The organism is Parasphingorhabdus halotolerans, assembly GCF_012516475.1.
GTDB classification, from domain to species: domain Bacteria; phylum Pseudomonadota; class Alphaproteobacteria; order Sphingomonadales; family Sphingomonadaceae; genus Parasphingorhabdus; species Parasphingorhabdus halotolerans.
In genome coordinates this window covers 1,090,058-1,316,862 of record NZ_CP051217.1, presented here as the reverse complement: position 1 = coordinate 1,316,862, position 226,805 = coordinate 1,090,058, and the positions used below count along the sequence as shown (strand labels likewise).

The 226,805-nt window shown below is 53.6% G+C and carries 228 protein-coding genes, 4 tRNA genes and 5 pseudogenes (2 of these 237 running past the window's edge); 143 read left to right on the top strand and 94 right to left on the bottom strand.

All coding sequences use genetic code 11. The features are described 5' to 3' along the window. A protein-coding gene (gene aroB, locus HF685_RS06330) for a 3-dehydroquinate synthase (RefSeq protein WP_168818782.1) crosses the window boundary here: on the bottom strand, positions 1–818 show its 5' portion. 283 nt of this gene lie to the left of the window's left edge; 818 of the gene's 1,101 nt are visible here — the first part of the coding sequence; it begins with the start codon at positions 816–818; its stop codon lies beyond the left edge, outside the window. Continuing rightward, entirely contained in the window at positions 815–1,366 is a 552-nt protein-coding gene (locus HF685_RS06325) for a shikimate kinase (protein ID WP_246218783.1), read from the bottom strand. Before HF685_RS06325 ends, aroB begins: the two co-directional genes overlap by 4 nt. Positions 1,367–1,496: 130 nt before the next feature. Here HF685_RS06325 and HF685_RS16555 point away from each other — a divergent pair, with 130 nt between their 5' ends. Continuing rightward, complete coding sequence (locus HF685_RS16555; RefSeq protein ID WP_281352826.1) at positions 1,497–1,631, top strand: hypothetical protein; 135 nt, start codon at positions 1,497–1,499, stop codon at positions 1,629–1,631. A gap of 79 nt (positions 1,632–1,710) precedes the next feature. Here the strand turns inward: HF685_RS16555 and HF685_RS06320 are convergent, their stop codons facing one another. Beyond that, a complete protein-coding gene (locus HF685_RS06320; protein WP_168818780.1) occupies positions 1,711–1,959 on the bottom strand; it encodes a hypothetical protein in 249 nt (82 codons plus the stop codon). Here HF685_RS06320 and HF685_RS06315 point away from each other — a divergent pair. The 4 genes from HF685_RS06315 (at position 1,946) to HF685_RS06300 (ending at position 7,099) form a co-directional block, all read left to right on the top strand. After that, complete coding sequence (locus HF685_RS06315) at positions 1,946–3,511, top strand: type 1 glutamine amidotransferase family protein (RefSeq protein WP_168818779.1); 1,566 nt, start codon at positions 1,946–1,948, stop codon at positions 3,509–3,511. The two genes, HF685_RS06320 and HF685_RS06315, sit on opposite strands and share 14 nt — an antisense overlap. Positions 3,512–3,551: 40 nt before the next feature. Continuing rightward, a complete protein-coding gene (locus tag HF685_RS06310) occupies positions 3,552–4,472 on the top strand; it encodes a tyrosine recombinase (RefSeq protein ID WP_168818778.1) in 921 nt (306 codons plus the stop codon). Between the two features lie 31 nt (positions 4,473–4,503). Further along, positions 4,504–5,451 (top strand): acetyl-CoA carboxylase carboxyltransferase subunit alpha, encoded by a 948-nt coding sequence (locus HF685_RS06305; protein WP_168818777.1) that lies wholly within the window; start codon positions 4,504–4,506, stop codon positions 5,449–5,451. Positions 5,452–5,593: 142 nt separating this feature from the next. After that, positions 5,594–7,099 carry a M48 family metalloprotease gene (locus HF685_RS06300; RefSeq protein ID WP_168818776.1) on the top strand — a complete coding sequence of 502 codons (1,506 nt, stop codon included), beginning with the start codon at positions 5,594–5,596 and terminating at the stop codon, positions 7,097–7,099. Positions 7,100–7,179: 80 nt separating this feature from the next. Here HF685_RS06300 and HF685_RS06295 read toward each other — a convergent pair whose 3' ends face one another. After that, positions 7,180–7,359, bottom strand: a complete 180-nt coding sequence (locus HF685_RS06295; RefSeq protein ID WP_168818775.1) for a Flp family type IVb pilin — start codon at positions 7,357–7,359, stop codon at positions 7,180–7,182. Between the two features lie 109 nt (positions 7,360–7,468). After that, on the bottom strand, positions 7,469–7,648 hold the full coding sequence (locus tag HF685_RS06290) for a Flp family type IVb pilin (protein ID WP_168818774.1): 180 nt from the start codon (positions 7,646–7,648) through the stop codon (positions 7,469–7,471). A 92-nt stretch (positions 7,649–7,740) separates the two neighbouring features. Between HF685_RS06290 and mutT the strand changes: the two genes are divergently transcribed. Further along, on the top strand, positions 7,741–8,151 hold the full coding sequence (mutT, locus tag HF685_RS06285) for an 8-oxo-dGTP diphosphatase MutT (RefSeq protein ID WP_168818773.1): 411 nt from the start codon (positions 7,741–7,743) through the stop codon (positions 8,149–8,151). A gap of 19 nt (positions 8,152–8,170) precedes the next feature. Here the strand turns inward: mutT and HF685_RS06280 are convergent, their stop codons facing one another. Further along, positions 8,171–8,974, bottom strand: a complete 804-nt coding sequence (locus HF685_RS06280) for a methyltransferase domain-containing protein (RefSeq protein WP_246218782.1) — start codon at positions 8,972–8,974, stop codon at positions 8,171–8,173. A gap of 76 nt (positions 8,975–9,050) precedes the next feature. Between HF685_RS06280 and HF685_RS16320 the strand changes: the two are divergent. The 9 genes and pseudogenes from HF685_RS16320 to HF685_RS06240 form a co-directional block, all read left to right on the top strand. Beyond that, positions 9,051–9,218 (top strand): annotated as a pseudogene (locus HF685_RS16320) (double zinc ribbon domain-containing protein); the annotation flags it as partial. A gap of 93 nt (positions 9,219–9,311) precedes the next feature. Continuing rightward, a complete protein-coding gene (locus HF685_RS06275; RefSeq protein ID WP_246218857.1) occupies positions 9,312–9,809 on the top strand; it encodes a ComF family protein in 498 nt (165 codons plus the stop codon). Positions 9,810–9,897: 88 nt separating this feature from the next. Continuing rightward, positions 9,898–10,155, top strand: a complete 258-nt coding sequence (grxC, locus tag HF685_RS06270; protein ID WP_168818770.1) for a glutaredoxin 3 — start codon at positions 9,898–9,900, stop codon at positions 10,153–10,155. A 26-nt stretch (positions 10,156–10,181) separates the two neighbouring features. After that, a complete protein-coding gene (locus HF685_RS06265; protein WP_246218781.1) occupies positions 10,182–10,988 on the top strand; it encodes a carbon-nitrogen hydrolase family protein in 807 nt (268 codons plus the stop codon). Then, positions 10,985–11,494, top strand: coding sequence for a DUF1178 family protein (locus tag HF685_RS06260; RefSeq protein WP_168818768.1), 510 nt, complete (start codon positions 10,985–10,987; stop codon positions 11,492–11,494). The genes HF685_RS06265 and HF685_RS06260 overlap by 4 nt, the downstream gene beginning before the upstream one ends. A gap of 43 nt (positions 11,495–11,537) precedes the next feature. Continuing rightward, a tRNA-Arg gene (locus tag HF685_RS06255) sits at positions 11,538–11,614 on the top strand. Between the two features lie 325 nt (positions 11,615–11,939). Beyond that, a complete protein-coding gene (locus HF685_RS06250; protein ID WP_211051404.1) occupies positions 11,940–12,503 on the top strand; it encodes a hypothetical protein in 564 nt (187 codons plus the stop codon). Positions 12,504–12,509: 6 nt separating this feature from the next. Further along, complete coding sequence (locus tag HF685_RS16705) at positions 12,510–13,118, top strand: DedA family protein (protein ID WP_168818766.1); 609 nt, start codon at positions 12,510–12,512, stop codon at positions 13,116–13,118. A 349-nt stretch (positions 13,119–13,467) separates the two neighbouring features. Beyond that, positions 13,468–13,992 carry a hypothetical protein gene (locus HF685_RS06240; protein WP_168818765.1) on the top strand — a complete coding sequence of 175 codons (525 nt, stop codon included), beginning with the start codon at positions 13,468–13,470 and terminating at the stop codon, positions 13,990–13,992. A 29-nt stretch (positions 13,993–14,021) separates the two neighbouring features. On the opposite strand, the gene HF685_RS06235 is transcribed toward HF685_RS06240, so the two are convergent. From HF685_RS06235 to HF685_RS06225, 3 genes are all read right to left on the bottom strand, one after another. Beyond that, positions 14,022–15,563: a recombinase family protein gene (locus HF685_RS06235; protein WP_168818764.1), complete on the bottom strand. Its 1,542-nt coding sequence runs from the start codon at positions 15,561–15,563 to the stop codon at positions 14,022–14,024. Positions 15,564–16,214: 651 nt separating this feature from the next. Further along, positions 16,215–17,582 (bottom strand): hypothetical protein, encoded by a 1,368-nt coding sequence (locus tag HF685_RS06230; protein ID WP_168818763.1) that lies wholly within the window; start codon positions 17,580–17,582, stop codon positions 16,215–16,217. A gap of 8 nt (positions 17,583–17,590) precedes the next feature. Then, positions 17,591–18,736: a tyrosine-type recombinase/integrase gene (locus tag HF685_RS06225; RefSeq protein WP_168821324.1), complete on the bottom strand. Its 1,146-nt coding sequence runs from the start codon at positions 18,734–18,736 to the stop codon at positions 17,591–17,593. Positions 18,737–19,051: 315 nt separating this feature from the next. Here HF685_RS06225 and HF685_RS06220 point away from each other — a divergent pair, with 315 nt between their 5' ends. Both HF685_RS06220 and HF685_RS06215 read left to right on the top strand, forming a co-directional pair. Further along, entirely contained in the window at positions 19,052–19,846 is a 795-nt protein-coding gene (locus tag HF685_RS06220; RefSeq protein ID WP_425500177.1) for a tryptophan 2,3-dioxygenase, read from the top strand. A gap of 9 nt (positions 19,847–19,855) precedes the next feature. Continuing rightward, positions 19,856–20,974, top strand: coding sequence for an aminotransferase class V-fold PLP-dependent enzyme (locus HF685_RS06215; protein WP_168818761.1), 1,119 nt, complete (start codon positions 19,856–19,858; stop codon positions 20,972–20,974). Here HF685_RS06215 and HF685_RS06210 read toward each other — a convergent pair. Both HF685_RS06210 and HF685_RS06205 read right to left on the bottom strand, forming a co-directional pair. After that, positions 20,961–23,621, bottom strand: coding sequence for a DUF2339 domain-containing protein (locus tag HF685_RS06210; protein WP_168818760.1), 2,661 nt, complete (start codon positions 23,619–23,621; stop codon positions 20,961–20,963). The two genes, HF685_RS06215 and HF685_RS06210, sit on opposite strands and share 14 nt — an antisense overlap. Next, positions 23,622–25,565 carry an alpha/beta hydrolase family protein gene (locus HF685_RS06205; RefSeq protein WP_246218780.1) on the bottom strand — a complete coding sequence of 648 codons (1,944 nt, stop codon included), beginning with the start codon at positions 25,563–25,565 and terminating at the stop codon, positions 23,622–23,624. Positions 25,566–25,637: 72 nt separating this feature from the next. On the opposite strand from HF685_RS06205, the gene pabB reads away from it, so the two are divergent. Continuing rightward, a complete protein-coding gene (gene pabB / locus HF685_RS06200; RefSeq protein WP_168818759.1) occupies positions 25,638–27,446 on the top strand; it encodes an aminodeoxychorismate synthase component I in 1,809 nt (602 codons plus the stop codon). A gap of 2 nt (positions 27,447–27,448) precedes the next feature. Here pabB and HF685_RS06195 read toward each other — a convergent pair whose 3' ends face one another. Further along, positions 27,449–28,084 carry a hypothetical protein gene (locus HF685_RS06195; protein ID WP_168818758.1) on the bottom strand — a complete coding sequence of 212 codons (636 nt, stop codon included), beginning with the start codon at positions 28,082–28,084 and terminating at the stop codon, positions 27,449–27,451. A 25-nt stretch (positions 28,085–28,109) separates the two neighbouring features. Next, positions 28,110–28,649, bottom strand: a complete 540-nt coding sequence (locus HF685_RS06190; protein ID WP_168818757.1) for a hypothetical protein — start codon at positions 28,647–28,649, stop codon at positions 28,110–28,112. 99 nt (positions 28,650–28,748) lie between these two features. Between HF685_RS06190 and HF685_RS06185 the strand changes: the two genes are divergently transcribed. Together HF685_RS06185 and HF685_RS06180 are read left to right on the top strand one after the other, a co-directional pair. Further along, on the top strand, positions 28,749–29,588 hold the full coding sequence (locus HF685_RS06185) for a LysR family transcriptional regulator (protein WP_168818756.1): 840 nt from the start codon (positions 28,749–28,751) through the stop codon (positions 29,586–29,588). A 132-nt stretch (positions 29,589–29,720) separates the two neighbouring features. After that, positions 29,721–30,032 carry a hypothetical protein gene (locus HF685_RS06180; RefSeq protein ID WP_168818755.1) on the top strand — a complete coding sequence of 104 codons (312 nt, stop codon included), beginning with the start codon at positions 29,721–29,723 and terminating at the stop codon, positions 30,030–30,032. 46 nt (positions 30,033–30,078) lie between these two features. Here HF685_RS06180 and HF685_RS06175 read toward each other — a convergent pair whose 3' ends face one another. After that, positions 30,079–30,645, bottom strand: a complete 567-nt coding sequence (locus HF685_RS06175) for a peroxiredoxin (RefSeq protein ID WP_168818754.1) — start codon at positions 30,643–30,645, stop codon at positions 30,079–30,081. A 194-nt stretch (positions 30,646–30,839) separates the two neighbouring features. Here HF685_RS06175 and HF685_RS06170 point away from each other — a divergent pair, with 194 nt between their 5' ends. Then, on the top strand, positions 30,840–32,126 hold the full coding sequence (locus tag HF685_RS06170; protein ID WP_168818753.1) for an O-acetylhomoserine aminocarboxypropyltransferase: 1,287 nt from the start codon (positions 30,840–30,842) through the stop codon (positions 32,124–32,126). After that, positions 32,126–32,434: an alkylphosphonate utilization protein gene (locus tag HF685_RS06165; protein WP_168818752.1), complete on the top strand. Its 309-nt coding sequence runs from the start codon at positions 32,126–32,128 to the stop codon at positions 32,432–32,434. The genes HF685_RS06170 and HF685_RS06165 overlap by 1 nt, the downstream gene beginning before the upstream one ends. A gap of 98 nt (positions 32,435–32,532) precedes the next feature. Here HF685_RS06165 and HF685_RS06160 read toward each other — a convergent pair whose 3' ends face one another. After that, positions 32,533–34,929, bottom strand: a complete 2,397-nt coding sequence (locus tag HF685_RS06160; RefSeq protein ID WP_211051398.1) for a putative bifunctional diguanylate cyclase/phosphodiesterase — start codon at positions 34,927–34,929, stop codon at positions 32,533–32,535. Positions 34,930–35,471: 542 nt separating this feature from the next. Here HF685_RS06160 and HF685_RS06155 point away from each other — a divergent pair. The 4 genes from HF685_RS06155 to msrA all read left to right on the top strand — a co-directional run bounded on the left by HF685_RS06155 (position 35,472) and on the right by msrA (position 37,874). Next, positions 35,472–35,648, top strand: coding sequence for a hypothetical protein (locus HF685_RS06155; RefSeq protein ID WP_168818750.1), 177 nt, complete (start codon positions 35,472–35,474; stop codon positions 35,646–35,648). An 11-nt stretch (positions 35,649–35,659) separates the two neighbouring features. Continuing rightward, complete coding sequence (locus tag HF685_RS06150; RefSeq protein ID WP_168818749.1) at positions 35,660–36,862, top strand: pyridoxal phosphate-dependent aminotransferase; 1,203 nt, start codon at positions 35,660–35,662, stop codon at positions 36,860–36,862. Between the two features lie 109 nt (positions 36,863–36,971). Continuing rightward, a complete protein-coding gene (locus HF685_RS16085; protein ID WP_211051396.1) occupies positions 36,972–37,130 on the top strand; it encodes a hypothetical protein in 159 nt (52 codons plus the stop codon). A gap of 3 nt (positions 37,131–37,133) precedes the next feature. Further along, on the top strand, positions 37,134–37,874 hold the full coding sequence (msrA, locus tag HF685_RS06145; protein ID WP_168818748.1) for a peptide-methionine (S)-S-oxide reductase MsrA: 741 nt from the start codon (positions 37,134–37,136) through the stop codon (positions 37,872–37,874). A gap of 225 nt (positions 37,875–38,099) precedes the next feature. Here msrA and infC read toward each other — a convergent pair whose 3' ends face one another. Both infC and thrS read right to left on the bottom strand, forming a co-directional pair. After that, entirely contained in the window at positions 38,100–38,639 is a 540-nt protein-coding gene (gene infC / locus HF685_RS06140; RefSeq protein ID WP_168821320.1) for a translation initiation factor IF-3, read from the bottom strand. Positions 38,640–38,727: 88 nt separating this feature from the next. Further along, on the bottom strand, positions 38,728–40,734 hold the full coding sequence (gene thrS / locus HF685_RS06135) for a threonine--tRNA ligase (RefSeq protein ID WP_168818747.1): 2,007 nt from the start codon (positions 40,732–40,734) through the stop codon (positions 38,728–38,730). A gap of 373 nt (positions 40,735–41,107) precedes the next feature. Here thrS and HF685_RS06130 point away from each other — a divergent pair, with 373 nt between their 5' ends. The 8 genes from HF685_RS06130 to HF685_RS06095 all read left to right on the top strand — a co-directional run bounded on the left by HF685_RS06130 (position 41,108) and on the right by HF685_RS06095 (position 45,765). Continuing rightward, the gene (locus tag HF685_RS06130; protein ID WP_168818746.1) at positions 41,108–41,536 is read left to right on the top strand and encodes a hypothetical protein; all 429 of its coding nucleotides are present in this window, start codon (positions 41,108–41,110) and stop codon (positions 41,534–41,536) included. Continuing rightward, a complete protein-coding gene (locus HF685_RS06125) occupies positions 41,533–41,928 on the top strand; it encodes a hypothetical protein (protein WP_168818745.1) in 396 nt (131 codons plus the stop codon). The genes HF685_RS06130 and HF685_RS06125 overlap by 4 nt, the downstream gene beginning before the upstream one ends. Further along, complete coding sequence (locus HF685_RS06120; protein WP_168818744.1) at positions 41,925–42,119, top strand: helix-turn-helix transcriptional regulator; 195 nt, start codon at positions 41,925–41,927, stop codon at positions 42,117–42,119. The genes HF685_RS06125 and HF685_RS06120 overlap by 4 nt, the downstream gene beginning before the upstream one ends. Position 42,120: 1 nt before the next feature. Further along, the gene (locus HF685_RS06115) at positions 42,121–43,122 is read left to right on the top strand and encodes an alpha/beta fold hydrolase (protein ID WP_246218779.1); all 1,002 of its coding nucleotides are present in this window, start codon (positions 42,121–42,123) and stop codon (positions 43,120–43,122) included. Positions 43,123–43,176: 54 nt separating this feature from the next. Then, entirely contained in the window at positions 43,177–43,524 is a 348-nt protein-coding gene (locus HF685_RS06110) for a hypothetical protein (protein ID WP_168818743.1), read from the top strand. 40 nt (positions 43,525–43,564) lie between these two features. Continuing rightward, complete coding sequence (locus HF685_RS06105; RefSeq protein WP_168818742.1) at positions 43,565–44,311, top strand: alpha/beta hydrolase; 747 nt, start codon at positions 43,565–43,567, stop codon at positions 44,309–44,311. A 30-nt stretch (positions 44,312–44,341) separates the two neighbouring features. Beyond that, a complete protein-coding gene (locus HF685_RS06100) occupies positions 44,342–45,193 on the top strand; it encodes a tetratricopeptide repeat protein (RefSeq protein ID WP_168818741.1) in 852 nt (283 codons plus the stop codon). A gap of 65 nt (positions 45,194–45,258) precedes the next feature. Then, the gene (locus tag HF685_RS06095; RefSeq protein WP_168818740.1) at positions 45,259–45,765 is read left to right on the top strand and encodes a DUF3617 domain-containing protein; all 507 of its coding nucleotides are present in this window, start codon (positions 45,259–45,261) and stop codon (positions 45,763–45,765) included. 39 nt (positions 45,766–45,804) lie between these two features. Here the strand turns inward: HF685_RS06095 and HF685_RS06090 are convergent, their stop codons facing one another. Beyond that, positions 45,805–46,539: an SIMPL domain-containing protein gene (locus HF685_RS06090; RefSeq protein ID WP_168821316.1), complete on the bottom strand. Its 735-nt coding sequence runs from the start codon at positions 46,537–46,539 to the stop codon at positions 45,805–45,807. 363 nt (positions 46,540–46,902) lie between these two features. Continuing rightward, positions 46,903–47,826, bottom strand: coding sequence for a hypothetical protein (locus HF685_RS06085; protein ID WP_168818739.1), 924 nt, complete (start codon positions 47,824–47,826; stop codon positions 46,903–46,905). A 601-nt stretch (positions 47,827–48,427) separates the two neighbouring features. Between HF685_RS06085 and HF685_RS06080 the strand changes: the two genes are divergently transcribed. From HF685_RS06080 to HF685_RS06070, 3 genes are all read left to right on the top strand, one after another. Then, complete coding sequence (locus tag HF685_RS06080) at positions 48,428–48,871, top strand: VOC family protein (protein ID WP_168818738.1); 444 nt, start codon at positions 48,428–48,430, stop codon at positions 48,869–48,871. Position 48,872: 1 nt separating this feature from the next. Then, positions 48,873–49,598, top strand: a complete 726-nt coding sequence (gene gloB / locus HF685_RS06075) for a hydroxyacylglutathione hydrolase (protein ID WP_168818737.1) — start codon at positions 48,873–48,875, stop codon at positions 49,596–49,598. Positions 49,599–49,677: 79 nt separating this feature from the next. Then, a complete protein-coding gene (locus HF685_RS06070) occupies positions 49,678–50,103 on the top strand; it encodes a hypothetical protein (RefSeq protein WP_168818736.1) in 426 nt (141 codons plus the stop codon). 47 nt (positions 50,104–50,150) lie between these two features. Here the strand turns inward: HF685_RS06070 and HF685_RS06065 are convergent, their stop codons facing one another. The 3 genes from HF685_RS06065 to HF685_RS06055 form a co-directional block, all read right to left on the bottom strand. Beyond that, the gene (locus HF685_RS06065) at positions 50,151–51,971 is read right to left on the bottom strand and encodes an AMP-dependent synthetase/ligase (RefSeq protein WP_168818735.1); all 1,821 of its coding nucleotides are present in this window, start codon (positions 51,969–51,971) and stop codon (positions 50,151–50,153) included. A 134-nt stretch (positions 51,972–52,105) separates the two neighbouring features. After that, positions 52,106–53,821: a gamma-glutamyltransferase gene (gene ggt / locus HF685_RS06060; protein ID WP_168818734.1), complete on the bottom strand. Its 1,716-nt coding sequence runs from the start codon at positions 53,819–53,821 to the stop codon at positions 52,106–52,108. A gap of 38 nt (positions 53,822–53,859) precedes the next feature. Then, positions 53,860–54,903, bottom strand: coding sequence for a quinone-dependent dihydroorotate dehydrogenase (locus tag HF685_RS06055; protein WP_168818733.1), 1,044 nt, complete (start codon positions 54,901–54,903; stop codon positions 53,860–53,862). A gap of 145 nt (positions 54,904–55,048) precedes the next feature. Here HF685_RS06055 and HF685_RS06050 point away from each other — a divergent pair, with 145 nt between their 5' ends. Continuing rightward, positions 55,049–56,215 (top strand): isovaleryl-CoA dehydrogenase, encoded by a 1,167-nt coding sequence (locus tag HF685_RS06050; RefSeq protein WP_168818732.1) that lies wholly within the window; start codon positions 55,049–55,051, stop codon positions 56,213–56,215. After that, the gene (locus HF685_RS06045) at positions 56,212–56,874 is read left to right on the top strand and encodes a TrmH family RNA methyltransferase (RefSeq protein WP_168818731.1); all 663 of its coding nucleotides are present in this window, start codon (positions 56,212–56,214) and stop codon (positions 56,872–56,874) included. Before HF685_RS06050 ends, HF685_RS06045 begins: the two co-directional genes overlap by 4 nt. Before the next feature lie 26 nt (positions 56,875–56,900). Here the strand turns inward: HF685_RS06045 and HF685_RS06040 are convergent, their stop codons facing one another. Further along, entirely contained in the window at positions 56,901–58,286 is a 1,386-nt protein-coding gene (locus HF685_RS06040; protein WP_211051394.1) for an alkaline phosphatase PhoX, read from the bottom strand. A gap of 147 nt (positions 58,287–58,433) precedes the next feature. Between HF685_RS06040 and HF685_RS06035 the strand changes: the two genes are divergently transcribed. The 5 genes and pseudogenes from HF685_RS06035 (at position 58,434) to HF685_RS06015 (ending at position 64,456) form a co-directional block, all read left to right on the top strand. Next, a complete protein-coding gene (locus HF685_RS06035) occupies positions 58,434–60,695 on the top strand; it encodes a M28 family peptidase (RefSeq protein WP_168818730.1) in 2,262 nt (753 codons plus the stop codon). Between the two features lie 24 nt (positions 60,696–60,719). Further along, a complete protein-coding gene (locus tag HF685_RS06030; protein ID WP_168818729.1) occupies positions 60,720–61,400 on the top strand; it encodes a glutathione S-transferase family protein in 681 nt (226 codons plus the stop codon). Positions 61,401–61,610: 210 nt separating this feature from the next. After that, positions 61,611–63,097 (top strand): annotated as a pseudogene (locus tag HF685_RS06025) (SulP family inorganic anion transporter). 66 nt (positions 63,098–63,163) lie between these two features. Beyond that, positions 63,164–63,796, top strand: coding sequence for a glutathione S-transferase family protein (locus HF685_RS06020; RefSeq protein WP_168818728.1), 633 nt, complete (start codon positions 63,164–63,166; stop codon positions 63,794–63,796). Positions 63,797–63,823: 27 nt separating this feature from the next. Further along, positions 63,824–64,456, top strand: coding sequence for a glutathione S-transferase family protein (locus HF685_RS06015; RefSeq protein ID WP_168818727.1), 633 nt, complete (start codon positions 63,824–63,826; stop codon positions 64,454–64,456). Here HF685_RS06015 and HF685_RS06010 read toward each other — a convergent pair. The 3 genes from HF685_RS06010 to HF685_RS05995 all read right to left on the bottom strand — a co-directional run bounded on the left by HF685_RS06010 (position 64,449) and on the right by HF685_RS05995 (position 66,491). Beyond that, the gene (locus tag HF685_RS06010) at positions 64,449–64,832 is read right to left on the bottom strand and encodes a hypothetical protein (RefSeq protein ID WP_211051392.1); all 384 of its coding nucleotides are present in this window, start codon (positions 64,830–64,832) and stop codon (positions 64,449–64,451) included. The two genes, HF685_RS06015 and HF685_RS06010, sit on opposite strands and share 8 nt — an antisense overlap. A 267-nt stretch (positions 64,833–65,099) precedes the next feature. Beyond that, positions 65,100–65,948 (bottom strand): ATP-grasp domain-containing protein, encoded by an 849-nt coding sequence (locus tag HF685_RS06000; RefSeq protein WP_246218778.1) that lies wholly within the window; start codon positions 65,946–65,948, stop codon positions 65,100–65,102. 27 nt (positions 65,949–65,975) lie between these two features. Beyond that, positions 65,976–66,491, bottom strand: coding sequence for a sterol desaturase family protein (locus HF685_RS05995; RefSeq protein WP_168818725.1), 516 nt, complete (start codon positions 66,489–66,491; stop codon positions 65,976–65,978). A gap of 115 nt (positions 66,492–66,606) precedes the next feature. Here HF685_RS05995 and leuC point away from each other — a divergent pair, with 115 nt between their 5' ends. The 7 genes from leuC (at position 66,607) to grxD (ending at position 70,952) form a co-directional block, all read left to right on the top strand. Then, the gene (gene leuC / locus HF685_RS05990) at positions 66,607–68,049 is read left to right on the top strand and encodes a 3-isopropylmalate dehydratase large subunit (protein ID WP_168821309.1); all 1,443 of its coding nucleotides are present in this window, start codon (positions 66,607–66,609) and stop codon (positions 68,047–68,049) included. Between the two features lie 10 nt (positions 68,050–68,059). Next, positions 68,060–68,332 carry a hypothetical protein gene (locus HF685_RS05985; RefSeq protein ID WP_168817418.1) on the top strand — a complete coding sequence of 91 codons (273 nt, stop codon included), beginning with the start codon at positions 68,060–68,062 and terminating at the stop codon, positions 68,330–68,332. Beyond that, positions 68,329–68,925, top strand: coding sequence for a 3-isopropylmalate dehydratase small subunit (gene leuD / locus HF685_RS05980; protein ID WP_168818724.1), 597 nt, complete (start codon positions 68,329–68,331; stop codon positions 68,923–68,925). Before HF685_RS05985 ends, leuD begins: the two co-directional genes overlap by 4 nt. A gap of 34 nt (positions 68,926–68,959) precedes the next feature. Then, positions 68,960–69,961 (top strand): NADPH:quinone oxidoreductase family protein, encoded by a 1,002-nt coding sequence (locus tag HF685_RS05975; protein ID WP_211051390.1) that lies wholly within the window; start codon positions 68,960–68,962, stop codon positions 69,959–69,961. 76 nt (positions 69,962–70,037) lie between these two features. Continuing rightward, a complete protein-coding gene (locus tag HF685_RS05970) occupies positions 70,038–70,364 on the top strand; it encodes a DUF1476 domain-containing protein (protein WP_168818723.1) in 327 nt (108 codons plus the stop codon). 11 nt (positions 70,365–70,375) lie between these two features. Next, on the top strand, positions 70,376–70,609 hold the full coding sequence (locus HF685_RS05965) for a BolA/IbaG family iron-sulfur metabolism protein (protein WP_168818722.1): 234 nt from the start codon (positions 70,376–70,378) through the stop codon (positions 70,607–70,609). A gap of 10 nt (positions 70,610–70,619) precedes the next feature. Beyond that, positions 70,620–70,952, top strand: a complete 333-nt coding sequence (gene grxD / locus HF685_RS05960) for a Grx4 family monothiol glutaredoxin (protein WP_168818721.1) — start codon at positions 70,620–70,622, stop codon at positions 70,950–70,952. 1 nt (position 70,953) lies between these two features. Here grxD and HF685_RS05955 read toward each other — a convergent pair whose 3' ends face one another. Continuing rightward, a complete protein-coding gene (locus HF685_RS05955; protein WP_168818720.1) occupies positions 70,954–71,364 on the bottom strand; it encodes a YidH family protein in 411 nt (136 codons plus the stop codon). Positions 71,365–71,840: 476 nt separating this feature from the next. Between HF685_RS05955 and HF685_RS05950 the strand changes: the two genes are divergently transcribed. The 6 genes from HF685_RS05950 (at position 71,841) to HF685_RS05925 (ending at position 76,952) form a co-directional block, all read left to right on the top strand. Beyond that, positions 71,841–72,209: a BlaI/MecI/CopY family transcriptional regulator gene (locus HF685_RS05950; protein WP_168818719.1), complete on the top strand. Its 369-nt coding sequence runs from the start codon at positions 71,841–71,843 to the stop codon at positions 72,207–72,209. Further along, positions 72,206–74,236: a M56 family metallopeptidase gene (locus HF685_RS05945; protein WP_168818718.1), complete on the top strand. Its 2,031-nt coding sequence runs from the start codon at positions 72,206–72,208 to the stop codon at positions 74,234–74,236. Before HF685_RS05950 ends, HF685_RS05945 begins: the two co-directional genes overlap by 4 nt. 76 nt (positions 74,237–74,312) lie before the next feature. Further along, on the top strand, positions 74,313–75,185 hold the full coding sequence (locus HF685_RS05940; RefSeq protein WP_168818717.1) for an MBL fold metallo-hydrolase: 873 nt from the start codon (positions 74,313–74,315) through the stop codon (positions 75,183–75,185). Next, a complete protein-coding gene (locus tag HF685_RS05935) occupies positions 75,182–75,883 on the top strand; it encodes a DUF4230 domain-containing protein (protein ID WP_168818716.1) in 702 nt (233 codons plus the stop codon). Before HF685_RS05940 ends, HF685_RS05935 begins: the two co-directional genes overlap by 4 nt. Then, positions 75,880–76,647: a Kelch repeat-containing protein gene (locus HF685_RS05930; protein ID WP_168818715.1), complete on the top strand. Its 768-nt coding sequence runs from the start codon at positions 75,880–75,882 to the stop codon at positions 76,645–76,647. The genes HF685_RS05935 and HF685_RS05930 overlap by 4 nt, the downstream gene beginning before the upstream one ends. Positions 76,648–76,658: 11 nt before the next feature. After that, positions 76,659–76,952: a Kelch repeat-containing protein gene (locus HF685_RS05925; protein ID WP_168818714.1), complete on the top strand. Its 294-nt coding sequence runs from the start codon at positions 76,659–76,661 to the stop codon at positions 76,950–76,952. A 12-nt stretch (positions 76,953–76,964) separates the two neighbouring features. Here the strand turns inward: HF685_RS05925 and HF685_RS05920 are convergent, their stop codons facing one another. Further along, complete coding sequence (locus HF685_RS05920) at positions 76,965–78,578, bottom strand: class I adenylate-forming enzyme family protein (protein ID WP_168818713.1); 1,614 nt, start codon at positions 78,576–78,578, stop codon at positions 76,965–76,967. A gap of 130 nt (positions 78,579–78,708) precedes the next feature. Here HF685_RS05920 and nadA point away from each other — a divergent pair, with 130 nt between their 5' ends. Continuing rightward, positions 78,709–79,722: a quinolinate synthase NadA gene (gene nadA, locus HF685_RS05915; RefSeq protein WP_168818712.1), complete on the top strand. Its 1,014-nt coding sequence runs from the start codon at positions 78,709–78,711 to the stop codon at positions 79,720–79,722. Positions 79,723–79,835: 113 nt separating this feature from the next. Here nadA and HF685_RS05910 read toward each other — a convergent pair whose 3' ends face one another. Beyond that, positions 79,836–80,063: a GIY-YIG nuclease family protein gene (locus HF685_RS05910; RefSeq protein ID WP_168818711.1), complete on the bottom strand. Its 228-nt coding sequence runs from the start codon at positions 80,061–80,063 to the stop codon at positions 79,836–79,838. 339 nt (positions 80,064–80,402) lie between these two features. Between HF685_RS05910 and HF685_RS05905 the strand changes: the two genes are divergently transcribed. Genes HF685_RS05905 through HF685_RS05895 form a run of 3 tightly spaced genes read left to right on the top strand, consistent with a single transcriptional unit; the run spans position 80,403 to position 83,385 of the window. Then, positions 80,403–81,755 carry a DUF2254 domain-containing protein gene (locus HF685_RS05905; protein WP_168818710.1) on the top strand — a complete coding sequence of 451 codons (1,353 nt, stop codon included), beginning with the start codon at positions 80,403–80,405 and terminating at the stop codon, positions 81,753–81,755. Further along, positions 81,730–82,593: a carboxylating nicotinate-nucleotide diphosphorylase gene (nadC, locus tag HF685_RS05900; protein WP_168818709.1), complete on the top strand. Its 864-nt coding sequence runs from the start codon at positions 81,730–81,732 to the stop codon at positions 82,591–82,593. Before HF685_RS05905 ends, nadC begins: the two co-directional genes overlap by 26 nt. Positions 82,594–82,617: 24 nt before the next feature. Continuing rightward, positions 82,618–83,385 carry a ribonuclease T2 family protein gene (locus tag HF685_RS05895; RefSeq protein WP_246218777.1) on the top strand — a complete coding sequence of 256 codons (768 nt, stop codon included), beginning with the start codon at positions 82,618–82,620 and terminating at the stop codon, positions 83,383–83,385. On the opposite strand, the gene HF685_RS05890 is transcribed toward HF685_RS05895, so the two are convergent. The 3 genes from HF685_RS05890 to HF685_RS05880 are packed head-to-tail and all read right to left on the bottom strand — an operon-like array spanning position 83,355 to position 86,851. Beyond that, positions 83,355–83,777: a DUF4112 domain-containing protein gene (locus HF685_RS05890; protein ID WP_168818708.1), complete on the bottom strand. Its 423-nt coding sequence runs from the start codon at positions 83,775–83,777 to the stop codon at positions 83,355–83,357. The genes HF685_RS05895 and HF685_RS05890 overlap by 31 nt on opposite strands. Before the next feature lie 33 nt (positions 83,778–83,810). Further along, entirely contained in the window at positions 83,811–85,310 is a 1,500-nt protein-coding gene (locus tag HF685_RS05885) for an ABC transporter substrate-binding protein (RefSeq protein WP_211051388.1), read from the bottom strand. Next, positions 85,307–86,851: a peptide ABC transporter substrate-binding protein gene (locus HF685_RS05880; RefSeq protein WP_168818706.1), complete on the bottom strand. Its 1,545-nt coding sequence runs from the start codon at positions 86,849–86,851 to the stop codon at positions 85,307–85,309. The genes HF685_RS05885 and HF685_RS05880 overlap by 4 nt, the downstream gene beginning before the upstream one ends. A 76-nt stretch (positions 86,852–86,927) precedes the next feature. Between HF685_RS05880 and HF685_RS05875 the strand changes: the two genes are divergently transcribed. Then, entirely contained in the window at positions 86,928–88,112 is a 1,185-nt protein-coding gene (locus HF685_RS05875; RefSeq protein WP_168818705.1) for an acyl-CoA dehydrogenase family protein, read from the top strand. A gap of 118 nt (positions 88,113–88,230) precedes the next feature. On the opposite strand, the gene HF685_RS05870 is transcribed toward HF685_RS05875, so the two are convergent. The 6 genes from HF685_RS05870 to aroA form a co-directional block, all read right to left on the bottom strand. Then, positions 88,231–88,317, bottom strand: a tRNA-Leu gene (locus tag HF685_RS05870). Positions 88,318–88,437: 120 nt separating this feature from the next. After that, entirely contained in the window at positions 88,438–88,719 is a 282-nt protein-coding gene (locus tag HF685_RS05865; protein WP_168818704.1) for an integration host factor subunit beta, read from the bottom strand. Between the two features lie 243 nt (positions 88,720–88,962). Continuing rightward, complete coding sequence (rpsA, locus tag HF685_RS05860; RefSeq protein WP_168818703.1) at positions 88,963–90,666, bottom strand: 30S ribosomal protein S1; 1,704 nt, start codon at positions 90,664–90,666, stop codon at positions 88,963–88,965. Positions 90,667–90,874: 208 nt separating this feature from the next. Further along, positions 90,875–91,519: a (d)CMP kinase gene (locus tag HF685_RS05855; RefSeq protein ID WP_168818702.1), complete on the bottom strand. Its 645-nt coding sequence runs from the start codon at positions 91,517–91,519 to the stop codon at positions 90,875–90,877. Continuing rightward, positions 91,516–91,773: a CBU_0592 family membrane protein gene (locus HF685_RS05850; RefSeq protein WP_168818701.1), complete on the bottom strand. Its 258-nt coding sequence runs from the start codon at positions 91,771–91,773 to the stop codon at positions 91,516–91,518. Before HF685_RS05850 ends, HF685_RS05855 begins: the two co-directional genes overlap by 4 nt. Continuing rightward, a complete protein-coding gene (gene aroA, locus HF685_RS05845) occupies positions 91,770–93,125 on the bottom strand; it encodes a 3-phosphoshikimate 1-carboxyvinyltransferase (RefSeq protein ID WP_168818700.1) in 1,356 nt (451 codons plus the stop codon). Before aroA ends, HF685_RS05850 begins: the two co-directional genes overlap by 4 nt. Positions 93,126–93,327: 202 nt before the next feature. Between aroA and HF685_RS05840 the strand changes: the two genes are divergently transcribed. The 6 genes from HF685_RS05840 to HF685_RS05815 all read left to right on the top strand — a co-directional run bounded on the left by HF685_RS05840 (position 93,328) and on the right by HF685_RS05815 (position 98,939). After that, on the top strand, positions 93,328–93,654 hold the full coding sequence (locus HF685_RS05840) for a TIGR02300 family protein (RefSeq protein WP_168818699.1): 327 nt from the start codon (positions 93,328–93,330) through the stop codon (positions 93,652–93,654). Between the two features lie 66 nt (positions 93,655–93,720). Continuing rightward, positions 93,721–93,796: transfer RNA gene (locus tag HF685_RS05835), tRNA-Ala, on the top strand. Positions 93,797–93,932: 136 nt separating this feature from the next. Continuing rightward, the gene (locus HF685_RS05830) at positions 93,933–95,123 is read left to right on the top strand and encodes an acyl-CoA dehydrogenase family protein (protein ID WP_168818698.1); all 1,191 of its coding nucleotides are present in this window, start codon (positions 93,933–93,935) and stop codon (positions 95,121–95,123) included. Positions 95,124–95,153: 30 nt separating this feature from the next. Further along, positions 95,154–96,338: a BaiN/RdsA family NAD(P)/FAD-dependent oxidoreductase gene (locus HF685_RS05825; RefSeq protein ID WP_168818697.1), complete on the top strand. Its 1,185-nt coding sequence runs from the start codon at positions 95,154–95,156 to the stop codon at positions 96,336–96,338. Positions 96,339–96,437: 99 nt separating this feature from the next. Further along, complete coding sequence (locus tag HF685_RS05820) at positions 96,438–98,456, top strand: DEAD/DEAH box helicase (RefSeq protein ID WP_168818696.1); 2,019 nt, start codon at positions 96,438–96,440, stop codon at positions 98,454–98,456. Between the two features lie 21 nt (positions 98,457–98,477). Further along, positions 98,478–98,939: a YaiI/YqxD family protein gene (locus HF685_RS05815; RefSeq protein WP_168821303.1), complete on the top strand. Its 462-nt coding sequence runs from the start codon at positions 98,478–98,480 to the stop codon at positions 98,937–98,939. Between the two features lie 5 nt (positions 98,940–98,944). On the opposite strand, the gene HF685_RS05810 is transcribed toward HF685_RS05815, so the two are convergent. Then, positions 98,945–100,888, bottom strand: a complete 1,944-nt coding sequence (locus tag HF685_RS05810) for a proprotein convertase P-domain-containing protein (protein WP_168818695.1) — start codon at positions 100,886–100,888, stop codon at positions 98,945–98,947. Positions 100,889–101,063: 175 nt separating this feature from the next. Beyond that, positions 101,064–101,834: a 16S rRNA (uracil(1498)-N(3))-methyltransferase gene (locus HF685_RS05805; RefSeq protein ID WP_168818694.1), complete on the bottom strand. Its 771-nt coding sequence runs from the start codon at positions 101,832–101,834 to the stop codon at positions 101,064–101,066. Between the two features lie 113 nt (positions 101,835–101,947). Here HF685_RS05805 and ubiA point away from each other — a divergent pair, with 113 nt between their 5' ends. Together ubiA and HF685_RS05795 are read left to right on the top strand one after the other, a co-directional pair. After that, positions 101,948–102,883, top strand: coding sequence for a 4-hydroxybenzoate octaprenyltransferase (gene ubiA / locus HF685_RS05800; protein WP_246218776.1), 936 nt, complete (start codon positions 101,948–101,950; stop codon positions 102,881–102,883). Positions 102,884–102,975: 92 nt separating this feature from the next. Then, positions 102,976–103,992, top strand: coding sequence for an aldo/keto reductase (locus tag HF685_RS05795; protein ID WP_168818693.1), 1,017 nt, complete (start codon positions 102,976–102,978; stop codon positions 103,990–103,992). On the opposite strand, the gene HF685_RS05790 is transcribed toward HF685_RS05795, so the two are convergent. The 4 genes from HF685_RS05790 to HF685_RS05775 all read right to left on the bottom strand — a co-directional run bounded on the left by HF685_RS05790 (position 103,953) and on the right by HF685_RS05775 (position 106,860). After that, positions 103,953–104,399 (bottom strand): hypothetical protein, encoded by a 447-nt coding sequence (locus tag HF685_RS05790; RefSeq protein WP_168818692.1) that lies wholly within the window; start codon positions 104,397–104,399, stop codon positions 103,953–103,955. The two genes, HF685_RS05795 and HF685_RS05790, sit on opposite strands and share 40 nt — an antisense overlap. A 284-nt stretch (positions 104,400–104,683) precedes the next feature. Further along, positions 104,684–105,577, bottom strand: coding sequence for an adenylate/guanylate cyclase domain-containing protein (locus HF685_RS05785; protein ID WP_168818691.1), 894 nt, complete (start codon positions 105,575–105,577; stop codon positions 104,684–104,686). Positions 105,578–105,713: 136 nt separating this feature from the next. Continuing rightward, positions 105,714–106,103, bottom strand: coding sequence for a DUF3592 domain-containing protein (locus tag HF685_RS05780; protein WP_168818690.1), 390 nt, complete (start codon positions 106,101–106,103; stop codon positions 105,714–105,716). Positions 106,104–106,293: 190 nt separating this feature from the next. Then, positions 106,294–106,860: a S1/P1 nuclease gene (locus HF685_RS05775; RefSeq protein WP_168818689.1), complete on the bottom strand. Its 567-nt coding sequence runs from the start codon at positions 106,858–106,860 to the stop codon at positions 106,294–106,296. A gap of 104 nt (positions 106,861–106,964) precedes the next feature. Here HF685_RS05775 and HF685_RS05770 point away from each other — a divergent pair, with 104 nt between their 5' ends. After that, positions 106,965–107,339 (top strand): DUF4345 domain-containing protein, encoded by a 375-nt coding sequence (locus tag HF685_RS05770; protein ID WP_168818688.1) that lies wholly within the window; start codon positions 106,965–106,967, stop codon positions 107,337–107,339. A gap of 8 nt (positions 107,340–107,347) precedes the next feature. Here the strand turns inward: HF685_RS05770 and uvrA are convergent, their stop codons facing one another. Continuing rightward, positions 107,348–110,404 (bottom strand): excinuclease ABC subunit UvrA, encoded by a 3,057-nt coding sequence (gene uvrA / locus HF685_RS05765; RefSeq protein WP_168818687.1) that lies wholly within the window; start codon positions 110,402–110,404, stop codon positions 107,348–107,350. 403 nt (positions 110,405–110,807) lie between these two features. Here uvrA and HF685_RS05760 point away from each other — a divergent pair, with 403 nt between their 5' ends. Both HF685_RS05760 and HF685_RS05755 read left to right on the top strand, forming a co-directional pair. Beyond that, on the top strand, positions 110,808–111,128 hold the full coding sequence (locus HF685_RS05760; protein WP_168818686.1) for a tetratricopeptide repeat protein: 321 nt from the start codon (positions 110,808–110,810) through the stop codon (positions 111,126–111,128). A 108-nt stretch (positions 111,129–111,236) separates the two neighbouring features. Then, the gene (locus HF685_RS05755) at positions 111,237–111,623 is read left to right on the top strand and encodes a hypothetical protein (protein ID WP_168818685.1); all 387 of its coding nucleotides are present in this window, start codon (positions 111,237–111,239) and stop codon (positions 111,621–111,623) included. Between the two features lie 92 nt (positions 111,624–111,715). Here HF685_RS05755 and gmk read toward each other — a convergent pair whose 3' ends face one another. Continuing rightward, positions 111,716–112,372 carry a guanylate kinase gene (gmk, locus tag HF685_RS05750; protein ID WP_168818684.1) on the bottom strand — a complete coding sequence of 219 codons (657 nt, stop codon included), beginning with the start codon at positions 112,370–112,372 and terminating at the stop codon, positions 111,716–111,718. A 154-nt stretch (positions 112,373–112,526) separates the two neighbouring features. Between gmk and HF685_RS05745 the strand changes: the two genes are divergently transcribed. Beyond that, on the top strand, positions 112,527–113,645 hold the full coding sequence (locus HF685_RS05745; protein ID WP_168818683.1) for an AI-2E family transporter: 1,119 nt from the start codon (positions 112,527–112,529) through the stop codon (positions 113,643–113,645). Here HF685_RS05745 and HF685_RS05740 read toward each other — a convergent pair. The 6 genes from HF685_RS05740 to HF685_RS05715 form a co-directional block, all read right to left on the bottom strand. After that, the gene (locus HF685_RS05740; RefSeq protein ID WP_168818682.1) at positions 113,642–114,931 is read right to left on the bottom strand and encodes an MFS transporter; all 1,290 of its coding nucleotides are present in this window, start codon (positions 114,929–114,931) and stop codon (positions 113,642–113,644) included. The two genes, HF685_RS05745 and HF685_RS05740, sit on opposite strands and share 4 nt — an antisense overlap. 102 nt (positions 114,932–115,033) lie before the next feature. Continuing rightward, complete coding sequence (locus HF685_RS05735) at positions 115,034–115,300, bottom strand: hypothetical protein (RefSeq protein ID WP_168817416.1); 267 nt, start codon at positions 115,298–115,300, stop codon at positions 115,034–115,036. Then, positions 115,301–116,218 carry a mechanosensitive ion channel family protein gene (locus HF685_RS05730; protein ID WP_168818681.1) on the bottom strand — a complete coding sequence of 306 codons (918 nt, stop codon included), beginning with the start codon at positions 116,216–116,218 and terminating at the stop codon, positions 115,301–115,303. A 98-nt stretch (positions 116,219–116,316) separates the two neighbouring features. Continuing rightward, complete coding sequence (locus HF685_RS05725; protein WP_168818680.1) at positions 116,317–117,231, bottom strand: mechanosensitive ion channel family protein; 915 nt, start codon at positions 117,229–117,231, stop codon at positions 116,317–116,319. 30 nt (positions 117,232–117,261) lie between these two features. Continuing rightward, positions 117,262–118,656 (bottom strand): class II fumarate hydratase, encoded by a 1,395-nt coding sequence (fumC, locus tag HF685_RS05720; protein ID WP_168818679.1) that lies wholly within the window; start codon positions 118,654–118,656, stop codon positions 117,262–117,264. Between the two features lie 119 nt (positions 118,657–118,775). After that, complete coding sequence (locus tag HF685_RS05715) at positions 118,776–119,273, bottom strand: SspB family protein (RefSeq protein WP_168818678.1); 498 nt, start codon at positions 119,271–119,273, stop codon at positions 118,776–118,778. A 112-nt stretch (positions 119,274–119,385) separates the two neighbouring features. Between HF685_RS05715 and hisB the strand changes: the two genes are divergently transcribed. The 12 genes from hisB (at position 119,386) to HF685_RS05660 (ending at position 126,541) form a co-directional block, all read left to right on the top strand. Next, positions 119,386–119,979 (top strand): imidazoleglycerol-phosphate dehydratase HisB, encoded by a 594-nt coding sequence (hisB, locus tag HF685_RS05710; RefSeq protein ID WP_168818677.1) that lies wholly within the window; start codon positions 119,386–119,388, stop codon positions 119,977–119,979. Beyond that, positions 119,972–120,592 carry an imidazole glycerol phosphate synthase subunit HisH gene (hisH, locus tag HF685_RS05705; protein WP_246218775.1) on the top strand — a complete coding sequence of 207 codons (621 nt, stop codon included), beginning with the start codon at positions 119,972–119,974 and terminating at the stop codon, positions 120,590–120,592. The genes hisB and hisH overlap by 8 nt, the downstream gene beginning before the upstream one ends. Before the next feature lie 91 nt (positions 120,593–120,683). Next, positions 120,684–121,409: a 1-(5-phosphoribosyl)-5-[(5-phosphoribosylamino)methylideneamino]imidazole-4-carboxamide isomerase gene (gene hisA / locus HF685_RS05700; protein ID WP_168818675.1), complete on the top strand. Its 726-nt coding sequence runs from the start codon at positions 120,684–120,686 to the stop codon at positions 121,407–121,409. After that, positions 121,410–122,171 (top strand): imidazole glycerol phosphate synthase subunit HisF, encoded by a 762-nt coding sequence (gene hisF / locus HF685_RS05695; RefSeq protein ID WP_168818674.1) that lies wholly within the window; start codon positions 121,410–121,412, stop codon positions 122,169–122,171. Between the two features lie 173 nt (positions 122,172–122,344). Further along, positions 122,345–123,184 carry a PEP-CTERM sorting domain-containing protein gene (locus tag HF685_RS16620; RefSeq protein WP_168821298.1) on the top strand — a complete coding sequence of 280 codons (840 nt, stop codon included), beginning with the start codon at positions 122,345–122,347 and terminating at the stop codon, positions 123,182–123,184. A gap of 240 nt (positions 123,185–123,424) precedes the next feature. Continuing rightward, positions 123,425–123,808 (top strand): PEP-CTERM sorting domain-containing protein, encoded by a 384-nt coding sequence (locus HF685_RS05685; protein ID WP_168818673.1) that lies wholly within the window; start codon positions 123,425–123,427, stop codon positions 123,806–123,808. 148 nt (positions 123,809–123,956) lie between these two features. Next, positions 123,957–124,277: a phosphoribosyl-ATP diphosphatase gene (locus HF685_RS05680; protein ID WP_168818672.1), complete on the top strand. Its 321-nt coding sequence runs from the start codon at positions 123,957–123,959 to the stop codon at positions 124,275–124,277. Then, a complete protein-coding gene (locus HF685_RS05675; protein WP_168818671.1) occupies positions 124,277–124,657 on the top strand; it encodes a histidine triad nucleotide-binding protein in 381 nt (126 codons plus the stop codon). The genes HF685_RS05680 and HF685_RS05675 overlap by 1 nt, the downstream gene beginning before the upstream one ends. A 56-nt stretch (positions 124,658–124,713) precedes the next feature. Further along, the gene (locus tag HF685_RS05670; protein WP_246218774.1) at positions 124,714–125,727 is read left to right on the top strand and encodes a sodium-dependent transporter; all 1,014 of its coding nucleotides are present in this window, start codon (positions 124,714–124,716) and stop codon (positions 125,725–125,727) included. Next, entirely contained in the window at positions 125,724–126,140 is a 417-nt protein-coding gene (locus tag HF685_RS16305) for an SLC5/6 family protein (protein ID WP_246218773.1), read from the top strand. The genes HF685_RS05670 and HF685_RS16305 overlap by 4 nt, the downstream gene beginning before the upstream one ends. Beyond that, on the top strand, positions 126,137–126,352 hold the full coding sequence (locus HF685_RS05665) for a DNA gyrase inhibitor YacG (protein ID WP_425500176.1): 216 nt from the start codon (positions 126,137–126,139) through the stop codon (positions 126,350–126,352). The genes HF685_RS16305 and HF685_RS05665 overlap by 4 nt, the downstream gene beginning before the upstream one ends. A gap of 113 nt (positions 126,353–126,465) precedes the next feature. Further along, positions 126,466–126,541 (top strand) — tRNA-Phe (locus HF685_RS05660). Between the two features lie 216 nt (positions 126,542–126,757). On the opposite strand, the pseudogene HF685_RS16300 reads toward HF685_RS05660, so the two are convergent. Beyond that, positions 126,758–127,399, bottom strand: a pseudogene (locus tag HF685_RS16300) (sulfatase-like hydrolase/transferase). A gap of 300 nt (positions 127,400–127,699) precedes the next feature. On the opposite strand from HF685_RS16300, the gene HF685_RS05645 reads away from it, so the two are divergent. The 5 genes and pseudogenes from HF685_RS05645 to HF685_RS05625 all read left to right on the top strand — a co-directional run bounded on the left by HF685_RS05645 (position 127,700) and on the right by HF685_RS05625 (position 131,795). Continuing rightward, the gene (locus HF685_RS05645; protein ID WP_168818669.1) at positions 127,700–127,951 is read left to right on the top strand and encodes a hypothetical protein; all 252 of its coding nucleotides are present in this window, start codon (positions 127,700–127,702) and stop codon (positions 127,949–127,951) included. After that, entirely contained in the window at positions 127,948–128,595 is a 648-nt protein-coding gene (locus HF685_RS05640; protein WP_168818668.1) for a gluconate 2-dehydrogenase subunit 3 family protein, read from the top strand. The genes HF685_RS05645 and HF685_RS05640 overlap by 4 nt, the downstream gene beginning before the upstream one ends. Next, positions 128,595–130,310, top strand: coding sequence for a GMC family oxidoreductase (locus HF685_RS05635; protein WP_168818667.1), 1,716 nt, complete (start codon positions 128,595–128,597; stop codon positions 130,308–130,310). The genes HF685_RS05640 and HF685_RS05635 overlap by 1 nt, the downstream gene beginning before the upstream one ends. Then, positions 130,307–131,164, top strand: coding sequence for a ThuA domain-containing protein (locus tag HF685_RS05630; protein WP_168818666.1), 858 nt, complete (start codon positions 130,307–130,309; stop codon positions 131,162–131,164). Before HF685_RS05635 ends, HF685_RS05630 begins: the two co-directional genes overlap by 4 nt. A gap of 74 nt (positions 131,165–131,238) precedes the next feature. Further along, positions 131,239–131,795, top strand: a pseudogene (locus HF685_RS05625) (transposase). 66 nt (positions 131,796–131,861) lie between these two features. Here HF685_RS05625 and HF685_RS05620 read toward each other — a convergent pair. The 18 genes from HF685_RS05620 to HF685_RS05535 form a co-directional block, all read right to left on the bottom strand. Further along, entirely contained in the window at positions 131,862–133,412 is a 1,551-nt protein-coding gene (locus HF685_RS05620) for a FadD3 family acyl-CoA ligase (protein WP_168818665.1), read from the bottom strand. Between the two features lie 2 nt (positions 133,413–133,414). Beyond that, a complete protein-coding gene (locus HF685_RS05615) occupies positions 133,415–133,792 on the bottom strand; it encodes a nuclear transport factor 2 family protein (protein WP_168818664.1) in 378 nt (125 codons plus the stop codon). Between the two features lie 3 nt (positions 133,793–133,795). Beyond that, positions 133,796–134,257 (bottom strand): MaoC family dehydratase, encoded by a 462-nt coding sequence (locus HF685_RS05610; protein WP_168818663.1) that lies wholly within the window; start codon positions 134,255–134,257, stop codon positions 133,796–133,798. Between the two features lie 3 nt (positions 134,258–134,260). Then, positions 134,261–135,040: an SDR family oxidoreductase gene (locus tag HF685_RS05605; protein WP_168818662.1), complete on the bottom strand. Its 780-nt coding sequence runs from the start codon at positions 135,038–135,040 to the stop codon at positions 134,261–134,263. Continuing rightward, positions 135,037–136,215 carry an acyl-CoA dehydrogenase family protein gene (locus tag HF685_RS05600; protein ID WP_168818661.1) on the bottom strand — a complete coding sequence of 393 codons (1,179 nt, stop codon included), beginning with the start codon at positions 136,213–136,215 and terminating at the stop codon, positions 135,037–135,039. Before HF685_RS05600 ends, HF685_RS05605 begins: the two co-directional genes overlap by 4 nt. Then, positions 136,212–137,267 carry an acyl-CoA dehydrogenase family protein gene (locus HF685_RS05595; RefSeq protein WP_168818660.1) on the bottom strand — a complete coding sequence of 352 codons (1,056 nt, stop codon included), beginning with the start codon at positions 137,265–137,267 and terminating at the stop codon, positions 136,212–136,214. The genes HF685_RS05600 and HF685_RS05595 overlap by 4 nt, the downstream gene beginning before the upstream one ends. Next, a complete protein-coding gene (locus HF685_RS05590) occupies positions 137,267–138,172 on the bottom strand; it encodes an SDR family oxidoreductase (protein WP_211051379.1) in 906 nt (301 codons plus the stop codon). The genes HF685_RS05595 and HF685_RS05590 overlap by 1 nt, the downstream gene beginning before the upstream one ends. Continuing rightward, a complete protein-coding gene (locus tag HF685_RS05585; protein WP_168818659.1) occupies positions 138,172–138,621 on the bottom strand; it encodes a nuclear transport factor 2 family protein in 450 nt (149 codons plus the stop codon). Before HF685_RS05585 ends, HF685_RS05590 begins: the two co-directional genes overlap by 1 nt. 5 nt (positions 138,622–138,626) lie before the next feature. Beyond that, entirely contained in the window at positions 138,627–139,778 is a 1,152-nt protein-coding gene (locus HF685_RS05580) for an acetyl-CoA C-acetyltransferase (protein ID WP_168818658.1), read from the bottom strand. A 9-nt stretch (positions 139,779–139,787) separates the two neighbouring features. Continuing rightward, positions 139,788–140,720, bottom strand: coding sequence for an acyl-CoA dehydrogenase family protein (locus tag HF685_RS05575; protein WP_168818657.1), 933 nt, complete (start codon positions 140,718–140,720; stop codon positions 139,788–139,790). Between the two features lie 121 nt (positions 140,721–140,841). Beyond that, a complete protein-coding gene (locus HF685_RS05570) occupies positions 140,842–142,005 on the bottom strand; it encodes an acyl-CoA dehydrogenase family protein (RefSeq protein WP_168818656.1) in 1,164 nt (387 codons plus the stop codon). Further along, a complete protein-coding gene (locus tag HF685_RS05565; RefSeq protein ID WP_168818655.1) occupies positions 142,005–142,754 on the bottom strand; it encodes an enoyl-CoA hydratase family protein in 750 nt (249 codons plus the stop codon). The genes HF685_RS05570 and HF685_RS05565 overlap by 1 nt, the downstream gene beginning before the upstream one ends. Beyond that, on the bottom strand, positions 142,754–143,842 hold the full coding sequence (locus tag HF685_RS05560; protein ID WP_168818654.1) for an NAD(P)H-dependent flavin oxidoreductase: 1,089 nt from the start codon (positions 143,840–143,842) through the stop codon (positions 142,754–142,756). The genes HF685_RS05565 and HF685_RS05560 overlap by 1 nt, the downstream gene beginning before the upstream one ends. Before the next feature lie 3 nt (positions 143,843–143,845). Then, on the bottom strand, positions 143,846–144,745 hold the full coding sequence (locus HF685_RS05555; protein ID WP_168818653.1) for an enoyl-CoA hydratase: 900 nt from the start codon (positions 144,743–144,745) through the stop codon (positions 143,846–143,848). Further along, the gene (locus tag HF685_RS05550) at positions 144,742–145,536 is read right to left on the bottom strand and encodes a CoA-transferase subunit beta (protein WP_168818652.1); all 795 of its coding nucleotides are present in this window, start codon (positions 145,534–145,536) and stop codon (positions 144,742–144,744) included. Before HF685_RS05550 ends, HF685_RS05555 begins: the two co-directional genes overlap by 4 nt. Beyond that, a complete protein-coding gene (locus HF685_RS05545) occupies positions 145,536–146,414 on the bottom strand; it encodes a CoA transferase subunit A (protein ID WP_168818651.1) in 879 nt (292 codons plus the stop codon). The genes HF685_RS05550 and HF685_RS05545 overlap by 1 nt, the downstream gene beginning before the upstream one ends. Further along, the gene (locus HF685_RS05540; protein WP_168818650.1) at positions 146,414–147,334 is read right to left on the bottom strand and encodes a VOC family protein; all 921 of its coding nucleotides are present in this window, start codon (positions 147,332–147,334) and stop codon (positions 146,414–146,416) included. Before HF685_RS05540 ends, HF685_RS05545 begins: the two co-directional genes overlap by 1 nt. Positions 147,335–147,338: 4 nt before the next feature. Beyond that, on the bottom strand, positions 147,339–148,094 hold the full coding sequence (locus HF685_RS05535; RefSeq protein WP_246218772.1) for an SDR family oxidoreductase: 756 nt from the start codon (positions 148,092–148,094) through the stop codon (positions 147,339–147,341). 178 nt (positions 148,095–148,272) lie between these two features. Between HF685_RS05535 and HF685_RS05530 the strand changes: the two genes are divergently transcribed. The 16 genes from HF685_RS05530 to HF685_RS05465 are packed head-to-tail and all read left to right on the top strand — an operon-like array spanning position 148,273 to position 160,184. Beyond that, on the top strand, positions 148,273–149,187 hold the full coding sequence (locus HF685_RS05530) for an acyl-CoA dehydrogenase family protein (RefSeq protein WP_246218771.1): 915 nt from the start codon (positions 148,273–148,275) through the stop codon (positions 149,185–149,187). After that, complete coding sequence (locus tag HF685_RS16295; protein ID WP_343040091.1) at positions 149,073–149,486, top strand: acyl-CoA dehydrogenase family protein; 414 nt, start codon at positions 149,073–149,075, stop codon at positions 149,484–149,486. Before HF685_RS05530 ends, HF685_RS16295 begins: the two co-directional genes overlap by 115 nt. 15 nt (positions 149,487–149,501) lie before the next feature. After that, positions 149,502–150,326 carry an alpha/beta fold hydrolase gene (locus HF685_RS05525; protein WP_168818648.1) on the top strand — a complete coding sequence of 275 codons (825 nt, stop codon included), beginning with the start codon at positions 149,502–149,504 and terminating at the stop codon, positions 150,324–150,326. Beyond that, a complete protein-coding gene (locus tag HF685_RS05520) occupies positions 150,313–151,101 on the top strand; it encodes a fumarylacetoacetate hydrolase family protein (protein WP_168818647.1) in 789 nt (262 codons plus the stop codon). Before HF685_RS05525 ends, HF685_RS05520 begins: the two co-directional genes overlap by 14 nt. Before the next feature lie 9 nt (positions 151,102–151,110). Beyond that, positions 151,111–152,040, top strand: coding sequence for an acetaldehyde dehydrogenase (acetylating) (locus tag HF685_RS05515; protein WP_168818646.1), 930 nt, complete (start codon positions 151,111–151,113; stop codon positions 152,038–152,040). After that, the gene (gene dmpG, locus HF685_RS05510) at positions 152,037–153,071 is read left to right on the top strand and encodes a 4-hydroxy-2-oxovalerate aldolase (protein WP_168818645.1); all 1,035 of its coding nucleotides are present in this window, start codon (positions 152,037–152,039) and stop codon (positions 153,069–153,071) included. The genes HF685_RS05515 and dmpG overlap by 4 nt, the downstream gene beginning before the upstream one ends. Positions 153,072–153,075: 4 nt before the next feature. Beyond that, the gene (locus HF685_RS05505; protein ID WP_168818644.1) at positions 153,076–153,738 is read left to right on the top strand and encodes an NADPH-dependent FMN reductase; all 663 of its coding nucleotides are present in this window, start codon (positions 153,076–153,078) and stop codon (positions 153,736–153,738) included. Beyond that, on the top strand, positions 153,738–154,280 hold the full coding sequence (locus HF685_RS16550) for an FAD-dependent oxidoreductase (protein WP_281352820.1): 543 nt from the start codon (positions 153,738–153,740) through the stop codon (positions 154,278–154,280). Before HF685_RS05505 ends, HF685_RS16550 begins: the two co-directional genes overlap by 1 nt. After that, entirely contained in the window at positions 154,280–155,137 is an 858-nt protein-coding gene (locus tag HF685_RS16545) for an FAD-binding protein (RefSeq protein ID WP_281352819.1), read from the top strand. The genes HF685_RS16550 and HF685_RS16545 overlap by 1 nt, the downstream gene beginning before the upstream one ends. A gap of 10 nt (positions 155,138–155,147) precedes the next feature. Beyond that, positions 155,148–155,708, top strand: coding sequence for a nuclear transport factor 2 family protein (locus tag HF685_RS05495; RefSeq protein WP_211051375.1), 561 nt, complete (start codon positions 155,148–155,150; stop codon positions 155,706–155,708). Further along, positions 155,705–156,871 (top strand): sulfotransferase family protein, encoded by a 1,167-nt coding sequence (locus HF685_RS05490; protein WP_168818642.1) that lies wholly within the window; start codon positions 155,705–155,707, stop codon positions 156,869–156,871. The genes HF685_RS05495 and HF685_RS05490 overlap by 4 nt, the downstream gene beginning before the upstream one ends. Positions 156,872–156,914: 43 nt before the next feature. Further along, positions 156,915–157,637 (top strand): SDR family oxidoreductase, encoded by a 723-nt coding sequence (locus tag HF685_RS05485; RefSeq protein WP_246218769.1) that lies wholly within the window; start codon positions 156,915–156,917, stop codon positions 157,635–157,637. Continuing rightward, positions 157,634–158,731 carry a DUF1214 domain-containing protein gene (locus HF685_RS05480; protein ID WP_168818641.1) on the top strand — a complete coding sequence of 366 codons (1,098 nt, stop codon included), beginning with the start codon at positions 157,634–157,636 and terminating at the stop codon, positions 158,729–158,731. The genes HF685_RS05485 and HF685_RS05480 overlap by 4 nt, the downstream gene beginning before the upstream one ends. After that, positions 158,728–159,267, top strand: a complete 540-nt coding sequence (locus HF685_RS05475) for an SRPBCC domain-containing protein (RefSeq protein WP_246218768.1) — start codon at positions 158,728–158,730, stop codon at positions 159,265–159,267. Before HF685_RS05480 ends, HF685_RS05475 begins: the two co-directional genes overlap by 4 nt. Beyond that, the gene (locus tag HF685_RS05470; RefSeq protein ID WP_246218767.1) at positions 159,260–159,703 is read left to right on the top strand and encodes a nuclear transport factor 2 family protein; all 444 of its coding nucleotides are present in this window, start codon (positions 159,260–159,262) and stop codon (positions 159,701–159,703) included. The genes HF685_RS05475 and HF685_RS05470 overlap by 8 nt, the downstream gene beginning before the upstream one ends. After that, positions 159,693–160,184: a nuclear transport factor 2 family protein gene (locus HF685_RS05465; protein ID WP_168818639.1), complete on the top strand. Its 492-nt coding sequence runs from the start codon at positions 159,693–159,695 to the stop codon at positions 160,182–160,184. Before HF685_RS05470 ends, HF685_RS05465 begins: the two co-directional genes overlap by 11 nt. On the opposite strand, the gene HF685_RS05460 is transcribed toward HF685_RS05465, so the two are convergent. The 4 genes from HF685_RS05460 to HF685_RS05445 form a co-directional block, all read right to left on the bottom strand. Further along, positions 160,173–161,456 carry an MFS transporter gene (locus HF685_RS05460; protein WP_168818638.1) on the bottom strand — a complete coding sequence of 428 codons (1,284 nt, stop codon included), beginning with the start codon at positions 161,454–161,456 and terminating at the stop codon, positions 160,173–160,175. The genes HF685_RS05465 and HF685_RS05460 overlap by 12 nt on opposite strands. 42 nt (positions 161,457–161,498) lie before the next feature. Next, complete coding sequence (locus HF685_RS05455) at positions 161,499–163,868, bottom strand: TonB-dependent receptor (RefSeq protein ID WP_168818637.1); 2,370 nt, start codon at positions 163,866–163,868, stop codon at positions 161,499–161,501. A gap of 96 nt (positions 163,869–163,964) precedes the next feature. Beyond that, positions 163,965–164,477 carry a DUF3089 domain-containing protein gene (locus tag HF685_RS05450; protein ID WP_168818636.1) on the bottom strand — a complete coding sequence of 171 codons (513 nt, stop codon included), beginning with the start codon at positions 164,475–164,477 and terminating at the stop codon, positions 163,965–163,967. Between the two features lie 63 nt (positions 164,478–164,540). Then, the gene (locus HF685_RS05445; RefSeq protein WP_211051373.1) at positions 164,541–166,160 is read right to left on the bottom strand and encodes a GMC family oxidoreductase; all 1,620 of its coding nucleotides are present in this window, start codon (positions 166,158–166,160) and stop codon (positions 164,541–164,543) included. Between the two features lie 111 nt (positions 166,161–166,271). On the opposite strand from HF685_RS05445, the gene HF685_RS05440 reads away from it, so the two are divergent. The 4 genes from HF685_RS05440 (at position 166,272) to HF685_RS05425 (ending at position 173,846) form a co-directional block, all read left to right on the top strand. Then, positions 166,272–168,182, top strand: a complete 1,911-nt coding sequence (locus tag HF685_RS05440) for a DUF3604 domain-containing protein (protein WP_168818634.1) — start codon at positions 166,272–166,274, stop codon at positions 168,180–168,182. Continuing rightward, positions 168,179–168,817 (top strand): nuclear transport factor 2 family protein, encoded by a 639-nt coding sequence (locus tag HF685_RS05435; RefSeq protein ID WP_168818633.1) that lies wholly within the window; start codon positions 168,179–168,181, stop codon positions 168,815–168,817. Before HF685_RS05440 ends, HF685_RS05435 begins: the two co-directional genes overlap by 4 nt. 2 nt (positions 168,818–168,819) lie before the next feature. Then, the gene (locus tag HF685_RS05430) at positions 168,820–170,913 is read left to right on the top strand and encodes a DUF3604 domain-containing protein (protein WP_168818632.1); all 2,094 of its coding nucleotides are present in this window, start codon (positions 168,820–168,822) and stop codon (positions 170,911–170,913) included. A gap of 314 nt (positions 170,914–171,227) precedes the next feature. Next, entirely contained in the window at positions 171,228–173,846 is a 2,619-nt protein-coding gene (locus tag HF685_RS05425; RefSeq protein WP_168818631.1) for a TonB-dependent receptor, read from the top strand. 96 nt (positions 173,847–173,942) lie between these two features. Here the strand turns inward: HF685_RS05425 and HF685_RS05420 are convergent, their stop codons facing one another. From HF685_RS05420 to HF685_RS05405, 4 genes are read right to left on the bottom strand one after another with little or no spacing between them, the layout of a single operon-like run. Further along, a complete protein-coding gene (locus HF685_RS05420) occupies positions 173,943–175,631 on the bottom strand; it encodes an FAD-binding protein (RefSeq protein WP_168818630.1) in 1,689 nt (562 codons plus the stop codon). Beyond that, on the bottom strand, positions 175,628–176,455 hold the full coding sequence (locus HF685_RS05415) for an SDR family NAD(P)-dependent oxidoreductase (protein ID WP_168818629.1): 828 nt from the start codon (positions 176,453–176,455) through the stop codon (positions 175,628–175,630). Before HF685_RS05415 ends, HF685_RS05420 begins: the two co-directional genes overlap by 4 nt. Beyond that, positions 176,452–177,225 carry an SDR family NAD(P)-dependent oxidoreductase gene (locus HF685_RS05410; RefSeq protein ID WP_168818628.1) on the bottom strand — a complete coding sequence of 258 codons (774 nt, stop codon included), beginning with the start codon at positions 177,223–177,225 and terminating at the stop codon, positions 176,452–176,454. The genes HF685_RS05415 and HF685_RS05410 overlap by 4 nt, the downstream gene beginning before the upstream one ends. After that, positions 177,222–178,463 carry an NADH:flavin oxidoreductase gene (locus tag HF685_RS05405; RefSeq protein WP_168818627.1) on the bottom strand — a complete coding sequence of 414 codons (1,242 nt, stop codon included), beginning with the start codon at positions 178,461–178,463 and terminating at the stop codon, positions 177,222–177,224. Before HF685_RS05405 ends, HF685_RS05410 begins: the two co-directional genes overlap by 4 nt. Before the next feature lie 96 nt (positions 178,464–178,559). Between HF685_RS05405 and HF685_RS05400 the strand changes: the two genes are divergently transcribed. Next, positions 178,560–179,321, top strand: coding sequence for an SDR family NAD(P)-dependent oxidoreductase (locus HF685_RS05400; RefSeq protein ID WP_168818626.1), 762 nt, complete (start codon positions 178,560–178,562; stop codon positions 179,319–179,321). Positions 179,322–179,330: 9 nt separating this feature from the next. After that, positions 179,331–180,011, top strand: coding sequence for an EthD domain-containing protein (locus HF685_RS05395; RefSeq protein ID WP_168818625.1), 681 nt, complete (start codon positions 179,331–179,333; stop codon positions 180,009–180,011). 3 nt (positions 180,012–180,014) lie between these two features. Here the strand turns inward: HF685_RS05395 and HF685_RS05390 are convergent, their stop codons facing one another. Then, positions 180,015–181,727: an N-acyl-D-amino-acid deacylase family protein gene (locus HF685_RS05390; RefSeq protein WP_168818624.1), complete on the bottom strand. Its 1,713-nt coding sequence runs from the start codon at positions 181,725–181,727 to the stop codon at positions 180,015–180,017. Positions 181,728–181,833: 106 nt separating this feature from the next. On the opposite strand from HF685_RS05390, the gene HF685_RS05385 reads away from it, so the two are divergent. The 10 genes from HF685_RS05385 (at position 181,834) to HF685_RS05340 (ending at position 192,499) form a co-directional block, all read left to right on the top strand. Next, entirely contained in the window at positions 181,834–182,706 is an 873-nt protein-coding gene (locus tag HF685_RS05385; RefSeq protein ID WP_168818623.1) for an SDR family NAD(P)-dependent oxidoreductase, read from the top strand. A gap of 9 nt (positions 182,707–182,715) precedes the next feature. Continuing rightward, the gene (locus tag HF685_RS05380; RefSeq protein ID WP_168818622.1) at positions 182,716–184,350 is read left to right on the top strand and encodes a class I adenylate-forming enzyme family protein; all 1,635 of its coding nucleotides are present in this window, start codon (positions 182,716–182,718) and stop codon (positions 184,348–184,350) included. Further along, on the top strand, positions 184,350–185,216 hold the full coding sequence (locus HF685_RS05375) for an amidohydrolase family protein (RefSeq protein WP_168818621.1): 867 nt from the start codon (positions 184,350–184,352) through the stop codon (positions 185,214–185,216). Before HF685_RS05380 ends, HF685_RS05375 begins: the two co-directional genes overlap by 1 nt. A gap of 93 nt (positions 185,217–185,309) precedes the next feature. Then, on the top strand, positions 185,310–186,398 hold the full coding sequence (locus HF685_RS05370) for a Rieske 2Fe-2S domain-containing protein (RefSeq protein ID WP_246218766.1): 1,089 nt from the start codon (positions 185,310–185,312) through the stop codon (positions 186,396–186,398). Further along, a complete protein-coding gene (locus tag HF685_RS05365; protein WP_168818620.1) occupies positions 186,395–188,083 on the top strand; it encodes an amidohydrolase in 1,689 nt (562 codons plus the stop codon). Before HF685_RS05370 ends, HF685_RS05365 begins: the two co-directional genes overlap by 4 nt. After that, positions 188,080–188,838, top strand: coding sequence for an SDR family NAD(P)-dependent oxidoreductase (locus tag HF685_RS05360; RefSeq protein WP_168818619.1), 759 nt, complete (start codon positions 188,080–188,082; stop codon positions 188,836–188,838). The genes HF685_RS05365 and HF685_RS05360 overlap by 4 nt, the downstream gene beginning before the upstream one ends. After that, positions 188,838–190,139 carry a spinster family MFS transporter gene (locus tag HF685_RS05355; RefSeq protein ID WP_168818618.1) on the top strand — a complete coding sequence of 434 codons (1,302 nt, stop codon included), beginning with the start codon at positions 188,838–188,840 and terminating at the stop codon, positions 190,137–190,139. The genes HF685_RS05360 and HF685_RS05355 overlap by 1 nt, the downstream gene beginning before the upstream one ends. A gap of 164 nt (positions 190,140–190,303) precedes the next feature. Beyond that, complete coding sequence (locus HF685_RS05350) at positions 190,304–190,783, top strand: Lrp/AsnC family transcriptional regulator (RefSeq protein ID WP_168818617.1); 480 nt, start codon at positions 190,304–190,306, stop codon at positions 190,781–190,783. Then, the gene (locus HF685_RS05345) at positions 190,780–191,268 is read left to right on the top strand and encodes an Lrp/AsnC family transcriptional regulator (RefSeq protein ID WP_168818616.1); all 489 of its coding nucleotides are present in this window, start codon (positions 190,780–190,782) and stop codon (positions 191,266–191,268) included. The genes HF685_RS05350 and HF685_RS05345 overlap by 4 nt, the downstream gene beginning before the upstream one ends. 151 nt (positions 191,269–191,419) lie before the next feature. Continuing rightward, the gene (locus tag HF685_RS05340; RefSeq protein ID WP_168818615.1) at positions 191,420–192,499 is read left to right on the top strand and encodes an aromatic ring-hydroxylating dioxygenase subunit alpha; all 1,080 of its coding nucleotides are present in this window, start codon (positions 191,420–191,422) and stop codon (positions 192,497–192,499) included. 111 nt (positions 192,500–192,610) lie between these two features. Here HF685_RS05340 and HF685_RS05330 read toward each other — a convergent pair. The 4 genes and pseudogenes from HF685_RS05330 to HF685_RS05315 form a co-directional block, all read right to left on the bottom strand. Further along, a pseudogene (locus tag HF685_RS05330) lies at positions 192,611–193,278 on the bottom strand (SDR family oxidoreductase); the annotation flags it as partial. Positions 193,279–193,356: 78 nt separating this feature from the next. Continuing rightward, complete coding sequence (locus HF685_RS05325) at positions 193,357–194,133, bottom strand: SDR family NAD(P)-dependent oxidoreductase (protein ID WP_246218765.1); 777 nt, start codon at positions 194,131–194,133, stop codon at positions 193,357–193,359. Between the two features lie 169 nt (positions 194,134–194,302). Further along, positions 194,303–195,211, bottom strand: a complete 909-nt coding sequence (locus tag HF685_RS05320) for an alpha/beta fold hydrolase (protein WP_168818612.1) — start codon at positions 195,209–195,211, stop codon at positions 194,303–194,305. Beyond that, positions 195,208–195,528 carry a 2Fe-2S iron-sulfur cluster-binding protein gene (locus tag HF685_RS05315; RefSeq protein ID WP_168818611.1) on the bottom strand — a complete coding sequence of 107 codons (321 nt, stop codon included), beginning with the start codon at positions 195,526–195,528 and terminating at the stop codon, positions 195,208–195,210. Before HF685_RS05315 ends, HF685_RS05320 begins: the two co-directional genes overlap by 4 nt. A 136-nt stretch (positions 195,529–195,664) precedes the next feature. On the opposite strand from HF685_RS05315, the gene HF685_RS05310 reads away from it, so the two are divergent. From HF685_RS05310 to HF685_RS05280, 7 genes are read left to right on the top strand one after another with little or no spacing between them, the layout of a single operon-like run. Next, positions 195,665–198,076, top strand: coding sequence for a CaiB/BaiF CoA transferase family protein (locus tag HF685_RS05310; protein ID WP_168818610.1), 2,412 nt, complete (start codon positions 195,665–195,667; stop codon positions 198,074–198,076). A 3-nt stretch (positions 198,077–198,079) separates the two neighbouring features. Beyond that, the gene (locus HF685_RS05305) at positions 198,080–198,478 is read left to right on the top strand and encodes a Zn-ribbon domain-containing OB-fold protein (RefSeq protein ID WP_168818609.1); all 399 of its coding nucleotides are present in this window, start codon (positions 198,080–198,082) and stop codon (positions 198,476–198,478) included. Continuing rightward, a complete protein-coding gene (locus HF685_RS05300) occupies positions 198,478–199,635 on the top strand; it encodes a thiolase C-terminal domain-containing protein (RefSeq protein ID WP_168818608.1) in 1,158 nt (385 codons plus the stop codon). The genes HF685_RS05305 and HF685_RS05300 overlap by 1 nt, the downstream gene beginning before the upstream one ends. 9 nt (positions 199,636–199,644) lie before the next feature. Then, the gene (locus tag HF685_RS05295) at positions 199,645–199,950 is read left to right on the top strand and encodes a hypothetical protein (protein WP_168818607.1); all 306 of its coding nucleotides are present in this window, start codon (positions 199,645–199,647) and stop codon (positions 199,948–199,950) included. Between the two features lie 11 nt (positions 199,951–199,961). Then, a complete protein-coding gene (locus tag HF685_RS05290; protein WP_168818606.1) occupies positions 199,962–201,428 on the top strand; it encodes a class I adenylate-forming enzyme family protein in 1,467 nt (488 codons plus the stop codon). Then, the gene (locus tag HF685_RS05285) at positions 201,397–202,716 is read left to right on the top strand and encodes a CoA transferase (protein WP_168818605.1); all 1,320 of its coding nucleotides are present in this window, start codon (positions 201,397–201,399) and stop codon (positions 202,714–202,716) included. Before HF685_RS05290 ends, HF685_RS05285 begins: the two co-directional genes overlap by 32 nt. Positions 202,717–202,769: 53 nt before the next feature. Further along, positions 202,770–204,065 carry an amidohydrolase family protein gene (locus HF685_RS05280; protein WP_168818604.1) on the top strand — a complete coding sequence of 432 codons (1,296 nt, stop codon included), beginning with the start codon at positions 202,770–202,772 and terminating at the stop codon, positions 204,063–204,065. On the opposite strand, the gene HF685_RS05275 is transcribed toward HF685_RS05280, so the two are convergent. Continuing rightward, a complete protein-coding gene (locus HF685_RS05275) occupies positions 204,020–205,018 on the bottom strand; it encodes an enoyl-CoA hydratase/isomerase family protein (protein ID WP_246218764.1) in 999 nt (332 codons plus the stop codon). The two genes, HF685_RS05280 and HF685_RS05275, sit on opposite strands and share 46 nt — an antisense overlap. A gap of 129 nt (positions 205,019–205,147) precedes the next feature. Between HF685_RS05275 and HF685_RS05270 the strand changes: the two genes are divergently transcribed. Beyond that, on the top strand, positions 205,148–205,831 hold the full coding sequence (locus tag HF685_RS05270) for a TetR/AcrR family transcriptional regulator (RefSeq protein WP_168818603.1): 684 nt from the start codon (positions 205,148–205,150) through the stop codon (positions 205,829–205,831). On the opposite strand, the gene HF685_RS05265 is transcribed toward HF685_RS05270, so the two are convergent. Both HF685_RS05265 and HF685_RS05260 read right to left on the bottom strand, forming a co-directional pair. Next, entirely contained in the window at positions 205,812–207,215 is a 1,404-nt protein-coding gene (locus HF685_RS05265) for an aldehyde dehydrogenase family protein (protein WP_168818602.1), read from the bottom strand. The genes HF685_RS05270 and HF685_RS05265 overlap by 20 nt on opposite strands. Before the next feature lie 3 nt (positions 207,216–207,218). Further along, positions 207,219–208,091 (bottom strand): SDR family NAD(P)-dependent oxidoreductase, encoded by an 873-nt coding sequence (locus tag HF685_RS05260; protein WP_168818601.1) that lies wholly within the window; start codon positions 208,089–208,091, stop codon positions 207,219–207,221. 182 nt (positions 208,092–208,273) lie between these two features. On the opposite strand from HF685_RS05260, the gene HF685_RS05255 reads away from it, so the two are divergent. From HF685_RS05255 to HF685_RS05240, 4 genes are read left to right on the top strand one after another with little or no spacing between them, the layout of a single operon-like run. Next, positions 208,274–209,671, top strand: a complete 1,398-nt coding sequence (locus tag HF685_RS05255) for a cytochrome P450 (protein WP_168818600.1) — start codon at positions 208,274–208,276, stop codon at positions 209,669–209,671. After that, positions 209,668–210,693, top strand: a complete 1,026-nt coding sequence (locus HF685_RS05250) for a Rieske 2Fe-2S domain-containing protein (protein WP_168818599.1) — start codon at positions 209,668–209,670, stop codon at positions 210,691–210,693. The genes HF685_RS05255 and HF685_RS05250 overlap by 4 nt, the downstream gene beginning before the upstream one ends. Continuing rightward, positions 210,693–211,481 carry an SDR family NAD(P)-dependent oxidoreductase gene (locus tag HF685_RS05245; RefSeq protein ID WP_168818598.1) on the top strand — a complete coding sequence of 263 codons (789 nt, stop codon included), beginning with the start codon at positions 210,693–210,695 and terminating at the stop codon, positions 211,479–211,481. Before HF685_RS05250 ends, HF685_RS05245 begins: the two co-directional genes overlap by 1 nt. A gap of 23 nt (positions 211,482–211,504) precedes the next feature. Continuing rightward, positions 211,505–212,575, top strand: a complete 1,071-nt coding sequence (locus HF685_RS05240; protein ID WP_211051370.1) for an alkene reductase — start codon at positions 211,505–211,507, stop codon at positions 212,573–212,575. A 135-nt stretch (positions 212,576–212,710) separates the two neighbouring features. Here the strand turns inward: HF685_RS05240 and HF685_RS05235 are convergent. Further along, a protein-coding gene (locus HF685_RS05235; RefSeq protein ID WP_168818596.1) for an IS3 family transposase occupies positions 212,711–214,062 on the bottom strand; the annotation gives its coding sequence in 2 pieces (ribosomal slippage) (positions 212,711–213,726 and positions 213,726–214,062; 1,353 coding nt in all). Between the two features lie 145 nt (positions 214,063–214,207). On the opposite strand from HF685_RS05235, the gene HF685_RS16080 reads away from it, so the two are divergent. Beyond that, positions 214,208–214,546, top strand: coding sequence for a multinuclear nonheme iron-dependent oxidase (locus HF685_RS16080; protein WP_246218763.1), 339 nt, complete (start codon positions 214,208–214,210; stop codon positions 214,544–214,546). A 240-nt stretch (positions 214,547–214,786) separates the two neighbouring features. On the opposite strand, the gene HF685_RS05225 is transcribed toward HF685_RS16080, so the two are convergent. From HF685_RS05225 to HF685_RS05210, 4 genes are all read right to left on the bottom strand, one after another. Next, a complete protein-coding gene (locus HF685_RS05225; protein ID WP_168818595.1) occupies positions 214,787–215,413 on the bottom strand; it encodes a DUF6969 family protein in 627 nt (208 codons plus the stop codon). A gap of 25 nt (positions 215,414–215,438) precedes the next feature. Beyond that, positions 215,439–215,696 (bottom strand): hypothetical protein, encoded by a 258-nt coding sequence (locus tag HF685_RS05220; protein ID WP_168818594.1) that lies wholly within the window; start codon positions 215,694–215,696, stop codon positions 215,439–215,441. Positions 215,697–215,894: 198 nt separating this feature from the next. Then, positions 215,895–216,308, bottom strand: a complete 414-nt coding sequence (locus HF685_RS05215) for a holin family protein (protein ID WP_168818593.1) — start codon at positions 216,306–216,308, stop codon at positions 215,895–215,897. 91 nt (positions 216,309–216,399) lie between these two features. Further along, positions 216,400–216,948: a pseudouridine synthase gene (locus HF685_RS05210; RefSeq protein WP_168818592.1), complete on the bottom strand. Its 549-nt coding sequence runs from the start codon at positions 216,946–216,948 to the stop codon at positions 216,400–216,402. Positions 216,949–217,085: 137 nt separating this feature from the next. Here HF685_RS05210 and HF685_RS05205 point away from each other — a divergent pair, with 137 nt between their 5' ends. Further along, positions 217,086–218,087 carry a threonine aldolase family protein gene (locus HF685_RS05205; protein ID WP_168821282.1) on the top strand — a complete coding sequence of 334 codons (1,002 nt, stop codon included), beginning with the start codon at positions 217,086–217,088 and terminating at the stop codon, positions 218,085–218,087. Further along, positions 218,084–219,022 (top strand): DMT family transporter, encoded by a 939-nt coding sequence (locus tag HF685_RS05200; RefSeq protein WP_168818591.1) that lies wholly within the window; start codon positions 218,084–218,086, stop codon positions 219,020–219,022. Before HF685_RS05205 ends, HF685_RS05200 begins: the two co-directional genes overlap by 4 nt. Here the strand turns inward: HF685_RS05200 and HF685_RS05195 are convergent. After that, positions 219,019–219,825 (bottom strand): SDR family oxidoreductase, encoded by an 807-nt coding sequence (locus HF685_RS05195; RefSeq protein ID WP_168818590.1) that lies wholly within the window; start codon positions 219,823–219,825, stop codon positions 219,019–219,021. The genes HF685_RS05200 and HF685_RS05195 overlap by 4 nt on opposite strands. 5 nt (positions 219,826–219,830) lie before the next feature. After that, complete coding sequence (locus tag HF685_RS05190) at positions 219,831–221,129, bottom strand: M48 family metallopeptidase (RefSeq protein WP_168818589.1); 1,299 nt, start codon at positions 221,127–221,129, stop codon at positions 219,831–219,833. Between the two features lie 69 nt (positions 221,130–221,198). On the opposite strand from HF685_RS05190, the gene pepN reads away from it, so the two are divergent. The 5 genes in view from pepN to HF685_RS05170 are tightly spaced (at most 49 nt apart) and all read left to right on the top strand, a layout consistent with a single transcriptional unit that may run on beyond the window. Continuing rightward, the gene (pepN, locus tag HF685_RS05185; protein ID WP_168818588.1) at positions 221,199–223,811 is read left to right on the top strand and encodes an aminopeptidase N; all 2,613 of its coding nucleotides are present in this window, start codon (positions 221,199–221,201) and stop codon (positions 223,809–223,811) included. Positions 223,812–223,837: 26 nt separating this feature from the next. After that, positions 223,838–224,620: a peptidoglycan editing factor PgeF gene (gene pgeF / locus HF685_RS05180; protein ID WP_343040089.1), complete on the top strand. Its 783-nt coding sequence runs from the start codon at positions 223,838–223,840 to the stop codon at positions 224,618–224,620. A 23-nt stretch (positions 224,621–224,643) separates the two neighbouring features. Continuing rightward, the gene (locus HF685_RS05175; RefSeq protein WP_343040088.1) at positions 224,644–225,621 is read left to right on the top strand and encodes an SLC13 family permease; all 978 of its coding nucleotides are present in this window, start codon (positions 224,644–224,646) and stop codon (positions 225,619–225,621) included. Then, positions 225,576–226,049 (top strand): SLC13 family permease, encoded by a 474-nt coding sequence (locus HF685_RS16615; RefSeq protein WP_343040087.1) that lies wholly within the window; start codon positions 225,576–225,578, stop codon positions 226,047–226,049. The genes HF685_RS05175 and HF685_RS16615 overlap by 46 nt, the downstream gene beginning before the upstream one ends. Before the next feature lie 49 nt (positions 226,050–226,098). Next, positions 226,099–226,805 carry the 5' portion of a cystathionine gamma-synthase family protein gene (locus HF685_RS05170; protein ID WP_168818587.1) on the top strand. The gene runs 613 nt beyond the window's last position, so the window shows 707 of its 1,320 coding nt (coding positions 1–707); its start codon is at positions 226,099–226,101; its stop codon lies off the right edge, out of view.

Genomic DNA, 226,805 nt, shown 5'->3' with positions numbered 1-226,805 from the left:
GCCGCCACCGCTTCGCCGTGAACCAGAGTGCTAGAATATCCGGTTTCCGCCTCCAGCGCATGGCCGAATGTATGACCCAGATTAAGCAGCGCCCGTTTGCCGGTCAGTTCCTTTTCGTCCTCGGCCACAATCGCGGCCTTCGCGCTAACGCTTTGAACAATGGCATAGCTTAAAGCTTCAGGATCACCGCCGAGTAGCTTTCCGCCATTTTGCTCACACCAGACAAAGAATTCTGGTCGATCAATCAGGCCATATTTTACCACTTCGGCATAGCCAGCGCGCAGCTCACGATCGGGTAAAGTGCCCAGCACAAGCGGATCGATAAGGACAAACTTGGGCTGCTTGAAGCTGCCGACCAAATTCTTCCCGGCCGCGCTGTTGATGGCCGTCTTACCGCCCACACTGCTGTCCACCTGCGCTAGCAGGCTGGTTGGGATCTGGACGAAATTGCAACCGCGCTTGATGATTGATGCTGCAAATCCGGTCAGATCACCGATCACTCCGCCGCCGAGCGCAGCGACAGTATCGGCCCGCTCGATGCCGTTTTCCAACAGCCAGTCTGTCAGCTTTTCAAGCGTCTGCCAGTTTTTGGTGCCTTCGCCTGCAGGGAGTTCCAGAGTTTTGGTCTTGATGCCCTCTGCGTTCAACTGGCTCACAAGTTTTGGCACATAGGCTGGCCCCACATTGCTGTCGGATATTATAAAAGCCCGACTGTTTGACAGATGGGGTGCCAGATGGTTTGCTGCATTTTCAAGCGCGCCCGCTTCAACCATTACGTCGTAGCTATTATTCGCCAGATCAACTTTTACCCGCGTCATGCGCCGAGAGCCTCAATAATTCTGTTTACGGTAATTTCATGGGGCGAATCATTGCCGGTGATATGCAGTTGTGCTTGCGCATAAATTGGATTTCGTGTTTTTGCCAGATTGCGCAAAATAGTTTCCGGGTCGCCGTCCTTGAGCAAGGGCCGGGTATCCCGCCGCGCGACCCGCTTCACGAGTATATCAATATCCGCATCCAGCCAGATTGCGACGGCGTTTGAAAGGATCAATGCCCGGGTTTCTTCATTCATAAACGCGCCGCCGCCTGTTGCGATCACCTGTTTCTGTTCTTCCATCAAACGGGCAATGACACGCCGTTCGCCATCGCGAAAATAGTCTTCGCCAAAACGGTCAAAAATTTCGGCGATACTGAGATCAGCAGCTTTTTCTATTTCTTCATCCGCATCGACAAACGGCAGATCCAGTTTTTTTGCCAGACGCCTGCCAACGGTGGTTTTTCCGACGCCCATTAAACCGATCAAAACCAAAGGTTTATCGCTCGCAAGGGCGCAATGTGCGACCGAATGATTAAAAGGGTCTTTCATGTTTTTGTCCATTGAGGCAAAGGCTATACATATCAAGCCCCTGAGTGCAAAATGCATTGCGTTATTAGGCCGTTATTGAGCAAAGAAGCCGGATCATGAGGCCGGGTCACAGGAAAGAATATAGTTGGTTATGCCGCGAAATCTGGTTTTTCTCATTGTTTTTCTGGTAATTGTCATTATCGCGGTGTTTTTCCTCGCTTCGATTGATACTGAGCGGGCACCGCATCCGGTTGAGAAGCCGGTCATCGGTGCGGAGCTAAACTAAATATGCGGCTACGCTTGAAATATGTTTCTTTGGCGAGCGTCGGCTTTGTCGCATTGGCGCTTTCACTTCCTGTAATGGGTCAAAATTCACCCGAATCACTTTTGCCGCCGGGCTTTGGTGATCCTGCGCCCGTTCCTGCGCCGAGTCCTTCGCCATCGCCTGCTCCAAGGCCGTCTCCGGCCCCTTCGACAACACCGGCGCCTGGGCCAGTCGCAAATAGCGGACAATCCAGTTCGGGGTCGACTGGCGCGATTGTTCGTGATCCTGGTAATGTGCCCGATATCGCACTGCGTCCGCCGTCCGCCTTACTCGATATGGATTTGGACACGGATATCGGTGAGCTGGATGACTTGTTGCAGGCGCAATATTCTCTGTCTCCAGGTCAGCGGCGGTCGATGGCGCAGATCGGTGTCCTGGCCCCAGAGTCAGGTGGTATTTCTACCGATGGTTTTGGAGAAGAGGGCGGCGAATATCTCACCAGCCTGATCAAGGGCATTCGCGGGCCTATCGTATCGCGCTGGAGTTCGATTTTGTTGCGTCGCGTATTGCTGAGCAAGGTCGACAGCCCGGCCAATGTGAATCCGGCGGACTGGGTTGCCGCGCGGGCCTGGCAGTTGCTGCGCATGGGTGAGGCTGAAGCTGCAAGGTCGCTAGTACTCAAGGTTGATGGCGATAACTTCACTCCGCGGCTCTATGAAGTCGCGATGCAGGCGCATCTGGCAACCGCCGATCCAGCGGGAATCTGTCCTTATGTCCCGGGCGGATTGCGCGCCAGCGATGCACCAACCTGGATCATGTTCAGGCCGATATGTGCCTCTTTGCGGGGTGAACAGACGGCAGCTACATCGTTGTTGAGGGCGGCAAGGCGAGATAAAGTTGCAACTGGCATAGATTATTTGCTGGCCGAGAAAACTATTGGTGCCGGTTTTGATGGTCGGCGGGCGGTGACAATCAAATGGGAAGAAGTCGAGAATTTCAATAACTGGCGCTATGGTCTGGGCAATGCCACCGGCGTCGAGCCGCCAGACCGTCTTTATGCCCTAGCAGGCAATCATGTTCAGGGCTGGCGGGTAAGCGCGCCGATGTTGGCGATAAATTCGCGACTTGATGCTGCCGATACGGCTAGCGCTCTTGGCGTTCTTTCGAATCGCGCGATGGTTGATCTCTATTCCGCGGCTTATGATGATCCCGATGTTAGTGATGACTGGAAAGCGCAGGCTTCCATGCTGCGGCAGGCCTATACATCCGGGACGTCAAACGAGCGTATTCAGGCAATGAAGGCGCTTTGGAACCGCTCCAACAATAGTTTGAAGTCCTATTCGGCAACGATTCTAACAGCGCGGGCGGCGGCACGCATTCCCGCTGCCGAAGAGTTGGTCGAGGATGTTTCGGCGTTACTCGCTTCCATGCTGTCTGCCGGTCTCGACCGCAATGCGGCGCGTTGGGGAAAAATAGTCGAGGATGGAAGCGATGGCTGGGCGCTTCTAGCAGTGGGTGCTCCGGAAAATACTGTCGCTGTTGATTATGGTGCGCTCGACGATTTTGGTGATCAGGACGAGACCGACGGTCAGCTCCGAAGCAAACTGCTATTGGCAGCTGTTGCAGGGTTGGGACGTGCCGATACAGAAGCTGTGGCCGATTTTGCTTCTGATCTGGAATTGGACCTGAACAGAAGCTCTCGCTGGACAAAAGCTATACAATCCGCCTCCCGGCGCGGGCAGGTGGGTACCGTAGCTGTCTTGGCCGCAGTTGGAATGCAAGGGCGAAACTGGCGGGATATGTCGCCGTTGCATCTGTTTCATGTCACGCAGACATTAACACGCGTTGGATTGGAAGCAGAAGCGCGGATGATCGCTGCCGAAGCATTGTCGAGAACCTGACCTTTCCAACGGTCTGCCCGATCATTATAGCTATCGGTTGATGAGTAGCGATGCCGCCTATATTGACCGTTTTCTGGAGATGATGGCTGCGGAAAGCGGTGCATCTGCAAACACATTAGCGGCCTATCGCTCTGACCTAGAACAAGCTTCCATCCATTCCATGGGGAAATTGTTCATGGCCGACAAGAAGGCGTTGCTGGACATTGCCCATGCCTGGCGCGATCTAAAAAATAGCAGCTTGTCTCGCAAATCTTCAGCGTTGCGGCGATTTTTCGGTTTTTTGGTAGAAGAGGGTTTTCGCGAAGATGACCCTTCCAATGCATTGCCACGGCCAGCTAGCCAGCGCGGTTTGCCAAAAATATTATCGCATCTGGAAATTGCGAAACTGTTTGAGACCATAGCCGAAAAGCTGGCATCCCCGAATTCCAGACCCAATGATGTGCGATTATCAGCATTGCTTGAATTGCTGTACGGATCTGGTCTGCGAGCAACGGAACTGGTTTCATTGCCGCGCAAGTCATTGGCTTCTGATCGTCCGTTTCTGATCATTACCGGAAAAGGTGGCAAAGAACGGTTGGTACCGATCTCGGATCGCGCAAGGCAGGCTGTTGCAGCCTGGTCCGATCTTGTGCCTGTTGAAGAGAAATATCTTTTTCCCTCTCGAACCGGTCATATCAGCAGAATCAGATTGTTCCAGATAATCAAGGAATTGGCGGCACAGTCGGGTCTGAACCCGTCAAAAATCAGCCCCCATGTGTTGCGCCATGCCTTTGCCACGCACCTGTTGGAAGGTGGAGCAGATTTGCGGGCGCTACAGACTCTGCTGGGACATAGCGACATTAGTACAACCCAAATCTACACCCATGTGGATAGTGCCAGGCTGGTGGAACTGGTCAATAAACGGCATCCGCTGGGCCAGAATGAATTTGGCGAAAAATTCCGCCGCAACTTCCCGCGTTGACCTTATCCTTCTGCGGTTCTAATCAAATTTCATGACAAGTTTTCTTGATTTTGAAAAACCGATCGCCGCGCTGGAATCGCGCATATTGGAACTGCGGGACACCGCTGATGAAGGCTCTCTGGATCTGGAATCAGAGATTGAAAAGCTGCAATCCAAATCGGCCAAAATGCTCCAGGACACCTATGCGAGACTGACGCCGTGGCAAAAAACACAAGTCGCGCGTCACCCGGAGCGGCCGCACTTCAAGGATTTTATTGTCGGCCTGTTCGATGAGTTTGTTCCCCTCGGCGGGGACCGTAATTTTGGTGATGATCAGGCCATTTTGGGCGGTTTTGCTCAACTCGGTGATCGCCGCGTGGTCGTTATCGGTCATGAAAAAGGTCAGGATACTGAAAGCCGGTTGCGCCACAATTTCGGCATGGGAAAACCCGAAGGATACCGCAAGGCTATCCGCTTGATGGATCTGGCGGACCGTTTCTCCTTGCCTGTGGTGACATTGGTCGACACATCCGGAGCATTCCCCGGCGTTTCCGCCGAGGAGCGGGGGCAAGCCGAAGCCATCGCGCGGTCTACGGAAAAATGTTTGTCATTGGGTGTACCAATGGTTGCAGTTATTGTCGGTGAAGGCGGTTCTGGCGGAGCGGTTGCATTGGCGGCGGCCGAACGGGTGCTGATGCTGGAGCACGCAGTTTATTCGGTTATTTCGCCCGAAGGCTGTGCTTCTATTTTGTGGCGGACCGGCGACAAGGCTGATGTCGCTGCCGATGCGATGAAAATTACGGCCCAGAACCTTCTGAAACTTGGCGTTATCGATCGGATTGTCAACGAGCCGGTAGGTGGAGCGCATCGGGATCCGGCGTTATGTATTGCCAATCTTGGAAAGGCGATTGGCGAGGAGCTGGACGCACTTTCAGCGATGGAACGCAAAGAATTGCGGTCGATGCGCCGGGAAAAATTTCTCAAAATTGGAACTTTGTAGGTTCATCAGAGTTTGTTGATTTGAGCGTAACTGGCAGTCAGCTATGCATGATTTTACAGTCGTTATGCTTTCGCTCGGCGGCGTGCTATCGTACCATGGCTTGATGTTGGGGGTTTCGTTGGGAGCTCATTAGGAGGGTCGTATGAAAAAACTATCATTAAAAACGCTATATACATGTACTGCACTGGCATTGGTCGGATGCACCGGTTCCGGAGCTGAGGCAGTGGAATCGTCCGGCTCTGAAGCCGCAACGCAGCAGGGCGAACGGCAATCCATATCTGCCGAAGACAAGAAAAAGGGCGCTGAGGTTCATCCGCAACTGGTGCAGGAATTTGGCGGAGCCTATACTGGGTCGCAAGTTGGTTATGTGGTTCGTGTCGGGCAGGATATTGCAGTGCAATCAGGCCTCGGCGATGCTCGTAGCGATTTTACCGTCACCCTGCTCAATAGCCCGGTAAACAACGCATTCGCGATTCCCGGCGGTTATGTTTATTTGACTCGCCAACTTATGGCATTGATGAATGATGAGGCGGAAATGGCCGGTGTTCTGGGCCATGAAGTCGGTCATGTGGCCGCTCGTCACAGTCAAAAACGCCAGAAAGCGGCAACTCGCAACAGCATTTTGGGCATTTTGGGCCAAATCGGCTCGCAAGTGTTGCTCGGCGACTCGACACTGGGCCGTTTGGGTTCGGAAGTATTTGGCAAAGGCAGCCAGCTCCTGACCCTGAAATATTCCAGAAAACAGGAATATGAGGCTGATGATCTGGGAATTCGCTATCTTGCGTCAGCAGGATATGCACCGCAGGCGCTCTCCACGATGCTCGAATCACTGGCGGCGCAATCCGCAATTGATGCCCGCGCTGCCGGACGCGATGCGCGTAGCGCGCCGGAATGGGCCAGTACCCACCCTGATCCTGCCCGCCGCGTTTCCCGTGCGGCGACCAACGCGGGCAAGTTGGGCGTAACCAGCGGCAAGCGCAATCGTGACGCATTTCTGCAAAACCTCGACGGAATATTATATGGTGATGACCCGAAACAGGGCGTCATAGAAGGCAATAATTTCCTTCATCCCGATTTGAAGCTGAAATTCGCGGTGCCCAATGGCTTTAACATGCAAAATGGGGCCAGCGCTGTCACGATCAACGGGTCATCCGGTCAAGGTCAGTTTACGACAGGTGCCTATAACGGAAATATGACGACCTATATTGACGCAGCCTTTAAAGCGCTGGTTGGTGACAAAACGTCTGTGCCTTATGGTGAAATCCAGCGCACAACGGTCAACGGTATTCCAGCGTCGTATGCGATTGGTCGGGTGACCAGCGGCAATCAGCAGCTTGATGTGACTATATTTGCTTATGAATTTTCGAAATCCAGCGCATTCCACTTCGCGACAATTGTACCTGCCGGCGGTACTGCGGTTTTTTCTCCGATGTATCAGAGCGTGTCCCGTATGTCGGTTTCGGAAGCTGCCGGTATAAAACCGCGGAAGATTGACGTGATAACCGTCAAGCGCGGTGACACCATTGCTTCATTGTCCAGCCGGATGGCTTATAAAGACTATCAGCAGGATCGTTTCTTGGTGCTCAATCGTCTGCGTTCTAATTCTACGCTTCAGGCTGGTGAAAAAGTCAAAATTGTTACTTACTGAAAACAATCAAGATTGTTTCAGGCACAAAAAAAGACGGCAGCCACATGGGCTGCCGTCTCATTTTTAGCTAAAGCTATATCTTACTTGTTTGCAAGACCTGAAGCCATATCGTTGTCAACTACTTTGAAAGTGTTTTCCAAGGTGTTGCCGAGGCTACCCATTGCAACAATAGCTGCAACAGCAATAAGAGCAGCAATCAAGCCATATTCAATAGCCGTTGCGCCTTCTTCATTCTTAAACAATTTACGTACGATTTTCATGTCTGGTCTCCTATAATTGACAAACTTCACTTACCCAGTCGAACCTGTAATTTGGTCCAACATTCAACACACTAAGAGAGATTCCTTTATAAATGTTTAAAGGTGCTACCTATTTGGTTTGGACTGCGGATACCTTGTTGGCAGTCTCATTCCACATATTGCCTGTAGTATCGCCAACATCACCAATCGCTACGATTACAGCTATGGTTAGCAATGCCAATATCAGGCCATATTCAACGGCTGTCGCACCCTCATCGGAAAGATATAATTTTTGAAAAAATCGAATCATATCTTTCTCAACACGGATAAAGTTCTACTAAGTTGCGAACGAGACTGATTTCCCAGAATTATATTAACAAATCCCTTATACGGCGAAAAAAAATGGAAAAAAATCCGACAGATGTCTTCGTTGTGGCGGCCGCCCTAGTCGATAACCAGCGGGGCGTGCTGGTTCAAAAACGGCCAAAGGGCAAGCATATGGCGGGCTTATGGGAGTTTCCCGGCGGAAAAATAGAAAAAGGCGAAACACCGGCGACGGCGCTGGCCAGAGAATTGCAGGAAGAGCTCAATATATCCGTCCAGGTCACAGATTTGGAACCGGTTACCTTCGCAAGTGAGCCACTGGAAGGCAAAAATCTGCTGTTATTGCTCTATGTTTGCAAGTGCTGGTCCGGTGAGCCTGAAAGTCTGGAAAATTCCGAGCTGCAATGGGTGATGCCGGATAAACTGGAAGAATTGGACATGCCGCCCGCCGATGGCCCGCTTGTTGATCGCTTACGCAAATTGCTTTGACCGGCAAAAGGTTGGGATATCACTTTTGATTGAGCGCCGCTTTTAGAGACATTTTTCCGCTGCCGCGCGTCGCCGGTTTGGGTTGGTCAGGGTGAGGAGCCCAACCACACAAATATATGATCTCAATTTTCTCGGTTACTTTTCCATCGGCCTCCAGACGATCATCAAAACCTTGCTTCGCCCGTAAATAAGTTGTTCTTTGAATGTTGTGAGTCTGCTGCTTGAGCACATTGCTCCCGCCAAAATTGCGGATATCCTCGATAAGCTTTTCAATGGAGCCATATCGCAGCTCTAGCGAATCGCTATCAACAACCGGCAATTGCAGTCCGGATCGCGACATAAGATCACCCATCGTGCGAATGTCTATTTGCGGATGAACATGGGGCGCAATCCGGTCCCCTTCTGATTCCATCAGAATTGCCTTGAGCGCTGTCAGGCTTTCGGCACCGATAAAGGCGGCAAGAAACAAACCATCCGGTTTTAATATTCTGCGGGAAAGGACCAATGCGCCGGGGAGATCGTTGACCGTGTCCAACGTGCCGATGTTGATAATCAGATCAAAACTATGATCTGCAAATGGCAACCGGTCTTCGTCGCATTGTACATCGCCAATAGATTGCGCGGTCCGGAAACTGGCGTCGGTTGCGACACAAGCAATCGATTTTGCTTCCAGTTGTTTGCGCAGAGTTTTCGATGCTCCACCGATTAATAGGCAATTGCTGAAATCTCTCTTCACCAATGACAGTCGTTCAAGCAGTTCGTCAGCCATCATTGCCGATAGGAAGTCCTCTCCCCTTGCGGCGCTAAAGGCGCGGTCACGCACAAGTCTCCTGCGAGATCGATCAAATATTTCTGGGTTGCTGGCATCGGTCATTATTTGGTCTTGTGCCGACCAATAGATGGAGCGACAAGGAGAAATGGCATTGATATCCGCAATATTAAAACCAGCTCTGGATTTCGCGTTGCCGCCGCGATGCCCCATATGCGGGATATTGGTAGATAATGACAATCGCTTTTGTTTGGGTTGCTGGCAAGAGTTGCGATTTCTGAGTGAGCCGTGGTGCGATTCTTGCGGTGTGCCATTTGCTTTTGAGCGAACGGTTGGATCGGTATGTCTCAATTGCCTTGAGCATCGGCCGGCGCATGACGGCGTGAGAGCCGTGGTCGCATATGACGATCATTCGGCGCAATTGGTAACGCGGCTTAAATATGGTGGCAGGTTAGGTCTGGCCCGGTTGATTGCCGAGCATCTGGTAAAATTTTCGCTGGCGGTACCAAGAGACAGTGTGATCGTGCCCGTGCCACTGCATCGATGGCGCTTGTGGTCTCGTGGTTTTAATCAATCGGTCTTGATCGGCCGGACATTGGCAGAGTTTACCGGGCTATCGCTGGAATTAGACGCAATCTGCAGAAAGAACGCAACACCGCCGCTATATTCCAAATCAGCCAAACAGCGCCAAAAAATTGTGAAAGACGCTTTTACCATGCCTGGTAGTTCGCGCGCATTGATTGCGGGAAAGACTATAGTCTTGGTGGATGATGTCTATACCACGGGATCAACCTCGAACGCATGTGCCAAGGTCTTGAAGCAGGGCGGAGCGGATAAGGTGCTGGTGTTCTGCTGGGCTCGGGTGCTGGCGGGCGAAGATACGATCTAACTTTGCCGAAGGATTATCATTTGTGCAGTTGCAAAATTTCGAGAAGCAACCCATTTGTGAGTAGCGATAAAAATAACGGAACAAGCTGATGGCTAAAGTTGAAATTTATACCAAATTCACCTGCGGGTTCTGCCATCGGGCGAAGTCCTTGCTTTCGGGCAAGAATGTGGAATTTGAAGAAACGGACATCACCATGGGCGGTGCAAAACGCGCTGAAATGTTGCAACGCTCCAACGGGCAGAGCACGGTCCCGCAAATATTTATCAACGACAAGCATATTGGCGGATCGGATGATCTGGCGGCGCTGGAAGCCTCTGGGCAGCTGGATGCCTTGTTGGCGGGATAATGCTAAAAAATATTGCCCTCGCGCAGATGCGTAGCGGAATAGACCCCGCAGCCAATGCTGCAACCTTGGTGGAATATATCACTGAAGCGGCTTCCAAGAACGCTGATATAATTTTTACACCCGAGATGTCCGGGTTGCTGGACCGTGACCGTGCTCGGGCGGCGCAGAATATTGTGCGCGAAGAAGATGAACTTGTGCTCGCTCGCGCACGGGAAGCGGCATCGCAGCATGACATTTGGGTAGCACTTGGCTCGCTGGCGATCCAATCACCGACAAGCGACAAATGGCTCAACCGCTCGTTTCTCATTTCGCCGACCGGAGAAATTGTCGCACGCTATGACAAGATCCATTTGTTTGACGTCGATCTCGACGGCGGTGAGAGCTGGAGAGAATCGGCGGCTTATGAAGCTGGAGGCAAAGCTATAATAGTACCGGTTGGGCAGGCGCTATTGGGCCTGTCAATTTGCTATGATGTGCGATTTGCCAGCCTTTACACCGCATTGACTGATGCTGGTGCCAATATTCTAGCGGTTCCTGCGGCATTCACTGTGCCTACCGGTAAGGCCCATTGGAAGACATTGCTAAGAGCAAGGGCGATCGAGGCTGGCGCATTTGTGGTGGCTGCGGCGCAATCGGGTAAGCATGAAGATGGCCGCGAGACTTACGGTCATTCATCGATAATTGATCCATGGGGCCGCGTACTGCTCGATATGAAAGATAACCTCGGTGTCGGGATATGTGAAATTGATTTGGCTGCGGTCGCCGAAGTGCGCGGGCGTGTGCCAGCTGTCGCAAACCGGCGAGGCTTTGTGCTGGGAGAAAACCCGCAATGATTGTGTTTGATCTCATTTGTGGCAATGCCGGTCATGGCTTTGAGGGCTGGTTTGGCTCGTCGAGTGACTATGAAGACCAGCGCACACGCGGCCTGATTGCATGCCCGCTGTGCGGCTCAACCGCTGTAGAGAAAGCGGTTATGGCTCCAAATGTCGGTTTGAAAAGCAATCAGACTTCAGCGATAGCGACAAAGACCAGTGCGTCCGCTGCTCCAGAAGCTTCCGCGCCAACTGAGATGGAACCGATGAGCAATGCGGTGCAAGTGCCGCCAGAATATAAAGAGCTCCTGATTAAGCTTGCAAAAGCACAAGAGAAGATTCTGGAAAAGTCAGAGTGGGTCGGCCGTGAGTTTGCTGAAACGGCCCGGGCTATCCATTATGGCGAAATGAAAGAGAAGCAGGTTCACGGCGAGGCATCACCTGATGAAGCCGCTGCGCTGGAAGATGAAGGTATCGCCGTCGCGCCGTTGCCCATGCCTTATATTCCGCCAAAAAATAAAAATTGAAGCTGGTTTGCGCAGGCATCAGGCGTTAAACGGCTTTAGGTCAGCGCCCGTAGCTCAGTCGGATAGAGCATCAGATTCCTAATCTGGAGGCCACAGGTTCGAATCCTGTCGGGCGCACCATTAAATTCAATGACTTATCAGGAAATTTGTGAAAGCTTGATGGGCTTAGGCTCGGCATAGGCTCGTAACAACCTGTGGTTGGATCCAAATTTTGGGCAGATGAAGATTCTGAGACTGGAAAGGCTGAGTTGCAGTGCATAAAAATCCAAGTAACCGAATACCAATCGGACGAGAGTTGAACACACATTAGGTTCAATAGGTGTGATATTTAGCACCTTATTTACTCACAAAATATGTGTATAATGGAAAAATGAAAAGAAAATTTAGAACGCTAGGCGTGTTTTCGAAAAAGAGGTGCGACGGTTCTCAGATCGCGGGTGATCAAATGAGCGAACTGTACAATGAGCTAATAAACAAGGGTTTTAGAGAGACGCGCTGGCAATATATATTTGAAGGTCAGATTGGCGGTCTGGTCTTTCCTTACAATGATGGGCGCAATGAAGTGCATGTGCGGTTCTATAGCGACAGGATTTTTTCTGAGTATGAGGTAGGTCGATCTAGTTTTGCACATTTTCTGGGTCCGTTTTTGAACGCCAATCCATTTCTGTTAGATTTATTAAAAGACTCTGTGAGCGATGACTCTTATGCGCTATTGGGTGAATACACTAAACAATATCGTTTGAAGGACGAGGAAAATGCTCTGGAAGATTGGGATTATCAAAAACAAACTCCTATCGGACCAGCAAATCGTGAAGGAAAAAGGTATTTACTAAATTTTGAATTAGCAAACAGTCTGGGAAGATTTTTCCAATGGAAAGCTGTGGTGCCGATTACTGGAGTTATGATTTCGGTCTTTCTAGGCCTAGGCCTAGGCCTCCCTGTGTTTTTAGTGTCCCTATTATTGGTTCTTTTTATATATTCAAAATTGCCAGCAATGGGTTGCCCGTAGCAAAAAATGGGGCTGGAATTTCTACTTCCGTCAACGCTTCAGTGTGCATTATTTGTCGCATTCATTGTGATGTTTCTCAATTCGTCAGTAATGGTTCCGCCTAGCGAAATTGTGTGCGGAATACTCGGGTATGCGGCCGCTACTTATGGCTACGACTGGATGCTAATTGCACTTGCTGCAACTTTCGGAAATCTATCCGGGACAGCAGTTTGGTTCCATTTAGGGCGGTATCATAGACAAAGGTCTATTTCAGGCGAGCATCTGCTTGCAGAGAGGTCTTTCAGACGACTCGTTCGAAGAACATCGGATAAAATCGTAATCGTATTTGAGCGCTACGGGTGGGCGCCTGTGTTTTCTCTACGGTTAGTTCCATTGATCAGATCGATAATCTCGTATCCAGCAGGGCGGAGTCAGCTTAGCGGTATTCAGTTTTATGTAGCGAGTTTCCTAGGGATATTTATTTGGTGCATCTTGTGGGTATGGGTAGGCTATGGTTTTGGTCCAGAGGTTGAAAGATTGCCGTTTCTCTTAATTGCGTTTATGATCGCAATCGGTGGATTTTTTGCATGGTTTATTTGGACGACTAAACGCAAGTATATCGGTAGTGATAACTAAATATGATTAAGAAATTTCATGAACGACAATCCAATGGTCGCGGATATGCAGTATTCTTGGTACTTGCATTTGCTGCCTCATATTTGATCGTTATGTTTGTACCAATGACCTACGATCTTTTGAATCAGGACATCTATGTTGCAGCGGAGAAAAGTGACAATTTGGTGATCCAAGAATACTACTCATTAGTTGAAAGCTCTTTGAACCGAGAATGTGCTAAAGAGGCCCCTGGCAAGGGGTTTTGTTCGACAGAGCAAATATTTCGTTTTTTGTCTGACAAAAAGTTGATTTCACTAGACTATGTTTCACAAATGAAAAATTCGATAAAAACTAATGTTTTTGAGTTCAGTTGGAAATCATTGATTTTTCTAATCCCCTTTGCGCAGGAATCTATTTCGCTGCAAAAGCTCCCTCTACCAGCTTTCGATTTCTTGGTTTTGTCTCGCTTTTTATCTTGTCATTGATATGCTTCCACCTGCTTGTAGATTTGCCTCATAGAAATACAAAATTTTACTACATTTTTGGAACTGTGTTTTCGATCCTTCTGGCAATTTCTGACTATCTACATAGGTTAGAAATAAATCCAGTAATTTTCCAAGCCAAAGAGCGTACCAGACTTGAGATTTTGGGAAAAATATATGAAAAATGGACTTCAATATTCCAATTTTCGTTAGGCGTTTTAGTAGCTGTTGTAGGAACTGTTTCATTCACAGTTTTGAGCTATATCCGAATTGTGTTTGGCGAAAGTTTCTCATTCTACCCCTTGCTGGGTATCGTGGTATCTATCGTATTCATCGGAGTCCTCTTTTACTGGGGGATACTGAGAAACATAGTTCTGATTCAGAAAGAACTCGAAGAGCAAATGGCCAAATAGGTTTTGTGCGCAGCATTGGATGGATCACACTATGAATCGTACCAAGGTTTAGTTTTTTCAATCAACAGATGACCCAGCTCCAAAATTCTGTCTGTGCCAAACAGTGCGTTTGTTCCTCGAACTTTGGTTCGATCTTCAATCCGAGACGGGTCACCAGAGGGGGTGGAGGCAAGATTTTGCACCTCCAACAGCCAATTTTGTGGCTCTAAATATACGTTTTTTCCAATCACGACGCGGTTCGATGTGGTGATTTCGACGATTCTTTGTTTTTGTCCTCGATCTGCCATTTCGTGGCTCTTTTGCAGGCTTTTTGTCAGTTCGATGATACTCCGTAGGTGTGCGGCTTTAGCGGTGTAGTTTGCGGCTGAAGATTGTTCTTTTTGCAACGTTTCTGCTTCCAGCAACAATCCCTGCTTGCGTTCATTGAACGTGTCCTTGTCGATCATGCCATCAACCAGCGCGTCGGTGAGACGGTGCTGTCTGGCCGCCAGATTATCCTTCCGTAATTTCAAACCAGTATCTTCGTCACTGTGCTGGGCTTTTTCCACCCAGCGCTCAATCGCTGCGATAGCGTCCTTCGCATTAGCTTCCGTCAGTTCCGCTTGCGATAAGCAGGTTTCGATAGCGTCCACCAAGACGTCCTCACGCACCGTCTTGGTGTCGCAGTCACGAGCCGGGCAACGATAATATACAAACTGCTTTTGTTTCTCTGGCACCATCGGCCCCGCACACAAGCCGCACCGAAATAGCCCTTGGTAGGTGTGATTGTGTTTGGTGACCTTTGGTCCCGCTTTGCCCGATTTTATCTCCTGCACCCGTTCATAGAGGGCAGGGCTAATCAATCGTTCGTGGACACCGGGAAAAGATTTGCCAGTGCGCTTAATACGGATGACACCGGTATAGAACGGGTTATCAAGTAGGGTTTCAAGGCCGTGGAGCGATAGTCTGCCACCAACGCGATTGGTGAGGCCCATTGCTTGCAGTTTCGGTAACAGTGTCTTCATTGAATATTGTCTGGTGGCATAGAGTTCAAAGGCTTGTTGCAAGAGTGAAGCTCGTTCTGGATCAAGGGTCTTTGCTTGCCCTCGACCAGTATCGATATAGCCAATCGGTGCGCGAAACGGATACAGCCCCTGCTTCAAACGACCGTTCATACCCTTTAAAGTTTCTTCTCGCAGATTGCGCACATAGTCCGCAGCAATCACGGCTTGAATCTCGGCGGTGAGACGACCACCACGGGAACGGAAATCAAGGCTATCGACGGCGGTGTGTACGTCTATTCCTGAATCGATCAGTTCACCAATCTTGGCGTACTCGGTTAGGTTTCTGGTCAGCCGATCCAGCTTATGAATTATCAGGGCGTCAGCTCTACCTTGCCTGAGTTCCTTGACCATGCGGGTGAAGATCGGACGGCCACATTTGGCGGCAGTTTCCTTTTCTTCAAACCAATGAGTGATACTGAGATTCTGACGACTCGCAAAATCAGTGATAGCTTCTCGTTGCGACTCCAGACTGACACCTTCACCTTGTCTTAGTGTGGAGACGCGAATGTATGCATAACACCGCTTCATAGCTGATCTTGGTTAGTGGACTCCGAATCTAGCACATTCTCGGGATTCGTCGAATCGTCCGGCCATGGCCAAGTGCCTTCTCGCACCCGGCGTTCGTAGATTTCTCGACATATTTCTAAGTATGCAATCAGGCGTTCATCCATCCCTTAAGGGTATGTGACGGACAGCGCTTGTCTAGTCCGCCTAATATGCTCCAAGTCGATATTTATCCCCGGCGGTGTGGTCTAATTTTATCGGGCTGTCTGAATGGACAAGCAAGCGCACTAGCGAAACGGAATATTCTGTATTCGAATAATAAGCGGTCTAGACAAGCCAGTTTTTTCCGTGAGACAATTCCTTCAAGACAAACTTCAGCAACCGCGACCGTAACTGACCACCTGACGCGCTATGCCTCGACCAGAAGTACGTTAGTACTTCTGGACTCAAGTGGCTTCTAGCGGGTCGGGTGTGGCCAGCGATAAGAGGTCGCGGTTGCTGGCATGCTCCGAAGCTTCGATTTTTGCAATTAGTTGAACTACCGCCCGACGGGCGGACTTCAGAATATTCTTCTTTTAACAAAAGAATATTCTGAAGTCGCGGAAGGACTAAGGACAATTTGGTTCGACTATGAGCAGGTATGCGCTACTGTGTGTGGGGATTGGAAATCAAGCTTTATGGGGATAGAGGTGGAAGGTCTGTATCCCCATCCTTTTTGACTAAAATCTGCAACGTCAGATTGTATGCACCTTCTAGCGGACCACTCAATTCAAGGTCATTTCGTTCAAGCGATAATTGCCAATGTTCAATTCGGAACGAAAAAGTTTCCATCTTTTCAAGCGCGGTTAGCTGTTCGTCAATGTCCGACTTTTGCAGTGCATGAAGCAACAGCACCTGGCTCATTGATTTGAAGAGATCGAGCGCTTCGCTCGCATCATCAATGGTGTCAATGCGTACCCTGAGCTTCAACGAAGTTGCAGCAATCTCGCCGCCTTCAATGAAGTAGCTGATTCTGTTTTTAAATAGCGCGTTGCCAATTTGGAACGTATCTGAACTCGCCATCCATTCGTCCTCGAAGCACCAGTGGTAGTCGCGCATGGTCAGTGGTGAAGACTGGAGAAACTTGAGCGCAGCGTATGGAGACCAACCATCTTCGGCAGCAATTTTCGGCGGATTCATTTCTCGTTCGCGCACCTTGCGAATTTCTGAAAATGTTTCGTCCAACTCTTGTTCGTTGGTAGGCCTCCGCCTCTGTACTAGCTGCTTCCAGCGGTTAAGAAAGTCAATATTCCAGCCGAATTGACGAACAGCTTTCCATTTGGCTCGCTTTTTCAAACTTGTATTTTCAAGCCAGTGGCCGAAGCTAGTAAACGCGCTTTCGTAGGCAATATAACGGCTCAAGAGAAATAGGAATGGTAGGAAGAGTAACGAGAGCAGAATTGGCAACGAGAAGTCGAGTGCGACACCCAATACTGAAATGGTTTCCCGCTCCGTAAAAGTTTTGATGAGACTGTATAAAAAGGCACCAGAACCGGCGGCGATCAAAATGTTCTGCAACCATCCATGCAGCTGTTTGTGCTCCGGTTTGAGTTCTGCCACAGCTGACACTCCTGCTATCACAATCACAATTGGTAAAATCAGAATTTCCACAAGCAAAGAAAAGCTGTGCATTTCGGTGATGAATAAGAACACCACTGTGAAGGTGAATAGGTCGCGGACCAATTTCCGAAACACTCGATCATCGTTGCTGCGACCAATAACTTCAAACATTGCGACAAAGGCAAAGGTGAGTGTCCATTCGATGGTTGAAGCCAGTTGCTCGAATGACCAAAGGCCAATCAGTTTAAGGCAGGCTACGTTGCCCGTGACATACAAAATAGCTGAACCAAAGGTGGCAATGAGTTTAGGTTGGAAGAATGCTTTGATAAAGCGGCCGATAGATTGGCGAAGTTCGCTTTTCAGGCACATCAAAGCAATGGCAAAAACTATCCAGATTATGATGGCAAGCTGGCGGTTGCTTAATTGCGTGAGAAATTCGGTCATGCCGTTAATTATAGCGGCTGGGTAATTATATTCCCTAGATATGTTTCAAAATTTTCTACCGCCTCCCTCATCTCTTCCAAATAGCTATGCCGATTATATATCGCCGCCACGCCACTGATCGTACCGGACACGTGGTTGAGTAGCTTTTCAGTGACATGAATCGGCGTACCAAGCTGCGCCAAAGTCGAGCTATACGTCCGGCGAAGATCATGTAGCACATATGGCTCCACACCTTTTAAAGTTACGTCAAACGCGCGTTTGCTTTTGCTCCAACTATTGAAGTTACTGGCACCCGACTTGCGACCCGGAAACACAAAGTCGCTACCAACGTGTTCCGGTAGGTTTTTCAAAACCTCCGCCACTTGCTCACCATATGGCAGCACATGCAAGCGGCGGTTCTTGGTGAAATTAGCTGGAAAAGAAATCAGACGCTTGTCTTGATCAATCCATGACCAGCGCAGTCCGCCAATCTCACCGCGTCGTTGACCGGTCAGGGCGAGTAGCTGCACAATCGGGCCGTAAGGCCAAGGGCAATCGCAGGCTTTCTTGTATATCTCCGCTAACTCTTCTGGCTGCAGCACACGTTCACGGGATCGTTGTCTTGAGGGCGGTTGCATCGAGATAATCGGGTTGGACGACAGATACTCTTCGCGCACCGCCCAATTCAAAAACACCTTCATAGCCACGAAGGCATGACGCTGTTCTGATGGGGTGTCTTTCAGTCGGTTCAATTTCGTTTGGATGTCAGCGCGGGTAATTTCATTCAATCGCTTTCGACCAAAGGCAAAGTGTGTGGTCAGCATACGGCGATACTCGGACACAGTTCCGGGACGATTTTTGAGGGAGCTGGCTTCTAGGTATAGCGCCAGCGCCTCCAAATACGGCGGAGACGGACGTTTATCAATCAAACCGAGAGTTAGTCCAGCTTGCAGTTCTTTGGCTTTGTCTCGGGCCTGTTTGAGCGTGATGGCTGGATAGCGACCGATGGTGAAGCGGCGGCGCTCCACACCATGCACGACTACAAAAGTTTTGGTGCCACCTTGAGAAATACGAACGCCAAAGCCGGACATGGAAGCATCCCAATAGGTGGTTTGTCCCTTCTTGGGGTTGGACAAAGCTCGGATGGAAATATCAGTGAGAGCGTGGCTAGGCATCTTAGGCTCTCTATAGGCTCTTTGAATGTGTGGGTAGGGGTGAAAATCAATGTTCACCTAAATTCAATTTAACTATCTGATATTTAATATAAAAAAGTGATATATCAGCTTGTCTGAAAAGCTATGTTTACTACCTACAGCAAATTCCTAATCTGGGGGCCACAGGTTCGAATCCTGTCGGGCGCACCAATTTATTGTGACGATCCCATAATCGATAACGGATATTGAAAGCTGGATCCTCGCCGCTAACCCACTTACTGACCTTTCAATATCACTCCTCCGGCGTTACACTTGGACATGACAGAAAAAGCTCCCATGACCTATGCGCGGTATCTCGCGCTTGATACGTTGCTTTCAGCGCAGCATCCCCGATCAGAACAAGATGCGCCCGAGCTGGATGACGAGATGTTGTTCATCATCATCCACCAGACCAAAGAACTTTGGCTAAAGCAGATTATCCGCGAGTTGCACCTGGCCAAGCAGAAAGTCGCGTCCGATGCGCTTGTGCCCGCTTATAAGGCGCTAGCGAGAGTGAGCCGGATACAGGCGGTGATGACGCTGAGCTGGGATGTACTCTCGACGATGACGCCGAGCGATTATACCCGGTTCCGTCATGTTTTAGGGCCAAGCTCCGGCTTTCAATCGGACCAGTTTCGTACCGTCGAATATCTTCTGGGACTCAAGGATAAGGGTTTTTTGAGATATCAGGATGACCGGCCCGAAGCGCAGGCAGCGATGCAAAACGCACTGAATGGTCCCAGCGTCTGGGATGATGCAATTGCCGCTCTGGCGCGCAAAGGTTTCGATATTCCAGCTTCTCTGCTGGAGCGCGATTTCAGCGAGGCTTATGTTCCCTATACAGAAGTCGAGGATGCGTTTCTTGCTGTCTATCGGGATCCCGAACAATATTGGGAGCTTTATCAGCTGGCCGAGAAACTTGTGGATCTCGATGATGCGATGGCAACTTGGCGCCACAAACACGTGTTGACGGTTGAACGGATCATCGGCGGAAAAATGGGAACGGGCGGCACGGCTGGCGTGTCCTATTTGCAGTCTACGCTTTCAAAGCGCGCCTTTCCCGAGCTTTGGTCTGTGCGAACGCAGTTATAGGACGCAATCATGAGCTGGAAGCATCTCTTTTCCAAAGCGCTGGCCGCCGATCCGGAGCGGTTGCATTTTGCCGCGCATAGTCACCATCTTTGGCCCGATGCCAGTTTTGATGGACAGATGCAGGCCTGGGATGATGCCGCTGTTCTTGCCGATCATAAATGGGGCAAGATCATGGGGCCGGTTTGGGAAGAGGCGCAGCAGCATGTTGCCACCGAGCTCAATCTGCCTGACCGGGCCACCATATCATTCGCGCCCAACACGCATGATTTTTTGGTGCGGATTGTTTCGGCGATAGGGACTAGTCCGGTTCGGGTGCTGGCTACGGACGGTGAGTTTCACAGTTTTCGTCGTCAGATGAAACGTTGGGTTGAAAGCGGAGAGGTGATTCTGGAGACCGCGGCTTCTGAAAAGCTCGTCGAAAACGCGCAATCAGGTGACTATGATCTGATTTTTGCAAGCCATGTGTTGTTCAACTCCGGAACAATTTTGCAGGATATCAAAGCGCTGGCCGCGCTCGCCAAACCGGATGGGCCGTGGGTTGTGATTGACGGTTATCACGGGTTCATGGGAATCGAGACAGACTTGTCGAAGGTCGCGGATCGCGTTTTCTATCTGTCCGGCGGCTATAAATACGCGATGGCTGGCGAGGGCGTGTGTTTCCTCCACGCACCGCCAGGTTTTGCGCCGCGTCCCGCCGTCACAGGATGGTATGCGGCGTTTGACGACTTGGCGTTGCCGCCCGGCGAAGTGGGCTATGCTCCTGACGGTCGACGATTTCTGGGTAGTACGTTTGATCCTTCCGGGCTCTACCGGTTCAACGCGGTGCAGCAGATGTTGGGGAAAGAAGGGCTGACCACCGCCACGATATCGAGCCATGTCGCTAGGCTGCAGCAACATTTCTTAAACCGCGATCCATTTCCTGATATGGATTTAATGAATTCGCTTGGTCACGGCCCTCACGCACGTTTTCTGGCTTTTCAAGGCAACCAAGCTACACCCACCCACGAGGCGCTGGAAAGCCGCAATGTTGTCACTGACGTGCGCGGTGATGTTCTGCGCATCGGTTTTGCTATCTATCACGATATCAGCGACGTGGACCGTTTGATCGATATTATCAACCAGCTGTAGCGTCGGTTTCCTCTACCGCTTTTTCATCCCTCATGACCTTGCCGTAAATCCAGCCAATCCCGATCAGCGCAATGCCGAGGCCAAGGAAGGAGAGAATGCGCAGGATTCCATCAAGCTGCGCGGCGTCCACCAGGAACACTTTGAATGTGACCAGTGTGAGTAGCAGCAAACCGGCAATGCGCAGCAGCGCGTTGGTCGTCTGGATGCCGCGTGCGAGCCAGGCGATAGCGAGTATCAGCAGGCCGGCGCTATAGAGATAGGTTTCTGTCGAGGTGAATGGCGGGGTCGCGATATCGGTGCCGTGAATGAGTTGCCGCACCGTTACCATGACGGCAGCTATGGCCAACAACAGGCTACCAATTTCCAATGGTCTGCTGATTTTCGGAAGCGCTTCTATCACCGCTTTTGTGCGGGCAAAAAGCCATAACCAAAGGGCTGCTGAGGTATAATGCAGGGTCGCAAGGTTGGCGACCGGCGCAGGGCCCAGTGCTTGCTTTACGCTGGTCGGGCTGAGCAGGAACAGGTCAAAATACACAAAGCGGAATAGCGCAAGGCTGGCGAGCGTAATCCCGATTGTTCTGAGAGGGCGTGCGAGGTCTCCGGTCGACGTGCGGCTCAACAACAGCCAGCCTACCAACGCCAGCAGGTGGGTCAGCAGCATGCGTTCGGCAAATCCATATTGCACGAAAGTTTGGATGGGTCCGATTGCCAGAGGCTGTTTGAATAGGAGATAGGCGAAACCGGTCACGCCGATGAGGCCGATTGCCGCTATTGCCCCTGCAAGCCTGTTGCTCAGCGGACGTCGGAAATACCAGGCAAGGGCGACTATGGCTGTGGCGGGTACGAGCAGTTTAATCGCCATCGGACCAACTCGCGGCAGGATGCTAAACAAGTCCGTCTCGCCGCTCAATGATTCGACCATAGCTTCGACGATTGCTGAACCTGAGATCAGCATGAATATTCCGGCGAGTGTTGAAGCCAGTCCCGTCTCTACGGCGATCGCCTTGCTGTCTGTGAACCGCGTCCAACTTGCCAGTCCCGCCGCGACCAGAACGGTAACAATGGCGGCATAGTCAGAGGGGGTCCAAAGCCAAAGTGCGACGACCAGCAATGACGCGGTCAGCGCGCTGGCAATCGCCATGATGAAGTGCGAGGCCCCTTTGTGGGTTCGCCAGGCCATGAATGCAGTTGTCATACCAACGGCAAGGCAGATGCCTCCCCATTGAGTGTTGCTCCAATCGAGATCCGCCAAGGCGGCTGTAATCAGCAGCATGCCCACAGGTGCTGCCAAGCCAATCAGCGCCCACATCCAGCCGCTTTTTTCTCGCAACGCGAAGATATGCCCTGCAGCGCCAAATAGAACTGCAAAAGTTATGGCGGTTATGAGGTTGATGGATTGCGCGGTCGAAGCCTCATAAGCGGTGTCATAGAAGGCGATTGCGACCATGATGAAGGACAGCCCCAGAGCGCCAGCCACTGCCGGTGTCAGGCTTTGGTCGCGCCATGCGAGCGCGATAGTGAATAGCGATAGCACGCCGAAGAACAGCCAGCTAATGGGCGTAAATTCAATCAAAGGTGCGAGCATGGCCAGCTGCAGAAGCCCGGCCGTCAGGGGTATTGCCTGCATGGCCGCACGCGGCAGACCATAGGCTTTGTCCATGCGGGACAAGGTCAGGACACCGCCGATCGCGAGCAAAACGACAAATATACCGATAAAGGTCATCTCGCCCGCAACGCCCATGAAGAACAAGGCTGTCGTCCAAAGCACGCTGCCGCCGGTTGCCAGAAGCGCGAGCCATGCCCAGCCGCGATGGATAGCCAGGCCGAATAGTCCGCCGGTAAATATTCCAAGATAGATGAGCAGCGGCGCGACGGATTCCGGCCCGAGGCCCGCCACATACGGTGCCGCGAAGCCGCCCAGTAATCCCATGATCGCTGTTGGCGGGCCATGTTTTTGCGAGAGCAGAAAGGCGACTATGGTGACGGCAATCACGCCCACTAATGCGCTGGTCAGGCCAAGTAGCCCGTATAGCTCGCTGGCCATATAAAGCGTTGCGTAAAGTACGGCGATGCCTGCGCCTGCAATGCTGTGACCGATCCTGGCATCATCGGTAAATATCTTGCCGAAGCGTGGAATTTTGTACCCAAATTCCGCCAGCCCGATGAGCAAACCGCCGAACAGGGCTGCGGCGATGCAGCGTTCAACCGGGCCGAACAGACCCGCTTCGATCGAAAAACGCACAAGGAAAAAACCTGCAAAAACCAGCGCAATGCCGCCAATCCAGATTGGCAATTTGCCGCCGATTAAGTCTTCAAAGCGTTTCGCGTTGCTCGGTTTTGGCCCAGGGTTTCTGACGGCTTCCGGTTCGACTTGCTGTGCTGGTTCATTAGAAGGTTCGGGCGTAGCCGGAGACGGTACCTGCTCTTTGACGCGGGGCGGCGGCGGACTTGCCTTTGCCGCGCGAGCGGCAGGCGTTGGTTCCGCAGCTGGGAGCGTTGCGGCAACAGTTGCCACTTTTGGTGATGTTGATTGCGACCCTGCTTCCAGCTCTTCAATCCGTGCTTTCAGCGATGCAATATTCTTGCGCATCTCCGACATTAATATTCCGAGTAAAACAACGCCTGAAACAATGAGCAGATCGATCAATTAATCATCCTTCTCAAGCAGATATTTTCGCCAGAATAGCAGGCTGGCCCAGAACTGATAGTCGGCATTTGCCTTCTTGCGAAAACCATGTCCCTCGTTTTGCGCGAGAAGATGCCACGCTGGCGTGCCATTGGCGCGCACTGCTTTGATAATCTGATCCGCTTCGCTTGCCGGAACACGCGGGTCATTGGCTCCGGTGACAACCATCAGCGGCAAATCGATTTCATCCGCGCGGTTTAGGGGGCTGATTTCCTCCAGTTTTGCCCGCTGTTCGGGGATGCGTTCGTCGCCATATTCCACCCGGCGCAGATCACGGCGATAATCTTCGGTATTCTCAAGGAACGTGACGAAATTGGAAATGCCGACAACTTCCAGTCCTGCCTTTAGCTGCTTGCCGAAACGCAGCATTGAAGCCAGCGTCATATAGCCGCCATAGCTGCCGCCGGTCACTGCCATGCGCTTGCGATTGATCCGCTTGTCCTTGACCAGCGCATCCACAAAGGCACCAATGTCTTTCACGCTATTTTCCCGATTGAAGGGGCCATTGTCCAGAGATACGAACCGTTTGCCAAAGCCTGTCGATCCACGGACATTGGGATAGAATATCGCAATACCCAAGTCATTGACCAGATAGTTGTCGCGACCGATAAAACGGGGTGTAAATTGTCCTTCTGGCCCGCCGTGAATATTGATGATTAGCGGTCTCTTGCCGCCATGTCTTTTCGCGTCTGGCCGATAGAGATAGCCGGACATTTTTGTCCCATCAAAGCTTTCAATCTCGACAAGTTCGGGCGCGGAATTATTGGCCGCGTCCAGTCCGCCGGTTTCGCTTTTTGTCCATCGGGTTACGGCTAGAGATTCCGGATCAATGCTATAGCTATCGCTGCCGGTCTGGTTCGAGTTAAGCGTCAGACCTATCTCGCCCCAGGGCGCGAATTTCAGGCCGCTGACGATGCCAATCGGCAGATTGGTTACTGTCCGGATTGCACCGGAGTTGGTATCATAAGTCTTGACGATAGAGCGCCCTGCCTGGTTTGTTTCAAACACGATCAGGCTGCCGTCCTTGTTAATGTCAAAGTCCGATATATCCCAGTCTTTCTCGTCGATAACCGTGGTAAAGGCGCCGGTTTCCATATCGATGAGTCCCAGCCGCTTAACATCGCTATCCTTGTCCGAGGCGGCCCAGAGCCTGCCATCGGGGCTGAACTGCAGTCCGCTATAAGCAACCGAGCCGCTGCCATTGGTCAGCTTTCTAATTGTGCCGCTTGCCAGATCAATCAGATGCAACTGGTTATCGGTAACCGACACATAATTGAAGACCAGCAATTGCTTGTCGTCCGGCGTAAAATCAATCGGGAACCAGCCGCCGCCCGGAGATGCGATCAACATTGTTGCGGCATCCGGGCTTTTCGGATTCATCAGATAAATATCGTTGTACCGCCCGGTGCGCTTGTTGGTCTGGAATGCCAGAAATTTGCCATTATTTGACCACGGCCCCAGCCCGTTGCGGCTTTTGCCGTCCGTCAGCATTTTCGGGATGCCACCCTTCAGCAGAAAAATCTGATCCACTTCGTTTCCGCCTGCGTCCTTTTCAAACAGCAGCGTTGCGCCATCGGGTGAGAAACTCGCCGAGTTCACAGGTTCCGAGGCGAAGGTCAGTTGCTCGCGCGCCGCCATCGGCTTGCTGATGCGGTGCAACTGCGCGGTATCGGCAAAGCGCGTGCTGACGATCATCGCTCTGCTTGCGGGATCCCAGTCGACAAAACTCGCCGTCCGATATTCCATATAAGGCCGGGTTTGCTCGACGATGTCTTGCGGGATATCCGGCACCTGATCGGCAACCAGTGCTGCCGGTTTCGGCGCGGTCTCTTGCGCGAAAGCGGCCTGCATGCCGGCAAATTGTATACCAACGATGCACAAGGCCAACCGGATTTTGCGGCGCATTATGATATTCCCCCATATCAGTTTTCATCATGTTTATGGACGAACGGGGGTAAATGCAATTAGGGGAGTGCGATGCTTGGTAAAACTCCCTTCATATTGCTCGACGATGCGCGTGATGAAGGGGCATCGCCCACCCGGCTTTATGCTGATCCGGTGGACATCATCGAAGCGCGGTCGATGGAAGGGATGGAAGCCTCATTGGGTAAAGTTGCCGAAGCGCAGCGCAGCGGTTTCCATGTCGCGGGCTATATGTCTTATGAGGCAGGGCTGGCGCTGGAGGGGCGGCTTGAGGGGCGACTTCCGGAGGCGCTTCCAACGCCGCTGGCTTGGTTTGGAATATTTAAGAATTACAGCGAGTTAGACAGTCCAACATTGTTGAAAAACCTTGCTGATCCGGCGGGTGCCTGGCTCGGCGAGCTAAAACCCGACATAGCGCGCGCCGCCTATGACGCCGCCTTTGCCAAGGTGAAGGATTATATTCTTGCCGGGGATATTTATCAGGCCAATCTGACCTTTCGCGCGACCGCACGCTATGCCGGTCACCCGCTGGCGCTTTATGCTGCGGTGAGGAATCGAGCCAAGGCCGGCTATGGCGGCGTTGTCTTTGATGGTTCCAACTGGATGCTGTCCTTTTCGCCGGAGTTGTTTTTTGCGCTCAAGCATGGTCGCATTACCGCCAAGCCGATGAAGGGCACGGCGGCGCGGGTAAAGGATAAAGCCGCCGATCTGCTGGTTCAGACCGAGATGCTCAACGATCCCAAGCAACGCGCAGAAAATTTGATGATCGTTGACCTGCTGCGCAACGACCTCTCGCGGGTGGCCGAGCAGGGCAGTGTGAAGGTTCCGCAGCTCTTCCATGTCGAGACCTACCCCACGATCCACACGATGACGTCGACTGTTACCGCAAAGCTGAAAGGCGGCCTCGGTGCGGTGGATGTATTGCGCACTATTTTCCCCTGCGGCTCAATAACGGGCGCGCCGAAAATCCGGGCGATGGAGATTATTGACGAGTTGGAACCTGATCCTCGCGGCATTTATTGCGGCTCGATCGGGCGGATTGATCCAAACGGTGACGCGGCGTTCAATGTGGCGATCCGCACCTTCCATCTTGGCCGGAATGAAGGTGGCGGCGACAAAAAGCTTTCCATCGGCCTTGGCTCTGGGATAGTGGCAGATTCCAACGGGGACGAAGAATGGCGGGAATGCCTCGCCAAGGGGAGGTTTGCAAAAGTGGGGGCTGAGACGGGCGGCGCGCCAATCGTAGATTTGATCGAGACGATGGCGTTCGATCCGGCCAGCGGTATCGCGCGGCTGGAAGCGCATCTCGAACGGATGAAGGCCAGCGCCGCCGCACTGGAGTATGAATTCGACCGCCACGCCGCGCGCAACACCATACAGGCGGTGACTTTCCATCAGGAACAGCCCGCCATCGTCCGCCTGATGCTCGCCAAATCCGGAGCGATTGCAATCGAGCTAAAACCCATGCCCGCCCCGCTCGCCGAGCCGGTCCCATGCCAGTTGGTGCCGATGCAGGCCGATGCGTCCGATTACCGGCTGCATCACAAGACCACTGACCGGCGGGTTTATGATATTGACCATGTTGAAGGGGGGCTCGGCGCGGGCGTGCATCCTATATTTGTCGATAGCAAAGGCTTTGTCACCGAAGGCGCGATCTGGAATGTGTTTGTCGAGCGGGGCGGAAAGCTGCTGACGCCAGCACTGGAGCGCGGCGTATTGCCGGGTGTGTTGCGGGCGGAATTGCTGGCAAGCGGGCAGGCGGTTGAGGCGGATTTGACGGCCGAAGATTTGGTGGACGGGTTTTTGGTGGGAAATAGTGTTCGGGGGTTGATGCAAGGCAACCTTAATACACAGCGGCCTTAATTCTACCGCTCTGCCTCAATCCGTTCCAGATGCGCCCTTGCGGCATCAATCGCCAGCTCTTCCGAACTCTGGCACTGCAACCCTCTGGCATAGCCTTTCAGATAACCGCGCCTTGCTACACCTGCGTAAATAGCGCGCTGCAGTTGGCTGCGTTTTTTGTTTGCGCCGGATACTTCGCGGACCACACCGCGAAACGGAATGAAACCGCCAAGCACGCTGCCGCCGGTCTTCAACGCCTTGTTGACCATCCCGTTTTTCTCTTCGGGCGCATCCGCATCAGGGCCAAGAACGTCTTCCAGTTTTGCGATCTCAGTGCGCACCGCGTCGCATCCGTCCATCCCGTTGAGTGAATAGGGTTCCTCTTGGATCAGGGCCAGCTCGTAGGGAATATCACGGTGTTTCAGGCCAAGATCTTCCAAAGGCTGGGTAACGGCATCGCCGGCTGTGGTTACGGCACCGCGTTTGCGTTCGCCCTGCGCCGCAGTTGCAGGGGCCGAAAACATGGCGAGCATCAGCGCTAATAAAACTGACACCCGCCACGAAGACGCCAAACTCACGCGGCATCTTTCGGCTACTTTCATTGCTGGCGCATGCGACCCTAAGGAAATTATGCCCGCTCCGTCGGTAGAACTTGTCATCAACCTGTCCTTGGTTTGCAGGAGCCTAATTGCTCGCTAAGCTGCGCTGCTGTGCTTCGGCTTTCATCGCGCGGCCTTTGTCGATATTGGCCTGTGCCGACTTGACCGCCGATTGCGCGCTGGCCTGCCGCTTCATTGATTTTGTCAGATCACTCTGTCCATCTTCCTGACGATTATCATTTTTCGCCCAACTGTCGGCAGCGTTGCTCACCAAGTCGGCCCATTTGGCAGCCTCTTTTGGGTTGTTGAACATCGGGACATTGGATGTCAGCTGCCGAAATTCCTCAGACGCATTGCTGATTTTTCCGGTTGCCTTGTCACGCTTTTTCTGGGCATCCAGAACATCACGCGCAGCATCGGTAAATTCCTTTTCCGCCTTGACGAGGCTTTCCATGCCTTTAGCTTCAAGCTTGACGCCCTTGTCCCAGAGCTTTTGGTGCTTGCCGGTTACGACAATTTCATTTTGCTGCGCATAGCCAGCCGCATTTGCGAGGGTTGGCATCGATGCAGTTGCCATCAAGGCAGCGGCAAAGGCATAAGAAGCACAAGATATAAAACCGTTCATTTCGTTCACTCCGTAAATTTGATTGACCGTCACTAGGCGCAACATAATATTTGATAAAACGGGATTGTCAGAACATTATATTCTGATTATACGAATTAAATGGACATCACATCATTTCGTACATTTCTCGCAGCTGCCGATACAGGAAGTTTTGCTGCCGCAGCGCAGCGGGTAAATGCCAGTCCGTCGAGCGTAACCGAACGGATCAAGCAATTGGAACACCGGTTGGGCGTGAGGCTGTTTGACCGGGATAAACGCGGTTGCCGCCTGACTGCCGCCGGTCGCAAATTTGTTGACCCTGCGTCGCAGGCGGTTCGGGCATGGGAAATTGCCCAGCATGTAGTGTCGCTGCCCAATGATTTTACCAGTAGCTTGGCAATTGGCGGGCAATATGCGCTATGGGGTGCATTGTTAACGGAATGGCTGGCTCAGGCACGGTCGGATTTCCCGAAGACGGCGTTTCGGGCTTCGGCGGGAGCATCTGCCCGGTTGCACCGCGACTTGCGGGACGGATTTCTTGACATGGCCGTGGCCTATGATCCGGTTTTTCATCGCGATATCCATTCGGAAAAGCTGTTTGATGATCGGCTAGCGCTTGTGTCAGGAACCGGTAACGAAAACTGGCGCGAGCAATATGTCAGGATCGAATGGGGTCAGGCCATTGGCGTTGAGATTTCCGCCAAACTAAAAATTACGCCTGCCGCCGGGCTGGTGCTCGATCTGGGCAGGCAGTCGGCAGAATGGCTGATCCAGCAGAAAATGGCGGGGTTTATGCCGCAGAAGCTGGTGCAATCATTTCTCGATTCCGGTGCCTTGCACATAGTCGAGGATATTCCCTACTTTGACTATCCTGCTTTTGTCAGTTGGCGAAATGATGTCGATCCGCAGTTGGCGAGAGATATTGTAGGTTCACTCGCCTTATCCGTGGCGCACCTATGAATGGCTGATTTGCATGACCCTACGTTTAATATGGATAAACGGAATTTAAACTTTAAATAAACGCGCTTTTCTGAATTAAATATATCGCTTAGAAGGAAGGTTCAAACCATCAAAAGGCAGGTCTTTGAGCAAATGGCAAATGCCAAAACAAAACCGAAAACCCGACAGGTCAATTTCTTGGCCGATGTTGCAGATCAAAGCGGTCTGACCGTCGAAGAATTGCGTGTCGGGGGCGCTGCTTTTTTTACCAAGCTCGGGTCTAACCGAAGCAAACTGATCGGGGCTCTTGTCGCGGCGTCGACGGCCAGTGGTGCCAAGCCGGAATGTTTCCTGACATTGCTGGATACCCTTGCCAAGCAACTGGGCCATGGTCTCGATACTGGAAACAGAGACACCGTGCTAACTCACGAAACCGGCGACGCTCCAGTGTATCAAGATTGCTGATATCAGTGATAAGTTTCGCCGAATAGACTATTCCCTTGAACGAATTCTACTTCCCCGCCATCGCGTCTTTCCAGGCCTTCACCCCCGCCAGCGCGCCGGGCACGTGGCCCTTTACGTTCAGCGATGAATAGCTCCAGATGACCTTGCCATCAGGCGCAATGATATAGGTGGTGCGGTTGGAGCCGCCCATCACGGGCAGGTTCGCGTCATAGGCCTTGATCACCTTTTTGCTGCCCACTGCGACCGCGAATTTGTTGCGGCATTCTTCGACCGAAAAGCGTTTCAGCGTCTCGATATTGTCAGCGCTGACGCCGATGACGGTGGCGCCCATCGCGTTTAACTCCGGTGTCGCTTCGGCAAACTGGTTTGCTTCGATCGTGCAGCCGGAGGTGAACGCCTTGGGATAGAAATAGAGCACGACCGGGCCTTTTTTCAACGCCTTGGCCAGCGAGAAGGTGAACGCCTTGCCGCTGAGCGCCGCCTGGGTGGTGAAGTCCATCGCCTGCGCCCCTTCCTTCAGCGCCGCCTGCGCCGCCGGTGCGCTGGCCAGCGACAGGGGAAGCGCGGACAGGGTCAGGGCGGACAGGGCGAGAAAGGATTGGCGAACGGTCATGGGATAGTCTCCAAATTTGGATCAGTTTATGAACCCTCTACGATGAACGCAGGCGAAACAACAGATGTATCAAAGCCCGTAACGGCAACGCTCGCGGGGCAACAGCACGCTTTGCAATTTTCGTGATTTGCGGTGACAATCTGGTAGATTGCCTTATCTCATTGATTCCCAAATCCAAATCGCGGAGCCCCATCATGACCGATCACCCAACACCCCGTCTCGAGACAATGGCTGTCCACGCAGGCACCGAGCCGGACCCCACCACCAATGCGCGGATCACGCCGATTTACCAGACCGCCTCCTATGTTTTTGACAGCGTCGAGCATGCCGCCGATCTGTTCAATCTCGACGCGGTTGGTAACATCTACACACGCATCATGAACCCGACTAATGGCGCGCTGGAGGGGAAGATTGCGGCGATGGAGGGCGGTGTGGCGGCGCTGGCGGTGGCTTCGGGTCATGCCGCGCAATTGCTGGTGTTCCATGTGCTGATGGACCCCGGCGCGCATATTGTGGCGGCGAAGAAACTCTATGGCGGCTCGCTCAACCAGCTTGGTCATAGCTTCAAGAAATTCGGTTGGAACGTCATCTTTGTCGATGCGGATGATCTGGACGCGGTGTACGCTGCGATTACCGACGATACGCGCTGTGTATTTATCGAAAGCCTAGCCAATCCCGGCGGCGTGGTGCAGGATATCGCCGAGATTGCCGATATTGCCCATGCGGCGGGCATTCCGCTAATCGTCGATAACACGATGGCCTCCCCTGCTTTGTGCCGCCCGATCGAACATGGCGCGGATATTGTGGTCGAAAGCGGCACGAAGTTTCTGGGCGGGCATGGTAACTCGATAGCTGGCTTGATCATCGACAGCGGCAAGTTTGACTGGACGCAGAGCGACAAGTTTGCCTTCCTCAACCAGCCCAACGCATCCTATCACGGCAAAGTCTTTACCGACGCTTTTGGTCCGGCGGCATTTATCTTGGCGGCGCGCGCGCTGTCCCTGCGCGACCTTGGCCCGGCGCTGGCCCCGATGAATGCGTTTAACATATTGACCGGCATGGAAACGCTGGCGCTGCGGATGGAGCGGCATTGCGACAATGCGCTGGCGCTGGCGAAATGGCTGCAGGCGCGCGAGGAAGTAAGCTGGGTGTCCTATGCCGGGCTGCCGGATAGTGACTATCACGCGCTGGCGCAGAAATATCTTGGCGGTAAAGGCGGCGCGGTGTTTACCTTTGGCTTGAAGGGTGGATTTGAGGCAGGGACAAAACTGGTCTCGGCGGTAAACCTGTTCAGTCATCTGGCGAATATCGGCGATACGCGGTCCTTGATCATTCATCCGGCTTCGACGACGCATAGCCAGTTGTCGGAAGCGGAGTTGGTTGAGGCTGGAGCAGGACCCGATGTGGTGCGCGTGTCTGTCGGGATTGAACATATTGATGATATTATTGCCGATATGAGCCAAGCTTTTGAGTCTTTGTAGTGGCCACCGGTGATGAGGGCGGCGACTATATTTATGACGAAGAAACCGGCGAGTGGCTAAGCCCGGACGACGCTGCGGCGAAATCGGCTGGACCGGAGGTCGTTGACGCGGTTGGCAATGTGCTGGCCGACGGTGATGCGGTGACGCTGATCAAAGACCTGAAAGTCAAAGGCGCGGGCCAGACGATCAAGCGCGGGACGTTGATAAAATCCATCCGCCTGACCGGCGACGCGCAGGAAATTGACTGCAAACACGAGGGGATCAAAGGGCTGGTACTGCGCGCGGAATTTGTGAAGAAGCGGAGTTAGAGGCAGTGGAAGTTATAGTGAGGTTGAGGGAGAAGGTTCAGGGAAGCAGGCTCACAGGAGAAAAGGTGAGCATATACAAATGCGTCGATCTAAGTGGTCTAAGCCTGTTTCCGCTTGGTCGGCACTTCCTCGTTCCGTTCAACATTCCGTCGTTCGACAAAGTCCCCGGACACAATCACCCGATCGGATGGTTGCAACTGGCCCGATTTCAGTGGAGCGGCCTTGCCATATAAATAACCCTGCACCTGGTCGCAGCCTTCGGTAATAAGCTGCTGCGCCTGGCTCTCGCGCTCGACCCCTTCAGCGGTGGTTTGCATGCCTAGGCTGCGAGCGAGGTCGATGACCGAGCGGACGATGGCGCGGGATTCGTCGCGGCTGTCCACGTCGCTGACAAAACAGCGGTCGATCTTGATCTTGTCGAACGGGAAGGCGCGCAGATAGTTGAGCGAACTATAACCGGTACCGAAATCATCGAGCGACACACGGACGCCGATCGCGCGCAGCGAGTGGAGGGTACGCAGGTTGGAATCGCTGTCGTGCATCAAGATGTTTTCGGTGATTTCCAGTTCCAGCCGCGCCGGATCAAGCCCGCTGCTCGCCAGCGCGTTGACGACGCTAGGGATCAGGTTGGCGCTGCGCATCTGCGCGGGGGACAGGTTGACTGCTACCATATGTTGGTTTGACCAGGACGCCGCCTCATCTACCGCATTGCGGATAACCCATTCACCCAATTGGACGATTAATCCGGTTTCTTCGGCAAGCGGAATAAACTTGTCCGGCATGACCAGGCCCAATTCCGGATGTTCCCAGCGCACCAGCGCTTCATAGCCGACTTCATCTTGCGTTTTGAGGTTAATTACCGGCTGATAATAGACTTTCATCTGACCGTTTCCGAGCGATTCAATCAGCTCATGCTCCAGCCGCCGCCGCTCTTCTGCCGCCGCATACATGCCATTCTCAAAATGGGTTATGCGATTGCGACCGGACTCTTTCGCCGTCTGAAGCGCCAGATTCGCTTCCTTGATCAACCTGTCGACATTGTGATCCCCGCCGTTCCAGAGCGAGATGCCGACGCTAAACTCCAGATAAATCCGCAGCCCGTCGAGACCAAAGACGCTGGCCAGATGCTCAACGGTTTCTGCGGCAATTTCGCGCGCTCTTCCGGCGCGGTCGCCGGTTAACAGAAGTGAGAATTCATCACCGCCGGTTCGCGCAAGCGTATCTTCCGACCCGACGAATTTTGCAAAGCGGCGTGCCATGATCTGCAAGACTTTGTCACCTACTTCAGCGCCGTGGTTGTCATTCACCGCTTGGAAATGATCCACATCGAACAGCAACAAGGCAATTTTCTTGTCCACTGGCCGGGGAGCATCGGCCATTGCCAAACCATCCTTCGGTCCGAACATCGCCCGGTTGAGTGTTTCGCTAAACAATCTGCGATTCGGCAAGTCGGTCAAGCTGTCAAAGCGCAACAGATAGCTGGCCTTTTTCTCGGCATCCATTTGCGCGGTCATATCGGCGATCACCCCGCGCAATACGATGTCATTTTCATTGGCCGCCTGATCTGATTTGTTGTTCGTTGCCGCCGCCCGGCCACTGATCGACCAGCATTGGTGTTTCCCGGAGATATCGGTGATCAGCGCAAGGTCACGAAACGAGCGACCATTGGCGAGATGATCGTTGAGCGAATCCCGGTTGCCATCTTGTTCAAACAGCGAAATGAGCGTGGCGCCATTTAACTGCTCCGCCGGTAACTGTGCGGCTTCGGCAAAGCGATCACAAACGTCCACAAGCCGACCTTGCTGATCGATTGCAAATAGCCAGTTGGAGGACTGTTCCTCAAAGTCGTTAAGCAGCAGTTTGACCGTTTCGGATCTTTCCTCAATTTCCTGGCGAGACAGGAGGAGTTCCACGAAGCCTGCAAAAATCCTGCAGTTATTTTCAAACAGCAGATAGGCGTAGACAATTAGCATCACCGTTGCGACCAGGCTTACAATGTCGCCTTTGAAGAGCAGCCCGATAGCGAAGCAGACCGGTGTTGTCGTCAACCATGCACGCGTTGCATCGGGCATACAGCGATAAGTCATTGCGCCGACACCCATGACGCCAGCGCAGACCGCCATTAACAGCCCCGCTTCAAGAGGGCTTGCGACTATTGTCATGGCTACTGCCGCCGAACCCCATAAATTGGCATTAAATACCGCGTTGATGGTCAGCCGCTTCTTGACCTCCAGCAGCTCGGCATTGCCGACCGCAGTCCTGGTTCGAGCTTTCAGCAAAAGTCGATCAACCGCGTTGATCAGATAAACCATCCACCAAACGGACAGCGCCACCGGCGGGATATGTTTGTGAAATATGAATGTCAGCATGGCCGCAGCAAGCAGATTGCCGATAACACTGCTGCCAATGACCTTGCCGTGTTCTAGCAATTGCTCGCGCGTGACTAACTGGCGATCCGCATTGGAAAGCTTTGATAGAGTTTTATCAACGATCATCAGGCGTGCCATGCGGCGGTAATAAGGCAGAATCTGTAACGTTGCGTTAAGCTGCTGGTTGCAATCGTTTAACCATGATTTACAATATTTTACGTCCCTAAGGTTCCAATGATTGAACTGCAGTTTCTTGATGTTTTTCCGCTGTACGCCAAGTGGAAATATGTTTGGAATTGAGGTGACAGCCCACCAAAACCACTGAATCAGACTGCTTGACGACCCGGCGAGGACTGGGCTCCGTCCACCTTCTGGGCCCCATCCACCTTTGCTCGTTTACCGATAGACTGGTTCGGAACTGAGCCTGCGCTGAGGTGATGGTGGGGTGTTGGTTGATGATCATATCGTTGCACCAAGCCATGTCGTAGGAGAGTGTGATAATTTCCAACAGTTGAAATAATCTATCCAACATGAAGCAATCCAACCAAAAAAACGTTATTTTTTAAACCTTTCAACCTTCCCCTTCTTCCGCTTTCGCTGCGTTGTCGCTCTTTGCTTTCCTACACGTGATCCGCTTTGCTATGCAGGCTGAATGAACGGGTCGTCGCATGTTCCTGCTTTCCCCGGTGGCAAATTGGTGGTGGAAATTTGATCGATTTTGGGCGGCGATGATGGTTTTGCTACCGGCATTGAAACAAAAAACCCCGCGTGATTCTACAAGTCCTGTTGCACCGCAGCAGCAACGCCATTATGCGCTTGTGCTAACGCCCAACGAAGGCACATAACAGGACTCTCGATGACAAACCTCTCCAAAGCTCTCGGACGCATCCAACCCTCCGCCACGCTCGCCATGTCTGCGAAGGTGACCGAATTAAAGGCGCAGGGTATTGATGTCATTGGCCTCTCTGCTGGCGAGCCAGATTTCGATACGCCGGATTTTGTCAAGGAAGCGGCGATCCAGGCGATCCGCGATGGGGATACCAAATATACTACAGTCGACGGGACCATGGCGCTGAAACAGGCGATCATTGCCAAGTTTGACCGCGATAATGACCTGACCTATGCGACAAACCAGATCACCGTAAACAGCGGCGGCAAGCATACGCTTTTCAACGCTTTGGTGGCGACGCTCGACAAGGGCGACGAGGTTATTATCCCTGCACCATATTGGGTGAGCTATCCCGATATCGTCAATTTTGCGGGTGGTACACCGGTGATTGTTGAAGCCGGTGCGGACCAGAATTACAAGATCACGCCGGAGCAGCTGGAAGCAGCGATTACCCCGAAGACCAAATGGCTGATTTTGAATTCGCCTTCCAACCCCACCGGCGCCGCATATTCCGGCAAGGAACTGAAAGCCTTGGCCGAAGTTATCCTGCCGCATGAAAATATGATGGTGATGACCGACGATATGTACGAGCATATCTGGTATGCCGATTTCCCTTTCGCGACGATCGCGCAGGTTTGCCCGGAGCTTTATGATCGCACTTTGACGGTTAACGGATGTTCCAAAGCCTATGCGATGACCGGCTGGCGGATTGGGTATGCGGGCGGCCCGGCCTGGCTGATCAAGGCGATGGGTAAGTTGCAGTCGCAATCCACGTCAAACCCGAGTTCAATTTCGCAAGCCGCTGCGGTGGCTGCGCTCAATGGCCCGCAAGATTTTCTGATCGAGCGCAATGCCGCGTTCGAGAAACGCCGCGATCTGGTGGTTTCGATGATGAATGATACGCCGGGATTGACCTGTCCCACGCCGGAGGGTGCGTTTTATGTCTATCCCGACGCCAGCGGACTGATGGGAAAAACCACGCCCAAGGGCAAGGTCATCGAAAACGACGAAGACCTGATCGCCTATTTTCTTGATGAAGCGCAAGTCGCGGCCGTGCACGGCGCTGCCTTTGGCCTGTCTCCGGCGTTCCGGATTAGCTATGCGACTTCGGAAGAAATACTGCGGGAGGCTTGCGGGCGGATTCAACGGGCCTGCGTCGCGTTGGTTTAAAAAAATGAAGATGTGATGCTGTTCACAGCATGGCAAGTAATGTTGCATTATGCACTGTAACCAATCCACGGTGGGCTGCGAATACAGGGTAGTGCAACAGGAAAATGACATGCTAAAATTTTTGAAATCGGATTTGACATATAGCTTGGGCGGCGGGTTTCTCGCCGGCGCCTTGGTATTATTTTTTACCCAGCCGATTGAGCAGCAGCAGGAAATGAGCCAGACGCTTTCGTCCACCGTTCATTCGGTTAGCCAGTTGAAAGGCTGATCGATGATCCGTAGAACTCTCTCTCGAGCGGCTGTCTTCGGTGCCAGTGTGGCGTGCTTTGCGACGATCTATGCGGGCGTGCAAACCGGCCTGCCTGTGCCGCCATCCTCCTCCAATATATTTGTCAGTGAAGCCCACGCGGCCGAAAAAGCGACCATCATACCCATGCCGCAGATCAATGCTGCCGAGAAGGGCAAGCGCGCGGTGGCGATTTTCGCCGGCGGTTGTTTCTGGGGTGTGGAAGGTGTGTTTGAGCACACCAAAGGGGTGATCAGCGCGGCTTCCGGCTATCATGGCGGGATGAAGCGCAACGCTTCTTACAAGCTGGTGAGCGCTGGACTAACCAGCCATGCCGAGGCGGTTCGGGTGGTCTATGACCCAACCCAGATCAGCTATGGCAAGTTGATGCAGATATTTTTCTCGGTGGTTGCCGATCCGACGACGCTTGATGCGCAAGGACCGGATCGCGGCAAGCATTATCGCACAGCGCTGGTGCCGATGAACGGGGCACAAGCGAAAGCGGCGCGCGCCTATATCGACCAGCTCGGCAAAGGCAAATATTGGAAGCGGCCGATTGTGACCAAGATTGAGAGCCACAAAGGTTTCTATTACGCGGAGAAATATCACCAGAACTTCATGCAGAAGAACCCGCGTCAGGGCTATATTGTGCGCTTTGACAAACCAAAGATTGCCAATCTGAAGCGGCATTTCCCGAACGAATATAGGGCAAACCCGGTTAGCTGACAATCGCGCGTGAAATAGTCGCGCAAATAGTTGCGCCAGTTAACCGAAGCTTAGCATCATGCTGCTACCCAATTGTCTCAGACCAATTAGATGGCAACCGCAATGGTATCGGAAAATTTTGAAATCTTTATTGCGCTGGCGGCACTGGTTGTCGGGGTGGGCATGATCTGGATTGCCAAAACCCACCCGAACTAAGAACCTATTTGTTTACTTAGAGCCCAAATCCTATTTAGGACAGAGCACCATCAACATCTGGCGGCCTTCGAGCTTGGGATAAGCCTCAACCTTCGCAGTTTCCTTCATGTCTTCCTGCACCCGCTGCAGCAGCGCCATGCCGAGTTGCTGGTGAGACATTTCGCGGCCACGGAAGCGCAAAGTAACTTTCACCTTGTCACCATTTCCAATGAACTTGGTCACGTTGCGCATCTTCACATCATAATCATGGTCGTCGATATTAGGACGCATCTTGATTTCTTTAACGTCCTGCACCTTCTGCGTTTTGCGCGCAGCATTGGCCTTTTTCTGGGCCTCATATTTGAACTTGCCGACATCAAGATATTTGGCGACTGGCGGCTGCGCGTTGGGAGAGACTTCTACCAAATCAAGTCCAACTTCTGCTGCTCGTTCAATCGCTTCGCTCGTGTTCATAACGCCAAGGTTCTCGCCCTTGTCGTCGATAACCCTTACGGTGTCTGATATGATCAGTTGATTGAAACGCGGACCGCCTTTGATCGGCGGTGTGGGACGGCGTGGTGGTGCAGCTATGTTAAATACTCCTGATTGAATTGTTCTGAAGGCTCATTAGACGCAAATTTATAGCAGATAAAGGCCTGTCTTGCATTGATATATATGGTTACTCGGCAGCAGATTTCAAATCCGGTGCCAAAGCTTCCTGTTTCAGCAGGGCAACGGCTTCGTCAACGGTCAGAAACTCCTGTTCCTTCTGACCTAACCGGCGCAGGGCAACCTTGCCTTCTTCCGCCTCACGCATGCCGACGACTAGTATATTGGGCACCTTGCCGACCGAATGTTCACGCACTTTGTAGTTGATTTTTTCATTGCGCAGATCGGTCTCGACACGGATACCGGCGGCTTTCAGTTTTTCGGCTACACCCTCGGCATAATCATTGGCATCGGTAACAATCGTGGCGACCACGGCCTGTGTCGGTGCGAGCCAGAGCGGCAATTTCCCGGCATAATGCTCGATTAAAATCCCGATAAACCGTTCAAATGTACCCAATATCGCGCGGTGTAGCATCACCGGGCGGTGGCGTGCGCCGTCTTCGCCGATATAGCTGGCATCAAGCCGCTCGGGCAGCACCGTGTCGGCCTGTATCGTGCCGACCTGCCAGGTGCGGCCAATCGCGTCGGTCAGGTGGAATTCGAGCTTGGGTGCGTAGAATGCGCCTTCGCCGGGCAATTCTGCCCAACCATATTCTTCAGTAGCGCGGCCAGACTTTATGACCGCTTCCCGCAATATTTGCTCTGATTTATCCCACTCGGCATCAGAGCCAAAGCGTTGCTCGGGTCGCAGTGCCAGCTTGATATTATAATCGGCAAATCCAAGGTCGCAGTACACGGCGTCGAGAAGGTCGCAAAATTGGACAATTTCGTCGATTAGTTGGTCTTCACGGCAGAAAATATGGGCGTCGTCCTGCGTGAACTGTCGAACCCGGAGCAGCCCGTGCAGAGCCCCATGCGGTTCATTGCGGTGGCAACATCCGAACTCGGCCATACGGATTGGCAGGTCGCGGTAGCTCTTGATGCCCTGTTTGAACACCAGCACGTGGGCAGGGCAATTCATCGGCTTCATCGCCATCATACCGGCATTGCCGCTAATGACGGGACCATCGCTTTCCGCATCGGGAACCTCGTCCGGCACAGCGAACATATTCTCGGAATATTTGCCCCAGTGCCCGGATTTCTCCCACTGGTTGACGTCCATCAGCTGCGGCGTTTTAATCTCGTCATATCCCGCATTGTCGAGCTGACGGCGCATATAAAGTTCCAGCTCACGCCAGATGAAATAGCCTTTGGGATGCCAGAAACAGCTACCTTGGGCTTCGGGCTGAAAGTGGAAAAGGTCCATTTCCTGACCGAGCTTGCGGTGGTCGCGCTTGGCCGCTTCTTCAAGCCGCATCAGATGCGTATTGAGCTGCTTCTTGTTGAGCCAGCCCGTCCCATAAATGCGCGACAATTGCGGATTGCGCTGGTCTCCCCGCCAGTAAGCACCCGATACGCGCATCAGCTTGAACGCCTGCGGGTCAAGCTTGCCGGTCGACGCCAGATGCGGTCCGCGGCACATATCCATCCAGTCGTCACCCGACCAATAGACGGTGATCTCGTCGCCTTCGGGCAGTTCTGCCGCCCATTCCGCCTTGAAAGCCTCGCCGTCTTTTTTCCAGCGCGCGATCAGATCATCGCGTTCCCACACTTCGCGGGTCAGCGGCTTGTCTGCAGCGATGATCCGCTTCATCTCTTCTTCGATCTTCGGTAAGTCCTCGTCGGTAAACGGGTCGCCTGCTGGCGCGAAGTCATAATAAAAACCATCGTCCGTCGATGGGCCAAAGGTAATCTGCGTGCCGGGAAACAGGTTCTGCACCGCCTCTGCCAGCACATGGGCATAGTCATGCCGCGCCAGCTCCAGCGCTTCTTCTTCGTCGCGAGACGTGATCAGGGCCAGCTCGGTATCCTGCTGCAGCGGACGCATGATATCACGAACCTCGCCGTCAATCCGTGCCGCCAAAGCCGCCTTCGCCAAGCCCGGTCCGATGTCTGCGGCGATCTGAGCGGGAGTAGTGCCCGAAGCCACTTCACGCGAACTACCGTCGGGAAGGGTGATTTTGATCATCTCGGACATGGGCTTGGCTAAATCCTAAGGTTACTAAAGTGACTCCAAGGAAGCCCTGTTTTCAGCACGCCCTCAGCATGGCTTTGCCTTAGTCCAACACTGGTTCAAGTCAACTGTCTCCCGATACAACATCGCCTTATTGTAGGAAAGCTTCATATGCATAATGTCCAGGTTGCTTGACATCATTTTGATTCTCATCTACTAAAGTCAAGGAAGCACGACATAATGTCGTTATAACTTTACGGAAAAAATCATGTTTAAACGAATACATGCTTGCGAATCACGCACGGTTAAAAACAACCCTTGGATCATTTGGGTTAGCGCTGCAGTGCTGCTGATATTCGCTGCTGCCAGATAATTTTGTCGATGAAGGCTGAAAAAGATGGATGATGATACGACGAGATGGAAGAAGAAATTGCATCGCTTGATCAAGCCGGATTGGGTTTTTGCGCTTATGCTGATCGGGCCGATCGCCGCCTTGTTGTTTCCACCGTCCGATATTGCAGTAGGGGGCGAGGTAATTTTGGCGTGGCCGTTTAAGGCTATCATTATAATCTTTCTGCTGTTGGCGATCAGTTTTATCGCGACTTTCGGAGTCGCATTCGACAAGAAATTTGCCGACGACTATCATTTTCAACTGATGGCGAACGGCGCAGTTGTAGGCATTATGGGGGTCCTGTTCGTTTCCCTGACTTTTGATCTGCTCGACATGTGGTTGCCGCAACTCGGCGCCAAGGAAATGTTGAGCATATTGCTGGGTAGCTGGAGCCTTGGTTATTTCTTTTACCGGATCAAGGGGCTGAAACCATGACCGACACACCCATTTACATGAAACGCTACACCAAACGTCTGATCATTTTTCTGACGTTGTACATGCTGTCACTCTTCGGCGGAATGAGCTGGATGAACGGCGCTAATCCTCCCGGTCAGACCATAGCCGCGCTGCTCGCGGTTCTGACGGCTCTGCCAATACTCGGTGTGTTCTGGACCATCTTTCGGCTGCTGGTCGAGATCAATGACGAATATCAGCGCTTCCTGATGACGAAGCAAATTGTTGTCGCAATGGCGATCACGCTGGGCATCGCGACGGTCTGGCAGTTTCTCAACGCTTATGATGTAATGGATCAGGGGCCGCAGTGGATCGGGGTTCTCTGGCTCGCTATGTTTGGCGTTGCTGGCGGACTGGTCCGGTGGAAAGCATGAAAAACCGACTGAAAGTCTTGCGCGCGGAGCGCGACTGGTCGCAGGCTGACTTAGCTGAACGGCTGCAGGTTTCGCGCCAGTCCGTCAACGCCATCGAAACCGGCAAATATGACCCATCCCTGCCGCTAGCCTTTCGCATCGCAGATCTGTTCGAAATGAAGATCGAAGAAGTTTTTCTGAAGGATCAATGAAATGAAATTGTTCAACACCACAATGGCCACAGTCGCCACAGTCGCATTGTCCCTCTGTATTGCATCTCCGGCCATTGCGCAGACCTACGAACCCGGCAGCGCCGCAGACATCGCTCGCAAGGAAGCGATGACCGATTTGCTGGGCGAAGGCGAGGTTATTGAATTTATCGACGGTAGCAAGATGGTCGGCACGGATTATTTTACCGACTACATAGAAGGTGAGGGGCCGGATGTTATACTCATCCCCGGTCTTTCAACCCCGCGAGCAGTTTGGGACAAAACGCGGGAGCAGCTCAAGGATCGTTATAAGGTTCACACCATCCAGACTCGCGGATTTGGTGACAAGGCACCTTTGGAAACACTGACGCCGGAACGCCGAACGTTGATTGATACTTATGCTTTCCACATGGCAGACTATATCGATGACTATGTCATTCGCATAGGCAAGGGTCAGAACCCGGCCATTATAGGCCATTCGATGGGAGGCCTTGTTGCGATGCGTGTAGCGGCGACGATGGGGCATCAGGTCGAAAAGGTGATGGTCGTCGATAGCCTGCCATTTTTCGGCATGTTATTCGGGCCAACGGCAACAGCGGATATGATGAAACCGCAGGCCGCCGCGATGCGCGATGCGATTGCGGCCAACCAGACCGGCGAAGCAGATGATCGCGCCCTGCAAACAATGTCGGCCACAGATGCTGGCCGCGCGCAGGTGAAGACATGGTCACAAACCGCCGATCCGAAAGTGATTGCGGAATATCTTTATAACGTGATGACGACCGATATCCGACCTGAACTGAAAGATATTACCGTGCCTGTCACGATCCTCTACCCATGGGACGCGGGCGTAATGCCCGAGGCAATGGTGGATGGACTATACAAAGGCGCTTTTGCCCAAGCCCAAACGTTCACCCTGAAACGTATCGACGATAGCCGCCATTTTATAATGCTCGACCAGCCGGAAAAATTTGCGGCTGCGGTTGAGGAGTTTCTTGGCGAATAATGATTGTTCCGGATGATAACTTTTCATTAACATCACCCTGATACTGCCTGCGTAATGACCGGCGAATATTCTGTATGGCACCGTGATGGCCAAGGCGCGCGCAAGCGGGTCGTGCGGATTGAGACCATTGGCAAAACCTTCCTGTTTTATGAAAACCAGATCCGCAGCGAGCCCTATTTTTTTGGAGATCTTGTTTATCGCGGTGCGCAAGGCGGGTCCCATGTCTTTGGACTTGATGATGGCATTAAACAGCATCCGCACTGGGAACTGGGGATTACCGGCGCGATTCCTGATGAGCTGTCCAGCCTTTTGCCAAAGGCGAAAAAGCCGATGTTCAGCAATATCGGCATGCTGCTGATCGCGTTTCTATGCTTGGGTATTACCTATATGGGCGCTACATAACCGTTTCATAAAAGCCGAAGCTGATGAAAGCGGAACACCCATGGAATATGATATTCACTATATGCAGCGCCCCGGCGGCGCTAATCTGGCCTATTGTTACACTCCCCCTAAACCCGGCGTAAAAGGCACCACATTGGTCTTTCTGCCCGGTTATATGTCAGACATGGATGGCGGCAAGGCGCTGGCTGTTGATGCTTGGGCGAAAACGCAAGGCTGCGCGATGTTGCGGCTGGACTATGCAGGATGCGGGGCGAGTGAAGGTGCGTTTGAAGAGCAAAGCCTGATTGACTGGCGCGAAGATGTGCTGTTTCTGATCGATAAGGTGACATCCGGCTCCATTACCTTGATTGGCTCTTCAATGGGCGGCTGGCTGATGCTGCTGGTCGCGCTGGCGAGGCCGATGCGGGTGAAAGCGATGGTCGGTATTGCCGCTGCGCCAGATTTTACCGATTGGGGATTTTCTCAGGATCAGAAAATGACGATCTTGCGCGAAGGCAAACTTGAAGAACCCAGCGAATATTCGGACGAGCCCTATGTCACGACCAGAACGTTCTGGCAGTCCGGCGAGGCAAACCGATTGCTCCACAAGGACATTGCCTTTGACGGCAAGGTGCGGCTGCTCCACGGGCAGCAGGATGAGGATGTGCCTTGGGCTTATGCGCTGGAGATCGCCAAGAAAATGCGTTCAGCCGATGTGCAGATGCATCTGGTAAAAGATGGGGATCACCGCCTGTCTCGCGATCAGGATATTGCATTGTTAATCGACGTGATTGCGAGACTGGGCTGACCAACGCAATCATTGACGGATACCGCATATATGCTTTCTCCTCTGCTGTTCCTCCTTGCTCAATCAGCCACTCCTTATGGTTCCCCGGTGGATCCATTGTTGCGACCATCAGAAGTCAGGCCGGCTGTGCCAGCGCAGGCAGAGCCTTCTGCGCCATCGACTGATCCTGCCGACCCCGCCGAAATCCGCTTTAATGCCTGCGTGAATGAAGCCATTGACGATCCGGAAAACGGTGTGTTTGCCGCGAACAGATGGCAAATCGAAGGGGGTGGGTATCTGGCGCGCCATTGTCTTGGTTTTGCTTACGCAGAGCAGCAGGATTGGCCAAAGGCGACCAAAGCTTTTGCAACAGCTGCGCAAGAAGCAGAAAGTGCCGGCGATGAGCGCGCTGCCAATCTCTGGGCGCAGGCAGGCAATGCGGCGCTCGCCAATGGCGACTATGCCGACGCGCAAAATCATCTGGCGCGTGCCCTCCGGCAAGAGAAGCTTGGTGGATTGTTAAAAGGCGAAGTCCATCTTGATCTTGCCCGCGTCTATGTCGCGAACAACCAGTATGAAGAGGCCAAGCGGGAATTTGCGCAGGTCCACACGCTGGTGCCGCAAGACCCGCTCGGCTGGCTGTTATCAGCAACATTGGCGCGGCGGATGGCTGACCTGACTCTGGCCAAGGCAGATATTATTGCCGCAGAAAAGCTTGCGCCTGGCGATCCGGCGGTTGCGCTGGAAGCCGGTAACATCGCCTATGCCGCCGGGGACACGGCGAATGCACAAAAATTCTGGAAGCAGGCGGTTGCGCAGGATAGTGAGAGCGAGCCTGCCAGGGCGGCGAAGAAATATCTTGCACAGCTGGAACAAGGTCCGCCGACGCCCGAAACCCCGTGAAGGCTTTGCAACGCGACGCCCGATGGCTATGCTCTTGTATTTAAAAGATAGAAAGAGGCCCGGCCATGCTGAAATTTCCCTTAGTGCTCACATTGTGTGCGGTTTCGCTGTTGGCAGGATGCAGCGGCGGCAGTGATGGCAGCCCGGTTGAGGGGCAATATCAGCAGACGGTCAAGATCACCGAGCTCGATTTCCCCGGCATAACCGGAGACGCCAAGGCGGAAACAATCACGCAGATGGAACAGGCGGCCGGCGGCGGCACAGGCGGGCTTTTCTGCATGAAGGGCAATGACGGTGGCGAACAATGGAAGCAGGCATCCTCGCAAATGGCGCAGGTGCTTGGCGGCCAATGTGAAACGCTGAAGGACGAAGGTTCGACGACTAGTATAAATCTGGAAATGAAATGCAGTGGCACGGCCAAGGGCGACATTGCGATCAGCATGACCGGCCAGGCACACGCGCAAGGATATGACAGCAGCATGGCCTTCGACATCGTTGATCCCAATAGCGACGAGACCGCAAAACTCGCGATGGATATTGGTGCAAAGAGGGTAGGGGATTGTCCCGGATAATCAAAGATTGAGTGGAAATAGGGGTTTATTTCGAAACTCTTAATCCAGATAAAAATCCACTGTCGTCACAACGCGGACTTTTTTGTAAGGCGTATCGGAAACACCATAACCACCGCCGTCACCATCCCGGGATTCTATACTGAAATAGCCCTGCGTGGCGGATTTGATGCCGCCAACATTGGTTTCGCTATCCTTGGCAAATTGCTCGGCAGATTTGCGCGCATCTTTGGTGGCTTCGGCCACCATTTCCGGCTTGATCTTTTCAAGTTTGGTAAATGTGTAACTCATGCCGGAGCCGTCTTCGAGCACAACACCGCGGCGCACGAGATCAAACTGGCGGGCGACGGCGGCCTGGGCTTTGTCAATATCATCGGTCCGCAGCGAGAGCCGTTGGCGGATGGTATATTGCGGAATGCCGTTGCTATCATATTGATTTACATTCGCGCCGGTTGGTTTCAGCGCGTCGGCCTTGAAACCCAGCTCGGTGAAGAATTTGCCGATTGCCTTCGTGTCACCGTCAATATCAATCTGCGCATCGGCAAGACTGCTGGATTGGGCACTATAGGCAATAGTCCACGTCGCAAGGTCAGCAGTAACATCCCGCTCGGCCAAGCCGCGCACGGTAACGCTGCGATCCGCCATTTTGGCGCGCAGCAAACCATCGCCCATGAAATAGCCCCCTGCTATCAAACCAATGGTGAGCAGACCGGCACTGGCCAGCAACACATTGTTTTTCTTGTCGGTCCATTTGCCGGATGTAGTTTCTTCGCTCATCATTTTTTTCCTTCGTTCGTTTTGCTGCAAACATGCCTTAAAATCCGTTCGTCCTGGGCTTGTCGAAGGATAACGTTTCACGACATGTGAATGGCTTCGAAAGGCTCAGCCAAAACGGGGAATGGCGACCCGCATTCGAATTGCGCTTGTTACGATGAACCGTTCTTGAACAGCGATGAATGGAGTCTGTGGAATGATCGTGGGATTATCTTTGCGCGGGGCTGCATTGCGTTGGGCGTCGCTTTTTTTCGGGACAAAGTGCACTGTCGCCGGAAGTAACGGCTGAACGTGAGAGCTATTGAAGGGTTGTTGCACCTGTCGCCGTATTTCACGTGATCCGGCTATCCAACCGTATTTCTATGCTTATTCTGGTTTGCTGGGCTCATTGCCCCGCCGAGCCATTCTGTAGGCACCATAAACTCCTCCAATTGCTGCAATGAGGGCGGATAATGCTGCGAGCAACGGCAGCGGCAAGCCGAGGTATTTTGTTGTTGTATCAGACAGGTCACTCCACCATCGATAGCGGGTCACCGCAACGTCGATTTCCGCTCTGCGGCCGGGTTGTCCAATTCTTCGCGTGGTCCCATCCGTTGCGCGCACTTCATGGCCGCTGATAAGCCGCAACTCAAACTTCTTGCCGGGTTCCGATGGTGTAACTTGCCAGTTCCAAACTGCTTCCGGGCGTTCCAAAGTATCTATGCTCTGGCAATTTTTTGGCTCGATGTTGAAAGTCGCATCGCCCTCCAGGCAGGCATACATGTAAGTACTGACCTTGATCTGTTCCACCGCTACATTTCCGCTGTCAGAATCTTCCACGACCATCTCGCTGACTTCCTTTTCCGTTTCGGCCAATGCTTGATCGATCTCTGCTTGCGTAGGCGCATTTGAACGATCGGTGGGAGTTTCAGCGGATTCGACAGTGACCTCTGTTCCGACTTCACCTGCCTCCGGCGCTGCCTCGGCAATCTCACCATCTTCCCCTTGAATAGACTTGGGCAGGCGCTTGATGGCGTATCGAACAGTGGTCGGCGTATCGACCGGCATCACTTGTTTTGGTTTGAATGCATCTACACCAGCATCCAAGCTATCAATCTGCTGCTGGAAGCGCTCGCAATCTCCGCTGACTTCATATCGACGGGTCAGTTCACACCAATCAGTACCTTCGCGAGGTTCAACTGTTGTTTCCGTTGATGAAGCATCATTGGCTTGTTCGGCGCATGAGGTCAGCGTAAGGGAAATTGCAACAAAAAGAAAAACAGTTGAAAAAAAGATATGGGTCCGGCGCATAAGATGGACTCCCAAATAAGGCATTTATGCGACCTTTTTTTTCGCTTATATCAAGTTTACGGTCAGAAAATCAAGTCATCAAAAGGCGGGAAATTATTGTTCCGTTGCCTGATTGACGTCGCCATCGTCCTGCTTAAAGCGCAATCTTCAGCGTAAATCCAACACGCTTTCCTACACGTCGGCAACCATGCCATGGTGACCCCATGCTACGACCAGAATCGCTCGTTTCCGCGCTTTCACCTATGTTGGGAACGTTTCTTGCACCTCGCGCAGGCGTGCGTGCGTGCGTGGGCAGGGCTCACTTTCCTAAACTTTGTAATTTTATTGCGCGGGATGAGCGTGGATTGCGACGACATCTGGAATATTATCCTATACTGGCAATGTGCCACCCAGGGAAAATCGGCCTAAACCACTATGGTTGAACAGGAAACAGGTCGAAACACTGGTTTACATCGTGTCAAGACTGTCAACCTGTATGCTACAAGCACCGCGCCGGATGTTTTCAAAAACCTTCGACAGTCCGGGGATCAGCGGATAGGAATATCCCTGAAACCAAAACCAGACTCCAAACCAAAATAACGCCAGCCCCAAGGATGACGCCATGACCATAAAATATCTTCACACGATGCTGCGGATTAGTGATCCGGATGCTTCCGTCGCATTCTTCAAGCTGCTGGGGCTTGAGGAAGTGCGCCGCTATGAGGCGGAAGCGGGGCGTTTCACTTTGATCTTTCTGGCAGCTCCCGGTCAAAAAGATGTCGCCGAGGTTGAGCTAACCTATAACTGGCCGCCCGAAGATGGCAGCGCGGCGGAGCAATATGATGGCGGCCGCAATTTTGGGCATCTCGCCTATGCGGTCGACGATATTTATGCGCTGTGCCAGGCACTGATGGATGCCGGTGTAACGATAAGCCGCCCGCCCCGTGACGGGCATATGGCATTTGTGCGCTCGCCCGATAATATCTCGGTAGAGCTATTGCAGAAGGGCGAGAATTTGCCAGCGCAGGAACCCTGGGCAAGCATGGAAAATATTGGAGAGTGGTAGCATGGCATTAGAGATTGTTAGAATTCCGGTATTGTCCGACAATTATATCTGGCTGGTCCATGAGCCTGTTTCGAAAGAAACAATGGTGGTCGATCCCGCCGTTGCCGACGCTCCGCTTGCTGAAGCAAAGAAACGCGGTTGGAAAATCACCCAGATATGGAACACCCATTGGCATCCCGACCATACTGGCGGCAATGCCTATATTAAGGCAGCCACAGATTGCCATATCACCGGACCCGAGGCAGAAAAGGAGCGCATTCCGACGCTCGATACGATGGTGAAAGAAGGTGATACGGCGCGACTAGGCGACGTGGTTGCCGCAGTGATTGATGTTCCGGCGCACACCGCCGGTCACATCGCGTTTCATTTTGTCGGAGAGGGTGAAGTGTTTGTTGGTGATACTCTATTCGCGATGGGCTGCGGTCGCCTGTTTGAAGGTACGGCGGCGCAAATGTTTGATAATATGCGCAAATTGGAGAAACTGCCGCCAGAAACCAATGTCTATTGCGCGCATGAATATACACAGAGTAACGGGGAATATGCTCTGGTTGCAGAGCCTGGTAATCAGGCGCTGAAAGACAGGATGGACGAGGTGATGGCCGCGCGAGCAAAGGGAGAGGCTACCGTTCCGACGACTATCGCGCTGGAACAAGCGACCAATCCGTTTATGCGCGCCGCGTCAATTGAACAACTGGCCGAACGCAGAACGGCGAAGGATAATTTTTAAAAGGCGAATATCAGATTTTACTGGCAAGCATTTCCATGATATAAGCCACATTGATGGTGGGGCAAACTGGAGACAGACTATGCGTAGTTCAATCAAATATATCGTCGCTCTACCCATGTTTCTCGGCCTCGCAGCGCCCGCGGCGATGAGCGAATCCGAACAAATTGAATTAACCGAGAGGCAGCAGACGAAGCTAGATGCCCGGTTAGCGGGGCGCACGCCGGGTAAACCCGTGTCCTGTATTACGCGCTGGGATCAGAAGCATATGACCGTGATTAGCGATGACATCATCCTTTTCGGCCAGAGAAGGAATAGTCAGACCATCTACGTCAACAAACCTTACCTTGGATGCAATAGTGCCGACAAGCATAGTTTGGTGACTCGGTCTTATTCGAATGGGTTATGCAAGGGTGATATGGTGGTAGTCACGGACCTGCAAACACAAGCGGACGTTGGTTCGTGCGTTTGGAGTGAATTTGTGCCTTATACCAAGGATGCTAGCTAAGTTCTGTACTTCGCATAAGGCGCGGACGATAGTTCGGATTATTGAAATTACTTCTTGTACAAGGCGTCCAGCCGTTCCTGATAACGCGCCTTGATAACATGCCGCCGGATTTTCATGCTTGGCGTGAGTTCTTCATTTTCTATGGAAAATGGCTCGTCGGCAAATTCAAAACGGCGCACTTTTTCGATAACGGATAGATCTTTGTTAACCCTGTCCACTGCGTCGCCGACCGCCTTTTTAAAGACAGGGTTGGCTTGTAATTTCACGAAATCATAGGTGAGGCCTTCCTTGCGCGACCATTCCAGCGCCCATTCCGGATCAGGCACAATTGCGGCAACCATATACGGCCTTTTGTCGCCGACAATCATCGCCTGCAAGATTTCCGGTTGCAATGTAAGCATCCCTTCAACCTTTTGCGGTGCTACATTGTCACCCTTGTCATTGACGATAATATCTTTCTTGCGGTCGGTAATAGCAACGCGCCCCGCTTCGTCGATTAGGCCGATGTCACCGGTATGTAGCCAGCCATCTATGATGACCTTGTCAGTTTCTGCCTGATTGCGCCAATAGCCTTTCATCACCAGAGCGCCGCGCACCAGTATCTCACCGTCTTCGGCAATCTTCACTTCCGTATCAATCATCGGCGGCCCGACAGTATCCATTTTCAGGCCCGTGCGCGGCCGGTTGCAGGCTATAATCGGGCCAGATTCTGTTTGGCCATAGCCTTGCAGCATAGTCAGGCCGAGAGATTGAAAGAAAACGCCGATTTCAGGGTTGAGCGGCGCGCCGCCCGAAACCATGGCTTTGATCCGTCCACCAAAGCGCTGCTGAACCTTTGGTCGCAAGGTCTTGTTGAGGAATACGTCCATCAACTTGTCGCGCTTGCGACTTTTGCCTTCCGCTTCGCGCTCGCCCAACGCCAGCGCTTTGCCGAGCAGGTAGTTGGGCATTTTGCCCTGCTTCTCGACTGTTTTAATAAGCCGAGCACGCAAGACCTCAAACAAGCGCGGGACAACGACCATGATCGTCGGGCGCACTTCCTCGATATTGGACGCGAGCTTTTCGAGCCCTTCTGAATAGAAAATCTGAGCACCGAGGCCGATCGGGAAAAACTGCCCAGCGCTATGTTCATAAGCATGGCTGAGCGGCAGGAATGATAGAAACACTTCATCATCCCAGCCAAAATCATTCTCGATAACCTCTGCCGGACCTTTGACGTTATGGAGGATTGAGCCATGCGGCTGCATAACGCCGCGTGGTTTTCCGCCTGTACCGCTGGTGTAGATAATGCAAGCCACATCATCCCGGGTGATTGCTTTCGCAGCTTCGGTTATCTCGGCGACATCCTCGTCTGTGCCTTGGGTCAGATCGTGCCACGAGTGGATATCAAAATCACCAGACTGGCCAATACGCAGATCGGAAATGCCGATAATAATATCCGCATCAGCAGAGCTTATCACTGCCGGAACAAGGTTCTGGGCAAGCTTTTGATCGGAAACAATAACCGCGCGCGCTCCGCTGTTGTCGAGGATATGGCGGTGATCAGTGGTTGTGTTGGTGGTGTAAGTTGGAACTGTGATACATTTTGCAGCCATAATCGCAAGATCGGTAATGCACCATTCCGGGCGGTTCTCAGATACCAGCATCACCCGATCGCCCGGTTTTAAACCCAAATTCTTGAAAGATTTTGCGAGAGCAGCAACTTTGCGGGCCGCCTCGATCCAACTTATCGCGCGCCATTGGCCATCAATTTTCGCGGAAAGAAAAGGTTTATTGCCCTCTTGTGTCGCACGATCAAAAAACATCGAAACGAGGTTGGAGTACTGGTCTATTTCCAGATAACGGTCGTTGCCGAGTTTTTTGGCCATTGGATACCCTCTCATTCGCCTTCTTATGTTAGAAGCGCGATATTATTTCATCAGTTGATTAGCGCGGATAAAATCTTGTCGCAAATGGTTTGGAAAAATGGTGTGCCTGGCTCGTTGGCTTTGGCGCTATCGCCTCAGGGAAGTTCGCTAACCGCTTGACCAGTGCTGCGGGGATCAACAGCGCCCACCCACCCTTTTTCGGTTTTCTGGGCTCCCGCCAATTTTGAAGGCAGATTGGTCGAAACCACTAAATGGCCAAATTTCGAAAGCTCGGTCTGATTTTTGGCAAGATCGGTGCCGTTTTCAACCAAAACGCCGTCGCCGCCAAAATAGATATTCGGCAGTGCCATCGCTTCTTCGAGCGGCAGATTGTAATCCAGCACGCCAATAAGCGTCTTGGTAACATGCATAATGATGCGTTTGCCTCCCGCCGAGCCTACGGCCAAAACAGGTTTCCCGCTGTCATCATAAACGATGGTTGGAGACATTGAAGATAGCGGCCGCTTGCCCGGCTGCACACGGTTTGCGACAGGTGCTCCGTCTTTCTCCGGTGCAAAGGTAAAGTCCGTCAATTCGTTATTGAGCACCATGCCACGCGCCAGCAGCTGGCTGCCAAAAGGGCCTTCGACTGTAGATGTCATATTGGCGATATTGCCTTCGCTATCGACGGCTGTGAAGTGCGTTGTGCCGGCAACCTCGGAAGAGAGCGCTGCTGTCCGCACCTGCGCGCCGGGAGGTGACCCGGCAGGATATGTTTCCATGCCCGGAAATTGCGGGCGCGCCCGTTGCAACGCGATTAGCTGGGAGCGTTTCGCGAGATAGGATTTGTCGATCAGTCCAGCGACGGGCACTGCCACAAAATCCTGATCGCCGAGATATTTTTCCCGGTCAGCGTACGCGAGACGCATCGCTTCAGCAATGACATGCCACGCCTTCATCGGTTCGTTCTTGTACAGTTCGCCCATATCAAACCGTTCAATCATTCCGAGAATCTGTAACACTGTGGTGGCGCCCGATGAAGGTGGCCCCATGCCGCAAACCTTATATACGCGGTAGGAGGTGCAAACCGGTTCGCGCAATATCGCGTTATAATTGGTCAGATCGTCAGGCGTAATTTCAGCTTTGTTGCTCGGCGCATTGGCAACGGCTGCGGATATGGCCGCCGCCGTTTTGCCTGTATAAAAAGCTTCCGCGCCGCCTGACTGGAGGTCACGCAGCAGCGCCGCCAGCTCGGGATTTTTGATCATTGTACCAACCGGAACAGGCTGACCGCCGCGCCAATAAAGTTTCTGTATTTCCGGAAAATCATTCCAAAGCGGTCCCAGCCGTTTCATCCAGTCATACTGCGGGATGCTCACCGCATAGCCATCTTCCGCCAATTTGATTGCCGGCTCGAAGAGTTTCGCCCACTCCAGCTTGCCCCACTTTTTGTGCGCCATTTCCATCAGCCGCATATTGCCGGGAACACCAACGGATATGCCGCCAGGCGCAGCGCTGCGGAAACCCATCGGCTTGCCATTCTCATCCAGAAATCGATCGGATCCTGCGGCAGCAGGTGCCATTTCGCGACCATCAATGGTCTGCATCCAGCCCGATTTTGCATCATGGTGCAGGAAAAATCCGCCGCCACCGATGCCGCTGGATTGCGGTTCTACCACGGTTAAGGCAAGCATCATCGCCATCGCAGCATCGGTCGCCGAGCCGCCGGCTTGCAACATTTCAAAACCCGCTTTGGTTGCTTCGGGATGGGCAGATGCTGCTGTCCCTGCGTTCTTATTTTCGTGATCTTTGGCTTGTGCCGGAACGGCGACGAGCAGGAAAAGGGCGATGATTGTATATAGCTTTTTCATAGACGCGGTTTCTATGGGCGCCCTGCCGGTTTGGCAAATTATTTGTCGTCTGTCCCAACCGCATCAGCCACCGCATGAAAACCATCGCGTTTCACCAATTTTGCTAAACCGCAAGCCATGCTGCGCGCCATCGTTGGCCCTTTATAGATCATTGCAGTGTAAAGCTGTACCAAAGATGCCCCGGCGCAGATGCGCTCATAAGCATCTTCTGCCGTCGCAATCCCGCCCACGCCGATTAGCGGAATCTTATCGCCACTGGCTTTGCGAAAATCCTTCAGCCTTTGCAGGGCAAGGTCTTTGAGCGGCGCACCAGAAAGTCCGCCCGTTTCATTCTTGCTGGAAGACCGTAAGTGGGGGCGTGTGATCGTTGTGTTGGAGACAATCAGCGCGTCTATCTTCTGTGTCATCGCGACTTCGACGATATCATCAATATCGGCCGGTTCGAGATCGGGCGCGACCTTAAGAAATACGGGAACTTTTACCCCGTCGCGCGCTGCCATCACCGCACTTAGCAGTTCTTCCAGCGCGCCTTTGTCCTGCAATGCGCGCAGTCCCGGTGTATTGGGTGAGCTAATATTGACGGTAAGATAATCAGCCAGCGGCGCCATCGCCCTGGTGCCGATTACATAGTCGGCAATGCGGTCATCGCTGTCCTTGTTCGCGCCGATATTAATGCCGAGGATACCTTTGCCCATTCGGCGACGCATGCGTTCCAGACGAGGTGCTGCCTTTTCTTGTCCCTGGTTATTGAAGCCTAGCCGGTTGATCACCGCTTTGTCCTTTTCCAGCCGGAATATGCGGGGCTTGGGGTTGCCAGCCTGGGGCAGTGGTGTCAGCGTTCCGACTTCGGCATAGCCAAAGCCCATACGGATCAGCGCGTCGGGAACTTCGCCGTTCTTGTCAAAACCCGGTGCCATGCCGATGGGATTGGGGAAGGTCAGGCCAGCGACCGTGGTTGCCAGAACCGGATCCGATTTGGGCGCGGGGCCCATTGGAACAGCCTTTAATGCGGCGATGGTCAGACCATGGGCGCGTTCGGCGTCCAGTGAAAATATAAACGGTTTGGCGAGGTCATAAAGCATGGCCGCGCCTATGGCATTGTGATCAGATCAAAGCAACGGTACTCCGTATCTGGCGCGAAGAACAATCGCCGAGAAACACGAGATATACTGGATACTATGGCGTTATCTGCTAAACGACCAGCAACAACCGCAAAAGGACCGCTCGATGCTCGCAACCCCGCAATTTGATTTCCAGCTCGGTGAAATGGCCGACCAGATCCGCGATACAACGCGGCGCTTTTCCGAAGAAAAGATCATGCCGTTGGCGCAGAAAATTGACCGCGAAGATCGGTTTCCGCGTGAGCTCTGGACGCAAATGGGCGATCTGGGGCTGCACGGGATTACCGTGGAAGAAGCGGATGGCGGGCTGGGTTTAGGTTATCTCGAACATGCCATTGCAGTAGAGGAAATTTCGCGTGGCAGCGCCGCAGTCGGCCTGAGCTATGGTGCACACAGCAATCTTTGCATCAATCAAATCCGCCGCTGGGCGACGCCCGAGCAAAAAGCGAAATATCTGCCCAAGCTGATTTCCGGGGAACACGTGGGCGCGCTCGCAATGTCGGAAGCAGGCGCAGGGTCGGACGTGGTTTCGATGAAACTCAAGGCCGAGGCGGTGCAGGGCGGTTATGTGCTCAACGGCACCAAATTCTGGATCACCAATTCCACCGACGCAGATACGTTGGTGGTCTATGGCAAGACCCGCCCCGATGCTGGCTCCGGCGGAATTACTGCCTTTCTGATTGAGAAAGGGATGAAGGGTTTTTCCATCGGGCAAAAAATCGAAAAAGTGGGCATGAAGGGCAGCCCTACGGCGGAACTGGTGTTTGATGACTGCGAAGTGCCGGAAGAAAATATCATGGGCCCAATCAATGGCGGCGTCGGCGTTTTAATGTCGGGCCTGGATTATGAACGCGCTGTGCTCGCCGCGATCCCGCTCGGTTTGATGCAGGCCTGCCTTGATACGGTCATCCCCTATGTCCGCGAACGCAAACAGTTCGGCAAACCCATTGGCACGTTCCAGCTAATGCAGGGCAAGATCGCCGACATGTATGTCCGTCTCAACAGCGCGCGCAGCTATGTCTATAATGTCAACAAGGCCTGCGATGCCGGGCAGACAACCCGCTTTGATGCGGCGGGGGCAGTTATGCTGGCGAGTGAAAACAGCGTTCGCGTGGCGGAGGAATCCATTCAGGCACTGGGCGGCGCGGGCTACACCACCGACTGGCCGGTGGAACGTTACTGGCGCGACAGCAAGCTGCTCGATATTGGCGCGGGGACGAATGAAATCCGGAGAATGTTGATCGGGCGGGAATTGATCGGGGCGGGTTCATGAGCGAAACTGGAGAAGAAGAGACAGGTAAGGAGAACCGTTCCAAGGATTCCGTGCGGGGTCGCGCCAAAGCGATCAAACCCTTTATCTGCAAAAATTTGATTGCGGTGATCGAAGACCCTTCGAACATTAAAAACATTGGCACCGTAATTCGGAACGTAAACGCGCTCGGTGTTGAGAAGGTGTATATTGTCGATCCTCGAAAGGCATTGCCGGATGATTGGCAAGAAATGCGGGGGAAAAAGTCGCTGTCCAAAACATCAGTGTCGGCGGTAAAATGGAGCTTCGTAAAGCGATTTGACACAACCGAGGACTGCCTAGCTCATTTGGAGCGGAAGAACTTTCATTCGATTGTCACATCGCCTCATGTAAAAGGCATGGATAATGTCTATCTCCATGAAGGAGAATTTACCGAACATGCCAAACTCGCGGTATGGTTTGGGAATGAAAAGCGCGGGATCAGCGATTTGGCGGTCAAGAGAAGTGATATGTGTGTCGCGATCCCGATGTTCGGAATGATCGAAAGTTTGAATCTTGGAACCTCATCGGGGATCGTCTTGTATGAGATTGCCAAGCAAAGACGTGCGTATCAGAGTAGGTACAGAAAACGAGACAAGCGTGGTGAGCGTGCCAAACCTCTGCCGACGGTTATTGCACCTTAGAGTTCAGGAGACCAGAGAGGTTAAAATCAATCCCTCAAACTCTCCCAAGGTCCAGTAATCGCATAAGTATACCCCGGCTCCTGCACATTCACGAACATGGTTTTGCCATCGGGCGAGAAGCAGGCGCCGCAGAATTCGCTTTGGTCTTTATGCGCGTTGCGGGCAAGGTCGTAGATAGTGCCCTCTGGCGTAAGCCCGCGCAGATACTGGTCGCCGCGCCCGTCTTCGCACAAGATAATATCGTTCCACGGCGCGACCACGAGATTGTCGCACATGTCGAGGGAATCGGCGCTTTCTGATTCATAGAATAGCTGCAATGTGCCTGCCGTGTCCCCGCTGTTGTCCGATCCTTCATCCGGCGTGTAGCGCCATATTTGCCCGACACCTTCTGCGCCGCCCTGGGTGCAGGTGAAATAGAAATCGCCGGTTGTTCCATCGGCCCGCACAGCATAGTCCAATCCCTCGCCGCGCATGAATTGGGCCGCTCCAGCAGCAGACCCGCGGTGAGCCAGATCACCGTTGGGTGATTCCACATCGTCGAGATCAATCCATTCGGCGCGATGATCCGCGCCGACGGCAAATTGCTCTGTTCCAGCATATTCGGAGTCTTTGGGCCAATTGGATGTGACGGCAGATTTCTTGCCTTTGATTGCAAGCGCCTGAAGGCGTCCGCCTTCACTTAATCTCCCTGGCACATTGGGAATGAAACGATAAAATAACCCGTGTTTTGCGTCTTCGGTCATGTAGACGATGCCGGTTTTCGGATCGACCGAAGCGGCTTCATGGGTGAACCGGCCCATGGCTTTGAGCGGCACGGCATCAATCAGGCCGGTTGCATTTGATGGCGTTTCAAACACAAAGCCGTGATATTTGCCCGGTCCTTCGGATGGCTTGAGCATCTCCTCCTCGCAGCTGAGCCAGCTTCCCCAAGGTGTCGGCCCGCCCGCACAATTGGCTGCTGTTCCAGTGAGCACCAGAAAGTCGTTCTCAAGGCGGTTGTTTTTCAGATCGTAAACAACTTTGGTGACGCCACCGAAAAAGGGCGAACCATCTTCTTTGCGATCATAGAGCTGGCTATCGGATACTCGATCGAGCAATTCATTGCCCTTGCCAAACGGACTGCCAACGGGAACATCGAACCAGTTCTCATGATTACGCATCAAGATGCATTTATCGGCAGATTCGGGGTGCGGAAAGCAGGCCATGCCATCAGGGCGACCGGGACGGAAGAAGCCGTCGGACATGGTGCCACCGGTTTCGCTGACCAAGGTGTAAGTGAAGCCTTTTGGCAGATCGAGGCGTTTGTTGGGATCGGGAATTAGTTTGACCGATGTATTGGCGCTATGCGCCGGCGCGCAACCGGCGAGTGAAAAGGAAGCGTAGAAAAGCCCAACCGCTTGGGCAGATTTCATAAATTTGCGACGCGTCAGATCCAATGTATTCTCCATCATCCGAGCGATTATCAGTCAATAATCTAACATGCCTATACCAAAGAAAGAGATGTTCGACAAACGGCATTGCCGCTATGCTTTCGGCACAATTGTAAGCGCTGGAACACTGTGATAGCTCTTCACCAGCGGGGGAAATATGAAATTATCTCAGCTCATCTCGCTGCCGCTTACGGTTACGGCAGCTTTGATAATCGGCATTTTGGCTTTAACGCCGCCCACCCGCGCGAGATTGAAGGATCAGCAGATTTTTCTATAACCCGAGCAACCGCAACCGTTGCGGCAATAACGAAGGCTCCGCATCTCGCTGGATCGCCGGAGCATGGTCGGGTGCGCGATTATCTTGTCGGGCGATTGGAAAGCCTAGGACTTGAAACACAGGTCCAGAGCGAAGTCGGTGTCCGGCAATCCACGCGTTTTGAAAAAGCTATTGCTGTCTCACCGGTTGACAATATCATCGCTGTCTTGCCGGGACGCGACCGCACCAAGCCTGCGGTTGCCGTTATGGCGCATTATGATTCAGTGCACTTTTCTCCGGGTGCAAGCGATGACGCATCGGGTACGGCGGCGGTTGTGGAAACGGCAAGATTATTGAGCGCAGGTCAAAAACCGGCGCGCGATGTTATTTTCCTGATAACAGACGCGGAAGAACTGGGCCTGATCGGCGCGCAAAGTTTTTTTGAGAGTCACCCGCTTGCAAAGCGGATCGGGATTGTTGTGAATGGGGAGGCCCGCGGTTCGCGCGGCTGGGCCAACATGTTCCAGACATCTACTGGCAACGCTGCGCTCGTAAGGCTATGGGCTGATAATGCCGTCGCGCCGAGCGGCAACAGCATGGCCTCCGCTATTTATCGGTTGCTGCCCAACGATACCGATCTCTCAGTCTCGTTGGATGCAGGGAAAGCGGGGATCAACGCCGCCTTTATCAACAGTCAGTTTGACTATCATGCGCCGCAGGACAATGCCGATAACCTCTCGCCTGCCACGCTCCAGCATCTTGGCGATTTCATGCACACCACAACCCGCGCAATGGCTATGGCCGAGACGCTTCCAAGCCGCGACGACGACAGCGCCTATTTCGACATTTTCGGCAAGGTGATGGTGCAATATCCGATTGCGTGGGGCTGGGCTTTGCTGGTGATCGCTGCTCTTGGTCTCTGGCGTATGCAGGCGGGTGTCGCCCGACAAACGTCCGAAGGCGTAAACGGCTGGAAACAAAGCCTGGGTGGGGCCGGCATCGTGCTGCTGTTAACCGTTGTAGCGGGTATTGCCTGTCACGTCGGCGGCTTATTGATTTATGGTGAAGGGACGATCGCCGGGCGGGAAAGACTGGCAGAGGCGGGAACCGCTTTCTGGTTTTACGTCGCGCTTTGTGCGGGAATGATTCTGATCATCCGCCCCCGCATCCCGCACTGGACCGGCTCGGCGTTGCTTGTGTTTCTGCTGGCCGTCGCGGCTCAAATCGCCCTGCCGGGTGCAAACTGGTTGCCAATATGGCCGTTGTTGGTGGCACTTCTTATCGCGGTTGCTGCCGGAAAGCTCGGAGTCGATTCAGCAATTGTGCAAGTGCTATGCTTCGGTCTGGGCGGTCTGGTGTTCGCCCAGATATTTGTTCTGACCGACGCATTCTATATTTCGGTCGGGGCAATCACGCCATCGGTCGTCGCGATTTTTGTACCATTTTTCATTCTGCTTCTAGGGCCGTTAATTCTACCTTGGAGTTTAGGAAAACATGGCCGGAGGCTGGGAACGTTGTTGGTTGTCTTTTGTATTTCGGGTGGTATCTGGCTCGCAGCCACAGATGGTTTTTCGGACCGCTATCCGCGCCCCGGTGATTTATTTCACTATACCGACATAGATAGTAAAAAATCTTACTGGGCGACCACGTCCGGCGCGGATGAATTGCCCGGCGGACCAGGCACGGTCGTGAGATATATTCGTCCCACGCCGTCCAAGCGTATGAAATTCCGGATCACGCGAGCGCCGAAAACACCGGTAGCCTTGCCTGAATTTGCGCTGGAGAAATCGGCTGATAAAGCCATGTTGTCGGTAAAGATGGCTGAAATTGAACGGGACTTTTATGTATTTGTCCGCCCTTCACAGCCAGTCAAAGATATCCGTTTGAATGGCAAGCCGGTAAACTTGCCAGCCAAAAAGTGGACAATGATCAATCATCGTGCAGAAAGTCCGATCGACTTCAAACTCGAGTGGAATGATCAAAAAGCGGGCAGGATTGCGTTAAAATATCTTTTCTCCGGGGGCGACATGCCCGATGATGCTCCTGAGCCAAACGGCCCACCCACTAACCAGACGCGGTTTTCCGGTTCCAAGGTTGTGAAAGGGTCTGCTGAATTTTCCTGGCCGAAATCCTGAGGCCGTTGTCTTGCGGGAGCTGAAATGACTTACACATTGATCACTGCCAATCGCAATTATTCCAGCTGGTCGTTGCGCCCCTGGGTGTTGATGACCGCGTTGGACACTCCATTCAAAGACGTGATTATCTACTTTGAAGAAGACAATTACGAGCGGTTTCGGGAGTTTACGCCCAATGGGCAAGTGCCCTGCCTGAAGGACAATGATCTGACGATTTGGGATTCACTGGCGATCATGGAATATCTCGCAGAGCGGCATGAAGGTTGCTGGCCAGAAGAGGCCAAAGCGAGAATGTGGGCGCGATGTGCGGCGGCAGAAATGCATGGCGGTTTCGCGCCGCTCAGAAATATCTGCCCGATGAACATTGGCGTACGGGCAAGGTTGCACAAAATTGAAAAACCTCTCCAACGCAATCTGGACCGCATCAGCGAGCTGTTTGCGCAGGGTCTGGAAAGCTTCGGCGGCCCGTGGCTGGCTGGAGACACATTCACTATTGTTGATGCCTTCTATGCTCCAGTCGCATTTCGGGTGCGATCCTTTGATCTGGGTATCGGCCCCATCGGCCGGGAATGGGTGGACCAGATCATTGCCCATCCCGCTATGCAACACTGGGAAGCGCAGGCGCTTGCCGAAACGGAGCGGGAAATTCATCATGAAGAAGAAATCGCAGCTGTTGCGACAGTGATTGAGGATTTTCGGGTTTAGCAACAGACTAGCCAAGGTCTAGTGCTCCGCCACTTGATGCGGCACTGATAGTGGCATCGCGTGCTCTTCATATGAAGAGCTCGGCATCAAGTGCGGAGCACATGGTGATTGTCGTCGCAATCCTTGACTAGCCATGCCCCATCCGTCAAAGACCCCATCAATCCATGTTGCGCCGCAGCATTTTTCAAATTTATACAAAGGCTGCGCCCTATGGCAATTCACAGCGACTTTAAACGCGACTGGCTATCCAATCCCAAAACCGAATTCCTTGCCGGTCTGGTTGTGGCGCTCGCGCTGATTCCAGAGGCCATCGGCTTTGCGATTATCGCCGGGGTTGATCCGCGGGTCGGGCTCTATGCCAGCTTCTCGATTGCTGTAATTATTTCGATGATTGGCGGACGTCCCGGCATGATTAGCGCAGCGACGGCGGCTGTAGCAGTGTTGGTGGTGCCCTTGGTGCGCGATCATGGCGTGGAATATCTGTTTGCAGCCACGATATTAATGGGTATTTTTCAAGCGATAGCCGCGCTGTTAAGACTGGACCTGCTCATGCGCTTTATCTCGCGCTCGGTAATCACCGGTTTCGTGAACGCCCTTGCGATCCTCATTTTCATGGCACAAATTCCGCAACTCACCGGCGAAGCATTTACCTGGCAGACTTATGCGATGGTCGCTGCCGGTCTGGCGATTATCTATGGCCTGCCGAAAGTCACCACACTCGTGCCGTCGCCGCTCGCAGCAATTATCGTGTTGGCTGCGGTCAGCATGATCTTCCGCGCAGATGTCTTTACGGTTGGTGATATGGGTGAATTGCCCGATAGCTTGCCGTGGTTCCATGTGCCGCAAATTCCCATCGAATGGGAAACACTCTGGATTATCGCGCCCTATTCGTTGGCAATGGCCGCTGTTGGTTTGCTGGAATCGCTACTGACCGCATCCATCGTGGACGATATGACCGAGACCCGTAGCGACAAGAAGCGTGAAACCTATGGGCAGGGCATCGCCAATTTCGTCACTGGTTTTATCGGCGGCATGGGCGGTTGCGCAATGATCGGTCAGTCGGTTATCAATATCAAATCCGGGGACGCCGACGTCTTTCGACCTTTGTCGCCGGTGTAATGCTGCTTGTGTTGATTGTCGGCTTGGGTCCATGGGTCGCGCAAATCCCGATGCCTGCGCTGGTCGCGGTAATGATCTTTGTTTCTGTCAGCACATTCCGCTGGCAGAGTTTTACCGAAATTACCCATCACCCCTGGCCTTCCAATTTCGTGATGATCGCCACCGTGGTGATGGTGGTGGCGACGCATGACCTTTCCATCGGCGTGCTCACGGGCGTGTTGCTTTCGGGCATATTCTTCGCATGGAAAGTGCGGCAGCTGGTCACGATTCAAGATTTCGTCGAAATCACTACACATCGTTACGTTTTCGGCGGGCAGATTTTCTTTGGCTCGGTTGATATGCTCTACGAGGCGATGGAATTTAACGAAGACGGTATCGATAAGGTGATTATCGATGTTCACGACGCGCACTTCTGGGATATTTCGGCGACGGGCATGCTCGATAAAATCGTCGAGAGGCTCAAAAATGAAGGCAAAACGGTGGAATTGATCGGCATGAACGAAGCCAGCGCAACGCTGGTTGAGAAATATAGCGATAATGAGCGACCGTTTGAGAGCCTCGGGATCATCGGGCACTAATTGCGTAGTTGACCCTAGCAATCCTTTGGCGCAAATCTGCTGGGAACAAATCTCAAGGAGCCCCCAATGATCAAACTGCACCATCTGGAATATAGCCGCTCGACCCGCATCATCTGGTTGCTGGAGGAATTGGGTGTCGAATATGAAATGGTGCGCCATCAACGGCATCCCGAAACCATGCGCGCGCAAGCTGATCTAGCAGCGGTGCATCCATTGGCAAAGGCACCAACGGTGATTATCGATGATAATCTGATGATGGAATCAGGCGCGATCATCGAATATATTCTCGAGCAATATGGTGATGGCAAGCTCGCGCCAGCGGTGGGATCAAAAGATCGCGCTGAATATCTCGAATGGCTCCATTTTGCAGAAGGCACAATTGCCAATCCAGTGATAGTCTCGATGCTCGCACCGCGTTTTGGAGGGCTGGGTGAGGGCTATGCGCCGTTTGTTGAAGGTGAAGTCGTCAAGCTGCTCGACTATACCGAAAAGCATCTGGACAACCGCGAGTTTATTGCGGGCGACAGCTTTACAGGGGCGGACATTAACATGATGTATGTTCTCGAACTGGCAAAAGCAGCAGGTATGCTCGCCAATCGTCCGGCATCGGATGATTATGCGAAGCGTATGATGGCGCGTCCTGCTTACAAAAAGGCTATTGCGTTGGGCGGACCGATCGTACCCGGATTGGCGGCGTAATTCAGCAACGCATAAAAGGAACTTTTCATGATCAAACTACACCATCTCGGATTTTCCCGTTCTTCCCGTATTATCTGGCTCTGTGAAGAGGCCGGTATAGATTATGAGATGAAAGTTTATCACCGCGACCCCAAAACGCGGCGGTCACCGCCGGAACTGGCAGACGCTCATCGCTTGGCCAAAGCTCCTACCGTCGAGGTGGACGGTCATACGATGGTCGAATCCGGTGCTATCATTGAATATTTGATCGAAAAGCACAGCGACGGCGCGCTCGGCGTGGCGCCGGACCATCCGGAGCGAGCGAAATATCTCGAATGGCTGCATTTTGCCGAGGGCACGATGGGGATGAGCTTCATCATCACCGGCATTGCGCCGATGCTCGGCGGATTGCCCGAAGTTATGGGCGGGTTTTTGCAAGCGGAGGTCGACAAGCTGCTTGACCATCTGGAGATTGAACTCGAAGGCAAGGATTTCCTGGTCGCCGACAAATTTACCGGCGCGGATATTAATCTGCACTATATGCTCGAAGGGCGCTCAGCGCTGGGTCAGCTGGAAAACCGCCCGAATTGCAAACGCTATTTTGAGGCGTTGGTCGCACGGCCGGGTTATCAGAAGACTGTGGAATTGGGCGGGCCAGTGTTGATGCCGCGGCCTAGTTAAACATCATTGCGATACGCGAAACGAAGAGTCGCCAGAGTAGCCGAGTACCGAAACCGCTAAAATTTTTTGAATTTTCGGACAGTGGTAGCGTGGAATTTCGGAATTTCGTCTGCGTACGCATTTCTACATGCGGAGCGCCATCGCCAAACCGAGCAGCATAGCTCGACGTCCAATGGCCCCGGGAATATTTGAGATACATCGCAGAATTACAGCAGCTTGCGACCATGCGACTTGTCGGCGAACTCGCAACGACCTTGTACGATTTGAGTAACTCTGTGCCAGAGACACAGGTGAAGCGATCATCGCGATAGGTTAGATAGTGAGTACCGCCATCGGTTGTGCGAAGCGGCGGCGCACCCTCAAGATTTTCAAGCATCGCGGCACCGATTTGGCAGTCGTCACAATAGCAAATCCCGCTGACAATTGGTTGGCCGACACCTTGGCAGTGGACTTTGCCGCATTGACAATAAGAATCGCGAGTATAGTCTGAAATCAAAATCGCACATCTCCAAAAACAGCAATCCCATTCTCCCGCTGCACCTTTAACTCCGCCTTCAACTTCGCCGGATCGCAAGCAACGACGAAATCGAAACTCGCTCTGCCTTCCTTGCCGATGTTAAAATCGTGCAGCTTGTGTGCCTTGCTAAGCATCTTGGCATAATTTAGCTTGGACTGTACCAGCAAACATAGCCCCACCATCCGCAGCATGTTCAAAAAACAGCGATGGCTCGATCAGTTCCAGTTCCATCAGGCGGAAATGGCCGTCGGGGTCGCGGAGCATGTCGACGCGGGCATATAATAAAGTTTCGACGCCCAACATCTGTTCCGCCGCCCGGCGGGCTTGCACCGCCAGCTCTTGCACGCCGACGGGGCAATCGATGCGGGCTTCCGATCCGCCGAGAAATTCCTGCACGCGAAAATCGCCTTTCGCCGGGCGTTTGAGGATGGCGTGGCTGAAATGTCCGTCAAAATAGAACAGCGAATATTCGCCTTCCTGTGCGATCGCCGGTTGAAACGGCTGGATCAGCATTGTCTTGCCGGCCATGTCCTCGGGCAGAGATTCGCCTGTCTTTAGCCGGTAGGTGCCATCTGCGCCGCCGGAAATGGGTGGTTTTATAACCAATGCATCGGTGCCGAATTTTTGCTCTGCTTGCTCTAAATCTTTCACGGTCAAGGCCGCGCTGATCATCGTTGGCACCACCAGCACGTCAGCCTGTTCGAGCGCGAGCAAATAGGATTTGTCGCTGTTCCAGCGCAGCACCGAAACCGGATTGGCGATCTTTATTTGCTGCTGTTCGAGTTGGTTGAGCAATGCAAACCAGCGCGGGCAATCGCGCTGATAGCCCCAGACCAATAATGGCAAGACCAGATCAAAATGCGTCAGATCGCCAGGATCGGTCCAGTGGCGGAAACTGATATCGTCGCCCAGCAGCCGCCGATAGTTCGCACGCGCCGGGCTGGAATCCTCGAAATAATCGGGCGCCGCCGTCAATATGCAGATGTGTGGCAAGTCGCGCTGTTACCCGACCGCTTCGCGCACAATCGCGGTTCCCGCGTCGCGCTGCTGCTTGAGCTCGGCCTTCAACCTCGCCGGATCGCGCGCAAACACAAAGCCGAAACTCACACCGCCTTCTTTGCCGACTGTTGCGTGATGCAGCTTGTGCGCCTGTACCAGCCGTTTGGCATAGCCGCGCTTGGGAACGTATTTGAAATACCGCTGATGCACCAGGCCATCATGGATCAACGTGTAGATGATGCCGTAAAACAGGATGCCCAAGCCAATCCAAGTGCCCGGCTCCCAAGCGCTCACGCCCATTATCATCGGTGATCCCACCACAAACATCGAAATGCTCATCGCCGCGCCAACAATCCCGTACAGATCGTTCTTTTCCAGCGCGTTGTCATGCGGCTCATGATGATCGCGATGCCACGCCCAACCGAAACCGTGCATGATGTATTTATGCGCGCCCCAAGCGACAAACTCCATCATGATGACGGCGGCCATTATGGTTACGAGGATTGCAATAATGCTCATCTATCGAAGATAGGACCTTTTGATCTACTTTTGAAGCCACTTCTAACTTGCACGAACGATTGATCTGGCTAAACGAAACACCATATTGAACTGACAGGACATTATGACCACCACTATGAACGGCGCAAAAACCCTCTACCAGAAGATATGGGATGCCCATGTTGTCGATCAGCGGGACGATGGCACTGCGCTTATCTATATCGACCGGCATCTGGTTCATGAAGTCACCAGCCCGCAGGCGTTTGAAGGATTGCGCAAAGCCGGCCGCAAGGTCCGCCGCCCTGATCTGACGCTGGCTGTTCCCGATCATAATCTGCCAACCACCGCGCGTCTCGATGCGCATGGCAACAAAATACCCATCGCCGACCCTGAAAGCGCCGCGCAATTGGAGGCATTGGAAGCCAATGCGCCAGCCTTTGGCATCAAATATATCGGAGCGAGCGATGTTAATCAGGGTATCGTCCATGTAATCGGCCCGGAGCAAGGCTTTACGCTTCCCGGTACAACACTGGTTTGCGGGGACAGCCACACTGCCGCGCATGGCGCGTTGGGCGCTCTGGCTTTTGGCATCGGCACCAGCGAAGTCGAGCATGTGCTGGCGACACAAACCCTGCAACTGACCCGCTCCAAATCGATGGAAATTCACGTCGAAGGGTTGCTTGGTCCGGGCATCAGCCCGAAAGATCTGATTTTGCATATCATTGGCGTCATTGGCACGGCGGGCGGCACCGGATCGGTGATCGAATATCGCGGCGAAGTCTTTGAACAAATGTCAATTGAAGGCCGCTTGACCGTCTCCAATATGTCGATCGAAGCGGGCGCCCGCGCTGGTCTGATTGCGCCGGACGAAAAGACTTTTCAATATCTCAAAGGCCGCCCTATGGCTCCGAAAGGCGCGGATTGGGATGCGGCGCTGGCCTATTGGAAAACATTGCCGACCGATGACGGCGCGCAATTCGACAAAAGCGTGACGATCAATGCAACTGATGTCGCGCCAACCGTGACCTGGGGAACAAGCCCTGAAGATACGGTGGCCGTTACCGGCAGTGTGCCATCGCCAGATAGTTTTGCCGATCCTTCCAAAAAGGATGCCGCGCAAAAATCACTGGACTATATGGGGCTTCACGCTGGCCAGCAGATGCGCGATGTTTCGGTTGAAAATGTCTTTATCGGTAGTTGTACAAACAGCCGGATCGAAGATTTGCGTGCCGCTGCGGACGTTTTGCGGGAACGAACAAAGGCTCCCGGCGTCAAGTGGGCGATAGTCGTACCGGGTTCCGGACTGGTGAAAGCACAGGCCGAAGCGGAAGGACTGGACAAGATTTTCACTGACGCCGGATTTGAATGGCGCGAACCGGGGTGTTCTGCCTGTCTGGGCATGAACCCGGATAAAGTGCCTCCGGGCGAACGCTGTGCTTCCACATCCAATCGCAATTTTGTAGGACGACAGGGACCAGGTGCTAGAACCCATCTCATGTCTCCAGCGATGGCCGCCGCTGCTGCGGTGACCGGAAAAATTACTGACGTGCGTGAATTGGCGCGCGAACTGATGAATTGAGGTTGATAAAATGACTGACGACAAGAAAAAATCGGATAGTGACAAGAAACCGTCTTCAGCGAAGTCTGGAAAATGGTCAAAGAGCGCCAAAGTCGGTGCAGCCGTTGGTTCGGCTGCGGTTGCGGCAGCCTTGATGTATGCCGGTCGCCACAATATCAGGAAACTGGATGATTTTAAATCGGCCAAACCGAAAGCCGGTACGAAATACGAGAATGAACCGGTATTTGATGAGGATGATGACGATCTCACCGATGATTATTACGGGAATGATGAAGAAGAATGAGCGCTCCGGTAAGAAGGGTGGAAGGGCGCGCCATTCCATTTGGTCGTAAAAATGTTGATACCGATGTTATTATTTCGGCCAAATGGCTCAAAACCATTTCACGCGAAGGCCTTGGCCGGGGTGCGTTTGAATCGATAAGAGCACAGGATGGAAATATATTTGATTCGCCGGAGAATATCGGCGCTCCAATATTAATTGCGGGCGATAATTTTGGCTGCGGCTCCAGCCGCGAACATGCGGCCTGGGCGCTCGATGACATGGGCATAAAGGCTATTATAGCGCCTAGCTTCTCGGATATATTCTCGGGCAACGCGTTTAAAAACGGTCTGCTCGCCATAGCGCTTCCGCAAGCAGCCATTGACCGGTTGATGGACGTGGCGAAAACCGACCCGATTACCATTGATATGGAGAGCATGAGCGTTACGACACCGTTTCAGGATCGTTTCGTCTTCGAAATGGATCCATTTCGCCAGCAATGCCTGATGGAAGGGCTGGATGAAATTGACCTGACAATGGCGAAATCTGATGCCATAGAACAGCACGAACAAAAGACCGATTCTGCGCAGCCATGGCTTACGCCTGCCGCCGCTTGAACCGGACCAAATATTTTCGGGAGGGAAGAATAAAATGAAAGCATTGATGTCCACCAAAGTTGGCGGTCCGGAAACCTTGGAAATGCTGGATGTGGATGATCCGGTTGCGGGTAAGGGCCAGGTTGTCATCGATGTGAAAGCTTGTTCAATAAATTATCCCGATGTGCTGATCATCCAGGATTTATACCAGTTTAAACCGCCTCGGCCATTTGCACCTGGCGGCGAAGTATCGGGTGTTATTTCGGCTGTTGGCGAGGGTGTTGCTGATCTCAAAATTGGTGATCGTGTTGCCTCGACAACCGGTCATGGCGGCTTGGTTAGCAAAGTTGCCGTGGACCAGAGCGCTGTTTTTAAAATCCCGGATAGCGTGAGCTTCGAAGACGCGTCCGCGCTTATTCTGACTTATGGTACTTCCATACACGCTTTGGTCGATCGCGGTCATATCAAAGAGGGTGATGTTCTGCTGGTGCTGGGCGCATCTGGCGGCGTCGGCATCGCTGCTGTCGAACTCGGCAAGGCATTTGGTGCCCGGGTTGTGGCGGCGGTATCTTCAGAAGAAAAAGCCGCGTTTGCCAAAGCGGCAGGCGCAGATGAGACGGTCGTTTACGGCCGCGCCCCATTTGACAAGGATCAATCCAAAGCGCTGGCGGCGCAATTCAAGGCTGCCGTTGGTCCCAATGGCGCGGATGTAATTTATGATGCCGTTGGCGGCGATTATAGCGAACCAGCGGTGCGCTCTATTGCGTGGGAAGGGCGTTTTCTGGTTGTCGGTTTTCCTGCCGGAATCGCAAAATTGCCATTAAATCTGACGCTGCTGAAATCTTGCGATGTTTGCGGCGTTTTCTGGGGTGCCTTTGCGGCACGGGAGCCCAAAGCCAATCGAAGTCATATCAACCGGCTCTTTAAACTCTGGGGCCAAGGCATGATCCAGCCACGCGTTTCTGAAGTTTTTGACTTTGCCGATGCTGGAAAAGCCATCCAGAAAATGGCGGATCGCGGTGCAATCGGCAAGCTGGTGGTGAAAGTTGCTGATTGATTGCCATTGCTCTCTTGTGAGAGCGATGCATGATCCTTATTTTAAGAATAACACGAAAACCTGCTAAGGGAAGAATATGGCCAATTTTAATGATCGCGAAAAAGCGTTTGAAACGAAATTCGCGCGTGACGAAGAAATGCAATTCAAGATTACCGCGCGTCGCAATCGGTTGTTGGGCGAATGGGCTGCCGAGAAAATGGGCCTGACATCAGAAGAAACCGACAGCTATGCCAAGGAAGTCGTGGCGGCGGATTTTGAGGAAGCCGGTGACGAAGATGTAATCCGCAAATTGCTCGGTGATTTAACCTCTGCAGGCGTCGATATGGATGATGCCGGTATCCGTACCGCATTGAGCGAAAAAGCTGTTGAAGCACGCCGCCAGTATATCGAACAGGCCGGATAGGATAAATACCCATGCCGATGGCCAGTCGAGACATAGAGGCGATGATCATTGCCGCGCTACCTGATGCGCAGGTTGAGATTACCGATCTCGCTGGTGATGGCGATCACTATGCAGCCAAAGTCACATCGGCTTCTTTTGAAGGCATGAGCCGGGTCAATCGGCAACGTGCCGTTTATGCAGCATTAAAAGGGAAGATGGGCGGAGAGTTGCATGCGCTGCAGCTCACAACTGCCGTTCCCGAATAGGAGAACTATCATGAGCGACGTAAACACGAAAATTGAAGGTCTGGTGACATCGAACGATGTGGTCTTGTTCATGAAAGGCACACCGCTTTTCCCGCAATGCGGTTTTTCCAGTAAAGCTGTCGCGATCCTGGAGCATCTTGGCGTAAGTTTCGAGCCTGTCGACGTGCTGCAGGACATGGAAGTTCGCCAAGGCATCAAGGAATTTTCCGATTGGCCGACCATTCCCCAGCTTTATGTCAAAGGCGAGTTTGTCGGTGGTAGCGATATCATGATGGAAATGTATGAAGCGGGCGAACTTGGCGAGCTTATGGCCGAAAAGAAGGTCGCTCAGGCCGATAGCTAGCTCAGTTGCCCGGAATATCGATCAACCACATTCCTGCCACCAGACAAAAACTTCCGAAAGCCATAAAACCTGCGACTAGCTTAAGGTTCATGCCTCTCATCGGCGTGGCATCGTGAGCGCTTAGGCGGTTTTGCACCAGGCAGCCGTTACGCTGCGCCACGTAAAAGATAAATATTCCAATGAGAATGAAAATAGTCGCGATCGCGCGTGGCAACCAGAACGGCTCCAGTTTGCCGAATAGCGCGTTAAAGCCTAACCCTATACCAACCGCTGCAAGCCCTGTTCGCATCCAGCCGGCAAAAGTACGTTCGTTGGCAAGGACGGTACGGTCCTCAGCCCAGTCTGTCCGGTCTTCCGCAAGGTCTGTGCGATCTTCAGCCAGTTCAATACTGTCTTTATCATTCTTGCTCATTTGACCCCCGATAATATCAGCTGAACCGCATCAACGTTTATTTTTGCATAACGTTGCAGTTATACCTAGCAGGGATCGGATCAGCCAGAATCAACCGCGGCCCGGATTAGGAGATCCGGGCCGCTTTGTTTTGGGTAGGGTTTGTAGAAACTTTTAATGAGAGGGGACCGCGGAGACCAGTACGCTGTCCCCCTCATTTGGTGTTTCAGGGTATGAAACAATAGGAACACCGATAGCTTTGCATCCCGCGTGCCAGTTTTTGTGAACTGTTATTTTTCAGATAGTTAGTTGGTTTCCGCTGTGTTAACCTTTGAATAGATGTAAGATTTTTCGACATTATGACGGAAATTTGACGGGACCGGCAGGCGCAATTGACCATTGTCAGAAATGCCAAATGCAAAATTTGATGTTTACATCCGTAGTCGACAAGACTACAACTGTAGTTATTGGCGAGTCTCGTAGGGAAAGCTTTTGCAATGGTTGAACGGATTAGCGACGCTGAACATGAAATCATGGAGGTGCTCTGGCAGCAGGCGCCGCTCACCGCCACTGAGGTTGCAGACCGGGTAGTCGTGCAGAAAGACTGGTCGCTACAAACTGTCAAAACTTTGCTCTCTCGCTTGGCAGCCAAGGCCGTAGTCGGCACGGAGCGCCAAGGCCGTAAATTTCTTTACTCACCGCTAGTTGAACGGGACACCTATTTGGCCGGTGTATCACGCAAATTTGTTGATCGTCTTTTCGGAGGGAAGGTCACACCATTGGTCGCGCATCTGGCCGAAGCAGATGAATTAACCGCGGATGATATCAGGGAAATTGAAGAGCTTTTGAGGGAGTTGAAAGCATGAGCGCCGAAATAATGGGAGACGGCCTGGGCACGTGGGTTTGGGATACGATGCTCTCGATGACATTGTTAATGGCGCTGGTGTTGCTAATACGCAAACCGGTTGCCCATTTCTTTGGGGCAAAAATTGCCTACTTGTTGTGGGTATTGCCTTTAGCGCGGCTTTTCATGCCTGGACTTACATTTACAATTGCAGCGCCTCCAGAATCCGCTGAAACTGCCGGGGCGCTTGCCGCGCCGTTGGCAGCGTCTGACCTTGGTCTCATAAGCGCGAGCGAACAGGCCGCTTCTGGCACATTCGCTTCGGTGGACTGGATGATGATCGCTGTCATTATCTGGGTCGGTGGCGCAGGCATGTTGTTTATTAGCAAGCTAGCTTCCTATTTCCAGTTTCGGGAAGATATTGTGTCAGATGGCCAGCTTGTTGGACGCCACGGCAATATCAGAATTTTGGAAACAGCGGCGGTCAGCGGGCCTTTGGCGTTCGGACTATTCCAGAAATATATCGCGGTACCCAATGATTTTTTCCGCAATTACGCGCCGCGAGAGCGTGAACTGGCGTTGGACCACGAAATTGCTCACCATGAATCTGGTGATCTGGCTGCCAACTTCATCGGCTTGCTGGTATTGTCGTTGCACTGGTGCAACCCGATTGCATGGTTTTCCTGGATTGCGTTTCGACAGGATCAGGAAACCGCCTGCGATGCACGGATATTGCAACAGAGCGGTATAGAGGCGCGCGCGATTTACGGCCGGACGATTGCGAAATCGGTGTCTGGTCATAAACTTGGACTGGCCAGTCCTTTGAACCAGAAAAACAAGATCAAGGACCGGATTAAAATGCTGGGTCAAAGCGAGAAATCTGTATTTCGCAAACGATTGGGTGCTTTGATGGTCGGCACCAGCGCGGTGGTTGTATTGCCGCTTACTGCGACAGTCAGCTATGCAGTCGAAACAGCAGAGCATGCAGATCATGAGCACGGTAATGTTCCAGCCCATAGCGCTGGCACAGCGGTGGATGTCGGTGATGACGGTGTTTTGGTGACCGAAAAGCTTGACGACGGCTATAAATATACGGTCAGCAACGAGCGCGGCGAGTTTGAATTTGAATCGGCGCACAAGCTCAAGAAGAGCGAAATTGATGAACGACTTAGCCGGATGGTTCCTTCCTACAGCAACATGAGCCTGCCGAAAGCTCCTGCTTTGTCCGACCAAGCCAATCTTGGCGGCGAGGGCGAAACTGTAAATATCACCATGCTCAACGGCTCCAAAGATTTTGCAGACGACAAGCAGTATGTCCACCGAATCAAACATGATGGCCGGACAATAGTTTTGCGGACCAACAAAAAGCTGAGCGATGCAGATGTCCGTGACATGGTTGCGGAAGCGGAAGAAGCTCGCCGAGAGGCGGAGGCTGATATCCGCGACCATGAGCGTGATATGCGTGAACACCAGCGCGAAATGCGTATGGATATGCGCGAGGTGGAGCGCGACGTTGAAGAGGCCAAACGGGAGGCTGCCCGGAGCGTGCGGGACGCAATGCGTGAATCGCAGTGGGAAGTCGCACAGAGTGTTCGTGAAGCGGAGCAAGCCGCGCGGGAAACCCAGATTGAAGCTGCGGAAGCGGTGAAAGGCAATAGAGCCAGCCGCAAAACCAGCAGCGTCTGGAGTATTGCGAACCAGATCTCGTCAATTTCGTTTGCGCCACGGCCGCCAAGAGCACCGAGCGTCCCCAAACCGCCTGTGGTTTCCCACGTGGCTCAGCCGGATTGCGAAGCAATGAACAAGCAAATTGCCTTTGGCGGTCAGAAAAATGTGATGTCGGACCGCGCTTGGGCAGTCGTGGCTGGTTGTGGCACGTTTAAAGTAGAAATCGATGAAAAGAAGCTTATGAAATTGACGTTACGTGGATTGGAGAAAGATCGCGCAGAAGCGGCAAAATGCAAAAGCAAAGACCGGCATCATGCGGAAAAAATGCGAGCTTATGACCGCGATATCAAGAAATTAAGGACCCAGCTTTCTATGACTTGACGGAGTAATACTCCTCTTCGTCCACAAACCGGCCCATTTTTCTTGTTTTATGGGCTGGATATGCCACATCAGGTCTATGGACTTTGACCCTGAAAAATTCCCGACTGGCCTTTGCGAGCAAATGGAGCCGCTGGTAGCCCGTGTGCTGGCAGGCAACCCCAGCCCCTATACCTACACCGGAACGCAGACCTACATCGTCGGCAACCAAACCGACCGGGCAGTTATTGACCCCGGTCCAGCGATTGATGAGCATATTGATGCGATTATCGCCGCTGTCGGTGATGCGAAAATATCTGCGATCATGTGTACCCACACCCATCGTGATCACAGCCCCGCTGCGGCACCTTTGGCGGCTCGAACCGGAGCGCCGATCATCGGTTGTGCGCCGCTGGTGCTGGAGGATGACGGCCCGCGAGCGGATGAAAGTTTTGATAAAAACTACAAGCCGGATCAGGTTTTGGCTGATGGTGAAACTGTTTTGGGCGATGGCTGGACAATCGAAGCGGTGGCGACGCCGGGCCATACGTCCAACCATCTGTGTCTTTCCGTGCAGGAATCGGGTGCACTGTTTACCGGCGATCATGTCATGGCCTGGTCCACCAGCGTTATCGTCCCGCCCGATGGCGATATGGCCGACTATATGGCCAGCCTACAGAAGATCTACGAGCGAGACGACAAGGTCTATTATCCCGCTCACGGTAAAAAGGTGACCAATCCTAGACAATTGGTACGCGGCATGATGGGCCACCGCAAACAGCGCGAGCGGCAGATTCTCAAGATTTTGGATGAGGGTGCAGCAATCATTCCGGACATGGTGACGAAAATGTACAAGGGTCTCGATCCGCGCCTTGTCGGTGCGGCGGGACAATCAGTGCGCGCGCACCTTATCGATTTGCAGAAGCGCAACATTGCTGACGAAACCGAAGAGGGTTGGAGCCTGAACGCATGAGCCGCAAGATGTGGGTTCCTGCAGCCTTGGTCAGCGGCATACTGCTGTTACTGGGCGCAATCTTGTGGTTACTTTTAAATCGCGTTGAAAGCAGTTTTAATCCTGACCCGGTATCGATTGCCAGCGCCAGTCTTGAAGGTTTGCGCGAACAAAACCGCTTAACGGTATTCTCGGCCAGCTATAATGCGACCGTGACCACAACGCTAACAAAGTTGGGTCTTTCCGCCCGCAAGACGCTGATTATGCCGGGTACTGTGCGCTATGAGGTGGATTTAGCGAAACTTAAGGCCGACGATGTCCGTTGGGACGCGCAAGACAATACGCTTTATGTCGAATTGCCAGCCATCGAAATAGCCCGCCCGGAAGTGCATATCGAGAAAATACAGACCTATGATGACGGTGGTTTGTTAATCGCCTTTACCGATGCCGAAGACCGGCTTGATCAGGCCAATCGCAAAAAGGCTGTGGAAGAATTGGCAACGCAAGCCAAGAACCCGCTGCAAATGCGGCTAGCGAGAGAGGCTGCGCGGCGCGCTATTCGCCACAGTTTTGCATTGCCATTGCAAGCGGCGGGCGTGGAGGTCAAAGTCGATGCTTTCTTCCCTTATGAAAAAAGTCGATATAGTGAGCAATGGGATTTATCGCGGCCGATTGCCGAGGTGCTGGCCGAAAAGAAGCAGATGGAAGACATGGAATGAAGTATTTTTGGGTCATTGTAGCTGCACTGGCTCTGTCTGCTTGTGAACAAACGCCGCAACAGGAAGTTATGTCCTCGGTTGCGGGGTTTGAACTGCCCGAGCCGATAACCAATAATGCTGTGGCAATGGCAGAGGGTCCTGATGGGCCGACCATATACAGCTTTAATGGCCTGAAATCGGGAAAGACGTGGCAGGACACGTCCAACGCCGCCTATGCCTGTGTGGTCAGCATCAAAGCTTGTGAAGCCATTACAAACGTGCCCGTTAGCGAAGGTCGTCTTGCCAGTGCCGCCGTGACTGTTGCGGGAACGATCTATGTTTTTGGTGGATATACTGTAGCGGAAAACGGCGATGAAGTTTCGACACCGGAAGTCTTCGCCTTTCACCCGGCAGACAATAGCTATACGCGCAAAGCCGATATGCCGACCCCTGTCGATGATATGGTGGCGATACCCTATCAGAACCGTTTCATCTATCTGATCTCAGGATGGCATGACGAAGGCAATGTTAGCGTCGTGCAGCTTTATGATACGCAGACGGACGCATGGACCGAGGCGACTGCGTTTCCTGGAAAACCAGTGTTTGGCCACGCTGGAGGGATAGCGGGAGACAGCATCATTGTGACCGATGGTGTCGCGGTGGTTGACAGACTGGTCGATGGAAAGCGCAAATTTGCCGCCGCAAAACTGACTTGGCGCGGGGATATTGATCCGAAAAATCCAACCGAAATCACCTGGCGGGGGTTGATGCCCATGCCGGTATAGCGCGATACCGGATGGCGGCGATTGGTGACGACAGACGCGGCAAAGTCATTTTTGCAGGAGGCGGTGACAATCCGTATAACTATGACGGCATCGGTTATGACGGGGTTCCCGCCAAACCCGGCGGGCGCTTTTTTGAGTACGATCTGACCACCGACAAATGGAAAGAGCTGGGCCAACTAGCCGAGCCGAGCATGGACCACCGTGGTCTCGTGAACGATGGAAAAAATTTCTATATTGTAGGCGGCATGGACGCCAACCAGAAAGCGGTCTCGCGGATTATGTCATTTCGGATGCCGACCAAGTAGCTCTCCGCATTTTCAAGCGAGCTGGTCGTTATAGTCTCCGCGCACGAAAGCTTCCGAAAGAGCGAATTTCTGGATTTTACCTGATCCTGTCATTGGCCATTCTTCGACCCACAACCAAAAACTTGGCGTTTTCTGTGGGGAGAGCCGTTCGCGAATAAAGGTTCGTAGCTCATTTTCATCGGGCTTTTGACCATCGACGGCGCGCATAAAACAAGCAACCAGTTCGCCATATTTGTCATCCGGGACCCCGGCTACTGCCACTTCCGCAACCATTGGATGCTCCAGCATCGCATTCTCGATTTCCGCTGGGAACAGGTTCTCGCCGCCCTTGATGATCATCTCCTTTACCCGGCCAGTGATTTTCAAATAGCCCCGCTCGTCCATCGTTCCGAGATCGCCGGAGTGTAGCCAGCCATCTTGATCAATTGCATCTGCGGTGGCTTCGGGATTGTCATTATAGCCGTGCATGACATTGTAACCACGCACACAAATCTCGCCCTGTTCGCCAATCGCGCAGACTGAATTGTCGGAAGGGTTGAGGATCGCGACGTCCATGTGCGGCAGCGGCTGACCAATGGTCTGGGTCAGGTCTTCTTCGCTGTCGTCGGCGAAGGAGAAAGTGATCCCCGGCGCGGCTTCGGTCTGGCCATAGATAACATGCACAGGCGCGCCAAAAAGGCTCCGGGCGTTTTTCGCCAGTTCCGGCGCGACCATGGCGGCCCCGCACATCATCCGCTCAACCGAACTCATATCCTTGCCGCTGCGTTTCACTTCATCGACCATAAGCACCAGCATCGTGGGCACCCCACCGGTAAAACGGGGACGCGTGCTTTCAATCGCGTTGATCATTAAGGCGGGATCGAAATAGGGCACGGATATATAGACCGCTCCAGTTGTTAGCGCGCCAAACATGAAGGCCGAACCGCCAGCATGGAAAAGCGGTGTCGGGACAAGAATGCCGTCACCCGGTTCAACGCCCCAGCGTCCCACAATATCGGCATTATTCTGCAACACGCCACCCTGCTTAAGCAATACGCCCTTGGGCAGCCCGGTCGTACCCGAGGTATATTGAATCTGCATGATATGATCGGGATGTGTCTCGCGGAGATCGACGTTTTCAGGCCCATCCAATAGCGTGTCCATATCGCTGATATCAAATTGTTGAACCGCGTTTGCGAGGCCGTAACAGGCTTCTTCCGCAACCGGACCCAGCGCCCGCCCGCGCACGGCCGATGAATGATAGAGGCCAACCGCACCCGATTGTTCGAGAACATAGCGAAGCTCGCGCGCGATATATGCGGGGTTGACGGTCACCACGGTCAGGCCAGCCAGCATCGCGGCATATTGCATCAGCACCCATTCCGGACAATTGCTCGCCCATATCGCGATCCGCGCGCCTGCCGGGTGCCGGGATGCCAAAGCGCGACCCAGCTTTTCGCAATCGGCCAGCAATTCGGCATAGGTCCAGGTCCGCCCAATGCTGGCATCTTCCAGTAATTCCTGGAGCGCTAGCTCGTTCCTGCGGGTATCCGCTTGCTCCCGCAGCAATCGGGCAACCGTCGTCTCGCGATAGGGCGTGTCGGCCCGCGCCGGAAAAAAAGATTCCGTGAGTTTGACTTGATACATAAATATCTCCCCGTTTCCGGGATCAGTTTACACAGAATCTCGCATAATGCGAAGTTCGGGGCAAGACAAACGCGCGTTTGCTTCCTATATGAAGGGAGAACCGCCGATATTCGGCAAAGGAGACGATAAAATGGACGCACGTGGTGGAGTAGGTGGCTCGTTAGCCGGAGTGGATGTGGTCGAAGAAATCAAGCGGCTTAAAACCGAACGCAATGCGATCATCCTGGCCCATTATTATCAGAAGCCGGAAATTCAGGATATCGCCGATTTTGTCGGTGATAGTCTGGAATTATCCCGCAAGGCGGCGGAAACCGATGCCGACGTGATTGCATTTTGCGGTGTGAAATTCATGGCCGAAACTGCGAAAATTCTGTCGCCGGAGAAGATCGTGGTGTTGCCCGATATGGATGCCGGCTGTTCACTGGAAGACAGCTGCCCGCCGGATAAATTCAAGGCGTTTCGCGACGAGCATCCCGATCATATCGCGCTGACTTATATTAACTGTTCTGCCGAAGTGAAGGCATTGTCGGATATTATCGTCACCAGTTCGTCCGCAGAACATATTCTCAGCCAGATCCCGCTCGATCAGAAAATCATCTTTGGTCCGGACAAGCATCTTGGCGGCTATATCGCCAAGAAAACCGGACGCGATATGCTGTTGTGGCCCGGCGTATGCATTGTCCATGAAGCGTTTAGCGAGACCGAACTCTTGAAGCTGAAAACCCAGCATCCAGATGCGCCGGTTGCCGCGCACCCCGAATGTCCGGCCTATATATTGGATCATGCGGACATGGTCGGTTCGACCAGTGCGATCCTCAAATATGCCAAGGAGTTTGAAGGCGACACGATCATCATCGCCACCGAACCGCATATCATCCACCAGATGGAAAAAGCGGTGCCGGAAAAAAACTTCATCGGCGCCCCCGGTGCGGACGGCAACTGCAATTGCAACATCTGCCCCTATATGGCGCTGAACACGATGGAAAAACTCTACGTGGCTTTGCGCGATCTGGAGCCCCGCATCGAGATGGACGAAGACCTGCGCCTGCAAGCGCGCAAATCGATCGACAAGATGATGGAAATGGCGAGCACGACCGTTGGGCAGGGTGATTTGGGGCCGACCGATTTGGCGCATGAGGATTAGCAACATGAGAACTTCAAATGTTTAGCTTTGAAGTTCGAAATGGTTACGGATCAAACAGACTTCTGATTGAGTTTGAAGCAATCCCGAATGCTCTCTTCAATCAAACGCAGTTTTCAGTCACGGTTCCATTTCTTGAGCGCCTTTTCACGGGCAATGGTGTCGCGGACATCGGCATAGGGTTCGATGTGGACCAGTCTGGTTACACCGTATTTTTTCGTAAACTCTGAACCCTTGCCGTTTCTGTGGGCGAAAATGCGGGCGGTAAGATTGCTGGTGAGCCCGATATAAAGGGTTCCGCTGCGCTTGCTGGCAAGAATATAGACATGATATCTGCGCGGCATAGTTCGATCTAACTGGGTTCCCGCCTTCGCGGGAATGACAAAGTGGGGTTACGGCTTGGCAGTTTCGGACAAGCGGAAACGCTTTCCTACATGCCGTCAATTGTGACATCATCGCCGCTGCAATGTTAGTTAGGTCACTTCTCTATCGCCCCGTCCAACCATGTTGGGAACGCTTCTTGCAACGCGCGCGTGCGGGCGCGCGCACGTACAGGGCTAACTTTCCTAAACTTTGTAATATTGTTACGTGCGGAACAAGAGTGTGAAAATGGGTGAATTCTCTCGGTCCACGACAGCTATTTCCTGCTTTCCCCTCCATGCGTTATCGGATAGCGTGACGCGATGATCGCCCGCATCCGCTCCGCCTTGCTGTCCATAAACGCCAGCTACTGGTTTTATCCGGCATTGTTCTCGACAATCGCGTTCTTCCTTTCGTTTGTCACCATCTATCTGGATCGCAATGGCGCGGCGGACTGGTTTTCTACCTATGACTGGCTCCATGTCAGTCGTCCGGCTGGCGCGCGCACCACGCTGACCGTGATTGCCGGATCGATGATCGGTGTCGCCTCGACAGTCTTCTCAATAACTATCGCAGCGGTGGCCTATGCGAGCGGCAACTATGGCCCGCGTCTGCTAACCAATTTCATGGAAGATAAAGGCAATCAGCTTTCGCTGGCGACCTTTATCGCGACTTTTGTTTACGCATTGATGGTGATCCGCACCGTGCGCGACGAGGATGAACGTGCCGCGTCGGCCGCCGATGCCGCTGCTTCGGTTTTGCCCGGTTTCACGCCGCAATTGTCCTTGCTCGTCGCGATGATCATGGCGATTTTTGCCGTTGCCGTGTTGGTCTATTTCCTCCACCACATCCCTGCGAGCATCCGAATCAACACGGTGCTCAAGGATATCGGTGAGCGACTGATTTGTGACGTAAAGGCGCGCTATCCAAGCGAAATAGAAGAACGCGAGCCGCGTGAGCAATCCCAAGGTGAACCGATAATCTCGGTGAATAAAGGCTATATTGATATCATCGATTTTGACACGCTTGATGAAATTGCGCGCGAGCATGAGGCGACTATTGCACTCAGAGTGCGCACCGGTGATTTTATCCATCCCAACGTTCCGATTGCCGAATTGTCGGGAACCGGTGCCAGCGAAGAAATATCCGATAAAATTCGCAACTGTCTGAGTACGGGTGGGATGCGGACGGCAACACAGGACCTTGAATATCTGATCGACGAATTGGTCGAGATAGCGTTGCGGGCGCTTTCACCCGGGATTAATGACCCGTTCACCGCGATCACCTCCATGCACTGGATGGGCGCGGCCCTTGCTGAACTCGGCAGCCGTGATCTGGACAGAGGCCCCGAGCAGGAGGATTATGACTGGCAGCGGGTACAGCCGCTAAGCGATGATTTTAGCCATTTTGTCGAACGGAGTTTCGGAGCGATGCGGTCGGGCGTGGCAACCAATCATCTGGCGTCGATCAATTTTCTCAACGCACTGTTTTCCGCCGCTACGTCTTGCCAATCGGACCGGCGGCTTCGCCTGATCGGCGAAGAAGCCGAAACGATGGTCAAGCAAGCACGGCACCATCTGGTAGGGCCGTCACTGGAGGAATTGGAAGCGCGCCTTGTCGAATTTAACAATATGATGGAAAGTAGCAGCAATGCCCTTCTCGCCAGACAATTTTAATCTGACAAGTTTTGATCTCGATGCCTTCGTTGCTTCGACGCTGGCCGAAGACCTCGGCCCGACAGGTCGCGATGTCACATCCGAAACTGTCATCCCCGAAGACGCCATTTTTACCGGCGTGATGGATAGCCGCCATGATGCGGTGATTGCTGGCCTTCCAATTGCGGAGGCGTTTTTCCGGCATCTCGATCCCGATGTGGATATTGAAATTCTGGTAGCTGAAGGCGAGGCAGTCGCCGCTGGCACCGATATCATGCGGCTGAAAGGCAAGGGCCGGGCGATGCTGACCGCCGAACGCAGTGCGCTGAACACCGTGCAGCATCTCACCGGTATCGCGACCATGACTAATGAATATGTTCGGCGGATTGCGGGTACGGGCTGCACCTTGCTCGACACGCGCAAAACTATCCCGGGCCTTCGGGTGCTGGAGAAATATGCGACGCGGATGGGCGGGGCGCAGAACCACCGGATGGGCCTTTGGGATGCGGCGATGATTAAGGATAATCATGTCGCGGTCGCAGGAAATATCACCGAAGCAGTGAAGCGTGCGGTTGATGCGGGGATCGAACGGATTATTGTTGAGGTGGATAGGGTTGACCAGATCGAGCCAGCTCTAGCCGCAGGCGCAACGCACCTGCTGCTCGACAATATGGAACCGGCAACATTGCGCGGAGCCGTGACACTGATCGGCGGGCGCGTGCCTACCGAGGCGAGCGGCGGCGTCACTTTGGAAACCATCCGCGATAAGGCAGAGACGGGCGTTGATTTTATTTCGGTTGGGCGGTTGACGCAGAGTGCGCCTGCTGCGGATATAGGGCTTGATTTTGAACAGGTTTGATGTTCTCCAAAGGATATTCGGGAGATGCTGAAACAAGTTCAGCATGACGGGTTTTTTGGATTGCTGTGCATGGTGGCGATCTTGCTTGCGGCATCTCCTGCACACGCCCAATCCTACCAATGCCGTGCGCCGTCGGTTCTCCAATCCGCCGCTCCGGCAAAAAAGCCGTCCAGCGAACCGCGCCGAATAAGACCCGTCAACGGATACACTCTGGCGCTGAGCTGGTCTCCTGAATTTTGCCGTCTGCGCAAGGACAGCCGCCGCGACAAAACCCAGTGCAGTGGCGATGACGGGAGTTTTGCCTTCATTCTCCACGGCTTGTGGCCGGATGCGCGTGGACCTGCCTATCCGCAATGGTGTCGTGCCACGAATGCGCTGCCGCCTGCGCTCATCAAACGCAATTTCTGCATGATGCCCTCGACCCGGCTTATGGCAAGTGAGTGGGCCAAACACGGCACTTGCATGGCCAAGCGCCCCGAAACTTATTTTAGGATATCCAGGACGATGTTTGATGCTGTGCAGTTTCCCGATATGGACAGATTATCGCGCAAGCCTCTGACTGTCGGCGCTCTACGAAACGCTTTCGCCGCTGCGAACGATGGTCTGCGTCCGGAAATGGTTCGATTGAAAGTCAATCAACGTGGCTGGCTGAATGAAGTGCGGCTGTGTTTGGGCAAGAACTTTCGGCCCACGCGTTGTCCGGCGAATATGCGCGCGTTGAAGGATGATGTGCCGGTCAAGATTTGGCGGGGGCTTGATTGTTACCCTTCAATCGTCCGTGTACCAGGATGATGTTTGTCCAGATGTTTGCGAACAATCTTGAGGTTACGGCTGTTAGACCGCCAGAAAAAGTCAAATGCATCGCCCGCCAGGGGAATAGCGCCCAGCGCAGTATCAATTCCGACATTGGCTGCCATGCGGGTGAGTTGCATCTTCGACATGCCAAGATTGCGGGCCTCCCAGACGATATAGGCACCCATCAGCGCAGTGGCGATATCACCGACGACCGGGATTAAGCCGACTAGCGAATCCAGTCCGATAGGCCTGTTGATGCCCGGAATAACAAAGGCGCGTTCGAGTATTTTTTCCATCGCTTCGACGCGATTTCGAACCGCTTGCGGATCGCGACTGACATCCGGCAGTTGCTCTGCCAGACGTTTCAACTGGTCTTCGGAAATGGCCATATTCAGCCTCCCTGTGTTAAACTACTCATACACTCAGGATATGGGTACGCCAACCAGATAATTCAATGGATGCCAGCCGCGCGGGTTCACCGCAAAGCCGCGCTGAGCGGGTTTGGCAAGCGACCAGCGCACCGGAACGCCAAGCGGAATATAGTTGTAATGATAGACTAATATTTTCTCGGCTTCGGCATAAAGACGGGCTTTAATCTGCAGATTGGTTGCCGCATCCGCCTCCTTGAGTTTGGCATCGGCGTCATTCAAGCAAACCGGTGTTTTGGCGCATGTTAGCTGGGACAAGAACCATTGCGGACTGTCATAAGGCGCAATGCTGTCGATCAGCCGCGCATCTGCTGTGGCACCATTTCCGGCTTTCCGCAGGTCCAGGCCAACCCGCCGTAAATCAGTCCGTACCCGCAGGAATAGGATATCGGCTCCGGCGGCATCGGGGAGTTGAACGGTAAGCGGTTTGATCGGGCCTTCAGATGCTTTCCAGCGCTGGACATGTTCGCGAGCAAATTGCTGGCGGGCCTCCATTGTCATGCCAGCCCAATCCGGGCGGGTATTAATGCCTTCGACATCCAGTGCTTCGGGGATGATTTTTTGACGGCTTTGCCAGCCGGTGACCTGCGGGAAAGAGGTTAAAAGTGCAGGGCGATTAATCGCCATTGCCAGTATTTCGCGGTTCTTTGGCACCGCCCAAAAACCTTCGACTTTTACAAAGAGAAAACCAAACAGGCCTGCAACCGGATCAAGACGGAGATCGTTAGTATCGATATCTGCGGCATCCAGCAGCGGCAGATGGTGAAACTTGCCGTTGAGAACTAAGTCTGTTTGCCCGGCTTGAAAGCGCGCAATGGCTTTAGCGGCATTGTCTGCGCGCATGGCTACGCGCCGGGGGTCATCCACGGGTTCGTTTTCGGTCTCAATCTCTGCTTCTTCGCCGGATTGTTCAAATGGAACCAGCGCATAAATGCCGTTCATCATAAGATCGTCCATTGGGCCAGCGCCGTGTCCGGCACGAAACAGTCCAAGTTCAGGTTGCGCCATGAGCTGCAAAAAATTGGGATGCGGTGCATTGAGCCGGATTTCTATGACGCGGCCTGTCATCGACACGATTTCTTCAATCGCGCGCAAATCATATCTCAAACGGCTGTTTTCGAGTTCCTTGATCCGCTCCTGCAGCAATTTAGCCACACGCTCGGCCGTAATCTGGCGACCATCGTTCCATTTGCCGTCGTGCAAGCGGAAAATATAACTCAGACCATCATCGGTCACAATCCAGCGTGCGGCGATGGCCGGCACAACTCGACCTTCTTCGTCAAACCCGACCAGCCCTTTGGCGACAGCAGCGCGGGCGGTTGCCGATATATAGTTTAATCGTGTTCCAACTGGCTTTATTGCTGGAGCTGTTTCCTCGATGACCGTCACGCTGGCGCGATCCTCATTCCCCGAGTAACCGCATGCAGTCAGCAGAAGTGCAGTGAGAAATCCTCCTGCGGTTTTTGCCAAGCGAGAGTAAGCGAGCGTGATCATTGGGTCTTTATACGCAGAGTATAGCTTGGATGCACATTGGAAATATTATCCTCCCATCCCGCGATGCGTTTGCCGACCAGCGAACGGGTGACGTAATAATAGAGGGGTAAAACCGGCATATCGGCCATCATCATCGCTTCTGCCCGTCGCATCAATGTTTGTCGCTCAAATGGATCGGCTGAAGCTATCGCCTGTGCAAGAAGCGCATCAAAGTCTGCATTATCATAGCCCGAATAATTGCCTGTTCCATTTGCTGTTTGATGGACCGAAAGGAAATTTTCCGCCGCCGGAAAATCGCCGATCCAGCCCGAACGGGCCAGCGTAAAATCATGGTCGCGAAGCGCGGAAAAATGCAGCGCTGCCTCACTATTGAACAGACTTGTCTGAACACCCAGCGGTTGCCACATCGCTGCCAGTGCTACGGACACCCGGCGATGTTCGGCCGAGCTATTGAAGCGGATTTCAAATTTAAGCGGATGTTTTGTTCCATAACCGGCGTCAGCGAGCAATTCTCCGGCCGCTTGCAATCGTTTTTCGCGCGGCCAGTCAACCCAGTCGGGCTTATAATCGATATCTCCGGCAAGTCCCGGTGGCAGCAACCCCCAAGCCGGCATATTGCCGATGCCGATCACCTTATCGGCAATCCACTCGCGTTCGACCGCCATTGATAATGCTATCCTTACCCTTGAATCATCAAACGGTGGCTTGCGGATATTAAACGCAAAATAATAGCTACCCAGATAGGGAACGCTATGTGCCAGGCCAGGGTGATTTTCCTTGAGCCAACGGTGACGGCTGTCAGGATAATCTGCCGAAACATCAGCGCCGCCGGCCAGTACCAGACGCATTGCTGACAGGCTGTCATCCATCGGTTTCCAGATAATAGTATCGGTCGGCGCGGGATCTTCGTGCCAGTTGGGGTTACGTTCCATCCGAGCGTGATCGTTCAGCCGCCAATCGACCAGCCGATAGGCTCCGCTGGTTATCATCGGGCGATCATTCGTCCATGTGTCGCCTGCGTTATTTATCCGGTGTAGCGGAATCGCTGCCAGAGCGGGATGCGCCAATAGCGCCGGCAAATGGGGTGCGGGCGAAGCGAGTGACACAATTAGCCGATTGTCGCTGATGGCCTTGATGCCGGAAATATTTGTGAACAGATTCGCGGTCGGCGAGGCCGTTCCGGGGGCTCTCATGCGCAGGAATATTTCTGGGAAGAGTGCGGCGTCAAACGGAGTGCCGTCTGAGAATTTCAACCCGCCATGCAGTTCGAATGTCCATCGCAGGCCGTCTGGAGAAGTCTCCCACGCTTTTGCCAAGCCCGGTTCGGCTTTCCCACGGGCATTCAGACGGGTCAGGCCTTCAAATTGATCGCTGGCAATCCGCAATGAAGACAGATCAGATATTTTTTGTGGGTCGAGACCTTTTAGCTCAGAATCGGACAAGCGGACAATTTGCTCCGGGCCGGGCGCAGAACTCCTGTCATTTTGCTGGCTGCAACCAAGCAACAGAAGTATCGCCAAAATTGGAGCCATCACACGCATAACACGACCCTAATTGTTTTTACTGGATCGACCAAGCCTAACCCTTATGCTGCCGGCCGATTAAGGAGAAAAAATCATGTCTGGTTCGCAATATGATATTGCTGACATTGGTAGATTGACCGGTGCAGCCATTCTAGCGATATTGCCACAAATTGAAGCGCGAGCAGAAGAGATTGAGGCAGCCCGGCGGATGCCTGGCGATATTGCGAAGATGCTTGCCGACGCAGGCGCGATGAATCTTTCAAAACCGGAATCTTTGGGCGGTCTGGAGTTATCTCCACTGGAATTTCTAAAAACGGTTGAAACTATTTCTGAAGCGGATGCCAGCACTGGCTGGTGCGTTATGATTGCCGTAACCTCGAGCCTGGCAAGTGCCTACATGGATCACTCAACCGCCACCGAAATATTTGGAGCCGATGATGTGATCACTGGTGGCGTATTTGCGCCAATGGGTAAAGCGGAGGATTTGGGCGACCATTACCTGCTATCGGGCCAGTGGCAATGGGGTTCCGGCAGCGCCAATTGCAGCTGGCTTGGCGGCGGTGCCATAATCTTCAAAGACGGAGAAATGCAGACTTTTGAAAATGGCGCGCCCTATCACCGCATGTTATACTTTCCGGCTAGAGCGGCTGAATTTATCGATAGCTGGCATGTTTCGGGTTTGAAAGGCACGGGCTCGGGAGACTTTGGCGTGAGCAACATCAAAGTACCGAAGGAGCGAAGCGTTTCTTTTGTTGCGGACACCCCGCGTGAAACAGGCGCCCTTTATAAATTTCCGTTATTCGGTTTATTGGCGCTTGGAGTATCCTCCGTCGCGCTTGGCAACGCGAAGGGCGCTTTGGACGAAATTAAGAGTATCGCAATACACAAGAAAACGCCCGGTGGCGGACGCGCTATGGCACAACGCGCCACTGTGCAGGTGGATATAGCTAAAGCGGAGGCTGTATTGGGCGGCGCATTCGCCTTGCTGGAAAGTGCCGTTGAAGCAGCCTGGGAGGAAGCGCAGCAGCACGATGAAATATCGCCCGATACCCGTGCCAGGTTGCGATTGGCTTGTGCCCATGCAACAGAAGTGGGCGCCGAGGTCTGCAAAACTGCTTATACACTGGGCGGCGGTGCGGCGGTTTACTCCAATAATAGTCTTCAACGCAGATTTCGCGATGCCTATGTCGCCACCCAGCACATCGCAACAGCCCCTGCGGTTTATGAACTTGCCGGCAGAATATTGCTGGATCAGCCGGTGGATATGGCGATGTTATGATTGGTGATTTGTAGTTTAGCAAATATCTATCGTTGGATAGTATGATTCATCTTAGCCCGTTGCTATCGCTTGGGAGTTTCCCTGAAAATGTCCAGCAGACATTTTCTTTTCGGGGAACTGGTGCGGACGGCGGGACTCGAACCCGCACACCCATTTCGGATAGCAGATTTTAAGTCTGCTGCGTCTACCATTTCGCCACGTCCGCACCTAGCTGACCGGACGCAAATGTCTTTGACCCCGGATGGTTTGCGACAAGCATCATTGCGCGCTCGCGGTCAAGTGCGAACGTCATCTATGTTTGATTTTTTTGATTGTCAGTTGCGGTCTAGCGCTTGTTCAACCGTTCGCGAATTTCTTTGCCGGGCTTGAAATAGGGTACACGCTTTGCCGGTACCTCAACAGATTCTCCGGTGCGCGGGTTTCTGCCAATACGCGGTTCGCGCTGGCGGGTCGAAAAAGCGCCAAATCCGCGAAGCTCCACACGCCCACCGCTAGCAAGCTTCTGGGTTATCTGGTTAAAAAACAGATCAACGATTTTTTCTATCTCATCCGGCTTTAGCTCAGGGTTTTCTTCAGCCAGTATATCAAGCAATTCAGAACGTATCATCGGTATGCCTTTCGAGTCAGGGGGCAACCCAGTTCACATATAATCCGCAGAAAGCAGCAACAGAATCGCTGCTTGGCCCATTCGCGCTTACAACAATGTTATTAGATGACAGAAAACATCTATGTTTTCAATGTTCTTTGCAGATTTGTAACTTACTTCTGTCGAAACTGTCTCAATATGAAAAAAGCCCGCCTCTCAAAGAGCGCGGGCTTTCTTACCATTCTTAAACTGTTCCCGTTGGATTCAGTCGTCTTTTTTCTTCAGCGCTTCGCCGAGAATATCACCGAGGCTTGCACCGCTATCGGTGGAACCAAATTGCTCTACAGCCTGCTTCTCTTCTGCCAGCTGATGCGCCTTGATGGAGAAATTCGGCTTTTTGCTGCGATCAAAGCCAGTAACCATCGCGTCGATTTTCTGGCCAACCTGGAAACGATCAGGACGTTGCTCGTCACGATCACGTCCAAGATCAGTACGTTTGATAAAGCCGGTTGCGCCATCGTCACCCACTTGCACTTCAAGGCCGCCATCGCGCACGTCAAGAACGGTAACCGTTTCAACCGAACCACGCTTCATGCCGCCGGTGTCAGCGCCTCCCATTGCAGGCGCGCCTTTTTCAAGCTGCTTCATGCCGAGTGAAATACGCTCTTTCTCAACATCAATATCAAGAACGATCGCTTTAACTTGCTCGCCTTTGTGATGTAGGTTTAGAGCGTCTTCGCCGGAGATGCCCCATGCGATGTCAGACATGTGAACCATGCCATCAACGTCGCCGTCCAGCCCGATGAACAAACCAAATTCGGTTGCGTTCTTGACTTCGCCTTCAACCGTTGCGCCAACAGGATGGGTATCAGCAAAATCGGTCCATGGGTTGGATTGAGCCTGTTTCAGACCCAAAGAAATGCGGCGTTTCTCGGTATCGACTTCCAGTACGATCACTTCTACTTCCTGCGAAGTGGAGACAATCTTGCCCGGGTGGACGTTTTTCTTGGTCCAGCTCATTTCGGAAACGTGGACCAGACCTTCAATGCCTGGCTCCAGTTCAACAAATGCGCCATATTCAGTGATGTTGGTGACCGAACCGTTCAGCTTGGTGCCAACCGCATATTTCTCGGTAGCCGCATCCCAAGGATCGCTCTCGAGCTGTTTCATGCCGAGCGAGATACGCTGGGTGTCTTTGTTGATCTTGATGATCTGGACTGTCAGCGTATCGCCGATGTTGATCATCTCGCTTGGGTGATTGACGCGCTTGTAGCTGAGATCAGTTACGTGAAGCAGGCCATCGATGCCGCCAAGATCAACGAAAGCACCATAGTCGGTGATGTTTTTCACAACGCCTTCGGTGACTTGACCTTCAGCCAGCGACTCAATCAGACCCGAACGCTGTTCGGCACGGGTTTCTTCAAGGATAGCCCGGCGCGAAACAACAATGTTGCCGCGCTTGCGGTCCATTTTCAGAATCTGGAATGGCTGCGAAATATCCATCAGCGGGGTGACGTCGCGCACGGGGCGGACATCGACCTGACTGCCGGGAAGGAAAGCTACAGCGCCGTCGAGATCGACGGTGAAGCCGCCTTTGACGCGTCCGAAGATCACACCGTCAACGCGATTGCCTTCATCATGTTCTTTTTCAAGCTTGTCCCAGCTGGCTTCGCGGCGGGCGCGATCCCGGGATAGCATGGCTTCGCCGTTTACGTTTTCGATGCGATCGACGTAAACTTCGACTTCGTCACCAACAGAAAGTTCAGCTTTTTTGCCAGGCGCTGCGAATTCACGCAGGGCCACGCGGCCTTCTGATTTCAATCCTACATCGATGACAGCCATGTCATTTTCGATGCCGACGACGGTGCCTTTGACCACGCGGCCTTCAAAGCCTTGATCTTCACCGCCTAATGATTCGTTTAATAGTGCCGCGAAATCGTCGCGGCTTGGGAATGCCGTTGAGGCCATATAATGTTTCCTTAGTAATCTATTTTTCGGGCCAAGCGGTTGGTTCCGCTGGTCTTGGACCAAAACTACGACCGCCACCGGATATGACCGCCGTATCCGTCAGGAAACTGCCAAAAACTGGATAAATACAATAAAGGCAAAAATAGCAAAAACGACGCTAAAGCCAGAGTGGTTGTTCACCATTCCGTATTGCGCATCTGATTATTTGCTATGCCGGATCTTTGTCGCGCCGGCCGCCCATCTTTGCATTCACCAAGGCAATCGCCTGCTGAACGGCTGCGTCTATAGTGAGTTCTGTTGTATCTAGCAAGTCCGCATCTGCGGCGGGTTTCAGAGGCGCAGTGGCGCGGTTTTGATCACGATCATCGCGTCGCAGGATGTCAGCGAGAATATCATCAAAATTCACCTGCTCTCCGCTGCAAATCATCTCTTCAAAACGTCGGACCGCGCGCGCCTCTGGAGAGGCTGTCACAAACAGCTTCACATCCGCATTGGGGGCGATAACAGTACCAATGTCGCGGCCGTCAAGAACAGCACCTCCGGCTTGGCAGGCAAAATCCCGCTGGCGTTGGTCCAGTGCGCTGCGGACCGCAGGATGCACGGAAATCTTGCTGGCATAACCGCCAATGTCTTCGTTGCGCAGAGCAGGATCGCGCAAAAGATCGTCGTCGAAGATGCAGCCTTTGAGAGCGTCAGCCTCGATATCGGGATTGCCACCGATTTGTTTTACCGTCCAGCCGACCGCGCGGTAAAGGAGGCCAGTATCCATCAAGGGTAATTTGAAATGTTCCGCGAGTTCTCGTGAAATTGTGCCTTTTCCAGAAGCCGTGGGACCATCGACTGCTATGATCATTGGGGTTCCGCCTTTTGCCGATAAGCCTTCCACAGCCCTCCGATGGCGATGGCTATCCAGACAATTTCAAGCAGCAGAGATGCAAGATTAAAATGAACGAGCAGTGAAATTGTGAGCAAAATAGCGCCCAATAAATTCGTACCATTGTAGACATAAGCATCAACGGATTTTGCATACACGTTATAAGCATAGGCGAACACGATCAACATGCTCCCGAGTACACCGATAACATTGGCAGCAAAATCACCGATCATTGTGCTGAAAGTCCCAGAAAAATGTCACGAAACCCCGGAAAACTGGTCTCGACTGGACTCATGTCATCCACAGTTACGCCCGCCTTGGAGGTCAATCCTGCTACGGCAAAGCTCATTGCTATCCGGTGATCTAGCGCGGTCTTGATTGCCGGTTTGTTGCCGCCACCTGATAACGGCTTACCGTCGCTGCCTTGTATGACCAGACCATCTTCTTTCTCGGTCACATTAGCACCGAGCGATATGAGCCCTTCAGCCATTTGGCTGAGCCGGTCGGATTCTTTGACCCGTAGTTCGTGAAGCCCGCTTGTAGTCGTCGTGCCGGTTGCTAGTGCGGCGGCAATAAACAGGATCGGGAATTCATCGATCATACTTGGGGCGATATTGGCGGGCACGTCGATACCCTTCAAATCGCTATGCCTAACGTGAATATCTGCCACTGGTTCGCCGCCAACTCTTCGCTCATTTTCGAAAACAATATCGCCGCCCATTTTCTGGAGCACGCCAAACAATCCCGCCCGCGTTGGATTAATCCCGATATTCTCCACCACAATATCTGATTCTGGAATCAGCAAAGCTGCCACAACGGGGAACGCGGCAGAAGAGGGATCGCCGGGAACTTTGATGGACTGCGGCTTTAGCTCCGCTTCGCCGACCAATGAAATCGTTCGCACCCCATTGTCATCGACTTCCACCGACAAATCAGCGCCAAAACCTTTCAGCATGGTCTCGCTATGATCGCGCGTTGGTGTCGGTTCGATCACACGGGTTATGCCGGGAGTGTTTAGGCCAGCCAGAAGGATCGCAGATTTCACCTGTGCCGAGGCTACAGGGAGTCGGTATTCAAGTGGAATCGCCGGGCAAATGCCGCGAACCGTGAGTGGAAGGCAGGCCTTGTCATCCTGCATGCGCGCCTGAATATCCGCGCCCATCAAACCGAGCGGATCAATCACGCGGCCCATCGGGCGCCCTGACAGGCTGGCATCGCCGATGAACGTTGCGCTGATATCGTGCGAGGCGATCAAGCCCATCAGCAACCTTGTTGATGTACCGCTATTACCCATATCCAGCGCTGTTTCCGGTTGCATCAAACCGCCGACCCCCACACCATGGACGGTCCATGTGTCGCCGGTCTTTTCAATTTTTGCGCCCATCGCGCGCAGGGCCGCAGCAGTCGCAAGGACATCCTCGCCCTCCAGCAAGCCGTTAATCTCGCTTTTACCCACAGCCAATGTGGAGAATATAAGCGCGCGGTGCGAAATCGATTTGTCGCCAGGCACGGCAATCCGTCCGGTTAGCGGCCCAACCGGTTTGAAGTGCCCGGATTGAGCTTTATGGTGTTGTGGTGATTCCATGATTGTTTGTCGGTTTTTCCAGCGAGTAAGCACGTCTTAATAGTTAGGTGATTCGTGCAATGATTTGAAACGGCTTTTGACAGCGCGGCTTTGCTATGGCAAGGCGCGCCCAAATATCGCTGCAGATTCATTTGAAGGCTTGAATCAGTGGCGGATAAGATTACCTGAAACAGACCATATTAGATAGGATTTGGAACCAGCCATGGTGAAACCAGAATGGGGTACGAAAAGAAGCTGCCCGAAATGCGGAACACGTTTTTATGATTTGGGTAAGGAAGATCCAGTCGCCTGTATCGAATGCGGTGAAACATGGAATCCGGAGCCAGGCTTGAAATCCAAGCAACCGATGCCGTTTGAAGACACGCCGAAGAAAGACGCCAAGAAGGAAGAAGACACGGTTGATGATGATGATCTGGACGTCAACATTGATGACGATGATCCATCACCTGACAATGAAGTCGATCTGGGCGGTGATGATGATCTGGGCGTCAGCAAAGGCAAAGGCGACGACGAACCAGACGATACCTGATTTTTGATTTGCATTTGACAGCGCGCTTGGATTAAACGCTCGCTTCCGGATGCACTTCATCCAAATGGGGCCTTAGCTCAGCTGGGAGAGCGCTTCGCTGGCAGCGAAGAGGTCAGCGGTTCGATCCCGCTAGGCTCCACCAATTTTTCGGATCAAAGCCGATCCGGGGGACCGGCGACCGAAAAATTCCCGAGCGCAAGCGAAGAGTGTCGCACACCAATCTGCGTCAAGCATTTCTAATCATTTGATTCACCCAGAAACTCTCGTAAAACAATCAGATGAACCTTGACCAGAACCCCGCGCTCATCCCGTTCCGCGATAAAATCCGGAGCTATTTCGAAACCGAATATCCGCAGGATATTTTAGAAAAAGTCGCATCGGGCGCAAGCCTGACCACGGCAGAGGTGCGCCGCGCGGAAATGGCGCTGGGTGAAAAAGGCTGGCTGGCCAGTGCATGGCCCGAAGAACATGGCGGCCCTGGCTGGTCGATCGAAGAACAATATATTTTCGACGAAGAACTGGAACGTGCCGGTGCTCCGACCGTAACCCCGATGGGTGTCGTCTATGTCGGGCCGGTCATTTACACATTTGGTAGTGACGAGCAAAAGGCGCAGTGGCTCGTCGGCATCCGCGATGGCTCCGTCGGCTGGGCGCAGGGTTATAGTGAACCCGAAGCGGGTTCAGATTTGGCTGCGCTGCAATTTTCGGCGGTCCGCGATGGCGATGAATATATCCTCAACGGTACCAAAATATGGACATCTGCGGCCCAGCATGCAGACTGGATTTTCCTGCTGACGCGCACATCGAAGGAAGAGAAAAAACAGCAAGGTATCACCTTCATTTGCTGTCCGCTGGACGAGTCCGGCGTTACGGTGAAGCCAATTATCACCATCGATGGCAAATATTACCTAAGCCAATGTGAATTCGTCGATGTCCGCGTTCCGGCGACCAACCGGATAGGTGAGGAAGGCAAAGGGTGGTCGTACTCGCAGTATCTATTGGGCAATGAACGCACCTCCTATGCGCGGATTGGCGGCAAGCGTAAGCAGCTCGCTAACATCCGCGCCATCGCCTCGCGCATCCTCACCGGAGGGAATCAGCGACTTATTGACGACGAGTTTTTCGTGCAGCGGCTGAGTCAGGCGGAAATTCGACTAGACGCGCTGGAAATAACCACTTTACGCGTGCTGTCATCGGTCCGGGATGGTGGCTCACCGGGTAACGAAGCTTCAACGCTGAAGATCGTGGCTACCGACATCGCTCAGGAAATCACGACGTTGTTTCTTGAAGCGGCAGCCGAGCACGGCAACCGCAAATTTGAAGATAGCGTCAGCCCCGATTGGATTGGCGACAGCAGTTTCGCCGCTCCCGGCGTCGCCACCTATTTCGGTACCCGGGCCCAGAGTATTTACGGTGGGACAAACGAAATTCAACGGAATATTATCGCCAAGCGCGTTTTGGGACTGTAGGGCGCGTTCTTTCCGAGCTGAAAAGCGAGTATGACCCGACCTTCCGAAAAATTTGACGCGATAATCCTCGGCGCGGGTGGTGCTGGATTGATGTGTGCGGCTATTGCCGGTCAGCGCGGACGAAAAGTGCTGCTAATTGATCATGCTGACGAGCCTGGAAAGAAAATTCTGATTTCTGGCGGCGGGCGCTGTAACTTCACCAATATACATACTGCGCCAGACCGCTACATCTCGCAGAACAAGCATTTCGCGAAGTCAGCGCTCAGCCGATACACCGCCAATGACTTTATCGCGCTGGTCGATCGTCATGCGATTGACTGGCATGAAAAAACTCTTGGCCAGCTATTTTGCGATGGCTCTGCGAAACAGTTAGTCGCGATGCTGCTAAATGAGTGCCCGGCAGACACGGTAACTTTGTCTTTGGGAAAATCAATCACAGCGGTCAGCCATCGCGATGGTCAATATCGTGTTGAATATGGTGGTGAGGTTGCGACCGCCCCATCACTGGTGATCGCCACGGGAGGGCGATCCATTCCAAAAATGGGAGCAACGGGTTTCGCCTACGAACTGGCAAGGCAATTTGGCCTCAAGGTGGTGGAGCCTGTACCCGCATTGGTCCCGCTAACTCTGGGCGGTGAAGAAACACTGTTTCGTGAACTGTCCGGCGTTTCTGCGCCGATTGTTGCGCGTTGTGGAAAAACGCAGTTTCGAGAAGCGGCGTTGTTCACGCACAGAGGACTCTCCGGTCCGGCGATCCTGCAGATATCGTCCTATTGGAAACATGGCGAGGCGGTGACTGTCGATTTTATGCCGGACCTTTCTCCCGATTGGCTCTATCAAGCGAAGCAGCATTTGCCGCGTATCACTCTGAAAAAAGCGATTGGAACACATCTTCCAACGCGTTTGTCGGATGTTTTGATCGAACGGATCGCTTTGGAGGGCGAACTGGGCAATCTCGCCGACAAAAAACTGGAGGAAACGGCGCGGCGGCTTTCCCATTGGCGTTTCATGCCGAACGGAACGGAAGGTTTCGCCAAAGCCGAAGTGACCGCCGGCGGCATTAGTACCGCCGAATTATCATCCAAGAATATGGAAGCTAGGCAAATGCCCGGACTCTATGCTATTGGCGAAGCTGTAGATGTTACCGGCTGGCTCGGTGGCTATAATTTTCAATGGGCTTGGGCGAGCGGATACGCCGCTGGTCAAGCCCTATGATAAACAGATATATCAACAAAAACGGTATTTTACCACAGACCCAAGGCGAATGGCATTTCCTTGGCACCGCTAAACATTTTGCCATGGATACATACAGACATGCCTTTTTCGAATCTCCCCCCACTCATTGCTGAAGCGCTCGCAGCCCGCGAATATGATAAACCCACAGCCGTACAGGCCGCTGTAATGGCTCCAGAAACCGAAGGCCGCGATCTTATCGTGTCTGCGCAGACCGGTTCAGGCAAGACTGTTGCTTTTGGTTTGGCGATGGCGGCGCAACTTCTGGATGACAATGGCCGTTTCCCGTTTCTCGTTGAACCCCTGGCACTGGTGATTGCGCCAACACGCGAACTCGCGCTTCAGGTTAGTCGCGAGTTGAAATGGCTTTATGAGGGGGCTGGCGCACAGATTGCGACTTGTGTCGGCGGCATGGATGCGTCGAAAGAACGCCGTACGTTGCGGCATGGCGCGCATGTAATCGTAGGAACGCCCGGCCGCTTGCGCGACCATTTGGAGCGCGGCGCGCTCGACCTGTCCAAATTGCGTGCAGCCGTACTCGATGAGGCCGACGAGATGCTCGATATGGGCTTTCGGGAAGATCTCGAGGAAATTCTCGATGCGACAGGTGAAGAACGCCGGACGCTGATGTTCTCCGCGACGATTCCGAAACCGATCATCAATCTTGCCAAGCGTTACCAGAATGACGCGATGCGCATCTCCACGGTTGGTGAAGATCGCGGCCATGGTGATATTGCGTATCAGGCGATCACAGTTGCACCTGCTGATACCGAGAATGCGGTGGTCAATCTGCTGCGTTATCACGAAGCGGAGTCAGCGATGCTGTTTTGTGGAACACGGGAAGCCGTGCGCCGTTTGCATGCAAGTCTTGTGGATCGCGGTTTCAGCGCCGTTGCACTATCAGGCGAGCACACGCAGGCCGAGCGCAATCAGGCGATGCAGGCGCTCCGCAGCAAGAGAGCGCGCGTTTGTGTCGCGACTGATGTGGCGGCGCGTGGGCTTGATTTGCCAAGCTTGAGTTTGGTCATCCACGTGGAAATTCCGCGCGACGCGGAAGCATTGCAGCATCGCTCAGGGCGGACAGGCCGGGCCGGTAAAAAGGGCACGGCAGTTCTCATCGTGCCGTATCAGCGGCGCAAACGGATTGAATCCATGCTGCGCGGCGCAAAAATCAACGCGGAATGGAAAGATGCGCCGACGCGCGCAGATATTCGCAAAAATGACGCCGAACGACTGATTGAGACGTTGTTGCAGCCGGTTGAGATTGATGAGGATGATCTCGAGCTTGCCAAGCGCTTGATGGCTGAAAAGACGCCGGAAGAAATCGCGGCAATGCTGGTGCAATCACACCGGTCCAAAATGCCCGCCCCGGAACAAATGCTGGATCGCGGCACGCAATCGCAACCGTCGCCAGGCGGTCCGCGTCCCGGCTTTGAAGATACAGTCTGGTTCAAGATGAACGTGGGCCATAACCAGCGCGCTGATGCCCGCTGGATATTGCCGGTACTGTGCCGACGAGGTCATATCACCAAAAATGAAATCGGTGCAATCCGGATCAATGGCGATGATACGCTCTTTGAAATTCCGCGCCGGGTCGTAGATAAATTCACGGCTGCTGTTGCTGAGAAGCGCGAAAGCGGAGGCGATGATACCGATGATATCACAATCACCCAGTTTGAAGGCAAACCGCGCGATGAAGCGAAACGCAACCGCAAGGGTGGCGGGTCGAGAAACGGTCGCGGCGACAATGCTTCGGGTGGGCGCGATTATTCAAACGCCAGCAAAAAATATGGTGGCAAGAAATTTGGCAAGAAGAAATTCGGTGATAAAACGGGCGACAAACCCGGCCTTCGTGACTTTAGCGGTAAGTCAGATGGCAAAGACTTTGGCGGCAAAAAGAAATATGGCGGGAAATCGGACGCTGGGGGTGAAGGCGCTTACGTAAAGAGAAAACCATCTGGCGATGAAGACGGTTTCAAGAAGAAATCAGAATATAAAGGTGATCGCAAATCGGGCGCGCCTAAGGGAGATTTCAAGGGCGGCGGCAAGAAGCCACACCGCGGCAAGCGTCCCTTTGCTGGAAAACCGAAATCGGACTAAGTTTAGCCGATGAATGCTGAAATCCAGATATATGTCGATGCGGATGCCTGCCCGGTCAAAGATGAAATTTACCGGGTGGCATACCGTCTTGACGTGCCGGTAGTGATCGTCAGTAACAGTCATTTTCGGGTACCGGATCATCCGCTGGTAAGCCGGGTTGTGGTCAGCGAAGCTTTTGATGCAGCAGATGACTATATCGCTGAACGGGCAGTCCCGACGATGGTTGTGATTACCGGTGATATTTTGCTCGCCGAGCGTTGCGTGAAATTGGGCTCCCAGGTTCTTGCTCCCAATGGCAAGCCATTTACGCCGGATTCAATAGGCGCGGCGGTCGCAACCCGCGCGATCATGGCAGATTTGCGGGCAGGGATGGGGACCGAGAATATCGGAGGTCCACCGCCATTCAACAAATCGGATCGTTCGAACTTTCTATCGGCGCTGGATGAGGTTCTGATGCGGCTCAAGCGTCAACCGAGTCAGTAACAATCCTAATTGACAACGGCCTGGAATGTCAGCGCAAAAGACGCTGCTGGTCCTAGCGAAGCGGCCGTGGCGGTTAGTGTTGTCCCACTGATAGAAGCACCAAAGGGATCCGCTTCATCATTGGCCGGGCCTGCCAAATCATCGGTTGCATTGTCATCCTCGACCGCGGTCGCAGACCCGCAACCGGTTCCGCTGCGCATAGAACCCGGAGTGAATGTTACATCGCTCGGGATGTTGTCAGTCGCTGTAATGGACGTTGCGGTCGCGCTGCCCGAGTTGCTCATCAAAATGCAGTAGCGCACGGTCGCACCGGGAATGGCTTTTGGATTGGTCGCACCGTTGACCGGATCACTGTCGACGCTACTGATCTTGGTGACACTCAGCGTGGTTTGAGGCTGACAATATCGAAAATCATAAATGTTCATAAACTGGTTGCCAGGGTTAGTTGGCGCAGTTGTATGATTGCCGTAGACGAAGGTAACCGTGTCGACGGGCGACATAAACGTCACAACGACGTTGCCGTTGACCTGGTCGCCGCTGGAGCTGCCATCGCCGATAACGGTATTTCCGACTACATAGTTGGCAATATTGTTGGTCAAAATGGGAGTTACCGTTGCGCCATTATAACTTCCGGTAACGGTAACCTTGTCGGCCCAGCCATTAGTCCCGGCCCCGAAATCGACATCGAAAAGATGAAACTGCAACCCGGGCACTGCGGTTGGAAGCGTTACGACCGTGGTTGATGCATCGGACTGGTTATTGTTGTTCATATTGAGGAATAACGATTCCTGAGTAGTCCCGAACCCACCGGTGTTCGTGGTGTTTAGCGTAGGGCTGCCTGTGACGAACGCAACGTCGGTGGAAACAGCGTAGTTTACTGATCCCAACCCAGTGATGGAATAGCTGTTGTTCAGTGAACCAACGAGCCAACTCTTGCCATTCCAGTCGAACACGATTTGGTTGGAGGGCGGACAAACTGCATTGAAATTGGGGGGTGTGCCAGCGACGCGCGTGCCGGATACCGTGAAGCTGCGGGATGCATAATCGTCTTCGCTTGTGATGCCGTTATTTACGGTCGAGTCGATATCGGGATGCGATGAGGCTGTAATTTCAGCGATATTGGTTACGGTTGCACCAGATGTCGCATTAACTGTCGCGTTAATCGTGAGCGTTCTTGTTTGGTTTGGTGCAATCGACGGAACGACCCAGTTTCCAGTGCCTACGGTATATGTTCCGCCGCCAGCCGAGACGGTATGGCTCATATAAGTTGCCCCAGCCGGTAAAAGGTCTCTCACCACAACGCTCGTAGCAGTTTGGGGTGATGAGGCCGCATTATTGAGCGAGACGACATATTGGATGGCTGATCCGTTGGCAGGCGTGGCATTGTTTACAGTTTTCGAAAGCGACAAATCGGCATAGTTTGAGGGCAACTCGGTAATATAGAGATCGCCGCGCCGGAAAGAACCAATATCGGCACCTTGCTGGTCACAAATGCGCAGCGTCCAGGTCCCCAGCGCGTTTTGTCCGTCAAAAGCGGAAAGCGCTGCGGCAGGCGTTCTGTTACTACTGTAAAAAGGGGTGAGAACATCATCGGATGTGTGGCCGGCAATTGTCCCGTCCGGACCCTCATCGTTGAATCGCACATTCAGGTTATCGGCGCTACCGCCGACAAAATCCATCAGAGTGACGGTTGTGCCCAGCGGCGATGAAAGCGTAATCCGCAAATCCCGGCGCCAAGTGTGATCCATCAGGACACCAATATCCACATCTGCGACTGTGAAGCTGGTGCCTACCGTAAACGTTCGACTGACCGTCGCTGGGCAGGCATTGTCCGGAATAGCGACAGGAGAAGCGGGAACATTCGAATATTGGTTTACCGTTTGTGCCTGAGCCGGCGCAGAAATTGTCCCGAACGCTATAGCAATGAACACGCACAAAACTATGCGCATGGTCCATGCGAAATGAACTGCACTGTCAGCCTTATATTGAGAAGTCCCCGAAAACATGATTGTGCACTAGGTAAATAGGCTAAATTTTTGGTAAATTTTTCCGGAATCCACGCACGTATTTAAGATTTTACGCCGTGAAATCTGATATTTACGCTTGTTGAAATTTAGGTTTGTCCTAGCTTTTGGGGCCGTTCCAGTCACCGCGTCCTGCCATCCATAAGCTGATCGCCGCTACTGCCGCAGTATCCGCCCGCAAGATGCGGGGACCAAGCGATATTGGCACAGCTTGGGGCAGGGCGCGGATGATGTCACCTTCCTCATCCGAAAATCCACCTTCCGGACCAATAAGAATGGCAGCAGGCCCTTCATGCGCAACCAGCGCTTTGCGGAAGCTGCTTTCGCCGGTTTCATGCAAGCGCTCATCAGCGAAAAACAGATGACGATCCTCAGGCCAGTTCCCAACTACCGCCTCAAGTTTCGCTAGCGGCTCGAAGACGGGAAGCGCCGTCCGTTCACATTGTTCCGCCGCTTCGATCATATGTGCCCGCAGTTTGTCAGGTTTAATCTGGCTATTCTGGGTCCGCGCCGTTTGCACCGGGATAAGCTTTGCAATGCCCAATTCCGTTGCTTTTTCAGCGATCCAGTTAAAACGATCCTTTTTAATCGGCGCAGCGAGCAGCCAGAGATCAGGGACATTTTCGCGCTCCCGGGTCTTGCCATCGACGCGCAAAATGAGATCGCGTTTTCCCACAGAGGTAACATGTGCCAGATATTCACCCGTTCGATTGTCGAACAATTTCACTGGCTCGCCTTGCTGTATGCGCATGACCTTCAGCAGATAATGGGCGTGGCTGCCGTCGAGGCGAATTTCGGCGTTTTCTGATAGTTCGACGTCAACATAAAGGCGCGGCGCGCTGCGTGGGGGATAAGCAGGAGTGGCGGGCATTATGATCAATCCGGTTGCAAAATCTCGTCATCCTGAAAGTGTTTCGGGATGCCAACGGGATCGTAGCGCTTTCCGCCGCGATGCTGAAATAAATTCAGCATGACGAAAAATATATGCCGGTATATGGGTTTGAAATGACCAGCGAAGTGAAGCACACGCCTGATAGCGAGCATAAGGGCCTGATCGGTCTGCTTCCGTCGGTAGCCCGACCCTATGCTTTGCTTGCCCGCCTTGATCGTCCCATCGGCTGGTGGCTGCTGTTCTGGCCTTGTGCGTGGAGCGTGGCGTTGGCGGGTGGTGCAATACAGCACTGGGATATGCTGTTGTGGTTGTTGCTTGGTTCCATTGCCATGCGTGGCGCTGGTTGCGTATATAATGACATTGTCGATCGCAATCTCGACAAGCAGGTGGAGCGCACCCGCTCCCGTCCTCTGGCGAGCGGCGCGGTCTCGCTGAAAGCGGCATGGACATGGCTGGGGATATTGTGCCTAATAGGACTTGTCGTCTGGCTTCAACTCAATCTCATAGCGAAGCTGGTGGCGCTCGGCAGCATTGTGCTCGTAGCCGCATATCCGTTCATGAAACGCATTACTTGGTGGCCGCAGGCGTGGCTCGGCATGGTGTTTAGCTGGGGTGCGCTGGTTGGCTGGCTCGCCATTTCTCCGACGTTTTCGATGGCGATGTTACTTCTCTATCTGGGCTCAATCTTCTGGGTTATCGGTTACGACACCATTTATGCGCTGCAGGACCGCGAGGATGATGCGCTGGTTGGCATCCGTTCCAGCGCCCTGCGTCTCGGCGACAATATCCGTTTCGGTGTCTTGGTTTTCTATATGTTGGCTCTCCTTGGCTGGGCCGTGGCATTCTGGATGATCCGTCCGCAATGGCTCGCGCTGGCGGCGCTCATTCCAATGGCAATGCATTTGCTATGGCAAATTGGCTCCCTGCGCAGCGATGATGGGGCAGATGCGCTCGACAAGTTCCGGTCCAATCGCTTCGCCGGGTTCCTCATGTTTCTCGCCTGCCTGGTGCTGGGCGAGGCGGGATAATGGTCCCGCCGCCAATTAACGCTTGAAACAGTGGCAGAATCTGGCATCTTTAACCACGCAATTAAATCCCTTTCCTTTTCCGGAGCAACCCCATGAAACAACGCCGCCTTGGACGCAGCCCTATTTACGTGTCGGATATCTGCATGGGCACCATGACCTTCGGTAGCGGGGCGGATGAGGAGATGTCGCGCAAGATCATGGATATGTCGGTCGATGCCGGGATCAACTTCTTTGACACCGCCGAGAATTACCCCGTTCCACCCAAGCCGGAATGGGCGGGGGAGACCGAGAAGATCGTCGGCCGCTGGATGAAGGACAAGGACCGCGATAGCCTGATTATCGCTACCAAAGTTTCCGGCCCGAGCCACGGCTGGATCAAATCTGCCCAGCGCGCGGGCATGACCGCGATGGACCGCCACAATATCGTCCGCGCGCTCGATGCCAGCCTCAAGCGCCTGCAGACCGACTATATCGACCTCTACCAGACCCACTGGCCGGACCACGGCATCGCCTATGACGAGACGATGGAAGTGCTCGACGAGCAGATCCGCGCCGGCAAAATCCGTGCCATCGGCTGCTCCAACGAGACCAGCTGGGGCCTGATGAAATCGCTCGAAGCCTCCGAGCGGCTGGGCGTCGCCCGCTATTGCACCATCCAGAATAATTTCAGCATGAACAACCGCCGGTTTGAGGACGAACTGGCGCAGGTTTGCCGCCAAGAGGGGGTCAGCCTGATCCCATACTCCCCGCTCGGCGGCGGTGCGCTGTCGGGCAAATATAACGACGGCGCAACGCCCGAAGGCGCGCGTTTTTCGGCGTATCTCAAGCTCGGCGGGCGGCAGAGGAAAATGGCCGAGCGCTTTGTAAACCCGAAATCGGAGGAATCCACCAAGCGCTTCATGGCCATCGCCAAAGAGCTCGATATGGCTCCGGTCACGCTCGCCACCGCCTGGTCGAAGCAGCATGATTTCGTCGCCTCGACCATTGTCGGCGCGACCCACAGCGACCAGCTCGCGGACATATTCGCCGCGGCCGACGTTGTGTTGAGCGACGACACCATGAAGCGCATCTACAAGATCAGCCGTGAAATCATGTACCCGATGGGCTGAACCGCCCCGCGCAAAACCAGCGCCTTGAGGAACGGCACGCGTCTCTCCAGCGTCCAGCCATCATGGCGTGGGGTTGGGGAAGGGGAAGAAGGGGAAGGTCGTGAGGGCGATCCTTCTGCAACACGCAGGTGCCACGCAGCACGGGGTGCCGCGTGGTAGCCGAGCAGATGAGCGGTTTTGACCTGGTTCGCATCTGAGAAGCCCGCTCGCACTGGGCCTGTTGAAGTGCCATTGTCAGGCGGACATGGGCCTTCGGAAACCCGTCCTTCGACAGGCTCAGGACGAACGGTGGTTTCCAGATCATCGTTATCCGGCATTTCCCCGAATGCGTCACGCTGAACATGATCCTTAGAACCATCACCATGCTGAACCTCGCGGCATGCGTCATGCTGAACTTGTTTCAGCATCCCCGGAGATTATACCCGAACCGATGGATATCCTGAGCCGTCAGACCGCCGCAGGCAACCAGGTTCAGCATGGCTAGTTTTCTCCTCCAACCGCTCATCCTAAGCCTTTCGAAGGACCCGCTCATCCTCGCACCGTTCATCCTGAGTTTGTTGAAGGATCGCGCAAAATCATCCTGAAAACCTATAACCCATTCCTTTTGTTGCCCATAGCTGCGGAGAGGCAGCTATGGTTGGTTGAAAGGAGTTAGGTTAACCTATTTGGTGCGGTGTAGGAAAGGTTGAAACTATTTCGATTTGTTATTGGTTGAGCTCGATTCAATAATTGGCCCTAATCCCGGCCCCAATAACTGCTCCATTATACCGGACATGTTAGTCATGAGGCCTAACAGTTCTTCCTTTTCAATATCGGTTCCCGTTGTGAATGGGAATTTTACCATTTCCATCATTTTATCGTTCTGAGAAGATAGTTGAATATCGATTGGAATGTTACTTGCTATGTAATCTTCGTTTTCTCCGATATACTGAGAAACAGGTATTTTTCTTTTGTGCTTCACCGTGATAGATCCAATATCACGAAATTTCTCTTCAAGTTGATTATCAGTAGTCATGTCGATTAGGTTGTTGAAAGCCTGATCTGTTACCAAAATTTGTTTGGGATCTGCATAGCTCATAATTCTGGCAGCATCGTTTATACATCCGCCAGCGACATTTACTAAGCCATTTATATCATTATATAAAATGCATTTCCCTTCATTAATTCCGATTCTCAAATTATAGTGAGTATGGCAATTGCACCATCCTGCGTCTTCAAATTTTTCGCACGGATTGCTTTCGATATTTTCATAGATATTTTTCAATAAGTTGGTTGCGAAGTTCAGTCCGACCATTTGCAATCCGGAAAATGTAAAACATATAGCTGCACCGTCACCTGTCGGAATTCGGATTACGTCAGTGGAGAAATTGAGGTTATTGTTTTGGATATATTCAATATTACTTTGGCCCACACGATTGAGGCACTCAGAAATATCGATTTGTAGTTGTTCGATAATTTTTTTCTGTATCGTTGATTTTCGTTTAGAATAATCAACGATATCTATGAATACGATTTGAGCATCGACTGCTCCGTGTTTCCTAGTCAATATGTCGTCTAAGTGTTTGCTTTTTTTTGTATCTGACATTTAGTATCTCAATACCCCTAAGACTAGGCAGATTAGAACGTAATTTTATTTTTGTAAACGGGGCAAAGCGTTGAGCGACAAATTCGCGTCGAGAGAGATATTGTTAGAGTAAAAGGCAAAACACTTTTTACTAACCTCACCACCACCCCGTAATCTCCATCACCAGCACTGCAAACGCATAGCCCAGCGTTGCGTACATCAGACCGCGGAAGACGGGGTAGGGGATGCGGGCTTTTTCGGGGTGGCCGGAGGGGTGGACGACTTCGACGCTTTCGCCGATCACCGGCGTGGGGAAGGGCGTGTAGAGCCGGTCGCGGACCTCGATCGGCTGGCCGCGTTCGTCGGGGAAGCGGAACACCGGGCTGTACATCGTGGCGCCGTCATCCCGCAGCAGATGGTGGCGGACAATCTTCGCCTGCACGCGGCGCACGGGCCCCCGGATAAACGGCGCATCCGCCCGCAAAGCCAGCAACAGTCCCGCCGCCACCAGGGCCAGGCTTAACCAGAGGATGATGGTTTCGATCATGGGTCAGATTTCGCTTTGTGCCTTCTCCCTTGAGGGAGAAGGATGTGCAGACTTGCGAACTTGTTCGCTAGTCGTAGCTGGAAGAGGGTGTTCTGCATTTGAGATCGTTCACCCTCACCCAGCTTTGACCAGGCAGCAAGCTGCCAAGTCGTCGCAACCCTCTCCCTGATAGGGCGAGGGGCCTTTGCCCCTATTCCGCAAACAGATGATCCAGATAGGCCGCGAGGCGGACGCCGCCCTGTTTCAGCCGCAGGTTCATGTCTGCGGTATGCTTGTAGATATAATCATAGGACAGGTTGGGGATCGCCGGATATTCGGGGTTGGGCGGGTTGTCGGGGTCAAACGGATAGATGCGGTCGCGCATGACTATGTTCTCCGCGATCCATGTCTGCGGGTTTATGTCGGTCCATTGCTGCCGTTCCTCTTCGGTGACCGCATCGCCGACGGGCTTGCCTTCATTGTCGGTGGGCTTTTTTGCCGTCGCATAGGTTTCTCCCGGCGGCACGGTGACATAATGCCAGGGCGGCGTCTCATCGCGCCAGAAACCGCTGGGGTCCGAGCGCATGAAGTCGGGCCAGGTCGATGCCTCGGCAATGGACTTCACGCTCAGTATGCCAGTGATCGCTGCGCGGGTTTTCTCGGCGATATGAGAGTCCGCAATCTTGCCGGTGACGCGGTGGCCATTGGTGCCCCAGGCGAGGGCGGATTGCGGAAGAATCGCGAGCGTCGCAGCGGCGACCAGGGAGAATATTTTCATAGGCCGGGAGCTATCACGCAGGTCGCGGCCTGTCCATGCCGGACGGCGTTTGACACCGGCCAGCGGGCGTGCAAAACGCTATCGCAAACAGGGGGAGAACACGCATGAACGCATTTCGCATTGTCACCATTTTAATCGGGCTGGTGCCGATATTTCTGGGTGTGACCGGGATTATTTTCGGTGCGGCGGAACATAATGGCGGCGCAGATGCTGCAGCGGCGCTGGACAATCAATATCGCTATCTCGCAGGCGTTTACATCGCGGTCGGGGCGATGATCCTCTATTCTGCGGGCGATGTTAAAGGCCGGGCGATACTGCTGCGTTTTGCACTGCTAGGCTGGGTACTCGGCGCTGTCGGCAGAATGGTTTCCTGGGCAAGTTTGGGTGAGCCAGCGAGCTGGCAAGTGAGCGGGCTGGCGATCGAGCTGATCGTTCCGGCGGTGATGATTTTGTGGCAAGCGCGGGTGGTGAAGGGCTAGTTTGCCCTTTACCTCGCCTTCTGCTTGGCCAGCATCTCCTTGAGATAGCCGCCGGTATAGCTGCCCTTGACCTTGGCGACCTCCTCCGGTGTGCCTTGCGCGACAATTTCGCCGCCGCGTACGCCGCCTTCGGGGCCGAGGTCGAGGATATGGTCGGCGGTCTTGATGACATCGAGATTATGCTCGATCACGATCACGCTATTGCCCTGTTCCACCAGCCGCTGCAGCACTTGCAGCAGCTTGCGAACGTCCTCGAAATGCAGGCCGGTGGTGGGCTCGTCCAAGATGTAGAGCGTCTGCCCAGTTGATCGTTTGGATAGCTCCTTGGCCAGTTTGACCCGTTGTGCCTCGCCGCCCGAGAGCGTGGTCGCCTGCTGGCCGACCTTCACATAGCCCAGACCGACCTCGTAAAGCATCGCCATTTTGTCGCGGATTGGCGGCACCGCCTTGAAGAAGCTCACCGCATCCTCGACCGTCATGTCGAGGATATCGGCGATCGATTTGCCCTTGAACTTCACTTCCAGCGTTTCGCGGTTATAGCGCTTGCCGCCGCATTCCTCGCAGGTGACATAGACATCGGGGAGGAAGTGCATCTCGATCTTGATCAGCCCGTCGCCGCGACACACTTCGCAGCGGCCACCCTTGACATTGAAGCTGAAACGCCCCGGTTTGTACCCGCGCGCGCCCGATTCCGGCAGGCCGGCGAACCAGTCGCGAATATTGGTGAAAGCCCCGGTGTAGGTCGCCGGGTTGGAGCGGGGCGTGCGGCCAATCGGCGACTGGTCGATATCAATCACCTTGTCGCAATATTCCAGACCGGTAATCTTGTCGTGCTTGCCCGCGATAATCCGCGCGCCATTGAGCGTCCGCGCCGCTGCTGCGTAGAGCGTGTCGATGGTGAGCGACGATTTTCCTGAACCAGATAGGCCGGTAATGCACGTAAATGTACCTAATGGGATAGAAGCTGTGATATTCTGCAGGTTATTCGCCTGCGCGCCGTGGACAGTGATTTTCTTGCCATTGCCCTTGCGGCGCTTGGCCGGAATTTCAATTTCACGCGTGCCATTGAGATAGGCGGCGGTCAGTGATTTCTTGGACTTGAGGATCTGCTTGAGCGAGCCTTCCGCCACCACCTCGCCGCCGTGCACACCGGCGCCCGGCCCCATATCCACCACCCAATCCGCAGTGCGGATCGCATCTTCATCATGCTCGACGACAATCACGGTATTGCCGAGATCACGCAGCCGTTTGAGCGTCGTCAGCAGCCGGTCGTTATCCCGCTGGTGCAGGCCAATGCTGGGTTCATCGAGCACATAAAGCACGCCGGACAATCCCGATCCGATTTGCGAGGCGAGCCTGATCCGCTGGCTCTCGCCGCCCGACAATGTCCCGCTGGTCCGGTCGAGATTGAGATAGTCCAGCCCGACATTATTGAGGAACCCCAGCCGCTCGATAATCTCCTTGAGGATCGGCTCGGCAATCTGGCTCTGCGTCTTGTCCAGTTTCGCGCCCAACGCTTGAAAAAATGCCAGCGCATCGCCAACGCTGCGGCGGGTGGAGATGGAAATGTCTTCGCCCGCAATCTTCACCGCCAGCGCTTCCGGTTTCAACCGCGCGCCGTGACAGGTCTCGCACGGGGCCGCCGCCTGAAATTTGGCCAGCTCTTCCTGCATCCAGGCGCTTTCGGTCTGCAGCATGCGGCGATTGAGATTGCCGACGACGCCTTCAAACGGCTTCTTCACTTCATAGGATTTGCGCCCGTCCTGAAAGCGCAAAGTGACCGGCAGGCCCTGCGTGCCGTTCAGAACGATATCGCGATGATGTTCGCTCAATTCATTCCACGGCGTATCCAGCGAAAACTCGAAATGTTTCGCGATGCTGCCGAGCACCTGCATATAATAAGGCGAAGGCGGATTGGATTTTGCCCACGGCACCACAGCGCCCTTCTTGATGCTCAGCGCCGGGTTGGGGACAATGAGTTGCGTGTCGAAATGCAGCTTTTCGCCCAGACCGTCACACGAGGGACAAGCGCCCTGCGGCGCGTTAAACGAGAACAGGCGCGGCGCGATTTCCTCGATAGTGAAGCCGCTAACCGGACAGGCGAACCGTTCGCTGAACACGATGCGGTTGTCCGGCAGGCCGGTGCCTTTCATTTTCCCGCCCAACTGCGGTATATCAGGTCCTTCGACAAGCTCGGGACGAGCGGATTTTTTTAACGCGATACCATCTTTAATGTCCGTTCGTGCTGAGCCTGTCGAAGTACGATTGTCGCCAGGCTCTGGTTTGAACAAGGCGCTTGCTTCATTAACTCCGCCCTTATCCGCCAAAGCCTCGGCAACCGTCCCCTCAGCCAGATCCACAAACGCCAGCCCATCAGCCAGCCTGAGCGCGGTTTCAAAGCTATCCGCTAGCCGCGTTTCCAGCCCTTCGCGCACTACCAGGCGGTCAACCACGACTTCAATGTCATGCTTGACCTTCTTGTCGAGCTTGGGCGTCTCTTCAATATCGTAAAATTCGCCATCGACTCGGACCCGGGTGAAACCGGCTTTCTGCCATTCGAGCAGTTCCTTGCGATACTCGCCCTTGCGCCCGCGCACGACCGGGGCGAGCAGATAGAAGCGCGTTTTTTCCGGCAGCAACATCACCCGGTCGACCATCTGCGATACGGTCTGCGCGGTAATCGGCAGCCCGGTTGCGGGCGAATAAGGCACCCCGGCCCGCGCCCACAGCAGCCGCATATAATCGTAAATCTCGGTCACCGTCGCGACCGTTGAACGCGGATTGCGGCTGGTGGTTTTCTGCTCGATGGAGATGGCGGGGGACAGACCCTCGATATGCTCGACATCGGGCTTCTGCATCATCTCCAGAAACTGCCGTGCGTAGGCGGAGAGCGATTCCACATAACGCCGCTGCCCCTCGGCGTAGATAGTGTCGAACGCGAGCGATGATTTCCCGCTGCCGGACAGGCCGGTAATCACGATCAACTTGTCGCGTGGCAGATCAATATCAACGCCTTTGAGATTATGCTCCCGGGCGCCCTTAACTTTAATGTGGGTCAAACTCATGCGCGTGCTTTGCCGAAGATGCCGGAGAGAGTCCAGCGGGTCATTGGGACAGGGTTCGGTGAATAGTATGTTCTGTTTTTGTTCGCGATGCAAGAAAGAGATTTCGCTGCCTAGTCGCGTCATGGATTGGCCAGACGTTGCAGCTATATCGAAACCCGTCCGCCGTTTGTCGAAAACCCTCGAGGCTTGCAAAAAATCTTGCTATGGTCCTATCCAGCCACTTTGCGCTCCAGAAACGGCAACCTTCGGGCGTGCGACGGCTGAACAAATGGGGGATGGTGTCATGACTTTGGGTACGCGTAAACGGGCTTCGCGGGATCAATTGCCTACCGCATGGGCATGCTCCAGATCCGGCGGGGCTCTTCTCCGCTTCCTGCCCCTATAGGGAGCGGCAGTCGCTGCCATGGTGACGCCATCCCCCTTTGCATCGCCGCTATTGGCACAGGCAGCAGCCCCGGCACCCTCTCCGGAACAGGTCGCAGCGGATCAGTTGATGGCGGATGAAAACTGGGAAGGTGCGGTCACGGCCTTTCGAAAACTCCTCAAATCCGATCCCGATAATGCCGCCAACCGGGCCAGCCTGGGGCAGGCGCAGCATCGCGGCGGCAATGCCAAGGCCGCCCGCCAATCCTATCTGAAGGCGCTCGAAAACGGATTTCAGCCGGCCTCCCGCCTGCGCTATCGCCTCGCGCTGATTGCGTTGGAAACGGGCGATTCCGGCTAAGCGCTGACCCAGCTGGAAGAGATTGCCAAGGCCGGTTCGCAGATTGGCCGGGTCATCAAGGGAACAGCGCAATTTGCCCCGATTGCCGGCGATCCGCGCTATGCTGCGGTGCTCAAGGCGACCACGCCGTGCGCAATCGATGATTATCGCGCGTTTGATTTCTGGCTGGGTAGCTGGGATGTCACCGTGGCGGGCGCCAGTGCACCCACGGCTGTCAACCATATCACCACCGCCCAGGATGGCTGTGTGGTGCTCGAGGATTATACGAATAACGCGTTTTCCGGACGGAGCATCAATTTCAATGACCAGCAAACCGGCAAATGGCACCAGAGCTGGATGGGCAATGGCGGCGGCGCGGTCTATCTCGAAGGCGGGCTTAGCGAAAAAGGCGAAATGGTGCCCACCGATGCCGAACTGCCGGCGGTCAAGGCGACCAATACCATCAATTTGGTGACCTGGACACCGCTATCCGACGGCCGGGTTCGCCAGCACTGACAGAATTCATCGGACGGCGGCAAGACCTGGACCACCAGTTTCGACGGCTATTACAAAAGGCAGGAAGCCACGCAAGCGGACTGAGCCCCGCGTCACTCCGCCACCAAATCCCTGACAAAACCAATCAGCCCGGTCTGCCGCGCCCGGCGCAAGCGTTCGGTCGAGAGAATCTGTTTTACCTTGGCGAAGCAGGCGTCGAGATCATCGTTGATCAGCACATAGTCATAGCCATCCCAGTGGCTGATCTCGCTGGTAGCCCGCTGCATGCGGCTGTCGATGATTTCATTGCTATCGGTGGCGCGGCTTTCCAGCCGGTCTCTTAGCTCTGCCAGAGTTGGTGGCAGGATGAAAACCCGCACGACATCTTGCCCGGCGCGTTGATAGAGTTGCTGGGTGCCCTGCCAATCGATATCGAACAAAACATCCTGGCCGTGTTCCAGGCTCTTCTGGACCGGCGCGGCCGGGGTGGCGTAGCGGTGGCCAAATACGGTTGCATATTCGAGAAATGCATGGTCAGCGACCATTTCCTCAAATTCATCACCAGTGACGAAATAATAATCCTTGCCGTGTTCCTCGCCAGGACGCTGGGCGCGGGTGGTGACAGACACGGACATCGCGATTTCATCATCGGCCCCCAGCAACATACGGGCCAGCGTCGATTTGCCAGCGCCGGATGGAGAGGAAAGAACAAATAAAAGCCCGCGGCGGCTCAGTTTGTCGTTGCTATGTGAAGAAATATCGTCGGCCATAGCGGCTATTGGCCGAGAACGGCGCAGTGCGTCAAGATGCTTGTCACTACCACCTTGTCTTTATGGCCTAAACCAACTGATGACACTGGCGCGGTTTGTCATTATCAGGAACGCAGCATAGCAATCCTGCTGTGAAAGGGAATAATCCGGTCCGATGGTCACGACCCGCGTCAGCACGATATTTTTTTCAGTCGGCCTGACTATCATGATCGGCTGGCTGTTCTATGTCGGAAAGGATATCATCCTCCCGATTGTAACGGCAGTGATTCTGCTTCAGATATTATATGCTGCCAGCGCGGCTGTGGCCCGTTTACCGGGACTGGGCCGAACGCCGATCTGGCTGCGCGCGACATTGGCGCTGATTGGCTTTTTGATGGTGCTTTTTGCCATGACCCGCATGCTCGTCGCCAGCCTGCAAAATCTGGTACCCTCTTTACCGCTCTATCAGCGCAATCTGGAAAACCTGTTCGCAAGCTGGTTTCCGGTTTCAGCCACGGCAACCGAACCAAAAATACGGGCCGCTGAACTTATGGCTTCGCCTTCAGAAATCTTCGACCGCGGCAGTGAAGCCGTTGGCAAAGCGGTCAGCGAATTTGCCAATAGTTTCTTCACCGAGATTGATATTGCCTCGATCGCGCAAACGGCTTTGTCATCGATCACTTCTTTCGGCGGCTTTGTGTTTATCACGATCCTTTATGCTTCGTTTATGCTCAGTGAAATTACCGGCTTCCCCGAAAAAGTTCGCCGGGCGTTTGGCAATGATATGGCATCGACTGACACGCTGAATATGTTCACGCGAATCAACCATGATATCGGCAGTTATCTGGCAACCAAAACATTGATCAATATCATGCTCGGCGTGGTCTGCTGGATCATTTTGGTGATCATGGGTGTGGAATATGCGGTGCTGTGGGCGATCATCATCGGTCTGCTAAATTATATCCCCTATATCGGCTCAATTGTTGGCGTTGCCTTCCCGGCGCTTTTCGCCGTCGCCCAATTCGGAACGCTGACTACGCCTCTGATCGCAACCGGCCTGCTGACCGCAGCGCAAATGATCATTGGTAATGTTGTGGAACCGCGTATGCTTAGCAAGTCGGTTAATCTGAGCCCGATGGTGGTGCTGATATCCCTGGCGATATGGGCGTCTCTATGGGGTATTCCCGGCGCGATACTGGCTGTGCCTTTCACCACTATATTGATGATCGTGCTGGCCCGGCGCGAGACCACTCGCCCAATTGCCGCGCTGCTCTCTGCTGACGGGAATGTTTAGCCAGCAGGATCCGGTTTGAAGACTGGCGGCTTGAGCGCCGCGGCCGCTAATGTCGATAGCCCAATCAGCACTGACCCGATCAGAAATGCCAGATCATAATTGCCATAGGCTTCAAATAAATATCCGGCGCCTGCCGGTGCCATAGCGACAAAGGGGAGCAACAACGGAGCGTAGACCGAGTTGATCATCGGAAAGCTTTTTTCGCCAAAGTAATTGCTGATCATAGCCGGAGCGAGTGCAAATTTTCCGCCATAGCAGCAGCCGGTGATAAAGCCGGAAATCGCCAGCATCGGAAAGCTTGTCGATGCCCCAAATGTTACAAAGCCGATAAGCATCATGCCCATGATCGCGGCAATCAACCAGCGCAACTCGATCCGGTCACCGAGCATACCCGCCGGAATCCGCCCTGCTCCGCTACCGAAGATGAAAATGCCGACCAGCGTTGCGGTATCGAGCGAAGAAATACCGATGTCGGAGAGATGCAGTGCGCCGTGGGTCAGCAGAAATGTCCCAACAGCCAGATAGGTTACTGCGATCAGCATCATCAGAAAAATCGATCGTGTTTTGAAGACCTGACGAAGCGTCCAGTCCTGAGCGCTGCGATAAGTGCGCGGCTTGGCATTTCTGCTGTCCAACCCTTGCTGACTACGGGGATCGATTCCGTCAGGATGTTGGGCGATGTCTTCCGGTTTGTTGATCAGAAACTGTGCAATGACCAGCGCGCCGACCAGCGCGATCATGCTGGTCATCCATCCGGACTGCCAGCTGCCAAAATGAGCCATAACGCGGGCTATGAGTGGTTGTGCAACAAATCCGCCGACAGCGCTGCCGGTCACTATTATGCCAAGCACCGTGGCGCGCCGGATGTTGAACCAGTTGATGATCAGTGTATGTCCGCAAATTGGCCCGGTCAGACCAAATGATACACCCATCACCAGACCCCAGACCATCGTCCAATGCCAGACTTCGCTGACCAGAAAAGTCACCATGAGCAAGCCGACAAGCATAACCGAAAGGCCGAGCGTGAATGTAAACCGCACCCCTCTTTTACCAATCAACCAAGCCGTCACAGGGTAGCTGAGCCCAAGCATCACGAAACCGAGACTATGCGCAATCGATGCGTCTCCCCGGTTCCAGTTCATAGTTGAGACCATTTCCGGGAAAATTACCGAATAGGCGAAAAACACGAATCCGGATGCAGCGAACTGGATGAAGAAAATCAGCGCGGCATTGTTCCAGCCATAGAATTTTCGTGGGGATACTGGCGCGGATGTTACAGCTTCCAAAATACTCTCCTGCGTCGCCGTTTTGGCGATCTGCTAGAAGCTTACAGCAATGTCAGTGGCAATCAATATTGCAATTGTTAGTCGGCAGCAATTTGTCTGCGATCACGGCGCTTTCGCTTTTTTCTTTGCCGGCGTGGGTTCCACATCAATCACCTGATCTGATGCGGGAAGCTCTTCCTCGTCCCTGGAGCGGTCATAGAGCGCCTTGGCAATCATCGCGCCGCCGACTAGCATCGCACCGGGAAGGGACCGCGTTGCAATGCGAGTTGCGATCACGCCCAGACCAAAACCCATTATTCCGTTGCCTTTGCCGCGCTTGCGCGCTGCGTTGCCGACAACGGCGGTGGCGAGGTTTCTTAGCAAAGTCATTCAGCTTTCCTCTTTTTCAGCAATCGGAACAGGTTCCTTGAACGTATGGGTAACATAAGGGAATGGAATTTCAATGCCGGCATCATCCAGAGCGCGCTTGACGGATCGAATAACCGTATCCCGGCTTTCGTGCATGGCGCGCGGTTTCGAGCCAGACCACCAGCGGATATTAAAATCGACCGAGCTGGAATTAAATTCGCAGGCGAACACATCAATGCCTTCTGCAACATCTACCCCGTCTGCCGATTTAACCGCATTTAAAATCACTTCGCGCGCCTCCTCCAGATCGGTGTCATAGGAAACGCCGCACACCACGTCATGTCTGCGCTTTTCAACATCGGTCAGAATTTTGACCGGGTTTTTGAACAGGATCGAATTTGGAACGATAGTCAGCTCTTTATTGGGTTTGCGAATATGGGTTTCGCGCAACGCAATATGTTCGACTACGCCTTCGGTTCCTTCGCATTCAATATAATCACCAATCCGCATTTTCTCGCGCAGCATGATCAATATGCCCGCCATGAAATTTTCGAAAATATCCTGAAAGGCAAAGCCGATCGCAACCGCGCCAAAGCCCAGACCGGCAATAAGACTGGCAGGTGTGAGACCTGGCATAAGGATAGTCAGCGCAATCATCAGGCCGATGACCCAGATAGCAATGCGCACCAGAGTTTCGATCAATTCGCGCAATGATGGGCGCATGCTGGCCGATTTGGTTATCTGGTCGGTAATTTTGATGGCGAATTTGGAAATAATCCACGTGAGGATCAGGACGATCAAGGCAATCAGCATGCCGGGGACCATCGATACCAGCGCTTCCCACATATCGGCCAGTTGTCCTGTCAGGATTTCTACCGACCCCCTTGTCTTGTCCGCTAGTTTTTCTGTTACTTCAGCTCCTGCACCGCTATTTGACATTGTTGCTCCCGTTTTACCCGAATATATCTACCGCCTAACTCATCAGCGACTTTTTGGTTGCGAAGCGGGCGAGAATTTGCCCGGTCGACTTGTCCGGCTTATTCGACCTGCTGATCCAAATCTCTCTTGTCAACCAGCGGTACCCCGTCCTTGAACGTAACGGTGACATAAGGAAACGGAATCTCGATATTGGCATCGTTCAGGGATTGCTTGATTCTCCGCACGACTGAATCGCGACTGTCGAGCATATCGGGTACGCCGCTGCCGGACCACCAGCGAACGGTAAAATCGATTGAACTATTGTTAAATTCTGTGGCCAGAACATCGACGGGGCGGCTTTTGTCCACGCCGTCCGCGCCTTTGACTGCTTCTTTTATAACCACCCGGGCCTTCTCCAGGTCGGTGTCATACGCAACACCGGTCACGATCTCATGCCGTCGTGTCGTCTCGTCGGTCAGGATTTCAAGCGTATTTTTAAACATATGAGTGTTTGGGACAATTAGCAGTTCGCGTGACAATTTACGGATATGGGTGTCACGGAGGCGGATCATTTCGACTGTGCCCTCAATATCGCCCGCCTTGATATAATCGCCGATCCGCATTTTCTTGCGGGCCATGATGAAGATACCGGCGAGGAAATTTTCGAAGAAATCCTGAAAAGCGAAGCCGATGGCAACCGTACCCAGGCCCAAACCGGTTACCAGTCCCGTTGGGGTTAGCCCCGGTAACAGGATGGTCAGCGCCACCAATAATCCAAAAATCCAGATTCCGATCCGTATCAGAGTATCGATCAGCGCGCGGAGTGATGGTCTCAATTCCTGTTTTTTGGTGATCCAGTCCGCTATCCGTGTCGCAGAGCTGGCGATGAGCCATGTGACCAGAAGGACCATCAACGCGATGATCATCCCAGGAACCATTTCGACCAGACTTTCCCAGATTTTCCACAACTGACGGGTCAGCACGCTGGCGGTGTCGAACGACTTGTCTATGGTTTTATCGAGCTGGCTGTTCATGTCGTCACTCGCTATTACTGGACTCTTTGGTCATGTTCTCGGGCCGGTCATCGCTTCGGGTCGCACATATTTGTTATACGTCGCTTCATCAACAAGCCCCAGTTCGAGTGCGGCGGCCTTTAGCGTTATGCCCTTGTCATGTGCATGTTTGGCGATTTTCGAAGATTTGTCATAACCGATGATCGGGGCGAGGGCGGTTATCAGCATAAGCGAGTTATCAACCAGATGCCCGATACGCTGCTCATTCGGTTCCAGCCCGTCAACGCACCGTGTCGCGAAACTGGACATACCGATGGATGCAATTTCGATCGACCGCAACACATTGGCACCGATTAATGGTTTGAAGACGTTGAGCTCCAGATGGCCCTGCAAACCGCCAACGGTCACCGCCTGGTGGTTGCCGATCATCTGGGCCGCGACCATCGTCAGCATCTCGCACTGCGTGGGATTGACCTTGCCGGGCATGATCGAGCTACCCGGTTCATTCGCGGGCAGCGACAGTTCGCCAAGACCAGAGCGCGGACCGGAGCCGAGCAGGCGGATATCATTGGCAATTTTGGTGAGCGATACAGCCAGCGTGCTGAGCGCGCCGGAGAGTTCAACCATTGTGTCATGGGCAGCCAGTTCGGCAAATTTATTGGGTGCGGAAGTGAACTTAAGCCCGGTTATTTTCGAGATTTCCCGGGCAATATGCTCGCCAAAATTTTCCGGTGCATTGAGACCGGTACCGACGGCGGTGCCGCCTTGGGCCAGCTGATGCAGGCGCGGTAACACCGCTTCAATACGATCCCGATTGGCTACAAGTTGTGCTGTATAGCCGGAGAATTCCTGCCCGAGTGTCAGCGGCGTGGCATCCTGCAAATGCGTTCGTCCGATTTTCACAATAGATTTCCAGGCTTGGGCCTTTTCAGCCAGCGCATCATGGAGCTGCTCGAGTGCAGGAAATAGTTCGACCTCCAGCGCCAGGGCCGACGCGACATGCATTGCGGTCGGAAAACTGTCGTTGGAGGATTGTCCACGATTGACGTGGTCGTTGGGATGCACCGGATATTTGCCGCCGCGCGTTCCGTAAATGGACTCGTTGGCGATCCCGGCAATCACCTCGTTCACGTTCATATTGGTCTGGGTGCCGGAGCCTGTTTGCCAGATGGTGAGCGGAAACTGGTTGTCATATTCCCCAGAACGCACTGCTTTTGAGGCTTTTTCTATCGCGGCGGAAATTTCGGCCTCAAGACCGTGGATGCCGTTCACCCTTGCTGCTGCCTGTTTCACCGTCGCCAGCGCATGGATCAACCGGATTGGCATCCGTTCTTGGCGGGGGAAGGGAAAATTATCGATGCTTCGCTGGGTTTGCGCCCCCCAATAGGCCTCGGCAGGCACTTCGATATTGCCAAGCGAATCTGCTTCTGTGCGGGTTTTGGTCATATCTATACAATAGCAGCAAAAAGCCGTTCGTCATGCTGAACTTGTTTCCGCATCTTGCGGGATAAATGGATTGAGTCACGGAATCCCCAAACGATTTAAGGATTAACAGCGGTGTATATCTACTTCTTCTTGCCGAAATCCACGGTAACAACATTGGAGCCATCGTCGACAATTTCTATTTCGCTGGCACTGGAATCAGCATCGGCATCATTTTCTGCAGGCTCATGCCCATCCATGTCGTCTTCCACTTCCTCAACATGAAATTGGAGCGCGAAATCGACGGCGGGATCGACAAAGGATGTGATCGCGGCAAACGGGATATGCAGCATCGAACTAATCTGGTTGAAGCTCAGCCCTACCTCAAAGCGATCGCCATTTACTCTCAGATCCCAATAGCGATTCTGGATGACAATCGTCATTTCATCGGGAAATTTGGCGATCAGATGATCGGGTATTTCAACACCCGGTGCGCGGGTTTTGAACGTGATATAAAAATGATGCTCTCCGGGGAGCCCGTCTTTCTCGACCTCGCCGATGACCCGGCCAACAACGGCGCGCAGGGCCTCCTGCACAATCTCATCATAAGGAATCAGGCTGTCGGGCGCGCTATCAGTCATATGCACTTGGTGGCGGCATGTGCGGGGTTGGTCAAGAGCGTTTCATGCTTTTTTGCGCCGAGCCACCGCGAAATTCTTGCCTGAAAACTTCTAGCCATTATAGGCAAGCACCATGAGAACGGCGACAATAGAGCGAAACACCAAGGAAACCGAAATTTTCGTCGCGTTGAATCTGGACGGAACAGGACAATATGACGTGTCCACCGGCATTGGATTTCTCGACCATATGATCGAACAATTTTCGCGTCATTCGCTGATTGACTTGAAATTGCGGATCAAGGGCGATCTGCACGTGGACCAGCATCACACGACCGAAGATAGCGCTATCGCGGTAGGGCAGGCGATTTTGCAGGCCCTTGGTGACAAGGCGGGAATCACCCGATATGGCAATGCGTACTCGCCCATGGACGAAACGCTGAGCCGGGTGGCGCTGGATATTTCCGGACGGCCATGGATGGTCTGGAAGGCTGGCTTCACGCAGGAACGTCTTGGCGAGATGGACACTGAGCTTTTCAAACACTGGTTTCACAGCGTCGCGGACGCCGCCGGAATAACCCTGCATATCGAGCTGCTTTACGGCGAGAATAACCATCATATTGCCGAAAGCATATTCAAAGGCTTCGCCCGTGCGATGCGACAAGCGGTAGAGCGCGATCCACGCAAGGGCGATGCTATTCCTTCGACAAAGGGCCAGCTTGGTGGCTGAGACTATCGCGCTGATCGATTTTGGCGCCGGCAATCTTCATAGCGTTCACAATGCCTTGCAAGCGGCAGGGGCGCATGGCGTTGAGGTCACAGCTGATCCCGAGGTGGTGGCCAAGACTGACCGCATTGTCTTGCCGGGTGTGGGCGCTTTTGGGGCGTGCCGCGATGCGCTGGCCGGGATTGACGGCATGATTGCAGCGTTGGAGCAGCGGGTTCTCAAACAAGGCGCGCCGTTTCTCGGGATTTGCGTCGGCATGCAGTTGCTGGCTGACAACGGCATTGAGTTTGGCGAGCACAAAGGGCTGGGCTGGATATCGGGAATTGTGGAGAAGATGGAGGCTTCCTCGGCCGATATCAAAATCCCGCATATGGGCTGGAATGATGTCACACCGCAAACCGATCATCCGCTGATTGAACCCGGTGAAGCCTATTATCTCCATGGTTATCATTTTCGAGCGGCTGATAGTTCAGAAGTACTGGCAACTACGACTCACGGAATGCCCCTGGTTTCTGCTGTCGGCCTCGATAATATTGTCGGCGTGCAATTTCATCCCGAGAAAAGCCAGGCCTATGGTCTGGCGTTTCTCAAGCGCTTTCTGGAGTGGAAACCATGATTAACAATAGGCCGTTCGTGCTGAGCCTGTCGAAGCATTGTGTGCGCATTAAACAGTCCTTCGACAAGCTCAGGAAGAACGGATCAACGCTATGATCGTATTCCCAGCTATCGACCTTAAATCCGGCGAAGTCGTCCGGCTGGCCGAGGGCGATATGGATCGCGCGACCGTTTATGGCGATAACCCGGCGGCGCAGGCCTTGTTATTTGCCGAGGCCGGCGCGGAACATATTCATGTGGTGGATCTTGATGGCGCCTTTGCGGGCTCGCCCAAAAACGCAGAAGCGGTGGAAGCGATTATCGCGAGTTTCCCCGGTCATGTCCAACTGGGCGGTGGGATCAGGAACCGTGAAACAGTGACGCGCTGGTTTGAACTCGGCGTAGCGCGGCTGGTGATCGGCACTGCGGCGCTCAAAGACCCCGAATTTGTCAAAGACATGGCGAAAGAATTTGAAGGCGGCATTGTTGTCGCCGTTGATGCCCGCGACGGCATGGTCGCGACCGAAGGCTGGGCCGATGTGTCCGATGTTAGTGTGAGAGATTTGGCACGGCGCTTTGAAGACGCGGGCGTGGCATCCATCCTGTTCACCGATGTTGGTCGCGACGGGATGCTGACCGGATGCAATATAGAAGCAACCGTCGATCTCGCCCGCAGCGTGGACATCCCTGTCATCGCGAGCGGCGGTGTTAAAGGGCTGGATGATATTCACATATTGGGCCAGTTCGCCAAAGACGGTATTGAAGGCGTCATCACCGGGCGCGCGCTTTTTGAGGGGCGGCTGGATTTGGCGACCGCTATTGCGATGGCAAATCGATAGATGACCGTCCGTATCCGCGTCATTCCCTGCCTCGATGTTTCCAATGGACGCGTGGTCAAAGGCGTGAATTTTGTTGATCTGGTGGATGCTGGCGATCCGGTAGAACAGGCCAAGGCCTATGATGCCGCTGGAGCCGATGAACTGTGCTTCCTCGACATCGGCGCATCCCATGAAAATAGAGACACGATAATAGAAGTTGTGCGCCGCACCGCCGAAGTTTGTTTCATGCCGGTAACGGTGGGCGGCGGGGTGCGCACAGCGGACGATGCGCGCGCGCTGCTTATGGCGGGCGCGGACAAGGTGGCGGTGAACAGCGCGGCGGTCTCGCGCCCAGAGGTTGTGAGTGATATAGCCAGCCGGTTTGGTAGCCAGTGCATGGTTGCATCCATCGACGCGCGTTTAGTAGAGCCGGGTCGTTGGGAGATATTCACCCACGGCGGCCGCACGCCAACCGGTATTGATGCGCTAGAACACGCTCATAAAATGGTCAGGCTCGGGGCAGGAGAGTTGCTGGTTACCTCGATGGACCGCGACGGTACCCGCGATGGCTATGACCTCGCTTTGATGCGCGCCATATCAGACAGTGTGACAATTCCCGTTGTGGCCAGTGGCGGTGTAGGTAATCTGGATCATCTGGTGGAAGGCGTTACAAAAGGCGGTGCCAATGCCGTGCTGGCGGCCTCGATTTTCCACTTCGGGGAATATAGCATAGCTCAGGCCCATGCCGCTTTGCGTGCCGCTAACCTTCCAGCCCGCAGTTGATCCAAATTGAGACAGTTTGAAATAACACTAAATTAACTATCTCTTTTTACACATAATTAACCCCAAAATCGCATTAACACTTCTGAAACCATTTCTAGGTGAAGCATTTGCGTCGAGTCGGCCAACGTCGATCAGCAGTTTCAAACGGAGATAGTTTGAGAAATAACAACCCGATGGGGGAAGAGATGAAAATGAATCGTATCGCTCTAATAGCTACAGCATCAGTACTGGCGTTCGCATCCGTGCCGGCTCATGCTATTTATCCGACGCAGACCAATGATTACCAGGCACAAGGCGGCAAGCAGGGTGGCGCCAAAAAAGGCGGTGGTCGCGGTGGTAAAGGTGGCTCCGGTGGTTCTTCCAGCTATGGCGGTTCGTCAAGCTATGGTGGATCATCCAGCTACGGCGGTAGCAGCGGGTCGAGCGGTGTAACCTCTTCCACTTCCGGCGGCTCAACCTCGACATCATCAGGCGGTTCATCGACCAGCGGCGGCTCAACCTCCACTTCAACAGGCGGCGGCACGACCAGCGGCGGCACGACATCCAGCTCTGGCGGCGGTACCTCTGGCGGCTCAACCTCCACATCGACCGGCGGTTTTTCCACCAGTGGCGGATCTACCTCCACCTCAACCGGCGGCGGCGCATCAACCTCTACCGGTGGTTCTACTTCTACCTCAAGCGGCGGAATTTCTACCTCTACCGGCGGCGTATCAACGTCTTCTGGTGGAGTATCCACTTCTTCGGGCGGCGTATCGACCTCTACCGGCGGCGTTTCCACATCGACCGGCGGTTCATCGAGCTTCGGCGGGTCTTCCAGTTCCTCATCCAGCTCCAGCAGCTCATCATCAAGCAGCTCAACCAGCTCGGGTACATCATCGGGCGGTTCAACCGGCTCCACAGGTGGTACACCGGTTCCTGAACCAGGCGTAATGGTGCTGTTCGGTCTGGGTGCTGGTGGTCTGGTTGCAGGACGGCTGATCCGGCGTCGCCGCAAGATCAAACAGCAAGACTAGGATTATATTCCCCGGCCTCTGGCCAGGCGACACCATCGATAAAGCGAGAAGTTCGGGGTGTAAGGGTTTCCAGAATCCTGCCCCGAATTTTTTTGGTTAACGTCGGAATTGTTTACACATTCCGATGAGCGCAATAATCGTTAATCATTATATCCCGCAATAACAGGAGCTTTCCGCGATTTGGCAAGAAGTTTGCTTAACTATAGCGATAGAGATAATTTTTACTTTTGGAGCAATTCCATGAATATCGCAAAATCCGGAATACTGGCTGGCATCGGTGCATTGACAATGGGGCTCGCCGCTCCAGCCGAAGCCGCATGGTATTCTAACAATCGCGGAACCTGGAATGGTGGAAGCTCATCTGGCTGGGGTAGCTCAGGCTGGGGTAGCTCAGGCTGGGGCAGTTCAGGCTGGGGCAGCTCAGGTTGGGGTTCATCAGGAGGTTCCAGCGGCAGTTCCGGTTCGACCGGAGGCTCGACTTCGTCCGGTGGTTCGTCATCGGGCGGTTCATCTTCTGGTGGAACGCAGATTCCCGAACCGTCCAACTTCATGATGCTCGGCCTCGGCGTTGGCGGACTGGTTGCAGGCCGCCTGGTGGCGCGGCGTCGGCGCAAGACAGCCTGACCCATTGAAAAATCGGCGAGGCGATTGCCAATCAGCGCCTTGCACAACGGGCCGCCAAACGCGTTTTGGGGGCTCTTTTTCTGCTTTAGGCCATCATTCCCATGCAAGGGCTTGACGCAGCGGCCCATGCTCGCGCAAACCGCGCATTATGAACGACACACTCGCAAAGCTCGAAGAAACGATCCGGATGCGGCGGGCTGCCAACGCGCCGGATAGCTACGTCGCCAGTCTTGGCAGAAACGGCCGTGCGAAAATGGCCGAGAAGCTGGGGGAAGAAGCGGTTGAAGCGGTTATTGCAGCGGTGCAGGATGACAAGCCCGCGATGGTTGGCGAAGCGGCTGATCTGATGTTTCACCTTCTGGTGTTGCTGGCGGACATGGATTTGTCGATGGCCGATGTATTGGCGGAACTGGAACGTCGGGAAGGCCTCTCAGGAATTACGGAAAAATCTTCAAGAGGAACAAGTTAATGGCGATTGATGCAACGCAACCTTATGATGATGAGAATATTTTTGCAAAAATCCTGCGGGACGAAATTCCTAACAAGACGGTTTATGAAGATGAACATGCGCTGGCTTTTCATGATATTAATCCGCAAGCACCGCACCATATTCTGGTCATTCCCAAAGGGCGATATGTCAGTTGGGATGATTTCTCTGCCAATGGCAGCGATGGCGAGATAGCCGGTTTTGTTCGCGCTGTTGGGCATGTCGCCCGTGAGGCGGGCATGGTCGAGCCCGGATACCGCTTGCTCGCCAATATTGGCAAAGACGGTCATCAGGAAGTTCCCCATTTGCATGTCCACATATTTGCCGGAAAACCGCTTGGACCAATGTTGATGAGAGGCTAGTAACGGACGTAATGATACCGGACAGCCGGTGCATTGGGATTATTGGGGAGTTGAATATGGCAGGAGCAGCAGTACCGACGGGAGAAGGCTGGTCATCGCGGACCGCCTTTATTTTGGCAGCGGTTGGTGCCGCCGTAGGTCTTGGTAACATCTGGCGCTTTCCCACGCTGGCGGGTGAAAGCGGCGGCGGGGCGTTTGTCTTATTCTACATTATCTGCATCCTTCTCATCGGGCTGCCGATGCTCCTTTCAGAAATTTTGATCGGACGCCACGGCGGAAGCGATGCCTATCATAGCGTTGTCAAGGTGGCCGAGGATTCCGGACGGAGCAGAAATTGGGGTATATTCGGCGGCATTGGTACGCTGAATGCGTTCCTGATCCTGACCTTTTACAGCGTAGTAGCTGGCTGGGTGCTCTATTACGTCGGCGTGATGGCGGGCGATTTTCTTGGCGCGCTGTTTTCCGGTAATCCGCTGGCTGGCGCGTTGGCAGCGGAGTCTCCCGACACAATCCCTAGCCGGATGACCGACCTTTTTGCCGATATCCCGATGTTGCTTGGGATGCATACATTATTCATGGGAATCACGATCTGGATCGTTGCACGCGGGGTGACCGACGGCATTGAGAAAGCCGCGAAGTATATGATGCCGACCTTCTTTGTGTTGCTGGTTTTAATCACCATTTATGGCGCATTTACCGGGGAATTTGCCAAGGCCGTGGCGTTTCTCTTCACACCCGATTTCTCCAAACTGACCCCTGCAGTAATGAACGATGCATTGGGTCAGGCGCTATTCTCGCTCAGCGTCGCTTCGGCAGCCCTGATCACTTATGGCAGCTATGTTTCCAAGGAAACCAAACTCGCACCAACAGCCGGGATGATTGCTTTTGCCGATACCGGTGTTGCGATCCTCGCCGGCCTGATGATCTTCCCGATTGTTTTTGCTGTCGGGTTGGACGTCGCGGCTGGCCCAACATTGGTGTTTCAGTCGCTTCCGATAGCATTCCACACGATGACGGGGGCTCGTTGGTCGGATTGTTGTTTTTCGTCCTCATCTTTTTTGCGGCGTTGACCAGTTCCATCTCGCTGCTTGAGGCAGTGGTTGCATGGGCGATGAAACGGTTCGGATCGGGTCGCGCCATTACTGCATGGACGGTTGGCGGTCTCATTTTCCTCATCGGGGTTGCTTGTGCGCTCTCGCTCAATGTCTGGAGCGATGTGCGGCTGCTCGGCTTCTGGTCTCTGTTTGAAGACAAGAATATTTTCGATACAATTGACGATGTGGTGTCGAAAATTCTGTTGCCGATTACCGCATTTTTGACGGCGATTTTCATCGGTTGGCGCGCGGACAAGAAACTGGTTGCGGCTGAGACGGGATTGGAAGGAGGCATTTTTGTGCTTTATCGCTTCCTGATTTCCTGGCTGGCACCGATAGCCGTATTCTGCATCGCGTTGTTCGGTCTGTTTCCCGTCCTGCTGGGTTGAACCTGACCTTGTCGCAATCCAAGTTTTCGAAATGCCCGGTCTGCAAAAAGCCGCAGGCCTCTCAATTCAAGCCGTTTTGCAGCGCAGGCTGCAAGGATCGTGACTTGTTGCAATGGCTGGGAGAGGGATATCGGGTGCCGGGGCCAGCGGTTTCGCCCGATCAGCTGATGGACCATTTCGCCGACAATTCCGGTCGCGACGGAGAGGCGTGAATGGAACGATAATCCGGCACCCCACGCAAGCGATTTTTAGGGTGGACAACCCGCCCGCGCCCCGCCTATAGCGGCGCTTCTTAATCGGTCAGCCACGCTTCGGCAGGCCATGTGCCCGAATAGCTCAGTTGGTAGAGCAAGCGACTGAAAATCGCTGTGTCGGTGGTTCGAATCCGCCTTCGGGCACCACTTTTTTTTCGGACCAGAGCCGGTTCGGGGAACCGGCGTCCGAAAAAATGTTGAACCATGTGCTTCGACAGGCTCGGCACGAACGGAGATATCCCGCCCAGCAATATCGGCCAGCACCCACAAAGCAAATGCGCCACCATCCAAGGCGACAGGTATCAGACGGCCGCAAGAGGACTGTTGCACACATTCATTGTGTCACATCGAGGCCTCGATCATCTAAACGGCGCTAGGCAATCTGCGGACCATAGAAATACTGCTTGGCCACAGCAACATCGGAAACACAGTGAGATGTCCTGGCTTAAATTTAGCGGACGCAACAAAACCTGCGCTGCCTTCATACCAAGGGCCATTGTCGCTGCTGATAATGATAATCGCATTTTCGAGCGTTCCCGTGCGTGACAACGCCTCGACAAGTTGGGCTACGTCGCGATCGAGAGACTCGACAACATCGCCATAGGTGCCCGCAGCAGATTGCCCTTGGCGTTCTGGCACCACAAATAGTGGGATATGCGGAAAATTGTGAGCAAAATAGAGAAAGAATGGGCCGCTTTTTTAGCTTTGCCGATTGATAACGGCAACCGCCTCATCGGTATATAACTTATCCAGTTTGGTTTGGTCGACAGGCGCTTTCACGGCGATTTTATCATCACGATATAGCGCAAAAGGCTCCATGTCGTTGCTATATAATGCGCCAAAATAATGATCGAAACCAAAGTCATTGGGCCGCGATGGTTGCCGGTCACCGATATGCCATTTACCAATCATGTTAGTCGAATAACCGTCCGCTTTCAAAAGCTCGGCAATGGTGATTTCTTCGGCGGGCAAGCGGACATTTTCGCTGGCTAATATATTGAGCATGCTTTTGGTGCCGCCGGTCGGAAAGACCACATTGGGCAATCCGGCGTGGGGAGCATGCCTCCCGGTCAGGAAACCCGGCCCAAAGCCCGAGTGCCAGTATCAGAAGTATGGGCAGGGCGAAAACCAGCCCCAGACGTTTCAACCATTTTTTGATGATATGTGCCCCTGGTCCGGACGAGGTATTACTCTAACCAATACGAACTTTGCTGTGCAAGCCATCCATCATAAATCGCTTCGCCGTTTGACTCGAAATTTCCCCACTGTTACGCCCAGTTCATGGGGCGGTTTTCGAAAAAGAGCTTGGTTATATTGGCAGCGATCGTCGCATTTATCCATTTTGGTACGCCTCTAATTGCCGACCTTTTTTTTGAGCTTTATCATCTATCGAAACTCGAATTTCTCTACTCGGCTTATGGCGTATTGCGCTATCTCACCGCACAGTTCATGTTCTCGCCCAATCGCTGGATGGTCACGTTTCTGGTTGGGTTGTTCGGTCTTGCGATCTTGTGGTTGCTGCAAAAAAGGCGCGCCAGAAAGGAAGCCAAAGCATGACAATGGAACGGCGGGGATTCATGGTCGGGGTTGCCGCTGCAATGGGCGGCATCGTCTATTCCAGCGGTCTTGCCGCGATGTTGGCCAATGCGACTAATGCTGAGAAACCATTGCCGATGATTGCGCGCGATGCCTGGATCAATCAGGCGGTGGATGTTTTTTCGCCCGAGAAGCGTGCGCTGGTTTCTGCCATGTGCGAAACGCTTATTCCAAAAACTGATACGGCTGGAGCCAAAGAAGCCGGCGTGCCCAAATTTATCGAGCTGCTTTACGCCCAATGGATGGCTGAGCCTGAACGAATGTTATTTGATAAAGGCTTGGCAGAGGCCGATAAACGCGCGCAGGCCAACCACGGCGGCATATTCGCGCAATGCGATGCGGGCGCTCAAAAAGCGGTGCTGGAAGCGATGGAGGAAGAACAGGGCGATCACCCCTGGTTCGCTTTTGGCGGGCAATCGGTGGCTGACGCACGCGCGGACACGCCGTTTATGGCCTTGTTCAAGGAAATTGCGGTGACCGGTTTCTTTATGTCCGAAATCGGCGCGCAGGAAGTCTTGCGCTACGCGCCGATGGCGGGAATTTTTGATGGCGAGGCCAGTCTGGCATCCGATGAAAGCAGCTGGGCTGCCACCCCGTTTATGTGATGGCAGAGCAAGAAAACATTCCTTCAACCGGCAGGATGTATGACGCCATCGTCATCGGTTCGGGCATTACCGGCGGGATGGCCGCTAAAGAACTGACCGAAAAAGGGATGCACGTGCTGATGCTCGAACGCGGCACGCCGCTCGAACATGGCGCTGGCTATATTGGCGAGCATGCTTCGAATTGGACGATCCCTTTTGCCAACCTTCCCAACTATCAGGCGAATGAAAAGGACTACGCGACGCAATCCAAAAACTATGCCTTTGACGAAGCGACGCGCCAGCATTTTATCAAGGACAGTGACGAACCTTATATTCAGGAAGGCGACACCCAATTCGAGTGGATAAGAGGTGCGCGGGTTGGTGGACGTTCGCTGATGTGGGGCCGACAGGTTTACCGCTGGGCGCCGGTCGATTTTGAAGCCAATGCGATTGACGGTCATGGAACCGACTGGCCGGTGCGTTATGATGATCTTGCGCCCTGGTATAGCCATATCGAGAAATTTATCGGGGTTACCGGCAAGAAAGAGGGCCTCGATTACTTCCCCGATGGTGAGTTCCAAAAGCCGATGGAAATGTATGCACTTGAAAAACGCATCAAGGGACGATTGGCGCGTCATGCTAGCGAGCTGACCTACACGATGGGCCGCGCGGCCGTACTGACCGAGCAATTGGGCGACCGTGCGCCCTGCCATTATTGTGGCCCCTGTCCGCGAGGCTGCTCAACCGGCAGCTATTTCAGCACGCAAAGTTCGACGCTTCCTGCAGCGATGAAAACCGGACGTTTAACGTTGCGGGCCAATAGCGCGGTTCAGAAAATTCTCCATGATCCAGCGACCGGCAAAGCGACTGGCGTGCAGATAAAGGATATGGAGAGCGGCGAACAATTGATCTATAAATCGCGCATCATTTTCCTCAACGCATCGACCATTCACAGCGCGCAGATATTGCTCAACAGCAAATCAGCGGCTTTCCCCAATGGCCTTGCAAACAGTAGCGGTGTGGTCGGACGGTTTTTGATGGATCATAACGAGCATGGCGTCAATACTGGCGTCTTCTTTGATGACATTGACCGCTATTTCACCGGCAATCGTCCCAATGGCACCTATATCCCGCGCTTTCGCAATATTCAAAGCAAGGACGACGATGCCGAATTTATCCGCAGCTATGGCTTTCAATGCAATACCATCCGGCTCGATCACCGTTTCACCATGCACCAAAAGGGCATCGGTGCGGATTACAAGGAAAGCCTGCGCAAGCCCGGGCCCTGGATATTTGCGATGGTAGCGTTTGGTGAAACTTTACCTGATGCCAACAACCGGATCACGCTCGATGAAAATAAACGTGATGCGTTTGGCATGCCGATTGTGCATATTGATATGCAGTTCGGAGAGAATGAAGATAAGATGCGCAGTGACATGAAGCAGCAGGCTGACCGGATATTGAAAGCCGCAGGAGCCGCGTTTATTGCTACCGCCAGCGATGAAGCGGGCCCCATTTCGGCAATACATGAAATGGGTACAATTCGCATGGGCAAGGATCCTGAAACATCCGCGCTTAATGGCTGGAACCAGAGCCATGATGTGCCCAATCTGTTTGTCACCGATGGCGCGGCCATGGCTTCAAGCGGGCATGTCAATCCGTCGCTAACCTATATGGCTCTCACCGCCCGGGCGGCAGACTATGCGGCCAAGCAATGGAAGAAGGGCGCGCTATGATTGCCAAGTTTTTCAAATTTGTGGTCGCACCGATTATGCTGCTGTTTCTGCTGTTTATCGGATATGCGTTCTACATGCTCTGGCAACATGAGATGTTTGTCGAGCCGACTTACGACACGGTGGCGCCAGCAATCCCCGATGCGGACGGAAAGCCTATGGTTTTGGTATTCAGCAAAACCAACGGATTCCGTCACATCGATGCAATTCCGGCGGCCCACGCGATGTTTGCCGATTTTGCAAAGTCGGAAGGCTGGACGTTATTCGCTACCGAAAATGGAGCGGTGAATAATCCCGAAGACTTGGCGAAGTTCGATCTGGTTGTCTGGAACAATGTTTCTGGTGATGCCCTGACAGCGGACCAGCAGGCAGCGTTCATGGAATATATGGAAAGTGGCGGGCAGTTCCTTGGTATCCACGCGGCTGGCGGCGACCGCGCCTATAAATGGCAATGGCAACCGACAGAGTTAATCCGAACCCAGTTCCGCAGTCATCCCAATATCCCGCATTTTCAGGACGCGAAACTGAACGTGGAGGATCAACGCCATCCCGCGACCCGTCACCTTCCCGCTATCTGGGAACAGAATGACGAATGGTATACTTTCAACACTAGCCCGCGCGATAAGACCAACGTTCTCGTGTCAATTGATGAAGACAGCTATAATCCCTCTACCTGGATGTTCGGAGACGATCTGAAAATGGGTGACCACCCGTTGATCTGGCATCACGACCTTGGCAAAGGCCGCGCCTTCTATTCTGCGCTCGGTCATCAGGCATCAAGCTATGCCGACGAAAATTATCGTGCACTGTTACTAGAGGCAAGCAGGTGGTTATTGACGGGCAAAGCCGAGAGTTAGGCTTAGGATGCTTTAAATGGCTTGCATAGCTGTGATTGATTTGATTCAAGGGGTTCTGATTTGAGGAGCCTTTGATGAATGATTTGCCGGTGCTGAATGGGGCGCAGATGTGCCGTATTGAGCCATATTTTCCACTTTCTCATGGCGTTCCCAGAGTGGATGACCGGCGGGTACTATCCGGGATTGTCCATGGCCTGAAGAATGGTCTTCGCTGGTGCGATGCGCCGTCTGGCTATGGTCCGCACAAGACGCTTTTCAGCCGCTTTGTGCGTTGGAGCAAGCTGGGCGTCTTCAGCCGCATATTCGCTGCTCTTGTCAAACAAGCGGACGAGCCGGATGTGCTGATGATCGGCGACAAAGCCTATCCTGAGCAGGTCGAAGGGGTTACGACAGCGACGAATACCGCGCTGCCTTGAAAGCCATAGGCATTACCGCCTGTATCCCGCCGCGAAAGGGCCGGATATTCCCTGCTGACTTCGACAAAACCCTCTACCGGCAGCGCCACAAAATCGAAAATCTCTTCGCACGCATCAAAGACTGGAGACGCATCCACACACGCTACGACCGATGCACGCACACCTTCATGGCCGCTATCACCATCACTGCTATCTGCGCATTCTGGATCAATTAATGAATCCTGAGCCTCGAGTCTAATGCGTAGTATGATCAAAATTTATCAGGCTTTGTGCTGCCTTGGTTATGCTGCGACCCGCTGGCGTAGTTCGGTTTTGAGTATCTTGCCTGATGCGTTCATCGGAAGTGATTCGCACAAAATTATGGTGCGCGGAATTTTGTAGTTGGCGATATTTTCTTTTGCCCAAGTCAATATATCGGCCTCATCAATCTGCGTGCCGGGTCGCGGTACAATGAAAGCCTTTCCGACCTCGCCCAATCGGTCATCCGGAATACCGACCACAGCCACTATGCCCACGGCTGGATGTTCGGATAGCAATTTCTCGATTTCAGCCGGATAGCAGTTGAAACCGCCGGAAATATACATGTCCTTCTTGCGGTCGGTGATGCGGACATAACCGTCTTTGTCCATGGTCCCGACATCGCCGGTATGGAGCCAGCCGTCCTTATCGATGGCTTCGGCTGTGGCCTCGGGATCATCAAGATAGCCAAGCATTACACCATAGCCGCGCACCCATATTTCGCCGGTTTCACCGCGATCGACTTCTTCGCCGCTGTTACCAGCTATGATAACTTCGAGGCCGGGAATGGCCTTGCCACAACTCTGGGCGATAAGGTCGGCATCATCGCCCCGGCGGCATGCCGTGATGGTAGAACATTCGGTCATACCGTAGGCGGTCACGGTATCGGTCAAATTCAATTCTGCGCGCATCCGGCGGATGAGCTCGGGCGGCACGGTTGCAGCCCCGGTTGCTGCCCCGCGCAAGGAGGATGTATCAAAATCATTGTCGGCTTTCGCGGCCAGCAGCGACTGATAAATCGTCGGAGCTCCTGGCAGGAAATTGACCTTGTCTTTTTCAATCCGGTCAATAACGGCCGGAATATCAAAGCTGGGCATGGGGATGATAACTGCCCCTGCGATCAGGGCTGCGACCCATCCGGCTTTATAACCGAAGCTGTGGAAAAACGGATTGACGATGAGATAGCGTTCGCCAGCTTCAAGGCCCATCACTTCGACCCAATGCTGGAACATCGGTACAATCCGGCCATGGGTGGAAAGCGCTCCTTTGGGCGCGCCGGTGGTGCCGCTGGTAAACATGATATCCGAAATATCGTCAGGTGAAAGCTGCGCTAATGCGGCGTTTACTGTTGGGTCATCCGTGCCTTGTCCCTGTGCTAGAAAGGTCCCCAGATTTTTGCTGATTAGGAATATTTCTCGGAGTTCGGGTAAATCTTCATCGGCAATTAGCGCCGGATAATCGGTGTCCAAAAAATCGTCGACAGTGAATAGCAGTTTTGCCTTTGTCCGCCGTAAAATATCTCCGGCTTCACGGCCCTTGAAGCGCGTGTTTAGCGGCACGATCGCCGCACCTGCGGTTAGCGCTCCGAGCGCAATGACAATCCACTCCCGGCTATTCGGTGCCCAGATTGCAATGCGGTCACCCTTGTCAATACCTGATGCGATAAAGGCTGATGCGCATTCCCGTGCCCGCCGCCACAGTTTGTTAAAGCTCCACTCGTCCCCGTTCTCCAGCAAAGCGGGGGCGTTGCCCCACTTGCGGGCAGCGTCCTCCGCGACATGCGGGATCGTCAAGGGCATGGTGCTTTCACTCATCTTTAAACAGGCTTCATGTTTTCCGGCCCCCAAAAGGCCCGCATTTCAGCTACTTTGCCGTCGTCGTTGAACCGGAATGTATCAATGATTTCGATATGCGCCTTGTTGCCGCCAAGATCGACTATTGCTCGAAATGGAAAGGCGACACTATCGCCTGCGCAGCGCGGCGTGCCTTCAAGCTCCAGCTTTGCGCCGTTTCCAACTGCGCCAGTGTAGAATTCACGTATGGCTTCAATGCCTTCTTTTAGCGGCGTCCCGACCGGATCTTCGATCGTTGCATCATCAGCATAGAGTCCGACAATCGCTTCGACATCCTGCTTTGAAAAGCTATTAATATAGGTTTCGACGGCTTTGATTTTGTCTTCAATGGAAACAGGCATATTCTAATCCTCCGGATAATAGCGGCTAACGGTATCGATCACACAAGCGGGCTTTTCGCTGCCTTCAATTTCTATGGTGACGCGAATGATTTGTTGGATTGCTCCCTTGATTTCCTCGACTTTAATGATCTCGCCGACCGCGCGAATATTGCTTCCCACCAGAACGGGTGCAAGGAAACGCATTTTATCAGAACCAATGTTCACCGCATGGGTAAATCCGCGCACTTCGACCAGCGTGGGCAGGAATAGGTTCACGAGGCTCATCGTCAGATAACCGTGCGCAATCGTTCCGCCGAACGGACCTTCCCTGGCGCGCTCTTCATCGACATGAATCCATTGGTGATCGCCGGTGACGTCGGCAAAACCGTTAACGCGTTCCTGATCAATTAGCAGCCAGTCGCTGGGGCCAAGGATCGTACCTTCTTGACCAACTAAATCGCGCGGGCTGTCATATATCTTTGTCATGGCTCAGGCCCTCTGACTGGAGACTGAGATAATTTCTCCAGTCATATAAGAGGACAGATCGCAGGCGAGGAACATCATCACGTTTGCAATTTCCCAGACTTCTGCGGGACGTCCAAAGGCTTCCTTGGCTGAAAGTTCTGCCAGCAATTCGTCGGTCGTAACTTTTGCGAGAAAGGCATGCATCGCGATACTGGGCGCGACTGCGTTGATCCGTACGCCAAATTCTGCGGCTTCAATGGCAGAACAACGGGTGAACGCCATCACGCCAGCTTTAGCCGCAGCGTAATGCGCCTGACCCTTTTGCGCGCGCCAGCCGAGCACCGAGGCATTGTTGATGATAGCGCCGGTCTTGCGATCTTGCATGTGCGGCAGAAACGAGCGCGTCATACGGAACACGCTGTTGAGCGTCACGTCGAGCACGCGTTCCCATTGCTCATCGGTCATATCGACAACATCGACTTCACCGCCGAGGCCCGCATTGTTAATCAATACATCAATATGGCCCAGCTTTTCAATCGCTGTATCGCGTAGATTGTCGATATGCTCCTGCTGGGTAACATCGCAAACACAAGTTTCCGGGCGTTTCCCAACCGCTTCTGCAATCCGATCAGCGGCTTCACTCAGTCGGCGCTCATGAAAATCGCTCATCAACACGCTCGCGCCTTCTTCGGCGGCGCGCTTGGCGGCGGAAAAACCGATGCCCGTTCCTGCAGCAGCGGTGACAACAACGGTCTTGCCCTTCAGTAAATCGCGCGGCTCGGGATAGGTCGGGATCAAGCTCATGTATCACCTCTGGGTTCTCGCGGCATACCAAGTGCCCGTTCGGCGATCAGGTTGCGTTGGATCTGGTTTGTGCCACCGTAAATTGTATCGGAGCGCGAATAGAGGAACAGGTTGGGCAGGGTGCTCCATTCATAATCCGGATTGTCTGTCACTTCGCCAGCTTGGCCAAGCACATCCATTGCTAGTTCACCCAAATTCCTGCGCCAGGTCGCCCATTGAATTTTGTAAGTCAGCGCGGCGCCATCAACTTTTGAATGATCGGTATTCGAAAGCATCCGAAGAGCGCCATAACGCATCAGGTTTAGCCCGATTTCAGCCTTGGCAATACGTTGTCGGATCAATGGATCGCTGGCAGCGCCATTAGCCTTTGCAGCCGCAATGACCTCATCGAGCTCGTTACGGAAACCCATTTGCTGACCGAGCGTCGAAACACCGCGTTCAAAGGCGAGCAGCCCCATTGCGATTTTCCAGCCTTCGCCAGGCGTGCCGATTAAACTGTCCTTGTCGCAAGTTGCATCGGTAAAGAACGTCTCGTTAAATTCTGCATCGCCGTTGATCTGTTTGATTCCGCGAATGTCTATCCCGGGTTGATCAATCGGCATCATCAGGAATGTGAGGCCTTTCGGACCTTTGGTTCCTTCTTCGCTGCGCGCGATGACAAAAATCCAGTCGGATATATGCGCGAGGCTAGTCCAGATTTTCTGGCCATTGACCACCCAATTGCCGTCTTCAAGCCGCGCTTTGGTCCGCACGCTTGCCAAGTCAGAACCGGCATTGGGTTCAGAAAATCCCTGACAGAATATTGTTTTACCGGCAGCTATATCTGGCAGGAACTGCTTTTTCTGTTCTTCGGTTCCAAAGGCCAGCAAGGTCGGTCCAGCTAGCTCAATCCCAATATGATTGACCCGGCCGGGGACACCCGCACGCGCATATTCCTCGGCAAAAATAACCTGTTCTGCGAGGGTAGCTCCGCGACCACCCCATCCAGTTGGCCAACCGATGCAGGACCATTTGTGCGCAGCGAGTTGCTGTTCCCATTCCTTGCGGCGCTCCGCCTTAGCGGTGAGAGTTGTGATGCCCTTGATGTCGGAAAATTCACCTGCCATCTGGGCGTTGAGCCAGTCGGCACATTCGCTACGAAAATCTTCTTCGGCTTTTGAGAAACCTAGCTTCATGCCGCTTCTCCCAATATCATCGTCGCGACTTGCTCGCGATGCCAATTGCCGTCCAGCAACATCGTCTGGATCGAGCGAGCGCGCTTGAAAAACAGGTGCGCGTCATGCTCCCACGTAAATCCAATCCCGCCATGCAGCTGGATCATATCCCCTGCACATTTAAAGAACGTATCAGCGCAAAAGGATTTTGCGGCATGCAGCGCCAGTTTTACATCATCCGAACCTTCATCGACTGCACAAGCTGCCCAGTAAACCGCCGAACGCGCCTGCTCGATCTCAATCATCATATCGGCGGCGCGGTGTTTATAGGCTTGGAAACTGCCAATGGGTCGCCCGAACTGAACACGTTCCTTGGAATATGCGACGGTCCGGTCGAGACAGGCCTGCGCGCCGCCCAAAGCCTCTGCGGCCAAACAAAGCCAGGCTGCCGATTGGGAGGCATGCATGGCGGGTTCGAAATTCTCAAAGGGTTCGCCTTCGACATTTTTCAGTGTGATTGTTGAAAGCGGCCTTGTCTGATCCATCGTCGTGAAGGTCTCGATTGACAGGCCGGGGGCATCTTTTTCCACAATCCATGCTTGATCAGGATGCGCCAAAATGAGGACATCGGCGATGCCAGCATGCGGCACCAGCTCAAAGCTGCCGTTGAGTGTGTTGCCATCATGTTTGACAGTGTCATTGCCCGCAGCAGCACCTATCACTTCGCCCGATATGAGTTTGGGAAGCCATTTTTGTTTCTGATCTTCAGTTCCACCGGCAGCAATCATCGCAGAGCAGATTGCAAGGTTGAGCAGCGGTAATGCCGCAACCCGCGCGCCTGCGGCCTCCACGACCACAGCCAGCTCGACATGACCCAGACCAGCGCCGCCATTTTCTTCGGGAATGATGATACCGCCCAGACCCAGTTCCTGACAGAAATCAGTCCATAGCTGGCGATCAATGCCATCATTCTCCATCGCGGCTCTGGTGCGTTCACTGGTCGCATTTTCAGCAAAAAACTGCTGAGCAGTCTCGGCGATCATCAATTGCTCGTCGGTGAAGGCAAAGTCCATCAGGCTGTACCCCAAACTTTGCGTGGTTCGACCCGTTCTTCTATCAATTTGGAGACGGCATCTCCGACATCGGCAGGTTCCCATTTTGCGCCCTTGTCAACAACCGGACCTTCGCGCCAACCATCTTCCAGCATGATTTTTCCGCCTTCCAGTTCGAAGATACAACCCGTCACATCTTTCGATAGAGGTGATCCCAGCCAAACAACCGTTGGCGCAATATTATCAGGATGCATCACATCAAATGCATCGCCACCGGTCGCCATTTTATCGGCAAAGGCTTGTTCGGTCATCCGTGTGCGGGCCGAGGGTGCGAGTGCATTCGAGGTTATTCCATAGCGCCCCAGTTCAGCGGCCTGAACCAACGTCAGGCTGGCAATGCCGCCCTTGGCCGTCGAATAAGCCGACTGCGCAATCGACCCCTGCAAACCGGCGCCGGACGTTGTATTAATTATCCGCGCATCAACCTCATGACCTTCTTTGGCCCGCCCGCGCCAATAATCCACTGCATGACGGGCGATACAAAAATGCCCGCGCAGATGCACGTGCATCGTCGCATCCCATTCATCGAGCGTCGCGGACACAAACATCCGGTCGCGCACGATACCGGCGTTGTTCACGACTACATGAAGATCACCGAACGCTTCAACAGCGGCTTCAACGATCCGCTTGCCGGCGTCCCAATCGGTCACGTCTTCGTAATTGGCGATAGCATTGCCGCCAGCCGCTTTGATCTCTTCCACCACCGCGTCCGCGGCGCTGGTATCCCGGCCTTCGCCGCCCAAAGAAGTGCCAATGTCGTTGACCACCACATTTGCGCCTTCTGCCGCAAAGGCGAGCGCGTAGCTTTTGCCCAGTCCGCGTGCAGCACCGGTGATGATGACTGTTCTGTTGTCACAAATTCCCATTATGCTCTTTCTTTTATCGGTTGTTTTGTATGTCCGCTGGTGTTTCCCACCAGATCGGTCTGCAAATACTCTTTCTCTGTATAGCTCCATGCCCCGCCAATAATGGCGAAACGGTCACGATATCGACCTGTCGCAATCGGCTGCAGAGGCAATTCATCAGTAGCTTGCAAAACCGTCCATTGTGCATGGCAAGTGGCGGTCGTCGCATCATCGGAAAGTTCGATAATGGGGTTGGTAATGATGTGCCGCGTTCGGGGCGTTCCGTCAGGATAGAGCCTGATCCAGCTTTCCCACATCGTTTTGATATTTTCTGCGCCTTTAATTTCATGGCCGTTTGCTACGACATGTCCATGATCGAACATCGCCGCTGCGCCGTCAAAGTCGGCAGCATCAATCGCATTGGCATAGCGATAGATGAGATTGGGTATGTCGATTGCAGCATTGGCCATCTGTACTACAGCCTCTCGATAATCGTAACATTGGCTTGCCCGCCGCCTTCACACATTGTCTGAAGACCATAGCGGCCACCGGTCCGTTCAAGCGCGTTCAGCAGAGTGGTCATCAAGCGTGCGCCTGTCCCACCCAACGGATGACCCAAGGCAATCGCGCCGCCGTGAATATTCACTTTCTCATGCGGGATGCCGAGTTCCTTCATCCACGCCATTGGCACGCTGGCAAATGCCTCGTTGCATTCGAAAAGGTCGATATCATTGACAGTCATTCCCGCCTTTTTCAGCGCATGTTGGGTTGCCGGCATCGGTGCGGTAAGCATCCAGACTGGATCATCGGCACGAACCGATATATGATGGATGCGCGCGCGCGGTTTCAGGCCGTGGTCTTTGACCGCCCGTTCTGAAGCGACCAGCATGGCTGCCGCACCGTCGCAATTTTGGCTCGAAACACCAGCGGTTACCTTGCCGCCTTCTTGAATGACTTTAAGTTGGGAGAGGCCTTCCAGCGTGGTGGTAGGCCGGATGGTCTCGTCGGCTTCCAATCCTTCCAATGGTGCAATCTCGTTCTTGAACCACCCATTGTCCGTTGCTGACTGTGCACGTTGGTGAGAGGCGAGAGCGAATTCTTCCATCTGCTCGCGTGATATATCCCATTTGTCAGCGATCATCTCTGCCGAGTTGATCTGATTGAGTAAGCCATCGCCATAGCGCGCCACCCACCCGGGGGACGTATTGAACGGATTGTCGAAGCCGTAAGGCTGGCCCGCGTACATCGCTGCACTGATCGGAATGGCGTTCATGGCTTGACTGCCGCCCGCAACAACCAAGTCCTGCGTGCCTGACATCACCCCTTGCGCCGCAAAATGCAGCGCTTGTTGAGAGGAGCCGCATTGACGGTCCACGGTTGTGCCGGGCACATGCTGCGGGAGACCGGCAACCAACCAAACAGAACGACCGATATCGCCTGCTTGCGGCCCGATGGTATCGCAACAGCCCCAAACAACATCATCCACTGCGCCCGCATCAAAATCCGTTCGCTCCGTCAATGCCTTGATTGGATGGGCGCCCAGATCAGCCGGATGGACTTCCGCCAGCGAACCTTTCTTGCGGCCAATCGGCGTGCGAACTGCGTCAATAATATAGGCTTCGGCCATCAAATTTCCTTAAGCAAATGTATGTGCGGGACCAATGTCCAGCGATCCAGCGATCACTGCGTCATCAATCCGTTTTGAATGAAATGCACGGCTGCCCCATGCGCCGATCAGCGCCCAACTGCGCTTCATCCAGAAATGCAAATCGACTTCGTAGGTATATCCCATTGCGCCGTGAATTTGGATGGCGGTTTCCGCCATTTGTAGAGCAGCATCGCCAGCGGCGAGCTTTGCATGGCTGACATGGATTTGTGCGCTGTCGATACCATCATCCATCGCTTGGGCAGCACGCCAGACTACCGGCTTGGCAAATTCCAGCGCAACTGTAGCCTTAGCCAGATGATGTTTAACCGCCTGAAAGGCGCCAATGGGTTGACCAAACTGATTGCGGACTTTTGCATATTCGACAGCTTGTTCGAGCATTGCATCGGCAATACCGACGAGTTGCGCGGCAGACATAAGTGCGCCGAGATTGAGCAAGTGCGGATCATCGGTAGCATCGACGGACGGAGCCGTAAGGTTGCGAAGCGGATCAACACTTTGCCAAGGAAAGCCATCGCCATCAGCGACCCATCCGTTTATCTTATGGTCGAGTGGCATTGTTTTTTCACCGGAAGCGATCGCAGCCAAGTCAGCGGTGTTTCCATTTGCAATCAACCATGGAACCGCAACAAAAGCCGTATCGACCAAAGGTTCGGCCAAACAAGCTCGGCCACATTCGGCGGCAATCAAAGCTGCGTCGAGTAGCTTGAGGCCTAAGCCACCTTCCGCTTCTGGCACCAACAGACCGGGCAAGCCCATTTCGACAAGACCTTGCCAGATTGCTGGGTCGCGATTGTCGCCCTCATCAAGACGGCGAAGCACTTCGGGGCCGTGCGTTCCGGAAAAATATTCGCGGACCCCTTCGGTAAGGGTGAGTTGATCTTCGGTCAGCAAAAATTCCATCAGACGAGCCTCGCCAAATTGACGTCATTGCGAGGAGCGCAGCGACGCGGCAATCCAGGGCGCCGCTGCGCCGCTCTGGATTGCTTCGCTACGCTCGCAATGACGAAAAACGCACAATCCATTAGCCCGCTCCCTGTCTTGGTAATCCGAGGAAACGTTCAGCGATGATGTTCCGTTGTATTTCGTTGGAGCCGGCATAGATCGGGCCTGAGAGCGAGAAAATATAACCATCAAGCCACTGATTGACCGTGCCGTCAGCAAATTTGGCGAGTTCCGCCGCTGCGCCCATCAATTGCATAGCGGATCTGTTCATCGATCGGTCCAGTTCCGACCAGAAAATCTTGTTGAGGCTTGCTTCTGCGCCAATTTTGCCGCCAGCCAAGATCTTCGCAGCAACTGAATAGGTATTGTAAGCATAAGCCTGCGTACCCATCCACGCCTGCGTAACGGCTTCTCGTGTCGCTGGCGAAGCGTTGGCTTCATTGGCTCTATACAATTCAACCAATCGCTTGGCTGTCGCCTGAAAACGGCCGGGAGAACGCAGCATTAAACCGCGTTCAAATCCAGCGGTTGCCATGGCCACGTTCCAGCCTTCGCCTTCTCCAGCCAACATGTTTTCGGCTGGCACGCGCACTTCGTCGAAAAATAACTCCGCAAAGCCAGGCTCGCCATGCAATTGCCGGATCGGGCGGCGGGTAATGCCGGGGCTGTTGAGATCAAACAGGATGAAGCTCAATCCCTTGTGCCGTTTGCTGCCTTCCTCTGTGCGGAAGAGGCCAAAACCCCAATCGGCGAAACTCGCACGGCTCGACCATGTCTTCTGGCCGGAGATCACATAATGATCGCCATCGCGAACTGCCTTGGTGGTAATCGCGGCCATGTCGGAGCCTGCGCCCGGTTCTGACCATGCCTGCGCCCACATCACTTCACCGTTAGCCATAGGTGTCAGGAAGCGAGCCTTCTGTTCGTCCGTGCCATATTCCATGACAGTTGGGCCAAGCAGGAAAATACCGTTCTGATTGGCGCGTAGCGGAGCGCCTGCTGCCCAATATTCTTCTTCAAAAATCAACCACTGGATCAAATCCAACCCGCGTCCGCCATATTGTTCCGGCCATGTGACCATGCCCCAATTGCCGCTGGCAAGCTTGCGCTCCCACTCGACATGCTGGTGGAAACCCTCTTCACCTTCCAATGTTAGTAGTGGTTTGTCCGGCACATTTGCTGCGAGCCATGCGCGTATTTCGGCGCGGAACGCTTGTTGTTCGGGAGTGTATTTCAAATCCATCAGAATTTGGCCGCCTTGCCTGTCTCAATAAACTCATCACGCGATTTCTGGCTGTCTTCGTGCATGTACATTTCGAGCGTAAAGCCCTGTTCCCAGCGATACCCACGATCCACATCGCGTTCTTCGAGACCGTTGAGGGCTTCCTTGGCAATGACCAGTGCTTTGCGGGATTTTGATGCGATGATGGCGCAAAATTCGCGTGCTTCTTTTTCGAGTTGATCTCGCGGAACAACTTTCTCTACCGCGCCCAATCGGTATGCCTCTTCGGCCGACACAGTACCGCCGGTAAAGAAGGCTGCGCGCACTTTATGGAGAGGCAACATACGCGAAAGATGCGATGCCCCGCCCATCGCGCCACGATCCACCTCAGGCAAAGAGAAATAGGCATCGTCCGCTGCAAAGATACTGTCGCTAGCGCCACAAATACCAATGCCGCCGCCGATAACGAACTTGTGCACCGCGCTTATCACCGGAACTTCGGCATCCCTTATAGCCTTGAAGGTCAGATAATTGCCGCGATTGAGAAGGGTGATGCGTTCAGGATGCGCCTGCATCTCCTTGATATCTACTCCGCCGCAAAAGCCTTTGCCTTCCGCGCGGATGAGGACGCAATTTACATCGGGATTGCGGCTTGCCTCGGTTACCATATCCGGTAGCGACATCCATGTTTCGCTATTGAACGCATTAACTGGCGGGACATCGAAAACAATCTCGGCAATCTTGTCCTTGATGGTGGTGGTGATCGGCATCAGGCGGCTCCTTTTAGAGCATTGGAAGTTTGTGAAAGTGCCGCGCAGTGCGTTCTGGCATCATTCTCAATCTGTGTAAGGAGTTCCTTGCAACTTATTATATTATCTAGTCTTCCTGCTACCAGGCCGGTTGCCATCAGTCCATTCTCCGCGTCCCCTTCGACCACAGCTTTCTGAAGCAGCATCGGGGCGGCTGCGGCCATCATCGCTTCGGGCAGGCTCATGTCGCCGTGCGCGGTCATCCCGCGCGCGGTTTTGATCAGGTCGCTCCAGCTGGCCCCTGTTTGTTTCTTCATCGCGAGGGCAGCCATCAGGCCGCGTTGCCATTTGGATAGCGCTCCGGATTTTTCGATTTTGCGGAGCATCGGATTGATGATCATGCGCTGCGGAATACCGTCGACTTTCGTGGTGACAGTGATGTCGTTAGTGGTTGCGCCCGTATAACTCTTCTTGGGCGCATCGGGCACGGGGCTGTCGCTGGTCATCATAAAGCGTGTGCCCATGGCGATCCCCGCTGCACCGTAAGCCAGCGCTGCTGCCAGTCCGCGCCCATCGGCGAAACCGCCCGCTGCAATCACTGGCACATCAACCGCATCCAGCACCTGCGGCAACAACACGGTAGTAGCAACTGACCCAGTATGACCGCCACCTTCGCCGCCCTGGATTGTGATCGCCTGACAGCCCAGCGCGACCATTTTTTCGGCATGTTTTTGCAGTCCCACGGTGGGCATGCAGATAATCCCTGCTTCACGGAATTTGCCAATCATCTCGGCATCGGGACCGCGTCCGAAACTGACTGCCCGTACCCGATCAGAGTTCGCCAAAATAACCTCGACAATCTCTTTGGCACCTGGCTGGAAACTGTGGAAATTCACGCCAAAATTATGCGGTGTCATATCCTTGAGTTTAGCAATCTCGCTGGCCAACTCCGCAGGCTGCATAACCGCTCCTGCCAGGAAGCCGAACGCGCCCGCATTGCTGGACGCTGCCACGAGCTGCGGTGTTGCAATCCAGCCCATGGCGGTCTGCACCACCGGCAAGCGGCAGCCCAGCATTTCGGTTAGCGGTGTGGAAAGCGGATCGCCCATCAATCAGCCTTTGGCTTCCTGTGCTTTATTTTTTTCGGCCATTTTCTTGCCATCAAATCCGGCGATATAATCGCCCTTGGTCAACTGGTTATTGGCGTGGGCAAAGTGATGATAGCCAAATGACGCATCGATACCGGCTTCCTTGCCGGCCAGCGTATCCATATGGTTACACGCCTGTTTGGCGAGTTGCAGGGCCAGTCGCGGTTGTTCAGCGATACGCGTTGCTACTTTCAGCACTTCATCCGCCAGCTGCTCGCGCGGAACAACCCGGTTGAGCATCCCCATCTGATAAGCGCGTTCTGCGCTCATCCGTTCGCCCAGGAACAAAAATTCCTTGGCAATACGGGTGTTTAATTCGAATGTATGCGCAAAATACTCAAGTCCGGGAAAGCCCATTTGCAAAACCGGATCCTGAAAAAACGCATCATCGGAAGCGATAATCAAATCGCACACCCATGCCAGCATTAGCCCGCCCGCGATGCAACCTTTATGGACCTGAGCAATCGTCGGCTTGGGAATATTCCGCCAGCGCTTGCACATGCCCAGATAGACTTCCTGCTCGCGAATATAGGCTTTTTCCGCGCCCGCTTTATTGGCGTGATCATACCACATCAGGCGGCGGTCAAAACTGGAATGGAAATCGCGTCCCGGCGAGCCGATATCATGGCCAGCACTAAAATGCTTGGCATCAGATTTCAGCACAATGCACTTCACCGCATCATCATCGACAGCTTTCATAAACGCATCATCGAGTGCATAAGTCATCTGGCTGTTCTGGACATTATGAAATTCTGGCCGGTTAAGCGTGATCCAGGCGATGCCATCTTTGGCTTCATAGAGGATTGGCTCGTCGGTTTCATAAACCGGGGTTACGTCTTCTAACGGTACAATATTGTCGCTCATGCTGATGTCCTTATAGCTGGCGGATTGTCGCGGATAACATGCGCGCGAAACCCGTGGGGGTCTAGTTGATTGATAATCGTCAGAGCGTCTGAATCGGGCAGGGCGGTTTCGCCTTCGACCGCATCTATCAAATCAAAGCCGGTTGCTGCCTGTACTTCGTCAAAAGTCACGCCGGGATGCAGCGTGACCACACGGACAGCGTTACCCGGTCCGCCAAAGTCCATCACGCAAAGATTAGTGACCATCTTTTGCAGGTCGATATGATCGTAATTGCCGCCCGCAACCCGCTTGGCCGGATTATAACCCGCGCTGGACACCATATCGACTTCGCCTTCGACAAAAGTTCGCGTCGAATGAAACGGAATGAACATCGAATTCGCGTGATAAATCGAATTTCCCGGAAATCCGCGCACGCCCAGCATCTGGGTCTTGGGTTGGTGATGCGTTCCGCCAAGCTGTGACAGGTTGGTCTGGCCAAAGCGGTCAATCTGGGTCGGCGTCACCATTGCGTGACGGCGTCCTGTCCACACCGCGCTGTCAAAGAAGCGCGAGAAGGGCAGATGGCCGGCAAATTTGGGTTTGTAATCGCCGCGTGGTCCCATGGGAACGGGCTGTTCCACCAGATAGGCTTCGCCATCGGTCATCATCAGGCCGGGCGAGTGCGTCAACTTGGCCAAACCAGCGCCAACGCGCGGGACAGGACCAATACCGGTTGCGATGATTTCGCGATCCGTCCGGAATGTCTCGGAACAGGCAAAAATGCACAGCTCTGCAAGAGTGATATCGCTCATCAGTATATCGCCAGCGGTGTTTTCAGAACCGCTTCCTTTCCGCCAACAGATTTAAGATATGCCGCTTCATCTGCGCCGACAAACTGGTCAGCGACCGCATTCCAGTCACCGGGGTCTTTCGCAGCGCCTGCATAAACCTTAAACGCTTTCATATCCGGACCATAAAGCGGCGGCATAGAGGACGGATGCGCGCCGCCGACTATTTCAGTAACGCCGGTTACAAAGCAACGTTCGAATATATTAGCCTGTGCATCGTCATGATAATGGTCTTCCATCTTATCGACGAGTTCTTCACACGAGACATAGGTTTTCGCCGCTGCCTTGGCATACCATTCGTCATAATAAGCATCCGGCCCTAGCAACTGGACATTACCGCGATGGTCACAGCGATTAACGTGGAGCAAGGCTGCATCGAGTTTCAGCGCTGGCATGGCGATGAGGGTCTCGCCATCTTCGTAAGGCGATTGCACGGTTTTGAGCCCTCCGAGTTCAGCCAGATCAGTGCCAAGACCAACACGCGTTGGAAGATATGGAAGCCCGAAAGCTGCCGCCTTTAATCCCCATTGCAACATGCCTTCGTCCAGTTCCAATACCTCGATTTGACCGGCTTCCCGCGATTTGCGGAACCAGGGTTCGAGCGGAATGGCGTCGAGCGAGACAAATGCAAAGACAAGTTTCTTGACTTTACCCGCCGCGCACAGCATCCCGACATCCGCGCCGCCATAAGCGACGATGGTCAAATCCTTGAGTTCACTGCGCATAATTTCACGCACCAGCGCCATTGGTTTCCGCCGGGGCCCCCAGCCGCCAATGCCAATAGTCATGCCATTGGATAGTTGGCCGACAATTTCGGCAGGGGTCATTCTTTTATCGAGCATCAACCGTTTGCCTCTTCTGTTGCGGCTTCTGCAGCCGCTTTTTGCCAGGCCCATTCATGTCCCCATTGGCTGGGCGTGGTATGGGCGGTTGGCTCCCAAGTTGCTGGATCAATGACGAGCCCTTCGAAACCAAATTCCAGATCAAATCCGCCCGGCGTCTGCATATAAAAGCTCGTCACCTGATCATTGGTATGTTCGCCCAGCGTGGCAGAAACCGGAACGTCGGCTGCTGCCATCCGCTCATAAGCCTTATCGACATCTGCGCGCGATTTTGCCTCGACCATGATGTGGACGCAGCCCGTCGGTGGCGCGGGCATCTGGATAACCGCAACGCTGTGATGCCGCCCGGTTTCCGCATGCATGAAGGCGATACCCATTTTGGGTGTTCCCGGCGGACCGACTTCAATTTCGGGCAGATCGGAATCGCCAAAGCCCATGACATCGCGATAAAATTTGTGCGTTTCTTCAAAGGCCAGCGATCCATAGACGACATGGCCCATGCCAAGATCGCCGGTGACAAAACCGCTGACGCCAGCGGGAGATTGGAAAGCGGTATCGGCCTGCGCGGCACCGTGGAAAATTTCAAATTGATGCCCGGCAGGGTCTTTTCCGCTTGCCAGTGCCTCAACGCCCCGGCTCGCCGCATCGCCATCGGCCACCTCGCATCCAGCGTCGCGCAATTTGTCCGCCATCGCGTCGAAATCAGCCTGATCAGCCAGTTCCCATCCTGCAACCGCAAACCGGTCAGCATCCGCCTTGATAATCCGGAAGCGCGCCGCGCGTGCGTCGATCCGGTATAGCGCCGCGCCGTCTGCGCCTTTGCCATCCGCCATCGCGCCGACTACGCCGGTCAGATAATCATGCCATTTTGACAAGTCTGTCGTTTCAATCACGACATAGCCCAGTCCTTTTATACCCATGGCATCAGCCTCCTTTTACCAAATCCAAGAAATATGGTCTTTCACCGCCGCCATCGACATTGAGCCGCGCGCCCGAAATATATTCCGCCGCTGGCGACGCCAGATAGCAAACCGCATTCGCCACATCTTCACCCTTGCACATACGCCCGAGCGGCAATGATGCTGCCACGGTGGCCTGCGCATTGGCATCACCATATGTCGCTTCAGCATTTTCGGTTTCAGCAAGACCGACGATAATTGCGTTGACGCGGATTTTATCCTTGCCCCATTCCTGCGCGAGACTTTGGGTCAGATTAAGCAGGCCAGCCTTGGCTGCACCATAAATCGCTGTGCCGGGGGCAGGTCTTATGCCTGCCACACTGCCGATGTTAATAATGCTGCCGTTGTCCGACTTTACCAGATGTGGATGGCTTGCCCTCGCCATATAATAAGGTGCCATCAAATTGAGTTGCATAATAGAGTCGGCAAATCGCGGACTAGCGGTCGCTGCATCGGCTGCCGGAGAGCCGCCCGCATTGTTCACCAATATATCTAATCGGCCAAATTCGGACACAGTATCTGCCACCAATTGCTCTGCAGCATCCGCTTTGCGGATATCGGCAATACGAAAAGCTATATTTTCTGCCAGTGTTTCCGGCTGGTTACGACCGCAGACCATGACCTTGCAGCCTTGACCGGCAAGCGCTTCGGCCACATCGCGTCCCAAGCCGCGCGTGCCTCCGGTGACAATTGCCACTTTGCCGTCCAGACCGAAATCCACTCTTTCACTTCCCCAAATAACGTACTGATTGATAGAATCAGATGATGTATAGGCTAAAAAACTACAATAACGGAAGCAAATATGCTTTTCAATTGACGATTTGCGTATTTTATGACAAAAAATTTTACGAATTTCCGCAATATGCGTTATTGAGTCGAAATATGTGATGGAGATGAAGATGGCAACGGTTACAGCAATCAAGACACAATCGGGCGACATTCCGACACATGAAGAGCTTGTCGATCGGGCGCGGGCGATGATCCCGACGCTGAAAAAACGGGCCAAACAAACCACTGCTGACCGCAATGTTTCTAAAGAAACAATTGCCGAAATGCAGGCGGCTGGTTTCTTCAAGGTGCTGCAACCCAAGCGTCTGGGCGGCTATGAAATGCACCCCAATGTGTTTTTCGATGTGCAAAAGCAGCTTGCCGAGGGCTGCATGTCGACGGGCTGGGTCTATGGCGTTCTGGGTTGTCACCCGTATGAGATGGCGTTGTTTCATGACAAAGCGCAGCAGGAAGTCTGGGGTGAAGATCCTTCAATGCTGGTTTCTTCAACCTATCAACCGGTTGGCAAGGTCGAGCATGCCGATGGCGGGTTTTATCTGAGTGGTCATTGGGGCTTCTCTTCCGGTTCCGTGCATTGCGGCTGGGTATTGCTCGGGGCCTTGATCTTTCCGGAAGGCGGCGAGGGCCGCCGGAAATGCGGACGTTCCTGCTGCCGCGTGAAGATTACGAGATTGGTGAAGATGCGTGGCACGTTTTTGGCCTGCAAGGAACGGGCAGTCACGATATTATCGTCGATCGCGCGTTTGTGCCGGAATATCGTACGCACAAAGCGTCTGACGGATTTCTTTGCCAGAACCCGGGCCAAGAAGCCAATGAAGGGCCGCTCTACTCTCTTCCCTGGGCGCAAGTGTTTACGCGTTCTGTTTCAACGGCGGCCTTTGGCGGCGCGCGTGCGGCGATCAATGGTGCGATGGCGATTATGGAAAGCCGTATTTCATCGAATACAGGCAAGGCTTCGAAAGAAGACCCGATGCTCCACGCTGCGATCGCGGCGGCCCATGCGCAGTCGCTTGAAATGGAATTGACCCAAAAGGCGACATTTGACGAGCTAATGGAAATTGCCGAACGTGGTGAAGAAATCCCGATGGAGAAGCGGGCGCTATTTGCCTATCAATCTTCCACCGTGGTGCGTCGTTTGGCGCGGTTGGTCGACGATATGATGCAGCTTCTGGGCGGTCGCGCAATTTACACGTCCAGCGAAATCATCCAGCCGTGGCTCGATCTCAACGCGGCGAGGGCGCATGTTGCCAATGATCCGAATAACCGGACTGGCGATGTTGTCGGCACAATGCTGGGTCAGCCTCCTGCTTTCACATTCTTGTAAGGAACGGTTTGCGCTATGGGAGGATTAAAAGGGGCGACATATTCCGTTGCAGGCGGATATGATATTCATATTCAGGAAAAGGGATCAGGGCCACCGGTGGTCTTTATCCACGGCAGCGGACCTGGCGCGTCGGGCGCGTCGAATTTCCGGCAGAATATTGATGCGTTTGTCGATGCAGGCTACCGGGTCATATTACCCGATTTGATTGGCTATGGTGCATCGTCCAAGCCCGAGGGTATTGATTACACGCTTCAGCTGTTCACCGACACGCTCTATGATGCGCTTCAACAGCATGGTATCGAAAAGGCAGCGATGGTCGGCAATTCACTGGGCGGCGGGATCGCGATCCAGATGACGCTCGATCACCCGGAAATCGCCACCGCATTCATCTTTATGGCGCCCGGCTGCGTCGCCGAACAGGCAAGCTATTTCACCATGCCGGGTATCGCCAAGATGAAGAGCAGCTTCGGCAGCGACGATTTCAGCGAGGACGAGCAGCGGAACTTGATCAGCAATCTGGTCCACCCCGATTTCGCCCCGAAAATCCCCGATGCACTGGTCAAGGAGCGCTACGCCGTCGCCAAAACGCAGCCGAAAGATGTTCTCGCAAGAATGGTAACGCCCAATCTTGGACCGCGTTTAGGTGAACTCAAACAGCCGATCTTGGTGCTTTGGGGACTCAACGACGAATTTTGTCCGGAAAGCCATTCGCGGCTGTTTCTTGACCAATGCGATAATGTCCGCGCTATGACGTTTGCGCATACCGGTCACTGGGTGCAACTCGAACGCCAGTCCGAATTTAATCGATATTCTTTAGAATTTCTCGATGAGCATAAATAGTAGTCGGGCGGAAAAATACGGCGCGGAGCTGTTCGAAGCGCTCCGGCACCGGAACACAGTCGATCCCTTGATCGCGCGTGATCCCTCGCTGACCATTGATGATGCCTATGCCATCTCGCTCGATTTCCTGTCGCGCCGCCGCAAGGAAGGTGAGAAGGTGGTCGGCAAGAAGATCGGGGTAACTTCCAAGGCCGTGCAGGACATGCTCGGCGTACACCAGCCTGATTTCGGTTTTTTGACCGACTGGATGCATGTCGAGGGCGATATTGATGTTGACGCCAAGTCGCTGATCGCGCCGCGCGCGGAGGCCGAGATTGCCTTCATTTTGAAAGACAGCCTGAACGGTCCGGATATCAGTGCCGCCGATGTGATCGCCGCCACAGAAAGCATCGCGCCCTGTTTTGAAATCGTAGATAGCCGCATCGCGGACTGGAAAATCGGCATCATCGACACCGTCGCTGATAACGCCTCTTGCGGTGTCTTCATATTGGGTGATGCCCGCGTTGACCCGCGCGATCATGATCTACCCAACCTGAAAGTCACAGTAACCAAAAATGGCGAACCGCTCTCGGAGGGCTTGGGTTCAGCCGTTCAAGGCAATCCGGCGCAGGCGGTGGCATGGCTTGCCAATACGCTTGGTCAATATGGCGTGACACTCGATGCGGGTGATGTGATATTGTCCGGTTCACTGGTGCCGCTCGAACCCGCCGTCAAAGGCGATGTTTTCGAGATGGAGCTTCATGGCATTGGCAATGCGACCGCAAAATTTGTGTGAAAGATTGATATGGCAAAAGTGAAAGCAGTGATTATCGGGTCGGGCAATATCGGCACCGACTTGATGATCAAGATGCTCAAATATCCTGAGAATATGGAGCTGGTTGCGGTCGTTGGCATTGATCCTGAAAGCGAAGGCCTTGCCATGGCCAAAAAGCGCGGCATTGCCACGACGCATGAAGGGATTGATGGCCTGAAAAAGCTCGATTGTTATCCGGAAATCGGCATCGCCTTTGATGCAACCTCGGCCTACGCGCACCAAGTCCATGATGAGGCGTTGCGGGCAGATGGCATTCAAATAGTTGATCTGACGCCTGCCGCTATCGGCCCGTTCACCATCCCGCCAGTCAACATGCAGCAGCATCTCGACCAGCCCAACGTCAACATGGTGACTTGCGGCGGGCAGGCGACCATTCCGATGGTTGCTGCGGTCAGTCAGGTGGCAAAAGTCCACTATGCCGAGATTGTCGCGTCGGTTTCTTCGCGTTCCGCCGGCCCCGGCACGCGCGCCAATATTGACGAATTCACCCGCACGACTGCGCGCGGCATCGAGGAAGTCGGTGGCGCGACCAAGGGAAAGGCGATTATTATTCTCAACCCTGCCGAACCGCCAATGATCATGCGCGATACGGTGTTCACGCTCTCTGAGGGCGGGAGCGAAGACGACATACGCGCGTCGATCGAAGCGATGGTCAAAGAGGTGCAGAAATATGTGCCCGGTTACCGCTTGAAACAGGAAGTGCAGTTTGAGCGGTTTGGCGACAATAGACCGCTTAAAATTCCCGGGCTGGGCGAGTTTACCGGCATTAAAACCAGCGTGTTTCTGGAAGTCGAGGGTGCGGGTGATTATCTGCCGCCCTATTCGGGTAATCTCGATATTATGACGGCGGCGGCCAAGGCGACCGGTGAATTGCTGGCGCAGCGGAGGATGGCGGCGTGAGTTTCGATGTCGAAAATGGCGACAAGCTTTACATTCAGGACGTAACCCTGCGCGACGGCATGCACGCCATTCGCCATATGTATGGCCTCGATCATGTCCGCGATATAGCAAAAGCAATTGATGCGGCCGGTGTTGATGCGATTGAAGTCGCGCATGGCGACGGGCTTTCGGGCACTAGCTTCAACTATGGTTTTGGCGCGCATACCGATTGGGAATGGCTCGAAGCTGTCGCCGAAGTCCTCGATAAGTGTATTCTTACGACTCTCATCCTCCCCGGTTTGGGAACGGTTGAGGAACTCAAACGCGCTTATGACCTCGGCGTACGCTCGGTGCGGGTGGCGACCCATTGCACAGAGGCGGATGTCTCCAAACAGCATATCGGCATCGCTCGCGATCTCGGAATGGACGTGTCCGGTTTTCTGATGATGAGCCATATGATCGACGCCGACGCGCTTGCGCAGCAGGCTTTGCTGATGGAAAGCTATGGCGCGCATTGTGTTTACGTCACCGATAGCGGCGGCGCCCTTGATATGGATGGGGTGCGAGACCGGTTTCGTGCTTATGATAAGGTACTTAAACCCGAAACACAGCGCGGGATGCATGCGCATCACAACCTGTCGTTGGGAACAGCCAATTCGATAGTGGCGGCGCAGGAAGGCGCAGTGCGAATTGACGCCAGTCTTGCAGGCATGGGCGCAGGAGCGGGTAATGCGCCGCTCGAAGTTTTTATTGCTGCGGTAGATCGCAAGGGTTGGAACCACGGATGCGATGTCATGGCGCTGATGGATGCGGCAGAGGATCTGGTGCGTCCTTTGCAGGATCGTCCGGTTCGCGTGGACCGCGAAACGCTGGCGCTCGGCTATGCGGGTGTTTACTCAAGCTTCCTGCGCCATGCAGAAAAAGCAGCCGAAGATTATGGCCTCGACACGCGCGAAATTCTGGTCGAACTCGGCCGCCGGAAAATGGTTGGGGGACAGGAAGATATGATTGTCGATGTTGCGCTTGATCTGGTGAAAGCGAAAGAGGCCTGATGCTATGACCACCCTTGATATTGCCATTGAACTAGCCAGCAAGGGTGATGTCTCCGCATCGCCGCCACCCTTTGTCGTCGCCTTGGGCGGTACACTCTCGCCCAACAGCACGACGGAAAAGGCGTTGAAGACATCGCTCGAGGGTGCAGCGGCCGGCGGTGCGGAAACATTGCTTGTTTCCGGACCGGAGCTGGAACTGCCGATCTATGCATGGGAGCGCAAGGAGCGGACGCCCGCTGCGCTGCATCTGGTGGAATCGCTGCGCCGCGCGGACGGGGTCATCATCGGATCACCCGGCTATCATGGCAGCATCTCCGGCCTGATCAAAAATGCGCTCGATTATGCCGAGGATATGTCCAAGGATGAATGGCCCTATCTTCATGGTCGCCCGGTTGGCGCGATAACCACTGGTGCTGGCTGGCAGGGTGCAGTGACAACGCTGACTGCGTTAAGAGGTATTGTTCATGCGCTGCGCGGATGGAACACACCGCTCGGTGTTGCGATCAATACCGCGCAACCTGTTTTCGATGCGGACGGCAACTGTCTGGACGAAAAAATTGACACAATGTTGCGGGACATGGGCCGGGAGGTCGCGGAATCTGCGCGTGTCCGCGCTTTGATGCGTGGCAGCAAAAGCGACCAAGCCGCGGCGAAGGACGAAGGTTGATGCCTGAAATCTCGTTGCATAAGCCTTATCCGGCAGATTCGGTCAGTGACTGGGATTTTGAAACCGATATTGCGATTATCGGATTCGGCGCAGCAGGCGCTTGTGCAGCGATTGAGGCGGCAGAAGCGGGTGCAAAAGTCATATTATTCGAACGCAATTCTGGTAGTGGCGGTGCATCGGGCCTCTCGGGCGGGGAGATATATCTGGGCGGGTCTGGGGGGACCGACGCCCAGAAAGCCGCAGGATTCGAGGATAGTACCGAGAACTTGGCCGCCTATCTGAAAATGGCGGGCGGGCCTTGCGCGGATGATGCGAAATGCGATCTCTACGCGGACGAATCGCTCAATCACTATGATTGGCTTAAGGCGCAAGGCGTGCCCTATCGCGGCAATTATCTACCCGGCAAGCATATCGAGCCGATGGATGACAGCACCTTGATCTGGTCGGGGAGCGAAGCGGCTGCGCCTTTCTGCGACAAAGCCAAACCAGCGCCGCGCGGTCATGTGATCCAGCATATGGGTTGGGCGGGGGTCGGCCTTTGATGGACATTTTGGAAAAGCGTGTTCGTGATTTGGGCGTTGAAGTGGTCGCTGATGCGCGGGCTCTGGCGCTGGTGCAGGATGGTGATCGCATTGTTGGTTCAATTGTCCGGATCGAAAATCAGCCGCATTTTGTGAAAGCTAAAAAAGGCGTGGTACTGGCAACCGGCGGCTTTGTGATGAACGAAGATATGCGTCGGAAATATTGCCCCGAGAGTTTCAAGGTCAGCGATCCGATTGGTGACCAGGATGACGGGACCGGGATAAATCTGGGTGTCGGCGCGGGTGGGAACGCGATCCATATGGATCAGTTTTTCACAACCTGTCCGTGGACCATTCCCGAGCCGCAAGCTTACGGCGTTTTTGTCAATATTCAGGGGCAGCGCTTTATCAACGAAGACTGCTATCATGGCCGTGTGTCGCGCTGCGCGGTCGATCAGCCGGGTGGGAAGGTCTATCTGCTACTCGACAGCGCGCATTTTTCTAAGCCACTCGAACTGGCGCGGACACCTATCGCAGGAACGGGCGACACATGGGAAGAAGTTGAGGCGGAACTCGAGATGCCTGAAGGCACGCTGAGCAACACGATGGCGTTCTATAACAAGCATGCGAAAGAGGGCCGTGACCCTTTATTTGATAAGCGCGCACCGATCCTCAAACCACTCGATCAGGCCCCCTTTGTCGCGCTGGAACTGAATTTCGAGACCAGCTATTTCAGCTTTTTCACGCTTGGTGGCCTCAAAACATCAACCGATGGTGAAGTGCTGGATCGTGAGGGAAATCCCATCGCCGGGCTATTTGCAGCGGGGCGTTGTACCAGCGGATTGCCTGCCTGGGGCATGGCTACTCATCGGGCATGAGCCTTGCCGATTGCACCTTTTTCGGGCGGCAAGCCGGGCGCAAGGCGGCGAGTTGAACGCGCAGGAGGCCATTGATCGTCTTGCACTCACCGATCTGGTGATGCGCTACTGCCGCGGTATTGACCGGCGCGATTTTGATCTGGTTCGCTCGTTATATTGGGACGATGCTGTAGATGATCATGGCGAGATGTTCTGCGGTTCGCCCGATGAATATGTTGCTTGGCTGCCTACAGTATTGGAGCCGCTCGACTGCACCGTTCATGCGATCAGCAACTCGTTTTTCGTGATTGATGGCGATATCGCAGAGGGTGAGCATTATAGCGTAAACTTCCACAGGACGCGGGCAGAGCCGCGTCAGGAAATTATCATTCATGGCCGCTATCTCGACCGCTACGAACGGCGTGATGGTGTGTGGAAATTCGCGCGACGGAAAATTGTGTTTGATCATGGTTATGTTCATCCGGTGAAGGAAGAGGGCCTCGCTCAGGCGGGTGCTGATGCACCGCATGGCAGCGATGATCGCAATGATCCTTCCTGGTCTTTCCCGCTTTTGGCCGGAGCAGCGAAATGAGTGGCCGAACGCTCTCGGTCGATACACTGCTGAAGCAAGCGCGCGAAGCGACAGGGCTGGACGATTTTGGTGATGACTGGTTCTTGGAGCCATTGACCCGGCTGGTTGACGAAACCAATAAGGATGCAGGCCTGATCGCGCCCGATGCTGGGGCCGGGCAACGCATACAAGGCGCTTTGATGGATCGCCTTGGGCTGGTGCAATATTTCAAGGATCATCCTGAAGTCGCGGACGAGAAAATCGAAGCGGCTTGCGCAATCATCGGCTTGCCGCGTACGGGTTCAACCGTCATGCACCGCCTGCTCGCGAGCGCGCCGGATCTGACGTCTTTACGGTGGTGGGAGACCTGTTTTCCTTTGCCATTCCCGGATGAAAAGGCCGGTAATCCCGCCCCGCGCATCGCAATGGCGCATCAGATTGTCGAGCAACTGCTCACCGAATGGCCGGATTTTGAAAGCATTGATCCGATTGAAGCTGAAGCAGTGGCTGAGGAAGTCATCCTGCTCGATCGCACGTTTCTTTCGACCACGTTTGATTCCATGATGCCGATCCCCGATTACGGTTTCTGGCAAGCGGAGCAGGACCATGAACCCGCCTATCGCGATCTGGTTAAATATATGCAGATCATCCAGCATCAGCGTGGTGTGGCGCGGCACAAGTGGGTGCTCAAAACGCCGCATCATCTGCTCGGCGGGATGGATGGGTTGCTAGCGGTATTCCCTGATGTAAGACTGGTCATGACGCACCGCGATGTCGGGCAGGTTCTGCCTAGTTATTGCAGCATGTGTGCTTCGCTTAGCGTCAATGCATCAACCACTTATGATCCGTTGAAACAAGGCCAATACTGGACCGATCGTTTTCGCGATGGTTTGCAGCGTTTCGAGAAATTGCGCGCGACTTTAACCGCTGATCGCATCATCGATGTGCGCTATGAAGACACGGTTGCCAATCCGATTGGCACGGCTGGGCAGGTAATGGAGCGGCTGGGTTTTGGATTTGCCGGCGTGGAATTAAAAGCGATGGAAGACTGCATGGCCGCCAACGTGCGCGAGAAACGGCCCAAGCACAAATATACCGCTGAACAATTCGGTTTGAAAGCAGATAAAATCGCAGAAGATTTTGCCTTTTATCACGATAAATACCTCGAAGGAGCCAAAGTATGATTTTGAAAGACAAGGTGGTGATCATCACAGGTGCGGGCCGGGGATGGGGCAGGCAATGTGTTACGGAGCGGCGAAAGAAGGCGCAAAAGTAGCGGTCTCGGCGCGCTCCGAAGATTTTATCAACGCAATTTGCGGAAAGATAAACGACGCTGGTGGAGAAGCGATTGCAGTGCCAACCGATGTGTCCAATACCGATCAATGCAACGCGTTGGCACAGGCGGCGCTCGACAAATGGGGGCGCATAGACGGGTTGGTTCACTCGGCTTATTTTCATCCTGACTGGGCCAATCTGGAAGCCGCATCGGTGGATCAACTGGCGCAGGCGTTTGATGTTATTGCGCTAGGCGGGCTGCGGATGGCGCAAGCGGTTATTCCCACCATGAAGGATCAAGGCACTGGCTCTATCGTCAATATATCCACGCTCGCCTCGCGCAAACCCATGCCGGGCGAGGGCGGCTATGCGATGTGCAAGGCTGCGCTTAATCAGCTAAGCCGACAGCTTGCTATCGAACTTGGCGGAACAGGAATCCGCGCCAATACGGCTCTGATGGGTTGGATGGACGGCGTGCCGCTCGACGGATTTTTTGCGGGCATGGGCGAAGAGGGCGCGGCTTTTAAAAAACAACGCGCCAGCGAAATTCCGGTTGGCCATATCCCGCCCGATGCCGATTGCGCAAAGGCTGTTTATTTCTTGCTCTCCGATTATGCCAGCGAAGTCACCGGCGCTGCGCTCGATGTAAACGGCGGGGACTGGGTTGCACCATGAGCGATGCGTCACGGCAAAATAATGTGACCACCGGTAAGGCATGGGCGGATTTTTGCGATCAGCTAAAGTCCGCCGGGGATATCATACTCGCCGACAACGCGCCCGAAGACCCGCTGACGCGCGCAGAGGGTTTTCGCTATCTGTCGCGCCTCACAAAACTGGCGCTGGAACAATATGTCGAGGCGACCGACACTGACTTTCCGTTCTTCTACAAACTTAGCCACGAGACTGCGAAAATCGGGGCGGATAATCCCGACAGCGCCTATCTCAACGCGCAGATTGATGGGTCCAAAAATTACCGGATCACCGGCAAACGCGGATCGATGAAATATTTCTCCATTGTCGCCAATGCGATGCGTTACGATAGCGATGGCACGGCGCAGGCAACCGGTTCGCTTATGGATGAGGATATTGACTGGGGGCCAAATGGCGAGCTTGAGATTATCGCGAGCTGTGAAGAGCAGGAAGGCAACTGGCTGCGGCTGGAGCCGGATGCCAATATTATCATCGTCCGGCAAAATGCTCTTGATCGCACCAATGAGAAGGCCGGCGAGTTCCATATTGAACGTATCGACGGTCCCGAAAGCCCGGTGCCTCTCGCTCCCGAAACTCTGGAACGCGGACTGGCCACGACAGCGCAATTTGTAAAAGGCGTTGCGAACACCTTTGCCGACTGGACCCGGATGTTTGCCGAATATCCGAACGAGTTTCATCCCTTCGACCAGCAAATCTATCAAAAGGCGGGCGGCGCAAAGGACTTGTTTTATCTGCACAGCTATTGGAAACTCAAACCGGACGAGGCCTGGTTGATCGAAGTGACACCGCCCGAATGCGACTACTGGAATTTTCAGCTCAATAACTGGTGGATGGAGAGCCTGGACTATCGGTTCGCGCAGGTGACGGTGAACAAGCACTCGGCGAAACTGGACCCAGACGGTGGCTTGCGGATTGTTGTTTCCGCGAGCGACCCCCGAACGGGAAACTGGATCGACACATGCGGTCACCGCGAAGGAACTGCTTTGCTTCGCTGGCAGGATGCCGACGAAAACCCGATCCCCGAAGCGCGCGTTGTAAAACTGGAGGAAATAGAATGACCGACCCTTGGAATATGCCGTGGATGGAAACGGCCAAGACGCCGGAAGAAGATCCGGTCAACGGCTTCAACAAGGACTGGATGGTTGTGTGTGAAAAGGTGGAAATCGACGCTCCGGCCCAGCTAATATGGGACATCCTGGTTGACCTGAAAAACTATAATCGATGGAACCCCTTTTGCGTGATGGCGGAATCGACGTTGGAAATGGATGCGCCGGTTTACATGCAACTGGTGAGCCAGACGATGCCCGGCGAGTTGCAACCAAATCTCGAATATGTCTGCGAGAAGCAGGAACCGAACCTGTTGTCCTGGGGCGCGAAATGGGTTGACGAATTTCCCTATCCCGCACGCCGGGACCAGATTATCGAGGAAACCGGCCCCGAAAGCTGCACCTATGTTTCATCCGATGCGTTTCTCGGTATACATGGTTGGCACGTCATGACATTTTGTGGTCCCTGGGTGCGACGCTGCTTCACCAATACCGCCATTGCTTTGAAAGCCTATGCCGAAGCAATGCACCGAGGTGAACTTGGCTGATTGGGAAGATCGTATCAAGCGGCTGGAGGATGCAGAAGCTATCCGCAACCTGATTGCCAGCTATGGTCCTGCTGCGGATCGCGGCGATGCCAAAACAGTATCCGAAATCTGGTGGAAAGATGGCGCATATGATGTCGGTGGCTTTGGTGTGTCAAAGGGTCGGGTGGAGATTGCCGCGTTGATCACCGGCGATACCCACCGGCAACTGATGGCAAAGGGATGCGCGCATATTTTGTCGCCACATGAGATTGATTTGGAAGGCGACCGGGCCACGGCAACCGGTTACAGCACGGTCTTTCGCAAAAGCGATAGTGAATATGAAGCGTGGCGCGTTTCGTTCAACGAGTGGATTTTTGAAAAACGCGAGGATGAATGGCGCGCGGTATTGCGGGTAAACCGGCCGGTTGACGGAAAAGGTGGATTAAATGAGCATTGAACAACGCTTGCAACAACTGGAAGATGACCGCGCCATCCGCGATCTTAAAATGCGCTACCTCCGCGCTTCCGATGCCAAAGCCCCCGAGGCGATGCGCGACTGCTTTTTGCCTGAGGCGAAAATATTGTTCGATGGTTTTCCGCCCTTTGATACGCGCGATCCGTTTATTGAAATTTACAAGCAGATGGGCTGTGGCGCGCATATTTTTGATATTCATCAGGGCGGCACTGGGGTTATCGAATTTGAAAACGAGGCCCGTGCAACTGGTTGGTGGCCGCTCTATTTCCACAATATCAATCTCGAACAGCGCACGCTCACGCAAATGGGTGTAGAATATCAGGATGTCTACGAGAAGCGCGACGGCCGCTGGCGGATCGCGGAGAGCCGCTCATACCGCAAAAGCTGTTTGATTCACTCGGTCGATGGTGACGGGCAAGCAACGGTACAAGTTATGGGCGAGGCACCGGAATCATTTGGTTGAAAGTGCAACGACCTTCCGTGATGATACCGGTTGAAGCCGCAAAGCAAACACCAGAATTGCCGCCAAAATATCCAGTCCGATAAATGTCCAGAAAGCAAAATCGTAACTTCCGGTCTGGTCAAAACTGCGGCCCGCGAGCGTCACCGAAATCAGCGCACAGGGCATGGCGACAATGTTCATCAGGCCATAGGCGATGCCGAAGGATGCGCTGCCGAAACAGTCGGCGGTCAAAGAGGTCCAGACCGGATAGACCCCGCCAATGGCCAGCCCGATAACAGAAGCTGCAACCAATAGTTGCGTATAGCCGGGTTGCAGAATTAGCACCGCCAAAAATGCCAGATTGCAGGCGACAACGAACAAGAACAGATAGCGTTTGTCGACGCGGTCGCACAGCCAGCCCAGCACGAGCTTTCCCAAAATCGCTGATCCTGTCATAGCCGACACGAGGAATGAGGCCTCCGCCATCGTGAAACCGCGATCAATTCCGTAAGGAACCAGCGATGTCAAAATGGCCTGGTCGCTGCCGAGCAGCAGCCCTACACCCACCGCTACCAACCAGAAATTTCGCATCCCCAAAATCTGCTTGCCAGTAAGCGGGGTCTCGTCTGCAAGAGATGCGCTGGTCGGATGTTCAGTTTCGCCATCGGGTCGTATGCCAAAATCCGATGGACGGTCACGCAAAAACAGGGCAGCAACGGCAACCGCAGCGACGCCAATGATCACACCCATAATTGCAAGCGCCTGACGCCATCCAATTTCTCCAACCACCAGCGCAAATAGCGGTGTGATGGCAAACCCGCCAGCCGAACTCGCGATGGCGACAATGCCCAGGGCCTGCCCGCGTTTCATAGTGAACCAGCGCGTGACAACCGTGTTCGCTGTAAACGCGCCAGCAGCTACCACGCCAAACGCCACAGGTGCGAGCATCAGCAAGCCAATGACCGGAGCGGAATAGGTCATGGAAATCGCGATCATGCCGGCCGCAAACGAGATGGACCCGACCGTGGATATTAGCCGAACGTCAAATTTTTCCAGTAGCTTACCGACAATAGGAGCCCAGACTGCAAAGCCAATCAGAAATGCGAGGTAGCCCAGATTGACTTGCTCGCGGCCCAATCCAAATTCTGCCTCAACCGGATTTACGAACAACCCAAATGAATAGATTGTCGCGCCAATCAAAAGCATGGAATTGAGAAAACCGCCAACGACAACATACCATCCGCGGAAAATTCCCGAACTATGTCCGGTATTGGTTGCGCTGCTATTGGTCACAGCTTGGCTGAGTCCAAATCACCAGCGTGGCGAGCCGGCACGTCAGAACTCAACTCCAACAGTCAGACCGTAAGTGCGTGGGTCAGGAAAATATCCCAGAAGCAATCCGCCAAACGCTGGTCCAAAGTCGATAAAATTGCTAGGCGCATCCTCGTTGGTCAGGTTACGAACCCACGCACTGACTTTCCCTTTTGCGCCGCCCAGATCAAAATCGGAGAGGATGGCCGACATATTGACCATTACACGGCCCGGTGATTCCGTCGTGTCTGCCAATTGCCCACCTGCACCGACCACGCGACCGAATGAATAAGGGAACGTGTGATATTTGGAAACCATGTTGATGTCGCCGATAAGGTTAAACTTGCCCCAGTCGCCTTCCACGACCGTCCAATCCACACCAAGCGCCGCAGTAAATTCCGGCGTATGAGGGAAGGCGCGATCATCGCTAACGTCTTCCAGCAGGCCAGTTGCCGGGTTGAGTTCGATGAAGCTGTCGTAACTGGAATTCAGATAGGCAAACGAACCGTTGATCGTCAGCCAATCGGCGGGACGGACAACCGTTTCAATTTCGATGCCCCAGATTGTCGCCTGCGCCGCGTTTAGCACGGTAGATGAGGCAGCACCGGAAGCGTCAAAAACCGATAACTGGATGTCTTCATGCTTGTCATAGAAGCCGGCAATATTGAGGGTCATCATGCTATCGGCGATAATGCTTTTCAGGCCCAACTCATAGCTGTCGACCTTTTCCGGGCGATAGGGAGTGCAAAGTTCGGGCGTACCTGTCGGACAGCCCGCGGTCGGTGGACCAAACTGGTTGGTTTCGCCGTTGAAGCCGCCAGACTTAAACCCTTTGGCAAAGCGCGCGTACGCGTTCAGATCGGGATTGATCTGATAACTAAGCGTTGCCGCCGGACTGAAGTTGTTGAATTTGGCATCGGGTAGGTCGCCCGTCTGGATGTTTGCCACGGTCAGAGGCAGGGCGACCGCCGGAATCGTTGGATCGCGAATGACTTGAAGAAACCGACTGATATCTTTGGTTTCTTCGGTATAACGCCCGCCGAGTGTCAGTTTTAGCGCGTCGGTAATCTTGATGTCGGCCTGCGCATAAACCGCCCAAGCCTCGGTATTGGAGGAATAGCGCGAGTCAAACTGGTTGCCGAAAGGGCCGAACAGTCCGAAGAATGTCTGCGGATTTACTGTGCCCGCGCTTTCGTCATAATAGAAGCCGCCAACCACATAATTCAAACGATCATCAAGCGCGGTTCCGGTCAGCTGCAATTCCTGACTGAAACTGTCCATGTCTGTGAAGCGCTGCGTGAAGGCGATATCGAACGGTGAACCGTCCAGATCGGTGCTGTCGGTCCAGCGCAGGTCGCGATAGGCGGTGATGGATTTGAGCTGTGCATTACCCAAATCAAGCGTGGCGGTGAGGCTATGCCCATAGGTGCGCGAGGTTTCGAACAGCGGACTGCCATCGACAGTCATCTCGCCCAGCCGTTGCTGGTTAGCAAAGAGTCCGAGCGGTACGCCAACAAAACTGGGGCTCGCCGGATCAAATATATCAGCCGGACCGCCGGTGGTGTTTACCGAGAGTAGCTGACTGGCATTCGGGCGCTGGTTATATTTGGTATAGTCATAGGCATAGTCGAGCGTCAGATTATCGCTGAGATCAAGCCGGGCCTGCACCATGACACTCTTGCCATCGAGATCATTGGTATCGTTGACAAGTGGGTTTGCGAGAATGCCAAATGCATCTGGCACGACATCGACAAAACCGTCACGCTTTTCGATCTGGCCGGAAACTTTGATTTTTAGCGGTCCAAGCGCGGGCAGATCAACGGTGCTCTTGCCTCGCCAATAATCGTAATTGCCATAACTCGCCTCTGCCGATACTCGCAGTTCACCGCTAGGCTTGCGAGTAACCAGATTGACGGCCCCGGCAAGGCTATTGCGACCGTAAAGCGTGCCCTGCGGTCCCCGCAATATCTCGACACGCTCCAGATCAGCAACATCGAAAATTGAACCCTGCGCCTTGGCGATGTAGACGCCGTCGAGATACAGGCCGACTGCCGGTTCCCATGTCACAGCCGGGTTGATTGTCACTGAGCCCCGAATAGCGATCTGGGAAATGGTCTTGTTTGAAGGAGCGCGTTCGAACTTCACATTGGGAGCCAACGCCCCAAGATTGTCGATTGATGTAATATCGCGGGAATCAAGATAGTCCCGGCCAATTGCGGAAATCGCAATCGGCACTTCCTGGATATTTTCTTCGCGCTTTTGCGCGGTAACGATGATAATATTGCTGTCGGCTCTTTCATCGTCCTGTTCGCCGGATTGCGCGTTGGCAGGAGCGGGCAAAAAAAGTGCGACGAGGGTAAGCAGGGAAAGAGAATATTTTGATTCGATAGACATAACAACCTCCATCAATTCGTAGATGCGCGAGTTTGCAAAGGTAAAGTCAATCTATCTCACAGAAAATTACGCAAAACAACGATCAAATGGGTATTGCTAGCAATAAGCGTAGCTCAACAATAAAATGATTACGCAAAACCTATACCGTTTCCAGAAATGCCTTGACCCGGTCCCGTGCATTTTGCGGATGCTGGCGTAAAATAGCGAAAAGTCCAGCACGTGATAATTATCCTCGCCCGGCAGCATTGGCATATCATCGAACAGGTCGGACTGAAATTCGCTGGAATCGGGGTCATCGGTTGGAGCGTTCCATCCGGCTTTGGACAGAAAAGTTGTCGGGTGAATGAAAAAAACTGCGACGTCTGAAGGTTCTCCCTGGCCCGTTAGTTCTTCGGGAACAATAACGGCTTCGTCTTTTGTCTGCGGTAAAGCAGCCCAGCTTTCGTCGTTAGCATAATCTAGCGCCAGAGGCGCTTTCGCATCGTCATAGGCGAATGTGGGTTTCGCTTGCCATTCCATTGCGGCGAACATCAATTTTTCGCGGAACAAATAAGATGTACCCAGTACCAGCACCAAAATCACGCCAATTCCGATGATCCATTTTTTCAATTTCTATTCCAGTTAAATTAGCTGCTGAACGGAGGCTAGGTGCGCACTGAAATATTTGCGATACTATGTCCTTGCGCTTTGGCTATTTGCCAAGATCATATCCGAGGCCTTCTCCGCGATCATCACGGTCGTTGCGTGGGTGTTTCCCGAGATCAGTCTCGGCATAACCGAAGCATCAATAACGCGCAGGCCTTCAACGCCCTTCACGCGCAACTGTGGATCGACCACCGCATTCTCATCCGCGCCCATCCGGCAGGTGCCGACGGGATGGTAGCCGGTCATGCCGTATTGCTGTGCGAAGGCGAGCAATTCCTCATCGCTTTGTGCACTGGCTCCGGGATCGGTTTCCTCGACGATCAGGTTTTTGAGGATGTCGGTAGCGGCAACCATGCGTGCAATTTTCATTGCCTTGACCGTGACTTGCTGATCCTCCCGCGCTTGCAGATAATTGTGGACAATTGCCGGTGGCACATGGGGATCGGGTGAACCGGCCATTGCGCTTCCACGCGATTCCGGACGAAGGAAATAGGGTGCAAGGGACAGGCCGGGATGCGGTTGCAATTGCGATTTTTCCCCCGCCGACGCCTTTTCGAGATCGCCACTTACCGGGAGGCAGTGGAACTGAATATCGGGGCGATCAAGTGCCGGATCGCTTTTGACAAATGCTCCGACTTCTGCAGCTGGCCCCGCCATCGGTCCGCGCCCGGTCAACAGATAACGCAAGACGTGCCAGACAACCTTTGGCGCTTTGAGTTCATTATTGTGACTATAGGCGCCCCGGTTGATTTTCCACGCCATCGGTGGGATCAAGTGGTCTTGGAGATTCGCCCCCACTTGCGCGCGATCAGCGATTATCTCGACCCCCAGTGACTGGAGGTGCCGCGCTGGCCCGATTCCGGAAAGCTGCAACAATTGTGGACTTTGATAAGCGCCGGCGGATAATATCACTTCGTGTCTTGCCGATATCTGCTGCTTCCCCCTTTTGTCGCGAAATCGCAGGCCGTTCGCACGCTTGCCTTCAAAAGTAATTTGTTCGGCATGGGCCTCGGTGAAGACGGTCAGGTTCGTGCGATCCATCACCGGATGCAGATAGGCTTTGGCCGCCGACCATCTTTTTCCGTCCTTGATATTGGCATGGAAATAGCCAACGCCATCTTGTTCGGTCCCGTTGAAATCCGGATTGGTTTGAACGCCTATCTCGTTAAATGCGGCGATAATGGCATCGCTGGTGGTGTCTCTTTCGGGCGTCTGTTCGACCCAGAGTGGACCGTCTCCATATAGACCGCTGCGCTCAACTGCGTGGGTAGAGGAGCGCGCAAAATAAGGCAAAACATCGTCCCAACCCCAACCGGTCGCGCCGAGTTGGCTCCATATATCATAATCCGCACGCTGCCCGCGGATATAGATCATGCCGTTGATATTGGATGAGCCGCCCAAACCTTTGCCGCGCGGGAGCAGCATCTGCCGATTCTCGATAAACGGCTCCGGCTGGCTAAAATAATGCCAGCTTTCACCGGGCTCGGCGGTCGTCTTGCCATATCCGCGCGGCATGTGGATCATGAAATTTGTGTCGCGCTTGCCCGCCTCGATCAGCGCGACCGAGGTTTCAGGATTGGCGGACAGGCGATTGGCCAGAACGCAGCCTGCTGATCCAGCGCCAATGATGACATAATCAAATTCCAACAACTATCTCCTCGCAGGCATTTGAGCAGAAAATTACGCAATCGCAAAGAAAAACTTGATTGCGACCATGATTTGCGGAATAGATTAACGAGAATATTGGGAGATACGGGGATGTTGGCGAAATCGAGGCTTGGCGGGCTGCTGTGCATTGGCCTTCCGCTTCTTACCCTTTCGGCTTGCGAAAATGGCCCGGGCAGTATGTTTGGTGACCAGAAGATTGAGGTCAAGGAAACCGCCTATCCCGAAAAAGTGCTGTGGGGCGACACTCATTTGCATAGTGAAAATTCGCCGGATGCTTTTGGTTTCGGTAACAGGCTGCCTCCGGAAGATGCCTTGCGTTTTGCCCGCGGTGAAGAAGTAACATCCACGATGGGCGTAAAGGCAAAGCTCGCCCGGCCGCTCGATTTCCTGTTGATATCGGACCATAGTGACGGGCTCGGTTTTACCAAGCGGCTGGCCGATGCACCTCGTTTTCTGCTGCCCAACGACACGCTCAAACGCTGGCATGACATGTTCAACGGAGGCCCCGACGAATCGACCAAGGCGATGAACGAGATGATCGATATGGCCGGCGATCCCGAGGTCAATAAATCGATCGCCGACCCGAAAGATCTTGAGGAAGATACCAGGTCAATCTGGAGCGATTTTATCGAGACTGTGGAAGACTATGACCAACCGGGAAAGTTCACCGCACTTCTCGGCTTTGAATATACCGCGATGCCGGACGGGAATAATTTGCACCGCGTCGTCATGTTCCGCGATGGCGCTGACAAGGCGGGACAAGTTACGCCCTTCCCCGCGACCATCGGCCCCAGACCAGATCAGCTATGGGACTATATGGATGGCTACGAAAAGAAAACCGGTGGACGGGTATTGGCGATCCCGCACAATAGCAATGTCTCCAACGGCTTGATGTTCCAAATGACCGGGCCCGGCGGCCAACCGATGACGGCGGCGGAGGCCAAACGCCGAGCGCGGCTGGAGCCGGTGGTCGAGGCGACCCAGATCAAGGGCGACAGCGAAGCGCATCCGTTTCTCTCGCCCAATGACGAATTTGCAGGCTATGGCACGCGGGGATGGGACAAGGCCAATCTCAACGCCAAGCAGCCGACCACGCCGGACATGTATGGCGGCAATTATGTCCGCGAGGCGCTCAAGCGCGGTCTTGCCATCGCCCAGCGAACAGGCGAAAATCCTTATAAGGTGGGGATGGTTGGCTCGACCGATTCGCACACCTCGCTGGCAACGGCGGATGAAGATAATTTCTTTGGCAAACATACCGGCAACGAACCGACATCCGAAGGCCGCGATAGGGTAACGCCGGCGATGAATCTGGGATCGCGACTGGGGCGGTTTAACTGGAATTACCTGGCCAGTGGTTATGCGGCTGTCTGGGCAACCGCCAATACGCGCAAAGCGATCTGGGACGCCTTTGCCCGGCGTGAAGTCTACGCCACCACCGGTCCCCGCATGACGGTGCGGCTATTTGGCGGATGGGATTTTTCCGCAGACGACTTTCAAAAGGACTGGGTGAAGGAAGGATATAGCCGCGGTGTGCCGATGGGCGGTGATTTGAAAGCCGCTAACGGCAAAGCGCCGAGCTTTATCGTCTCCGCGCTAAAGGACCCTGATGGAGCCAATCTTGATCGGGTACAGATCGTCAAAGGCTGGACTGACGAGGCGGGGAACACGCAGGAGAAGGTGTTTGACATCGTGTGGAGCGAACCGGAGAAACGCAAGGTTAGCGGCGGAAAGGTTCCCGATGTCGGCAACACCGTCGATCTCAAAACTGCGAAATATTATAATGATATCGGCGCGCCGGAGTTACAGACCGTCTGGACCGATCCTGAATTTGATCCCGCCGTTCGCGCCTTTTATTATGTCCGGGTAATCGAAATACCAACCCCGCGCTGGGTCCTCTATGATGCGGTGCGATACAAATTGAACTTGCCCGAGGAAATTGATCTGGTGTCACAGGAACGCGCCTATACTTCGCCGATCTGGTATAGCCCCTCAGCATGAGTGAGCTTGAAACCCGCATCGACCGACTGGAGTCGCTGGACTCAATCCGTCAACTTCCGGCGAAATATGCGCTGACATTGGACATGCGCGACATTGACATGATGGTGACGCTGTTCCCGGAGAATGTGCGTGTGGGGAAAGACGCTTCGGGTCGCAAGGCTTTGCGCGCCTACATGGACCGGACATTACGCTCGCCGTTTACTGGTACGTCCCATCATATTGGCGGGCATATAATTGAATTTGACGATCCCGATCATGCGCACGGGATTGTCTATTCGAAAAACGAACATGAAACACCTATTGAAGGCGGCGATGACGAATGGGTCATTATGCAAATGATGTATGTCGATAATTATGTACGTCAGGACGGCCGCTGGTATTTTGAACGCCGCTTGCCGCTCTACTGGTATGCAACGGATTTGAACAAACCGCCGGTGGGCGACAATAAAATGCGCTGGCCGAACAGCGAGGCAACGGAAGGCAATTTTCATAAACTCTTCCCCAGCTTTGCCGAATATTGGGAACGTGACGGTGACCATGATGGTCCAGTTCCCGAGCCCGCTCCACTCGAAGGTTTCCTTAATGCGATGCGGCGAGGGCAAGCGGCTCCGAAAGTCAAGGTCAGGGCGGACTAGCGATGGCAGCAAAGGCTCTTCGTGTGATTGGCTGGGTGGTGCTTGGGCTGATCGTGTTGGCGGTGTTGCTCTACGGTGGCTATCGCATTGCGTCTTCGATCACACGCTATGGAATCGACAAAACCGTCGAAATCGAAGCGCCCAGTTCACCCAAATCCAACCCGGAATATTATGCTTTCGGCTATCAACCCGAGCTGACCTATTCGGAAGAACGGGCGCAATGCCGTGAACGCACGTCAACGAAGAAGGCGATGTTTGGCGATTTGCATATTCACACCGCGATTTCTGCCGATGCTTTTCCTGACGGAACGCGCACTTTTCCCGATGATGTCTATAAATTCGCAAAAGGTCAGGCGATCACCCTGCCGGGGCCAGGCGGAGTGTCTCGAGGAAAGATGCAGCTTGACCGCCCTCTGGATTTTGCGGCGGTCACGGATCATGCCGGGACGTTCGGGGAAGGATATGTCTGCCGTACAAAAGGCGCCTTTCCGGGTTATGATAGCGAAGTTTGCCAATCTTTTCGGGCGGGCGGGGAAGATGGTGTGCGCGCGATCATGGGTATCAACGGCACGACGCGGCCAGAACGCCCAGAAGCTGTCTGCGGACCGGACAACAAGGACTGCCTCGCTGCCGACAAGCTGGTCTGGCAGGACATGATCCGTTTCGCCGAAGAGGCCTATGACAAGTCACCATCTTGCAACTTCACCAGCTTGGTCGGTTACGAATATACGCGAGCGCCCAATGCACAGCATATGCACCGCAATACGATTTTTCGGAACGCACAAGTTCCCGCGCGCGCCGCGAGCTTTGTTACCCACCCGACCACCTATGGTCTATTGTCGAGTTTCGAGAAGGAATGCCGGCTCGGGATCGACGGGTGCGATGTTATTTCGATACCCCATAATTCAAATATTTCCGGCGGCAATGCCTTCAACCTGAAATATATGGATGGCTTTTCCGAAAAATCGCAACAGGCCTTCTGGATGCTCCGCAACGCCTATGACCGGTTGATGGAAATCACCCAGCACAAGGGGACGTCTGAATGTATCAATGGCGCGACCGATATATTGGGTGATGTCGATGAGCTTTGCGATGTCGAGGCGATACGGCGTTTTGGCAAAGCCGAAAAGGCTCCGGAAATTACCAGCTATCTGCCAGCGCTCAAGGACTCCAACAGCCCCGAATGTTCCGATGAATATTCAGATGACAAGGATAATCTATACAAAGGCTTTTGCCTGTCCTCCCGCGACTTTGCGCGTGGCGCGCTGCTTGAGGGTATGACGCAGGGGCAGGTCGGCCCCAATCCATTTGAGTTTGGTTTCATCGGTAGTACCGACACCCATATCAGCGCAGCGGGTGCTGTGGATGAAGGTAGCTGGAAAGGTCATATCGCTTATGAAACCGATCTGGCTGGCAGACTGCAAGCCGAGGCAGGGATTGGGCGTTTTAACCGGTTGATCAGCAATCCGGGAGGTTTAGCTGGTGTCTATGCTGTTGAAAATTCGCGTGATGCAATTTTCCAGTCGATGAAACGGCGGGAGGCTTTTGCGACATCCGGCCCGCGGATTGAGCCACGCTTTTTCGCCGGACGTTATCCAGTGGACCTTTGTTCAAAAAACAACTGGCTCGAAATTGCTTATCGAGACGGCACGCCCATGGGTTCCAGCCTTGCCGCGCAACCCAGAGGGTTTCAGCTTCTGGTGCAAGCCAAGCGCGACCCGATGTCAAAGCCGCTGGAGCGATTGCAGCTTATTAAAGGCTGGATTGATGGAAATGGCCGCAAGCACAGCAAAGTCATCGATCTGGCCAATGCCAAGGGCAGCGATGACCTGTGCGTGGTTTACAGCGATCCGGACTATGCGCCTTCCTTGCCGACTTATTATTACATGCGCGCGGTAGAGGAAGCGTCATACCGATGGAGCTATCGCCAGTGCATGGCGCTGCCCCAAGCCAAGCGTCCTGCGGGATGCACCAATGATCAACCCAAAAAGATCTATGAAATGGCCTGGGCATCGCCGATCTGGTTTACGCCCGGCGATAAACCGGCTTTGGCGGCGAGCGCAAACTCACCGTCTATTATGCATCGCCGGCATTGAGGAATCGCAGCCCTATATCTGGCCTATATCTGGATTTCGCGGATCAACCGGTTGAAGCGCCCGATCCCGGCTTCGGCTTGAAACGGTAACGGCAAGCCAAGAGATAAATGCGTAGCATATTTACAACAAAATTACGCATTATGATAGAAAAATTGCTCTGAGCAATCAATATGGATGGTTGTTTGGTTTAAGATTACGATATTCGATTGTCGGTCTCAAAATTCCATGATACTAAGGCCGGAGAAGATCGGATGAAAACCGACAATTGTTTAAATCAACGTTCAGATTGAACGCTTCAATGGGGAGGCAATTACATGTCATTGGGCCAAAAATCACGATTCCTGGCAGCGATCACCGCAACTTCGGTGCTGGCATTATCGACGCCGGTATTTGCGCAGAATAGCCAGGCAGCAGAAGACAGGGTGACGGGAAACAGCATCATTGTTGTGACCGCGCAAAAGAAATCTCAAAATCTGCAAGACGTTCCGATTAGTATCACGGCTTTTGATGCCGAGGCATTGCAAGCCGAGCGACTCGAGGGTGTTGCAGATATCGGGCGATTGACCCCCGGCCTGTACGTAACACCCAACCCTGCCGATCCAACCGGTGTGCGTATCAACATTCGCGGGATAGGCACTTTTGATCCTCAAGTTGGTCAGGATAGTCGTATCGCTGTTTATGTCGACGGTGTGTATTTGGGTAAATCGCAGGGTCTGGCTTTTGATTCCCCTGATTTGGAACGCGTTGAAATTCTCAAGGGTCCGCAGGGCACCCTCTATGGTCGTAACTCGGTGGCCGGTGCCGTCAATCTGATTTCCGCAGTCCCCGAGCCTGGCGAATGGTCTGGCAAATTGACTGCAGAATATGGCCGTTTCAATCACAAAAAATTCTCCGGTGTTGTCAATGCGCCAATCGGTGAGAATGGGGCGATCAGGCTGTCAGGGATGATCAAGGATCAGGATGGCTGGGTTAAGAACGATGGTCCGGGCACCGATTTTGGTGGTAGCACGTCCTATGGTTTCCGCGCTGCAATGGGGGTCGATCTGACGCCAACATTTAATGTCGTTGCGGCGTTTGACTACAATAAAGTCAAAACCGAGCCGTTATTCTATCAATCAATTCCGGGATTTGCCAATCCGGGTTCCCTGTTTGCCGCGTCCGTTGCTACCGCAGCGGGCCGTCAGAACCGGGTGACGACTTCGTTCACCAATGAAAAGGGCGACCTCGATAATTTGGGCGCGTCGATTACGGCCAACTGGGAAGTAGCCGACGATCATAATTTGAAATTTATCGCTTCCTATCGCGAAACCGAAAGCAGCCGGTTTGTTGACCTGATACCGACAGCAAATCCCGCCATCATCAATGGCATATTGAACAGTGATATTATTCCCAATCCTCCGGCACCAGGAGGTATTCCCGGTGTCCAGTCGATCAATAATTTGATTGCAGGCTCCGCCTTGGCTTTCCAACTTGCTGGCAGGCCCATCCGCGCTGACTTTGCAAATCCGTTTGTAGGTCCGGGTTCCGCCAAAAATGGACTTTTTCTCTCGCCTCCCGGCGGTTCACCAGCGTTGTCCGATCATGAGCAATATAGCTTTGAACTAACCTATAACGGCGAAGTCATGGATGGCGCGCTGGAATATACTCTGGGTGCTTTTTACTTTGGCGAGAAAACCGGAACGCCAATTGGCTTCCCGGGCAATCGAAATGATGCCAATAGCTATTTGTTCATTCTGGCGGGCCTCAGCCCGGCGCTGGGCTCACCGATCATTACCTCTGCTCTGACTGCCGGAGGCCTCGCACCTACTCTGAATAATCCAAATGTTCCACAGGCGACAAAGAATTTTCTGATCCAGACACAACTGCTTCCTTCGGTAAACACGCTCACCGCAATTTACGGTGGCGCGCGGCAATCGGCGGCCAATGAACTGCGGATCAGCACGGACGCGTTTGCACTTTATGGCGAAGCAACCTGGCATGTAAGTGACCGGCTGCGGCTTACCGGCGGGCTGCGGTTCTCGGATGAAAGCAAGGATGGTTTCGGACAGGCGGTATCGCCATTTTTCCTCGACAACGTTGACCTGCTGGGCAATGTGATACAGCCTAATATCTCGACCTTTCATTATAATACGATCAACCCTTCGGCCATTATCGAATTCGATATTCATCCCGACATCATGTATTACGCCAGCTTCAAGCAATCTTTCCGTTCCGGTGGTTTCAACCAGGGCGCGGTTGGCCTGAGGTTGCCGCAACAGACCTTTGGGCCTGACTTCAATTTTGGCCGGGAAAAAATCAACGCCTATGAGTTCGGTATGAAAGCGGATATTTTTGACAATCGCGTCAGAATAAATGCCGCTGGCTTTTACTATGACTTTAAAGACCAGCAGACCACGGTTTCACTCAACCCCATCGTTGCAACATCGCGCGCCGTTGTAAATGCAAACGAAAAAATCTGGGGTGCGGAAGTAGATATTCTGGTTTCGGTGACGGATGAACTGTCGCTTTCGGGTTCCTATAGCTATATCAATGGCAACGCGGGCGATGTGGTCAATCCGATCACCGGCGTTGCGCAAGTGCGCACCGAACTTCAGGGAACCCCTAAAAACAGTTTCCGGGTCGGCGCCAGCTATGATGGGCAGATAAGCGACAAGGTCGGGATATTTGCCAATATCAGCTACAGTTACAAGGACGACGTTCTGGCCATTCCGGAGAACCAGCTGCGCCTGTCTAACCAGAATCTGGTCAGTGGCCGGATCGGTATCGATCATGAAATGGACAATGGTAACAAATTCACCTTTTCTGTGTGGGGCGAGAATATATTTGATGACAAATATCAGATTGATTCACTGCCGTTCGAAACCTTTGCGTTCCGGACGCAGGTGTTTGGACAGCCAGCCACATATGGCGTGACCGCCGGCATTGAGTTTTAAGATCTAAATCAGAGCTTCGTCACAAGGAGGCGGGTGATCGTGAGGTGACCCGCCTTTTTTATGTGATCAATAAAACATTCCTGTCAGAGAGAAAGCTTAGTCATTGACGCCCAGCGCATCCCGCGCCGCAATATAACCAAATGTCAACGCTGGGCCGATAGTAACACCTGCTCCAGGATAGCTTTCACCCATCGCGGAGGCGGCGTTGTTGCCGACAGCATAAAGCCCGACAATGGGTTTGCCTTTATCATCCAAAACCCGCGCCTTGGCATCTGTCGTCAAGCCTCCATTGGTTCCAATATCGCCCGGATAGAGTGGCATCGCATAAAACGGCCCCTTGTCAATCGGGGCGAGACAGGGATTGGGCGTTACACTGGGGTCGCCGTACATTTTATCATAGGCTGCTTGGCCACGATGATAATCGGGATCCTCGCCCTTGGCGGCATGGGTGTTAAAGCGCGAGACGGTGGCCTCAAGCGTTGCCGTATCGACACCAATCTGTTCCGCCAGTTCGCTGATGCTGTCGGCCTTTTTCATGATGGTCTTGACCTGACCATCTTGAAACCAGTCCGGGATTACAGGCAGCAGCGGACCGGCGGGATATTTGCGGCGATAATCAGTATCGAACACAAACCAGGTCGGGCTGGCGTCGCCATGCTCGGCCTCGCGCCGCGCCATTTGCTGGCCAGTGACGTGATAAGACGCGGCCTCGTTGAGATAGCGCTCGCCTTTCTGGTTGACCATGATGCCGCCGGGCAGAGCGCGTTCCATCGTGCACAATCGTCCCCCCGGTTCACCCGGCACGTACCAGACCGGCGCGGCCCAGCTGCTCTGCATGTTCATGGTCCCGGCACCGATTGCCTGTCCCGCGACGATGCTGTCGCCGGTGTTGCCCGATGTCCCACCCGAATAGATTGCATTTTGGTAGAGTGGTGCGTGTTCTTCGCGCATCTGCTGGTTCTTGTCGAAACCACCAGCGGCGAGGATCACGCCTTTGCGCGCTTTGATCCGCATGTCGCGACCGCTATGACGGATCACAGCGCCTGTGACCTTGCCCTCGGTTTTGATCAGCTCTTGCATCGGGCTTTGTAGCCAGAGCGGAACATTTTTTTCGTTGAGCGCCAAACGCAACCCCCCGACCAGAGCGTTGCCCTGTGTCAGGCGGCGATCCTTGTCCGAGGTAAAGCGAAACGGCAGGTCGAGCCAGTATTTGGAAAGCATTTTAACCAGTGTCATCCACCAGCCTTTGGGCCGATACAGGAAGGTATAGGCCTCGCCTATGTCCCAGTTAATATAACCGAACAGGCTGGCGGCGGGCGAAGGGTGACGCAAAGTCCGGATCGACGGGTCAGTATATTTGCCTTTCATCGGCAGCGGCAAATGGGTGCGATAGCCGGTCGGGCTGCCGCCGGGATTCTCAGCGTGATAATCCGGGTAAGGGTAGGAGATATAACTGACCGGCGCATTGGCTTGCATCCAGCGGAGCATGTCCGAAGCTTTCTCTACATAGGCACGGATATTTTCGTCGGGCACATTGTCCGCAGATAGAGCCCGCACATATTTAAATGCATCTTCGGTATCGTCCTCAAAACCCTCCGCCTTGGCGTTATCGCTATCTGGTATCCAGATGCCCGCGCCAGACGTGGCGGACGTGCCACCCCAAAGTTTTTCCTTTTCGATGATCAGGACGTCGGCATGATTATCGGCTGCTACCAGAGCGGAGAGAAGTCCACCTGCGCCGGATCCCACAACCAATATGTCGACTTCCTTGTCCCATGTACTCATGTCGTTTTTCCCTTGTGCAAATCCGGGGCAAATGGATTTTCTCTGTTCAAAATCATTTCGGTTCTTTGGCGCAATCGATCATCTAGCGACTCGGGTTGTGGAATGATCCAGTAATCGCCACGCTCTATGCCAGCAAAGACGAGCGGCGCAAATTGGTCCGGGGTAAGCCCCTTCCGGTCCGCCATCGCCCGCAGCGATTGCATGAATTTGGAGGACTGCGCCGGAGCCTCGTCTCTCATCAAATCTGTTTTGACCGGACCAGGAGCGAGCAGTGATACAGACACTTTGCTCCCGAATTGCGCCAATTCGCCTGCTAATGCTTCGGTGATGGCGACCACCGCAAATTTCGTCGCAGAATAGGGCGCCATCAATGGTGAAGGGTAAAAACCACCAACTGATGCCGTATTGATAATCCTGGCTGGTCGATCCGCCGCAATCATGCGCGGCACAAAAGAACGGATTGCGTTGACGACCCCGCCAATATTGACATCCATTGCGCGTTGCCAAATTGCCTTTTCAATGTCCCAACTCAGTCCGCTCGTTAGAATGCCTGCGTTGTTGAACAACAGGTCGACAGAACCAAATTCTGAAAAAGCGGTGACGGCAAGGGCGTCAACAGCTTCGTCATCGCTCACGTCGGTTGGGACGGCGATCACATCAGTAGAAATTTCTGACGCAACTTTGTTAAGCGCATCAGCACTCTGATCCGCCAAAACAAGTTTTATGCCGAGCAAAGACGCATGACGCGCCAACCCGGCCCCAATGCCGCTAGCGGCTCCGGTTATAACTGCGACACCGCCGTTGATGCGAACCGTGTCATTCATGAAGGCAGATAGAGTTGCGCCGATTTACCGCCATCGACGGGCAGCGCCACGCCGGTGATATAGCTCGCCGCGTCGGACAGCATGAAGAGGATGGTTTCAGCCAGTTCTTTCGGTTCCCCGCCACGCCCCATCGGGATGGCTTCGGAGGTCTTTGCCGCAATATCGGGCGCTTTGGCGGCGAAATCCTCATTGCCGGCGGTCTGCACCTGTCCCGGAACAATAGCATTAATCCGGACGCCGGACCGCGCGGCTTCCATCGCGGCGACGGCGGTAAACTGGATCAGCGCTGCCTTGGACGCCGAATAGCTCGACATATTGGCCGCAGCGCGGATCGCGGTTGTCGAAGAGATGTTCACAATCGATCCTTTTCTCGCAGCTGTCATGATTTTCATCGCCGTCTTAGTGCCCACAAAGACCGCGTCGGCATTGACCGCAAAATCTTTGCGCCAATGTTCGAGTTTGAGTTTGGCGATCGGCGCATAATGCACCGCCATCGCATTGTTGACCATCATGTCGAGGCGACCGTGGCGCTCCGCCACATCTTCAATCAACGCGGTAAAGGCATCGCTGTCGGTCACGTCAAGTTGGTGTGCTTCCACTTTGCCCCCAGCATCTTCGATTGCTTTGCGTGTCGCTTCCAGCTTCTCTTCGCCGCGCGCGCAGACAATCACCGTAGCTCCCCGTTCTGCCAATAGTTCCGCCGTTGCGCGGCCGATGCCGTCGCTACCGCCGGTGATGAAAGCAACATGGTCGGAGAAATCCTGGCTCATGATGCAGCTCCCACTTGGTTCAGTTTCGGATCGGGCTTATAAGGCGTTTCAATACAACTTGTCCCGCCCGGCGTGTACATCATCGTGACGCAGCGGTTACAAGCCGTACAGCCCGATTGTGTGATTGCACCCGATTGCAGATCATTAACAAAATTGGGATCAAACACCAGCGCGCGGCCTAACGCGATGGTATCAAAACCGTCCGCCATGGCATTTTGGACGCCATCGAGCGACTGCACACCGCCGAGATATGCAAGCGGCATATCCACATTAGCGCGAACCTGCTGCGCCAATTCCCGCAAATAGCTCTCTCGAAACACAACATCCTTGGGTTCGGTTAGCGACTGAATCCAGCTGCCAATTTTGACAATCGCATTGCCGCCGCCGCTGGCCTGCGGAAGGGGCGAGCCGAACATCGCGGTGATCGATTCCACATTCAGGCCATTGGAAAGCACCGCCATATGCGCACCGTCCGCCTCCAGCCGCTTTGCAACCGCAATCCCATCCGAAATATCATTGCCCTTGGGACCATCGGTCATCGAATATTTGACCACCACCGCGAGATCCTTGCCCACCGCATCAAGCACTTTTTTGAGCACTTCGGACGGAAAATTCATACGCCTCTCTATGGAGCCACCATAGTTATCGTGGCGTTTGTTATAGATTGGGGAAACAAATTGGCTGAGTAAATAACCGTGACCCATATGCAGCTCGACCGCATCAAAACCGGCTTCCTTCGCGCGGATAGCTGCAGCAACAAACTCTCCCGCCATTGCACTAAGCTCTTCACGGTTCATCTTCTTCTTGAAATACCGCCCCGACATCACGCCTACCTTGTTGAACCCACCGCTCGATGAAAGCGGTTTGTTGGTCTTCAGCGAGTCCTTGTCGAGAAAAGTAAAGCTGCCCGCATGGGTGATCTGTGCGCTGGCCGCTGCGCCATGTTTATGGACAGCGTCGGTGAGCGAACGAAAATCTTTGAGTGACGCATCGTCCAAAACGGCCTGATCAACAAATGTTCGCCCATCCGGTGAGGTCGCGCAATAGGCAACCGTGGACATCGCCGCACCGCCCTCGGCAATGCGCTCATGGAACCGCGCCAGCCCCTTGGTTACAATCCCGCCCTTGGCCATGCCTTCATTGGTGGCGGCTTTGACAAAGCGGTTGCGCAGCGTCAGCGGGCCGATTTTTGTCTCACTAAACGGAGATACAGCTTGCGATTTCAATTTTTCCTCCATAATCTCCACGCATTTGCAGCTTTTGGTGGCAAATTGTCAACTGAATGCGTAGAAAAATAGCAAATAAATTACGAATATTGGCAATGGAGAGAGAGTTTGGACCATCTGAATGATAAAGTCGCGCTGATAACCGGCAGCGGGCAAGGCGTGGGTCAGGGGATTGCCTTGGCAGCAGCAAAGGCAGGAGCAAAGATTGCGCTGGTTGGCCGGACGGCAAGCAAACTGGAAGACAGCCGTAAATTGATTGAAGACTTGGGAGGAGAGGCCATTTGTCTGTCTGCCAACGTGAAGTTCGGCGATGATCTGAAAGCGGCGGTGGACAGGACAGTGGAAAAATTTGGCGGGATTGATGTGCTGGTCAACAACGCGCAGGAAGTTCCACTGGGGCCGCTCGACAAGATTTCGGATGAAGCCTATCTTGCAGGGTTTGAATCGGGTCCGCTCGCGACTTTGCGGTTGATGAAACTGGTGCATCCGATCATGAAAGAGCGTGGCGGAGGGGTAATTTTCAATTTGATTTCCTCGGCCGGTATCCGCTGGGACATGGCCAATTATGGCGCCTATGGATCGGTGAAACAGGCAATCCGTCCGCTGACCCGCGCTGCTGCTTCGGAATGGGGCGGGGAGGGCATAAGAGTGTTGTCCATTGCACCGCATGCCAAATCGCCGAGCCTCAATTACTGGATTGAAAATAATCCTGAAGAGGCGGAGGCTTTCTTCCGGACGATACCGCTTGGCCGGGTTGGAGAATGCGAAGGTGATATCGGACAGGCAGTTGTTTCGCTCTGTGCGCCGGAGATGGGTTATCTGACCGGTGCGACTATTCCCTTGGATGGCGGTCAGGCCAATTTTGACTAGGAGCGGAATATGGAGAAAATAATCTACGCGCTCTGGGATGCGGATGCTGACCAGCTATTGGCTGGTTTGGCTGAGCGATTGCCAGATGAAACCAGCAATCTGCGGGTCAACCTGCAAGATGAGGATGTGGCGGCTGGCAAGGGGCTAATCCAGTCCCGAGGGGATGCTCTGCCAAATGCGTTGGTTCAGCTCTGGTTGCCGTCAGCCAATCCGATTTTTCGCAGTGAAACGGACAATGTGATTGCCGAATATTGTGCATCCTTTCACGCTTGGCTGATCGCGGAGTCGGCGATTATTCCCAACGAAAAACATCCGCCTCGATTGGGCAAACGAACGGAGGGATTTTCCCAAATGGCGTTCCTGACATTGCCGGAAAAACTGGACTGGCAGCAATGGCGCGCGATCTGGCGTGACTATCATACGCGCATCGCCATCGATACGCAGTCCAATTTTGAATATATTCAAAACCTAGTTGTCGAGCCACTGACCGAAGACGCACCCCCTTATATCGCGATTGTCGAGGAATGTTTTCCAGTAGAGGCGCTGACCAATCCGCTGGTCTTTTTCGATGCCGTCGCCGATCAGGAAAAATTCGAGAAGAACCTGGCGACAATGATGGATAGCGTCGGAAGGTTTATCGATCCCGGCACCATTGATGTCTTTCCGTCCAGCCAATACGACCTCAGCTAGAATTTAACCCGCCTGAGCACCGCGCACGAGCTTGCCGGGTCGTGCGCCGGTCGATTGATCAAACCGCCGGATAATTTCTCCCGAGACAATGGTTGCATCATAGCCCGTGGCCTGCTGATGAAGGCGTCGACCACCGGCGGGTAAATCACGGACGATTTCCGGCAGATGGAGCTTGAGCTTGTCAAGGTTGATGACATTTATATCGGCTTTTGCGCCGACTTTCAGGACGCCGCGATCATGGAATCCTGCGGCCTGTGCGGTTTTTGCCGAGAGCATATGCACGGCTTCCGGCAGCGAAAAACTCAGGCCATTTCCATCTCGGACATATTGGGTGAGCAGATAGGTCGAGTAACTGGCATCGCAAATTGCCCCATAATGCGCACCGCCATCGCCCAGCGCGGGCACGCATTGCGGATGGCTGAGCATTTCATGTGCGCTTTCCAGACTGGCATTTTCATAATTCCCTAGCGCAGCCAAAAAGAGCCCGTTTCCATCGGTTTCCAATATCCTGTCATAGGCCACCTCCTGCGGCGTACATCCGCGTGCTGCTGCCTGTCCTGCCATACTTGTTTCCTTGGGTGGCGCGTAGTTTGGCGGATCATCAAGCGGGAACATCCAGTCCCAATTGCGGGCCAGTTCGTTAAACGGATGGCCTTGGGCAAAGTCCTCGCTCAAAAGCGCCTTGCGGAGATCGGGATCGCGCATCGCCTTCACCTGTTCGGTAATTGGCAGGCCAGCAATCTTCTGCCAACTTGGGCAAAGCACGAAGGGGTGGACGGTGAGTTCAAGGCCCGCGATCAATCCTATCGGTCTGGGTAAAACCTGTGCTGTCACCTGATGACCTTCGCTGCGCGATTGCTCAATCATATCCAGAACCTTGCGCCAACGTGGCGGGCCGTCATTGCCGCTTGCCAAGGTGAAGGTCGCTGGCCGTCCGCTGGCCGCCATGACTTTTTCGATCACAGGATATTCCTTGTCCCAGCCGCTAAATGCATCGAGTACGATCTGAAAGGTACCTGATCCCGCATCGCTCATGCCCGAACATATTTCGGATAGTTCTTTCACATCGGCATCGAAGGTCGGGATGCTGCCGCCATCTGCGGTTTTATGGATGGATAGCCGCGATGTTGCAAAGCCAAGTGCACCGGCTTCAATTGCTTCTTTCGCCAATGCGCGCATTTTTGCGAGATCATTGTCGGTGGCCGGTTCCTGCGCCGCGCCGCGTTCGCCCATGACGAAAACGCGCAGCGGCGAATGAGGCAGGTAGGCGGCAACATCGATGTCGCGCTTACCAGCATCAACACGATCGAGATATTCTGGAAAACTCTCCCAGTCCCAGGGGAGGCCTTCGGTCATAACCACTCCGGGGATGTCTTCCACACCTTCCATGACGTTGATCAGCAGAGCCTGGTCTTCCTTTCGGCACGGCGCGAATCCGACACCGCAATTGCCCATTGCCACCGTTGTAACGCCGTGAGAGGATGATGGGCTGAGTTCTTCCGACCAGATACACTGGCCATCATAGTGGGTGTGAATATCGACAAAACCGGGTGTCACGATGCAGCACGATGCGTCGATTTCTTCCGCGCCATTTCCGCCGACATCACCAATGGCAGCGATTTTTCCATTCCCGATAGCCAGATCGCCTTCCCGTTCGGAACCGCCGGTTCCATCGACAATCGTTCCGCCACGAATTACCAGATCATAGTCGCTCATATGCCTTCACTCTCCATTTGCGTAAAATTCTAGGCTTTTCTTTTCGCAAATCTACGCTAATTATAGATAGTATATTCAATTTGCGTCGAATCGGAGGGATCATAGCATGACTGAGGCCAAAGTGGCACTGGTAACAGGAGCAAGTCGGGGCGCAGGCGCGGGAATAGCACGTGGTTTTGGCGAGCTGGGGTACACCGTCTATGTTACAGGACGCACCGTGACGCCGGGTGATGCCAAGGGCTGGGATGGCACGGTTCTGCCCGGTACCGTCGCAGAAACTGCTGCCAAAATCACGGAATTAGGCGGAAAAGGCATCCCCGTGATGTGCGACCATGCGGATGACGAGCAAGTCGCGGCTTTGTTTGCGCAAATCGAGAAAGAGCAGGGACGGCTGGATGTTCTGGTCAATAACGCTGCCTATATCCATCATCAGTTGATCGAGAAAAAACCGTTTTGGGAGAAAGAGCCCGAAGCGGTTAACATCCTCGATGTGGGGTTACGCTCCGCCTATATTGCAAGCTGGCATGCGGCGAAGATGATGGTGAAGCAGGGTAGTGGGGTGATCGCATTTGGCTCCTCTTTTGGGGCCAGCTGTTATATGCATGGCCCGGCTTATGGCGCGCAAAAGGCAGGTCTGGATAAATTCGCGCATGATATGGAGCATGATTTGCGCGACACTGGCGTGATTGCGGTGTCGATCTGGATGGGGCCGCTGGTGACCGAGCGCTCGTTGATCGCGCAGAAAACCAATCCCGAGCAATATGAAGGCTTTATCGAAACTGCGGAAAACCCAGAATTTACTGCGCATATCATTGAGGCCATTGACAAAGCCGGAAATCGTGATGAGCTGTCGGGGCGGACCTTGATTGGCGCTGAGATTGCCAAGGAACTGGGCGTGACTGATCGCGGAAAAGAAAAACCGAGCTATCGCGATATGCTGGGAAGTCCGAACGACAAGAACCCGGCTGCGGTTTATTAGGATCCTGAATTGAGCGATATTGATCCTATTTTTGCTGCTGTATCAGCGTCAGGCTCGCCTTTTGAAATTGGCGAGCGTGATGGCTTACGGCAATTTGTCAACGCGCCTCCTGACCTCAATATGCTGATCGAAGCCGCGCGCGATCATGGCGACAAGACCTTTATTGTCGAGGGGGATCGGCGGTTGTCGTTTGAAGATGTTTTCTTGCTTCGCGATGCGTTGGTACCGGAATTGCAGATCAAGCGCGGCGAACATGTTGCGATCTGCATGCGCAATCGGGCGGAGTGGATGGTCGCTTTTCTGGCAGTACAGCGGACAGGGGGCGTGGCGGCATTAGTAAATAGTCGCGGCTCGCCTGAAGAACTGGCGGCGTCGGTCAATGGAGTTAGCGCGAAGCTGGTGCTGGCGGATGCCGAGCGCGCGGCTTTGTTGCGCGATGGCGGTTATGTTGGTCGGATTATTGAGGCAGATGGTTTTCCAACCGAAGGCGCCGCTTTAAGTGAACAGCCCATTGCGTCACCCGAAGATCCCTGCGCGATCTTGTTCACCTCCGGCACGACCGGCAGGGTCAAGGGCGCGGTGCTGAGTCATAAAAACCTGATCACCGGGATATTGTCTATGCAGATGTCAGGATTGATGGTGCTGCACAATATGGCGAATCAGATGGGCATTCCGGTCGAAAATATTCTTGCTAATATGCCGCAGCAGGCAGTGCTGCAGGTCTACCCGCTTTTTCATATATCCGGTTTGGGCGCTGCTTTCCTGTCACCGCTTTTTGCTGGTACCAAGGTTGTGATCCTGCGCCGTTGGGATGCTGCGGACGCAATGAAGGTCATTCAGGAAGAAGATATCACACAATTTACCGCCGTTCCTACAATGCTTTGGGATATGGTGAGTGCAGCCAGGGATGAGGGAGCCGACTTATCATCGCTGCGCAATATCGGGACAGGTGGCCAGGCACTGCCGGTTAATCTGCTCGACGCGGTGCGCGAAATTTGCCCGCAGGCGGTGATGGGCACCGGCTATGGCATGACCGAATGTTCGGGCAGTGTTGCGATGGCGGTGGGAGAGGATTTTGTTCGCAATCGCTCGTCGGCGGGGCGGGTGCTTAATCTGGTTGATATGAAAATTGTTGGTCCCGATGGTGAGGAGTTGCCACAAGGTGAAGCCGGCGAAATTGTCGTCCGCGGCGCGATGGTTATGAAGGGCTATTGGAATAACTCTGCAGCGACCAGCGAGGTCTTAAGCGAAGACGGCTGGCTCAATACCGGCGACGTTGGCTATGTTGATGACGAAGGCTATGTCTTCATCGTCGATCGCAAGAAGGACATGGTTATTTCCGGCGGTGAAAATATCTACTGCGCCGAAGTCGAGCGTGTGATGAACGAAATACCCGAAGTCACTGAATGTGCAGCTTTTGGAATAGCCGATGAACGGCTCGGTGAGCTACTGGTTTCGGTTGCTGTGGCGAATGAGGTGAGTGAGCAGAAGATCATCGACATCGTCGGAGAAAAATTGGCTAAATATAAGGCACCGGGTAGGGTGCTGTTTTTAAATGAACCGCTGCCACGCAATGTGGTTGGCAAGGTCGACAAAGTAAAACTGCGGGCGATGTGGCCCGAAATGGCAGGAGAAAAAGCCTGATGGTTATGCCCACAGATATTGGTGTGATTGATTGTATGCTGGGTATTCCGGAGGCGGAGGATCGTTCCGAATGGTTTGAGAGTTTCAAGCCGCTCCTGAAGGATGAAGAGAGCCGGAAGTTGTTCTCCATGCCGGCGCAATATATGTTCAAGGATGTTCCGCAGACCGGCAAAGCCGATGATTATGTCAGCTGGACCGTTGACCAGATGGACAAATTCAACATTGAACGTGCGATGATTGGCTGGAATGAAAATGAGACTTCGCACCGCGCGAAAGAGAAATATCCCGAGCGTTTCTTTTTCGATCTGCCGTGCGATCCGAACAAGGGTGTTGATGAGGTCAAGCGGATCAAGCGCATCCATGAAGAAGTCGGTCTGGCGTCGATCAGCGTCTTTCCCGCAGGCACCAATCCGCAGGTGGCGATCAATCACAAATATATGTTCCCGCTGTACACGGCGGCGGCGGAACTGGATATTCCGATTTGTCTGAATGTTGGTATTCCGGGACCACGCATTCCAATGGAAACCCAGAAGGTAGAGCATCTGGATGAGGTCTGCTGGTTCTTCCCCGATCTAAAAATCGTTATGCGGCATGGAGCGGAACCTTGGGAAGCGCTCGCGGTCAAGCTGATGCTCAAATGGCCTAATCTCTATTACTCGACCAGCGCTTTTGCACCGAAGCATTATCCCAAAGCGATTATTGATTATGCCAACACACGGGGAAGCGACAAGATTATTTACGCGGGATATTTCCCGATGGGGTTGAGCCTCGACCGGATTTTTGGTGATATGCCGAATGTGCCGTTCAAGGAAGAGGTCTGGCCCAAATTCCTGCGCGAAAATGCGATTAAAGTCTTTGGATTGTGAGATTTACGGGAGCCGGGAAGTCTGCTCCTCCCAAAAACAGTCCGCTCGCTGAGACAACCCCGGCAAGCGGCAAGAGATTAAGGAGAAGTATCAATGGCTGATGCTAATCACAAACCTGCAGGCGATGCGCGCACTCCGCCAGTAGCGGTCTGGCAGGTGCTGGAAAAAATGGGCAAGGAAGAGTTGCTCGAGTGGCGCAAGGCGGATGTGAAGGGTCGTGCTCCGGTGGCCGACCGCAATCTGGATATGCCTTTTGCTTACGGCTGGTATCCCGCGATGCTTTCCGCCGATCTTGCGGTGGGTGAAGTCAAGCCGCTACGCTATTTTTCAACCGACCTGGTCATCTGGCGCGGGGAAGATGGTGAGGTGCGCATGCTCGATGCCTATTGCCGTCACCTTGGTGCGCATATGGGTTATGGTGGCCGCGTTGAGGGCAATAATCTCGAGTGTCCGTTTCACGCATGGAGCTATAATGGCGAAGGTGTTGTTGAGAGCATTCCCTATTCCAAATCTATCCCGCCACAGGTCAAACGACCTTGCGAAATACAATGGCCAACTTCGGAAGCCAATCGCTGGATATGGTTCTGGTATCATCCGGCTGGCACGCCGCCCGAATGGGAAGTGGAGGTGGTTCCCGAAACCACCGACCCCGAATGGACAGACTTTGATATTTATGAATGGAATGTCTTTGGCAGTCTACAGAATATGGCCGAAAATGGGGTCGATGCGGCGCATTTCAAATATATTCACGGTGCTGCTACGATGCCCGATTATGAGTTTGAATGGGGCGATATTTGGCGGTCGGCTAGTCTTAAGATGAAAATGGGCACACCACGGGGGGAAGTGGACGGCGGGATTGCTTTCAAAAATATCGGCCCCGGCCAAAGCTGGACACGCTTCACCGGTATTTCAGAAACGCTGTTGATCGCCTGTATCACTCCGATCGAGAAAGATCATGTCCATGCGCGTTTCTGTTTCGCGCAACCCAAGAAACAGGCAGAGGGCCCGATGGCTGGCATCTCCAAGGCGATTATCAAGGATATCTGCAAACAGTTTGATCAGGATAAAGTGGTTTGGGATCGGCAGAAATATCTGCCCGACGCTTTGGTCTGCGCCGGCGATGGACCGATTGCGAAATTCCGCAAGCACTATGCGCAATTTTATGTGGAGTCTGACGCATGAAGTCTTTCGCTTTTCTAGCCGCAGTAACTTTGTTTGCCACAGCCGTTTCCGCTGAGGTCACAGTCTACAAAGGCGGTCCGATCGTCACAATGGCAGGCGATGAAGCGGAGACGGTTGAAGCGATTGCTGTCGATGATGGTAAAATTATCGCTGTCGGCACCGAGGCGGTGGTAAACAAAAGAGCAGGCAAGAAGGCGAGACAATTTGATCTGGGCGGGCGGACTATGCTGCCCGGCTTTATCGATGCGCATGGTCATATTTCCGCCGTTGGATCGACGGCAGGCCTTGCCAATTTATCACCCCCACCAGTCGGTGGCGTGAGCAGCATCGCCGAGCTTCAGGAAACGCTAAAAAACTACCAGCGTCCGGAAGCTATTCCGATCATCATTGGTTGGGGATATGATGACTCGCTGATGGCGGAGCGCAGGCATCCGACCCGCCAAGAACTTGATGCGGTATCTACGACCATGCCTATCATGATCTCCCATGCGAGCGGGCATCTGGGCGTGATGAACAGCGCGATGCTCAAGATGGTCGGGATAACAGCCGATACGCCAAATCCGGTGGGCGGCGTGATCCGGCGCGAGGAAGACGGCAAGACGCCCAACGGTATTCTCGAGGAAACCGCATGGTTCAGCAATCTTGCAATGCTAGCCCCAAAATCCCCGGAGGCGAGCTTGCCCGGTTTGATGGCGGGCGCGAAGATTTATGCTGCGAGTGGAATTACCACCGCGCAGGATGGTCGCGTGATGCCAGAGGGTTGGGCGACGCTGGCAATTGCCAATGAACAGAATAAGCTACCCATCGACATTGTCGCGCTGATTGCGGGTGAAACGGAGTGGCCAGCAGAAGTGTTGGCAAAGGTCGGCAAGCCCTCAAAAGGCCGGATTCGCATCGGGGGCATCAAGCTGGTTCTTGATGGCAGTCCGCAAGGACGCACCGCTTGGCTGCGGGAACCAGTACCCGTGCCGCCGGAAGGGCAGGGCGCGGACTATCACGGATATGGGCTAATGAGTCCTGAAACCCTGACTGCCAAACTGAAATGGGTGGCTGATAATGACTGGCAATTATTCGCCCATGTCAATGGCGATGCAGCGGCTCAGGCGTTGATCGACGGGGTGCGTGCCAATGGGCTTTCCGGCAAACGAACAATTGCGATCCACAATCAAGTGGTCGGTGCAGACCAGCTTCCGGAAATGAAAAAACTGGATATTCATCCAAGCTTTTTTGCTAACCACACATTCTTCTGGGGCGACTGGCACCGCGAAGTTTCAATCGGCCAGAAGCGTGCTGATTTTATTTCACCGCAAGCGAGCGCATGGGCGATCGGGCTTCGCCCGACTGCGCATAATGACTCGCCGGTGGTTCCAACGGATATGATGCGGCTGGTCTGGTCTTCGGTGAACCGGCGTACGCGCTCAGGTGATATATTGGGACCGCTGGAACGGATCACACCCTATCGCGCTTTGCAGCAGGTGACGATCAACGCGGCATGGCAAATCCATGAAGATGAGAGCAAAGGCAGCATTGCAATCGGCAAACGCGCGGACCTGGTGATCCTCGACAGCAATCCGCTTACCGTTGATCCGGCGGAAATCGACAAGATCAAAGTGGTGGCGACGATCAAGGATGGAGTAGCTATTCACGGTGATCCTTCAGGTTTGAAGAAGGAACTGGCCGAATGAGGGGTTTATCAGAAAAAATTGGCATAGTGGCAGGCGGCGGTCGCGGGATTGGCGCGGCAACGGCGAAGCGGCTGGCGAGTGAGGGCGCATCTGTAGTGATTGGTGACATCATGGGCGATTGGGCACGTGAAGTTGCCGATGCGATCAAAGCAGATGGTGGGAAAGCTATTGGCGTTGATCTTGACGGTACTTCCGAAGACTCCCAGAAAGCGATTGTCGAGGCTGCGGTGTCCGAATTTGGGGGGCTGGATTTCTATCACAGCAACCTGGCAGGCGGCACTGAAGGCGATATTGATGCGCTCAATTGTTCGCTGGAAACGCTCGATAAAAGCTTTGCGATCAATGCCAAGAGCCACTTTATAGCCACACAGGCGGCGCTGCCGGTCATGTTGCAACGCGGTTCTGGCGCTATGATTTACACGTCATCAGGTGCGGCATCTGGCGGAAGCCCCTGGCAAGTGGCCTATCCTATGACTAAGAACGCAATCCATGCGCTGGCTCGTCACGTCGCGAGCAAATGGGGCAAAAAGGGTATAAGAGCGAATGTGATTTGTCCCGGCGTTGTGCTTACTGAAGCGGTCAAAATTCATATGACTGACGAGCAAGTTGAGAAATCTCTCAAGTTTGTCCCGCACACCAGACTTGGTGAACCCGATGATATTGCGGCGGCGGTAGCGTTCCTCGCGTCAAAAGATGGCGAGTGGGTCAATGGGCAAGTCTGGCACGTTAACGGCGGCATGCAGTTCCGCGATTGATGGATAGCGCGGCTCCGCCAAAGTTGACTAACAGATGGGTGGCGCTGGCGCTGCTGCTGGGTATTTCGATTTTCAACTATGGGGATCGCTATTTGCTGTCCGGACTGGTCGATCCGATCAAAGCGGAATTCAATGTTTCAGATGGCTTTATGGGATTGCTGCTGGGGCCGGCCTTTGCGGTTTTCTATTCGATCCTCGCGGTACCCATCGCAATTTTCGCGGACCGGTTTTCACGGATTAACATCATTTGCGCGGGATGTGTCATCTGGAGTATTTTTACCGTGCTTTCCGGCTTTGCCGACAGCGCTGCTATGCTTGCCGCTGCCCGGGTGGGAGTCGGGATTGGAGAAGCTGCATTTCAAGCGCCCGCTTTTTCTCTTATCGCCGCTTATTTTCTGCCGCAACAAAGGGGTAAGGCCTTCGCCATCATGGCGCTATCGGTCTATCTGGGGCAAATATTGGGTTATACAGCGGGACCAAAAATTGCTTCCTATGACGACTGGAGACTGGCATTTAAAGTCATGGGTGCAAGCGGATTTGCTGTCGTCGCACTGGCGTGGCTGGTTATCAAGGAACCACAGCGCGAAGCTCCATTGAAAGCCGCCAACTCGACATTCACGAGGATGCAGAAAGCGGGGCAGTTTTGCGTCGATCTTTGGCAGACTTTTAAGAAACTGGTCGGCGCCCGCAGCTATTCTTTCATGATGGTTGGTATGGGACTGGGCGTGATGTCGGGTGTCGCGTTCGGGTTCTGGGGACCAACGCTTTTTTCCCGGGTCTATGAAATGACTTTGATTGATGCCGGCAGTGCATTTGGCGCCGCATTTACAATCCCAGGCATGGTCGGTGCATTGGGTTTCGGCGTGCTGGCTGATTTGTTATCCAAAAAAGGCTATGGACGCTCCCTTATGCTGTCTTCTTTCGCATTGGCCTTTGCCACGCTGGCGGTACTCGGAGCGATCTGGGCCGCGAATATCGAAAATGCATTGATATGGGCGATACCGGCTGGCCTGCTTGGCGGTGGCTGGTCGGTCGGTATCTATGCAGGGCTGCAATATATCCTGCCCGACCGGATGCGGGCGACGGGCACGGCTCTGGCGATGCTGGTGGTCAATATGCTTGGTTTTGTTATCGGGCCTTGGGCGGTGGGCGCGTTTAGTGATTTGCTAGCAATCGACGGTTCCGCCTTGCGTCAGTCATTGACCATTGTTGTTCCGGTTGGCTTAATTGGTGCCCTGCTCATCTGGCTGGGTGCGAAAAGCCTTGAGCAAGATCAGAAACTGCTGGCGGGTGAGGACTGATGCCAGATCGAGAACGGCCAGATAGAAATGTCCAGGGTTTTGGAACAAATATGCGTGTGGCGGATAGCGGTTATAAAAAGTGACAATATGCAGAAATTATCGCATAGTTAAAGACGCATATTGTCGCAAAGGTTTCGTAGGCGGCACTCTTACAGGGGTTTTGAATGAGTGAAGAATTTGCCGTTGATGATATCGACATGGCGATTGTTGAACGGCTTCGCGAAAACGGGCGGGCGACTAACCAGCAGATCGCCGATAAGCTCAATCTGACCGCCGCTACCGTTTCAGCGCGTATCCGCCGGATGGAGGATGCCAACAAGCTGCGCGTTGTTGCTGTCTCTGATTTTGCAGCGCATGGTTATAATGTGTTGATGGAAGTCGCGATCGAGGTTGACGGACGGCCTTCCTCCGAGGTTGCTGAGGAACTGGCGGAATTTCCGGAAGTTTTTGCTGCCCATCTGGTGACCGGACGTTATGATATCGATATGCTTGTCGCTCTCCATGATTTTGATGATCTTGCCGATCTGTTGCTCAACAAATTCTCGCGCGTGAAAGGCATCCGTTCGATGATGCCCGCTATTGCCGTCGATGTGGTCAAATATAAATTTGATGTTGCCCCGATTGAGGCGAGGGAAGGGGTATGACTATTCCCGTTCTTGATGATCTTGATCGCAAACTCATTGACGTGCTGTCAAAAGACGCCCGGATATCCAACCGCAAGATTGCAGCCGATCTTGGCGTGACAGAAGGCACCGTACGCGGCCGGATCAAACGGCTCCAGCAAGACGGGATGATTGCTTTCACCGCAATCACTAGCTTTGGTCTGGCCAACAGCGCTAAAATGGCATTCATCGGTGTACAGACCGATATTGATAAGGTGCGGGAGATCGCCGATAAAATAGCAGAGCTACAGTCTGTGCAAGCAGTAATGGTGACCATGGGCAGGTTCAACATTATGGCCTTTTGTCTGTTTAACGAGTTGGATCTGCTCCACGAAATTTCTTCCGAGAAGATTTTGGCTTTGCCCGGCGTTCATCATGTGGAGTCGTCGATTGCCGTGAAAACTGTAAAATATAATGCGCGGACGGTGAAAATTACCGGAGCGGATCGCACCCGGGACGGCGGCTGAGCATCTTCAGATCGATAAATGCGTAATCATGAGTGATAATAATTACGCGTTAAGCCAATGAAAATTGGTTTATGCAATATTTTGCATTGCCAAATCCTGTAATCTCTCTGTATATTGGGCCCAATTCGAAAATCGGATAGAGGGTTTGGCGATGGCAACAACGGCAGAATATGGATTGGGCGAACACATGTTCCCGCGTGGCTGGTTCATGGTCGGTACGTCCGAAGATGCGACAACGGTGCCAAAAGCGGTGCGCTTCTTTGGCGAGGACATGGTACTCTATCGTGGCGAATCGGGCCGCGTGTTTCTGGTCGAAGCCTATTGCCCGCATATGGGAACGCACCTAGCGAATAATTCGACCTCCTATGTCATTACGGACAAGGAGCATGTTGAGGGTGACAATATCCGTTGCCCTTATCATGGCTGGCGATTTGGCCCCGATGGCCAGTGCAACGACATTCCCTATTCACCCGCGCCTCCGCCCAAAAAGGCTTGTTTGAAAAACTGGCAGGTCGAGGAAAAAGCAGGCTGCATCTGGATGTGGCATGATGAGGAGGGCGGAGAGCCCGAGTATGATCTTCCCAATTTTGAAATGTATGATCAGCCGCATTGGGTGAACTGGGAAATAGATGTTCTTGGTGAGCTCGACTGCCATCCGCAGGAAGTGGTCGATAATATGGTGGACAAGGGACATTTGGGACCGGTGCACGGTTCGATGGATATGGTGTTGTTCGAAAATGTTTTTGATGATCATTGCATCCGCCAGATTTTGACGGCGGGTCACAAGACGTTGGCGGGGTCCGGGGGCGAACCTATGACCAATGATACCTGGTACACCGGTCCCGGTATTTTGCAATCTGTGATGATTGGAGAGTTCCCTTCCCATATGCTGATCGCGCACACGCCGGTTGACGATGGCCGAATAACCGTCTGGCACGCGCTGATGGTGAAGGTGGCCAATCAAACCCCGACCGAGGAAGATGTCGCGATGGCACGCGGTTACCAGCAGGCCAGCCTTGCGGCGTTTTCGCAGGATTTCGAGATATGGGCTAACAAGCGCCCATGTCTGAATCCGATGATGGTCAAGGGTGATGGGCCGTTTGACAAGCTACGCATCTGGTATCGTCAATTCTTCAATCCACGCGCAAGAGCAGGCGAATTCCAGAAGCGAGCCAATGGCAAATATGTATCGCGCGGCACAATCAACGACCCATGGGATCAGGTTGCCTGAAGACTTTGTGCATAGAGATATTTAAAAGGCATCGGGCCGCAGTTGCGCGTCGGTGCCACCATCGACATAAATTATGCTGCCCTGCATATAAGCGGCTGTATCGCTCAGCATGAACTCTATCACGCCAGCTATTTCATCGGGTGTTGCAACCCTGCCTTGTGGAATTGGAATAGCGTCAACGCTTTTGCCGATTTCCGGATGGTCTGCTGCCCCCTGAACATTGGGGTTTCGGTCATTCCTGGCGCGATGGCGTTCAAACGAATACCGGCCTGACCATATTCGGCTGCGCGCCGACGGATCGCGCGGGCAACGGCATGTTTGGAAATACCATAAGTCATTGCCGCATGGTTACTGCCAACAACTGCCATCGCCTCGTCTTCTGTTCCATCGAGCAACGCTTTTGCTAGATCATTATTGGGGTCCATGCCCATTTGCGCCGAGTTGGACGAGATCACCACAACCCGGGCTTTTGATCTCGCGAGGGCATCCTTGAACCCATCGAGCAATTCGACCGCGCCGTAATAATTGACCCTGGCGACCAATTGCCCGTCATCAAGATGGCCGCCGAGACCAGCGGCAAGCACCAGGACGTCAATCTGACCGCCGGACTTTTCCAGCGCGCCATCAATCGCTGCTTTTCGGCCCTCAGCAGTCGAAAGGTCAGCCTCTATCTCGGCGCTTTTCAGATCGATACCGATAACTTCATAGCCATCTTTTTCAAGCCGCGCCTTCACGCATCCGCCGATCCCTGAAGCTGATCCTGAAACTACTGCCTTCATAATGTTTACCTGTCTGTTGTTGGAATATTGCATTGGAACCTGATAAGTTGTGACGTTAAAATGGTCGATCACACACCGCTAAATTCCATAACCCCCGGCAACAGAGATTTGCTGGCCAGTGATATAAGATGCTTTGTTTGATGCCAGAAAAATCGCGGCATTGGCAATTTCTTCCGGCTGCCCCCAGCGTTTGAGAGCCAGTCCCTTTTGCACTTCTTCGACCCAATGTTCGCCAAATACGCCCTGCTTGGTGAGTTCAAGGAACATGCCCGCCTCGATCACGCCGACCAGCACGGAATTGGCACGGATATTGTGCCGACCTTCTTCACGGGCGATGCCGCGGATCAAACTTTCATTCGCAGCCTTGGGCGTGACCGATAGCATATCCCGTTCCGGATAACGCAGTTCACCAGCCGAACCCAGATGAACGAAGGAGCCACCGCCCATTTCTTTCATGTGAGATATGAGGCCCGTCGAGGCTTCAAAAAACCCATGCACTTCGGTGTTTATGGCATTGTACCATTGCTCACGTGTTGTTTCGGAAATCAGCACCTGTTCTACCAGCGGTCCGGCGGCCCAGACCATCGTGTGGACGCGGCCATGTTCCGCGATTGCGTCGCTGATTGCCGATTTCAGCGCTACTGGGTCTGTGACATCACATCGATGAGTGCTGCCCCTTTGACCAGTCGCTTCGATATCGCGAGCAAGCGCTTCCGCATCGTCCTTTTTGGAACGCCACATAATTGCTACCGATGTCCCTGCCTTTGCGAATTCATGCGCCACGACTTTACCAATGCCGCCTGTCGCACCAAACACCATTACTGCGCCTTTTGGAAAATCATCGGTTTCAGTCATTTTCGCGAATCCTGACTAGCTGCATTGAGGGGGTGTCGGCGTTACGATAACAGTTTTCGAACGAGATTCAAAAACTCAATTTGATTGCGTGAAACAGGAGAATGACGGGCAATGCGGATTCTTCGCATGAACGGTGGGCGATCATGACATGTGCGGAATTGACCAAAACTCAACTCCCCACCCATTGATCAAGCTTGATGCAAAGATCTGCAATTGATGGAAAGGCGAAATTATTGTGCCCGGTATCTTCGAGAACATGGGTTTCAACCCTCGGAGAACCAGTAAAATCAATCGGTACTTCATCCGGCGGCGCGCCAATATCGTGATCGCCAAATGCGAAGAACATCGGTACATCAATTGCCGCGGCTTCGGGTGCAAAGCTGCCCCTGATCATGCTCATCATCCCGCCGGCTGCGAAAAGATTGGTTGAGACATCACGCAGGCGCTGGGTCAGCTCTGCGTTGTGTCCACCAAAGGTGATCGACTTACCACTCGGTCCGCTCGCAACCATCGGGAAGGGCGCTTTGAACTTGCGTAACACCAATTCTTCCAGATCGATTTCCACGGCATCCGGCATACCGATATAGGTTTTCTCATGATCGTCGAGGCCCCAGTCCAGCCCGCGTGCACTGGAGCCGAGCAAGGCGACCTGGCTGAATAAATTAGACCGTGCCTGCATCAGCACAAGGATCATTCCGCCCATAGAATGACCCAGTCCGACCGCCTTTTTGTCTCTCAACCGACCATCATCCAGAAGCAGCTGGCAGGCGCTAGCGAGATAACTGGCGGATTGCCGCGGCGTTAGAAAAGGATGGTTTGTCGGCAGTGGATTTGTTGCGATCCCCGGATGATCCATGACGATAAGAGTGTGCCCCAGCTGCGTCATGCGAGACACAAAGCTGAAGTCGAATTCATCAACCGTTCCAAGATCGAAATAATCGCGGGTGGCGCTTCCACCGGGTAGACAGAATAGGACCGTGCCGGATTGTTTGTCTTCTGGCTGGTACAGATTTGCGGTGAGCTGCCACGATGACCCTTCTATCGCCTGCACTCCGGCGGAAAGTGCGCTGACCCTCATATCTGCGGCGCGATATCCAGCGTGATACCATCAAGCGAGTCGGTCAGATTGATCTGGCAGGCGAGGCGGGATTTGTCGTTAACCTCGACCAGTTCCTCCAGTCCCTCAAGCATATAGCCTTCATCCTCGGTATATTCGCCGGTGTTTGCGCGCCAGCCATCGCGTAAATAGACATGACAGGTTCCGCAGGATGCCGCACCGCCGCAGGTCGCTTGCACCAGCCCGGCATCGCGTAATGGTTCCATCAATGCATCACCGGTTTGGGCTGACAGCTTATGCTCGGTTCCATCCTGATCGAACACTAGTATCGTCGGCATAAGTAATCCTCGTAATGCTTCGAATCAGGTTGACTATGATCCGATATATTGTATTTCAGAACAGCGTTCGGAAAGTCCTATCGCCTATTCGCATATAAGGCAAGACGGACAATTTACCGCAGGAAAAGGATTGATAATGGCTGGTGTTCTTGACGGGTTAAAAGTCTTGGATTTGAGCTGGGGCATATCGGGACCAATGACCGCGATGCTACTCGCCGATCATGGCGCAGACGTGACCCGGATAGAACGACCTGATGGGGATCCATTTGCCGGACTGCTGGGTTACAAGGTTTGGCATCGCGGCAAAAAAAATGCGGTTTTTAATCTGAAGGATGACGGCGACAAGGCGTTGTTTTTGAAACTGGCAGCTGATGCCGATATACTGGTGGAGAGTTTTGCGCCCGATGTCACCACCCGTCTCGGTATTGATTTTGAAACGCTGGCGGTGATCAATCCGAAACTGATTTATTGCTCTATCACTGGCTATGGCGAAGAAGGGGAGTGGCGTGATGAGCCTGGTTATGACGCGCTGGTCGCGGCGAAAACCGGACTGCAATATGAGCAGCGTGGTTGGCCAGAAGGTGCGCTCTACCACATGGCGGGCCGCGAAGACCCATTTGCCGGTGCTGCCGAAATTGATCCCGACTGGGTGCAGGGTGCCAATCGTGAAGGGCCGTTATTTGTTGCTTCGCCCTGGCCAAGTTTGGGCGCGATGTTTTCTGCAATCACCGGAATATCTGCGGCGCTTTATGCCCGAAAGAAAAGCGGGCGCGGACAGAAGGTTTCGACGTCTCTGTATCAGGGCGCTCTGGCTTGCGGCAGCGGTATCTGGCAGCGCGCAGAAAACCCTGATGCAGAGGGTTTCAACACTTGGATTATGGGCAGCGCCAGCCCGAAGGGGCATTTCCAATGCGCCGATGGAAAGTGGATCCACAACTGGGTGCCCAACCCGCGTTTCATATTGGAAGCCTCCAAGGGCGACACGATGAACGCCACACCCGATCTCACTGTACAAAATGATCCTGACCGGTTTGGCATCGGTCCGGAAGAGCTGTTGGTGATGGCGCATTATCAACCGATCCTTGCAGATGCGGTAAAGAAATTTCCCGCCGCCGATTGGGTTGCCGCAGCGACCGACGGCAACATGACCATACAGGAATGCCGGTCGCTTGAAGATTCGCTTACCGACCCGCTGTTGATTGGTGATAAATGTGTAGCGACAGTTGATGATCCAGAGTTAGGGCCGATCAATCAGGTCGGTATTACCTACCGGTTGGAAACTAGCCAAGGTGCGATTCAGGGGCCAACGCGGGAGAGTGGTGCAGACACGGATGCAGTCAAGGCGTACGCCGCATCTCTACCCGATCCCAAAGCAGAATCCGTTCCCGCTACAGCCAAAAGTAAAGGTCCGCTCGACGGTGTCCGCGTACTCGATCTGGGTCTCGCAATTGCCGGACCATTTGGTTGCCAGCTGCTCTCCGACATGGGTGCAGAGGTGATCAAGGTGAACACGCTTTGGGATGCCTATTGGCACCGCACCCATATCGCCGGGATGGCCAATCGTGGGAAGCGATCGATTGCGTTGATGCTCAAACATCCCAAGGGCATGGAAGTGCTAAAAAAATTGATCGCGACCTGTGATGTCGTGCAGCACAATATGCGCTATCCAGCGGTTGAACGAATGGGTCTTGATTATGCCAGTCTGAAAGATGAATTCCCGCAGTTGATCTATTGCCATACACGCGGTTTTGAAGAAGGTCCGCGCAAGAATCTACCCGGCAATGATCAGACGGGAGCCTGTCTTGCCGGAGTCCAGCATGAAGATGGCGCGCTGCATACTGGCGAGGGACATCCCGTCTGGGCGCTGACATCTTTGGGCGATACTGGAAATGGTTTCCTGTCTGCCGCCGCGATATGTCAGGCGCTGATGGAGCGCGAAAAAACGGGTAAGGGGCAGTTTGTGGACACGTCCATTGTAAACGCCTGTTTGCTTAATACCAGCTACGGTGTCGCTAAACCGGATGGCAGCGCGGTTGAACGTCCACGTCTGGATGCGGATCAGACCGGTTATTCTGATTACTACCGCGTTTATCGCTGCAGTGATGATAAATGGATACAGGTCGCTGCGATCAGTGATGCGCATAAGGCAGCTTTTGACCGGATAGCGAAGAGCGGCGAATTTACGTCCGGTTCGTCAAGTGATTGGCTTGCCAAACTCGCTGATGCAGGCGTTCCGGCTTCGCTATCGGATGGTGAAGTGTCGCAAAAACTGTTCGATAACGCGGCGCTTAAGAAGCGCGGCTGGACGGTCGAATATGCTTATCCCGAGGTCGGCAAGCTGGAACAGATCGGCGCGACCTATCAGCTTTCCCAAAATCCGGTTGGTCCACAATCTCCGCCATTGATGGTCGGCGACAACACTGCTTCACTGCTTTCTGAACTGGGTTACAGCGAAGAAGAAATTGCCGGGCTCGCCAAAGAGACTGCAATCTTGTGCTATCCCCCTATTGACGGGCAGGAAGCGGCAGAAAACCCATGGGGGCTTTGAATCATGCGTCCTGATCCTATCCAGCGTATCGATACCGCCTTTTTCTGGGAAGCGTGCGAACGCGGCGAACTGGTCGCGCAGAAATGTTCGGCCTGCAATGTCCTCTGGCATCCGCCGCGTCCGATTTGCCCGACTTGTCATTCGACGGAAAAAACGGTCGAGAAGCTATCGGGCAAAGGGAAGCTGCTCAGCTGGGTACGTCAGGTGAAACCCGCTGCTTTTGGTTTTCCAGAGTCGCCCGTTGCGATTCTGGTTAAACTCGACGAAGGCATAAGACTGGTCAGCAATCTTGAAGGTAGTGACGTGGATGACATTCGTGTCGGCATGGCTGTGCGCGTTGAATTCGCCGAAACATCTGGAGGCAAGGCCGTTCCCATTTTTCGCGCAGCAGAGAATAGCTGATGGTCGATAGTTCACAGCAAGCCGCAATCGTCGGCATCGGCCAGACTGAATTTTCCAAAAATTCCGGGCGCTCCGAACAGCAACTCGCCGCCGAGGCAATCCTCGCTGCCTGTCAGGATGCGGGTATCAATCCGCATGATATTGACGGCATGACCAGTTTCAATCTCGATAATAGCGACGAAGTGGATGTGATGCGTTCGCTCGGTTGCAAGGAGATTAATTACACCACGCGACTTCCGCAAGGCGGGGCATCGTCGGTTGCTACGATTGTCCACGCGAAAAACGCGGTGGAATCAGGCATGTGCGATGTGTTCGTTATCTGGCGCGCGATGAACGAGCGTTCGCAATATCGCTTTGGCCAGCCGACGCCATCGTTAAGTCCGGACGCGCATAGCTCAACTTTTCTCGAATGGTGCTTCCCGTTTGGCGCGCAGACTCCAGCCGCATGGGAAGCGCTATCCTGCGGGCCTTATCTCGATAAATTCGGAGTGACATCAGAAGATTTGGGCCGGATCGCAGTGCTGATGCGCAAACATGCTGCGACCAATCCCAATGCCTGGTTCTACGAAAAACCGATCACGCTGGAGGAGCATCAGGCAAGCCGCTGGATTGTTGAACCCTGGCTGCATTTGCTTGATTGTTGTCAGGAATCCGATGGCGGTGTGGCACTGGTCATCACGCGAATGGATCGTGCGAAGGACCTGAAGCAGAAACCCGCGAGAATTCTGAGTGCCGAATATAGCTTTCTGTTTAACCACGAGATTATTTCGGATTTCTATGAAGGCGACCTGATCACCCATGACATTGCAAATCGTGTGACGGAGAAGTTGATCGCCTCAGCCGGAATTGCGCCCAAGGATACCGACGTCGCGATGATCTATGACAATTTCACACCGCAAATTCTGCGCCAGCTCGAAGGCTTTGGTTATTGCGGAATTGGCGAGGCAAAGGATTATATCAAAGACGGCCATATGGAACTCGATGGCCAATCACCGCTTAGCCCCAATGGCGGCCTTATGGGTGAAGGCTATATTCACGGGATGAATAATATTACAGAAGGCGTGCGGCAGGTGCGCGGGACGGCCGCCAATCAGGTCGCGGATGTGGAAACGGTATTTCTGGCGTCTGGCGTCGCCGGTGCGGTAATCGGAAAATAGGAACGGAATATGGGCGAGATTTACAAGGCCGGAACCAAGCTAAGCAGCAGCGTTTGCCAGACGCAGATCATGGCGCTGCGTGTTCCTGCGGAAGAACTGGACATTACTTGTGGCGGCGCGCCAATGGTGAAAGAGGATGGTGAAAAAGGTGATCTCAACGGCGATCTCGCTGGTGGGATGTTGGTCGGTAAACGCTATGTTGATGAAGGCGAGACGATGGAGTTTCTTTGTACACGTGGCGGTGATGGTACGGTTCAGGTGAACGGTGTGTCGCTTGTTGTGAAGCAGGCGAAAAAACTGCCTTCGTCAGACTGATCTGGCAACTAATGAATATCTATCTCATCCTGCAAATGGCGTCCGAGGCGATGGGCGAGCGTGAGGCAATTGTCGCTGGTGAAACGCGGTTGACCTACGCCGACCTTGATATAGCAGCGCGGCGGGTGGCAGCAAAAGTACAGTCCGGTCAGCGGTTATCTTATCTGGCGGAGAATAGCCCGGCAATGCCCGCTGCTATTTTCGGGGCGGCGCTTGCGGGAACGCCGTTCGTTCCTATTAATTATCGGCTGGCGGAAGAACAGATAGATGCGCTGCTGGCGCGTGTGACGCCAGCGTTGCTGATCTCTGAACATGAAAAACAGTACACAGATATCGATTTGATCAACTATTCCAACGCTATTTCCGGCGAAGCGATGGAGGGCGAAGCACCGGATGTCGACGAGGGTGTCGCAATCGAGTTATTCACTAGCGGAACCACTGGCGAGCCGAAGTCTGCAATTTTGCGTCATGATAATCTGATGGCCTATATCCTTGGCAGCGTCGAATTTATGAGTGCGGGCGAAGATGAAGCCGCGCTGATCAGTGTACCGCCCTATCATATTGCAGGCATTTCTGCGGTACTGAGTTCAACCTACGCCGGACGGAAAATGGTACAGTTGCCCAATTTCAGCGCCGAGGCCTGGATTGATCTCGCAAAGGCGGAAGATATTACCCATGCCTTTGTGGTGCCAACTATGTTGCAGCAAATAATCGAACATGTTGGAAAAACCGGTGAGGTGCTCGACCTGCCAAATCTCCTTGCTTTATCTTACGGTGGCGGGAAAATGCCACTGGCGGTAATTGTAAAGGCGATCGAAACGTTGCCGCATGTCAGCTTTACTAACGCTTATGGTCTGACTGAAACCAGCTCGACGATCTGCCTGCTCGACCCCGACGATCATCGTGCGGCGATAGAATCTGATGACCCTAAAATCCGTCGGCGTCTGGCATCGGTGGGGCGGGCTTTGCCATCGGTCGAATTGCTTGTTCGCAGTGACGATGGAAATACTTGCCTACCCGAAGAAACCGGAATGGTGTTTGTACGGGGCGATCAAGTGAGCGGCGAATATAAGGGTGTTGGTTCGCAGCTTGAAGACGACGGTTGGTTCCCGACGAGGGATGTCGGCTTTGTCGATGCAGAGGGCTATTTGTTTCTCGATGGCCGTGCCGATGACGTTATCGTGCGTGGCGGTGAAAATATCTCGCCGGGTGAAGTTGAGGATGTTCTGATAACCCATGATGGGGTAAGGGATGTCGCGGTCGTTGCTGTAGCCGACGAGCAATGGGGTGAAGCGGTCGGAGCGGCGATTGTGTGTAATGGCGCCCCTCCCAACGAAGACGAACTTTGCGCTTTGGTGAAAGACAAGCTGCGTTCCAGCCGCGTACCCTCAAAAATCATCTTCGTCGAGGAGCTCCCATATACTGAAACCGGCAAGCTACTTCGCCGTGTCCTGCGCGATCAACTTGCCGGGGTATAAGTCTGCCGCGAAATTTGGCGAGCAATTGCTCGCTGAACTGGGCTTGCAAAGAGAAATCATTGCCGATGCGGATCATCCCGCTTTGGCGTGGCGCAGAGCGGGACTGCTGCGGTTGAGCGGGCCAGCAGATGGACCTGCACAAATTCCTCCACTGTCGCTTACCACTGCCGTCGATGGGGCGATGCTGGCGTTGAAGGCATCGTCCAATTTTCCGGATAGGCTTCCGCAAAATGGTGCATTGTTGCTCGGTGAACGGGCGCGGCTTATGGATTTGCAGAGGGCAGGTCGGACGAGCACCGGTGGCCATTGTCGCTTGCTTGACGCAGCGGATGGCCGGATCGCGTTAAACTTGGCGCGTGATGATGATTGGGAGTTGCTGGAAGCTTGGCTGGAAGAACCGGCTTCGTCATGGGAAAATGTCGAGCAGGTAGTTCACTCCAAATCCGCGACTGCTCTGGTCGAACGCGGGATCGAACTGGGGCTTCCGGTTGCACCGGATGAGTTGCGCGAAGCCAAGCAGTGGTTTGAGGAAATCACGTTTAAGTCGTCCAACAAGCAACACAAAAAGCCACTCGTCGTTGATCTTTCGAGCCTCTGGGCCGGGCCCTTGGCCGGGAACCTGCTCCACCTGATGGGTGCAGATGTGATCAAGGTTGAAAGCCAGTCCCGTCCCGATGGCGCGAGGCAAGGCAATTTTGAATTTTTCAATCTGCTCAACGCGGGAAAAAGATGTGCCACCCTTGATTTCACTTTACCGGAGGGGCGGACCGATCTGAAAAAACTTGTCGACGCGGCTGATATCGTTATCGAGGCTTCGCGCCCTCGTGCGTTGCGGCAATTGGGGATAGATGCGGAGCAGCTCTTGTCGCAACAACCGGGAAAGACATGGGTCAGGTTAACGGCTTATGGCGCAGCGGAAAACCGTATTGGTTTTGGTGATGATATCGGTGTTGGGGCAGGTCTCTCGGCCATCATGGAAAAGGCTTGGGGGAAGCCGTGCTTTGTCGGGGATGCTATCGCCGATCCGATTTCAGGAATCTACGCTGCTTTAGCTGTTTGGACAAAATGGCAGCAAGGGGCTGGCTGTTTGCTCAATCTCTCTATGTGCGATATTGTTCGTCATGCCATGCAAGTTGAGGATGAAAATATCGATTGGTCGTTTGTAGCCACGGAGTGGCAAAATATGGCTGCAGCCGACAGCGGAGAGTTTTATCCTATGCGAAATACTTCGGGTGTGGCCGAAGAGCTTGGCGCTAGCATATCAGAAATAATGTCTAGCCTGTGCTGATCCGCAATGTTGAAATTGATCGAACATCGTGCGATCTTCGAACTCGCAACGGATTGATAGCCGAAATCGGCAACCAACTGGCCCCCCAAGATGGTGAACAGGTTATCGACGGGCAAAGCGGGGTCTTGCTGCCAGGTCTTCACGATCACCATATCCATCTTAACGCCTCGGCCGCCGCCATGGAGTCTGTTAGATGCGGACCGCCACATGTCCAGAATCAGGAGGAACTGATTGTGGCTCTCGAGGTTGCATCGGATGGCGAGTGGCTACGCGGGATCGGCTATCATCCCTCTGTTGCCGGAGAAATTGATCGCCACTGGCTTGACTGCAATGGCCCTGATCGCCCCATCCGTATCCAGCATCGCGGAGGCCGGATGTGGGTGTTTAACAGTCAAGCGATTGCGCTGTTAGCCATTGATATTCCGCACGATGGACGGCTGGTAGATGGAGACGCGGAACTAAGGAAGCTGATGGGAAACCAGCGGCCCGATCTGAAGCCGCTGGTGAAAAAGCTTCTATCCTTTGGCATCACCGGTGTAACCGAAGTCACACCGGGCAACGACCGCGATGACTTCGAACATTATTCTGTAAATGCAAATCCGCTCAACCTGACGATTATGGGGGGAGTAGATTTGCATGGGCATAACGGCAATAGCGCGCAAGTTGGACCGCTTAAAATTCATAATCACGACTACGACCTGCCATCGCTCGCGGATGTGATAGCGCAAATATCCGACGCACATGTTCATGGCCGCGCGGTTGCCATCCATTGTGTTACCCGCGCCGAAATGATGCTTAGCCTTGCAGCGATTGAGGATGCGGGAGTGCACCCCGGTGATCGCATTGAGCATGCCGCAATTGCCGATGATACGATCATTGAATGGATTATGAAACTGGGCCTCACAGTGGTGACTCAGCCGCATTTTATAACCGAACGTCAGGACGCTTACCTCAAGGAAGTGGAAAGCCACGAACTGCCGCATCTTTGGCGACTGAAGTCCTTTGTTGATGCTGGCATTGGGATAGCAGGTGGAAGCGATGCACCGTTCGGTGATCTCAATCCTTGGAAGGCAATGGCCAGCGCCGTACGCCGCCCGGGGAAACTTGGACCGAACGAAGCGATCAGCGCCAATGACGCTCTCGCGCTTTACACCAAGCCATCATCGGAAGCTGGTGCCGCACCTCGCCAACTGGTGGTCGGAGAGAAGGCTGACTTATGCTTGCTGGATAGAAGTTGCGCAGATGCCTATGCAGATTTCAGCGCAGTCAATGTGCAGGCAACATGGATCGACGGTGAGCTAGTTTATGAAAGAATTTTGTCAACCAGTCCCCATTCCAATGCTGTCTGAGCGGTTATTTTCTTCATCGACAACGCCATAAAAGCGGTGCGTTGCCGACCGATGCGTCGTGGCAGGCTAGCGGTTCCCCCAGCACCGGGGATCAGACCATATTTCAGTTCAGGCAATTGGAACCACGCGTCTTTATTGGCCGTCATATTTTGGGCAAACGCCGCAATCTCCGCACCCGCTCCAACGGCCGCACCATTAACGTGAACATGAAGCCGTTCTTGCAAACGCGCCAGTCGCCATGCGGGGAGGCGCAGGCTCCGTATCCAATGGGCTGATGCGGGATCGGATACTTCGCCGAACTCATTTGTTTCGCCGCCGATTGAAAAGCTACGACCGGTTCCGGTTAGATTGATCCGTTCGATGGATTTATCCGTCAGCGCCAAATCAAGGGCTTCACACAACGCATCGCGCAAGGTCACACCGATGGCATTGAGATTGTCCGGATCGTTCAAATTCAAGTTTAGTTGCGCTTCATCCATCTCTACAAGCAGTGGTTTGGCGGCCGCTATGGGTTGGTTTCTGCTGCGCTCATGGCCATGCAACCATTCCAAGAATTCCAGTCCTTTTTGCACCGTTGCATAAGCGAAGCTTTCTGCAGTCAAGGCATCTTGGATGCTCAGGCTCTCACTTGCGCGAAGATGTTGGACTAGTACCATTGATGCTACAGGTGCTTTCTCAATGTTCGCGGCAATACGGTCGAGTGGTCCGTTATCATCCAGCAGCACGTCGCAGAAAGGTGTCAACGCCCCAGACCCGATTCCAATTATGGGGCAGGGCAGGTCGCGCAACCATTTGCCGAGCGCTGCATCGCTTCCTTCCAGATTAACTGCGAGAAAAGGCATCGGGCTGCTTGGGCCAAAGCTTTCACGGGGTAACCGGGCATGGACCATCTCATCCAATTCGGTCGGGCTAAGCGGTTTGATTATGACCTCCAGCGGTTTTGACTCTAGCAAAACAAACAAGGCCAGAATAATGGTGTTTGCAAGGAAAAACCGGCGTTCGACTTGACTTATCCTTCCAAAGCCCGATTATCCGAATGACATTCGATAACTATGGCGATAAATACGGCAAGGATTGAGTTTATGGCAGATGTCGATGAGAAGACCGTGGTCTATGGACGACCCCGACTGCTTACTCATGATGAAATTATCGAAGCTGCGTTGGAACTTGGGCTAGAAGGCCTGACCATGAAACAGTTGGCCATGCATTTGAATGTCGGTACGGCAACGCTCTACCAATATTGGGATGGTCGCAAAGAATTGATGCAAGCCGCTGCGGTTCATGCTCTATCTGATCTTGCGCTGCCGAAAGATAGTGGCCAACATTGGTCCAACTATGCCTATGAATTCACCCTTTGCATCCAAAACTATCTGGCGAGCAGCCCGTCCTTGCTGATTACAAATCATGTCCGGGAATATGGTTTTGAAGTTCAGTTTAAGCTGGCTGAGCAATTTCTCTCGGCGATGGACCGGCGCGGTTTTGATCCAAAGGAAGGCATGCAGCTATTTAATATGGTCGGGTCTGTCGCATTTGCCGGTGCCGTTGAAATTATTCGGCACAATGAATTTGAGGCGGAATCGGCAAGTGAGGTTGCGCAGCGCCAATTTTCCCGGCTCGATAAAAACGCCTACCCGCTATTCAGTCAGGCCATTGAAGGTCTCACCACTCTTCCGGAGGAACGCATTCAAAATTTGCTGCGCGCAGCGTTCAAAACCATCGCCCGCGAACGCGGTGAACCCGAAGAGGCTATTTTAACCCCTTCATAATCAAATTGTTGTAGCGCTCTGAATAGGGCGGCAACATGATCAAGATATCGCGGAAACGGTCCAGCGGTTGATGCACAATCGAGCGCTCGTTGGACATCGATTTAAAACCTTCAAAACCACCGATACGTCCCATTCCCGAAGACCCTACACCGCCAAAGGGCAGACGAGGGTTGGTGCCAGACTGGATACAATTATTGTTTACTACCGCTGAACCTGACGAGGTGTTGGTCAGGAAATAGTCGATCGCTTCGTCGTTGGTTGAATAGACGTAGAGCGCGAGCGGGCTCGGACGGCGGTTGATGATGTCGAGAACGTCTTCGCGATTGGAATATGTCAGCACTGAGAGGACAGGGCCAAAAACTTCCTCATTCATAATGTCCATATCTTCTGACATATCGGTCAGTACGGTGGGTTCGATATAATGATTGGCAATATCGCTGCCCCCACCACACACGACTGTCGCTCCTTTTTTGGTTGCATCATCGACCAAAGCCTTGATGCGGCCGGAATGACGCTCGTTGATAATGCGCGGAACATATTGGGACTTGTCGAGACCCGCACCATCGGAATTATAGAGTGCGTTGATCTTTTCTTCCATCAGCGTGAGAAACTCGTCTTTCTTGCTTTCGTGAATAATCACATATTCCGGCGCGATGCAGACTTGGCCAGCATTCATGACGCGGCCCCAAGCGAGTTTGGTTGCGGCATTTTCTAGTTCCGCTGTCTCATCAATGATGACCGGAGACTTGCCGCCCATTTCCAGCGTGATCGATGCAAAATGATCGGCAGCCGCCTTCATCACAATTTTTCCGACGCCCATGCCGCCAGTATAATAGATATGGTTGAAGGGCAGGCCGAGTAGCTCTTGTGAAACTTCGACGCCGCCTTGAAATACTTCGCACTCGTCTGCAGGCAGAGTCCTGTTTATAATTTCTTGCACGATCTGGGCGGAGTGTGGAGCATGTTCGGATGGTTTGATCGCAACCGCATTTCCCGCCGCGATAGCCGGGATCGCTGGAACCAAACACTCGGCCGTAGGTGCGTTATAAGCAGATAAATTGAGAACAACGCCTTTGGACTGCCGCCGGATTTCACAGCGCTTGCCCATGGTGTTGAGCGAGTTCTTGATCTTTTCTGGCTTCATCCATTTCGACAGATTTTTCACCGCAAAGTCTATCTCGCCTTTGATCATCACCAGTTCGGCGGCGATATCGAGATCATGCGTGCCGCGCTCTTTGTTGCCAGCGATAAATATGTCGTCTTTGCGTTCAACTACGCCGGCCCAAATGGCTTTCAATTTGGCGGCACGTTCTGCTGCACTGCTGTTGCGCAGGCGCTGTCGGGAGGATTGCAGTTTGGCGAATTTATCGGCGATGTCAGACATGGATCAACCTTTATATTGCGGAATACCAACCGCTTTTTGGAGTATTTTTTCAAACGTGCGTTCGGGGAGTATTTTGTACATCGGCCCCAGTGCTTTGACATCATTGCCAACCAGATAAGAAGGCTTCCAATTTTTCTTTTCTAGAAGCCCCAGCACCTGATCGACAACAACCTGCGGTTCATTGCCTTTTTCAATCGCTTCAACCATTTTTACGGTTGTCGTTTCTTTCAAATGCGGCCCGTAAATATCGTTCATTTCCTGCGATACCTTGGTCCAGATATCTTTAGTTGTTTCACCGGCATTGGCTGTCATGTGCGTCTTGACAGCTCCGGGTTCGACGGCGGTTACCTCAATGCCAAATGGCGCCATCTCGTTCCGCAATGTCCGGGTCAAACCGACAACTGCATGCTTGGACATGTTATAGATTCCGGATGCTGCGGGATTGGCTTTTACGGCGCCTGATGCAAAGTTGATGATCCGAGAATGAGGTGCGCCGCGTCGGATCGCTGGCAAGAATGCCTGACAGACGCGCAAGGTGCCCCATGTATTGATCTCAAACAGTTTTTTAGCTGCTTCGATAGAAACGCCTTCGATCACGCCAACTGCACCATTTGCAATACCTGCATTGTTGATCAGCAAGTCAAGCGGTGCACCAGCGAGTTCCTTCTCGACAATTTCCGCGCTAGCAGTGACCGAAGAATCGGATGAAACATCCTGTTCTACAGCGACAATATTTTCATGCGTTCCGAGTTCGGAAGTATCCGCTCCGGGTAGCACTCCGGCAAAAACCTTCCATCCGCGCGCGGCCAGCGTTTTGGCTTTGAGCGCTCCCATGCCCATCGCTGCGCCTGTAATAAATGCTGTTTTCTGGCTCATATCCCGCTTCCCAATAGTGTTTTCCGAACGACGTTCAGAAATAGCGCAAGCAGCGGAAGAGTCAAGCCGGGAAAATGCATCATATGCGCCTAAATTCCAGCATTTCCGGTTGACAGTATCACCATAATACATGAATATCCGAACGATGTTCGAAAAGTGATTCTGAGAACGGCGACCGACATATGGCGACACAGGCAAAAACAATCGAAGAACCAAAGCCGATTCCTACGGTTTCAGGATTGCCTCTGGTCGGCAACACTCTTGAAATGGCGAAAGACCCTGCCGCCTTTTTCGTGCGCTGCTATCGCGATTACGGTCCTGTTTATCGGGTCAATGTGTTTGGCCAAAAAAGCTATGTGATCGCCGGTCCTGAAGCGGGTAAATTCATGAACACGAAAGCGGCCCGCAATGGCCTGCGGTCAAAGGAATTCTGGCAAGGTCTCGTCGATCATCATGGCGCATCGAAAACGCTGACCGGGGTTGATGGTGAAGACCACCAGAAGATGCGCGCGATCATGCGCGACGGATTTTCGCGTAACGCAATGTTCGGACGCTATCACGAGCTCACGGACATAATTGATATTTCACTTGCACGCGACTGGAATGAAGAGGCAGTGCCAGTTGTCGAAGCGTTCCAATATATGATCGTCCACCTGCTTGGGGAAGTCATGACCGGCAACGCGCCGCTGGAATATGTTCGCGACATCCGGGTGAATATTCTTTATATTCTTAACGTGCTTGTCACAAAGCAACGTCCTGGTTTCATGATCCATATGCCAGAGTTCAAACGCGCCAGCAAACGGGTTGATGAGCTTGGACAAAGCATGGTGGATGAATTTTTCGCGCATGCTGAGGCGGGTACGCTGCCCAAAAATCTGCTGGGCGATGTGATGCGCGGGCATCTTGATGACCCGGAACTTATCCAGAAGCGGGACTTGAAACTGGTGTTGACTGGCCCCTATGTGGCGGGTCTCGATACGGTGGCGAACACGTTGGCAGCAGCGGTTTATGGAATTCTCAAGACGCCGGGCGTGCTCGAAAAGGTTCAGGCCGAGGCGGATGAACTATTCGCACGAGATGTTGTTACCGAGCGCGATGTTTTGGGGCTCGATTATATCCAAAGTTGCTTGAAGGAAGCGATGCGGCTCTGGCCGATTGCGGTGGCGCAGATGCGCACGACCAATCATGATCTCGAATTTGAAGGCTATGTCGTTCCTAAAGACGAGACGATCTTTATCGGCACGAGCGTCCCGCATTTTATGGAAGAATTTTTCCCCGATCCGATGAAATTCGATCCGGATCGGGTGGACCGACGTGAGCATTTGAAGCCCGGCGCTTATGCACCCTTTGGGCGCGGCACGCATAGCTGCCTGGGGCAAAGTCTCGCCGAGGTGATGATGGGCATTTGCATCGCGCGCCTGTTCCACCGGATGAATATCAGCCTGACTTCGCCGGATTATGTGCTTAAAACGAAAACAGCGCCGACGCCGGGTCCGGCAATGAGCTTCAAGATCAAAGTTGATGGCGAAAGGAATCCGGCCAAGTCGCTGGATGCAGAAATATTAGGAGAAGCTGCATGAACGAGATGAGAAAAATTGATCGGATCCAGACTGGCGATGAACTGGAGCGTTGTCCTTTCCCGATCCCCTATGGCTGGTTCTGTGTTCAATATTCCCATGAACTGAAAGCTGGCGAAATCAAGATTGAGAAACTCTTTGGCAAAGAGTGGGTGTTGTTCCGCGGCGAAGACGGTTCGGTAGGAATGACCGATCCTTTTTGCCCGCATCTCGGTGCACATTTGGGGCATGGCGGCAAGATAGTTGGCGACAATATCCAGTGCCCGTTCCATAACTGGGAATTTGATAGCGAAGGCTGGTGCAAGAATATTCCGTACGGCAAAGTCATGCCCGGCGTTGCGCGTAAAAAGCCTATCCTTAAGGCGCTGCCGGTGATTGAAAAATATGGCATGATCTTCGTCTGGTATCATCCCGAAGACAAAGAACCGATGTGGGAGCTTCCAACCATTCCCGAATTTGAAGATCCGGATGGCCATGTCGAAGTGAAATATCACTCATGGGATATTGGCACCTGCATTCAGGAAATCGGGGAAAATTCGGTTGATACGCCGCATCTGAAGTTCCTGCACGGGGCGCCGATGATTCCAAGCGTTGAAGCTTCGGCGGATGGCCCTATCTGGAATTACGACATCATGGATGGTTACATCTATGGTACCGGATACGGCCCCGGCGTTAACGCCACGCGCCACTGTAGGGGTGACGTGAAAATGTTGATGTTTGCTCTGTCCACCCCGGTCGATGAGGAAATGACGCGAACGCGGATGGCCTTCACATGGAAGAAATACGACGAAGGTTCCGAAGATATGGCAACGGCCACCCATCTCTATCATCATTCGATTGGTGAGGCCGAAGGCGAAGATTCCAAAGGTTTTGAATCAGTTGACCTGATCGTCTGGGACAACAAGAAATACCGTCCGAAGCCTCTGCTTTGTGACGGCGATGGACCGATCATGTTATGGAGAAAATATATGAAGCAATTTTACGTCGGTCTCGATGAAACCGATCCAGCCGTGGCGGCAAACTAATGGGGCGTCTTTCCGGGAAGGTTGCCATCATCACCGGCGCGGCGCGAGGCATGGGTGAAGCTACCGCCAGGCTGTTCGCTAGTGAGGGCGCGAAAGTCGTGCTCACCGATGTGCTTGAGGACGAGGGGCAGGCGGTTGCAGCAGATATTGGCGATGCCGCGAGCTTTATCAAACATGATGTATCATCGGATGATGATTGGGCGGCGGTAGTTGCCAAGGCGAAGGCAGACCATGGTACAGTCGATATTTTGGTCAACAATGCCGGTGTGGTCCACTTCACGCCGATCGAAGCTTTGAGCGCCGAGGATGCACAGCACGTTCTCGGTATCAACACCATCGGCCCGATGCTCGGGATCAAGCATGTGTCCGCAGTTATGAAAGCGGCAGGCAAGGGTTCCATCGTCAACATCAGCTCGGTCGACGGGCTGCGTGGTTGCAATGGCCTTACCATCTATACCGCTAGCAAATGGGCGTTGCGGGGACTTACAAAGTCGCTGGCCTATGAGCTGGGTACATCGGGTATCCGGGTGAATTCAGTGCATCCCGGTGGTGTCGATACACCGATGGGTAATGCGCGCGACTTGCCGGCAGATCAGCTCAATGCCGCATTTGGACGGGTGCCGTTGCAGCGTATCGGCCAGCCGGAAGAAATTGCACAGGCATCGCTATTCCTCGCGACCGATGAAGCGAGCTATATCACTGGCGCGGAAATTGCGGTAGATGGCGGCTGGTCATCAGGCTACTTCCAGCCGGTATTGCCGGGTGCACCGGAGGGGATGACACCTTAAGCGTCCATAGGATGACACCCGAAATGCACAATAACCTGTTCCAGCCAATCAGTCTCGGCGCACTGGAATTGAAAAACAGCATCATCATGGCGCCCATGACGCGCGACCGGGCTGGTCCCGGTGATGTGCCTAGCGACATCATGATCGAATATTACCGTCAGCGCGCGAGCGCGGGGTTGATTGTAACCGAAGGGACGCAACCGAGCCGGGAAGGCAAGGGGTACTGGCGTACGCCGGGCATTTATTCGCAGGAACAGATTGACGGCTGGGCGAAGGTTGCCGACGCGGTTCACGGCGAAGGCGGCAAGATTGTGATGCAGATCATGCATTGTGGCCGCGTGGTTGTGCCCGACAATCGCGGATATATAGCGGATGTTATTGCGCCCTCTGCCATTTCTTGCTCCGATCCGGTACCCGGGCCGGATGGCGTGCCTGCCCCGACAGCAATGCCGCGTGCTTTGGCCGCTGACGAATTGCCAGCACTTGCAGAAGAATTTGCGCAGGCTGCACGCAATGCGCGCGCGGCAAATATCGACGGCGTAGAACTCCACTGCGCCAGCGGCTATCTGATCAACCAATTCCTCAACCCCGTCAGCAATCTCCGCGATGATAATTGGGGCGAAGGCGCGGCAGGTCGTGTCCGGTTTCCAGTAATGGTTCTTGATGCTATGGCCAAAGCCATTGGCGGCGACCGGGTAGGTTTCCGTATCTCGCCCGGTAATCCTTATAACGACATGGACGTGAGCGATCCGGAAGAAATTTTCGTCCCGTTGCTCAATGCGACAGACGAGTTAAACTTGGCCTATGTTCACGTTGTCGATATGGGACTGGAAAATCTCGATACACTCGCCATGATCCGGCAGCACTGGTCAGGGAAAATCGTTACGAATAACAGTCTGAATGCTGAAACGGCGTCAGAAATTATCCAAAGCGGACGCGCCGATGCCGTTTCCTTTGGCCGCGCATTTATAGCCAATCCCGATTTGGTGAACCGCATATTATCAGGCGCCAAACTTGCCAAACCCGACTATGCGAAGCTCTACACCGGTGAAAGAGAGGGGTATATCGATTATCCCGTAGCGACAATCAAATAGCACTCGTCCTCAAATTTTCATTTCATAGTCCGCCAAGTTACCGAAAAAATTTGTGATGATTGTCCGTCGTCAGAACATTTGGTACTAAAGGCTGCGTAAATTAAAGGAGCATTGGTTCCATCTTGTTGATTGATATTAAGCGGCAAGCTTGCGGTGTTGCAAGCGCCGATGTTCGATGGTTTGTTTTTTGATCCTTTCTCGTTGATTGATGATGGCGACTGCTCTGCCGAAGTAGGCATCGGCAGGCGTAACGTTGCTGAGGCTTTCGTGATAACGCTGGTGGTTATAATGCTCGACGAACGCTTCTATCTGGGCTTCCAGATCCCCTGGCAGGAAGTAGTTTTCTAGCAGGATGCGGTTCTTCAAGGTCTGGTGCCAGCGTTCGATCTTGCCCTGTGTCTGCGGATGGAACGGCGCACCGCGCAAATGGCTCATCTTGTTGGCTTCGATATACTCTACCAGTTCACCTGCAATATAGCTGGGACCATTATCGCTCAGCAGGCGCGGCTTGTGCTGCACTTTGGCACTGTTACAGCCTGAGGTTTCCAATGCCATATCCAGCGTCTCGGTGACATCCTCGGCGCGCATCGTCGTGCACAACTTCCATGCAATGATGTAGCGCGAGTAATCGTCGAGCACGGTGGACAGGTACATCCAGCCCCAGCCAATGATCTTGAAGTAGGTAAAATCGGTCTGCCACATCTCGTTGGGGCGCAGGGTCGGTGTGTGGAAGCGGTCCGCTGCTTTGATCACTACATAGGCGGGGCTGGTGATCAGGTCATGGGCCTTCAGAAGTCTGTAAACCGTGGCTTCTGACACGAAGTAGCGCTGCTGGTCGGTGAACGTCACCGCCAGTTCGCGTGGGCTGAGCTCCGAGCGTTCCAGTGCCAGACCGATGATCTGGTCATGCACTTTGGCAGGAATCCGGTTCCACACCCGGCTTGGAGCCGATGGCCGGTCAGCCAGCGCTTCAGGCCCGCCTTCCAGATACCGATCATACCAGCGGTAAAAGGTTCGGCGCGGGATGCCCAGCTTATCCAGCGTCTTGCGCGCTGACAGATGCGATTGCTCGACGATCCTGATGATCTCGAGCTTCTCTGATGCCGGATATCTCATGCGTCGTCGTCCCCATCCGCGATCATGCTTTTTTTGAGCAGACGGTTTTCCAATGTCAGATCAGCAACGCATTCCTTCAACGCGCCAGCTTCACGGCGCAGGTCTTTTACCTCATCCGATGTGGCAGCACGCGCCGTGTCGCCAGCAAGTCGGCGCTTGCCCGCTTCCATAAACTCCTTCGACCAGGTGTAATACAGGCTCTGCGCTATGCCCTCCCTGCGGCACAGCTCGGCAATACTGTCATCGCCGCGCAGACCGTCGATCACGATGCGTATCTTGTCTTCGGCAGAGAAATGCCGACGGGTCGCACGGCGTATGCCCTTGACCACCCGCTCTGCGGGCATTTTAGCGCTGGAGTGTTTTGGTTTCATGCTTCGTTCCTTCGTCACTACGATGAAACCAAAACACTCCTTAATTCACAACATCAATTTGGTGACATAGGTGCTGATATTATAGGATTTTTTTTCAGAACAAGGAGGATTTCACATAACCAACGCTCGCCGAGGCCGTGAACATTTGAAACAGAAACCCGCAACCAAACCTGGCGAACCCGTGCGAGCGCCATATCCCTATGCCAAGGCTCCCGCCTTTTCCAAAATTATTGGAACGCAACCAGAGGGAATGCCGCTGCACAGCTGTACGGGGCTTCGCAATGTTCATTTCGATCATATTGTCTCGACATGGCCGCAAGTCGACTGGTTTGAAGCCATCTCGGAGAACTTCATGGATTCAGGCGGGCGTCCGCGTCAGATGGTTGATGGCAAACTGCTTGCCACCGCACTGCAGAAAACAGCAGATGAGCATTTGCTGAATTTGGGAGAGTTGTTGCACGAATGGACAAGATCGTCGGGATAGAAAGAGGCTTGGGTGAACGTCAGATTTTTTATCGAAAAACCGGATTAACGTCTGCTGGGTTCCACAAATTTCGTTTGTGACTCGCAACGAGTTTTGCAAGAAAATCTCGTCGACTAGACCCTCCATTTGGAATGTCCTGAGAGATGGACCATTCAATTTTCTGGGGATATTTAGCACAAAATAAAGAAAAAGATCTCGGCTGAAATTATCTACCCAAATTCTAACAGACCAAAAAAGAAATTAGAAGTCGAACGGCTGCCGGGACAAAATTTCGACTTTCTTGTTCTCGAACACGGCGCTGCCGAGCTCCTTCTTTCTCTTCATCAGGGCTTTATCCCGTTTTTTCGCCATCTCGATAATCGGATCATGAAAACTATGCACGGCAGCAGTCAGCCAGTCATTGACCAGCGGGTCGCCGGGCGCATTTTTCATGCTGAAAAGCTTGAGACGCGAGGCGATGGCGTCTGCGGGCATCATATATTCATAAGTCACCCAGTAGTTAGTGGTGAACCAACTGATTGGCATACCGTCCTGCCCGAAGCTGAGCGCGCCAAAATGGACGACGCCTTGGGTCGGCTTTCCGTTGGGTAATTTATTGGGGGGTTGGTAATAGGGTTCAACGCCCTTGAACATATCGAGCGGCAGGAACATGTGGAAATGCCCATGTTCACCTTCTTCGCGTTCTGCTGGTTTGTGCGCGTGATAAAACCAGCGCGACTTGTTTCCCGGGGCAACGCAATCGCCCTTGGGATAATGTTGATATTGAACGAAAGGGGCGTCTGCCGGTACCACTCTGGGTACTAGCGAGACGCCCTCATTAGCTATTTTGCTGGTAAGCTCAAACAGCTTTTCTAATGCATTTTCCAATGCTTAATAAGCTAAACTTACTCGGTTACTGCGTCTGCAGCTGCACAAGCAGCATCGCCAGCGGCACAAGCAGCATCGCCAGCGGCACAAGCAGCATCGCCAGCGGCACAAGCAGCAGCTTCGCCGGTCGCATCAGCAGCACAGCCAGCGGCACATGCAGCGCATTCAGCGGCACATGCAGCACATTCTGCAGCACATTCAGCGGTTGCAGCAGCGTCTTCAGCTTGCTCTGCACATGCAGAAAGAGCTGGAACAGCAAGTGCAAGTCCGCCTGCAACAGCAAGCATTTTGCGGAAATTGATTTCGGTAGTCATTAAAATATCCCCTTTGGATGAACTAGACGTGCATCTTTATTCGCAAAGGGGTGGGCATGGCAAGCATATTTCGTAAATACAAAGTTAACATGACGTAAAATTATTTATAATCAAATAGATAGCTTTTCAAAATATCGAAAATCTAATTTTGACAAGCCGACCCAAGCCTATTTTTCCACACCGCGAATCTTGCCCCATTGCCGTGCGGCAGTATATCCGAGATAGCCTGTACCAAACAGGGCATAGAGCGGTTCGGGAATTCCGGAGAGATAAGCGTTCATGCCGGTTGCGATGTTGTGTGCCGCTGATGGTTGGATAGCCGCAATCAGCCCCATCGGGATAGACCAGAGCAGCAGCAGATACATGACATAGAGAAAACTTGGCCGCGCACGGCTTGTCCAGGGATCTGCCGATTCGGCCTCTGCCAAAATCGCGGAAAGCTGGACACGCACCTCTTCGAGTTCCTGACCGCCTTCCATTTTGATAAGTTCCAGCTTGGCCCGGTCGCGGGCCTCACGGTCAGGGATAATCTTGTCGATAATTTTTGAAAGCGGTCCAATGAGGGTCGTGAGTAATGCCATATTTCGGGTTCCTTTCTTTGGGACGGCCTATGGAGGCGGCGGCGTCAAAGATCTTTAACCTATTTGGTTATATGTAGGAAAGTCCGTTCTCTCAGATATCAAAGCTGCGCCATTCGCCCGGCTGCAATCCATCTACTGACCAGTCGCCAATACGCCAGCGGACCAGCCGCAGGGTCGGATTGCCGATGGCGGCGGTCATCCGGCGCACCTGACGATTGCGGCCTTCACGGATTGTCAGCTTGAGCCAGCAATCGGGAACGGTTTTACGAATGCGGATCGGTGGATCGCGCGGCCATAGACCCGGCTCGGTAACGCGCTCGGCTTTGGCTGGCAGAGACATGCCGTCTTTCAAAAGAATGCCTCGCCGCAATTGATCAAGGTCCCCTTCTTGCGGTTCACCCTCAACCTGCGCGAGATAGGTCTTCGCTGTCTTATATTTGGGATCAGAAATCCGCGCCTGCAATCTGCCATCGCTGGTCAGCAGCAGCAAACCTTCACTATCCCGGTCCAGCCGGCCTGCAGGATAGACGCCGGGCACATCAATATAATCCGACAATGTCTGGCGGGTCGCTTCATCTCCGCGATCCGTGAACTGGGAGAGCACACCAAAGGGTTTGTTGAACAATATTAAATTTGGCATGAAGCCTCTTTGACACCGTCAGCCAGGATCGACAATGCCGTTATATGGTAGCAAGCCAATTTGCCAAGTCGCCATCTTCCATCACATATTGCTTAAGCCATCTTGACGAATTCGGGATGGCAATCCATGCGCCGGTGATGCGATTTTTCTCAGACAATGCCGCTTCTGTCCATCCCACGGTAATGGAAGCCTTGAGCCGCGCTAACGTGCAGGATACAGCCTATGATGGCGATGCGCTGAGCGCGCAGCTTAGCGGCAAGTTTTCGCATGTTTTTGAGACGGATGTAGAAGCCATGTGGGTCGCGACCGGGACTGCTGCCAATTCACTGGCACTGGCTGCCATGTGCCAGCCGCATCAGGGTGTGGTCTGTCATAAAGAAGCGCATATCGAACAGGACGAGGCGGGCGCGCCGGGATTTTATACCGGCGGAGCCAAGCTGATGCTGCTCGATGGCGAAGGGGCTAAATTGAGCGCTGATGCTGTGGAGAGCCATTGCGTCGCCATTCGGGATGATGTGCATCAGGTCCAGCCCGCTGCGGTTTCGATCACCAACGCTACGGAATATGGTCTGGTCTATAAGCCGGACGAGGTGGCTGCGCTTTCCAGCGTCTGCAAGGCGCGTGGACTGGGTTTGCATATGGATGGCGCGCGCTTTGCCAATGCAGTGGCGTCGCTCGGTTGTCATCCCGCCGACGTGACGTGGAAGGTGGGTGTGGATGTGTTGAGCTTTGGGTTCGTCAAGAACGGCGGCATGGGCGCGGAAGCTTTGATCTTTTTCAACAAGGATCTGGCGGCTGCGACTCATTATCGGCGCAAACGGGCAGGGCATCTGCAATCCAAAGGCCGTTTTCTGGCCGCGCAGATTCTGGCGATGCTGGATGACGATCTCTGGTTGAAAAATGCGCGCGTCGCCAATGCCGGCGCGCAGGTGCTTGCGATCGCCTCTGGTGATCGTTTGCTCCATCCCGTCGAGGCCAATGAGATATTTATCAAACTAACGGCGGAAGAAGCTGCATCACTGCGTGGTGCGGGTTTCGATTTTTATGATTGGGGTGCAGGGCAGGCGCGGCTGGTGACCAGCTGGAACCAGAGCGCGGAAGACATAAAGCCGCTTGCCGAAGCGATCCGGGCTTTATGAGCCAGGAAGATACGGCAGAAGTCAGCCTGCTAACCCCGCGTATTTTGATCCCGTTCCTGCTGGTCTCACTAATCTGGGGTTCAACCTGGCTGGTCATCAAGGACCAGATTTCCGATGTCGCTCCCAGCTGGTCTGTCAGCTATCGTTTCCTGATTGCTGCTGCTGCGATGTTTGTGCTGGTAGGAATTCGCAAGCATCCTTTCCGGCTGGACAGAACTGGCCAGATACTCGCGGTGATTTTAGGTTTCTTCCAGTTTACGTTTAACTTCAACTTTGTTTATAACGCTGAACTTTACATCACCTCTGGCCTTGTCGCGGTGCTGTTTGCATTGCTGATGGTTCCCAATGCCGTGCTCGGCCGAATTTTTCTGGGACATAAAATAACTGGCGCTTTTCTTGGTGGTTCGGCGATCGCGGCTGTTGGCATTGCGATGTTGTTTCTGCACGAATATCGCGCCTCACCGGCCAGTCTGGAGCAAGTATTACTTGGGGCGGCGCTCACCTTTGGCGGTATCATGTCTGCCTCGATCGCCAATGTGATGCAGGCAGGCGAACGCCTCAAAGCCTATCCGATCATAAGCATATTGGCTTGGGCGATGCTGTGGGGCGCGCTCATCAATATCGTGATTTCCTGGATCACTGTTGGTCCGCCGCAATATGAAATGCGCGCTGCTTATTGGGGCGGGATATTCTATCTCGGTGTGATTGGTTCGGTCGTGACCTTTCCGCTCTATTTTTCGATGATCCGCGAAATCGGTCCCGGTAGGGCGGCTTATTCCAGCGTACTGGTACCGGTAGTGGCGATGATATTGTCTACGATCTTCGAAAATTATGTGTGGACCTGGCTATCAGCAGGCGGCGCCGTATTGGCGATGATCGGACTGCTGGTGGCGCTGGCTGCGAGAAAGCCCAAGACACCAAGAATTTCTGGCTAATCAACGCACATAAGTGACTGTAATCCAGCCTTATAGTCGGGGAACTGCGGCTCCCAGTCCATCAAACGTTTGGCTTTGATGTTGGAAACGCGCCGGTTTTCGTTATAAAAGTCCTTTGCGGCCTCAGACAGGTTGGCTTCCTTAAGAGACAGCAAGGGCGGAACTTTGATACCGAGCAACCGGGCGGCATGGGCGATAACCTCGTGTTGTGGTGCAGGCAAATTGTCTGAAATATTATAAACACCGGAAGGTCCATCAAAAGATGCAACGATGGCGCTTACGATATCATCGACATGGATGCGGCTGAACACTTGGCCGGGTACATCAACGCGCTTGGCTTTACCGGAGCGAACTCGCTCGAGCGGGCTTCTGCCGGGCCCATAAATACCGGGCAAGCGGAATACCCGCATATCGCCGCGCAGCTGCTGCCAGCGCAAATCTGCATCGCTGCGCGCTTTGCGGCGTCCCGAACCAATGGGTGCGCTTTCATCGACCCATGCACCGCCGACATCGCCATAGACGCCGGTGGAAGAAAGATAGCCTGACCATTGGAAAGTTGCTGACCCGATTGCTTCACCATAATGCGCAAGCACCGGATCGCTGTAATCCCGCGCTGGCGGGACAGAAGAGAGAATGTGGGTGGCTCCACCAATCGCCCTCAAGACTGCGTCGCTATCATCAAAGGCAATCGCGCCATCGGCCGCTTCGCGTCTGGTCCCCAGAACCTTCCATCCCTCGCTACGTAAATATTCTGCAAGGCGTGATGCTGAATATCCCAACCCGAAAATAAGCATTGTCGGCATCAGTGTTATTCTTTCTCTAACTTGCCGGGATTTACGGCAACAGGATTTTCGACATTGGCAGCCTTCCATTGCATCGCCATCCGTACCCGGGTTGCTCCTGATGGGTGGTCGAAGAAGACCATTTCTTCAATCGGTCCCGGTTCAATTTTTCGATATTCAGACAACCGCATTGCGACTTTGGCAAAACCATCGGGTTCCTTTGCGACGTTGAGACCGAACAGATCAGCGTCGCTTTCATTGACGCGAATGAGAGTGTTCAGCGCCGGTGTTGCGGCGAAGAAATATAGCGTAAGCAATAGTCCGAACACCGGGATGACTGCGGGATCAAAGATACCGTGAACACCCCATTTGTCGCCGTAGCGATCAATTAATCTGGGCGCGATCCGCGCAACCATAAACAGACCGACACCCATTATCAGCAGGATGATGAAAATCGAGCGCCATGTGTGGCCCAGAACATAATGGCCCAGTTCATGACCCATGACTGCAGCCACTTCTTCAGGATCGGTGCGTTCGAGCAAATTGTCATTCAGGGATATCCGTATAGTCGGTCCAAAGCCCGACACATTGGCGGAGATCCGCTTATGCTGTTTGGATTGGTCAAACACATAGATATGGTTGGAGGGAACATCATTCTCACCGGCCATCGCTACGATTTTATCGCGCAAAGGCCCCGCTTCCATCTCGTTATATTCATTAAACAGCGGCGCGATGAAAACAGGCGCGAGCAGCATTCCGATCATCAGGAATACCGCCACCACGCCGGTTCCCCATATCCACCATGTTTTAGGGGCACGTCGGATAACAGCGAATATCGCAATCACAATGAGCGGAAAGAAAATGAGCGATATTCCAAAGCCGGTTGCGAGCTCACCGATCCAAGCACCAAAGCCTTGGTCGAGTAAATCATATTGTTTCTCACGAAAGAAATCCGTGTAGATTGTCCACGGCAGGGCGATCAGAAACCCGGCGATGCTATAGGGTAAGGCGTAAAGCCCCGGTTGCAGCCATTTTCTTTTGGTGACGCGCTCGGCCCAATCGCGGAAACGCGCGGAAAGGCGGGATTGCAATATTAAGAGGTCTACGAGAAATCCAACAATCGCGCCCCACAGGATAAGCCAATAGCCGCCTTCAAAATAGCTATTGGATTTTTCCAGTTCCGCGCCTTTCAGCGTATCAATGTAGGCGCGGCTGGCTTGTTCAGCGTCAAAAGCTGTGGGCGCTGCTTCCTGCGCAAAACCGGTTTCGAGTGGCAAACCGATCAAAATCATCGCGGATAATATCAGCAGGCATATTCTCAACATGGCTCTCTCCCGTTCACCTGACCCATAATCGCAATTGCGCCTGGTGCAAATGGCTCTTATGGATTGGCGATGCTAGATATTCAAACCACCGATGCTGCAATTCCGGCTACCGATCCTGCCACCATCCGCCGCGAAGATTACCGTCCACCAGACTGGTTCATTCCGGAAATCGAACTGGATTTCCAGCTTGGCCTGGAGCGAACTGTAGTCCGTTCAAAACTCGATGTCAGGCGCTCGAAAAGCGCGAAATATGACGCCCCGTTGATTCTCAACGGCGATGATCTGCTCCCGGTTAATGTGCTCGTTGATGGTAAGAAATGGAATGAATGGAAGCTTGAAGAGGGCAATCTGACTTTGCCGCTCACCGGCGCTGCACACATTGTGGAGATCGAAGTCGAGCTTGATCCATCCACCAACACCCAACTGATGGGGCTATACGGCTCAAACGGGATGTTGTGCACGCAGTGCGAGGCCGAGGGTTTTCGCCGGATAACATTCTTCGCAGACCGTCCCGATGTGTTGAGCCGCTACAAAGTAAGGATGGAAGGCGACAAGCAGGCTTTCCCGATTTTGCTTTGTAACGGCGACAAAGTGGAAGAAGGCGAGGCCGAAGGCGGGCGTCATTGGGCGCAATGGAATGACCCCTGGCCCAAGCCTAGCTATTTGTTCGCGCTGGTTGCCGGTGATCTGGTCGCCAATTCGGATAGTTTTACGACCCGCTCGGGCAAAGAAGTGGAACTCAATATCTGGGTGCGGGACGGCGATTTGCCGCGCACTGGCCACGCGATGCAGGCGCTCAAGGATTCCATGCGCTGGGATGAGGAAGTCTATGGCCGCGAATATGATCTGGGGTTGTTCAATATTGTTGCGGTAAGCGATTTCAACATGGGCGCTATGGAGAACAAGGGCCTGAACGTGTTCAATTCACGTTATATTTTGGCCGATCCCGAAGTCGCAACCGATGCTGACTTTGACGGTATCGAAGGCGTCGTCGCGCACGAATATTTTCACAATTGGTCTGGCAACCGCGTCACCTGCCGGGACTGGTTCCAGCTTTCGCTCAAGGAAGGCTTCACCGTTTTCCGCGACCAGAGCTTCTCTGCGGATATGAGTTCAGCCGCACTGAAACGTATTGAAGATGTCCGCATCCTTCGTGCCGCGCAATTTCCGGAAGATGCTGGACCGCTAGCGCATCCAATTCGCCCAGAAAGCTATCAGGAAATCTCCAACTTCTACACCGCGACAGTCTATAACAAGGGCGCAGAAATCATCCGGATGATGCACAGCATGATGGGCGCGGAAAATTTCCGCAAAGGAACGGACTTGTATTTTGATCGCCATGATGGCGAGGCGGCGACTTGCGAAGATTTCGTAGTGTCAATGGAAGATGGTGGCGGGATTGATCTCACGCAGTTTCGCGTCTGGTACCGGACTCCGGGCACTCCGCGTGTTTCCGCAAAACTCAGTCACAATCCACAAACCGGGACGGCGACGCTTGAACTCAAGCAGTCCATTGCGGCTGGTGGCGCGAAACCCGGACCATCGGAAATGGTGATTCCGCTGCGGACCGCCTTGCTCAATCCGGAAACCGGGGAGCATGACGGTGAGCAATTGCTGATCCTGGATAAAGCCGAGCAGAGCTTCACTTTTGAGGGTCAGAATGACCATCCGGTCCTCTCGATAAATCGCGGTTTTTCCGCACCGATTATTTTAGAGAATAGCCGGACCGCTGAAGAATTGGCGTTTCTTTCATCCCACGATGACGACCCATTCGCCCGCTTTGAGGCGATGCAGCAGCTGATGACCGGCTATCTCACGGCCCAGATCACGGGCACCCCGGCAGACCGCGATATTATTTTGCAGGCTATTGGAGCGGTGCTCGCGGATGAGAATATCGACCGTGCATTTCTAGCGGAAATCATCCTGTTACCAACCGAGGCATTTCTGGGTGACCAGATGGTCGAAGTTGATCCGCAGGCTATACATGATGCGCGGGAAAAGCTCCGCGGCAAGATCGGTGTGCAGTTCGAGCGCAAGTTCCGCCGGTTATACAAACAATGCGTGCCCGGAGAATTTTCACTATCCGCAGAAGCGCGGGCGGATCGCAAATTGCGCAACGTGACGCTGGGTTATATCGCTGCTTCACAGGTCGAGGATGCAGCCGAAATCGCCTATGATCAATATTGTGATGCGAATAATATGACTGCGATGCAGGGCGCGCTTGGAGTTCTTTCGCATCTCGATGCGGAAGAGCGTGGTCATGCGTTTGAGAGTTTCTACACGCGCTTCAAAGACAACGCGCTGGTGCTCGACAAGTGGTTCACCATGCAGGCGATGTCGCAGCGCAGCGATACCATAAAGCGCGTGGATGCCTTGTCGCGCCATCCGGATTTCACTCTGGCTAACCCAAACCGCGTGCGGGCATTATATGGCGCATTTGCAGGTAATCAGGTGCGTTTTCATGACCCGTCGGGTAGAGGCTATGCTATGATTGCGGACATGGTGATCGCGCTGGACCCGCAAAATCCGCAAACGGCGGCCCGTTTCATTCCGCAATTGGGTCGCTGGCGGCGCTACGAACGGGGGCGGTCGGAACTGATGCGGCTGGCACTGGAAAAAATTGCTGCCACTTCCAATTTGTCGAAAGATGTCGCAGAACAAGTTAGCAAGAGCCTCGCCTAACGATCTTATTTGAAAAGGAACGCAATATGGGCATGATAGGTAGTGAAATTGACCGGACTCAATCGAATGTTTTGAAACCGGCAGCACACGGTTTTATGGGCCGTGGCGGAGGAATTTCAGTTGGACGATATGCGGGCCTGAATGTCGGCTTGGGATCTGATGACGATAAGGCTGACGTGCTTAGAAATCGCCAGATTGCGAAAGAGGCAGTTTTGCCGGGATCGGAACTCATGACGGTATATCAGATTCATGGAACAGACGTCTTCCACGTGACCGAGAAACTCCCGATTGAAGAACGCCCAAAAGCTGATGCGATGGTTACGGCAAGTCCGAATATCCTGCTCGGGATATTGACCGCCGATTGCGTGCCAGTTCTTTTCAGTGATCCTGAAGCGCGCGTCGTTGGCGCTGCGCATGCGGGCTGGAAGGGTCTGTTGGCCGGTGTGTTGGAAAACACTATCGAGGCAATGATTGGCCTTGGTGCGGATGCTTCCCATATCAGTGCAGCGGTGGGTCCCTGCATCGGACAACGCCATTATGAAGTCGATCAGTCGTTCCACGACCGGTTTGTTGAAGCAGATGGAGCGAGTAAGCAATTTTTCGCTACGGGCAATGCCGACCACTTTCAATTCGACTTGGAAGGATATGCCAAGCATCGGCTTAAAAGAGCGAAACTGGATCACGTCGATGTTCTGGGTCTGGATTGCTATGCCGACAAATCACGCTTTTTCAGCTACCGGCGAGCGAAAGCAGATGGCGCGGGTGGCTACGGACGGCAAATTTCGCTGATAGGGCTGGCACCGGAATAATTTCTGCGCATTTTGGGGGATAAATGAACGCACAGCGCATCGGACTATTTAGCGGGCTTACCGTCTTTGTCGCGATGCTGCTGGTGCCTTCACCGGCGTCGATGAGCGATCAGGCGTGGCATGTTGCTGCGCTCACCGTTCTTATGGCGACGTGGTGGATGACACAGGCGGTGCCGTTGACCGCGACCGCGCTGCTGCCGTTCCTGGCGCTACCTGTTTTCGATGTTATGACCGCAAAGGAAGCAGCGAGCGAATATTATTCGCCGATATTGTTCCTCATCCTCGGCGGCGCGTTTCTGGCATTGGCAATCGAGCGGGTCGGCTTGCACCGGCGGCTCGCACTGGCGATCATCGGGCTGGCGGGGAAAACGGCATGGGGCATATTATTTGCATTCATGATCGCCACTGCTTTGCTCAGCATGTTGATCTCAAACACCTCGACGACATTGATTATGATCCCGATCGCGCTCGCGGTTCTGGTCGCGGGCGGGATCAAGGATAAAGAGACCGAAGGTTTCTCCGGCGCGCTGATCATGGGTATCGCCTTTGCTGCCTCGATTGGCGGGCTGGGAACGCTGGTGGGAAGCCCGACCAACGCCATCGCCGCCGGGTTGATAAACAAAACGCTTGGCATGGATATCACCTTTCTCAGCTGGATGGCCTATGGTCTGCCCATTGTCATCGTCAGCATTCCCGTCTGCGCAGCGATCCTGATTGCGGTTCAGAAGGTCGGACGGAACAGTTTTGATGGCGCAGCAGCGCGAGCGGCGATCGGACAGTCGGGACCGTGGAGCGCGCCCGAACGGCGACTGGTTCCGGTGGTCGCACTGGTGATGCTTGGCTGGTTGCTACAACCGTTTATAGAATCCTTGTTGCCTGACGGTGCGGTCACCGATGGCAGCATTGCGGTCGCAGGTGGCTTGCTACTGTTCATGTTGCCTGATGGCGAGGGCGGATGTTGCTCAACTGGGACGAGGCAGATCGAGCACCTTGGGGCGTGATCATGATGTTCGGCGGCGGGCTGACATTGGCGGCGGGAATCATTAATTCCGGACTTTCCGATTGGCTCGGCGGGGCGCTCGAACCGCTGAAAACCGTACCGGTGATTGTCATCGCAATGGCGCTCGTGGCGCTCGTGATTCTGGTCACCGAATTTGCTTCGAACGTGGCAACCGCCAGTGGAGTAATGCCGGTCGTCGCCAGCCTGATTCTTGCTACTGGCGTTGATCCAGTGCTGCTCGCCGTGCCAGCGGCCATGGCGGCTAGCTGGGGATTCATGTTACCCTCCGGAACCGGGCCGAACGCGATCGCGTGGGCAACCAATCATATCGCATTGCCACGGATGCTCAAATCCGGTTTTCTGTTAGACCTTGCGGGAGTACCAATAATCATCGGCTGTGTCTGGATGGTTTCGATTGTAACCAGTTAGCTTTTCAGGCATAGCAGTGGCATAATAAAATTGCGCTGGAGAGAAACAAATGTCTGATCAAAATGATGTGCCCGGAATTCCCGTAACACGCCGCAAACCCAAAGCGCCGATTGAGGAAATCGGTGGTCGCAAACTGAAACCGGCGACGTTGATGATGGGGCACGGTTATGATCCGATATTATCAGAAGGCTCCTTGAAGCCCCCGATTTTTTTGACTTCGACCTTCGCGTTTGAAAGCGCGGCAGCGGGAAAACATTTCTTTGAGGGCATTACCGGCAAACGCCCCGGCGGCACTGAAGGGCTGGTCTATTCGCGCTTCAACGGTCCCAATCAGGAAATTCTCGAAGATCGCTTGGGCATTTGGGACGGCTCAGAAGACGCGCTGGCTTTTTCCAGCGGGATGACAGCAATTTCTGTATTGATGCTGACCTACTGCTCTGCAGGCGACGTCATTGTCCATAGTGGCCCGCTTTATGCAGCAAGCGAGGGTTTTGTCGCCAAGGTGTTGAGCAAATTTGGTGTGACCTATCTTGATTTTCCGGCAGGCGCTACGCGGGAAGAGCTGGATGCCATTCTGGACAAAGCCAAAATCAAGGCTTCAGAGCAGGGCGGCAAGGTTGCGATGATCTATCTGGAAAGTCCTGCCAACCCAACCAATGCACTGGTGGACATCGAGGCCGTACGCGATGCGCGCGATGCCGTACTGGGCGCAGGTGGCCCGCCAATCGCAATCGACAATACATTTCTCGGACCATT

What these genes read in the sequence shown, in the direction of transcription:
- HF685_RS06325 (WP_246218783.1), bottom strand. Translation starts at nt 1,366, where the DNA reads ATGAAAGACCCTTTTAATCATTCGGTCGCACATTGCGCCCTTGCGAGC.
- HF685_RS16555 (WP_281352826.1), top strand. Translation starts at nt 1,497, where the DNA reads ATGCCGCGAAATCTGGTTTTTCTCATTGTTTTTCTGGTAATTGTCATT.
- HF685_RS06315 (WP_168818779.1), top strand. Translation starts at nt 1,946, where the DNA reads ATGGATTTGGACACGGATATCGGTGAGCTGGATGACTTGTTGCAGGCG.
- HF685_RS06310 (WP_168818778.1), top strand. Translation starts at nt 3,552, where the DNA reads ATGAGTAGCGATGCCGCCTATATTGACCGTTTTCTGGAGATGATGGCT.
- HF685_RS06305 (WP_168818777.1), top strand. Translation starts at nt 4,504, where the DNA reads ATGACAAGTTTTCTTGATTTTGAAAAACCGATCGCCGCGCTGGAATCG.
- HF685_RS06300 (WP_168818776.1), top strand. Translation starts at nt 5,594, where the DNA reads ATGAAAAAACTATCATTAAAAACGCTATATACATGTACTGCACTGGCA.
- HF685_RS06295 (WP_168818775.1), bottom strand. Translation starts at nt 7,359, where the DNA reads ATGAAAATCGTACGTAAATTGTTTAAGAATGAAGAAGGCGCAACGGCT.
- HF685_RS06290 (WP_168818774.1), bottom strand. Translation starts at nt 7,648, where the DNA reads ATGATTCGATTTTTTCAAAAATTATATCTTTCCGATGAGGGTGCGACA.
- mutT (WP_168818773.1), top strand. Translation starts at nt 7,741, where the DNA reads ATGGAAAAAAATCCGACAGATGTCTTCGTTGTGGCGGCCGCCCTAGTC.
- grxC (WP_168818770.1), top strand. Translation starts at nt 9,898, where the DNA reads ATGGCTAAAGTTGAAATTTATACCAAATTCACCTGCGGGTTCTGCCAT.
- HF685_RS06265 (WP_246218781.1), top strand. Translation starts at nt 10,182, where the DNA reads ATGCGTAGCGGAATAGACCCCGCAGCCAATGCTGCAACCTTGGTGGAA.
- HF685_RS06260 (WP_168818768.1), top strand. Translation starts at nt 10,985, where the DNA reads ATGATTGTGTTTGATCTCATTTGTGGCAATGCCGGTCATGGCTTTGAG.
- HF685_RS06250 (WP_211051404.1), top strand. Translation starts at nt 11,940, where the DNA reads ATGAGCGAACTGTACAATGAGCTAATAAACAAGGGTTTTAGAGAGACG.
- HF685_RS16705 (WP_168818766.1), top strand. Translation starts at nt 12,510, where the DNA reads ATGGGGCTGGAATTTCTACTTCCGTCAACGCTTCAGTGTGCATTATTT.
- HF685_RS06235 (WP_168818764.1), bottom strand. Translation starts at nt 15,563, where the DNA reads ATGAAGCGGTGTTATGCATACATTCGCGTCTCCACACTAAGACAAGGT.
- HF685_RS06230 (WP_168818763.1), bottom strand. Translation starts at nt 17,582, where the DNA reads ATGACCGAATTTCTCACGCAATTAAGCAACCGCCAGCTTGCCATCATA.
- HF685_RS06225 (WP_168821324.1), bottom strand. Translation starts at nt 18,736, where the DNA reads ATGCCTAGCCACGCTCTCACTGATATTTCCATCCGAGCTTTGTCCAAC.
- HF685_RS06220 (WP_425500177.1), top strand. Translation starts at nt 19,052, where the DNA reads ATGACCTATGCGCGGTATCTCGCGCTTGATACGTTGCTTTCAGCGCAG.
- HF685_RS06215 (WP_168818761.1), top strand. Translation starts at nt 19,856, where the DNA reads ATGAGCTGGAAGCATCTCTTTTCCAAAGCGCTGGCCGCCGATCCGGAG.
- HF685_RS06205 (WP_246218780.1), bottom strand. Translation starts at nt 25,565, where the DNA reads ATGCGCCGCAAAATCCGGTTGGCCTTGTGCATCGTTGGTATACAATTT.
- pabB (WP_168818759.1), top strand. Translation starts at nt 25,638, where the DNA reads ATGCTTGGTAAAACTCCCTTCATATTGCTCGACGATGCGCGTGATGAA.
- HF685_RS06195 (WP_168818758.1), bottom strand. Translation starts at nt 28,084, where the DNA reads ATGACAAGTTCTACCGACGGAGCGGGCATAATTTCCTTAGGGTCGCAT.
- HF685_RS06190 (WP_168818757.1), bottom strand. Translation starts at nt 28,649, where the DNA reads ATGAACGGTTTTATATCTTGTGCTTCTTATGCCTTTGCCGCTGCCTTG.
- HF685_RS06185 (WP_168818756.1), top strand. Translation starts at nt 28,749, where the DNA reads ATGGACATCACATCATTTCGTACATTTCTCGCAGCTGCCGATACAGGA.
- HF685_RS06180 (WP_168818755.1), top strand. Translation starts at nt 29,721, where the DNA reads ATGGCAAATGCCAAAACAAAACCGAAAACCCGACAGGTCAATTTCTTG.
- HF685_RS06175 (WP_168818754.1), bottom strand. Translation starts at nt 30,645, where the DNA reads ATGACCGTTCGCCAATCCTTTCTCGCCCTGTCCGCCCTGACCCTGTCC.
- HF685_RS06170 (WP_168818753.1), top strand. Translation starts at nt 30,840, where the DNA reads ATGACCGATCACCCAACACCCCGTCTCGAGACAATGGCTGTCCACGCA.
- HF685_RS06160 (WP_211051398.1), bottom strand. Translation starts at nt 34,929, where the DNA reads ATGATCGTTGATAAAACTCTATCAAAGCTTTCCAATGCGGATCGCCAG.
- HF685_RS06155 (WP_168818750.1), top strand. Translation starts at nt 35,472, where the DNA reads ATGTTCCTGCTTTCCCCGGTGGCAAATTGGTGGTGGAAATTTGATCGA.
- HF685_RS06150 (WP_168818749.1), top strand. Translation starts at nt 35,660, where the DNA reads ATGACAAACCTCTCCAAAGCTCTCGGACGCATCCAACCCTCCGCCACG.
- HF685_RS16085 (WP_211051396.1), top strand. Translation starts at nt 36,972, where the DNA reads ATGCTAAAATTTTTGAAATCGGATTTGACATATAGCTTGGGCGGCGGG.
- msrA (WP_168818748.1), top strand. Translation starts at nt 37,134, where the DNA reads ATGATCCGTAGAACTCTCTCTCGAGCGGCTGTCTTCGGTGCCAGTGTG.
- thrS (WP_168818747.1), bottom strand. Translation starts at nt 40,734, where the DNA reads ATGTCCGAGATGATCAAAATCACCCTTCCCGACGGTAGTTCGCGTGAA.
- HF685_RS06130 (WP_168818746.1), top strand. Translation starts at nt 41,108, where the DNA reads ATGGATGATGATACGACGAGATGGAAGAAGAAATTGCATCGCTTGATC.
- HF685_RS06125 (WP_168818745.1), top strand. Translation starts at nt 41,533, where the DNA reads ATGACCGACACACCCATTTACATGAAACGCTACACCAAACGTCTGATC.
- HF685_RS06120 (WP_168818744.1), top strand. Translation starts at nt 41,925, where the DNA reads ATGAAAAACCGACTGAAAGTCTTGCGCGCGGAGCGCGACTGGTCGCAG.
- HF685_RS06115 (WP_246218779.1), top strand. Translation starts at nt 42,121, where the DNA reads ATGAAATTGTTCAACACCACAATGGCCACAGTCGCCACAGTCGCATTG.
- HF685_RS06110 (WP_168818743.1), top strand. Translation starts at nt 43,177, where the DNA reads ATGACCGGCGAATATTCTGTATGGCACCGTGATGGCCAAGGCGCGCGC.
- HF685_RS06105 (WP_168818742.1), top strand. Translation starts at nt 43,565, where the DNA reads ATGGAATATGATATTCACTATATGCAGCGCCCCGGCGGCGCTAATCTG.
- HF685_RS06100 (WP_168818741.1), top strand. Translation starts at nt 44,342, where the DNA reads ATGCTTTCTCCTCTGCTGTTCCTCCTTGCTCAATCAGCCACTCCTTAT.
- HF685_RS06095 (WP_168818740.1), top strand. Translation starts at nt 45,259, where the DNA reads ATGCTGAAATTTCCCTTAGTGCTCACATTGTGTGCGGTTTCGCTGTTG.
- HF685_RS06090 (WP_168821316.1), bottom strand. Translation starts at nt 46,539, where the DNA reads ATGAGCGAAGAAACTACATCCGGCAAATGGACCGACAAGAAAAACAAT.
- HF685_RS06085 (WP_168818739.1), bottom strand. Translation starts at nt 47,826, where the DNA reads ATGCGCCGGACCCATATCTTTTTTTCAACTGTTTTTCTTTTTGTTGCA.
- HF685_RS06080 (WP_168818738.1), top strand. Translation starts at nt 48,428, where the DNA reads ATGACCATAAAATATCTTCACACGATGCTGCGGATTAGTGATCCGGAT.
- gloB (WP_168818737.1), top strand. Translation starts at nt 48,873, where the DNA reads ATGGCATTAGAGATTGTTAGAATTCCGGTATTGTCCGACAATTATATC.
- HF685_RS06070 (WP_168818736.1), top strand. Translation starts at nt 49,678, where the DNA reads ATGCGTAGTTCAATCAAATATATCGTCGCTCTACCCATGTTTCTCGGC.
- HF685_RS06065 (WP_168818735.1), bottom strand. Translation starts at nt 51,971, where the DNA reads ATGGCCAAAAAACTCGGCAACGACCGTTATCTGGAAATAGACCAGTAC.
- ggt (WP_168818734.1), bottom strand. Translation starts at nt 53,821, where the DNA reads ATGAAAAAGCTATATACAATCATCGCCCTTTTCCTGCTCGTCGCCGTT.
- HF685_RS06055 (WP_168818733.1), bottom strand. Translation starts at nt 54,903, where the DNA reads ATGCTTTATGACCTCGCCAAACCGTTTATATTTTCACTGGACGCCGAA.
- HF685_RS06050 (WP_168818732.1), top strand. Translation starts at nt 55,049, where the DNA reads ATGCTCGCAACCCCGCAATTTGATTTCCAGCTCGGTGAAATGGCCGAC.
- HF685_RS06045 (WP_168818731.1), top strand. Translation starts at nt 56,212, where the DNA reads ATGAGCGAAACTGGAGAAGAAGAGACAGGTAAGGAGAACCGTTCCAAG.
- HF685_RS06040 (WP_211051394.1), bottom strand. Translation starts at nt 58,286, where the DNA reads ATGAAATCTGCCCAAGCGGTTGGGCTTTTCTACGCTTCCTTTTCACTC.
- HF685_RS06030 (WP_168818729.1), top strand. Translation starts at nt 60,720, where the DNA reads ATGACTTACACATTGATCACTGCCAATCGCAATTATTCCAGCTGGTCG.
- HF685_RS06020 (WP_168818728.1), top strand. Translation starts at nt 63,164, where the DNA reads ATGATCAAACTGCACCATCTGGAATATAGCCGCTCGACCCGCATCATC.
- HF685_RS06015 (WP_168818727.1), top strand. Translation starts at nt 63,824, where the DNA reads ATGATCAAACTACACCATCTCGGATTTTCCCGTTCTTCCCGTATTATC.
- HF685_RS06010 (WP_211051392.1), bottom strand. Translation starts at nt 64,832, where the DNA reads ATGCTTGAAAATCTTGAGGGTGCGCCGCCGCTTCGCACAACCGATGGC.
- HF685_RS05995 (WP_168818725.1), bottom strand. Translation starts at nt 66,491, where the DNA reads ATGAGCATTATTGCAATCCTCGTAACCATAATGGCCGCCGTCATCATG.
- leuC (WP_168821309.1), top strand. Translation starts at nt 66,607, where the DNA reads ATGAACGGCGCAAAAACCCTCTACCAGAAGATATGGGATGCCCATGTT.
- HF685_RS05985 (WP_168817418.1), top strand. Translation starts at nt 68,060, where the DNA reads ATGACTGACGACAAGAAAAAATCGGATAGTGACAAGAAACCGTCTTCA.
- leuD (WP_168818724.1), top strand. Translation starts at nt 68,329, where the DNA reads ATGAGCGCTCCGGTAAGAAGGGTGGAAGGGCGCGCCATTCCATTTGGT.
- HF685_RS05975 (WP_211051390.1), top strand. Translation starts at nt 68,960, where the DNA reads ATGAAAGCATTGATGTCCACCAAAGTTGGCGGTCCGGAAACCTTGGAA.
- HF685_RS05970 (WP_168818723.1), top strand. Translation starts at nt 70,038, where the DNA reads ATGGCCAATTTTAATGATCGCGAAAAAGCGTTTGAAACGAAATTCGCG.
- HF685_RS05965 (WP_168818722.1), top strand. Translation starts at nt 70,376, where the DNA reads ATGCCGATGGCCAGTCGAGACATAGAGGCGATGATCATTGCCGCGCTA.
- grxD (WP_168818721.1), top strand. Translation starts at nt 70,620, where the DNA reads ATGAGCGACGTAAACACGAAAATTGAAGGTCTGGTGACATCGAACGAT.
- HF685_RS05955 (WP_168818720.1), bottom strand. Translation starts at nt 71,364, where the DNA reads ATGAGCAAGAATGATAAAGACAGTATTGAACTGGCTGAAGATCGCACA.
- HF685_RS05950 (WP_168818719.1), top strand. Translation starts at nt 71,841, where the DNA reads ATGGTTGAACGGATTAGCGACGCTGAACATGAAATCATGGAGGTGCTC.
- HF685_RS05945 (WP_168818718.1), top strand. Translation starts at nt 72,206, where the DNA reads ATGAGCGCCGAAATAATGGGAGACGGCCTGGGCACGTGGGTTTGGGAT.
- HF685_RS05940 (WP_168818717.1), top strand. Translation starts at nt 74,313, where the DNA reads ATGGACTTTGACCCTGAAAAATTCCCGACTGGCCTTTGCGAGCAAATG.
- HF685_RS05935 (WP_168818716.1), top strand. Translation starts at nt 75,182, where the DNA reads ATGAGCCGCAAGATGTGGGTTCCTGCAGCCTTGGTCAGCGGCATACTG.
- HF685_RS05930 (WP_168818715.1), top strand. Translation starts at nt 75,880, where the DNA reads ATGAAGTATTTTTGGGTCATTGTAGCTGCACTGGCTCTGTCTGCTTGT.
- HF685_RS05925 (WP_168818714.1), top strand. Translation starts at nt 76,659, where the DNA reads ATGGCGGCGATTGGTGACGACAGACGCGGCAAAGTCATTTTTGCAGGA.
- HF685_RS05920 (WP_168818713.1), bottom strand. Translation starts at nt 78,578, where the DNA reads ATGTATCAAGTCAAACTCACGGAATCTTTTTTTCCGGCGCGGGCCGAC.
- nadA (WP_168818712.1), top strand. Translation starts at nt 78,709, where the DNA reads ATGGACGCACGTGGTGGAGTAGGTGGCTCGTTAGCCGGAGTGGATGTG.
- HF685_RS05910 (WP_168818711.1), bottom strand. Translation starts at nt 80,063, where the DNA reads ATGCCGCGCAGATATCATGTCTATATTCTTGCCAGCAAGCGCAGCGGA.
- HF685_RS05905 (WP_168818710.1), top strand. Translation starts at nt 80,403, where the DNA reads ATGATCGCCCGCATCCGCTCCGCCTTGCTGTCCATAAACGCCAGCTAC.
- nadC (WP_168818709.1), top strand. Translation starts at nt 81,730, where the DNA reads ATGCCCTTCTCGCCAGACAATTTTAATCTGACAAGTTTTGATCTCGAT.
- HF685_RS05895 (WP_246218777.1), top strand. Translation starts at nt 82,618, where the DNA reads ATGCTGAAACAAGTTCAGCATGACGGGTTTTTTGGATTGCTGTGCATG.
- HF685_RS05890 (WP_168818708.1), bottom strand. Translation starts at nt 83,777, where the DNA reads ATGGCCATTTCCGAAGACCAGTTGAAACGTCTGGCAGAGCAACTGCCG.
- HF685_RS05885 (WP_211051388.1), bottom strand. Translation starts at nt 85,310, where the DNA reads ATGATCACGCTCGCTTACTCTCGCTTGGCAAAAACCGCAGGAGGATTT.
- HF685_RS05880 (WP_168818706.1), bottom strand. Translation starts at nt 86,851, where the DNA reads ATGCGTGTGATGGCTCCAATTTTGGCGATACTTCTGTTGCTTGGTTGC.
- HF685_RS05875 (WP_168818705.1), top strand. Translation starts at nt 86,928, where the DNA reads ATGTCTGGTTCGCAATATGATATTGCTGACATTGGTAGATTGACCGGT.
- HF685_RS05865 (WP_168818704.1), bottom strand. Translation starts at nt 88,719, where the DNA reads ATGATACGTTCTGAATTGCTTGATATACTGGCTGAAGAAAACCCTGAG.
- rpsA (WP_168818703.1), bottom strand. Translation starts at nt 90,666, where the DNA reads ATGGCCTCAACGGCATTCCCAAGCCGCGACGATTTCGCGGCACTATTA.
- HF685_RS05855 (WP_168818702.1), bottom strand. Translation starts at nt 91,519, where the DNA reads ATGATCATAGCAGTCGATGGTCCCACGGCTTCTGGAAAAGGCACAATT.
- HF685_RS05850 (WP_168818701.1), bottom strand. Translation starts at nt 91,773, where the DNA reads ATGATCGGTGATTTTGCTGCCAATGTTATCGGTGTACTCGGGAGCATG.
- aroA (WP_168818700.1), bottom strand. Translation starts at nt 93,125, where the DNA reads ATGGAATCACCACAACACCATAAAGCTCAATCCGGGCACTTCAAACCG.
- HF685_RS05840 (WP_168818699.1), top strand. Translation starts at nt 93,328, where the DNA reads ATGGTGAAACCAGAATGGGGTACGAAAAGAAGCTGCCCGAAATGCGGA.
- HF685_RS05830 (WP_168818698.1), top strand. Translation starts at nt 93,933, where the DNA reads ATGAACCTTGACCAGAACCCCGCGCTCATCCCGTTCCGCGATAAAATC.
- HF685_RS05825 (WP_168818697.1), top strand. Translation starts at nt 95,154, where the DNA reads ATGACCCGACCTTCCGAAAAATTTGACGCGATAATCCTCGGCGCGGGT.
- HF685_RS05820 (WP_168818696.1), top strand. Translation starts at nt 96,438, where the DNA reads ATGCCTTTTTCGAATCTCCCCCCACTCATTGCTGAAGCGCTCGCAGCC.
- HF685_RS05810 (WP_168818695.1), bottom strand. Translation starts at nt 100,888, where the DNA reads ATGCGCATAGTTTTGTGCGTGTTCATTGCTATAGCGTTCGGGACAATT.
- HF685_RS05805 (WP_168818694.1), bottom strand. Translation starts at nt 101,834, where the DNA reads ATGCCCGCCACTCCTGCTTATCCCCCACGCAGCGCGCCGCGCCTTTAT.
- ubiA (WP_246218776.1), top strand. Translation starts at nt 101,948, where the DNA reads ATGCCGGTATATGGGTTTGAAATGACCAGCGAAGTGAAGCACACGCCT.
- HF685_RS05795 (WP_168818693.1), top strand. Translation starts at nt 102,976, where the DNA reads ATGAAACAACGCCGCCTTGGACGCAGCCCTATTTACGTGTCGGATATC.
- HF685_RS05790 (WP_168818692.1), bottom strand. Translation starts at nt 104,399, where the DNA reads ATGCTGAAACAAGTTCAGCATGACGCATGCCGCGAGGTTCAGCATGGT.
- HF685_RS05785 (WP_168818691.1), bottom strand. Translation starts at nt 105,577, where the DNA reads ATGTCAGATACAAAAAAAAGCAAACACTTAGACGACATATTGACTAGG.
- HF685_RS05780 (WP_168818690.1), bottom strand. Translation starts at nt 106,103, where the DNA reads ATGATCGAAACCATCATCCTCTGGTTAAGCCTGGCCCTGGTGGCGGCG.
- HF685_RS05775 (WP_168818689.1), bottom strand. Translation starts at nt 106,860, where the DNA reads ATGAAAATATTCTCCCTGGTCGCCGCTGCGACGCTCGCGATTCTTCCG.
- HF685_RS05770 (WP_168818688.1), top strand. Translation starts at nt 106,965, where the DNA reads ATGAACGCATTTCGCATTGTCACCATTTTAATCGGGCTGGTGCCGATA.
- uvrA (WP_168818687.1), bottom strand. Translation starts at nt 110,404, where the DNA reads ATGAGTTTGACCCACATTAAAGTTAAGGGCGCCCGGGAGCATAATCTC.
- HF685_RS05760 (WP_168818686.1), top strand. Translation starts at nt 110,808, where the DNA reads ATGGTGACGCCATCCCCCTTTGCATCGCCGCTATTGGCACAGGCAGCA.
- gmk (WP_168818684.1), bottom strand. Translation starts at nt 112,372, where the DNA reads ATGGCCGACGATATTTCTTCACATAGCAACGACAAACTGAGCCGCCGC.
- HF685_RS05745 (WP_168818683.1), top strand. Translation starts at nt 112,527, where the DNA reads ATGGTCACGACCCGCGTCAGCACGATATTTTTTTCAGTCGGCCTGACT.
- HF685_RS05735 (WP_168817416.1), bottom strand. Translation starts at nt 115,300, where the DNA reads ATGACTTTGCTAAGAAACCTCGCCACCGCCGTTGTCGGCAACGCAGCG.
- HF685_RS05730 (WP_168818681.1), bottom strand. Translation starts at nt 116,218, where the DNA reads ATGTCAAATAGCGGTGCAGGAGCTGAAGTAACAGAAAAACTAGCGGAC.
- HF685_RS05725 (WP_168818680.1), bottom strand. Translation starts at nt 117,231, where the DNA reads ATGAACAGCCAGCTCGATAAAACCATAGACAAGTCGTTCGACACCGCC.
- fumC (WP_168818679.1), bottom strand. Translation starts at nt 118,656, where the DNA reads ATGACCAAAACCCGCACAGAAGCAGATTCGCTTGGCAATATCGAAGTG.
- HF685_RS05715 (WP_168818678.1), bottom strand. Translation starts at nt 119,273, where the DNA reads ATGACTGATAGCGCGCCCGACAGCCTGATTCCTTATGATGAGATTGTG.
- hisB (WP_168818677.1), top strand. Translation starts at nt 119,386, where the DNA reads ATGAGAACGGCGACAATAGAGCGAAACACCAAGGAAACCGAAATTTTC.
- hisA (WP_168818675.1), top strand. Translation starts at nt 120,684, where the DNA reads ATGATCGTATTCCCAGCTATCGACCTTAAATCCGGCGAAGTCGTCCGG.
- hisF (WP_168818674.1), top strand. Translation starts at nt 121,410, where the DNA reads ATGACCGTCCGTATCCGCGTCATTCCCTGCCTCGATGTTTCCAATGGA.
- HF685_RS16620 (WP_168821298.1), top strand. Translation starts at nt 122,345, where the DNA reads ATGGGGGAAGAGATGAAAATGAATCGTATCGCTCTAATAGCTACAGCA.
- HF685_RS05685 (WP_168818673.1), top strand. Translation starts at nt 123,425, where the DNA reads ATGAATATCGCAAAATCCGGAATACTGGCTGGCATCGGTGCATTGACA.
- HF685_RS05680 (WP_168818672.1), top strand. Translation starts at nt 123,957, where the DNA reads ATGAACGACACACTCGCAAAGCTCGAAGAAACGATCCGGATGCGGCGG.
- HF685_RS05675 (WP_168818671.1), top strand. Translation starts at nt 124,277, where the DNA reads ATGGCGATTGATGCAACGCAACCTTATGATGATGAGAATATTTTTGCA.
- HF685_RS05670 (WP_246218774.1), top strand. Translation starts at nt 124,714, where the DNA reads ATGGCAGGAGCAGCAGTACCGACGGGAGAAGGCTGGTCATCGCGGACC.
- HF685_RS05640 (WP_168818668.1), top strand. Translation starts at nt 127,948, where the DNA reads ATGACAATGGAACGGCGGGGATTCATGGTCGGGGTTGCCGCTGCAATG.
- HF685_RS05635 (WP_168818667.1), top strand. Translation starts at nt 128,595, where the DNA reads ATGGCAGAGCAAGAAAACATTCCTTCAACCGGCAGGATGTATGACGCC.
- HF685_RS05630 (WP_168818666.1), top strand. Translation starts at nt 130,307, where the DNA reads ATGATTGCCAAGTTTTTCAAATTTGTGGTCGCACCGATTATGCTGCTG.
- HF685_RS05620 (WP_168818665.1), bottom strand. Translation starts at nt 133,412, where the DNA reads ATGAGTGAAAGCACCATGCCCTTGACGATCCCGCATGTCGCGGAGGAC.
- HF685_RS05615 (WP_168818664.1), bottom strand. Translation starts at nt 133,792, where the DNA reads ATGCCTGTTTCCATTGAAGACAAAATCAAAGCCGTCGAAACCTATATT.
- HF685_RS05610 (WP_168818663.1), bottom strand. Translation starts at nt 134,257, where the DNA reads ATGACAAAGATATATGACAGCCCGCGCGATTTAGTTGGTCAAGAAGGT.
- HF685_RS05605 (WP_168818662.1), bottom strand. Translation starts at nt 135,040, where the DNA reads ATGAGCTTGATCCCGACCTATCCCGAGCCGCGCGATTTACTGAAGGGC.
- HF685_RS05600 (WP_168818661.1), bottom strand. Translation starts at nt 136,215, where the DNA reads ATGAAGCTAGGTTTCTCAAAAGCCGAAGAAGATTTTCGTAGCGAATGT.
- HF685_RS05595 (WP_168818660.1), bottom strand. Translation starts at nt 137,267, where the DNA reads ATGGACTTTGCCTTCACCGACGAGCAATTGATGATCGCCGAGACTGCT.
- HF685_RS05590 (WP_211051379.1), bottom strand. Translation starts at nt 138,172, where the DNA reads ATGGGAATTTGTGACAACAGAACAGTCATCATCACCGGTGCTGCACGC.
- HF685_RS05585 (WP_168818659.1), bottom strand. Translation starts at nt 138,621, where the DNA reads ATGGCCAATGCTGCAATCGACATACCCAATCTCATCTATCGCTATGCC.
- HF685_RS05580 (WP_168818658.1), bottom strand. Translation starts at nt 139,778, where the DNA reads ATGGCCGAAGCCTATATTATTGACGCAGTTCGCACGCCGATTGGCCGC.
- HF685_RS05575 (WP_168818657.1), bottom strand. Translation starts at nt 140,720, where the DNA reads ATGGAATTTTTGCTGACCGAAGATCAACTCACCCTTACCGAAGGGGTC.
- HF685_RS05570 (WP_168818656.1), bottom strand. Translation starts at nt 142,005, where the DNA reads ATGGATTTGAAATACACTCCCGAACAACAAGCGTTCCGCGCCGAAATA.
- HF685_RS05565 (WP_168818655.1), bottom strand. Translation starts at nt 142,754, where the DNA reads ATGCCGATCACCACCACCATCAAGGACAAGATTGCCGAGATTGTTTTC.
- HF685_RS05560 (WP_168818654.1), bottom strand. Translation starts at nt 143,842, where the DNA reads ATGGGCGATCCGCTTTCCACACCGCTAACCGAAATGCTGGGCTGCCGC.
- HF685_RS05555 (WP_168818653.1), bottom strand. Translation starts at nt 144,745, where the DNA reads ATGAGCGACAATATTGTACCGTTAGAAGACGTAACCCCGGTTTATGAA.
- HF685_RS05550 (WP_168818652.1), bottom strand. Translation starts at nt 145,536, where the DNA reads ATGAGCGATATCACTCTTGCAGAGCTGTGCATTTTTGCCTGTTCCGAG.
- HF685_RS05545 (WP_168818651.1), bottom strand. Translation starts at nt 146,414, where the DNA reads ATGCTCGATAAAAGAATGACCCCTGCCGAAATTGTCGGCCAACTATCC.
- HF685_RS05540 (WP_168818650.1), bottom strand. Translation starts at nt 147,334, where the DNA reads ATGGGTATAAAAGGACTGGGCTATGTCGTGATTGAAACGACAGACTTG.
- HF685_RS05530 (WP_246218771.1), top strand. Translation starts at nt 148,273, where the DNA reads ATGGCAACGGTTACAGCAATCAAGACACAATCGGGCGACATTCCGACA.
- HF685_RS16295 (WP_343040091.1), top strand. Translation starts at nt 149,073, where the DNA reads ATGGCGATTATGGAAAGCCGTATTTCATCGAATACAGGCAAGGCTTCG.
- HF685_RS05525 (WP_168818648.1), top strand. Translation starts at nt 149,502, where the DNA reads ATGGGAGGATTAAAAGGGGCGACATATTCCGTTGCAGGCGGATATGAT.
- HF685_RS05520 (WP_168818647.1), top strand. Translation starts at nt 150,313, where the DNA reads ATGAGCATAAATAGTAGTCGGGCGGAAAAATACGGCGCGGAGCTGTTC.
- HF685_RS05515 (WP_168818646.1), top strand. Translation starts at nt 151,111, where the DNA reads ATGGCAAAAGTGAAAGCAGTGATTATCGGGTCGGGCAATATCGGCACC.
- HF685_RS05505 (WP_168818644.1), top strand. Translation starts at nt 153,076, where the DNA reads ATGACCACCCTTGATATTGCCATTGAACTAGCCAGCAAGGGTGATGTC.
- HF685_RS16550 (WP_281352820.1), top strand. Translation starts at nt 153,738, where the DNA reads ATGCCTGAAATCTCGTTGCATAAGCCTTATCCGGCAGATTCGGTCAGT.
- HF685_RS16545 (WP_281352819.1), top strand. Translation starts at nt 154,280, where the DNA reads ATGGACATTTTGGAAAAGCGTGTTCGTGATTTGGGCGTTGAAGTGGTC.
- HF685_RS05490 (WP_168818642.1), top strand. Translation starts at nt 155,705, where the DNA reads ATGAGTGGCCGAACGCTCTCGGTCGATACACTGCTGAAGCAAGCGCGC.
- HF685_RS05485 (WP_246218769.1), top strand. Translation starts at nt 156,915, where the DNA reads ATGGGGCAGGCAATGTGTTACGGAGCGGCGAAAGAAGGCGCAAAAGTA.
- HF685_RS05480 (WP_168818641.1), top strand. Translation starts at nt 157,634, where the DNA reads ATGAGCGATGCGTCACGGCAAAATAATGTGACCACCGGTAAGGCATGG.
- HF685_RS05475 (WP_246218768.1), top strand. Translation starts at nt 158,728, where the DNA reads ATGACCGACCCTTGGAATATGCCGTGGATGGAAACGGCCAAGACGCCG.
- HF685_RS05465 (WP_168818639.1), top strand. Translation starts at nt 159,693, where the DNA reads ATGAGCATTGAACAACGCTTGCAACAACTGGAAGATGACCGCGCCATC.
- HF685_RS05455 (WP_168818637.1), bottom strand. Translation starts at nt 163,868, where the DNA reads ATGTCTATCGAATCAAAATATTCTCTTTCCCTGCTTACCCTCGTCGCA.
- HF685_RS05440 (WP_168818634.1), top strand. Translation starts at nt 166,272, where the DNA reads ATGTTGGCGAAATCGAGGCTTGGCGGGCTGCTGTGCATTGGCCTTCCG.
- HF685_RS05435 (WP_168818633.1), top strand. Translation starts at nt 168,179, where the DNA reads ATGAGTGAGCTTGAAACCCGCATCGACCGACTGGAGTCGCTGGACTCA.
- HF685_RS05430 (WP_168818632.1), top strand. Translation starts at nt 168,820, where the DNA reads ATGGCAGCAAAGGCTCTTCGTGTGATTGGCTGGGTGGTGCTTGGGCTG.
- HF685_RS05425 (WP_168818631.1), top strand. Translation starts at nt 171,228, where the DNA reads ATGTCATTGGGCCAAAAATCACGATTCCTGGCAGCGATCACCGCAACT.
- HF685_RS05420 (WP_168818630.1), bottom strand. Translation starts at nt 175,631, where the DNA reads ATGAGTACATGGGACAAGGAAGTCGACATATTGGTTGTGGGATCCGGC.
- HF685_RS05415 (WP_168818629.1), bottom strand. Translation starts at nt 176,455, where the DNA reads ATGAATGACACGGTTCGCATCAACGGCGGTGTCGCAGTTATAACCGGA.
- HF685_RS05410 (WP_168818628.1), bottom strand. Translation starts at nt 177,225, where the DNA reads ATGAGCCAGGATTTCTCCGACCATGTTGCTTTCATCACCGGCGGTAGC.
- HF685_RS05405 (WP_168818627.1), bottom strand. Translation starts at nt 178,463, where the DNA reads ATGGAGGAAAAATTGAAATCGCAAGCTGTATCTCCGTTTAGTGAGACA.
- HF685_RS05395 (WP_168818625.1), top strand. Translation starts at nt 179,331, where the DNA reads ATGGAGAAAATAATCTACGCGCTCTGGGATGCGGATGCTGACCAGCTA.
- HF685_RS05390 (WP_168818624.1), bottom strand. Translation starts at nt 181,727, where the DNA reads ATGAGCGACTATGATCTGGTAATTCGTGGCGGAACGATTGTCGATGGA.
- HF685_RS05385 (WP_168818623.1), top strand. Translation starts at nt 181,834, where the DNA reads ATGACTGAGGCCAAAGTGGCACTGGTAACAGGAGCAAGTCGGGGCGCA.
- HF685_RS05375 (WP_168818621.1), top strand. Translation starts at nt 184,350, where the DNA reads ATGGTTATGCCCACAGATATTGGTGTGATTGATTGTATGCTGGGTATT.
- HF685_RS05370 (WP_246218766.1), top strand. Translation starts at nt 185,310, where the DNA reads ATGGCTGATGCTAATCACAAACCTGCAGGCGATGCGCGCACTCCGCCA.
- HF685_RS05365 (WP_168818620.1), top strand. Translation starts at nt 186,395, where the DNA reads ATGAAGTCTTTCGCTTTTCTAGCCGCAGTAACTTTGTTTGCCACAGCC.
- HF685_RS05360 (WP_168818619.1), top strand. Translation starts at nt 188,080, where the DNA reads ATGAGGGGTTTATCAGAAAAAATTGGCATAGTGGCAGGCGGCGGTCGC.
- HF685_RS05355 (WP_168818618.1), top strand. Translation starts at nt 188,838, where the DNA reads ATGGATAGCGCGGCTCCGCCAAAGTTGACTAACAGATGGGTGGCGCTG.
- HF685_RS05350 (WP_168818617.1), top strand. Translation starts at nt 190,304, where the DNA reads ATGAGTGAAGAATTTGCCGTTGATGATATCGACATGGCGATTGTTGAA.
- HF685_RS05345 (WP_168818616.1), top strand. Translation starts at nt 190,780, where the DNA reads ATGACTATTCCCGTTCTTGATGATCTTGATCGCAAACTCATTGACGTG.
- HF685_RS05340 (WP_168818615.1), top strand. Translation starts at nt 191,420, where the DNA reads ATGGCAACAACGGCAGAATATGGATTGGGCGAACACATGTTCCCGCGT.
- HF685_RS05325 (WP_246218765.1), bottom strand. Translation starts at nt 194,133, where the DNA reads ATGACTGAAACCGATGATTTTCCAAAAGGCGCAGTAATGGTGTTTGGT.
- HF685_RS05320 (WP_168818612.1), bottom strand. Translation starts at nt 195,211, where the DNA reads ATGAGGGTCAGCGCACTTTCCGCCGGAGTGCAGGCGATAGAAGGGTCA.
- HF685_RS05315 (WP_168818611.1), bottom strand. Translation starts at nt 195,528, where the DNA reads ATGCCGACGATACTAGTGTTCGATCAGGATGGAACCGAGCATAAGCTG.
- HF685_RS05310 (WP_168818610.1), top strand. Translation starts at nt 195,665, where the DNA reads ATGGCTGGTGTTCTTGACGGGTTAAAAGTCTTGGATTTGAGCTGGGGC.
- HF685_RS05305 (WP_168818609.1), top strand. Translation starts at nt 198,080, where the DNA reads ATGCGTCCTGATCCTATCCAGCGTATCGATACCGCCTTTTTCTGGGAA.
- HF685_RS05300 (WP_168818608.1), top strand. Translation starts at nt 198,478, where the DNA reads ATGGTCGATAGTTCACAGCAAGCCGCAATCGTCGGCATCGGCCAGACT.
- HF685_RS05295 (WP_168818607.1), top strand. Translation starts at nt 199,645, where the DNA reads ATGGGCGAGATTTACAAGGCCGGAACCAAGCTAAGCAGCAGCGTTTGC.
- HF685_RS05290 (WP_168818606.1), top strand. Translation starts at nt 199,962, where the DNA reads ATGAATATCTATCTCATCCTGCAAATGGCGTCCGAGGCGATGGGCGAG.
- HF685_RS05270 (WP_168818603.1), top strand. Translation starts at nt 205,148, where the DNA reads ATGGCAGATGTCGATGAGAAGACCGTGGTCTATGGACGACCCCGACTG.
- HF685_RS05265 (WP_168818602.1), bottom strand. Translation starts at nt 207,215, where the DNA reads ATGTCTGACATCGCCGATAAATTCGCCAAACTGCAATCCTCCCGACAG.
- HF685_RS05260 (WP_168818601.1), bottom strand. Translation starts at nt 208,091, where the DNA reads ATGAGCCAGAAAACAGCATTTATTACAGGCGCAGCGATGGGCATGGGA.
- HF685_RS05255 (WP_168818600.1), top strand. Translation starts at nt 208,274, where the DNA reads ATGGCGACACAGGCAAAAACAATCGAAGAACCAAAGCCGATTCCTACG.
- HF685_RS05250 (WP_168818599.1), top strand. Translation starts at nt 209,668, where the DNA reads ATGAACGAGATGAGAAAAATTGATCGGATCCAGACTGGCGATGAACTG.
- HF685_RS05245 (WP_168818598.1), top strand. Translation starts at nt 210,693, where the DNA reads ATGGGGCGTCTTTCCGGGAAGGTTGCCATCATCACCGGCGCGGCGCGA.
- HF685_RS05240 (WP_211051370.1), top strand. Translation starts at nt 211,505, where the DNA reads ATGCACAATAACCTGTTCCAGCCAATCAGTCTCGGCGCACTGGAATTG.
- HF685_RS05215 (WP_168818593.1), bottom strand. Translation starts at nt 216,308, where the DNA reads ATGGCATTACTCACGACCCTCATTGGACCGCTTTCAAAAATTATCGAC.
- HF685_RS05210 (WP_168818592.1), bottom strand. Translation starts at nt 216,948, where the DNA reads ATGCCAAATTTAATATTGTTCAACAAACCCTTTGGTGTGCTCTCCCAG.
- HF685_RS05205 (WP_168821282.1), top strand. Translation starts at nt 217,086, where the DNA reads ATGCGATTTTTCTCAGACAATGCCGCTTCTGTCCATCCCACGGTAATG.
- HF685_RS05200 (WP_168818591.1), top strand. Translation starts at nt 218,084, where the DNA reads ATGAGCCAGGAAGATACGGCAGAAGTCAGCCTGCTAACCCCGCGTATT.
- HF685_RS05195 (WP_168818590.1), bottom strand. Translation starts at nt 219,825, where the DNA reads ATGCCGACAATGCTTATTTTCGGGTTGGGATATTCAGCATCACGCCTT.
- HF685_RS05190 (WP_168818589.1), bottom strand. Translation starts at nt 221,129, where the DNA reads ATGTTGAGAATATGCCTGCTGATATTATCCGCGATGATTTTGATCGGT.
- pepN (WP_168818588.1), top strand. Translation starts at nt 221,199, where the DNA reads ATGCTAGATATTCAAACCACCGATGCTGCAATTCCGGCTACCGATCCT.
- pgeF (WP_343040089.1), top strand. Translation starts at nt 223,838, where the DNA reads ATGGGCATGATAGGTAGTGAAATTGACCGGACTCAATCGAATGTTTTG.
- HF685_RS05175 (WP_343040088.1), top strand. Translation starts at nt 224,644, where the DNA reads ATGAACGCACAGCGCATCGGACTATTTAGCGGGCTTACCGTCTTTGTC.
- HF685_RS16615 (WP_343040087.1), top strand. Translation starts at nt 225,576, where the DNA reads ATGTTGCTCAACTGGGACGAGGCAGATCGAGCACCTTGGGGCGTGATC.